Origin of the sequence: Pseudomonas muyukensis (assembly GCF_019139535.1) — a bacterium.
GTDB classification, from domain to species: domain Bacteria; phylum Pseudomonadota; class Gammaproteobacteria; order Pseudomonadales; family Pseudomonadaceae; genus Aquipseudomonas; species Aquipseudomonas muyukensis.
On sequence record NZ_CP077073.1, the window covers coordinates 2636384 to 2860039 of the forward strand.

202 protein-coding genes, 3 tRNA genes, 4 pseudogenes and 1 riboswitch (2 of these 210 only partly in view) are annotated in these 223656 nt (G+C 64.7%); of the genes and pseudogenes, 78 read left to right on the forward strand and 131 right to left on the reverse strand.

Annotation, left to right across the window (positions count from 1 at the left end):
- The 9 genes from icmH to tssB form a co-directional block, all read right to left on the reverse strand.
- A protein-coding gene (gene icmH / locus KSS95_RS11830; protein WP_437179610.1) for a type IVB secretion system protein IcmH/DotU crosses the window boundary here: on the reverse strand, positions 1-600 show its 5' portion. It extends 192 nt beyond the left edge of the window; the window shows 600 of its 792 coding nt (coding positions 1-600); its start codon is at positions 598-600; the stop codon falls past the left edge of the window.
- A gap of 64 nt (positions 601-664) precedes the next feature.
- Positions 665-2002 carry a type VI secretion system baseplate subunit TssK gene (tssK, locus tag KSS95_RS11835; RefSeq protein WP_217853811.1) on the reverse strand — a complete coding sequence of 446 codons (1338 nt, stop codon included), beginning with the start codon at positions 2000-2002 and terminating at the stop codon, positions 665-667.
- Positions 2003-2036: 34 nt separating this feature from the next.
- Positions 2037-2834, reverse strand: coding sequence for a type VI secretion system lipoprotein TssJ (gene tssJ / locus KSS95_RS11840; RefSeq protein WP_217853812.1), 798 nt, complete (start codon positions 2832-2834; stop codon positions 2037-2039).
- Positions 2831-3394: an FHA domain-containing protein gene (locus tag KSS95_RS11845; protein WP_217853813.1), complete on the reverse strand. Its 564-nt coding sequence runs from the start codon at positions 3392-3394 to the stop codon at positions 2831-2833. Before KSS95_RS11845 ends, tssJ begins: the two co-directional genes overlap by 4 nt.
- Complete coding sequence (tssG, locus tag KSS95_RS11850) at positions 3391-4407, reverse strand: type VI secretion system baseplate subunit TssG (RefSeq protein WP_217853814.1); 1017 nt, start codon at positions 4405-4407, stop codon at positions 3391-3393. Before tssG ends, KSS95_RS11845 begins: the two co-directional genes overlap by 4 nt.
- Entirely contained in the window at positions 4371-6137 is a 1767-nt protein-coding gene (tssF, locus tag KSS95_RS11855; protein WP_217853815.1) for a type VI secretion system baseplate subunit TssF, read from the reverse strand. Before tssF ends, tssG begins: the two co-directional genes overlap by 37 nt.
- A gap of 3 nt (positions 6138-6140) precedes the next feature.
- The gene (tssE, locus tag KSS95_RS11860) at positions 6141-6551 is read right to left on the reverse strand and encodes a type VI secretion system baseplate subunit TssE (RefSeq protein WP_217853816.1); all 411 of its coding nucleotides are present in this window, start codon (positions 6549-6551) and stop codon (positions 6141-6143) included.
- The gene (gene tssC / locus KSS95_RS11865) at positions 6548-8038 is read right to left on the reverse strand and encodes a type VI secretion system contractile sheath large subunit (RefSeq protein WP_217853817.1); all 1491 of its coding nucleotides are present in this window, start codon (positions 8036-8038) and stop codon (positions 6548-6550) included. Before tssC ends, tssE begins: the two co-directional genes overlap by 4 nt.
- A 16-nt stretch (positions 8039-8054) precedes the next feature.
- Positions 8055-8558 (reverse strand): type VI secretion system contractile sheath small subunit, encoded by a 504-nt coding sequence (gene tssB, locus KSS95_RS11870; RefSeq protein WP_217853818.1) that lies wholly within the window; start codon positions 8556-8558, stop codon positions 8055-8057.
- Between the two features lie 316 nt (positions 8559-8874).
- Between tssB and vasI the strand changes: the two genes are divergently transcribed.
- The 3 genes from vasI to tssM are packed head-to-tail and all read left to right on the forward strand — an operon-like array spanning position 8875 to position 14512.
- Positions 8875-9507, forward strand: coding sequence for a type VI secretion system-associated protein VasI (gene vasI, locus KSS95_RS11875; protein WP_217853819.1), 633 nt, complete (start codon positions 8875-8877; stop codon positions 9505-9507).
- On the forward strand, positions 9495-10949 hold the full coding sequence (gene tssA / locus KSS95_RS11880) for a type VI secretion system protein TssA (protein ID WP_217853820.1): 1455 nt from the start codon (positions 9495-9497) through the stop codon (positions 10947-10949). The genes vasI and tssA overlap by 13 nt, the downstream gene beginning before the upstream one ends.
- Positions 10946-14512, forward strand: coding sequence for a type VI secretion system membrane subunit TssM (gene tssM / locus KSS95_RS11885; protein WP_217853821.1), 3567 nt, complete (start codon positions 10946-10948; stop codon positions 14510-14512). The genes tssA and tssM overlap by 4 nt, the downstream gene beginning before the upstream one ends.
- A 172-nt stretch (positions 14513-14684) precedes the next feature.
- On the opposite strand, the gene KSS95_RS11890 is transcribed toward tssM, so the two are convergent.
- Positions 14685-14897, reverse strand: a complete 213-nt coding sequence (locus KSS95_RS11890; RefSeq protein ID WP_217853822.1) for a hypothetical protein — start codon at positions 14895-14897, stop codon at positions 14685-14687.
- Positions 14898-15006: 109 nt separating this feature from the next.
- On the opposite strand from KSS95_RS11890, the gene KSS95_RS11895 reads away from it, so the two are divergent.
- Together KSS95_RS11895 and KSS95_RS11900 are read left to right on the forward strand one after the other, a co-directional pair.
- Positions 15007-15156 (forward strand): hypothetical protein, encoded by a 150-nt coding sequence (locus KSS95_RS11895; RefSeq protein WP_217853823.1) that lies wholly within the window; start codon positions 15007-15009, stop codon positions 15154-15156.
- 9 nt (positions 15157-15165) lie between these two features.
- A complete protein-coding gene (locus tag KSS95_RS11900; protein ID WP_225935577.1) occupies positions 15166-15927 on the forward strand; it encodes an SDR family oxidoreductase in 762 nt (253 codons plus the stop codon).
- 110 nt (positions 15928-16037) lie between these two features.
- Here the strand turns inward: KSS95_RS11900 and nhaA are convergent, their stop codons facing one another.
- The gene (nhaA, locus tag KSS95_RS11905; protein ID WP_217853824.1) at positions 16038-17234 is read right to left on the reverse strand and encodes a Na+/H+ antiporter NhaA; all 1197 of its coding nucleotides are present in this window, start codon (positions 17232-17234) and stop codon (positions 16038-16040) included.
- A gap of 373 nt (positions 17235-17607) precedes the next feature.
- A riboswitch (Fluoride riboswitch) is annotated at positions 17608-17689 on the forward strand.
- A gap of 74 nt (positions 17690-17763) precedes the next feature.
- On the opposite strand from nhaA, the gene crcB (KSS95_RS11910) reads away from it, so the two are divergent.
- Positions 17764-18141, forward strand: a complete 378-nt coding sequence (gene crcB / locus KSS95_RS11910; RefSeq protein ID WP_217853825.1) for a fluoride efflux transporter CrcB — start codon at positions 17764-17766, stop codon at positions 18139-18141.
- A gap of 39 nt (positions 18142-18180) precedes the next feature.
- Here the strand turns inward: crcB (KSS95_RS11910) and KSS95_RS11915 are convergent, their stop codons facing one another.
- The 7 genes from KSS95_RS11915 to KSS95_RS11945 form a co-directional block, all read right to left on the reverse strand.
- Complete coding sequence (locus tag KSS95_RS11915; protein ID WP_217853826.1) at positions 18181-20748, reverse strand: fimbria/pilus outer membrane usher protein; 2568 nt, start codon at positions 20746-20748, stop codon at positions 18181-18183.
- Between the two features lie 86 nt (positions 20749-20834).
- Complete coding sequence (locus KSS95_RS11920; protein WP_217853827.1) at positions 20835-21587, reverse strand: fimbrial biogenesis chaperone; 753 nt, start codon at positions 21585-21587, stop codon at positions 20835-20837.
- Positions 21588-21658: 71 nt separating this feature from the next.
- The gene (locus KSS95_RS11925) at positions 21659-22258 is read right to left on the reverse strand and encodes a fimbrial protein (RefSeq protein WP_217853828.1); all 600 of its coding nucleotides are present in this window, start codon (positions 22256-22258) and stop codon (positions 21659-21661) included.
- Positions 22259-22373: 115 nt separating this feature from the next.
- Positions 22374-23021, reverse strand: coding sequence for a response regulator (locus KSS95_RS11930; protein WP_217853969.1), 648 nt, complete (start codon positions 23019-23021; stop codon positions 22374-22376).
- 68 nt (positions 23022-23089) lie between these two features.
- Positions 23090-26308 carry a hybrid sensor histidine kinase/response regulator gene (locus KSS95_RS11935; protein WP_217853829.1) on the reverse strand — a complete coding sequence of 1073 codons (3219 nt, stop codon included), beginning with the start codon at positions 26306-26308 and terminating at the stop codon, positions 23090-23092.
- An 89-nt stretch (positions 26309-26397) separates the two neighbouring features.
- Positions 26398-27591, reverse strand: coding sequence for a response regulator cyclic di-GMP phosphodiesterase PvrR (gene pvrR, locus KSS95_RS11940; RefSeq protein WP_217853830.1), 1194 nt, complete (start codon positions 27589-27591; stop codon positions 26398-26400).
- Complete coding sequence (locus KSS95_RS11945) at positions 27578-30406, reverse strand: ATP-binding protein (RefSeq protein WP_217853831.1); 2829 nt, start codon at positions 30404-30406, stop codon at positions 27578-27580. Before KSS95_RS11945 ends, pvrR begins: the two co-directional genes overlap by 14 nt.
- A gap of 185 nt (positions 30407-30591) precedes the next feature.
- On the opposite strand from KSS95_RS11945, the gene KSS95_RS11950 reads away from it, so the two are divergent.
- Positions 30592-30927, forward strand: coding sequence for a hypothetical protein (locus tag KSS95_RS11950; protein WP_217853832.1), 336 nt, complete (start codon positions 30592-30594; stop codon positions 30925-30927).
- 58 nt (positions 30928-30985) lie between these two features.
- Here the strand turns inward: KSS95_RS11950 and KSS95_RS11955 are convergent, their stop codons facing one another.
- The 5 genes from KSS95_RS11955 to KSS95_RS11975 all read right to left on the reverse strand — a co-directional run bounded on the left by KSS95_RS11955 (position 30986) and on the right by KSS95_RS11975 (position 34261).
- Complete coding sequence (locus KSS95_RS11955) at positions 30986-31849, reverse strand: sensor domain-containing diguanylate cyclase (RefSeq protein ID WP_217853833.1); 864 nt, start codon at positions 31847-31849, stop codon at positions 30986-30988.
- A gap of 287 nt (positions 31850-32136) precedes the next feature.
- Positions 32137-32283: a DUF2986 domain-containing protein gene (locus tag KSS95_RS11960; protein ID WP_217853834.1), complete on the reverse strand. Its 147-nt coding sequence runs from the start codon at positions 32281-32283 to the stop codon at positions 32137-32139.
- A 48-nt stretch (positions 32284-32331) separates the two neighbouring features.
- Positions 32332-32703: a hypothetical protein gene (locus tag KSS95_RS11965; protein ID WP_217853835.1), complete on the reverse strand. Its 372-nt coding sequence runs from the start codon at positions 32701-32703 to the stop codon at positions 32332-32334.
- Positions 32704-32998: 295 nt separating this feature from the next.
- A complete protein-coding gene (locus tag KSS95_RS11970; protein WP_217853836.1) occupies positions 32999-33514 on the reverse strand; it encodes a DUF4880 domain-containing protein in 516 nt (171 codons plus the stop codon).
- A gap of 429 nt (positions 33515-33943) precedes the next feature.
- Positions 33944-34261 carry a DUF6124 family protein gene (locus KSS95_RS11975; protein ID WP_217853837.1) on the reverse strand — a complete coding sequence of 106 codons (318 nt, stop codon included), beginning with the start codon at positions 34259-34261 and terminating at the stop codon, positions 33944-33946.
- A 129-nt stretch (positions 34262-34390) separates the two neighbouring features.
- Here KSS95_RS11975 and KSS95_RS11980 point away from each other — a divergent pair, with 129 nt between their 5' ends.
- The gene (locus tag KSS95_RS11980) at positions 34391-35044 is read left to right on the forward strand and encodes a LexA family protein (RefSeq protein ID WP_217853970.1); all 654 of its coding nucleotides are present in this window, start codon (positions 34391-34393) and stop codon (positions 35042-35044) included.
- A gap of 133 nt (positions 35045-35177) precedes the next feature.
- On the opposite strand, the gene KSS95_RS11985 is transcribed toward KSS95_RS11980, so the two are convergent.
- From KSS95_RS11985 to KSS95_RS12000, 4 genes are read right to left on the reverse strand one after another with little or no spacing between them, the layout of a single operon-like run.
- Complete coding sequence (locus KSS95_RS11985; protein ID WP_217853838.1) at positions 35178-37133, reverse strand: acetyl/propionyl/methylcrotonyl-CoA carboxylase subunit alpha; 1956 nt, start codon at positions 37131-37133, stop codon at positions 35178-35180.
- A complete protein-coding gene (locus KSS95_RS11990; protein WP_217853839.1) occupies positions 37130-37939 on the reverse strand; it encodes a gamma-carboxygeranoyl-CoA hydratase in 810 nt (269 codons plus the stop codon). Before KSS95_RS11990 ends, KSS95_RS11985 begins: the two co-directional genes overlap by 4 nt.
- A 3-nt stretch (positions 37940-37942) precedes the next feature.
- Positions 37943-39550, reverse strand: a complete 1608-nt coding sequence (locus tag KSS95_RS11995; protein WP_217853840.1) for a carboxyl transferase domain-containing protein — start codon at positions 39548-39550, stop codon at positions 37943-37945.
- A 19-nt stretch (positions 39551-39569) separates the two neighbouring features.
- Positions 39570-40733 (reverse strand): isovaleryl-CoA dehydrogenase, encoded by a 1164-nt coding sequence (locus KSS95_RS12000; protein WP_217853841.1) that lies wholly within the window; start codon positions 40731-40733, stop codon positions 39570-39572.
- A gap of 284 nt (positions 40734-41017) precedes the next feature.
- Between KSS95_RS12000 and KSS95_RS12005 the strand changes: the two genes are divergently transcribed.
- The gene (locus KSS95_RS12005; RefSeq protein WP_217853842.1) at positions 41018-42700 is read left to right on the forward strand and encodes an AMP-binding protein; all 1683 of its coding nucleotides are present in this window, start codon (positions 41018-41020) and stop codon (positions 42698-42700) included.
- Here the strand turns inward: KSS95_RS12005 and KSS95_RS12010 are convergent.
- Genes KSS95_RS12010 through KSS95_RS12020 form a run of 3 tightly spaced genes read right to left on the reverse strand, consistent with a single transcriptional unit; the run spans position 42663 to position 43313 of the window.
- Positions 42663-42923 carry an acyl carrier protein gene (locus KSS95_RS12010; protein ID WP_217853843.1) on the reverse strand — a complete coding sequence of 87 codons (261 nt, stop codon included), beginning with the start codon at positions 42921-42923 and terminating at the stop codon, positions 42663-42665. The genes KSS95_RS12005 and KSS95_RS12010 overlap by 38 nt on opposite strands.
- Before the next feature lie 56 nt (positions 42924-42979).
- Positions 42980-43138, reverse strand: coding sequence for a hypothetical protein (locus KSS95_RS12015; RefSeq protein WP_217853844.1), 159 nt, complete (start codon positions 43136-43138; stop codon positions 42980-42982).
- 13 nt (positions 43139-43151) lie between these two features.
- Entirely contained in the window at positions 43152-43313 is a 162-nt protein-coding gene (locus tag KSS95_RS12020) for a hypothetical protein (protein WP_217853845.1), read from the reverse strand.
- Positions 43314-43453: 140 nt separating this feature from the next.
- Between KSS95_RS12020 and KSS95_RS12025 the strand changes: the two genes are divergently transcribed.
- From KSS95_RS12025 to glgB, 3 genes are all read left to right on the forward strand, one after another.
- Positions 43454-45472: an alpha-1,4-glucan--maltose-1-phosphate maltosyltransferase gene (locus KSS95_RS12025; RefSeq protein ID WP_217853846.1), complete on the forward strand. Its 2019-nt coding sequence runs from the start codon at positions 43454-43456 to the stop codon at positions 45470-45472.
- A gap of 155 nt (positions 45473-45627) precedes the next feature.
- Complete coding sequence (gene treS / locus KSS95_RS12030; RefSeq protein ID WP_217853847.1) at positions 45628-48945, forward strand: maltose alpha-D-glucosyltransferase; 3318 nt, start codon at positions 45628-45630, stop codon at positions 48943-48945.
- A 69-nt stretch (positions 48946-49014) separates the two neighbouring features.
- Entirely contained in the window at positions 49015-51225 is a 2211-nt protein-coding gene (glgB, locus tag KSS95_RS12035) for a 1,4-alpha-glucan branching protein GlgB (RefSeq protein ID WP_217853848.1), read from the forward strand.
- Between the two features lie 89 nt (positions 51226-51314).
- On the opposite strand, the gene KSS95_RS12040 is transcribed toward glgB, so the two are convergent.
- The 10 genes from KSS95_RS12040 to KSS95_RS12085 all read right to left on the reverse strand — a co-directional run bounded on the left by KSS95_RS12040 (position 51315) and on the right by KSS95_RS12085 (position 66890).
- A complete protein-coding gene (locus tag KSS95_RS12040; protein WP_217853849.1) occupies positions 51315-52370 on the reverse strand; it encodes a hypothetical protein in 1056 nt (351 codons plus the stop codon).
- Positions 52371-52658: 288 nt separating this feature from the next.
- A complete protein-coding gene (locus KSS95_RS12045) occupies positions 52659-53735 on the reverse strand; it encodes an autotransporter domain-containing protein (protein WP_217853850.1) in 1077 nt (358 codons plus the stop codon).
- A gap of 331 nt (positions 53736-54066) precedes the next feature.
- Positions 54067-54849 carry an endonuclease/exonuclease/phosphatase family protein gene (locus KSS95_RS12050; RefSeq protein ID WP_217853851.1) on the reverse strand — a complete coding sequence of 261 codons (783 nt, stop codon included), beginning with the start codon at positions 54847-54849 and terminating at the stop codon, positions 54067-54069.
- A 681-nt stretch (positions 54850-55530) separates the two neighbouring features.
- Positions 55531-57684 carry a glycogen debranching protein GlgX gene (gene glgX / locus KSS95_RS12055; RefSeq protein WP_217853852.1) on the reverse strand — a complete coding sequence of 718 codons (2154 nt, stop codon included), beginning with the start codon at positions 57682-57684 and terminating at the stop codon, positions 55531-55533.
- Positions 57685-57809: 125 nt separating this feature from the next.
- Positions 57810-58052, reverse strand: a complete 243-nt coding sequence (locus KSS95_RS12060; protein ID WP_217853971.1) for a DUF2934 domain-containing protein — start codon at positions 58050-58052, stop codon at positions 57810-57812.
- A 16-nt stretch (positions 58053-58068) separates the two neighbouring features.
- Complete coding sequence (locus KSS95_RS12065; RefSeq protein WP_217853853.1) at positions 58069-60843, reverse strand: malto-oligosyltrehalose synthase; 2775 nt, start codon at positions 60841-60843, stop codon at positions 58069-58071.
- Positions 60840-62909, reverse strand: a complete 2070-nt coding sequence (gene malQ, locus KSS95_RS12070; RefSeq protein ID WP_217853854.1) for a 4-alpha-glucanotransferase — start codon at positions 62907-62909, stop codon at positions 60840-60842. Before malQ ends, KSS95_RS12065 begins: the two co-directional genes overlap by 4 nt.
- Positions 62906-64648, reverse strand: coding sequence for a malto-oligosyltrehalose trehalohydrolase (gene treZ, locus KSS95_RS12075; protein WP_217853855.1), 1743 nt, complete (start codon positions 64646-64648; stop codon positions 62906-62908). The genes malQ and treZ overlap by 4 nt, the downstream gene beginning before the upstream one ends.
- A gap of 14 nt (positions 64649-64662) precedes the next feature.
- Positions 64663-66222 carry a glycogen synthase GlgA gene (glgA, locus tag KSS95_RS12080; RefSeq protein WP_217853856.1) on the reverse strand — a complete coding sequence of 520 codons (1560 nt, stop codon included), beginning with the start codon at positions 66220-66222 and terminating at the stop codon, positions 64663-64665.
- A gap of 497 nt (positions 66223-66719) precedes the next feature.
- Positions 66720-66890, reverse strand: a complete 171-nt coding sequence (locus tag KSS95_RS12085; protein ID WP_217853857.1) for a DUF6026 family protein — start codon at positions 66888-66890, stop codon at positions 66720-66722.
- Between the two features lie 153 nt (positions 66891-67043).
- Between KSS95_RS12085 and gnd the strand changes: the two genes are divergently transcribed.
- Together gnd and zwf are read left to right on the forward strand one after the other, a co-directional pair.
- Entirely contained in the window at positions 67044-68075 is a 1032-nt protein-coding gene (gene gnd / locus KSS95_RS12090) for a phosphogluconate dehydrogenase (NAD(+)-dependent, decarboxylating) (protein WP_225935586.1), read from the forward strand.
- A complete protein-coding gene (gene zwf, locus KSS95_RS12095) occupies positions 68076-69584 on the forward strand; it encodes a glucose-6-phosphate dehydrogenase (RefSeq protein ID WP_217853859.1) in 1509 nt (502 codons plus the stop codon).
- A gap of 72 nt (positions 69585-69656) precedes the next feature.
- Here the strand turns inward: zwf and KSS95_RS12100 are convergent, their stop codons facing one another.
- Positions 69657-70706 carry a 3-oxoacyl-[acyl-carrier-protein] synthase III C-terminal domain-containing protein gene (locus tag KSS95_RS12100; RefSeq protein ID WP_217853860.1) on the reverse strand — a complete coding sequence of 350 codons (1050 nt, stop codon included), beginning with the start codon at positions 70704-70706 and terminating at the stop codon, positions 69657-69659.
- Positions 70707-71783: 1077 nt separating this feature from the next.
- A complete protein-coding gene (locus KSS95_RS12105; RefSeq protein WP_217853861.1) occupies positions 71784-71975 on the reverse strand; it encodes a hypothetical protein in 192 nt (63 codons plus the stop codon).
- 44 nt (positions 71976-72019) lie between these two features.
- Here KSS95_RS12105 and KSS95_RS12110 point away from each other — a divergent pair, with 44 nt between their 5' ends.
- From KSS95_RS12110 to KSS95_RS12120, 3 genes and pseudogenes are all read left to right on the forward strand, one after another.
- Positions 72020-73822, forward strand: coding sequence for a glycoside hydrolase family 15 protein (locus KSS95_RS12110; RefSeq protein WP_217853862.1), 1803 nt, complete (start codon positions 72020-72022; stop codon positions 73820-73822).
- 164 nt (positions 73823-73986) lie between these two features.
- A pseudogene (locus KSS95_RS12115) lies at positions 73987-74262 on the forward strand (type II toxin-antitoxin system RelE/ParE family toxin); the annotation flags it as partial.
- Between the two features lie 18 nt (positions 74263-74280).
- Positions 74281-74568 (forward strand): HigA family addiction module antitoxin, encoded by a 288-nt coding sequence (locus tag KSS95_RS12120; protein ID WP_134694187.1) that lies wholly within the window; start codon positions 74281-74283, stop codon positions 74566-74568.
- 126 nt (positions 74569-74694) lie between these two features.
- Here the strand turns inward: KSS95_RS12120 and glpT are convergent, their stop codons facing one another.
- The 11 genes from glpT to KSS95_RS12175 all read right to left on the reverse strand — a co-directional run bounded on the left by glpT (position 74695) and on the right by KSS95_RS12175 (position 87470).
- Positions 74695-76047 (reverse strand): glycerol-3-phosphate transporter, encoded by a 1353-nt coding sequence (gene glpT / locus KSS95_RS12125; RefSeq protein ID WP_217853863.1) that lies wholly within the window; start codon positions 76045-76047, stop codon positions 74695-74697.
- Positions 76048-76331: 284 nt separating this feature from the next.
- Entirely contained in the window at positions 76332-77618 is a 1287-nt protein-coding gene (locus tag KSS95_RS12130) for a PQQ-dependent sugar dehydrogenase (protein WP_217853864.1), read from the reverse strand.
- Complete coding sequence (locus tag KSS95_RS12135; protein ID WP_217853865.1) at positions 77615-78082, reverse strand: DUF2231 domain-containing protein; 468 nt, start codon at positions 78080-78082, stop codon at positions 77615-77617. The genes KSS95_RS12130 and KSS95_RS12135 overlap by 4 nt, the downstream gene beginning before the upstream one ends.
- A 66-nt stretch (positions 78083-78148) precedes the next feature.
- Positions 78149-78454, reverse strand: a complete 306-nt coding sequence (locus KSS95_RS12140) for an NIPSNAP family protein (RefSeq protein ID WP_217853866.1) — start codon at positions 78452-78454, stop codon at positions 78149-78151.
- An 80-nt stretch (positions 78455-78534) separates the two neighbouring features.
- Positions 78535-79122 (reverse strand): hypothetical protein, encoded by a 588-nt coding sequence (locus KSS95_RS12145; RefSeq protein WP_217853867.1) that lies wholly within the window; start codon positions 79120-79122, stop codon positions 78535-78537.
- 104 nt (positions 79123-79226) lie between these two features.
- A complete protein-coding gene (locus tag KSS95_RS12150; RefSeq protein ID WP_217853868.1) occupies positions 79227-80243 on the reverse strand; it encodes an XdhC family protein in 1017 nt (338 codons plus the stop codon).
- An 82-nt stretch (positions 80244-80325) separates the two neighbouring features.
- A complete protein-coding gene (locus KSS95_RS12155; RefSeq protein WP_217853869.1) occupies positions 80326-81660 on the reverse strand; it encodes a c-type cytochrome in 1335 nt (444 codons plus the stop codon).
- A 17-nt stretch (positions 81661-81677) separates the two neighbouring features.
- Positions 81678-83921 (reverse strand): xanthine dehydrogenase family protein molybdopterin-binding subunit, encoded by a 2244-nt coding sequence (locus KSS95_RS12160; protein ID WP_217853870.1) that lies wholly within the window; start codon positions 83919-83921, stop codon positions 81678-81680.
- Positions 83921-84376, reverse strand: a complete 456-nt coding sequence (locus KSS95_RS12165; RefSeq protein WP_217853871.1) for a (2Fe-2S)-binding protein — start codon at positions 84374-84376, stop codon at positions 83921-83923. The genes KSS95_RS12160 and KSS95_RS12165 overlap by 1 nt, the downstream gene beginning before the upstream one ends.
- Positions 84377-84529: 153 nt before the next feature.
- Positions 84530-86032: a glycine betaine/L-proline transporter ProP gene (proP, locus tag KSS95_RS12170; RefSeq protein ID WP_217853872.1), complete on the reverse strand. Its 1503-nt coding sequence runs from the start codon at positions 86030-86032 to the stop codon at positions 84530-84532.
- A gap of 979 nt (positions 86033-87011) precedes the next feature.
- Complete coding sequence (locus tag KSS95_RS12175) at positions 87012-87470, reverse strand: GNAT family N-acetyltransferase (RefSeq protein ID WP_217853873.1); 459 nt, start codon at positions 87468-87470, stop codon at positions 87012-87014.
- 156 nt (positions 87471-87626) lie between these two features.
- Here KSS95_RS12175 and KSS95_RS12180 point away from each other — a divergent pair, with 156 nt between their 5' ends.
- The 5 genes from KSS95_RS12180 to KSS95_RS12200 all read left to right on the forward strand — a co-directional run bounded on the left by KSS95_RS12180 (position 87627) and on the right by KSS95_RS12200 (position 96347).
- Positions 87627-88268 (forward strand): LysE family translocator, encoded by a 642-nt coding sequence (locus KSS95_RS12180; protein WP_217853874.1) that lies wholly within the window; start codon positions 87627-87629, stop codon positions 88266-88268.
- Between the two features lie 275 nt (positions 88269-88543).
- Positions 88544-89554 carry an aldo/keto reductase gene (locus tag KSS95_RS12185; RefSeq protein WP_217853875.1) on the forward strand — a complete coding sequence of 337 codons (1011 nt, stop codon included), beginning with the start codon at positions 88544-88546 and terminating at the stop codon, positions 89552-89554.
- Between the two features lie 71 nt (positions 89555-89625).
- The gene (locus KSS95_RS12190; protein ID WP_217853876.1) at positions 89626-90036 is read left to right on the forward strand and encodes an SRPBCC family protein; all 411 of its coding nucleotides are present in this window, start codon (positions 89626-89628) and stop codon (positions 90034-90036) included.
- Between the two features lie 373 nt (positions 90037-90409).
- Entirely contained in the window at positions 90410-92110 is a 1701-nt protein-coding gene (locus KSS95_RS12195) for a ShlB/FhaC/HecB family hemolysin secretion/activation protein (RefSeq protein ID WP_217853877.1), read from the forward strand.
- Between the two features lie 55 nt (positions 92111-92165).
- The gene (locus KSS95_RS12200; RefSeq protein WP_217853878.1) at positions 92166-96347 is read left to right on the forward strand and encodes a hemagglutinin repeat-containing protein; all 4182 of its coding nucleotides are present in this window, start codon (positions 92166-92168) and stop codon (positions 96345-96347) included.
- A 103-nt stretch (positions 96348-96450) separates the two neighbouring features.
- Here the strand turns inward: KSS95_RS12200 and glsB are convergent, their stop codons facing one another.
- A complete protein-coding gene (gene glsB, locus KSS95_RS12205) occupies positions 96451-97371 on the reverse strand; it encodes a glutaminase B (protein WP_217853879.1) in 921 nt (306 codons plus the stop codon).
- A gap of 672 nt (positions 97372-98043) precedes the next feature.
- On the opposite strand from glsB, the gene KSS95_RS12210 reads away from it, so the two are divergent.
- Positions 98044-99897, forward strand: a complete 1854-nt coding sequence (locus KSS95_RS12210) for an ABC transporter ATP-binding protein (protein ID WP_217853880.1) — start codon at positions 98044-98046, stop codon at positions 99895-99897.
- 82 nt (positions 99898-99979) lie between these two features.
- Here the strand turns inward: KSS95_RS12210 and KSS95_RS12215 are convergent, their stop codons facing one another.
- Positions 99980-100903, reverse strand: coding sequence for a LysR substrate-binding domain-containing protein (locus KSS95_RS12215; protein WP_217853881.1), 924 nt, complete (start codon positions 100901-100903; stop codon positions 99980-99982).
- 121 nt (positions 100904-101024) lie between these two features.
- On the opposite strand from KSS95_RS12215, the gene KSS95_RS12220 reads away from it, so the two are divergent.
- Together KSS95_RS12220 and KSS95_RS12225 are read left to right on the forward strand one after the other, a co-directional pair.
- Entirely contained in the window at positions 101025-101660 is a 636-nt protein-coding gene (locus KSS95_RS12220) for a glutathione S-transferase family protein (protein ID WP_217853882.1), read from the forward strand.
- 19 nt (positions 101661-101679) lie between these two features.
- Entirely contained in the window at positions 101680-102705 is a 1026-nt protein-coding gene (locus KSS95_RS12225; protein WP_217853883.1) for an LLM class oxidoreductase, read from the forward strand.
- A 17-nt stretch (positions 102706-102722) separates the two neighbouring features.
- Here KSS95_RS12225 and KSS95_RS24695 read toward each other — a convergent pair whose 3' ends face one another.
- The 4 genes and pseudogenes from KSS95_RS24695 to KSS95_RS12235 all read right to left on the reverse strand — a co-directional run bounded on the left by KSS95_RS24695 (position 102723) and on the right by KSS95_RS12235 (position 104398).
- Entirely contained in the window at positions 102723-102941 is a 219-nt protein-coding gene (locus KSS95_RS24695; protein ID WP_225935587.1) for a lysozyme inhibitor LprI family protein, read from the reverse strand.
- Positions 102908-103493: pseudogene (locus KSS95_RS12230) on the reverse strand (NAD(P)/FAD-dependent oxidoreductase); the annotation flags it as partial. The gene KSS95_RS24695 and the pseudogene KSS95_RS12230, both read right to left, overlap by 34 nt.
- A gap of 113 nt (positions 103494-103606) precedes the next feature.
- Positions 103607-103781 (reverse strand): annotated as a pseudogene (locus tag KSS95_RS24580) (LysE family translocator); the annotation flags it as partial.
- Positions 103782-103837: 56 nt separating this feature from the next.
- Positions 103838-104398 (reverse strand): TetR/AcrR family transcriptional regulator, encoded by a 561-nt coding sequence (locus KSS95_RS12235; protein WP_217853972.1) that lies wholly within the window; start codon positions 104396-104398, stop codon positions 103838-103840.
- 168 nt (positions 104399-104566) lie between these two features.
- Between KSS95_RS12235 and KSS95_RS12240 the strand changes: the two genes are divergently transcribed.
- Positions 104567-105364 (forward strand): crotonase/enoyl-CoA hydratase family protein, encoded by a 798-nt coding sequence (locus KSS95_RS12240; protein WP_217853884.1) that lies wholly within the window; start codon positions 104567-104569, stop codon positions 105362-105364.
- A gap of 70 nt (positions 105365-105434) precedes the next feature.
- Positions 105435-106367 (forward strand): alpha/beta hydrolase family protein, encoded by a 933-nt coding sequence (locus tag KSS95_RS12245; protein WP_217853885.1) that lies wholly within the window; start codon positions 105435-105437, stop codon positions 106365-106367.
- 250 nt (positions 106368-106617) lie between these two features.
- On the opposite strand, the gene KSS95_RS12250 is transcribed toward KSS95_RS12245, so the two are convergent.
- Positions 106618-107547: an arginase family protein gene (locus KSS95_RS12250; RefSeq protein WP_217853886.1), complete on the reverse strand. Its 930-nt coding sequence runs from the start codon at positions 107545-107547 to the stop codon at positions 106618-106620.
- A 554-nt stretch (positions 107548-108101) separates the two neighbouring features.
- On the opposite strand from KSS95_RS12250, the gene KSS95_RS12255 reads away from it, so the two are divergent.
- The 4 genes and pseudogenes from KSS95_RS12255 to KSS95_RS12270 all read left to right on the forward strand — a co-directional run bounded on the left by KSS95_RS12255 (position 108102) and on the right by KSS95_RS12270 (position 111109).
- Complete coding sequence (locus KSS95_RS12255; protein ID WP_367616940.1) at positions 108102-108392, forward strand: hypothetical protein; 291 nt, start codon at positions 108102-108104, stop codon at positions 108390-108392.
- Between the two features lie 205 nt (positions 108393-108597).
- Positions 108598-109524 carry a hypothetical protein gene (locus tag KSS95_RS12260; protein WP_217853887.1) on the forward strand — a complete coding sequence of 309 codons (927 nt, stop codon included), beginning with the start codon at positions 108598-108600 and terminating at the stop codon, positions 109522-109524.
- Positions 109525-109535: 11 nt separating this feature from the next.
- Positions 109536-109829, forward strand: a pseudogene (locus KSS95_RS12265) (transposase domain-containing protein); the annotation flags it as partial.
- A 116-nt stretch (positions 109830-109945) separates the two neighbouring features.
- Positions 109946-111109, forward strand: coding sequence for a hypothetical protein (locus KSS95_RS12270; protein ID WP_217853888.1), 1164 nt, complete (start codon positions 109946-109948; stop codon positions 111107-111109).
- Positions 111110-111624: 515 nt separating this feature from the next.
- Here KSS95_RS12270 and KSS95_RS12275 read toward each other — a convergent pair.
- From KSS95_RS12275 to KSS95_RS12285, 3 genes are all read right to left on the reverse strand, one after another.
- A complete protein-coding gene (locus KSS95_RS12275) occupies positions 111625-111954 on the reverse strand; it encodes a hypothetical protein (protein WP_217853889.1) in 330 nt (109 codons plus the stop codon).
- Positions 111955-112037: 83 nt separating this feature from the next.
- A complete protein-coding gene (locus tag KSS95_RS12280) occupies positions 112038-112295 on the reverse strand; it encodes a DUF3630 family protein (protein WP_217853890.1) in 258 nt (85 codons plus the stop codon).
- A 187-nt stretch (positions 112296-112482) separates the two neighbouring features.
- Positions 112483-113376 (reverse strand): LysR family transcriptional regulator, encoded by an 894-nt coding sequence (locus KSS95_RS12285; RefSeq protein WP_217853891.1) that lies wholly within the window; start codon positions 113374-113376, stop codon positions 112483-112485.
- Positions 113377-113480: 104 nt separating this feature from the next.
- On the opposite strand from KSS95_RS12285, the gene KSS95_RS12290 reads away from it, so the two are divergent.
- Positions 113481-113915 (forward strand): GFA family protein, encoded by a 435-nt coding sequence (locus KSS95_RS12290; RefSeq protein ID WP_217853892.1) that lies wholly within the window; start codon positions 113481-113483, stop codon positions 113913-113915.
- A gap of 266 nt (positions 113916-114181) precedes the next feature.
- Here KSS95_RS12290 and KSS95_RS12295 read toward each other — a convergent pair whose 3' ends face one another.
- From KSS95_RS12295 to KSS95_RS12320, 6 genes are all read right to left on the reverse strand, one after another.
- A complete protein-coding gene (locus KSS95_RS12295; protein ID WP_217853893.1) occupies positions 114182-114688 on the reverse strand; it encodes a GNAT family N-acetyltransferase in 507 nt (168 codons plus the stop codon).
- Positions 114689-114806: 118 nt separating this feature from the next.
- Positions 114807-115982, reverse strand: coding sequence for a MerR family transcriptional regulator (locus KSS95_RS12300; protein WP_217853894.1), 1176 nt, complete (start codon positions 115980-115982; stop codon positions 114807-114809).
- Positions 115983-116110: 128 nt separating this feature from the next.
- The gene (locus KSS95_RS12305) at positions 116111-116617 is read right to left on the reverse strand and encodes a GrpB family protein (RefSeq protein ID WP_217853895.1); all 507 of its coding nucleotides are present in this window, start codon (positions 116615-116617) and stop codon (positions 116111-116113) included.
- Between the two features lie 63 nt (positions 116618-116680).
- Positions 116681-117223, reverse strand: coding sequence for a P-loop NTPase family protein (locus KSS95_RS12310; protein WP_217853896.1), 543 nt, complete (start codon positions 117221-117223; stop codon positions 116681-116683).
- A 97-nt stretch (positions 117224-117320) separates the two neighbouring features.
- A complete protein-coding gene (locus tag KSS95_RS12315; RefSeq protein WP_217853897.1) occupies positions 117321-118376 on the reverse strand; it encodes an alpha/beta hydrolase family protein in 1056 nt (351 codons plus the stop codon).
- 577 nt (positions 118377-118953) lie between these two features.
- Positions 118954-120045: an endonuclease/exonuclease/phosphatase family protein gene (locus tag KSS95_RS12320; protein WP_217853898.1), complete on the reverse strand. Its 1092-nt coding sequence runs from the start codon at positions 120043-120045 to the stop codon at positions 118954-118956.
- Between the two features lie 192 nt (positions 120046-120237).
- Between KSS95_RS12320 and bla the strand changes: the two genes are divergently transcribed.
- Positions 120238-121113, forward strand: coding sequence for a class A beta-lactamase (gene bla, locus KSS95_RS12325; RefSeq protein WP_217853899.1), 876 nt, complete (start codon positions 120238-120240; stop codon positions 121111-121113).
- Between the two features lie 93 nt (positions 121114-121206).
- Here bla and KSS95_RS12330 read toward each other — a convergent pair whose 3' ends face one another.
- On the reverse strand, positions 121207-121671 hold the full coding sequence (locus KSS95_RS12330) for a nuclear transport factor 2 family protein (protein WP_217853900.1): 465 nt from the start codon (positions 121669-121671) through the stop codon (positions 121207-121209).
- 205 nt (positions 121672-121876) lie between these two features.
- On the opposite strand from KSS95_RS12330, the gene KSS95_RS12335 reads away from it, so the two are divergent.
- Positions 121877-122068, forward strand: coding sequence for a hypothetical protein (locus tag KSS95_RS12335; RefSeq protein WP_217853901.1), 192 nt, complete (start codon positions 121877-121879; stop codon positions 122066-122068).
- 1 nt (position 122069) lies between these two features.
- Here KSS95_RS12335 and KSS95_RS12340 read toward each other — a convergent pair whose 3' ends face one another.
- The 3 genes from KSS95_RS12340 to nhaR form a co-directional block, all read right to left on the reverse strand.
- Positions 122070-122717 (reverse strand): YceH family protein, encoded by a 648-nt coding sequence (locus tag KSS95_RS12340; RefSeq protein ID WP_217853902.1) that lies wholly within the window; start codon positions 122715-122717, stop codon positions 122070-122072.
- 114 nt (positions 122718-122831) lie between these two features.
- Positions 122832-124043 (reverse strand): serine/threonine transporter SstT, encoded by a 1212-nt coding sequence (gene sstT, locus KSS95_RS12345; protein WP_217853903.1) that lies wholly within the window; start codon positions 124041-124043, stop codon positions 122832-122834.
- Positions 124044-124215: 172 nt separating this feature from the next.
- Positions 124216-125109 carry a transcriptional activator NhaR gene (gene nhaR, locus KSS95_RS12350; RefSeq protein ID WP_217853904.1) on the reverse strand — a complete coding sequence of 298 codons (894 nt, stop codon included), beginning with the start codon at positions 125107-125109 and terminating at the stop codon, positions 124216-124218.
- A 133-nt stretch (positions 125110-125242) separates the two neighbouring features.
- Between nhaR and KSS95_RS12355 the strand changes: the two genes are divergently transcribed.
- Both KSS95_RS12355 and KSS95_RS12360 read left to right on the forward strand, forming a co-directional pair.
- Entirely contained in the window at positions 125243-125482 is a 240-nt protein-coding gene (locus KSS95_RS12355) for a hypothetical protein (RefSeq protein WP_217853905.1), read from the forward strand.
- A gap of 17 nt (positions 125483-125499) precedes the next feature.
- On the forward strand, positions 125500-126252 hold the full coding sequence (locus KSS95_RS12360; RefSeq protein WP_217853906.1) for a TerC family protein: 753 nt from the start codon (positions 125500-125502) through the stop codon (positions 126250-126252).
- 52 nt (positions 126253-126304) lie between these two features.
- Here KSS95_RS12360 and KSS95_RS12365 read toward each other — a convergent pair whose 3' ends face one another.
- The gene (locus KSS95_RS12365; RefSeq protein ID WP_217853907.1) at positions 126305-126484 is read right to left on the reverse strand and encodes a hypothetical protein; all 180 of its coding nucleotides are present in this window, start codon (positions 126482-126484) and stop codon (positions 126305-126307) included.
- Between the two features lie 228 nt (positions 126485-126712).
- On the opposite strand from KSS95_RS12365, the gene KSS95_RS12370 reads away from it, so the two are divergent.
- Positions 126713-127375: a peptidase C39 family protein gene (locus tag KSS95_RS12370; protein WP_496198559.1), complete on the forward strand. Its 663-nt coding sequence runs from the start codon at positions 126713-126715 to the stop codon at positions 127373-127375.
- 188 nt (positions 127376-127563) lie between these two features.
- Here the strand turns inward: KSS95_RS12370 and KSS95_RS12375 are convergent, their stop codons facing one another.
- Positions 127564-128847, reverse strand: a complete 1284-nt coding sequence (locus tag KSS95_RS12375) for an NAD(P)/FAD-dependent oxidoreductase (RefSeq protein ID WP_217847400.1) — start codon at positions 128845-128847, stop codon at positions 127564-127566.
- A 202-nt stretch (positions 128848-129049) separates the two neighbouring features.
- On the opposite strand from KSS95_RS12375, the gene KSS95_RS12380 reads away from it, so the two are divergent.
- A tRNA-Val gene (locus tag KSS95_RS12380) sits at positions 129050-129126 on the forward strand.
- 305 nt (positions 129127-129431) lie between these two features.
- Positions 129432-129508: transfer RNA gene (locus KSS95_RS12385), tRNA-Val, on the forward strand.
- Positions 129509-129591: 83 nt separating this feature from the next.
- On the opposite strand, the gene KSS95_RS12390 is transcribed toward KSS95_RS12385, so the two are convergent.
- From KSS95_RS12390 to dkgB, 5 genes are all read right to left on the reverse strand, one after another.
- The gene (locus tag KSS95_RS12390) at positions 129592-130104 is read right to left on the reverse strand and encodes an HIT family protein (RefSeq protein ID WP_217847401.1); all 513 of its coding nucleotides are present in this window, start codon (positions 130102-130104) and stop codon (positions 129592-129594) included.
- A gap of 122 nt (positions 130105-130226) precedes the next feature.
- On the reverse strand, positions 130227-131402 hold the full coding sequence (locus KSS95_RS12395) for an MFS transporter (RefSeq protein WP_217847402.1): 1176 nt from the start codon (positions 131400-131402) through the stop codon (positions 130227-130229).
- On the reverse strand, positions 131399-131746 hold the full coding sequence (locus KSS95_RS12400; RefSeq protein WP_217847403.1) for a MoaF-related domain-containing protein: 348 nt from the start codon (positions 131744-131746) through the stop codon (positions 131399-131401). Before KSS95_RS12400 ends, KSS95_RS12395 begins: the two co-directional genes overlap by 4 nt.
- Positions 131743-132690 carry a TIGR03571 family LLM class oxidoreductase gene (locus tag KSS95_RS12405; RefSeq protein ID WP_217847404.1) on the reverse strand — a complete coding sequence of 316 codons (948 nt, stop codon included), beginning with the start codon at positions 132688-132690 and terminating at the stop codon, positions 131743-131745. The genes KSS95_RS12400 and KSS95_RS12405 overlap by 4 nt, the downstream gene beginning before the upstream one ends.
- A 4-nt stretch (positions 132691-132694) precedes the next feature.
- Positions 132695-133498: a 2,5-didehydrogluconate reductase DkgB gene (gene dkgB, locus KSS95_RS12410; RefSeq protein ID WP_217847405.1), complete on the reverse strand. Its 804-nt coding sequence runs from the start codon at positions 133496-133498 to the stop codon at positions 132695-132697.
- Between the two features lie 281 nt (positions 133499-133779).
- Here dkgB and KSS95_RS12415 point away from each other — a divergent pair, with 281 nt between their 5' ends.
- Complete coding sequence (locus KSS95_RS12415) at positions 133780-134640, forward strand: AraC family transcriptional regulator (protein WP_217847406.1); 861 nt, start codon at positions 133780-133782, stop codon at positions 134638-134640.
- A 506-nt stretch (positions 134641-135146) separates the two neighbouring features.
- On the opposite strand, the gene KSS95_RS12420 is transcribed toward KSS95_RS12415, so the two are convergent.
- Positions 135147-135641, reverse strand: coding sequence for a DUF934 domain-containing protein (locus tag KSS95_RS12420; RefSeq protein WP_217847407.1), 495 nt, complete (start codon positions 135639-135641; stop codon positions 135147-135149).
- Complete coding sequence (locus KSS95_RS12425) at positions 135625-137277, reverse strand: nitrite/sulfite reductase (RefSeq protein WP_217847408.1); 1653 nt, start codon at positions 137275-137277, stop codon at positions 135625-135627. Before KSS95_RS12425 ends, KSS95_RS12420 begins: the two co-directional genes overlap by 17 nt.
- A 215-nt stretch (positions 137278-137492) precedes the next feature.
- Here KSS95_RS12425 and KSS95_RS12430 point away from each other — a divergent pair, with 215 nt between their 5' ends.
- Positions 137493-138569 (forward strand): ABC transporter substrate-binding protein, encoded by a 1077-nt coding sequence (locus tag KSS95_RS12430; protein WP_217847409.1) that lies wholly within the window; start codon positions 137493-137495, stop codon positions 138567-138569.
- A gap of 428 nt (positions 138570-138997) precedes the next feature.
- On the opposite strand, the gene KSS95_RS12435 is transcribed toward KSS95_RS12430, so the two are convergent.
- Entirely contained in the window at positions 138998-139216 is a 219-nt protein-coding gene (locus KSS95_RS12435; RefSeq protein ID WP_217847410.1) for a DUF2970 domain-containing protein, read from the reverse strand.
- 114 nt (positions 139217-139330) lie between these two features.
- Positions 139331-143038, reverse strand: coding sequence for a methionine synthase (gene metH, locus KSS95_RS12440; protein WP_217847411.1), 3708 nt, complete (start codon positions 143036-143038; stop codon positions 139331-139333).
- Positions 143039-143210: 172 nt separating this feature from the next.
- Here metH and KSS95_RS12445 point away from each other — a divergent pair, with 172 nt between their 5' ends.
- The 6 genes from KSS95_RS12445 (at position 143211) to KSS95_RS12470 (ending at position 149462) form a co-directional block, all read left to right on the forward strand.
- Positions 143211-145511 (forward strand): fatty acid cis/trans isomerase, encoded by a 2301-nt coding sequence (locus KSS95_RS12445; RefSeq protein ID WP_217847412.1) that lies wholly within the window; start codon positions 143211-143213, stop codon positions 145509-145511.
- A 161-nt stretch (positions 145512-145672) separates the two neighbouring features.
- On the forward strand, positions 145673-146707 hold the full coding sequence (locus KSS95_RS12450; RefSeq protein WP_217847413.1) for an acyltransferase family protein: 1035 nt from the start codon (positions 145673-145675) through the stop codon (positions 146705-146707).
- A 57-nt stretch (positions 146708-146764) separates the two neighbouring features.
- Positions 146765-147349 carry a Fe-S biogenesis protein NfuA gene (nfuA, locus tag KSS95_RS12455; RefSeq protein ID WP_134691968.1) on the forward strand — a complete coding sequence of 195 codons (585 nt, stop codon included), beginning with the start codon at positions 146765-146767 and terminating at the stop codon, positions 147347-147349.
- A 128-nt stretch (positions 147350-147477) separates the two neighbouring features.
- Positions 147478-148182 (forward strand): hypothetical protein, encoded by a 705-nt coding sequence (locus KSS95_RS12460; RefSeq protein WP_217847414.1) that lies wholly within the window; start codon positions 147478-147480, stop codon positions 148180-148182.
- Positions 148183-148370: 188 nt separating this feature from the next.
- A complete protein-coding gene (locus KSS95_RS12465; RefSeq protein ID WP_134691970.1) occupies positions 148371-148979 on the forward strand; it encodes an SCO family protein in 609 nt (202 codons plus the stop codon).
- Positions 148980-149462: a copper chaperone PCu(A)C gene (locus KSS95_RS12470; protein ID WP_217847415.1), complete on the forward strand. Its 483-nt coding sequence runs from the start codon at positions 148980-148982 to the stop codon at positions 149460-149462. It abuts the gene before it with no gap.
- 59 nt (positions 149463-149521) lie between these two features.
- Here KSS95_RS12470 and KSS95_RS12475 read toward each other — a convergent pair whose 3' ends face one another.
- Both KSS95_RS12475 and KSS95_RS12480 read right to left on the reverse strand, forming a co-directional pair.
- On the reverse strand, positions 149522-149749 hold the full coding sequence (locus KSS95_RS12475) for a hypothetical protein (RefSeq protein WP_186659667.1): 228 nt from the start codon (positions 149747-149749) through the stop codon (positions 149522-149524).
- A 60-nt stretch (positions 149750-149809) separates the two neighbouring features.
- Positions 149810-150931: an MFS transporter gene (locus KSS95_RS12480; RefSeq protein ID WP_217847416.1), complete on the reverse strand. Its 1122-nt coding sequence runs from the start codon at positions 150929-150931 to the stop codon at positions 149810-149812.
- 104 nt (positions 150932-151035) lie between these two features.
- On the opposite strand from KSS95_RS12480, the gene KSS95_RS12485 reads away from it, so the two are divergent.
- On the forward strand, positions 151036-151815 hold the full coding sequence (locus KSS95_RS12485) for an AraC family transcriptional regulator (protein WP_217847417.1): 780 nt from the start codon (positions 151036-151038) through the stop codon (positions 151813-151815).
- Here KSS95_RS12485 and KSS95_RS12490 read toward each other — a convergent pair.
- From KSS95_RS12490 to KSS95_RS12510, 5 genes are all read right to left on the reverse strand, one after another.
- Positions 151802-152638: an AraC family transcriptional regulator gene (locus KSS95_RS12490; RefSeq protein ID WP_217847418.1), complete on the reverse strand. Its 837-nt coding sequence runs from the start codon at positions 152636-152638 to the stop codon at positions 151802-151804. The genes KSS95_RS12485 and KSS95_RS12490 overlap by 14 nt on opposite strands.
- Positions 152635-152949, reverse strand: coding sequence for an AzlD domain-containing protein (locus KSS95_RS12495; RefSeq protein ID WP_217847419.1), 315 nt, complete (start codon positions 152947-152949; stop codon positions 152635-152637). The genes KSS95_RS12490 and KSS95_RS12495 overlap by 4 nt, the downstream gene beginning before the upstream one ends.
- Positions 152946-153644, reverse strand: a complete 699-nt coding sequence (locus KSS95_RS12500) for an AzlC family ABC transporter permease (RefSeq protein ID WP_217847420.1) — start codon at positions 153642-153644, stop codon at positions 152946-152948. The genes KSS95_RS12495 and KSS95_RS12500 overlap by 4 nt, the downstream gene beginning before the upstream one ends.
- A gap of 257 nt (positions 153645-153901) precedes the next feature.
- Positions 153902-155188: a sensor histidine kinase gene (locus KSS95_RS12505; protein ID WP_217847421.1), complete on the reverse strand. Its 1287-nt coding sequence runs from the start codon at positions 155186-155188 to the stop codon at positions 153902-153904.
- Positions 155185-155925, reverse strand: a complete 741-nt coding sequence (locus tag KSS95_RS12510; protein ID WP_217847422.1) for a response regulator — start codon at positions 155923-155925, stop codon at positions 155185-155187. Before KSS95_RS12510 ends, KSS95_RS12505 begins: the two co-directional genes overlap by 4 nt.
- A gap of 219 nt (positions 155926-156144) precedes the next feature.
- Between KSS95_RS12510 and KSS95_RS12515 the strand changes: the two genes are divergently transcribed.
- From KSS95_RS12515 to icd, 3 genes are all read left to right on the forward strand, one after another.
- Positions 156145-156420 carry a DUF2790 domain-containing protein gene (locus tag KSS95_RS12515; protein WP_217847423.1) on the forward strand — a complete coding sequence of 92 codons (276 nt, stop codon included), beginning with the start codon at positions 156145-156147 and terminating at the stop codon, positions 156418-156420.
- Between the two features lie 19 nt (positions 156421-156439).
- The gene (locus tag KSS95_RS12520; protein ID WP_437179611.1) at positions 156440-156955 is read left to right on the forward strand and encodes a thioredoxin family protein; all 516 of its coding nucleotides are present in this window, start codon (positions 156440-156442) and stop codon (positions 156953-156955) included.
- 91 nt (positions 156956-157046) lie between these two features.
- The gene (gene icd / locus KSS95_RS12525) at positions 157047-158303 is read left to right on the forward strand and encodes an NADP-dependent isocitrate dehydrogenase (RefSeq protein WP_217847425.1); all 1257 of its coding nucleotides are present in this window, start codon (positions 157047-157049) and stop codon (positions 158301-158303) included.
- 144 nt (positions 158304-158447) lie between these two features.
- On the opposite strand, the gene cspD is transcribed toward icd, so the two are convergent.
- Positions 158448-158702 (reverse strand): cold shock domain-containing protein CspD, encoded by a 255-nt coding sequence (gene cspD, locus KSS95_RS12530; protein ID WP_217847426.1) that lies wholly within the window; start codon positions 158700-158702, stop codon positions 158448-158450.
- Positions 158703-158933: 231 nt separating this feature from the next.
- On the opposite strand from cspD, the gene clpS reads away from it, so the two are divergent.
- On the forward strand, positions 158934-159308 hold the full coding sequence (clpS, locus tag KSS95_RS12535; RefSeq protein ID WP_134691984.1) for an ATP-dependent Clp protease adapter ClpS: 375 nt from the start codon (positions 158934-158936) through the stop codon (positions 159306-159308).
- A 30-nt stretch (positions 159309-159338) separates the two neighbouring features.
- Entirely contained in the window at positions 159339-161609 is a 2271-nt protein-coding gene (clpA, locus tag KSS95_RS12540) for an ATP-dependent Clp protease ATP-binding subunit ClpA (protein ID WP_217847427.1), read from the forward strand.
- Between the two features lie 176 nt (positions 161610-161785).
- Here clpA and infA read toward each other — a convergent pair whose 3' ends face one another.
- The 5 genes from infA to KSS95_RS12565 form a co-directional block, all read right to left on the reverse strand.
- Positions 161786-162004 (reverse strand): translation initiation factor IF-1, encoded by a 219-nt coding sequence (gene infA, locus KSS95_RS12545; protein ID WP_002553999.1) that lies wholly within the window; start codon positions 162002-162004, stop codon positions 161786-161788.
- 103 nt (positions 162005-162107) lie between these two features.
- On the reverse strand, positions 162108-162815 hold the full coding sequence (locus KSS95_RS12550; RefSeq protein ID WP_217847428.1) for an arginyltransferase: 708 nt from the start codon (positions 162813-162815) through the stop codon (positions 162108-162110).
- Between the two features lie 57 nt (positions 162816-162872).
- Positions 162873-163553 (reverse strand): leucyl/phenylalanyl-tRNA--protein transferase, encoded by a 681-nt coding sequence (gene aat, locus KSS95_RS12555; protein ID WP_217853973.1) that lies wholly within the window; start codon positions 163551-163553, stop codon positions 162873-162875.
- Between the two features lie 76 nt (positions 163554-163629).
- Positions 163630-164286 (reverse strand): DUF3313 domain-containing protein, encoded by a 657-nt coding sequence (locus tag KSS95_RS12560; RefSeq protein ID WP_217847429.1) that lies wholly within the window; start codon positions 164284-164286, stop codon positions 163630-163632.
- Entirely contained in the window at positions 164283-164561 is a 279-nt protein-coding gene (locus KSS95_RS12565) for a hypothetical protein (protein ID WP_225935492.1), read from the reverse strand. Before KSS95_RS12565 ends, KSS95_RS12560 begins: the two co-directional genes overlap by 4 nt.
- Positions 164562-164683: 122 nt before the next feature.
- Here KSS95_RS12565 and KSS95_RS12570 point away from each other — a divergent pair, with 122 nt between their 5' ends.
- On the forward strand, positions 164684-165433 hold the full coding sequence (locus KSS95_RS12570) for a response regulator (protein ID WP_217847431.1): 750 nt from the start codon (positions 164684-164686) through the stop codon (positions 165431-165433).
- The gene (locus KSS95_RS12575) at positions 165430-166764 is read left to right on the forward strand and encodes an ATP-binding protein (protein ID WP_217847432.1); all 1335 of its coding nucleotides are present in this window, start codon (positions 165430-165432) and stop codon (positions 166762-166764) included. Before KSS95_RS12570 ends, KSS95_RS12575 begins: the two co-directional genes overlap by 4 nt.
- 4 nt (positions 166765-166768) lie before the next feature.
- Here KSS95_RS12575 and KSS95_RS12580 read toward each other — a convergent pair whose 3' ends face one another.
- The 3 genes from KSS95_RS12580 to KSS95_RS12590 all read right to left on the reverse strand — a co-directional run bounded on the left by KSS95_RS12580 (position 166769) and on the right by KSS95_RS12590 (position 169650).
- A complete protein-coding gene (locus tag KSS95_RS12580; RefSeq protein ID WP_217847433.1) occupies positions 166769-168076 on the reverse strand; it encodes a substrate-binding domain-containing protein in 1308 nt (435 codons plus the stop codon).
- A gap of 115 nt (positions 168077-168191) precedes the next feature.
- Positions 168192-168893 (reverse strand): YoaK family protein, encoded by a 702-nt coding sequence (locus tag KSS95_RS12585; protein WP_217847434.1) that lies wholly within the window; start codon positions 168891-168893, stop codon positions 168192-168194.
- A gap of 133 nt (positions 168894-169026) precedes the next feature.
- Positions 169027-169650: a dihydrofolate reductase family protein gene (locus KSS95_RS12590; protein WP_217847435.1), complete on the reverse strand. Its 624-nt coding sequence runs from the start codon at positions 169648-169650 to the stop codon at positions 169027-169029.
- Between the two features lie 119 nt (positions 169651-169769).
- Here KSS95_RS12590 and KSS95_RS12595 point away from each other — a divergent pair, with 119 nt between their 5' ends.
- Positions 169770-170147, forward strand: a complete 378-nt coding sequence (locus tag KSS95_RS12595) for a GFA family protein (RefSeq protein WP_217847436.1) — start codon at positions 169770-169772, stop codon at positions 170145-170147.
- A 77-nt stretch (positions 170148-170224) separates the two neighbouring features.
- Here the strand turns inward: KSS95_RS12595 and nhaB are convergent, their stop codons facing one another.
- Positions 170225-171727 (reverse strand): sodium/proton antiporter NhaB, encoded by a 1503-nt coding sequence (nhaB, locus tag KSS95_RS12600; protein WP_217847437.1) that lies wholly within the window; start codon positions 171725-171727, stop codon positions 170225-170227.
- Between the two features lie 151 nt (positions 171728-171878).
- Between nhaB and KSS95_RS12605 the strand changes: the two genes are divergently transcribed.
- Both KSS95_RS12605 and nudC read left to right on the forward strand, forming a co-directional pair.
- Positions 171879-172691 (forward strand): crotonase/enoyl-CoA hydratase family protein, encoded by an 813-nt coding sequence (locus KSS95_RS12605; RefSeq protein ID WP_217847438.1) that lies wholly within the window; start codon positions 171879-171881, stop codon positions 172689-172691.
- 176 nt (positions 172692-172867) lie between these two features.
- Positions 172868-173698: an NAD(+) diphosphatase gene (nudC, locus tag KSS95_RS12610; RefSeq protein ID WP_217847439.1), complete on the forward strand. Its 831-nt coding sequence runs from the start codon at positions 172868-172870 to the stop codon at positions 173696-173698.
- Positions 173699-174695: 997 nt separating this feature from the next.
- On the opposite strand, the gene KSS95_RS12615 is transcribed toward nudC, so the two are convergent.
- The 5 genes from KSS95_RS12615 to KSS95_RS12635 all read right to left on the reverse strand — a co-directional run bounded on the left by KSS95_RS12615 (position 174696) and on the right by KSS95_RS12635 (position 180873).
- Entirely contained in the window at positions 174696-175469 is a 774-nt protein-coding gene (locus KSS95_RS12615; RefSeq protein ID WP_217847440.1) for a TSUP family transporter, read from the reverse strand.
- A gap of 120 nt (positions 175470-175589) precedes the next feature.
- The gene (locus KSS95_RS12620) at positions 175590-176942 is read right to left on the reverse strand and encodes a glutamine synthetase family protein (protein ID WP_217847441.1); all 1353 of its coding nucleotides are present in this window, start codon (positions 176940-176942) and stop codon (positions 175590-175592) included.
- Between the two features lie 10 nt (positions 176943-176952).
- Positions 176953-177504, reverse strand: coding sequence for a helix-turn-helix domain-containing protein (locus tag KSS95_RS12625; protein WP_217847442.1), 552 nt, complete (start codon positions 177502-177504; stop codon positions 176953-176955).
- Positions 177497-178786: an NAD(P)/FAD-dependent oxidoreductase gene (locus tag KSS95_RS12630; protein WP_217847443.1), complete on the reverse strand. Its 1290-nt coding sequence runs from the start codon at positions 178784-178786 to the stop codon at positions 177497-177499. Before KSS95_RS12630 ends, KSS95_RS12625 begins: the two co-directional genes overlap by 8 nt.
- Before the next feature lie 140 nt (positions 178787-178926).
- Positions 178927-180873: a DNA topoisomerase III gene (locus KSS95_RS12635; protein WP_217847444.1), complete on the reverse strand. Its 1947-nt coding sequence runs from the start codon at positions 180871-180873 to the stop codon at positions 178927-178929.
- Positions 180874-181110: 237 nt separating this feature from the next.
- Between KSS95_RS12635 and KSS95_RS12640 the strand changes: the two genes are divergently transcribed.
- Complete coding sequence (locus KSS95_RS12640) at positions 181111-182961, forward strand: polyurethane esterase (protein WP_217847445.1); 1851 nt, start codon at positions 181111-181113, stop codon at positions 182959-182961.
- Positions 182962-183158: 197 nt separating this feature from the next.
- On the opposite strand, the gene KSS95_RS12645 is transcribed toward KSS95_RS12640, so the two are convergent.
- The 8 genes from KSS95_RS12645 to KSS95_RS12680 all read right to left on the reverse strand — a co-directional run bounded on the left by KSS95_RS12645 (position 183159) and on the right by KSS95_RS12680 (position 192477).
- Positions 183159-183593, reverse strand: a complete 435-nt coding sequence (locus tag KSS95_RS12645; RefSeq protein WP_217847446.1) for a GNAT family N-acetyltransferase — start codon at positions 183591-183593, stop codon at positions 183159-183161.
- Positions 183586-184752: a ribosomal protein uL16 3-hydroxylase gene (locus KSS95_RS12650; protein WP_217847447.1), complete on the reverse strand. Its 1167-nt coding sequence runs from the start codon at positions 184750-184752 to the stop codon at positions 183586-183588. The genes KSS95_RS12645 and KSS95_RS12650 overlap by 8 nt, the downstream gene beginning before the upstream one ends.
- Positions 184753-184833: 81 nt before the next feature.
- Positions 184834-186204: an adenylosuccinate lyase gene (gene purB / locus KSS95_RS12655; protein WP_217847448.1), complete on the reverse strand. Its 1371-nt coding sequence runs from the start codon at positions 186202-186204 to the stop codon at positions 184834-184836.
- 237 nt (positions 186205-186441) lie between these two features.
- Positions 186442-187068, reverse strand: coding sequence for a high frequency lysogenization protein HflD (gene hflD / locus KSS95_RS12660; protein WP_217847449.1), 627 nt, complete (start codon positions 187066-187068; stop codon positions 186442-186444).
- Positions 187065-188189: a tRNA 2-thiouridine(34) synthase MnmA gene (gene mnmA, locus KSS95_RS12665; protein WP_217847450.1), complete on the reverse strand. Its 1125-nt coding sequence runs from the start codon at positions 188187-188189 to the stop codon at positions 187065-187067. The genes hflD and mnmA overlap by 4 nt, the downstream gene beginning before the upstream one ends.
- A gap of 51 nt (positions 188190-188240) precedes the next feature.
- A complete protein-coding gene (locus KSS95_RS12670; RefSeq protein WP_217847451.1) occupies positions 188241-188681 on the reverse strand; it encodes an NUDIX hydrolase in 441 nt (146 codons plus the stop codon).
- A gap of 221 nt (positions 188682-188902) precedes the next feature.
- On the reverse strand, positions 188903-191128 hold the full coding sequence (locus KSS95_RS12675) for an NADP-dependent isocitrate dehydrogenase (RefSeq protein ID WP_217847452.1): 2226 nt from the start codon (positions 191126-191128) through the stop codon (positions 188903-188905).
- Positions 191129-191469: 341 nt separating this feature from the next.
- Entirely contained in the window at positions 191470-192477 is a 1008-nt protein-coding gene (locus tag KSS95_RS12680; protein WP_217847453.1) for a GlxA family transcriptional regulator, read from the reverse strand.
- A gap of 123 nt (positions 192478-192600) precedes the next feature.
- Between KSS95_RS12680 and KSS95_RS12685 the strand changes: the two genes are divergently transcribed.
- Positions 192601-193065, forward strand: coding sequence for an FAD/FMN-containing dehydrogenase (locus KSS95_RS12685; RefSeq protein ID WP_217847454.1), 465 nt, complete (start codon positions 192601-192603; stop codon positions 193063-193065).
- A gap of 57 nt (positions 193066-193122) precedes the next feature.
- Here the strand turns inward: KSS95_RS12685 and KSS95_RS12690 are convergent, their stop codons facing one another.
- Positions 193123-193875 (reverse strand): SIR2 family NAD-dependent protein deacylase, encoded by a 753-nt coding sequence (locus KSS95_RS12690; RefSeq protein ID WP_217847455.1) that lies wholly within the window; start codon positions 193873-193875, stop codon positions 193123-193125.
- A gap of 128 nt (positions 193876-194003) precedes the next feature.
- Here KSS95_RS12690 and KSS95_RS12695 point away from each other — a divergent pair, with 128 nt between their 5' ends.
- The 5 genes from KSS95_RS12695 (at position 194004) to KSS95_RS12715 (ending at position 198494) form a co-directional block, all read left to right on the forward strand.
- Complete coding sequence (locus KSS95_RS12695; protein ID WP_217847456.1) at positions 194004-194216, forward strand: PLDc N-terminal domain-containing protein; 213 nt, start codon at positions 194004-194006, stop codon at positions 194214-194216.
- Positions 194217-194284: 68 nt separating this feature from the next.
- Positions 194285-194701: a RidA family protein gene (locus KSS95_RS12700; RefSeq protein WP_217847457.1), complete on the forward strand. Its 417-nt coding sequence runs from the start codon at positions 194285-194287 to the stop codon at positions 194699-194701.
- A 58-nt stretch (positions 194702-194759) separates the two neighbouring features.
- A complete protein-coding gene (locus KSS95_RS12705) occupies positions 194760-195260 on the forward strand; it encodes a GNAT family N-acetyltransferase (protein WP_217847458.1) in 501 nt (166 codons plus the stop codon).
- A 97-nt stretch (positions 195261-195357) separates the two neighbouring features.
- The gene (locus KSS95_RS12710) at positions 195358-197457 is read left to right on the forward strand and encodes a sensor domain-containing protein (protein WP_217847459.1); all 2100 of its coding nucleotides are present in this window, start codon (positions 195358-195360) and stop codon (positions 197455-197457) included.
- A 155-nt stretch (positions 197458-197612) separates the two neighbouring features.
- Positions 197613-198494 (forward strand): DMT family transporter, encoded by an 882-nt coding sequence (locus KSS95_RS12715; protein WP_217847460.1) that lies wholly within the window; start codon positions 197613-197615, stop codon positions 198492-198494.
- A 65-nt stretch (positions 198495-198559) separates the two neighbouring features.
- Here KSS95_RS12715 and KSS95_RS12720 read toward each other — a convergent pair whose 3' ends face one another.
- Positions 198560-199564 carry a TerC family protein gene (locus KSS95_RS12720; RefSeq protein ID WP_217847461.1) on the reverse strand — a complete coding sequence of 335 codons (1005 nt, stop codon included), beginning with the start codon at positions 199562-199564 and terminating at the stop codon, positions 198560-198562.
- A 312-nt stretch (positions 199565-199876) separates the two neighbouring features.
- On the opposite strand from KSS95_RS12720, the gene KSS95_RS12725 reads away from it, so the two are divergent.
- From KSS95_RS12725 to cysG, 7 genes are all read left to right on the forward strand, one after another.
- Complete coding sequence (locus KSS95_RS12725; RefSeq protein WP_225935493.1) at positions 199877-202099, forward strand: TonB-dependent siderophore receptor; 2223 nt, start codon at positions 199877-199879, stop codon at positions 202097-202099.
- Positions 202100-202615: 516 nt separating this feature from the next.
- Positions 202616-205033 carry a DNA translocase FtsK gene (gene ftsK / locus KSS95_RS12730; RefSeq protein WP_217847462.1) on the forward strand — a complete coding sequence of 806 codons (2418 nt, stop codon included), beginning with the start codon at positions 202616-202618 and terminating at the stop codon, positions 205031-205033.
- A gap of 62 nt (positions 205034-205095) precedes the next feature.
- Positions 205096-205719 carry an outer membrane lipoprotein periplasmic chaperone LolA gene (gene lolA, locus KSS95_RS12735; protein ID WP_217847463.1) on the forward strand — a complete coding sequence of 208 codons (624 nt, stop codon included), beginning with the start codon at positions 205096-205098 and terminating at the stop codon, positions 205717-205719.
- A 12-nt stretch (positions 205720-205731) separates the two neighbouring features.
- Complete coding sequence (locus KSS95_RS12740; RefSeq protein ID WP_134692784.1) at positions 205732-207057, forward strand: replication-associated recombination protein A; 1326 nt, start codon at positions 205732-205734, stop codon at positions 207055-207057.
- On the forward strand, positions 207054-207428 hold the full coding sequence (gene crcB, locus KSS95_RS12745; RefSeq protein ID WP_217847464.1) for a fluoride efflux transporter CrcB: 375 nt from the start codon (positions 207054-207056) through the stop codon (positions 207426-207428). Before KSS95_RS12740 ends, crcB (KSS95_RS12745) begins: the two co-directional genes overlap by 4 nt.
- 30 nt (positions 207429-207458) lie before the next feature.
- Positions 207459-208739 carry a serine--tRNA ligase gene (gene serS / locus KSS95_RS12750; RefSeq protein WP_217847465.1) on the forward strand — a complete coding sequence of 427 codons (1281 nt, stop codon included), beginning with the start codon at positions 207459-207461 and terminating at the stop codon, positions 208737-208739.
- Positions 208740-210131, forward strand: a complete 1392-nt coding sequence (gene cysG, locus KSS95_RS12755) for a siroheme synthase CysG (protein ID WP_217847466.1) — start codon at positions 208740-208742, stop codon at positions 210129-210131.
- A gap of 117 nt (positions 210132-210248) precedes the next feature.
- Here cysG and KSS95_RS12760 read toward each other — a convergent pair whose 3' ends face one another.
- The 8 genes from KSS95_RS12760 to KSS95_RS12795 form a co-directional block, all read right to left on the reverse strand.
- Positions 210249-211208, reverse strand: a complete 960-nt coding sequence (locus KSS95_RS12760) for a glutathione S-transferase family protein (protein WP_217847467.1) — start codon at positions 211206-211208, stop codon at positions 210249-210251.
- A 94-nt stretch (positions 211209-211302) separates the two neighbouring features.
- Positions 211303-212319, reverse strand: coding sequence for a glycosyl transferase family protein (locus KSS95_RS12765; RefSeq protein WP_217847468.1), 1017 nt, complete (start codon positions 212317-212319; stop codon positions 211303-211305).
- The gene (locus KSS95_RS12770) at positions 212316-212651 is read right to left on the reverse strand and encodes a TusE/DsrC/DsvC family sulfur relay protein (protein WP_217847469.1); all 336 of its coding nucleotides are present in this window, start codon (positions 212649-212651) and stop codon (positions 212316-212318) included. The genes KSS95_RS12765 and KSS95_RS12770 overlap by 4 nt, the downstream gene beginning before the upstream one ends.
- Positions 212648-212944, reverse strand: coding sequence for a sulfurtransferase complex subunit TusB (gene tusB, locus KSS95_RS12775; RefSeq protein ID WP_217847470.1), 297 nt, complete (start codon positions 212942-212944; stop codon positions 212648-212650). The genes KSS95_RS12770 and tusB overlap by 4 nt, the downstream gene beginning before the upstream one ends.
- A complete protein-coding gene (gene tusC / locus KSS95_RS12780; RefSeq protein WP_217847471.1) occupies positions 212944-213303 on the reverse strand; it encodes a sulfurtransferase complex subunit TusC in 360 nt (119 codons plus the stop codon). Before tusC ends, tusB begins: the two co-directional genes overlap by 1 nt.
- A 1-nt stretch (position 213304) precedes the next feature.
- Positions 213305-213697: a sulfurtransferase complex subunit TusD gene (tusD, locus tag KSS95_RS12785; RefSeq protein ID WP_217847472.1), complete on the reverse strand. Its 393-nt coding sequence runs from the start codon at positions 213695-213697 to the stop codon at positions 213305-213307.
- An 86-nt stretch (positions 213698-213783) separates the two neighbouring features.
- On the reverse strand, positions 213784-215163 hold the full coding sequence (locus tag KSS95_RS12790; RefSeq protein WP_217847473.1) for a nucleobase:cation symporter-2 family protein: 1380 nt from the start codon (positions 215161-215163) through the stop codon (positions 213784-213786).
- A 223-nt stretch (positions 215164-215386) separates the two neighbouring features.
- Positions 215387-216058 (reverse strand): Bax inhibitor-1/YccA family protein, encoded by a 672-nt coding sequence (locus KSS95_RS12795; RefSeq protein WP_028692373.1) that lies wholly within the window; start codon positions 216056-216058, stop codon positions 215387-215389.
- A 147-nt stretch (positions 216059-216205) separates the two neighbouring features.
- Between KSS95_RS12795 and KSS95_RS12800 the strand changes: the two genes are divergently transcribed.
- Positions 216206-216293 (forward strand) — tRNA-Ser (locus tag KSS95_RS12800).
- 111 nt (positions 216294-216404) lie between these two features.
- Here KSS95_RS12800 and KSS95_RS12805 read toward each other — a convergent pair.
- The 3 genes from KSS95_RS12805 to KSS95_RS12815 all read right to left on the reverse strand — a co-directional run bounded on the left by KSS95_RS12805 (position 216405) and on the right by KSS95_RS12815 (position 218342).
- Complete coding sequence (locus tag KSS95_RS12805) at positions 216405-217466, reverse strand: tyrosine-type recombinase/integrase (protein WP_217847474.1); 1062 nt, start codon at positions 217464-217466, stop codon at positions 216405-216407.
- A gap of 1 nt (position 217467) precedes the next feature.
- A complete protein-coding gene (locus KSS95_RS12810; RefSeq protein WP_217847475.1) occupies positions 217468-217710 on the reverse strand; it encodes a DUF4224 domain-containing protein in 243 nt (80 codons plus the stop codon).
- Between the two features lie 365 nt (positions 217711-218075).
- Positions 218076-218342 carry a hypothetical protein gene (locus tag KSS95_RS12815; RefSeq protein ID WP_217847476.1) on the reverse strand — a complete coding sequence of 89 codons (267 nt, stop codon included), beginning with the start codon at positions 218340-218342 and terminating at the stop codon, positions 218076-218078.
- Positions 218343-218934: 592 nt separating this feature from the next.
- Here KSS95_RS12815 and KSS95_RS12820 point away from each other — a divergent pair.
- On the forward strand, positions 218935-219510 hold the full coding sequence (locus KSS95_RS12820; RefSeq protein WP_217847477.1) for a hypothetical protein: 576 nt from the start codon (positions 218935-218937) through the stop codon (positions 219508-219510).
- 22 nt (positions 219511-219532) lie between these two features.
- On the opposite strand, the gene KSS95_RS12825 is transcribed toward KSS95_RS12820, so the two are convergent.
- Positions 219533-220402, reverse strand: coding sequence for an adenine nucleotide alpha hydrolase family protein (locus KSS95_RS12825; RefSeq protein WP_225935494.1), 870 nt, complete (start codon positions 220400-220402; stop codon positions 219533-219535).
- Positions 220403-220503: 101 nt separating this feature from the next.
- On the opposite strand from KSS95_RS12825, the gene KSS95_RS12830 reads away from it, so the two are divergent.
- The 3 genes from KSS95_RS12830 (at position 220504) to KSS95_RS12840 (ending at position 221605) form a co-directional block, all read left to right on the forward strand.
- Positions 220504-220749 carry a hypothetical protein gene (locus KSS95_RS12830; protein ID WP_217847478.1) on the forward strand — a complete coding sequence of 82 codons (246 nt, stop codon included), beginning with the start codon at positions 220504-220506 and terminating at the stop codon, positions 220747-220749.
- Between the two features lie 111 nt (positions 220750-220860).
- The gene (locus KSS95_RS12835; RefSeq protein WP_217847479.1) at positions 220861-221118 is read left to right on the forward strand and encodes a hypothetical protein; all 258 of its coding nucleotides are present in this window, start codon (positions 220861-220863) and stop codon (positions 221116-221118) included.
- A gap of 172 nt (positions 221119-221290) precedes the next feature.
- The gene (locus KSS95_RS12840) at positions 221291-221605 is read left to right on the forward strand and encodes a hypothetical protein (protein WP_217847480.1); all 315 of its coding nucleotides are present in this window, start codon (positions 221291-221293) and stop codon (positions 221603-221605) included.
- Here KSS95_RS12840 and KSS95_RS12845 read toward each other — a convergent pair whose 3' ends face one another.
- From KSS95_RS12845 to KSS95_RS12855, 3 genes are read right to left on the reverse strand one after another with little or no spacing between them, the layout of a single operon-like run.
- The gene (locus tag KSS95_RS12845) at positions 221606-221917 is read right to left on the reverse strand and encodes a hypothetical protein (RefSeq protein ID WP_217847481.1); all 312 of its coding nucleotides are present in this window, start codon (positions 221915-221917) and stop codon (positions 221606-221608) included.
- 13 nt (positions 221918-221930) lie between these two features.
- On the reverse strand, positions 221931-222203 hold the full coding sequence (locus KSS95_RS12850) for a hypothetical protein (protein ID WP_217847482.1): 273 nt from the start codon (positions 222201-222203) through the stop codon (positions 221931-221933).
- A 21-nt stretch (positions 222204-222224) separates the two neighbouring features.
- Positions 222225-222608, reverse strand: a complete 384-nt coding sequence (locus KSS95_RS12855; protein WP_217847483.1) for a helix-turn-helix domain-containing protein — start codon at positions 222606-222608, stop codon at positions 222225-222227.
- Between the two features lie 168 nt (positions 222609-222776).
- On the opposite strand from KSS95_RS12855, the gene KSS95_RS12860 reads away from it, so the two are divergent.
- Positions 222777-223656 carry the 5' portion of a hypothetical protein gene (locus KSS95_RS12860; protein ID WP_217847484.1) on the forward strand. 62 nt of this gene lie beyond the right edge of the window, so 880 of the gene's 942 nt are visible here — the first part of the coding sequence; the start codon lies at positions 222777-222779; its stop codon lies beyond the right edge, outside the window.

Sequence of the window (223656 nt, forward strand, 5' to 3'; positions counted from 1 at the left end):
CGTGGGCCCTCGTAGTTCACGGATGATTCCGTGGAGTTGGTGAATAAGGGTGTTCAGCGTCTCTGCGCCTTTGGGCGCGAGGGCGTACTTGCCTTTGAGCCCCAGGCACAGGGTGAAGTACATGAACTCCAGCACGTCCTTGTAGCGCTGTGGTTCTTGCATCAGGCGCGAGATAACGGTGAAGATCTTTTCGCCGCCAAAGGTTTCGCTGTGGAAAATGCTGAGCAGGGGCTCCTGGCTCCAGAGGCTTGCCTGGCCCCATGGCCGTTCCATCACGGCCTCATCGATGAACAGGCACAGGCCGTATGAGTACGCCAGAAGTTGCGTGGTCTCGTAGCCGTGCTGGCGCATCTCTTGCTGGATGTTTTCAATCTGGTTGCGTACCTGTTGGTGCACTTCCTTGATGTTGGGCAAGGTATCGAGCGTGCGTAGGCGCATGACCAGTCCAAGCAACGGTGTGGCTGCGTCCAGCATCAGGTTGTCGTAGCCGCCCCGTAGTTGAAAGTCGGGATCGGCGGGGTAGCCCTTGTAATCAGGAGCGGGCTTTGGTGTGGTTGCCTCGCAGGCCACGGCCCCAGTGGGTAAAGACTTTCCAAGCATCGATGGCAACTGCTCAGCTTGAGCTGATGGGGTTTCATTGTGTGCGAGGTTGCTCTCTTGCATCTCATTCACTCCTGATCGCCCAGAACTGCAACTCGAGCCCAGGGAACTCCCCCGCGATATGAATCCCGAAACCGTTGGCCGTCTTCATGCAGACCCAGGCCGGGTCGCGGCGGTCGAGCTCGAAGTAGCTGAAGCCCGCATGGAAGGGCAGATCGCGAGGGGCCACAGGCAGCGGATTTAGCGCAATGCCGGGCAACTGCTTATGCACCAGGTCATTCAAGGTCTCCAGGGATGTGACCTTGGCTTTCTGCAGGAACAGCCGGCGCAATGTTGGTGGTGGCAGGTCCGCGCGCACGGCGAGAATGAAGTCCGCGTCATCGATCAGGCGGCGGTCTTCGAGCGTTGTTGTCATCACGCCGTAATCCAGCGCGTCTAGCGGCAGCGAGATGGCTCGCGGTTGCAGGACCGTTCCCAGGGCGCGGCGTAAAATGTCCTGCAGTGGCTTGAATGACGTGCGCAAAGCGGTGTGCTGATAGGCGGGGAGTTCTGGAGGCAGCCGGCTTTCGTCGGTGAAGGTCACGAACTCGCCACAGGCCTGGCTCATATGCAGGTACAACTGCTCGGGGTGTGTCTGCCCCTGCCTGGCCAAGTGCTGGAAGCACGGCCACCAGCGGTTCATGGCCTGCAGCAGGTTGAAGTCGCGGATGTCGGCAATACCGGACTGGCCCGATGCGCCTATCCGGCTAGCCAGGTTGCGCGAGCGTTCGCGCAGGGTATTGGTGATCTCCTCGAGGTAACGCTGGAGTGCCGGCACCGCCCGTACCGAGACGCTGGTCGGGTAGAACCCTTCATCCAGTTGCAGGCTGCCATCGGGGCGCCGCTCCAGAATACGTGTGACGGCCAGGCGGGTGTAGGCGCTGCTGTCGTCGGCCTTGCGTTTGAGCTGCAGGTTGGGTACCGCCAGGTCGACCTGGACCAGGTCACCGTCAGGGCTGTGGGTGTCCTTGATTTCCTGGGCCTGGGCGCTGTAACGGAAGTTGGCGGCATTGTCGGGCCAGCTCACCTCGCGGCCGCCTTCGGTACGCAGCGGCAGGCACAGGTAGATCTCGCTGTCCTTGGCGCCGTCGTCCTCGATCATCAGGGGTAGCGGTGGTGGCAGGTCGGCCGGGATATCGAACACCGTACCGTCCGGCATGACACCGCGTGCACGGGTTATCGCGATCTTGCCGAGGCTCAGGTACTCGTCATTCAACTGCAATTCGCTGAAGCCGTAGAACGCAGCATTGAGGCTGCCGAGGCGTTGGTGCAGGGCTGCTTCGCTGGCCCGGGCCGCCTGTTGGAAATGCTGCGGTTTGACGAACAGGCCTTCGGGCCACAGGACAGGGTTACGTGAACTCATGAGCGCTCCGTGTCAGCGTGAGTAAGTGTGGCCATCAGTCTTCTTCCTTGAGCAGGACCTGCGTGTCGTTGAGCAACACCGACAGGATGAGCTGGTGGCCGCGAGGGGGGATGCGCAGCACCTGGCTCCAGGTGGCGTTTTCCTGGCTGCGGTAGTCGGCGATCACCGCGACGAAGCGGGTCTCGGGTTCGATGGGCGCAAAGGGGATGAACTTGAACTGGCCAGGTCGTACCAGGTAGTCGTCATCGCGGATGTAGGTGCTGCGCAAGGCCTTGGCCGGGTCCTTGTCCAGCAGTTCGTAAACGCTGTTGCGCAGCAGTGAGTCGTCGCGCAACTGCAGGATCTTGATGGCCATGGGCGTGGCGATGGACTCGGCGGCCCAGGTGGTGTCGTGGGGGAGGCTCAGCACCACGTTCGGATCTTCGTAGTGGCCGGGCGTGCTCTCTTGCATGGGTGAGCGCGGCAGATCAGCGTCCTCAATCACTGGCATCGCGATGGGCGACATTGCCGGGAACTGTTCCTGAAGGTATTCGAACAGGGTCCCGACTTTTTCGGTCAAGGCGTAAGGATCGCCGGCGCTCAAGCTGACCGCGTAAGGGGTGGGGGCCAGCGCGCCTGGCTGCTCCTCGCCCGGCACCTCGACGCTGTGAGGGTTACCGTTGAGCGTCGGGCTGGCGTTGATGCTGAATGCAACTTGGGTGGGGTGTTCCTTGGGTGGCCCGACGGGCACCGAGGGATCCTTGATCACCTGGCCGATCTTGCTCAGAGACGTGCAACCCGAAAGCCCTATCAGCACAGTCAGTAGACCGGCCACGAATGAGTAACGCGTCATGGGTGTGCTCCCGCTTCCAGGGACTGCAAAAGATCGACTTGCCCAGTGCCGGTGACCGCCACTGCATCCAGCGCAGCCAAAGGGTCATTGCCAATGCCTGGGTCGAAGACCGAGCAGATTTCAACGGCGACCTCACGGGCGGTTGAGGCGGTTTGCCAGGCTTCGGCGGGGGCATCGAGTAGCCAGTGATCGAGGGATCGCTGATCAGGGTTGAACAGATCCTCCAGTGAGCGCACATCCGCCTGTGAGCGTTGAGCGAGCAGCCGCAAAGCGCCAATGCGCAGTTGGTCACCTTCGAGCAATCGCCTTGTGTTGAGTGGCCCCACGCTGTCGAAGTTGTCGTTCAGGTAGGTGCGCTGGCAGCAGTCGATGACGCAGAAATCACCCTCGATCCAGCGAATCTCGCAGTGGATTGGTGCAACTGTCTGTTCACGGTCATCGATCAGCCAGGTGGCGCCCGCACTGCCGATGGTGCCGCCGCTGTAATCGAACTGGTGTCGGGCCGTGACGTTGTGCTTCAACTGCCCAAGGTTGGTGATGCTCAAGGTCAATAGGCTCATGAGCGCCCCCGGAACCGCACGACAGGGGCGATCTGGCAGTGACGATCATCGACGAAGCTGGTCCAGCCCAGGTAGGCGCCCTGGCTTGGGTGCAGGCAAAAGGGCGATAGGGCGTTCTGCTTGAGGCGCAGTTCCAGGTCATAGGCCAGGCCATCGCGCAACAGGAAGTCGATCAGTGCACGCAAGCGATTGAAGTTGATGCCGCTGGGCAACAGGGCATGCAATTGTTCCTGGTCGAGTTCGCTGATCACGATGGTGAACTTGCTGCTGCGCGTGCGCGTGCGGCTGCCGACCATGAAAGAACTGCCCAGCTCGCCGTTGCTGCGCCCCAGGCTGACCAGTTGCCTGGCCGTGGTGGTGACCGAGCGGGTTTCGAATTCGCGGATGTGCACCTGCTTCAAGTCGAAGCAGTGGGCGATGATGCCGGCCACGGTGCCCGGCGCACGGCTGCGACTGGCGATGACACCGGCGAAACTGAGCAGCCGGCTCCAGGGCAGTGCCGTATCACCGCGCAGCTGTTTGTCGTTCAAGCCGAGCAGGGCAAAGATGTACTGGGAGAACCCATCACCGGCACCGGGCTGGAAGCGAATGTAGTAGCGGTACTTGCGCCAGGTGCGGTGCAGCAGGCTGAGCAGGTAGTGATTGAAGAAGTCGAAGAACGCCGGCCGTACACCGATGCCCTGTGCGTGTTCATACGCGACCTGATCAAGGTAATAGGAGGGCAACGGCGAGTCGGTGCCATGCAGGCCCATGAACGTGGTGTACACGCGATAGCGGTCTGCCTCCCCAGGGATGCGTTCGGCCTTGTATACGTCGGAAACCGGAAAGGTCAGTCGTGGGTCACAGGCCAGGCGCACGCGCTGTCGGGTGGCCGGATCTGGCCAACGCGGCTCCAGGTCATCCCCGTGCAAACCGTGCAGGCGCTCCAGCAACTGGAAGAAGTTGTACTGGTGCGCCTCGGCGAGCAGCTTGTCGGCTAGATCAGCGGTTGCTTGCCGGTCTGGATGGGCCATGTGTAGTGCTCGTTGTTGGTGATGTTGATCACTTCCAGTTGATGGAAGGAATTGATGCTGGCGTACAGGGCGAAGAAGTGCGCGAGCACGCAACCGAACAGGTACAGGTCGCCCTCGCAGAGGAAAGCGGCCTGATCCAGCTTCAGCCGTGTTCGTAGCCCGCGAATGGGTTGGCCCTTGATCAGCCAATCCAGAGGCTGGGTCTGAATATCCCGAATACCTTCGAGGCGTTTTTGGGTGGTGCGCGTCTGCTGCAGGTCGTGCAAGGCCACGAAGTCATAGGCGCGAATGACCGCTTTCAGCGGTTCGGATGAGAGCAGCGACAGGTAGTTGAGCGACATGTTGGAGATCAGGGCCCATTGCAACTGGCCGTCCAGTACCGGTCGATAGGGGCGGGTTGGCGCACAGATATTGGTGTACGTCACCAAGGGTGGGGTGGCTTCAGTGAGGGCATTGATGTCATTGATGCCCAACGCCAGTGGCAGGTCGCGGTTGGTGCACGTCAGGTCGATGGATGCAGTTTCCAGCTCGCCGATGTAAGCGTTGGCATCCGCTCGTACGAAGGCTATGCGGTGGGTGACGCCACTGCCACGCAGTGAGTCTTCGAGGCTGTAGCGGTAATACAAGGCCGTGCGGCCTTGAACATGCTCGATCTCATGGGCGAACGATTCGAAGGGGCGGAAGGTGCGCAGGTGTTCGCCGGTGCTTCCGTCGGTTGTCGTACGGGTACTGATCACCCGATCGACACTGAATATTTCATAGGCGTGCCGCTCTTTGCCCCTGGGTATCAGGTCGGAAGGGGCGAGCCGGTTGGAGAGGTCGATCGGTTCGGCGCTGTGGCTGAACAGGTTTACAGCTGGGGTGCAGAACAGGCTGAAGTCAGCCTTGCTGATGCGTAGCGAGGCAGGTAGCTGGCGGCAGAATTGAAACTCGATGCCCACCTGCGCAGTGGCTTGAGCGGGCCAGACTTTCTCCAGCCCGGTTACGCTGAAGAAGTGGAAGCGCTTTGGGAATACAAAGTACTCCTGCAAGGTCCGATAGCCGTCGAAGACGTTCTGTGGGTAAGGCAGCAGCCCTTCGTTTGAGCTGAAGCCTGGGAAGTGGATGCTGCTGGCTGGCAGCCGGTGGACCTCGCCATTGATCGTCACGGCGACATGCTTGAGGTATTGAGCGATCCATAGATACAGGGTGCGTGCAGTCTGGGTATCACCACCTAGGTGAAAATCCAGGCTGTCGCAGCCGAGGGTGTTCATGGGGCGCTCGACCAAGGTGCTGAGGTCGATGCGTACCACCGAACTGTCGAGTGTCTGGGTGGCGCTCACCGATTCGATCTCGAACGGATGGATGTCCACTGCCATGCAGGTGCGAAACTCGCATGGCACGCCATCCACGGGTTTGGAGAACAGCGATGAGCCTTTGGCAATGCGTTGCGACTGGCTGAGCGCTTGCTTGCGTGGCGTGAACTGGATGATCGTGGCGCTCGGCAGCGGCCGCAGGTAATTGGGCCACAGCAGCTGCAGCATAGGGTGCGTCAGCTCTGGCAAGTCATCCTCCAACTTCAGGCGCAGCTTGGCCGTGAGGAAAGCAAAGGCTTCCATCAGGCGTTCGACATCCGGGTCGCTGCCACCCTTGCCGAGCAGTCGGGCAAGCTGTGGGTTGTCTTTGGCGAAGTCGTTCCCCAGCTCATGCAGGTAACGCAGCTCTTCGCTGAATCGATCCTTGAGTGACATCGGTCACCTCACTCGGGTATGGCGGCTATGGCCGTTGACCAGCAGCTCCAGTTGCAGCTGCTCCTTGTGGTTGTTGACCTGCACCTGGCAGTCCAGCCTGAAGTGCAACTCCAGCGGGGCGTGACAATCGGGCATGGCCTTGAGCGAACGCACGTGCACGCGCGGTTCGAAGTGCCGGAGGGTGCGGCGAATGTCGGCGCTGACCTGCTTGAGCAAGTCGCCACTGCTTGCGTCGTGCCCATTGAAGTCACGCAGCCCCAGCTCAGGGCTGCTTTGTGAGCAACCCTGGCGCGCGTTGAGCAGCGTTTCCAGGTGACGCTTGATGGCGGCAAACTTCTCGGCAGCGTTCTCTTGCCGAGAGGGCGTGCGACGTTCAGGCTGATCCGTCACCAGGCGATCAAAAAAACCACTCATTGGGTATCAAGCCGACCGACCAGGGAAATCTCGAAATTCGCGCCCATGTATTTGAAGTGCGGGCGCACGGCGAGCGAAACCTGGTACCAGCCCGGGTCGCCGGCAACGTCCGACACCTCGATCCTTGCCGCACGCAAGGGGCGTCGGCTGCGCACATCAGCGGAAGGGTTCTCCTGGTCGGCGACGTACTGCTTGATCCATTTGTTCAGCTCGGACTCAAGGTCCTTGCGCTCTTTCCAGCTACCTATCTGCTCGCGCTGCAGCACTTTGATGTAGTGGGCCAGCCGGTTGACGATGAACAGGTAGGGCAGCTGGGTACCGAGCTTGTAATTGGTCTGCGCCTGCAGCCCTTCCGGGGTCTTGGGGAAATTCTTTGGTTTTTGTACCGAATTGGCCGAGAAGAACGCGGCGTTGTCGCTGTCCTTGCGCATGGTCAGGGCGATGAAGCCCTCTTCGGCCAGCTCGAATTCCTTGCGGTCGGAGATCAGTACCTCGGTCGGGATCTTGGCCTGCAGTTGCCCCAGGGACTCGTACAGGTGCACCGGCAGGTCTTCGACGGCACCACCCGACTGCGGGCCTATGATGTTCGGGCACCAGCGGTAGCGGGCAAAGCTGTCGTTGATGCAGCTGGCCAGCAGGAAGGCGGCGTTGCCCCACAGGTAGTTTTCGTGTCGTCCGGCGATGTCCTCGGCGTAGTGAAAGCTCTGGGCGGGATTTTCCTGCGGATGATAGGCAGAGCGGAGCATGAACCGCGGGCCGCACAGTGCAGCGTGGCGCGAATCCTCACTTTCACGGAACGCACGCCACTTGGCATGCCGTGGGCCGGCGAAGATGTCCTTGATCTCTTTCAGGTTGGGCAGCTCTTCGAAGCTGCTCAAGTTGAAGAACTCGGGGGATGGGGCTGCGAGGAAGGGCGCGTGCGACATGGCACCAACGGCCGCCATGTAACTCAGCAGTTTGATATCGGGGGAAGCAGGCCCGAAGTTGTAGTTGCCGACCATGGCCGCAACCGGTTCGCCACCAAACTGGCCGTAACCCGCCGTGTAAACGTGCTTGTAGATGCCGCTGCAGGTGATGTCGGCCGCATTCTCGAAGTCGTCGAGCAAGTCGTCCTTGCTGATGTGCAGGATTTCAAGCTTGATGTTCTCTCGGAAGTCCGTGCGGTCGACCAGTAGTTTGAGGCTGCGCCAGGCGGATTCAAGTTGCTGGAATTCGGGCTGGTGCAGGATGGCATCCATCTGTTTGCTCAGTACCCGGTCCAGCTCTGCAATCATCTGATCAACGCGATGTTTGTTGATTAGTTGCTCTGGATCATTGCTTTTGAGTATTTCCGCAATGAAGGCGGATACACCCTGACGAGCAACCTGGTAGCCCTCTTGTGCGGGGGCCAGTTTGGTCTCGGCCATGATCTGGTCGAGCAGGGTGGCGTTAGTCAGTGTCTCGCCCGTCGTTTCAACGGCGACTGTAGTGCTGGTTGGCCTTGGCATGGGACGCTCCGTTGTCTCAGTCTTCTTTTGGTGCCTCAAGCACCAGGTCCAGTTCTGCTGCGAGTTGTTTGCGTGCTTGCTCGTTGTTCAGCAAATGCTGCAACTGCTTGCGAAACGCGGGCACGTTGCCCAACGGGCCCTTGAGGGCGACCAGGGCTTCGCGCAACTCCAGCAGCTTGTTCAGCTCCGGCACCTGGCGGGCGATGCGGTCGGGCCCGAAATCGTTGATCGACTTGAACTGCAGGCTGACCGCCAGCTCTGCATCGGGGGCAGTACAGAGCAGGGAAGGGACGCTCATGGCCAAGCTGACTTCGGCGTCGTTCAACACGTTGTTGAAGCTGTGTTTATCGATACGCATGACCGCACGGTCTTCCAGGGCGCGAGTGTCATCCAGGCCAAAATCGCCCAGCAGCAACATCTTGTGCGGCAGCTCTACTTCGGCCTGTTCATCGCCAGTGGCGGGTACATACTTGATATTGATGCGCTCTTTGGGTGCAACGGATCCTGTGGATTTTGACATGGCAGAATCTCTAATTTGTTGGTGAGGTAGTTCTGGTTAGTGCTTGGTTAGTTTGGATTTTGTTGTGTAGGAAATTTCCATGATTTTGATTTTGGAAATAAACAGGTTCGCAGTACGTGTTGCGGTTCTCTAAAAAACAATGCCTTCTATGTTGTTATGTGGTCGAGTGCAAAAATGTAAGAAAGTATTTGTTTGTGTTTGGTGATTTTTATGGGATAGGCTCTCGCCGGATTATGTTTCGGGGGTGGCCGGTAGTGGGTTTTGTAATCCGTTGGCTGAGTAGGGCATATGTACTATTGAGAGGAGCGCATTCGCAATGTTTGGTAAGAAAACGTATGGCGTAAGTCTCTTGTTGATACTCGGTTGCATGCCGATGTCCGCGTATTCCAATCAGGATTGCCCCCGGATAGTGTCTAACCTTGAGCGCCTGGCTTGTTTCGACAAATCAGCCGGAACCCCTGCTCATCTTGGATCGGTGCAGTGGTCTTTGCCCGAGCAAGGCTCGCCCACGTTGCACCGGGTGATGATCCATGAGGCGGGGCGGGCGGCAGATAACCTGATGTTTCGTCTGAGCGCTACAGAGCATGGGCTCATGATCGGCGCACCTGCGATCGCTTCGGTCGCGCCGCATCCCTACTTGGTGATCAGCTGTGTGCAGAACATCTCCAGGTTGCAGTTGGTCGCTGCGCAGCCGATCAATGCTGGATGGGTGAAGATCCGACTGCGGGGTGAGCGTGACGCGACGGCCCCTACACCCTGGCAGGTCACTGAGAACGGTCAGGTACTTGACGCTGGTAGAGGCTTGCCAGGCATCGAGCAGATCAAAAAGCTGATCGGAGCCCAGCGCATCCTGGTTGAAAGCGACAATCCAGCCGTTGATGGGCTGGTCTTCGATGCTCAAGGCCTGGATCCGCTCATCGGCGAGGCGCGCAAAACATGTCGCTGGTAGCGCCGGTCGACGCGCAGGAAATTGCCCGGCTGCTCGCTCCCATCGACGCGGATGCGCCTGCCGGCCTGTTCGATGTCGAGGACGAAACCTATCAGGCCATTGACCAGGAAATGGTCAAGCTGGGCGGGCTGCAAGAGTCTTCCATCGACTGGCCCTACATCGAAGAAGCGTCCCGCCAGTACTTGGGTGAGCAGAGCAAGCATTTGCGCATCGCCGCGCACCTGAGTGTCGCCTGGCTGCGCAGCCGGTGCTGGGAACGCTGGGGTTTTACCTTGGCAATGCTCGCCGGCCTGGTTGAACAGTATTGGCAAAGCGCATACCCGAAACCCGGCCCTAAAGGCTTGCTGGGCAAGCGCAAGCTGGTGGCCCTGATGCTCAAGCGTTTGATCGAGGCGCTGCCACGGCTGGATCGCTTCACGTATAGCCCCGCTCATGCGGCGGCAGCCCAGGACGCGTTGCAACGCTTGCAACAGCAACAAGCTGTCGCGCAGTTGGATGAAACGGTCCTGGGCGAACTACAACGGCTGCTTGGCAAGCACAGCGAGCTTGCCAGCGGCGTGGGCGACTCGGCCTCGGCTGCAACTATCAAGCCTGCACCGCTGGCCGATGTCATCGCGACCCCGATGCGTCGCGCATCGCCTGGCAACGCGCGTGAGTCTCGAAGGGCCATGCTGGCCATGGCCGAGCAGATCAATCAGCAAGACCCGTACGACCCGACCGGCTATCAGCTACGCCGGTTCGGCGTATGGGCCCATATCCAGGCGGCGCCGCAAGCCAAGCAAGGTAACCGCACAGAGCTGATGGCAGTACCACAGGATATTGCCGGTGATTATGAAGATGCCATTGCGGGCACCGCGATTGACGCGGCCTTGCTCATGCGGATCGAAAAGAGCGTGACGGCTTGCCCCTACTGGATACGCGGCAGTTTCCTGGCGGCAACCGCCGCCACGCGGCTGGCCATGGGCGAGGTGGCTGAAGCTATTCGTGCTGCGACCGCGCGCTTTGTGCAGCGTATGCCAGCCCTGCAGCAACTGTGTTTCAGCGACGGCCGGGTATTTGTCGATGACCAATGCCTGGGGTGGCTCAAGGGGGCACAAGGCGCATCCGAGCAGGGCGCGGCCGTCCATGAGTTTGTCAGCCTGCGCGAGGAACTGCTCAGCCAGCTGGAAACGGGTGGTGTCGAGCCCGTTCTGCTGCGGTTGCAAGGGATGCACGCGCAGCTCCAAGCCCCCCGTGAACGCTGCCATACCACCGTTATCGCAGCTGACCTGCTGGCCGCTCGGGGCGTGTCCTGGCTGGCCCGCGATTTGTGCGCGGGTGTAGCCAGAACGATGCAGGAAACCACCGCCAGCACTTGGGAGCCAGCGGTGTTTCAGCGCCTCCAGCAGTATGCGGCACCGTACATGCAGACTGATACGAACAAGGAACGGGAGTCACGATGAATCAACTGTGGAAGCACCTCAAGCGATGGGGCTTGCCCCTGGTGACCCGTATCGGTCTGGCCATGCCGCTGCTGCTCGGATTGGGTGCTGCACTGGTGCTCGTTGCTATCTGGTGGCTCGGCCCGCAATGGACGTGGCGTGAACAGCAGCCGTTGGCCAGCATGGCCCATCGAGGGCTGGCCAGTCTGGTGCTGGTACTGGTACCACTGCTGTGTTGGCTCGTTGTGCTGCGCAGACGTTATCGCCGTCTGCGCACAGAGCGCGATCAGGCAGTGGCCACAGAACTGGACCGAGTACTGCCGTTCGTTCAGGCGCAAGAGAAGGCGTTGGACCAAGGGCTTTCGCGTCTCCTGCATAATGCTGGCGGGCGACGCGCCTTGTACCGATTGCCCTGGTACCTGGTGCTGGGCGAGCAGCACGCAGGCAAGACCAGTTTCATCGACCGTACCGAACAAAATTTTTCCCTGACCCGTATCGACAAGGCACAGACGCGCGGCCGACAAGCACAAGCGCTGGCCTACCCGATTGGTTGGTGGGTCAGCAACGACGCGGTGATCATCGACCCGCCGGGTGCTTTCATCAGTCAACAGCCGCGGCCAGGTTCGCCAGCCGATGAAGTCGGCGCATCGCAAGTGCCGGGCGCGCCGGCCAGGTTGTGGCAACACCTGCTGGGTTGGCTGCTGCGCAACCGCAGCCAGAGAGCCCTCAACGGCGTGTTGCTGGTTGTCGACCTGCCCGCGCTGTTGCATGGCACGCCGGAGCAGCGCGTTGCCCTGGCGCATGTGTTGCGTACACGGCTGCACGAGGTGAGCAGTCAACTGGGCTCGCGGCTGCCGCTGTATGTGGTGTTGACCAAGTTCGATCTGCTGGAGGGTTTTGACCAGCTCTACGCCGGGCTTCCCGTTGCCTCGCGGGAAAAACTGCTGGGTTTCACCTTCAAGCTGGAGGCGATGGGGGCGTTCGACGCCTGGCTGGACGAGTATGGCGATCATTACGATCGATTGATCAGTCAGTTGTTTGAGCAGGTGCTGGACCGACTCGATACGTTGGGCGGTGCGCCACTGCGAGCGCGTCTCTTCTCGTTGCATGCCCAGTTGGTCGGGCTGCGCCCGATTCTGCTGGGCTTCCTGAAAGAGACACTGGCAAGCGACCGCTTCACCACGCCTGCCTTGGTGCGTGGCCTGTATTGGTCTTCAGTGGTACAGCAGGGCGACATGCTCAACGCCTTTGTTCGTGAGGCGGCGCAGCCCTACAAGACCAAGCTGCCATTGCTTGAAGGCAAGGCGCAGGGCAAGGCGCTGGCCTACTTCGTCCAGCACGCATTCGGGCGCGTTATCTATCCGGAATCCGGACTTGCCGGGGACAACATCAGAGTGGCGCGCAGCAAGCGCCAGTTGCTCTGGGTTGGCACGGGCGTGGGCGTACTGGCTTTTTCTGTCGCTTTCGCCAGCTGGCAACGCTACTTCGATATCAATGGCGCCAAGGCCGCCAACGTGCTCGCCAAGAGCCGGGAATACAGTCATCACGAAGTCGACCAGCGCCTGGACCCGACCGGGCGCAACCTGTTGGCGCCATTGGACCAGATCCGCGACGCAGTGTCGGTGTTTGGCGACTATCGGGCCGCGTGGCCGGGCGTCGCTGATTTAGGCCTGTATCAGGGGCGCGCCATCGGTCCTCGCGTTGATGAGGCCTACCTTAGTTTGCTTTCCAAGCGCTTCCTGCCCGCCTTGGCCAGTGGGGTAGTCGATGCCATGGATGCGGCCCCGCCAGGCAGCGAGCAGCAAATGGCTGCCCTCAGGGTTTACCGAATGCTGGAGGATCGCCAGAACCGCCGGCCCGAATGGGTCGAGGACTGGATGGCCCGCCAGTGGCAGCAAAAATTCCCGGGCCAGGGGCAACTGCAGGGCGACCTCATGGGGCACCTGAAGTATGCCCTGGCCTATGCCGATACTGATCTGCCCCAGTACCGCCAGCGTATTGCCGAGGTGCAGCAGACCTTGCGCAGGGTCCCGCTCGCAGAGCGGGTCTATGCAAGCCTTGAACAGCAGGCCGGGGAACAGTTGCACAGCGGCTTGGACTTGCGTCTTCAAGTCGGGCCGGCCTTTGATGTGGTGTATCAATCGTCTGCCGGCGCCAGGCAACGTGATGATGTCTTGTTAGCGCCGATGCTCACCGCCAAGGGCTTCAAAGAATACTTCCTACCCCGTAGTCAGCGGTTCGCCGAACTGGCGATGGTCGATGAGTGGGCGTTGGGCGAGCGCGGCCATCTGGATTACTCGAATGCCGACCGCGAGGCGCTGGCAGAACGGCTTCGTAACCTGTACAGCGCCGACTTTATCGACAGTTGGCGACGGGCATTGAATGCCTTCTCGGTGGCTGATTTTCGCGACCTGGATCACGGGGTTTCGATTCTGCAGCAGTTCACCGGGCCTGCGGCCCCCTTGCATCGGTTGCTGGATACCGTGAGGGACAACACTGCGCTTTCATCCGCTGTGGGCGTCGATGCACAAGAGGAGGCTGAGGCGCTGCGACCGACAATCGGCAGGCCAGAGCAGCAACAGGCGTGGGCGATTCAGCGTGCTTTTGCAGGGCTGAGCGCGATGCTACGGGCAACGGGTGAGAAGCCCAGCTACTACGATGAAACTCTTGGCGCCATTGGCGCAGTTCATGACTACGCCAAGGCGGTGCAGGACAGCCCGGACAGAGGCAAAGCAGCACTTCAGGCCGTGCATCAGCGGTTCTCGATGACCGGGCATGACCCGATCGGCACCCTGCAACGCGTCGCCACCGGCTTGCCAGAGCCAATCAACCACCAGGTCAGGAAAGTGGCCGAGCAAACGGCGCAAGTGCTCAATGTGGAGGCCCTGCGCGAGCTTGAACGGCGTTGGGATGCCGAGGTGTACAGCTTCTTCCAGCAGCGCCTGGCTGGGCGCTATCCCTTCGTGGTGAAAGCCCCCGATGCCTCGCTGGATGACTTTGAGGCGTTCTTCGGGCCGAAGGGGCGGCTGCAGCAGTTCAACGATCAGTACCTGAAGGTCTTCCTGAAGGACAACCGTGAAGCCCTGCAGGCCGGCCAGCAAGGGCACTCGTTGATTCGCAGCGATGTACTCGAACAGCTGGAGCGGGCAGACCTCATCCGCGAAACGTTCTTCGATCAGCGCGGCAACCTCAGCGTGCAGTTCAGCATCGAGCCGTTGGGGCTTAGCGCTAACCAGCGCACAAGCGTGTTGGACCTGGATGGCCAGTTGATTTCCTATACCCATGGTCCGCGCCAGATCACCGGTATCGTCTGGCCCAATACCTTGGGACAGCAGGTGCGCAGCAACCTGACCTTGCTCAGGCAGAACGGCAATAGCAGCAGCCTGGAGTACCGAGGGCCGTGGTCGATGTTCCGCTTGCTCAGCCGTGGCTCGCTCAATGGACGCACGGCTACCAGCGTGGACCTGAGTTTCCGCACCGGGGAGGGTGTGATGCGCTATCGGCTGAACGCCGAAAAGGCCTTTAACCCCATCACGCAAGAGCCGTTCAAAGGCTTCAAGCTACCGCGCGGTTTGTTGCAATAGCCACCCATGCTTGCACAAGCCTGGTAGACCGACAAAGGCTGCGGCTTGTGCTCAGTACGCCTGGGCAGCTGGTTGGTCCCCGTGGCGATGATCATCCGGCAAGCGCTGCTCGAAATCGCTTCCCAGCATAGAAGAAGAGGCCCAAAGGCCTCTGTCTTCCCACACTTGAACGCTACAGCGGCGCGCCGGTGCTCGCTTCAGGCGCCGAGGTCAGATGGATCGCCGAACACAGCAGGCGCAGGGCGATGCGGTCGCGCTCCGGCAGGGCGCGGAAGTGCTCGAGCAGGTTCGACTCTTCTTCACTGAGCGGGTGGCAGGAGGGGGTGGCGCGGCCCTGGGGCAGTTTGCGTAAGAGCTGGATCAGGTAGTTATTCTTGAATGCCATACATCACCTTGCTTGTGTCTCCATCCCTGGGCGATTGCTCTGTGTCCTTGCGTGGGCGCGATGCCCAGACAAACACGTGGCGGAATTTGCAGTGTAGAGGCATGTAGCCATGCCCCGCATCCCGCGCATCATTACATTTGTTTTCCACACCCGCTGGCCAGGTTTCATGCAGCGCGGTGCAGCGAGCAAGAAACAGAGTGTGCTGCCCATCGCCCTCCTTGAAAGTGCTGTTGCCAACCCAACAACCTTTTCAGGATGAGGTCCGATCATGCAATTGACAGGCAAGGTAGCCATTATCACCGGTGCCAGCTCGGGTATCGGTCACGCCGCCGCGCTCTTGTTCGCCCGCCAGGGCGCACGGCTGGTGCTCAGTGCGCGACGGCAGGCGGCGCTCGAGCAATTGCTCGAGACGCTGGGCCGTGAAGGGTGTCCACCGGCGGTGGCGGTCGCGGGTGACATCAACGACCCCGCCCTGGCCCAGGAGCTGGTGAATACCGCCCAGGGCCATTTCGGCGGCCTGGACATCGCTTTCAACAATGCCGGGACCCTGGGCGAGCTGGCACCGTTGCCGGCGTTGTCGCTCAGCGCCTGGCGGCACACCCTCGACACCAACCTCACCAGCGCCTTTCTCTGCGCCCAGGCCCAGCTGCCGGCACTGCAGGCCCGAGGTGGCGGTGCGCTGGTGTTCACCTCCAGCTTCGTCGGCCACACCCTGGGCATGCCTGGCATGGCCGCCTACGCTGCCAGCAAGGCGGGGCTGATCGGGCTGACCCAGGTCATCGCCGCGGAATATGGCGCCCAGGGCATCCGCGCCAATGCGTTGTTGCCGGGTGGCACCGACACGCCCATGGGCCGCAGCGTGGCGAACAGCCCCGAGGCACTGGCGCAGGTGGCGGGGCTGCACGCGCTCAAGCGCCTCGCGCAGCCGCAGGAAATCGCCGAGGCGGCGTTGTTCCTGGCCTCGCCAGCGTCGAGCTTCATGACGGGCGCGGCGTTGCGGGTGGATGGCGGGATATCGATTGTGCGCTGACCGAGCAAGCAGGCGTACCTGAGCATGGCGAGGCTGCTGGCAACGCCGCCTCAACCCGTATCGAGGTCGCTGGTACAAGAAGGGCCGCCATGCGGCCCTCGGGGTGGGGGTCAGTCTGCCTGCTTGGGAGCGAAACGCAGGATGCCGCAGGCGATCACCGCCGACAGCAACGAGCCGAGCAGGATGCCGATCTTGGCGGCGTCGACCTTGTCGGGCTGGCCGGGGAAGGCCAGCTCGCCAATGAACAGGCTCATGGTGAAGCCGATGCCGCACAGCATCGCCACGCCGTAGATCTGCAGCCAGCTGGCGCCACGCGGCTTGCTGGCCAAGCCGCTTTTCACCGCCAGCAGGACGCCGGCGAACACGCCAAGCTGTTTGCCCAGCAGCAGGCCCAGGGCAATGGCCAGGGGCAACGGGGCGAAGATGTCGGCCCAACCCAGGTCGCCGAACGAAACTCCGGCGTTGGCAAAGCCGAAGGCCGGTACGATCAGCAAACCCACCCAGGGCGCCAGGCCGTGTTCCAGCTTGAGCAGCGGGCTGGCCTCGCGGGCCTTTTCAGTGCCGGTGCTGTAGGGGATCAGCAGCGCGCCGACCACGCCGGCGATGGTGGCGTGCACGCCCGACAGCAGGGTCACGTACCACAGCGCGGCGATGCCCAGCAGGTAGGGCCACAGCGCGACCACGCGCAGGCGATTGAAGGCCAGCAGCATGGCGATGATAGCGGCGGCGCCAGCCAGCGCCAGCAGGTCGATCGACGAGGTGTAGAACACCGCGATGATCGCCACCGCGCCCATGTCGTCGATGATCGCCACCGAGACCAGCATCACTTTCAGCGACAGCGGCGCGTGGCGCCCGAGCAGCGCCAGGGCGCCGACGGCGAAGGCAATATCGGTGGCGGCGGGGATCGCCCAGCCGCCGGCCAGGCCGGGCTCGCCGCGGGACACGGCCAGGTAGATCAGCGCGGGAACCGCCATGCCCATCAGCGCCGGCAGGGCCGGCAGGCGGCGTTGCTCCCAGCTGGCCAGGCGGCCGTCGACCAGCTCGCGCTTGATCTCCAGGCCCACCAGCAGGAAGAAGATCGCCATCAGGCCATCGTTGATCCACATGTGCACGGTCATCGGGCCGAGCTTGTCGGTCAGGGTCGGGCCCACGGGCAGGTGCAGCAGGTGCAGGTAGGCCTCGGCCCAGGGGCTGTTGGCGATGACGATGGCCAGGGCGGCGGTGAACATCAGCAAGACGCCGCCGGCCGCTTCGGTGGCCAGCAGCTCGCGCAGCATCGAGCGCTTGTGGGGAAGGGGGGCATGCATGGTGCGGTCCTCGTTCATGACGTCGCCCTCGCGAAGGCAGCGGCGCGGCGGGCAACAGGCACGGCGAGACGATGGCGCCGATTGCGACGGGCCACTGCGGCGATGAGCGAGAAGAAGGATGGGTAAAGCGGCGCGGCAAGCCATACCGTGAACACACGGGACGGAAAGCGCCATGGGGATAGCAGGCATGCGTGCAACATGGTCGAGTCTCACGGAAAACAAATGAATGTTCTCCGTATTCGGGAAGGGCTCCCGGGCGCACGCAGCACACGCCAGGCGCACATTCTAGCGATGCGGATGGGTGTTTGCCTCGGTTATTTGCGTCCAAATGTTGCCAGGCGCGCTTGTCAGCCCATTGGCGCCTGCGTAGCATCGACGGCCAGGAGATGGCATTCCTCCTTGAACCGCCTTGGGCTTTGCCTACAGAGCCTAGTGCTGATGATGCCTGCGCCAACCCCCGATGGAGGGGTGCGCAGGCGCTTGCCTGTCTCTCCATGGGGGTCTTAACGACCTTTGCTGGAGCTTGTCGATGTACCTGTCCTTATTTTCCGTTGTCGTCGGTGGCAGTGCCGGTTGCGTGCTGCGCTGGTGGTTGGGCCTGCGCCTGAATTCGCTGTTTGCCGGCATGCCCATGGGCACCTTGCTGGTCAACCTGGTCGGTGGCTTGATCATCGGTGCGGCGATGGCATTGTTCCTGCGGTTTCCCAACCTTGACCCGGCCTGGCGCCTGCTGATCACCACCGGCTTCTGCGGTGGGCTGACCACGTTCTCGACCTTTTCCGCCGAGGTGCTGTCGATGCTCATGCATGGCCGCGCCGGCTGGGCGATGGCCACGGTGCTGGCTCATGTGCTGGGTTCGCTGTTGATGACCTTCGCCGGGTTCGCCTTGGTGCGCTGGCTGGGTTGAGGTTGGCGCTGCGCGCGAGCATAGCGCCAACCTCGGTAATCACGGCCGGCACATCAAGCGCTGGCGCTCGTAGTTCACCGCCTTGTCCCGCTCCGGCAACTGGTAAGGCGCCGTGCAGTGCTGCTCGCCCCACTTCAGGCTCAGCTCGCCCTGGTCCTGCTCCAGCAGCACCAAGGCCTTGCCGCTTGGGTCGGCAATCGCCAGCTGGCGGCCTTCGGCATCCTCCACCGAGGCGCCAAACGGCAGCGGCTGACCGCTGCCATCGAACAGCTCGAACTGCACGCGGCGCCCGCTCTTGCCGGTGTAGCGGGCCAGCACCACGGCGCCGCGGCGCGGCACCAGCTGCTGGGTGGCGTTGTCGATCTCGATGTCGCCGCCCAGGTCGCGGGTGTCCAGGCTGATCCAGTTGACCCGGTACGGCTGGGCGTTGGGGATCACCGCATAGCCGTTGCGCCCGGTTTCCACGCCGCTGTAGCTGCTGATCTTCGCGCCCTTCACCCCAGGCACCTGGGCCAGGGCGAAGGTCTCGCTGACGGTCTGGCCGAGGTTGATGCCGCCACGGTGGGCCACCACCGCGCCGGCCAGGTTGAGGTTCTGCGAGTCGTAGCCACGGCCCTGGCTGTAGCCCAGGCTGATGTCGGCCATCGAGGTGCGGGTGTTGAGGTTGGCCGAGGCCGAGCTGCCGCTGGTGCGGCTGTGGCCGCCCTGGATCGAGTAGAAGGTGTCGCTGGTTTCCGACAGGTAGCCGTTGACGCCGGCCTGGGTGGTGGCGTTGCCTTTCTGCGTGCTGGTGGTGACGAACGCGCGCGGCGCGCGCACGCGGCTGCCCAGCGGGAACGACACCGAGAGGTTGAACTGGGTGTCGTCGCTGGTGGGGCCGGCGTTGTCCAGGTCCTTGGTGTGGCTGACATCGAGGTTGTAGGTGACCTCGCCCCAGTTGTTGCTGTAGCCGGCCGACAGGCTCTGCGAGCCGCCGCGGTTCCAGTAGCGCTGGTCGATGGCGGTCAGGTACAGGCTGCCGAACTCGCGGTTGCGCCCCAGGCTCTGGCTGATGGTCAGGTCGGTGCGGGTCTTGGAGTTGCCGCTGCGCCGGCGCACGTCGGTGCTGAGGTCCTCGATGTGGTTGGTGAGGCTGCGAAAGCCCTCGGTGGAGTAGCGGTAGGCGGCCAGGGTGAAGTTGGTGTCGGTGCCGGTGAAGGTCTTGGCGTACAGCGCCCGCAGGCTGTTGCCCTGGGTGGTCTGGCCCTGGGCCTTGCTCGAGGAATGGGTGACGTCGAGGGAAAACGCACCCAGCAGGGTATTCAGGCCGCTGCCCACGGCCAGCGCCTTGTAGTCGTCGGTGGCTTGCAGGCCGAGCACGCCGGTCAGGGTGTTGGACAGGCCGTAGGCCAGGGTGCCGCTGAGCATCTGCGGCGTGGCCAGGCCCTCGCTGTTGCTGTCGTAGCGCCCGGCGGACAGGCTGTACTTGACCTGGCCGTTGCGCACCATCAGCGGCAGGCTGGAGAACGCCTGCACGCTGACCCGGCGGCGACCATCGGCCTCGATGATGGTGATCTCGAGGTCGCCGTTGGAGCCGCTGGGGTAGATGTCGCTGATCTCGAACGGCCCGGGCGGCACGCTGGTGGTGTACAGCACGTAGTTGTTCTGACGGATTTCCACGGTCGCGCTGGTCTGGGCCACGCCACGCACCACGGGGGCATAGCCGCGTTCGCTGTCGGCGCGCATGCCTTCGTCCGAAGCCAGTTTCAGGCCGCGGTAGCGCACGCTGTCGAACAGGTCGGCGTCGCTGAAGATCTCGCCGGCGCTGAACTGGCCCTTGATCGCGGTGACATCGTGCTGCAGGTAGCTGCGGTTGCTCTTGAAGGTATCCGGGCGGCCGGTGCCGCTGCTGAAGTTGGACTCGTTGCGCAGCCGCCAGCCGCCCAGGTTCAGGCCATTGCGCAGGCTCAGGTTGTTGGCGGTGCGGGTCTGGTCGTCGCTGCTGCTGCGGCTGGTGTTGAACTGATAGTTGATGAACGCCGCGGAAACACCCTCATCCCACAGCTGTGGGTCGACGTAGCCGCGCAGGCCGCGCTTCATGGCCAGTTGCGGAATGCTCGCGGCCAGGCGCAGGCGGCTCGAGTCGAAGCTCAGGCTGGCCTGGTCGATCAGCGTGGGCAGGTCGTGGCAGGCCTGCGCGCTGTCCAGGCGCCCCTGTGCCCTGAGCTTGTCCATGTCGATGCCCAACTGCTCGAGCAGCTCCAGGGTCAGGCAGGGTTCCACCCGCCCGGTCTGGTCGTTGCGCTTGAAGTCGATGTCACGCCGGCCTACCAGCACCTCGTTGCTGTACAGGTCGACCCGGTAGTTGCCCGGCAGCACGCTGTTGGCCGACAGCAGCAGTTGCAGGTCGACCGTCGATTGCGCGCCCTGCAGAAAGGTGGTGTTGAAACCCTGCAGTTGCGTGTCGGCGTCGGCGTCGGCGTCGGCGGCGGCCAGGCCGGGCAGGGCGGCGCCGATCACCAGCGACAGGGCGTTGCGTTGCCAGGTCGGGCGGGGCGTGCTGCGCTTGGACGCGCGCGCGCCTGCGTCGGCCCCGCGGACGGGGCGGGCTGCGATGGACAGAGACATACGGGGAACCTATTTCATGTCCCGGCACGGGCTGGGCACGGGGAGGCTGCACGCAAACCGGCGCGCGAGGTAGGGCGCGGCGGTTTTCAGAAGGCGATGGTGGGTTCTGCGGGCTTGGCGTTCGCTGGCTGGGCGTTGTCTAGACGCACCGAGTATTTATGTTGGGCGCCATAGTCGTTGATGTTCTTGAAGGTCAGGGTCAGCGAACTTTGTGTCGGCGAAAGTGCGCTACCCAGGGTTTTTTGCGCACCGGGCGCAATCATGGTCGAGTCGGCGCTGAAGACGGTTTGTTTACCCAGCTTCAGTTCGATATCGGCCATGGACACGTGATACAAACTGGGGTTTTTCACGGTCAATTGCGCTTTGCCCGCGTGCGCGGTGAGTTGCCAGACCAGTTGTTCCGGTGCCAACAAGGCATTACCGGGCAAGTTGGCCGGGCGGAAGAAAATCTTGATGCGTTGGCGCACTGCCAACTGCAAGGTATTGGCTTGGCCAGTGGCTTGTGGAATTTCCTGGACATTCAGCCACACCACCGATTCGCGATCGGTCGGCAGGCCTTGGCCTTCATACAGAATGCGCAGCAGTTGTTCCTGCTTGGGCAATACCCTGGCCAGCGGCGGGGTAATGGCGAACGGCACTTGCGCCAGTTCGCTGTCGCCACCATCCACCCAGGATTGCACCAGGACTTCCTGGTTGCCATTGCGCACGGTGACGTTGGCTTCCTTGTGCGCGCCGTCGAACACGACGCGGGTGGCGCTGAGGGAAATGCTGGCGGTTGCCTGGGCGGCGACGAGCATGCCCAGCAAGCCGAGCACGGGATACACGGAACGACGCAACATGGTCGGGCACCTTGCGGGATGAACAAGTGGCGAGGCTTTGCAGCCTCGCGCATGGGGCACCTGCGGGGCGATTACTCGTACTGCAGGATGAACGGCAGGGTGGCGTCACCACGACCGGCGGTGGCGGTGCCGGCAGCGCCGGTGGTCACGTAGGCGGCGGAGAAGCTCAGGGTGGCGTCGCCGCCCTCGGCACCGGTGCCGTGCACGTCGCTCTGGATCTTGGCGGTGGCCGCCGAGCTCAGGTCGATCAGGTTGCCGGCTGGGTCGAGCAGGGCGATACCGACGTTGGCGGCAGTGCCGGTGCCTTTGGTCAGGGCCAGGACTTTCTTGCCGGTTACCAGGCCCGAACCGCCGCTGTTGGCGTCAAAGACCATGGACACCTTGGTGCCGACGTTGCAGTTGACGTTGAGGTTGAAGTCCTTGCCGGTGACGCGGCCCGATGCCGGGTTCTCGGCGGTGCCCATGTCCTTGATCGAGACAGTGCCCATGTCCACGGCGATGACGCGGTCGGCATTGGCGCCGTCGACCGAGCAGGCGTCATTGTTGATCACGCCGGTGAAGGCGATCTTGCCGCTGCCGCCTTTGATCGGGCCGGTAGGTTCGGCGGCGAAGGCGCCGGCGGAAGCGGCGATCAGCGACAGGGTCAATGCGGCCAGGGAGAACTTTTTCATTTTGATGTCCACGCGATTATTGGTAAGTGCTGCATGTGAAATGCACGCTTACGATAAGTCGCGTGGGCTTATTACCACATCAGACGAATCTGAATGCTAGCCGGGTGCCATTGTTTCAATTGAACACATTGCCCGCCAGGCAATAGGCCAACAACTCCTGGTCACTATTAACCTCAAGTTTGCGCATGGCCGAAACTTTCTGCGCGCTGATGGTTTTGGTGCTGCGGTTTTGGCTGCGGGCAATTTCACTGACACTTTGTCCGGCCACGAACAGGCGCAATATTTCAAACTCCTTGGGCGACAGGCTCTCCACCCGTTGATCGAGCGCGGTGGTGCAGGCGATGACCGAGTTGCGCGCAGGGGCTTGCGAGCGGTAGGGATTGTTGCGGGCGACGGCATTGAGGGCTTTTTCGATTTCGCCGTGCAACTGGCTCTTCTGGATGACGCCGTCCACCCCCAGTTCGTGCAGCCGCGTGAGGATCAGCGGGTTGGAAATCATGGTCAGGACCAGGACTCGTATCGCTGGGTAGTGGCGCTTGAGGTATTCGATCAGTTTCAGGCCGTCGCCATAGGGCGAGTCGGCCGGCATGTTGTAGTCGGAGATGACCACGTCTACCGCTTGGGTTTCGAGCAGATCGATCAGCCCTTGCGAGCAGACCGCTTCGCCGACCACGCAAAAGCGCGAGTCGCGCTCGACCAGTTCGCGCACGCCGAGCAGCACGATCGGGTGATCGTCGGCGATGATGACCTTGAGTTTTTCCATAAAAGACGACCCGTTAGCCGGTGCGGATGGGAGGGGTGTTTCCATTGGTGTTGAGCGCTTGGGGGATTCTATTGGAGTGTGGCCAGGATTGCCGCCAGCCTGGCCAGCACCTCTTCCACGCGCCCGGCCAGGGGCGCATCGAGTGGCGCGCCAAGCAGGGCATTTTCCAGTGCGCAGCATTGCTCGGCCAGGGCTCGGGCCTGCACGGCGCCCAGGGCGCCGGCGATGCTGTGCAGGCGCTCGCCCAGGCGCTGGCTGTCGTGTTGTGCCAGGGCCTGGCGCAGATGATCCATGTCTTGCTGCAAGGTGCTGACGAACAGCGCGCGCATGGCCGGCGACAGTTGCACGGTGTCGGCTGGCACGGGCGCCTTCGGTGCGACCAAGGTGTCAGGTGCCGGGCGGCTGGGGCCGTCGGCCAGGTTTGGCCGGCACAAGCGCACCAGGTGGCTGCGCAAGGTTTGCAGGCTCAATGGCTTGACCATCCAGGCATGCATGCCCACCTCGAGGCAGCGTTGGCCTTCCTCGCGCAAGGCGTTGGCGGTGACGCCGATGATCGGCAGCTGGCTATCGTGCTGGCGTAGCGTCCTGGCCAGTTCATAGCCGTTGATCAGCGGCATGTTCACATCGGTCAGCACCGCGTCGAACAGGCCGGGCTGCCAGCGTTGCAGGGCTTGCTCGCCATTGGCCGCGAGCACCGTGGTGCAGCCCAGCGCTTCGAGCTGTTCCTGGAGGATCGCCTGGTTGATCGGGTTGTCCTCGGCCACCAGGATATGCAGGCGCAGGGCGGCGCGCTGTTGTTGCGCCGCCTGCTGCTCATCTGCCACGCCGCCCTGGCGGACCTGGGCAATGAGCCGGGCGATGGCGCGCACATCGTGCATGTCCACTTGCCAGCGACCATCGACCCAGGTTGCGGGTACGGGGCCGTCGCTGCTGGCGCAGATGCGCGTGCCTTGCCAGGGTTCGGCGTCCGGGCAGTCGAGCAGGTCCACCCGCAGGGCCTGGGCGTTGTCCTGCTCCTGCGCTGGGATCGTCAGGGTCGCGGCGATGCCCAGGCGCTGCAGCCAGTCGACGCAGTGCTGGGCCAGCTCCGGTATCGGCGCGCGGACGTACACCGGGCTCGGCTCGGGCGCCAGTTGCGGACAGTCGCCCAGTGCGCCCTCGGCCAGCGGCAGGCTGACCTTGAGCGAAAAGCTGCTGCCCAACCCTGGCTCGCTGACCACCTTGATCTGCCCGCCCATCATCTGCGCCAACCAGTTGCAAATCGGCAGGCCCAGGCCCGCGCCGCCCTCGCTGGTGGCATCCATGACCTGGTAGAACAGCTCGAAGAGCCGGGCCTGTTGCAGCTCGGAAATGCCGATGCCGCTGTCGGTCACCTGCCATTCCAGGCTGACCTGGGTGGCGTCGATCGCCAGCACGCGGGTGCGCAGCACCACCCGGCCGGTGTCGGTGAACTTGATGGCGTTGCTCAGCAGGTTGTTGAGGATCTGGCGGATGCGTATCGGGTCGCCGACCACCTGCGCCGGCAGCTGTGCATCGGTGCAGGCATATAGCAGCAAGCCCTTGCGCTGGGCAAAGGCGCGATAGGTGCGCAGGGTGTCCTCGAGCATGTCCAGCGGGCAGAACGCCACGGGCTCCAGGGCCATTTGCCCAGACTCGATCTTGGACACGTCGAGCACGTCGCTGATCAGCTGGAACAAGGTCGCCGAGGAGCGCTGGATGGTGTGCAGGTAGCCCTGCTGGCGGCTATCCAGCGAGGTCAGGCCGAGCAGTTCGAGGGTGCCCAGCACGCCGTACAGCGGGGTGCGGATTTCATGGCTCATGGTCGCCAGGAACAGGGTCTTGGCCTGGTTGGCGGCATCGGCGGCGCGGCGTGCGTCTTCCAGTGCCTGGGCGTCCTCGACATGGCGGGTGACATCGCTCAAGGCGAGCAGCTTGACGTCCTCGCCGTGATAACGGGTCGAGACGAAACCGACCTTGAGGTGGCGGCCGTCGATCTGCACGTGATGCTCGCCGCTGCGGCTGTCGTCCAGTTGCGGTGCCAGCCTCTTGATCAGCTCGCCGGTACCGTGCCATTGCTGGGCGCATTGGTTTTCCAGGAGCACGGCATGGTCGGCGTTGCGCACCACGCACAGCCCGGTCGGGGCGGTATCGATGACCACCCGGCTGAAGGCCTCGCTCTCGGCGATGGTTTCGTGGGCCGCCCGGGCGGGCAGGATGACCCGTTGCTGGTACCAGCGGATGGCCGCCCGGCCCACGCCGAAGAGCACCAGGAAGGTGACGGCGAGGCTGGCCAGCGACCAGAACGCGTAGCGGAAGAAGTGCTGGTAGGTCACGGTGTAGACCGCGCTCCAGCCGCCGTTTGCCTGTTCGTGCAACCGGAACACCAGGCCGTTGGCCTTGAAGTTCAGGCCCTCTTGCACGTCGGCCAGCGGCAGGGGGTCGCCGATCAGGACGGTGCCGGAGGGGGCGATCAGGGTGAAACGGTCATACACGGTCCAGGCCATGATGCGTTCGAAATCGTTGATCTGGGCCAGGTCGACCAACGATGCCACCTGGAAACGTCCGGCGCTGGCCCGCGCCGGGTCCTGGGCAATGCTGGCAAACGCCAGTACCCGTGGCGGCGAGGCCTGGTCGGGCTGGGCGACGTAGCTGCGCCAGAGGACCGCGTCTTCCTGCGCCCAGGCAGCTTCATCGGGCAGGCGTGCGGCCACCTGGCCGATCACCGCCATGAAGGGCTCGTTGCCACTGACCGTCTGGCCGCGGCCACGGCCGGCGGCGGGCACGGCGATGTCGTAGTGCATCCCCGGCGAGAACAGGATCACCTGGGGCGAGCGGTAGTGGGCAGCCGACCAGAAGCTGCTGTAGAAGGCGGCGAGGTTCGCGCCCTGGCTGAAGATACGCGGCATCTGGCTGCTATCGACGCGCTCGCGATCGAGCTTGACGCTGAATGGCAGGGTGAACGGGAACGCCTGGCCTTCGTAGATTTCCGGGCCTTCCGCGGCCAGGGGCGTCAGTGCGGCCTGCAGGGGACGGTGCCGCTCGAGCAGCTCGCCCTCGACGCTTTGCCGCACCAGGGCCTTCAGGAAGGACTCCTGCTCGCGGATGTTTTCCATGAGGCGGGCGAAGTGAATGTTCACCGTGTCTTGGTGTTCGTCGACCAGACGCTGGATCGACCAGACGCTGAACGCCACCAGCAGCAGGGCCAGGCCGAGCAGTGCGGTCATGCCTTTGTTCAGGCGCAGAGAGCTGCGGGCAAGGTTTTCCAGCAGGGCGTTGTACTGTTTCATGGGGGGCAGCGGAGTCCGGAAGGCCTGGGAAGCGTCGATATCAAATGGATATTACCTCCGAAGTTCGGCCTTCACAGGGGTAATGCAGATTAAAAGGCCGCGGGCGGGCCATCGCTGTGCAGCAGGTGCTGGAACTGCTCGGCCGACACGGCGTGGGAGATCAGGAACCCCTGGACCTGGTTGCAGTCGACCTTGCGCAGCATTTCCAGCTCCTGGGGCGTCTCGACCCCTTCGGCGACCACGGTGAGGCCAAGCTTGCGGCCCAGGGCGACGATGCTGGCCAGGGCCGAGGCCAGGCTTTCGCTCTCATCGCAGCGTTGCACCAGCGCGCGGTCGATCTTGAGCTCGGTAAAGGGTGTCGAGACCAGGCTCATGTAGGAACTGTAGCCTTTGCCGAAGTCGTCCTGGGACAGGCCGAAGCCCTTCATGCGCAAGCGGCAGGCGCCGGCGTAGAAGTTGCTCAGGTCCTCGGGGATCGAGCACTCCATCAGCTCGAAGCACAGCTTGGCGGGCACCCCCTGGTGGTGCAGGACGAAGGCCAGCAAGCGGTCGGCCAGGTCGTGGCTGTTGAGCAGGTGGGTCGGCAGGTTGATCGACACCGGGATGTCATAGCCCTGTTCGCGCCAGCGCACCTGGGCGTCCATGGCCTGCTTGAGCATCGCCCACAGCAGGCGCTCTTCCAGGCCGAAGGCGTTGAGGGTCGGCAGGAAGGTGCCTGGCAACAACACGCCTTGTTCCGGATGCATCCAGCGCACCAAGGCCTCGGCGGCGACGATGCGGCCGTTGTGCAGGGACTTCTTGGGTTGGAACCAGGCCTGGAAGGCGCGGTTGTTGAGGGCGTCGACCAGGGTCTGGCGGTCGAATTCGAGGGCGGCCGGGGCGCTTTGCGTGGTGGCCTGGCGGCGCAGTTGCAACTGGTCGATCAGGCTGCGCAGGGCGGCGGGTTCGACCGGCTTGGAAATCAGCCCGAGCACATCCACGCCCAGGTTCTTGGCCACCAGGCTGGCGGCCATGAGCATGCGCCGCGAGGCGGCGCTCATGATCGCCAGGCCCGGCTTGTGGCGCAGGCCGGTGAGATGCTGGATGAACTGCACGCCATCCATGCCCGGCATCAGCAGGTCGGTCAGGACCAGGTCGAAGTCACGCAGGCGCAAGCGTTCCAGGGCTTCCTGGCCATCCCGCGCGGCCTCCAGGTGGAAGTTGCCCAGTTCGCTGAACAGGTGCTGCAGGTACATGTGCTGGAACGGGTGGTCTTCGACGATGAGGATGTTAAAGGGCTTCAAGACGGCTACCTCGATACGGGGCCAGGCAGTTGAACAGGGCTTGCAGGTTGAAAGGTTTGATCAGGCAGCGGTCCATGCCGGCGGCCAGGCACAGTTCTTCCTCGCCGCGCAGGGCGTTGGCGGTGGCGCCGATGATGGGCAGGGTGCAGCCTTGCTGGCGCAGGGCCCGGGCCAGGGCGTAGCCGTTCATGCCGGGCATGTTGACGTCGCTCAGCACCAGGTCGAAGCGCTCGTGCTGCCAGGCATGCAGGGCCTGCTCGCCGTCGCCGGCCAGGGTCACGCTGCAGCCGAGCTCCTTGAGCTGGTCGCGCAGGATCAACTGGTTGATGACGTTGTCCTCGGCGACCAGCACGTGCAGCCCGAGCGGCTCCGGCGCATCGGCGTGCGCCAGGGTTTCGCCGCGCGCACGGTGCAGGCCCTGGGCTTGGCTGACGGCGTGATGCAGGGCGCCGAGGTCGGTGAGGTTCACCTGCCATTGGCGCACGTCTTCGCGGGCCTCCCAACTGCCGAAGGCACTGGCCAGGATGCGTGGGCCAAGCCATTGGGCCAGCAGTGGCTGCTCGAGGCTGCCGGGGTGCAGTTCGAGCAACAGTTCGCAGGTTGCCGGGCCGGTAGTGGGTGGCATGCCCACCTGGGCCCGTGCGCCCCAGCGGCACAGCCAGCCGGCAAACGTCTCGGCCAACTCGTGGATGGGCGAGACCACATGGATGCGCTCGGCCAGCAGGTTGAAGGGCGCGAGGGCAGGGGCGCTGGCGGCCGAGGTGACTTCCAGGGGCAGGGTCAGGCTGAAGCTGCTGCCCAGGCCCAGCTCGCTGACCAGGCGCAACTGGCCGTTCATCAACTGTGTCAGGCGTTGGCAGATGGCAAGGCCCAGGCCGGTGCCGGGCACCAGCTGGGTATGGCCTTCGCTTTGGTAGAAGGGGTCGAAGATGTTTGCGTGGTCCTGCTCGGCAATGCCCTTGCCGGAGTCTGCCACCTGCCACAGCACCGAGCAGCGCTCGCCCTCGCGGTTGAGCAGCTTGGCGCGCAGCACCACGCGGCCACAATCGGTGAACTTCACGGCATTGCTCAGCAGGTTGTTGAGGATCTGGCGGATCCGGTTGACGTCGCCGATAAGCCGCTCGGGCAGGTGCGGATCCAGGCAGCCATAAAGCTGCAGGCCCTTGTTTCTGGCTGCGGCGCTGTAGCTTTGAATCACTTCCATGGCCAGTTCCGCGACGCAGAACTCGCTGCGCTCGAGGGCCAGTTGGCCGGCCTCGATCTTCGACACGTCGAGCACATCGCAAATCAGTTGCAACAGTGTCGCCGAAGAGCCTTCGATGGCTTGCAGGTAGTCGCGTTGCTGCCCATCGAGGGTCGTGCGCGACAGCAGCTCCAGGGTGCCGAGCACCCCGTACAGCGGCGTGCGGATCTCGTGGCTCATGGTGGCCAGGAACTGGGTCTTGGCTTCGTTGGCGCTGTCGGCGGCGCGCCGGGCATCCTCCAGCGCCGCCTCGATCTGCTTGCGCGCGCTGATATCGCTGAACACGCAAAGCACCACGTCCTCGCCCTTGTAGCGGGTCGGCGCGCAGCTCAGGTAAAGATGGCGGCCGTCGCTGGTTTCGAAGTCATCGCCGCAGGCGACACAGGGTTCGGCGAAGGCCTGTTCGATCCAGGCCGCGCTGCGCGAGACCCGGGCTTCGCCCAGCCACTGCTGGGCCAGGCGATTTTCCAGCACTACCTGGCCGTCGCTGCGGCGCAGGACGCACAGTGCCACCGGCGCGGTCTCGATCACGTCGCGGTTGAACAGCTCGCTTTCGACCAGGGCGCGGATGCGTTGCACCGTCGGGCTGATGAAGCGCTGTTCGAAGCGGCGTATCAACAACAGCATCAGGCCGATGCTGAGCAGGCAGAACAGCAGGGCGCCGACAATCTGCAACCAGAGCCCGGAGAGGATGGCGAGCAGGTCGATGGCATACACCAGTTGCCAGTCCGACGACATCAACGGCTTGTTGATGACCAGGTACTCCGGCAGCAGCCCTTGGCCGACGAAACCGAAGAAGTCACTGCCCTGGTGGGCGAGCAGCAACTGGCTCAGCGCCTGGTCGGAGCTGTTGCTGAACACCAGCATGCCATCGGCGTTGTACATCATGAACTTGCCCGACGTCGCATCGTTTAGGGTCGGCGAGACTTCGCGGCTGTCGATCTCCAGCCCCAGCCAGCCGGAGTCCGGGTCGCGCTGGTCGAGACGCTGGAAGATGTACAGGTGCGTGTGCTGCTCGTCCTGGTCGGCGAGCCACAGTTCATCGACCGCCGCGGGCTGGCGCGCCTGTTCGCCCTGCAAGCGCCGTAGCAGGGTGGCAGAGGGGGTGTGGGCATGGGCGATGGCGCTGTACAGCCAGCGCGCCTGGCCCTGGGGGCCGGCGCCGACGTACAGCAGGTTGACCTGTTTGGCGCGCAGGTAGTCACACATGCGTGGGGTCAGCCACAGGCTCCATTGCTTGCCTGGCTTGTCGCCCAACAGCAGGTGCACTTCCTCGCTGGGAATATTGGCCATTGGCAGCTTGCCCGGCGTGGTGCGGGCAATGGCTGTGAGGCTCAGGCTTTCCAGCAGCGCTTCACGGTTGGTGAAGAAGGTGTGCGCCTCGGCGATCGCACTGCTCATGTAGCCGCGGCGCTTGGAAATGTCGGTATTGAAGCTGAGCAGCAGGAAACTGTAGGCGCCGCCGAGGATCCCCGCTGATAGCACCAATGCCAACAAGCGAAGCAGGTGGCGCGCCGCTTCGGGGTTGGAGAGCAGTGGGTTGATCTGTTGTAGGTAGGATTTCAGTCGCATCGGGCGACTTTAGGCGCGGGGATGGCAGGACGATATCAGACGATCCTTAAAGCCATTTGTGTCCAAGCGGCCCAGGTGGAGGGCTTTCGTTGTTCGCTTTGTGATGGGCGTCACACCTGCTCCCGTGTCTAGTACCGTTTATCGGATAGGCTGGGGACACAGGGGTTCTACCAGGGAGAAACACGATGGGCATCAAGGCATTTGCAGTGTGTGTAGTGGCCTGCCTGGGGTGGGTCGCGCAAGCGCAGGCAGCCACGGCGATCGGCTCGGGCGTGCTGCAGTTCACCGGCAGCATCGTCGAGTCTTCCTGCCGGGCAGAGGCAGGGGCCATGGGGGTACGGGTGGCGGATTGCCCTTCGACGGCGCAGCGTAGCCAGGTCGATGTCCAGCGCGCGGATCGCCAGGTCGAGCAGGTGCAGGCCATGCGGGCTGATGCGCGGGGTGAGTTGTATCGCCTGGTCGATATCAAGGGGCAACCGCTGGCCCAGGGCAATTACGTGGTGATCCTGACCGCGCCTTGATGATCAGCCTGGCACCGGCCATGCCGATGTTCGCCGGCAAGGCTGGCTTGCACAACGATCAGCTTGTGCCATAGCGGCGCTTTTTTTGCCGGTACATCTGGTCATCGGCATGGCTGAGCAGCGCGTCGGCATCGCCACCGTCCTCGGGATAACAGGCCACGCCAATGCTGCAGGTGGGCACGGCGATACCGTCGTAACCGGCGCCCAGCGGCTCGGCCATGGCCGCCAGGATCTGCGCCAGCGTCTCTGCCAGCGCACCCGCAGCGCTGGTGTCGGGCAGCAGCACGGTGAATTCGTCGCCGCCCATGCGCGCCACGGTATCGCGTGGCCCCACGCAGGCTTGCAGGCGCCCGGCGAGGGTGCACAGCACCCGGTCGCCCGCGGCATGGCCATGCATGTCGTTGATGGCCTTGAAGTCGTTGACGTCGAGAAACAGCAGCGCCAGCGGCCGCTGCTGGCGCTGCGCCTCAGCCAGCGCCGAGGCCAGCCGGGCATTGAACAGCGCGCGGTTGCACAGCTTGGTCAACGGGTCGTGGTGGGCGAGAAAACGCAGTTCCTCCTCGGCCTGGGTGAGCGCCGTGATGTTGCGCGCCACACCGATCCGCGCGCCGACCTCGTCCGACCAGAAGGCCGCCCAGAGGATATGCACGACGCCGCCATCCTTGCGCAGGTAGCGGTTGCGAAAATCGAAGTGGGCATGGCCGTTCATCACCCGGATGATCGAGGCGCGGGTCGCCTCGAGGTCGTCGGGGTGCATGTAGTGGGTGATCGGCGTGCCGATCAACTCGTCGGCGCGGTAGCCAAGCAAGGCCTCGCAGGCATTGCTGACGAACACGATGGTGTTGTCCCGGTCGACCACGAACACAGTGTCCAGCATCAGCTGGATCAACTTGGGGTAAAGCGTTTGCAGGTCTAGGGGCATAGGGCAGGAAGTCCGGCGCAGAGGGCGTGATCGCGAACGGCGGCGGGCGTCCTTGCCGGCTGGGTACAGGGCCGCAGGTAGCAAGATGCGGCGCGTGGCCAGCATACACAGAGGCGGACCCGTGGCACTAGGCTCTGTATGAAAAGTCTTGAGACGAAGGCCAGGCAAGGCGAAAACAGCCGAGCAAGCGCAGTGTACTGGCGTACATGAGCATTGCGAGGCGGTTTTCAACGCAGCATGAACGAGTATCAAGGCTTTTCGTACAGAGCCTCGCGGATGGCGTGAATTCAGCTTTCGGCGGGCAGGCCGGCTTCGGCGGCCAGGCGCTCGCGCTCGGCCTTGCAGATGTACTTGGGCTTTTTCGGGGCGAGCTTGGCGCTCGCCTTCTTGGCATGGGCTTTCAGCAGTTGGTTGATCTTCTTGCGGCGGTTCATGTGCGTCCTCTGCCCACGGTCATGTGCGGGCGGGGATTGTACATGGGCTCAACGGCGATAGTAGCGGTAGTCTTGCCGGTAGCGATGGTGCATGGCTCGCTCGTGGTGGCGTTCCCAGTAGCGCTGGCGCTCTAGCTCGCGCCGGTGCTGTTCGCGGCGCCATTGCTCGCGTCGCCACTGTTCGCGACGCCAGTCGTCACGGCGGTCGTGCCAGCGCTCGTCGTGGCGGTAGCGGTCGTCGTGGGCGAGCAAGGTGGTCGCGGGCTGGGCAGTCATCTCGGCAAGGTCCGGCCAGGGGCTGGCGGCGCGGGTGACGGCTGCGGGTTGCTGCAGGGGTATGGGCGGTGCTGCCGCTGCCGAACCCGCTGCCACGAGGGCGAACAGGCCGAAGAGCAGCGTGCGCGGGGAAAGGATGGTCATGAACAGGGGCAGCCTCTGCGGGACAGTGGGTCGATGGACGGATAAATAGACCGCGCCCGTGGGAAAAGTTCGAAGCCTGCCGCCTGGGCGCGGGCACGCCCGCCCCACGGCCGTTATTCATCCTGCTCCGCTCGCCAGCGCCTGTCGGGCTGGTCATCCAGCTGCAGTGGGGCTCAGGCGCTCGGTCCTGAGGTGCTGTCCATGGCGAGCCAGCGCGATGGTTCGCAAGGCGTGGGATCTTGCCGAATCGTCAGGGCTTGGGCAGGCGAGGCGAGGCGACTCTTGGCCGGACGCGTCAGGCCAGCAGGCCCAGCGCGGCCAGGGCTGCCAGGCCAAGGCCGATGGCAATCGAACAGCCGCCCAGCGACAGCGCCGCCCGGCCTTGGCGGTACCAGCCGTCGTGCCCCAGCTGCCGTGCCGGGGCCAACAGGCTGCGCCAGCGCAGTTCGGTGTCGTGGAAGGCGTGCAGGTGCTCGGGCTTGGCATCCAGCCAGCGGCGAAAATCGATACGCTCGCTGGCCGTCACCTGCGGGCTCTGCAGGCGCACGTACCAGTGCCCGGCGCTAGCGGCCAGGGCGTCGCCTGGCTGGCGGGTGGTCTGCAAGGCCTGGTTCATGTGGCGTTCGATGCTGACCAGTGGCAGGTCGAGGCGCGTGGCGATCTCGGCGAAACCCAGCTGATCGAGGCGGTTGAGCAGGAGCACTTGCTGGACCCGCCGTGGCAGGCGCTTGAGCGCATGCAACAAGGCGTCTTCGCCGTGCTGTTCGGCCGTGTGCGGATCATGCTCGAGGGGCAGCAGCAGACGGGTCATGGACAGCTCCTTGCTCATTGGGGAAGGGGTGGGGGCATCTTCCGTGATGCAGCATCAGCTTAGTCTTAACGAGATTGATTCTCAAGTGCTGATTCCGCAAAGATTTGTAATGAGCGTTCACGTGCTGACACACTTTTGCTATCATCGGCGCCATCAAACGATCTTCATTAGCCTGAAGAGCCAAAAAAAATGACCCGGCAAAAAGCCGGGTCAAAAACCGTGATTAGCCTGATGAGGAGATAATCTGAGCGTCCGACCTGAGGACGTTGCAGGTTATCCAGCGGGTCTCGCGACCTGCTGAGTGCAATAATAATCGTTATCATTTGCCAGTCAAATGTTTTTTCCGTGCACCGGTAAAAAAATCCTCCTGACGCCTTCCTCGTCCCCGGCAACTGGGGCTATCGCCGTTCGTCGGCTATCACGTTCTCCCTAGCGATTACCCGCCTTCTCCGTGGCGTGGCACTGCTCCAGCAGGGCCCGGGCCATGTTCATCATGTGCATCAACGCAAATACCACCTCCCGCGTGGTGCCCTGCAGGTGGCTGCCGGTTTCCTGCGCCGTGGCGGCCGCGCAGCGCAGCAGGGCCATGGCATGCTCGCTGGCCTGGGCGTTGCTGACGCCTTCGCGCAAGGTCCAGAGCGAACGCTCCAGGTCAGGCTTGCTGGGGGTGGGGTTGAGGTAATAGTCGAGGGCGCGGCGGGCGGCCTCTTCGTCGAGATCTGTGTCTTCTTTTTTCGAATCACTCATGACTGCACCTACGAAATCCGTTCCAGGACAATGGACAGTGATAGTAGGTCAAACTGTATTGTTAATGCGTGCTAAGATAATTCTGGATGTGTATTGATGCCGTTCATCCAGTCCGTATCGTTCTCAGCCATGGAAAACTGGATCGAATTTCTGTCGCGCTACCAGCGCGAGCACCACCTCAAGCAACACCAACTGGCCGAACGCCTGGGCATGACCCAAGGCGGTGTCGGCCATTGGCTGCGCGGCACGCGCAGGCCGACCCTGGCGACCGTCAACGAAAAACTGGAAAAGCTCGGCCTGGTGTACCTCGAGGCGCGGGTGATGGTGGTCGAGCGAGGCATGACCCGCGAGAGCAGGGGCGTCTATGCGGTCGACCCGCCGCAGCCGGTCAATGCCCTGCGCCACGCCAGTTTTCGCTTCCCGGTGTTGAAATGGGCCGACCTGCAAGGGGTGTTGCCCGAGGCCGGGGAAACCCAGGAATTGACCGGGTATATGCCGGCGGGCAATGCCTTCTGGCTGCCGGTGGAGAATGACGCGATGAATGCCGCCAGTGGCCGCAGCGTGCCGCAGGGCGTGCTGGTGCTGGTGGATGCGGGGATCGAGGCCGCGCCGGGGCGCCTGGTGGTGGCCCGCCAACCGGGCAAGCCGGCGGTGCTGCGCGAGTTGATCGAGGAAGGCGGGCAGCAGATGCTCAGGCCGCTCAATACCTTGTATCCGACGGTCCTATGCGAGGACGGGTGCGAGTTCCTCGGGGTGGTGGTGCGGATGCACGGGGTGCTCTAGGTTCGCGCGCAGGCCGTGTTGGGGCTGCGAGGTGCCAGGCGGGAGTCTTGCAGCGCTCTTGAGATCGAGCGCCGCGCGGGCGGCGCTCGATCGCATAGGCGAAACAACCCTTCCGGCGAACGCATCGCCGCCGTTACGCCTCCTCCAACTCGACCAGCACCGTCCCCTCGCTGACCATATCCCCCTCCTGACAGAACAGCGCCTTCACTGTCCCCGCATGGGGCGCCCGAATGCTGTGCTCCATCTTCATCGCCTCCAGCACCACCAGCGCGGTTCCGGCCTCGACGACCTGTCCCGGCTCGACCAGCACCCGCACGATACTGCCGTTCATCGGCGCGCCCAGGCCGCCCTGGTGGGCGTGGCTGGCCTCGGCGGCGGCAATCGGATCATGCACGCTGATGGCGTGCAGCTCGCCCTGCCAGCGCAGGTACAGCGTGCCGCCACGCTGTACCGCCAGGTGCCGTCGGCGCAGGCCATCGAGGTCATGGCACAGTTGCTCGCCTTCCAGCCGATACGTCGACGGCGCACTGCGCTCCAAGGCCACGGCCTGTTCATGGCCGTCGCAGTGCAGATGCAAGCTGCTGCGCGCCGGCAGGCCCAGGCGCAGGCCATCACGGGCGGCCCAGGGCGACACCCGGTCATCCTGGCGTTGTCGCGCGGGCTTGCTTTGCAACCAGGCCTCGGCGGCGGCTTCCCAGAACGGTGCCGGCAAGGGTTGCGGCGCAGGCAGCAAGACATCCTGATGGCGCGGGATGAACCCGGTGTCCAGCTCGGTGGCGGCAAACGCCGGGTGCGCGAGGATGCGGCGCAGGAAGGCGATATTGGTCTTCAAGCCGCCGATGGCGAACTCGTCGAGCATCGCCAGCAGGCGCAGGCGGGCCTGTTCGCGGTCCTCGCCCCAGGCGATCAGCTTGCCCAGCATCGGGTCGTAGAACGGCGAGATCACATCGCCCTCGGCGACACCGCTGTCCACCCGCCGCCCTTCGCCGGGTGCCGACTCGCGGTACAGCGCCAGGGTGCCGGTGGCCGGCAGGAATTCATTGGCCGGGTCCTCGGCGTACAGCCGCACCTCGATGGCATGGCCGAGCAGCGGCACCTGCGCCTGGGTGATCGGCAGCGTCTCGCCGCAGGCCACGCGGATCTGCCAGGCCACCAGGTCCAGCCCGGTGATCGCTTCGGTGACCGGGTGCTCCACCTGCAGGCGGGTGTTCATCTCCATGAAGAAGAACTCGCCACGGGCATCGAGCAGGAATTCCACCGTGCCGGCGCCGACATAGCCGATGGCCTGGGCGGCACGCACCGCCGCCTCGCCCATGGCCTGGCGCAGCTCAGGCGACAACCCCGGGGCCGGCGCCTCCTCGACCACCTTCTGGTGGCGGCGCTGGATCGAGCAGTCACGCTCGTTGAGGTACAGGCAGTGGCCGTGCTGGTCGGCGAACACCTGGATCTCCACATGGCGCGGCTTGAGCACGTATTTTTCCACCAGCATGCGCGCATCGCCGAACGACGACTGCGCCTCACGCTGGGCCGAGGCCAGGGCATCGGCCAGCTGGCTTTCCTCCTCGACCACCTTCATGCCCTTGCCGCCACCGCCGGCGCTGGCCTTGAGCAGCACCGGGTAGCCGATGCGCTCGGCGGCGGCGCGGAAGGTCTCCAGGTCCTGGGCCTGGCCGTGGTAGCCCGGCACCAGTGGCACGCCGGCGGCCTCCATCAGGGCCTTGGCCGCTGACTTGCTGCCCATGGCGTCGATGGCGCTGGCCGGTGGGCCGAGGAAGATCAGCCCGGCCTGTTCGATGGCGCGGGCGAAGCCTGCGTTCTCGGACAGGAAACCATAGCCTGGGTGGATGGCCTGGGCGCCGCTGGCCTTGGCGGCGGCGATCAGCTTGTCGATCACCAGGTAGCTGTCGGCCGCCTTGGTGCCGCCGAGGTCGACGCGGATATCGGCTTCGCGGCTGTGGCGGGCGTCGCGGTCGGTGGTGCTGTGCACGGCCACGGTGGTCAGGCCCATGGCCTTGGCGGTACGCATCACCCGGCAGGCGATTTCGCCGCGGTTGGCGACCAGCAGGGTGGTCAGGGTAGGGCGGCTCATGGGCGCGGTTCCTTGTTGTCTTGCCAGGCCGGGGGGCGTTTTTCCAGGAAGGCGCGCAGGCCCTCCTGGCCTTCGGCGCTGACACGGATGCGGGCGATGGTGTTCTCGCAGTAGCGACGCAGCGCCGGGCTCAGTTCGCCGTCGTCCACTTCGCGCAGCAGCTCCTTGGTGGCGCGCAGGGCCTGGGGGCTGTTGTGCAGCAGGTTGCTCACCCAGGCCTCGACCTGGGCGTCGAGCTCGGCGGCCGGGTACACCTCGGCCAGCAGGCCCAGCTCGCGGGCACGCACGCCGCTGAAACGCTCGGCACTGAGGGCGTAGCGACGCGCGGCGCGCTCGCCGATGGCCTTGACCACGAACGGGCTGATCACCGCGGGCGCCAGGCCGATGCGGACCTCGGACAGGCACAGCTGGGCGTCCTCGGTGCCGATGGCCATGTCGCAGCAACTGATCAGCCCCAGGGCGCCACCGAAGGCTGCGCCTTGCACCACGGCCAGGGTCGGTGCCTTGAGCCGGTGCAGGGCGTACATCAGCTCGCCGAGTTCATGGGCGTCGTCGAGGTTGGTGTTGAAGTCCAGTTGCGCCGACTGCTGCATCCAGGCCAGGTCCGCCCCGGCGCTGAAGTGCCGGCCACGGCCGCGCAGCAGCACGAAGCGCAGGCGCGTGTCCTCGGCCAGGCGGTCGAGGGCGACGATCAGCTCGCGGATCATCTGCGCGTTGAAGGCGTTGTTCTTGTCTTCGCGGCTGAGCCACAGGGTGGCGAAGCCGCGCGGGTCGTGTTCCAGTTCGATAGTCGCGAAGTCGCTCATGGGTCACATCCGGAAAATGCCGAAGCGGCTCTGTTCGATCGGGGCGTTCAACGCGGCGGACAAGGCCAGGCCGAGCACATCGCGGGTCTGCGCCGGGTCGATGACCCCGTCGTCCCACAGCCGGGCGCTGGAGTAGTAGGGGTGGCCCTGGCGCTCGTACTGGTCGAGGATCGGCTGCTTGAGTTGCTGTTCGTCTGCTGCGCTGAATACCTCGCCACTGCGCTCGCTCTGTTCGCGCTTGACCTGGGCCAGCACGCCGGCGGCTTGCTCGGCGCCCATCACGCCGATCCGCGCGTTGGGCCACATCCACAGGAAGCGCGGGTCGTAGGCGCGGCCGCACATACCATAGTTGCCGGCGCCGAAGCTGCCACCGATGATCACCGTGAACTTCGGCACCTGGGCGCAGGCCACGGCGGTGACCAGCTTGGCGCCATGCTTGGCGATGCCGCCTTCTTCGTACTTCTTGCCGACCATGAAGCCGGTGATGTTCTGCAAGAACAGCAACGGGATGCCGCGCTGGCAGGCCAGCTCGATGAAGTGCGCGCCTTTTTGCGCGGCCTCGGCGAAAAGGATGCCGTTGTTGGCCAGGATCGCCACCGGGTAGCCGTGCAGGTGGGCGAAGCCGCACACCAGGGTGGTGCCGAACAGCGCCTTGAACTCATCGAACCGCGAGCCGTCGACCAGCCGCGCGATCACCTCGCGCACATCGAACGGCTGCTTGGCATCGGCCGGCACCACGCCGTACAGCTCCTCGGCGTTGTACAGCGGCGCAATCGGCGCCTGGCACTGCAGCTTGCCCTGCTTGTGCCAGTTGAGGTTGGCGACGCTGCGCCGGGCAATGGCCAGGGCGTGCTCGTCGTTGTCGGCGTAGTGGTCGGCCACGCCGCTGGTGCGGCAGTGCACGTCGGCGCCGCCGAGCTCCTCGGCGCTGACCACTTCACCGGTGGCGGCCTTCACCAGCGGGGGGCCGGCGAGGAAGATGGTCGCCTGCTGGCGGACCATGATCGCCTCGTCGGCCATGGCCGGCACATAGGCGCCACCGGCGGTGCACGAGCCCATCACCACGGCGATCTGCGGGATGCCCAGGGCACTCATGTTGGCCTGGTTGAAGAAGATCCGCCCGAAGTGCTCGCGGTCGGGGAACACTTCGTCCTGGCGCGGCAGGTTGGCGCCGCCGGAGTCCACCAGGTAGATGCACGGCAGGCGGTTCTGCAGGGCGATGGTCTGCGCGCGCAGGTGTTTTTTTACCGTCAGCGGATAGTAGGAGCCGCCTTTGACCGTGGCGTCGTTGGCCACGATCATGCATTCCACGCCTTCGACGCGGCCGATGCCGGCGATCACGCCGGCTGCCGGCACGTCCTCGCCATAGACCTCATGGGCCGCCAGCTGGCCGATCTCGAGGAACGCCGAGCCGGCATCGAGCAGGCGGTCGATGCGTTCGCGCGGCAGCAGCTTGCCGCGCGAGGTGTGGCGCTGCTGGGCCTTGGGCCCGCCGCCCTGGGCGACGTGGGCGAGCAGCCCGCGCAGGTGGGTGACCTGTTCGAGCATGGCCGCGCTGTTGCCGGCGAATTCCGCCGAGCGCGGGTTGATCTGGGTGTGCAGGGTAGCCATGGACGCCAGTTCCTTGTGCTCAGCGGGTTTCGTTGAACAGTTCGCGACCGATCAGCATCCGGCGGATCTCGCTGGTGCCGGCGCCGATCTCGTACAGCTTGGCGTCGCGCAGCAGGCGCCCGGCCGGGAACTCGTTGATGTAGCCGTTGCCACCGAGGATCTGGATCGCCTCCAGGGCCATCTGCGTGGCGCGCTCGGCGGTGTAGAGGATCACCCCGGCGGCGTCCTTGCGGGTGGTCTCGCCACGGTCGCAGGCCTGGGCCACGGCGTACAGGTAGGCGCGGCTGGCGTTGAGCTGGGTGTACATGTCGGCGATCTTGCCCTGGATCAGCTGGAACTCGCCGATGCTCTGGCCGAATTGCTTGCGGTCGTGGATGTACGGCACCACCAGGTCCATGCAGCTCTGCATGATGCCGGTCGGCCCGCCCGAGAGCACCACGCGCTCGTAGTCCAGGCCGCTCATCAGCACGCGCACGCCGCCGTTGAGCTGGCCGAGGATGTTTTCTTGCGGCACTTCGACGTCGTCGAAGAACAGCTCGCAGGTGTTGGAGCCGCGCATGCCCAGCTTGTCGAACTTGTTGCTGCGGCTGAAGCCTTTCCAGTCACGCTCGACGATGAACGCGGTAATGCCGTGGGCGCCCTTGTCCAGGTCGGTCTTGGCGTAGATCACGTAGGTGTTGGCGTCGGGGCCGTTGGTGATCCAGGTCTTGCTGCCGTTGAGCACGTAGTGGTCGCCGCGCTTCTCGGCGCGCAGCTTCATCGATACCACGTCGGAGCCGGCGTTGGGTTCGCTCATGGCCAGGGCGCCGATGTGCTCGCCGCTGATCAGCTTGGGCAGGTACTTGAGCTTTTGCTCATGGCTGCCGTTGCGGTTGATCTGGTTGACGCACAGGTTGGAGTGGGCGCCGTAGGACAGGGCTACTGACGCCGAGCCGCGGCTGATCTCTTCCATCGACACCACGTGGGCCAGGTAGCCCAGGCCGGCGCCGCCGTATTCTTCCGGCACGGTGATGCCCAGTAGGCCCATGTCGCCGAACTTGCGCCACATGTCGGCGGGGAACAGGTTGTCCTGGTCGATCTGCGCGGCGCGCGGCGCCAGTTCGGCGGCGACGAAGGTGCGCACCTGGTCGCGGAGCATGTCGATGGTTTCGCCCAGGGCGAAGTTCAGGCTGGGGTAATGCATTGGGGGCACCTTGTTGTTCTTGAAATGTACGCGGTGGGCGCGGCGTTGTGGCAGCGGGCTTGCCCCGCGATGTCCGTCAGAGCGGCCAGCGCAATTGCCTGGTCCGGCCTCATCGCGGGGCAAGCCCGCTGCCACAACGCCGCCATGCCTGTGGTTGACGTTAACGTAAACCTGGCGTCCTGGAGTGTCAATCGCAACGTCACCTTTACGTAAACGTAAATATGAACCAGAGTATTCCCAGCCCGCTTCAGCCGTGCCCAGAACAACCACAAGAAGGGACACCCATGCCTCAACCAAGCTATACCCGCGGCCGCCAGGACCAACCGCTGCTGACCCAGACCATCGGTCAGGCCTTCGATGCCAGCGTCGCCCGCCATGCCCAGCGCGAGGCCCTGGTGGTGCGCCACCAGGGCCTGCGCTACAGCTGGCGTGAACTGGCCGTCGAGGTCGATACCCACGCCCGGGCCTTGCTGGCGCTAGGGGTCGCCGTTGGCGAGCGGGTCGGCATCTGGGCGCCCAACTGCGCCCAGTGGTGCATCCTGCAGGTGGCCACGGCCAAGGTTGGCGCGATCCTGGTCAACATCAACCCGGCCTACCGCGTCGGCGAGCTGGACTACGTGCTGCGCCAGTCCGGCTGCCGCTGGCTGGTGTGCGCCGATGCCTTCAAGGCCTGCGATTACCATGCGATGGTGCAGGAGCTGGTGCCGGAGCTGGCGACCGCGGCGCCTGGCGCACTGGCCAGCGAGCGCCTGCCCGAACTGCGCGGGGTGGTCAGCCTGGCCACCGAGCCGCCGCCAGGCTTCCTGCCCTGGGCCGCGCTGGCCGGGCGGGCAGGGGCGGTGAGCGCGACCGACTACGCGGCGCGCCAGGCCCAGCTGCAGTTCGACCAACCGGTGAACATCCAGTACACCTCCGGTACCACCGGTGCGCCCAAGGGCGCCACCCTCAGCCACTACAACATCCTCAACAACGGCTTCATGGTCGGCCAGAGCCTGGGCCTGAGCGAGCGCGAGCGCATGGTGATCCCGGTGCCGCTGTACCACTGCTTCGGCATGGTCATGGCCAACCTCGGCTGCATCACCCACGGCGCCACCATGATCTACCCCAACGATGCCTTCGACGCCGAGCTGACCCTGCGCGCGGTGGCCGAGGAGCGGGCCAGCATCCTGTATGGCGTGCCGACCATGTTCATCGCCATGCTCGACCATCCGCTGCGTGCCCAGCTCGACCTGTCGAGCCTGCGCAGCGGCATCATGGCCGGCGCCACCTGCCCGATCGAGGTCATGCGCAAGGTCATCGACCAGTTGCACATGGCCCAGGTGCAGATTGCCTACGGCATGACCGAAACCAGCCCGGTGTCGCTGCAGACCGGCCCGGACGACGAGCTGGAGCTGCGCGTGACCACGGTCGGCCGCACCCAGCCGCAACTGGAAACCAAGCTGGTGGATGCCGATGGCTGCATCGTCGCCCGAGGCGAGATTGGCGAGCTGTGCACCCGTGGCTACAGCGTGATGCTCGGCTACTGGGACAACCTGCAGGCCACCCATGACGCCATCGACCCGGCCGGCTGGATGCACAGCGGCGACCTGGCGGTGATGGACGACGACGGCTACGTGCGCATCGTCGGGCGCAACAAGGACATGATCATTCGCGGTGGCGAGAACATCTATCCGCGCGAGCTGGAAGAGTTCCTGCACACCCACCCGGCGGTGGCCGAGGCGCAGGTGGTGGGGGTTCCGTGCAGCAAGTATGGCGAGCAGGTGGTGGCCTGGATTCGCCTGCATCCAGGGCACAGCGCCAGTACCGAGGAGCTGCAGCAGTGGTGCAAGGCACGGCTGGCGCACTTCAAGACGCCGCGGCATTTCCGCTTTGTCGATGAGTTTCCGATGACCGTGACGGGCAAGGTGCAGAAGTTTCGCATGCGCGAGATCAGCATCGCGGAGCTGGCTGAGCCGGTAGCGCCCTGAAGACCGCGTCCACCAGTTCGGCGAAGGTGAAGTAGGTGGGGATCTGATAAGGAATGAGGATGCCGAAGGCATGCTCGATGATGGCTTGCAGCTCGACCACGTCGAAACTGTCCGCGCCCAGTTCGTCGAGGGCGATATCGGGCCGGATCCGGTGCGGGCTCTGCTCCAGGAAGCGGGCCAGGATTCGCAGTAGGCGGAGGGTAACATCGAGGCGCGAGCGCATGCCGGGGTGGCCGTTGGCGGGTGGAGTTTCTCTGTACGCCGGTTGGCTGCTAGCGGCTACTGGTAGAACTGCCAGGTGCGGTTGGCCTGGCTTTGTGCTTGGTGGGCGGTGATCTCGCCGGTGCCGAGTATCGCGTCGCCTGGTTCGCCAGCAAGGCTGGCGCCTACAAAGGTGCGCGGTGGCGCTGGCGAGCCGCGCCAGGGCTTGAATTGCAAGCCTTGTCTATTCTCAAGCTTTCACCGGCGGCGTCTCGCTCGGCGGGTCGCCCACGGTCGGCGGCACGCTCGGCTTGATCGGCAGTTCGTCCGGGTCTTCCTCCGGCACGGGCGGCGGCAGGCTCGGGTCGTCGATATTGGGATCGGGTGTTTCCGGTGGAATGGGAATGTTCATCGCCTGACCTCGCATGGGTGAATTGAGCAGGTGCTGCAGGCTCTGACCGCTGGCCGCTGCCGTTCGCTCAATTTTTTTGAACCCCATGCCTGTGCCCGGCTCTGAACCCTTACCGCCACAATCCCCACGGAGCGAGTGCGATGTCAGGTAACGAGCCGTTCGAAAGCGTGCCCATGGCCGGCGACCATCCGGACCAGGCCATCAGCCTGTCCCAGGCGCTGCTGGCGCCACGCATCGTGATCGAGGCGATCAGCCCGGTGCTCGACGGCGGCACCTTCGCCGCCAAGGCCGTGCGCGGCCATGCGCTCGAAGTGGGCGCCAAGGTGTACAGCGATGGCCATGACCGCCTGGCCGTGACCCTGCACTGGCGCCAGGCCCACAGCCGGCGCTGGCACTGCGTGGCCATGCACTCGCCGGGCAACGACCTGTGGCTGGCTGCGTTCACCCCCACCGAGCTGGGCCTGCACCTGTTCAGCATCGAGGCCTGGATCGACCCTTGGGCCACCTACTGCCATGACCTGGAGAAGAAATACGCCGCCGGCGTGGAGGTGAAGCTGGAGCTGGAGGAGGGGCGCTTGCTGCTGGGCAAGGGCATCGAACGCAGCGATGGCCTGTTGCGCGAGCAGCTTGAACAATTGCAGCAGCGCCTGCCGGGGCTGTCGGCGGACGATCAGGTGGCGCTGCTGCTGCACCGCGACGCCGCGCAGTTGATGGTCGAGGCCGAGCACCGCAGCTACCTGACCCGCAGCGCCGAACTGCCGCTGGACGTTGACCGCGAGGCGGCGCAGTTCGCCAGCTGGTACGAGCTGTTCCCGCGCTCGGTCACCGACGACCCCGAGCGCCACGGCACCTTTGACGACGTGCACCAGCGCCTGCCGATGATCCGCGACATGGGCTTCGACGTGCTGTACTTTCCGCCCATTCACCCCATCGGCATGCAGCACCGCAAGGGCCGCAACAACGCCCTCAAGGCTGAACCGGGCGACCCGGGCAGCCCCTATGCCATCGGCAGCGCCGAAGGCGGCCATGAGGCCATCCACCCGCAGTTGGGCACGCGCGAGGACTTCCGCCGGCTGGTCGCCGCCGCCGCCGAGCATGGCCTGGAAATCGCCCTGGACTTTGCCATCCAGTGCTCCCAGGACCACCCCTGGCTCAAGGAGCATCCCGGTTGGTTCAGCTGGCGCCCCGACGGCAGTATCCGCTACGCCGAGAACCCGCCGAAGAAGTACCAGGACATCGTCAATGTCGACTTCTACGCCCCCGAGGCGGTGCCGAGCCTGTGGCTGGCGCTGCGCGACGTGGTGCTCGGCTGGGTCGAGCAAGGGGTCAAGACCTTCCGCGTCGACAACCCGCACACCAAGCCGCTGCCGTTCTGGCAATGGCTGATCGCCAATGTGCGCAGCCGCCACCCCGAGGTGATCTTCCTCGCCGAGGCCTTCACCCGCCCGGCGATGATGGCGCGCCTGGGCAAGGTCGGTTATGCGCAGAGCTACACCTACTTCACCTGGCGCAACAGCAAGCAGGAGCTGCGCGACTACTTCGAGGAGCTAAACCTGCCACCCTGGAGCCAGTGCTACCGGCCGAACTTCTTCGTCAACACGCCGGACATCAACCCGTATTTCCTGCAGACCTCCGGCCGCCCGGGCTTTCTCATTCGCGCGGCGTTGGCGACCATGGGTTCGGGGCTGTGGGGCATGTATTCGGGCTTCGAGCTGTGCGAGGGCACGCCGCTGCCGGGCAAGGAGGAGTACCTGGATTCGGAGAAATACCAGATCCGCCCGCGCGACTTCACCGCACCCGGCAATATCGTCGCCGAGATCGCCCAGCTCAATCGCATCCGCCGCCAGAACCGCGCCTTGCACAGCCACCTGGGGGTGGTGTTCCTCAACTGCTGGAACGACCAGATCCTGTACTTCGCCAAGCGCACGCCCGGGCGCGACAACGTCATCCTGGTGGCCATCAGCCTCGATCCGTACAACGCCCAGGAGGCCAGCTTCGAGTTGCCGCTGTGGGAGCTGGGGCTGGACGACAACGCCGATACCCAGGGCGAGGATTTGATGAACGGCCACCGCTGGACCTGGCACGGCAAGACCCAATGGATGCGCATCGAGCCCTGGCACCAGCCGTTCGGCATCTGGCGCATCGAAAAGCTGCGCTGACCCCTGTAGGAGCGGCCTTGTGTCGCGAAAGGGCTGCGCAGCAGCCCCAGCAATCCGCGGTATCTCCAAGACCCTGGGGCCGCTTCGCAGCCCTATCGCGACACAAGGCCGCTCCTACAGGGGCGTGCCGAACCGGAAAATGAAAGGAGTCGCACATGGCCAAGCGTTCCCGCCCGGCAGCCTTCATCGACGACCCGCTGTGGTACAAGGACGCAGTGATCTACCAACTGCACGTGAAATCGTTCTTCGATGCCAACAACGACGGTATCGGCGATTTCGCAGGCCTGATCGGCAAGCTCGACTACATCGCCGAACTGGGCGTCAACACCCTCTGGCTGTTGCCGTTCTACCCCTCGCCGCGGCGTGACGACGGCTACGACATCGGCGAATACAAGGCCGTGCACCCGGACTACGGCAGCATGGCCGATGCCCGGCGCTTCATTGCCGAGGCCCACAAGCGCGGCCTGCGGGTGATTACCGAGCTGGTCATCAACCACACCTCCGACCAGCACCCCTGGTTCCAGCGCGCTCGCCACGCCAAGCGCGGCAGCAAGGCGCGGGAGTTCTACGTGTGGTCGGACGACGAGCAGAAATACGACGGCACGCGGATCATCTTCCTCGACACCGAGAAATCCAACTGGACCTGGGACCCGGTGGCCGGCCAGTACTTCTGGCACCGCTTCTACTCGCACCAGCCGGACCTGAATTTCGACAACCCGCAGGTGCTCAAGGCGGTGATCGGGGTGATGCGTTTCTGGCTCGACCTGGGTGTCGATGGCCTGCGCCTGGACGCCATCCCCTACCTGATCGAGCGCGACGGCACCAACAACGAGAACCTGCCCGAGACCCACGAGGTGCTCAAGGCGATCCGCGCCGAGATCGATGCCAACTACCCCGACCGCATGCTGCTGGCCGAGGCCAACCAGTGGCCGGAAGACACCCGGCCGTACTTTGGCGAGGGCGACGGCGACGAATGCCACATGGCCTTCCATTTCCCGCTGATGCCGCGCATGTACATGGCCCTGGCCATGGAGGATCGGTTCCCGATCACCGATATCCTGCGCCAGACCCCGGAGATCCCGGCCAACTGCCAATGGGCGATCTTCCTGCGCAACCACGATGAGCTGACCCTGGAAATGGTCACCGACCGTGAGCGCGACTACCTGTGGAACTACTACGCCGAGGACCGCCGTGCGCGCATCAACCTAGGGATTCGCCGGCGCCTGGCGCCGCTGCTGCAGCGCGACCGGCGGCGCATCGAGCTGCTCACCAGCCTGCTGCTGTCGATGCCTGGCACGCCGACCCTGTACTACGGCGACGAGCTGGGCATGGGCGACAACATCTACCTGGGTGACCGCGACGGCGTGCGCACGCCGATGCAGTGGTCGCCGGACCGCAACGGTGGTTTCTCCCGTGCCGACCCCCAGCGCCTGGTGCTGCCGCCGATCATGGACCCGCTGTACGGTTACCAGACCGTCAACGTCGAGGCCCAGGCCCACGACCCGCACTCGCTGCTCAACTGGAACCGCCGCCTGCTGGCGGTGCGCAAGCAGCAGAAGGCCTTTGGCCGTGGCAGCTTGAAGATGCTCACCCCCAGCAACCGACGCATCCTGGCCTACCTTCGCGAGTACACCGACCCGCACGGCAACAGCGAAGTGGTGCTGTGCGTGGCCAACGTCTCGCGCGCCGCCCAGGCCGCCGAGCTTGACCTCTCGCAGTACGCGGAGCGGGTGCCGGTGGAAATGCTCGGCGGCAGCGCCTTCCCGCCGATCGGCCAGTTGCCGTTCTTGCTGACCTTGCCGCCGTATGGCTTCTACTGGTTCCTGCTGGCCTCCCACGACCGCATGCCCAGCTGGCACCTGCAGCCAGCCGAGGGCTTGCCCGAGTTGACCACCCTGGTGCTGCGCAAGCGCATGGAGGAGCTGCTCGAGGCGCCGTCACGCGACACCTTGCAAGGCGCAATCCTGCCGCAGTACCTGCCCAAGCGGCGCTGGTTCGCCGGCAAGGAAGGGCCGATCGACCAGGTGCGCCTGCGCTATGGCGTGCGTTTCGGCACCGCGGCCTTGCCGGCGTTGCTCAGCGAGATCGAGGTGCACAGCGACGGCGTCAGCAGCCTTTACCAACTGCCGTTCGGCCTGCTGCCCGAAGAGCAGATCAACGCCGCGCTGCCCCAGCAACTGGCGCTGTCGCGGGTGCGCCGCGGCCGCCAGGTCGGCCTGATCACCGATGCCTTCGTCCTGGAGCCTTTCGTTCGCGCGGTGCTGCGCGGCTGCCAGGACGGCCTGCGCCTGCCCTGTGGCGAGGCTATGGGCGAGCTGCGCTTCGAATGCACCGACCAGCTCGCGGCGCTGGCGCTGGATGACGACAGCGAAGTGCGCTACCTCAGCGCCGAGCAGTCCAACAGCTCGGTGGTGGTCGCCGGCAGCCTGGTGCTCAAGCTGATCCGCCGGGTCAACCCAGGGGTGCACCCGGAGCTGGAGATGAGCGCCTACCTGAGCGCCGCCGGCTTCGCCAACATTTCGCCGCTGCTGGCCTGGGTCAGCCGCGTCGACCCCGCTGACCAGGCGCACCTGCTGATGATTGCCCAGGGTTACCTGAGCAACCAGGGCGATGCCTGGGACTGGACGCAGAACACCCTGGAGCGGGCGATCCGTGATGAGATGGAGCCGGGCAGCGTCGAGCCCGAAGCACACACCGACGCCCTGGCCGAGCTCAGCGGTTTCGCCGCCTTGCTCGGCCAGCGCCTGGGCGAGATGCACCTGCTGCTGGCCGCGCCCAGCGCCAACCAAGCCTTCGCGCCACGACCGAGCGACGCCGCCGACAGTGAACGCTGGAGCGCGCAGATCGGCGCCGAGCTGGCCCATGCCCTCGACCTGCTGGCCCAGCACCGCGACACGCTGGACAGCGACAGCCAGGCCTTGGTCGATGACCTGCAGCAACAGCGCAAGGGCCTGCAACAGCACCTCGACGAACTCGCCCGCCAGGCCCAGGGCGGCTTGCTGATGCGCGTGCATGGCGACCTGCACCTGGGCCAGGTGCTGGTGGTGCAGGGCGACGCCTACCTGATCGACTTCGAGGGCGAGCCGGCGCGGCCGCTGGACGAGCGCCGGGCCAAGCACAGCCCGTACAAGGACGTCAGCGGCGTGCTGCGTTCGTTCGACTATGCTGCTGCGATGATCCTGCGCAGCGCCTCGGCGGTGGACCTGTCCGAGGCGGCGCGCCAGGCCCGCCAGCGGGTTGCCCGGCAGTACCTGCACCAGTCGCGCCACGCCTTCGTCGAAGCCTACGGGCTGGCCACCGCCGCCATGCCCCATGCCTGGCAGCAGGCCGAGGGCGAGCGCGCGGCGCTGGAGCTGTTCTGCCTGGAGAAGGCCGCCTACGAGATCACCTACGAAGCCGAGAACCGGCCCAGCTGGCTGGCCGTGCCTTTGCATGGCTTGCATGGGCTGATCAGTGCCTGGGGTGAAGCGTGAGCCTGAAAGACCCTGGGGCTGCAACGCAGCCCCAGGGCTATCGATGAAAACCTGGAAAGGGGCAGTGAGATGAATGCAACCACGCGTGACACCGGCGGCCTTCGGCAACGGGACCTCGATGCCCTGGCCCGCGCCGAGCACGCCGATCCGTTCGCAGTGCTCGGCCCGCACCCCGATGGTGCGGGCGGCCAGACTATCCGCGCCTTCCTGCCCAACGCCCTGAACGTGCGGGTGCTGGCGCGGGACGACGCACGCATCCTCGCCGAGATGCAGCAGGCCAGCCTGCCCGGGCTGTTCACCGCGCAGTTGGCCCAGGCCCAGCCGTACCAGCTGCAGATCGACTGGGCCGGCGGCCAGCAGGTCACCGAGGACCCCTACAGCTTCGGCCCGCAACTGGGCGACATGGACATGTACCTGTTCGCCGAGGGCAACCATCGCGACCTGTCTGGGCGTTTCGGCGCGCAGCCCAGCGAGGTCGATGGCGTCGCCGGCGTGTGCTTCTCGGTCTGGGCGCCCAACGCCCGGCGCGTGTCGGTGGTTGGTGACTTCAACAACTGGGACGGCCGCCGTCACCCGATGCGCCTGCGCCACAGTGCCGGGGTCTGGGAGCTGTTCGTGCCGCGCCTGGGCGTGGGCGAGCCCTACAAGTTCGAGGTGCTCGGCCACGACGGCGTACTGCCGCTCAAGGCCGACCCGCTGGCCCGCGCCACCGAGCTGCCGCCAAGCACCGCGTCGAAGGTGGCCGGGCCGCTGGCCCACGCCTGGCGCGACCAGCCGTGGATGGAGCAGCGGGCCCAGCGCCATGCCTACAGTGCGCCGCTGTCGATCTACGAACTGCACGCCGGCTCCTGGCGCTGCGAGCTGGACGATGCCGGCGAGGTGGCGCGCTACTACAACTGGCGCGAGCTGGCCGAACGCCTGGTGCCCTACGTGCAGGCGCTGGGCTTCACCCATATCGAGCTGCTGCCGATCATGGAGCATCCGTTCGGCGGCTCCTGGGGCTACCAGCCACTGTCGCTGTTCGCACCCACTTCACGCTACGGCAGCGCCGAGGACTTCGCCTATTTCATCGACGCCTGCCACCAGGGCGGCATCGGCGTGATCCTCGACTGGGTGCCAGCGCATTTTCCCTCCGACGAGCACGGCCTGGCGCGGTTCGACGGCACCGCGCTGTACGAGTACGACAACCCGCTGGAAGGCTTCCACCAGGACTGGAACACCCTGATCTACAACCTAGGCCGCAACGAAGTGCGCGGTTTCATGCTGGCCTCGGCGCTGCACTGGCTCAAGCATTTCCACATCGATGGCCTGCGCGTCGATGCGGTGGCCTCGATGCTCTACCGTGACTACTCGCGCAAGGCCGGCGAATGGGTGCCCAACCGCCATGGCGGGCGCGAGAACCTCGAGGCCATCGATTTCATCCGCCACCTCAACAGCGTCGCCGCCCATGAGGCGCCGGGCGCGCTGATCATCGCCGAGGAGTCCACCGCCTGGCCCGGGGTCAGCCAGCCGGTGCAGCAGGGCGGGCTGGGCTTTGCCTACAAGTGGAACATGGGCTGGATGCACGACACCCTGCACTACATCCAGAACGATCCGGTCCACCGCACCTACCACCACAACGAGATGAGCTTCGGCCTGATCTATGCCTACTCCGAGCATTTCATCCTGCCGATCTCCCACGACGAGGTGGTGCACGGCAAGCATTCGCTGATCGACAAGATGCCCGGCGACCGCTGGCAGAAATTCGCCAACCTGCGCGCCTACCTGACGTTCATGTGGATGCACCCGGGCAAGAAGCTGCTGTTCATGGGCTGCGAGTTCGGCCAGTGGCGCGAATGGAACCACGACCAGCAACTGGACTGGTACCTGCTGCAGTATTCCGAGCACCAGGGGGTGCAGAAGCTGGTGGCCGATCTCAACCGCCTGTACCGCGAACTGCCGGCGTTGCACGAGCAGGACTGCCAGCCCCAGGGCTTCCAGTGGCTGATCGGCGACGATGCCGCCAACAGCGTGTATGCCTGGTTGCGCTGGAGCAGCCAGGGCGAGCCGTTGCTGGTGGTGGCCAACTTCACCCCGGTGCCGCGCGAAGGGTATCGCATCGGCGTGCCGTTCGGCGCGCAGTGGCAGGAGCTGCTCAACAGCGACGCCGAGCTGTATGCCGGGTCGAACGTCGGCAACCTCGGGGCGGTGGTCGCCGATGAGATCGCCAGCCATGGCCAGCCATTGTCAGTGGCGCTGAACCTGCCGCCGTTGGGGGTGTTGGTGATGAAGCCGGCATGAGGCACTTCGCCGGCAAACCGACGCCTACGTGATACGCGTAGGCGTTGGTCTTTATCGTGTAGCGCATGAGGTGCTATGAGGACGGCGCATCAAGCTCGCTGCCGACGTACGCTGACCTCCAATGCAATTGTGCCATTGCAGACAACATCTTTGTTGTAGAAGTTTGCGTTTTGAGTAATGCCATTTCGCACCTCGGCGAAAGATTGCTGTTTTAGTCCGGGTTCGAACTTGATTTTCTTGAGGGTGACGGTAACTTTGTAATTTTCGGTGTGGGTGGTCCTTGTCTGCTTCAGCTCGACGTCTTCAGCTTTGTTTTCCAGTTCGGAGTCAGCTAGTTCTTTAAGTAAGGAGTTGTAGATCTCATTGGCGAGATTGTAGGGCGCTTCGCTACGATAATCGCCAGCGGGCGAGTAGTCTTTAAGTTCTTGGTATGCTAAATGTTGTTCGAGTGACTCAACTAATGATTGAGGCGTTACTTTGGTTGCTGATGATGCCTGGGCATTCCAGTCTGTGTGCCGGTCGAGACCGCCGAATTTAGCATAAACATAATTCTTAAGGAATTGTTTTAGTGGCGTTGGGAGAGGGAGTAAAGAGGCAAAGTCAACCTTACTCTCTTGTGCTTCGGCTTTTGAGCATTGGTCAAAAAAATTCTTCAACGCCGAAGTTTGTGTGTGTGAGGGGTATGCTAACAGCAGCATGAGGCTGTCATCAGCAGATGCCGAAAATTTAACGAAGGATGGGGGGTACTTAAGTGGCGTGTTGGTGTCCTTTGAATCGTCGCTGTCAAATTGTTCGCGCCCATAAAAATGTTCGTGCGAATAAATTGGTTCGGGGTAGTAAATTTCTTCGAGATTATAAGTTGATTCGGTGGTGCCATGGTTCTCAAGCGATAAATAAGGGAAGACTGCTGCCCGATAGTAGCTTAGGAAGTGTGAGATTATTTCCGAGATTGGGCTGCTGGTTAAAAAGGATCCGTCTTTTTCCAGCTCGGCTTTCAGAACATGGCCTGGGTGAGGATAGGGGGTGATTGACCTGATTTTTTTATAGTGGTGTTGCCGTTCCCCCTCATCAGCGTATCTCGAGAATAAGATGTTTTTGATCTCTTCGAAGAGGGTGACTTCAGGTGCTTGTGCGTCGGTGGTCATGATGCGTTCCTTTGCAGTTTTAGTAGGTCCCTAGAGAGGGCCTTCTGTAAGGTGGCATGTCATGGAAAGCCTCACAACTGGCATATTTACTAGGTCCAGACCGCCGTGAACGAGCTCAAATACGTTTGCTATGAAACATGAGTTCTAGATAGCGGATGCTGTTAAGGAGGGTCTGCCTGACGCTGAATTTGCCGCCGTTGGGCGTTCTGGTCATGAAGCCGGTGTGATCGGTCCTTCTGTTGTAGGCGCGGCCTCATGTCGCGCCTATCGGGGAGCTGGTCGTCAGCGCTACCAGCGCATCCGCACGCCCAGGCTGCCAATCAGCCCATTCAGGTCATTGTCATCCACATCGGAGCTGTAATCGGCGCTGACGAACAGCGCCACATTCGGCGTGACCCGCGCCACCAGGCCCAGGCCGAGGTCCACCGAGGTCGAGCGGCGCGAGCTGGAGATCTTGTCCACCTGGTCGAGCTTCACGCTGTCGGCGTTGCTGAAGTCGTACCAGACGTTGGTGCGCACATAGGGCTCGATGGGCATGCCCTTGACCTCGTAGCGCGCCGACAGCTTGGCGCCGACCCGGCCGCTCCAGCTCGGCTGGCTGTCGAATGCCTGCAAGGTCGCCTCCTGCATCTGGCTGCCGGGGAAGAACTGCTGGTTGATCAACTGCGCCTGGGGCTCGATCACCCAGCCGCCGCCCAGGCCGATGGGGAAGCCGCCCTCCACCGAGAAGGTCATCGCATGGCCACTGTCGTCGACCCGCTGGCCGGCCTGGGAGCGGCCGTTGACGTCGATACGCGTGCCCATGGCCACGGCGTCGAGGTGCCAGCCCTGCTCATGGGTCATGCTCCAGTACACGCCCAGGCTCTCGCCACTGAGGTTGACTGCGTTGCGCTGCTTGTCGCCGAGCAGCGGGCGCATGCCGTTGAAGCTGCTTTGCAGGTTGTTGTGGCCAAAGAAGATCCCCGCCCGGTGCACATTGCCTGCGCTGGTTTCGCGCACGAACAAGTCCGGACCGATCATCAACTGCTGGCTGGGCGCCTCCAGCTGGGCTGGCGCCTGGGCGCCTGGGCGCGGCGCGCCGGGGAAGAACTGCGCCCATTGGCTGCTGATCAGGTCGGCGGCCAAAGGCCCGTGGCGTTCGCCCATGTGCTGGGAAAACGCGCTGAGCATGCCCTGGTTGAGGCCGCCGACACTCAGCGGCTCGAGGGACAGGCGCGGCACCTCGGGGGGTTGCAGGATAGCGGCGAAAGGCGCGTCCTCCTGCAGGTCGAAAGCCAAGGTTTCCACCGGGGTTGCCAGGAGCAGCGACGTGGAAACCGCACAGAAAATGGCTTCGAAGCGCAGGGGGTTCGAGGGGCATTTCATGGCGGATCTCCTGTTGTTGTGGGTTGTACAGCACGTTGAACAGCCGAGGTGCTGGCCTGATGTCACGAGCTGTACGACAAGAACAGGGGGCGACCCAAACCATCGCGCCAGCCCCTGGGAGCACGCACTAAGGCGCGCGCTAGAGGCCCGGCACGAGTATTTACGACTGGTGATTACTGTTCAGCTAAGGAGAGGTAGGCGCTTGCGTCAAGAAAGCGTGAAAGGTTCGATAAAGTCGTGTTGAGATCTTCAACTATATGATTTTTATGTATTTTTGATGTTACATAGCAGCAATGGCGATTGCCCGTCGCGCAGCTATGAAAAATCGTTGCTAGAGCCGCACTTCCACCGCCAGCGGCAGGTGATCGGACAGGTGCGTCCAGGGCTTGTGGCCGAGGATCCTCGGCGCGTGGCTGTCGGCGTTGCGCAGGTAGATGCGGTCCAGGCGCAGCAGCGGCAGGCGCGCCGGGTAGGTACGGGCGAGCAGGCCGTGATGGCGCTCGAAGGCCTCGTGCAGGTCGCGCTGCAGGCCCAGGGTGCGGTTGCCGCGCAGCTGCCAGTCGTTGAAGTCGCCGGCGATGATCACCGGGGCGTCGGCGGGCAGGGCGTCGAGCAGTCGGCGCAGCAGTTGCAGTTGTTGCTGGCGGTGGCTTTCGAGCAGCGACAGGTGCACGCAGATGGCATGCACCTGGCGTTGCCCCGGCACATCCAGCACGCAGTGCAGCAGGCCGCGGCGCTCGGGGCCGGTGATCGAGACGTCGAGGTTGCGGTGTTCGAGGATCGGGTACTTCGACAGCAGGGCGTTGCCATGGTGGCCGTCGGGGTAGACCGCGTTGCGCCCGTAGGCGAAGTCGCTCCACATGCTGTCGGCGAGAAACTCGTACTGCGAGGTCTGCGGCCAGCCGGGGTAGCGGGCGGCGTGGCGGTCGTGGCTGCCGAGCACTTCCTGGAGGAACACGATGTCGGCCTGGGTGCTGCGCACCGCCTCGCGCAGTTCCGGCAGGATGAAGCGCCGGTTGAACGCGGTGAAGCCCTTGTGGGTGTTGACCGTCAGCACCTTGACCCGGTGCACGGCAGGGGCTTGGTCGACACTGGCGAAACCTGGGCTGCTCACGTTGGCTCCTGTAGGTCGGTCATGGGCAATCTCTGCAGGAGCCAGCTTGCTGGCGAAGCAGGCGACGCGGTGGATGGCACCGGCTTTGCCGGTGTTCGCCGGCAAGGCCGGCTCCTACGCCAATTACGGCCTGCAACACCCGTAGGAGCCAGCCTTGCTGGCGAAGCAGGCGACGCGGTGGATGGCACCGGCTTTGCCGGTGTTCGCCGGCAAGGCCGGCTCCTACGCCAATTACGGCCTGCAACACCCGTAGGAGCCAGCTTGCTGGCGAAGCAGGCGACGCGGTGGATGGCACCGGCTTTGCCGGTGTTCGCCGGCAAGGCCGGCTCCTACGCCAATTACGGCCTGCAACACCCGTAGGAGCCAGCTTGCTGGCGAAGCAGGCGACGCGGTGGATGGCACCGGCTTTGCCGGTGTTCGCCGGCAAGGCCGGCTCCTACGCCAATTACGGCCTGCAACACCCGTAGGAGCCTTGCTGGCGAAGCAGGCGCCACGGTGGATGGCACCGGCTTTGCCGGTGTTCGCCGGCAAGCCGGCTCCTACAGGTTTGCGGCGTACCCCGTCCGTAGGAGCCAGCCTTGCTGGCGAAGCAGGCGCCGCGGTGGATGGCACCGGCTTTGCCGGTGTTCGCCGGCAAGGTCGGCTCCCACGCAGTGTAGGACCGAAATGGCCAGTGCAGGTTCACTCCTCCTCACGCTGCAACGCCAGCAACAGCAATGACCGCCCCTTGACCTCGAACCGCGTCTCGAACGCCAGGTGTTGCGGCTTGCGCAGCTCTGGCCGGTCGGTGTCCACCAGGCAGCTCCAGTAGTCGCCCTCCGGCACGGGCGGCAGTTTGAATGGCACCACGTCGTGGTAGGCGTTGACGATCAGCAGCAGGGTCGCCTCGGCGCCGGGCCGGGCAATGCCGCTGACCTGGGCGCGACCGTCCATGAGCATGCCCAGGCAGCGGCCGTGGGGGTCTTCCCATTGCTCGACGCTCATCTCGCTGCCGTCCGGGGCCAGCCAGGTGACGTCCTTCACGCCGATCGCCTCGTTGTAGTCGCCCACCAGAAACCGTGAGCGCCGCAGGATCGGGTAGGCCAGGCGCAGCCGGGTCAGGCGCTTGACGAAGGCCAGCAGTGCCGTGCCGTCCTCGTCCAGCTCCCAGTTCACCCAGCCGATTTCGCTGTCCTGGCAGTAGGCGTTGTTGTTGCCGTGCTGGGTACGGCTGAACTCGTCGCCGGCGACGATCATCGGGGTGCCCTGGGCCAGCAGCAGGGTGGCGAAGTAGTTACGCATCTGGCGCATGCGCAGGGCATTGATGGCCGGATCGTCGGTGGGGCCTTCGACCCCGCAGTTCCACGACAGGTTGTTGTCGGTGCCGTCCTGGTTGTTCTCGTCGTTGTCCTGGTTGTGCTTGTCGTTGTACGACACCAGGTCGCGCAGGGTGAAGCCGTCGTGGGCGGTGACGAAGTTGACCGAGGCGTAGGGGCGTCGGCCACGGTTGTTGAACAGGTCGCCCGAGGCGGTGATGCGCGCGGCGAAGTCGGCGAGCATGCCTTCGTCGCCTTTCCAGAAGCTGCGCACGGTGTCGCGGAAGCGGTCGTTCCACTCCGCCCAGCCAGGGGCGAAGTTGCCCACCTGGTAGCCGCCGGGACCGCAGTCCCAAGGCTCGGCGATCAGCTTGACCTGGCTGAGCATCGGGTCCTGGCGGCAGGCGACGAGGAAGCCGTGGCGCTCGCTGTAGCCGTCGTGGTAGCGGCCGAGGACGGTTGCCAGGTCGAAGCGAAAGCCATCCACGTGCATCTCGCCGGCCCAGTAGCGCAACGAGTCGGTGACCAGTTGCAGCACGCAGGGGTGGCTGAGGTCCAGGGTGTTGCCGGTGCCCGAGTCGTTGATGTAGTAGCGCTTGTCCTCGGGCATCAGCCGGTAGTACGAGGCGTTGTCGATACCGCGCATCGACAGCGTGGGGCCGCGCTCGTTGCCCTCGGCGGTGTGGTTGTAGACCACGTCGAGGATCACCTCCAGGCCGGCATCGTGCAGGTGCGCGACCATTTCCTTGAACTCGGCGATCTTGCCGCTGGCCAGGTAGCGCGGGTGCGGGGCGAAGAAGGCGATGCTGTTGTAGCCCCAGTAGTTGTTCAGGCCCTTGTCCAGCAGGTGCTGGTCATTGACGAAGGCGTGGATCGGCAGCAGCTCGATGCTCGATACCCCGAGCGCCTTGATATGCCCCAGCAGCTCGTCGTTGGCCAGCCCGGCGAAGGTCCCGCGCAGGTGCTCGGGCACGGCCGGGTGACGCATGCTGATGCCGCGGGCGTGGGCTTCGTAGATGATCGTGCGCTCCCACGGAATCAGCACGCGCTGGTCGCGGCCCCAGGTGAAGGCCGGGTCGATGACCTTGCACTTGGGCACGAACGGCGCGCTGTCACGTTCGTCGAACGACAGGTCGCCGTCGGGGTGGCCGATGGTGTAGCCGAACAGGGCCTCGGACCATTGCAGCGCGCCGACCAGTTGTTTGGCGTAGGGGTCGATCAGCAGTTTATTGGGGTTGAAACGGTGACCCTGCTCCGGCGCGTAGGGGCCGTGGACGCGATACCCATAGACCAGGCCTGGGTGCGCGTCGGGCAGGTAGCCGTGGTAGATCTCATCGGTGTATTCCGGCAGTTCGATGCGCTCGAGTTCCTGCTCGCCCGTGGCGTCGAACAGGCACAGCTCGACCTTGGTGGCGTTGGCCGAGAACAGCGCGAAGTTGACCCCTAGGCCGTCCCAGGTGGCGCCGAGGGGGAAGGGCAGGCCTTCGCGGATGCGCGACGGGGCGACGGAACGGGTTTTCTTCGGGGTGCGCGGGCTCATGGCGGTCCTCATGGTCCGGGGGAGAGGGATCGCGGGGCAAGCCCGTTCCCACAAGGTTGATTGCATCGCATAGCGTGGCAGCGGGCTTGCCCCGCGATAAGGCCGGTACAGGCGCTACAAGGCAATCAGCTTGCCGGCTTCTTCACGGCCCTGGGCTGCTTCGCGGCCAGCGGCTTTTCCACGGCCGTGGCGGGCTTGGGCTTGGCCGCCGCCTTCTTGCGCGGCGGCGCCTTGGGCGCCAGCGCCTCGGCTTCGGCCAGCTTGCGGGCCTTGTCCCAATGCTCCTCCTCGCGCCCCTCGGGCTTACCCTCCGACTCCCAGATCTGGTAGGCAAATTCGCGAACTCGTTTTTCATCGACACTCATCACGATGCTCCTGATGCGGTTAGGCATGATCGATCAACACATTGACCGGAAACTCCGCCAGCACGGCGCTCAACATCAGCTCCCTTGAAGGGCTGACCGCAGTGCCGCCGAAAAGTCCCGAACAGTTGGCAGGCGACAAGGCAAACGGCAGTACCAGCCGCGTATCGTCCCAGTTCTGCGCCGGGATCAACGGCGTTGCAGCGCTGCCCAGCAAGCTGCTGGCCAGGCGTGGCACGACGACAATGGCGCGCTCGCCGTCGCCCAGGCGGGCGAAGGCCAGCACCTTGTCGGCATGCTTGCCCTGCACGCCCAGGGGCAGGTAGTCGCCACGGCGGAACAGCTCGGCGCGGGCCTGGCGGCAGTCGAGCATCCGCGCCACCAGCGCCTGCTTGATGCGCCCGTCGCGCCAATGGGCGAGCAGTTCGGCCAGCGACGCACTGTCACTTAGGCTCGCGCGGCGGGCGGCATAGTCCACCGGGCGGCGGTTGTCCGGGTCGACCAGCGAAAAGTCCCAGTATTCGTTGCCCTGGTACAGGTCGGGCACGCCGGGCGTGGTCATGCGCAGCAGGCATTGCGCCAAGGCGTTGAGCGCGCCGGGGCAGGCCAGCTGAGCGGCGGCTTGCTGCAGGGCCTGGCGCAGCTGCTGGTGCTCGTCGTCCAGCAGCAGGCCGTCGACATAGCGCGCGCAGGCTTGCTCGTAACGCGCGTTCGGCGCGGCCCAGCTGCTGCGCAGCTTGGCTTCGCGCAGGGCCTTCTGCTGCCATTGGCGGATGCGCGCGGCATAGGCGGCCAGGGCCTGGCGAGCGTGCAGGCCGAGGTCCAGCGGCCAACTGCCGAGCAGCGTCTGCAACAACTGCAACTCGTCGCCAGGGCTGGGCGCCTCGCCGTCGTCCAGCGCCTCGCGCAGCGGCGCGGCCAGTTCGCGCCAGTGCTCGACACGGCTGGCCAGCCAGGGGCCGCGTTCGCTGAGCAGCGCCAGCCTGGCCCGGCAATCCTCGCCGCGCTTGTGATCGTGGGTGGCGGTGGCCAGCAGGTTGTCGGGGAAATCACGCAGGCGGCGTTGCGCCTCGTTGTGGAACCACGCGGGGTCGGCACTGAAGCGCTCGGCCTCGAAGCCTACATCGTTGCGCGACAGCAGCCGGGCCGAGCGGTAGAACGCGGTATCTTCCACGGCCTTGGCGGCGCTGGGCGCGGTGAGCTGCTGGAAGCGCACGCAAGCATGGCGCAGGTGCTTGCGTGGGCGGCCCGGTGGCAGTTGGCGCCAGGGCTGGCCGCCCAGCCAGCGCTGCAACGCCTCGAGCAGCGGCCAGTCGGCCTCGGCCAGGGTTTGCCGGGCGCCGGCCAGGGCTTGCTGGAAGAACGCCTCGTCTTCGGCGGGGCGGCCGCAGGCATTGATATAGGTGCGGTACACCGGGTAGTGCGCGACCAGCGCCTGCAACGCCCGGCGGATCGCGCCGAGGGTCAGGTCGCGGGTCATCAGGTCGTCGCGGGCGACCTGCAACAGCGCCTGGGCCACCGACTCGCAGTCGCCGGCCAGGCTGGCGTTAAGCACCAGGTGGCGGGCGCTGCGCTGCTCTTCGGCGAAGTCGGGGCGCTGGCTGATGCTGTGCCACAGCGCGCTCAGCGGCGCTTCGCCGGCCGGGTCGTGCTGCAGCAGCGACACCTGGTTCATGAACTCGTAGCCGGTGGTGCCGTCGGTGAGCCAGTCGCGGTGCAGCTGTTCGCCGCTGCCGAGGATCTTCTCGACGTAGATCGGAAAGTGCTCCAGGGCCGCGCTCAACGGGCGCCTGGCCAGCAACCCATCGACCCGGCGACGCAGGTTGCGGCAGTAGCGGCGCGGGTCGGCCAGGCCGTCGATATGGTCGATGCGCAGGCCGTCCACCAGGCCGCGCTCGATCAGCGAAAACAGCTTGGCGTGGGTGGCCTCGAACACTGCCGAGCGCTCCACCCGCAAGCCGCCCAGTTCGTTGATGTCGAAGAAGCGCCGCCAGTTGATGTCGTCGGCGGCGGTGCGCCAGCTGGCCAGGCGGTAGGTCTGGCGCTCGAGCAGCAGGTGCAGGCGCTTGAAACCGGCTTGCTCGCGGCTGTCGAAGGCGGCCAGGGCCGCGTCCAGTGACGCTCCGTCGGCCACCAGGCGCGCCAGCTCGCGCTGTAGCGCCAATGCCGCGACCAGTGGCTCGGCCGCCTCGTGCAGGGCGCCGAAAGGCTCGGCCAGGGCCTGCAGCCGGGCATCCTCGGCCTGGCCGAGGATGCGGCCGTAATCCAGCGGGCAGATGGGGAAGCGGTGCTCGTGGTGGGCCACTTCGAACACGCCCTGGCGGGCGTCGAAGGTCAGCGGGATTTCACCGGCCTGCAAGGCCTGGCCGTAATCGCTGGCCAAAAACGGCAACAGCAGTTGCCCGGCCAGCAACGGGTCGCTGGAATGCCACTGGATATCGAAGAACTCGGCGTAGGGGCTGCGCCTGCCCCAGGCCAGCAGGTTCTGCCACCAGGGGTTGTCGGCGCCGCCCACGGCCATGTGGTTGGACACGGTGTCGAGGATCAGCCCCATGCCGTGCTGGCGCAGGGCGCCGACCAGGCGCTGCAGCGCAGGCTCGCCGCCAAGCTCCGGGTTGATCCGGGTCGGGTCGACCACATCATAGCCATGGCGCGAGCCGGCACGGGCGGTGAGGATCGGCGAGGCATACACATGGCTGATGCCCAGCGCGGCGAAATAGGGCACCAGCGCCGCGGCGTCGTCGAGGCTGAAGTCGCTGTGCAGTTGCAGGCGCACGGTGGCGGTCAACGGCTTCATCGGTCACGCTCCCAGGCCTGTTCGCGGGCCTGGGCCAGCAGTTCCAGGCGGCGGGCGGCGTCCTGGTCGTCGAGCAGCACGTCGGCCGGCGCCTGGAAACGCCGCCGCCAGTTGGGGTGGCCTGCGGTGGTGCCGGGCAGGTTGGCTTGCTCGTCGCAGCCGAGCAGGTCTTCCAGCGGCACCAGCACCAGCGGGGCGCGGGTGTGGCCGACATAGCGGATGGCGGCGTCGATCACGGCATCGTTGTCCTTTTGCGGGCCGTAGTTGGCTTCCAGGGTGCGGCGCAGGCCGTCGTGCTCCTTCTGCCGGTCATGGCGCCAGTGCAATTCGCTGGCGGGCTCGATCAGCTTCAGGCGATGGCTCCAGTCGATGTCGCGGTTGGCCAGCCAGCCGGCCAGCGGGGCGAGGTCGTGGGTACCGGTGGTGGCCAGGGCGTTGTCCGGCCAGTCGAGGATCGGCCTGAATTGCCCCAGTGGCTGCTGCTCGAACGGCAGCACGCGCATGCCCAGCACCGCTTTATCGGCCAGGCGTTCACGCAGGCCGGCAGGCACGGTGCCGAGGTCTTCGCCGAGGATGATCGCAGCGTGCCGCGCCGACTCCAGGGCCAGCAGGCGCAGCAGGTCATCCACTGGGTAGTCCAGGTAGGCCCCTTCGCTGGGCGCCGCGCCGCGCGGGATCAGCCACAGTCGGCGCAGGCCCATCACATGGTCGATGCGCAAGCCGCCGGCATGGGCCAGGTTGGCCCGCAGCATCTCGATGAAGGCGCGGTAGCCATTGCGCTTGAGCCCTTCGGGGGAAAAGGCGCAGATGCCCCAGTCCTGCCCGGCGCGGTTGAGGATATCAGGCGGCGCGCCGACGTTGAGACCTGCCAGCAGCTCGTCCTGGCGGCTCCAGGCCTGGCTGCCGGCACCATCGGCGCCCACCGCCAGGTCGGCGATCAGGCCCACCGCCATGCCGTTGCCGCGGGCCGCGTCCTGGGCCCGTTGCAGGCTGCGTTCGCTGAGCCATTGGCAGAAGGCGTGGAACTCGATGCGCGCGGGGTAGCTGTTGGCCAGGGCTGCAACCTCCGGGTGACAGGGGTCTTGCCAGGCCGCCGGCCAGTTGCGCCAATCGGCGCCCAGCCCCTGGCCGACCGCCTCGTCTTGCAGCACGGCGAAGCGACAATGGTGATCGAGCTTTTCGCCGGCGGCATCGCGGAAGCTTTCGAAGTCCTCGCGCAGCGGGTGTTCACGCTGGCTGAAATCCTGGTACAGCGCCTCGAGCAGGCGATGGCGGGCCTCGGCTGCGCGCGGCCAGTCGACCAGGGCCTGTTGCTCCAGCGCCTCGAGTATCGCCTCCAGGCCGCAGGCCTGGATCGCCATGCGCACCTCGCGCTCACCGAGCAAGGCCGCGGGGCTGGCATAGAGCGCGTTGAGCAGCAGCCGGCTGGACGGCGAATAGGGGCTGAAATGCTGCTGGTCGTAGGCCGACAAGGCATGCATCGGGCTGATGGCCAGGGCGTCGGCGCCACGCTCGGCAGCGCTGCGTGCCAGTTGCTCCAGGGCCAGGCAGTCGCCGTAGCCGCCGTCGCCGGGGCGGCGCAGGCTGTACAGCTGCACCGACAGGCCCCAGCAGCGCGGCGGCCGTTGTTCGATGGCGTCCTGCAGGGCATGGCAGCGCAACGGAGCCACCGCCAGGGTGAAGGTCCGGCCCTCGATGGCCAGTTGGTGGTAGCCGATCGGCAGCTCGCCGGGCAGGCAGGCCTGGGCATCCAGGGCCAGCTCGCGCTGGCTGCCGTCGTCCAGGTTGCAGCGCACCGGGCTGGCGGCGTTGAAGTAATGCCCAAGGGCCAGGGGCTGGCCGTGATCGACGGTCAGCAGCGGTGGCAGGTGCGCAGGGTCATCGGCCTGCTCGACGGCGCGCAGGCTGGCGTCGATGGCCGCGTCGTCGGCGGCCGGGTGACCGAGGCCGGCGAGCACTTGGCGCAGCACCGCGTCGCTGACCTGCTGTGGGCGGTCGTTGGCGTCGACCCAGTCGCGGGCCAGGCCGACCCGGGCGGCCAGGCGGTGCAGGGGGAGCTCGTTCATGGCGTCTCCTGGGCAGGGGGCAGCAGGCTGACCACGCAACTGTGGGCGGCGAGGGTCGAGTCGGGGTGGGCATTGTCGCTGCTGTCGTACAGCCGCTGCGCCTGGGCCGGCAGGGCCACCGGCTGGGGCGTGGCGTCGAGGTTGAGGTCAATGCGCAGCTCTTGGCCATTGCCCAGGCGCCAGCGCGCGGTCAGGGCCTTGGCCGCGAGCACCTCGGTGGCCAAGGCGCGGGTACCTGGCAGGTACGGGATCACATGGCGCCTGCGCAGCTCGAGCAACTGCTGGTACAAGCCGTGCCAGCCGGCCAGCACGTCCTGCTGGCGGGGCTTGGAGGTCTCGAAGGTGGCCTGGGCGTTGGGGTCGGGGATCTGCTCGCGCTTGCGTGGGTCGGCGAAGGCGTCGAAATGGGCGAACTCGCCGCGCCGCCCCTGGCGCACGGCATCGGCCAGTTCGTCGTGGAAATCGGTGAAGAACAGGAACGGCTTGCGGCTGCCGTCGTCCTCGCCCATGAACAGCAGCGGGATCATCGGTGCCAGCAACAGCAGCGCGGTGGCCGCCTTGAGCGCCGGTGGCGGGCACAGGCAGGTAAGACGCTCGCCCAGGGCGCGGTTGCCGACCTGGTCGTGGTTCTGCAGAAACAGCACGAACGAGGTGGGGGGCAGGTGGCCGCTGGGCTCACCACGGGGCGTGCCGTGGCGGTTGGCCTGGCCCTGGAACACGAAGCCTTCGGCCAGGCAGCGCGCTAGCTGGTCGATCGGCCGCTCCTTGTAGTCTTCGTAATAGCCCTCGGTTTCGCCGGTCAGCAGCACGTGCAAGGCGTTGTGGCCGTCGTCGTTCCATTGCGCGTCGAAACCTTGCTCGAGCAGCGCGGCCTGGTTGTGCTCGTTTTCCAGGACCAGCCAGATGTGCCGGCCCGGCTCGACCGCGGCACGCACCCGGCTTGCCAGCTCGACGAGGAAGTCCGGCTGGTCGATGGCATGCACCGCGTCCAGGCGCAGGCCGTCGCAGCGGTAGTCGCACAGCCACATCAGCGCGTTCTGGATGAAGTACTCGCGCACCTGGGGCTGGCGAAAATCGATGGCGGCGCCCCAGGGGGTCTGCCGGTCCTGGCGAAAGAACGGCCCGGCGTACTGCGCCAGGTAGTTGCCATCGGGGCCGAAGTGGTTGTAGACCACGTCCACCAGCACCATCAGGCCCAGGCCGTGGGCCTGGTCGACCAGCGCGCACAGCCCTTGCGGGGTGCCGTAGCTGTGCTGCGGGGCAAATGGCAGCACGCCGTCGTAGCCCCAGTTGCGCTCGCCGGGGAACTGCCCCAGGGGCATCAGCTCGATGGCGCTGATACCCAGCTCGGCCAGGCGCGGCAGCTGCTTGGCCACGCCCTCGTAGCCGCCGAGCAGGCCGACGTGCAGCTCCTGGATCACCGCCTCGTGCCAGGGCCGGCCGTGCCAGGGGTGTTGCCAGGCGAAACCGCCGACATCCACCACCGCGCTGCGGCCCTGGACGCCCTCGGGCTGGTAGCGCGACGCAGGGTCGGGCACCGCCAAGTGATCATCTATGCGAAAGTGATAGCGATCGCCCGCCTGGCAGGGGGCGACAGCGCTGTACCAGCCATCCTCGTCGGCCAGCAGTTCGACCGCGGGCCGCTGCTCGATTTCCACGCTCACGTTGCGCGCATCCGGTGCCCAGAGGGCGAAGCGCGCCGACGTGGCGTCCAGCAATTGTGCGCCATGCCTGTGCATCGTCAGCGCTCCGCTCAGTAGTGGGCAGTCTGTGCCTGCTGGACCAGGTTTTCGTACAGCCGGGCGTAGGGTTCCACCGCCTGGCACCAGTTGAACGGCTGGGTCATGGACAGGCAACGCATGGCGTTGAGCAGGTCTTGCTTGCCATACACGTAGAATGCTCGGCGCAGGGCTTCCAGGTAGCTGTCGACGGTAGAGTCGTCGAACAGGAAACCGGTCACGCCATCCTCGATGGTATCGGCCAAACCGCCCGTGTTGCGGGCCACCGGCAACGAGCCGAAGCGTTGCGCGTACATCTGGCTGAGGCCGCAGGGTTCGTAACGCGAAGGCATCAACAAGAAGTCGGAGCCTGCGAACATGCGCCGGGCGTCGGTCTCGTTGAAACCGATGCGCACACCGATGCGGCCGGGGTAACGCAAGGCCAGTTCGCGCATGGCCTGTTCTTCCTCGGGCTCGCCGCGGCCAATGATGGCGATCTGGCCGCCTTGCTCGACGATGAAGTCGGCCACGCCCAGGGTCAGGTCCAGCCCTTTCTGGTAAACCAGGCGCGAAACCACGGCGAACAGCGGCCCGGCCGTGCGCTCCAGGCCGAACAGCTCACGCACCTGTTCGGTGTTGCGCGCCTTGCCCTCCCAGTCGTTGAGACTGAAGTTGTGGTGCAGGTGCCTGTCGGTGGCTGAGTCCCAGCTCGCGTCGATGCCGTTGGGTATGCCGCCGAGCAGGCCTTGCTCGGCCTTGCTGGCAAGGAAACCGTGCAGGCCGCAGCCGAATTCAGGGGTGGTGATCTCCCGCGCATAGGTGGCGCTGACCGTGGTGATATGGCTGGCGTAGGCCAGGCCGGCCTTGAGGAACGACAGCTTGCCGTAGAACTCCATGCCCTCTTGCTGCATGGCGTGGTCGGGGATCGCCAGCTCCGGGCTGCAACCGCGGCTGTAGACGCCCTGGTAGGCCAGGTTGTGAATGGTGAACAGGGTCGGCGTGTGCAGGCCGCGCCAGTGCATGTAGGCCGGGGCCAGGCCGGCTGGCCAGTCGTGGGCGTGGACCAGGTCCGGACGCCAGTGGGCCATGCCTTCGCCAGCGGCGATTTCCGCGGCGGCCAGGCCCAGGCGGGCGAAGCGGATATGGTTGTCCGGCCAGTCGCGACCGTTGTTGGCGCCGTAGGGCGTACCGTCACGCAGGTAGAGTTCGGGGCACAGCAGCACGTAGATCACCAGGCCGTCGGCCAGGTCCATGCGGCCGATCTTGCACGGCGGCAGCGCGGCGTGGCCGCCCAGTTCACCGACGATATGAATGGGGTTGTCGCTCTCGACCACCTGGCGGTAGCCGGGGATCAGTACCCGCACATCGTGCAGGTGGGCCAGGGCGCGGGGCAGGGCCGACGACACGTCGCCCAGGCCGCCGGTCTTGACCAGGTCGGCGATCTCTGCAGTGACGAACAGGACCTTGCGCCTGTTCGGGTTGTGCTGGCGCCGGGCGCCGGGTGCCGGGACTGTCGGGGCGAGGCTCGGCGGCAGCGGCTCGCGGTTATCCGGATGGAATGAGTCTGCGTGAGGTTCGACAGCGGCACTGATCATACTTCTCTCCGTCCCTTGTTCTGGCGTGTGTGGTGTTGGCGCGTGCGGTTGGCTCTCTATATGCGTTGTTGCATCCTGGTAGTGCGTTCCTTGCCCCATTTCTGTGCGCGCAGGCACGGCACGCTCGGCACTCCTGGCCGACAGGCGTGTGGACTGATTGGGGTGGGTGGGCCTGGCGTGAGGAAGTCCTTTTGCGTTGGCCTACTTAGTTCCTGACCTGCCCGCATTTCGGAAAGTTCGACTTTTTTACGTCACGTTTTCCGAGCAAAACGCGGGCCGAAACTGCAGTGTAGGAGACGAAACGGCACAAAAGTGACCCGTTGGTCATTTTGGTGCTGGTGGTTTGCCTGCGCAAACGTTGGCGAGATGTTGCAAAATAGGCGGGTTTGCAGCGGGCGGCGGCGGATCTACGTCGTTACCGGTGCGCCGGGGCAGCGCAGGAAGGGCATTGCAGGGCAGGTGGGAGCTGAGCAGCTCCCACGGGCAGGGGCGGCGAATCAGTGGCTGGCGGCGTTGTTGCCTTGCAGGCGGGCCTGCTCCAGCTGCAAGTGCAGTTGGGCGAGTTGCTGGCGCAGTTGCTCGCGTTCGTCCTGCAACTGGCGCAACTCGTCGCGGCGCACGGTGACATAGAGGGTCTGGGGGGGAGTGGCAGGCATCAGGGTACCCATGAGCACACCTCGCAGGGTTGGCTGGTGACAATTTGAAGCGTAGTCGCTTCACGCGGCGCGCAGTTTGAATTCTTTGCACGCCCTTGGGAACTTTTTTGTTTATCGTTGTCGCCCCGTTCGTCGCTGAACCCTACGCAAGAACGCTGGACTAATCTGAAATCTTCAACTGTTGTAAAGCAAAACCTACGGGAGCGTCGTCACATGCAACTGGGAATCATCGGGCTTGGCCGCATGGGCGGCAATATCGCAAGGCGCCTGATGCGCGCAGGTCACAGCACTGTGGTCCACGATCGCAACCGCGAAGCTATCACCACCCTGGAAGGCGAGGGCGCCGTCGGCGCGCACGACCTCGGTGCGCTGGTGCAGAAACTCAAGGCGCCGCGCGCGGTATGGGTCATGCTGCCCGCCGGCGAAATCACCGAGCAGACCATCGCGCAACTGGCCGACCTGCTCGAGCCGGGCGATGCCATCATCGACGGTGGCAACACCTTCTACAAGGACGACATGCGCCGCGCCGCCGAGCTGGGCAAGCGTGGCCTGCATTACCTCGACGTCGGCACCTCCGGCGGCGTGTGGGGCCTGGACCGTGGCTACTGCATGATGATCGGTGGCGAGAAGGCCGTGTTCGAGCGCCTCGAGCCGCTGTTCAAGGCCCTGGCCCCGGGCGTTGGCGACATTCCGCGCACCCAGGGCCGCAGCGGCGAGCACGACCGTGCCGAGCACGGCTACATCCATGCCGGCCCACCCGGCGCTGGCCACTACGTGAAGATGATCCACAACGGCATCGAGTACGGCCTGATGCAGGCTTACGCCGAAGGCTTCGACCTGTTGCGCAGCAAGGGCGGCGACGAGTTGCCGGAAGATCAGCGCTTCGACCTGAATGTCGCCGAGATCGCCGAAGTGTGGCGCCGTGGCAGCGTGGTCACCTCCTGGCTGCTGGACCTGACCGCCGACGCCCTGGTCGCCGACCCGCAGCTTCGCGAGTTCAGTGGCTCGGTGTCCGACAGTGGTGAAGGTCGCTGGACCATCGATGCCGCCGTCGAGCAGGCGGTGCCGGTGCCGGTGCTGTCCAGCGCGCTGTTCGCCCGCTTCCGCTCGCGCCAGCAGCAGGGCACCTACGGTGACAAGATCCTCTCCGCCATGCGCCTGGGCTTTGGCGGTCACGTCGAGAAGAAGAAGGACTAAATGAGCAAATCGACCATCGCCGCGGCGCCGCCATGCACCTTGTTCCTGTTCGGCGCCAACGGCGACCTGGTCAAGCGCCTGCTGATGCCGGCGCTGTACAACCTCAGCCGCGACGGGCTGCTCGACCGCAACCTGCGTATCGTCGGGGTCGATCACAACCCGGCCACGGCCGAGGACTTTGCCGCGCGCCTGCAGGCGTTCATGCAGGCGCGCGGCAAGGGCGCGGAGGCTGGCGCCAAGTGCCTGGACGACAAGCTCTGGGCACGCCTGGCCAAGCGCCTGGACTACCAGACCGGCGATTTTCTCGACCCCGAGACCTACAAGGCCCTGGCCCGGCGCATCGATAAAACCAGCCATGGCAATGCCATCTTCTACCTGGCCACCTCGCCGCGTTTCTTCCCCGAGGTGGCGCAACGCCTGGGCGCAGCCGGCCTGCTCGACGAGTCGGCCGGTGGCTTTCGCCGGGTGGTGGTGGAAAAGCCCTTCGGCACCGACCTTGCCAGTGCCGAGGCGCTCAACGCCTGCCTGCTCAAGGTGATGAGCGAGCGGCAGATCTACCGCATCGACCATTACCTGGGCAAGGAAACCGTACAGAACATCCTGGTCAGCCGTTTTTCCAACGGCCTGTTCGAATCGTTCTGGAACAACCATTACATCGACCACGTGCAGATCACCGCCGCCGAGACCGTCGGCGTCGAGACGCGCGGGGCGTTCTACGACAACACCGGGGCGCTGCGCGACATGGTGCCCAATCATCTGTTCCAGCTGCTGGCCATGGTCGCCATGGAGCCGCCGGCGGCCTTTGGCGCCGATGCCGTGCGTGGTGAAAAGGCCAAGGTGATCGGCGCCATCCGGCCCTGGTCGCAAAAGATGGCCCTGAAGCATTCCGTGCGTGGCCAGTACGGCGCTGGCAAGCAGGGCCGCAAGCCGTTGGCCGGTTACCGCGACGAGCCCAATGTCGCGGCCGACAGCCGCACCGAAACCTATGTGGCGCTCAAGGTGATGATCGACAACTGGCGTTGGGCCGGGGTGCCGTTCTACCTGCGTACCGGCAAGCGCATGAGCGTGCGCGACACCGAGATCGCCATCTGCTTCAAGCCGGCGCCCTATGCGCAGTTTCGCGAAAGCGAGCTGGAACGGCCCAAGCCCAACTACCTGAAGATCCAGATCCAGCCCAACGAGGGCATGTGGTTCGACCTGCAGGCCAAGCGTCCGGGGCCTGAGCTGGTGATGGAGAATGTCGAGCTGGGCTTTGCCTACAAGGACTTCTTCAAGATGACCCCGGCGACGGGGTACGAGACGCTGATCTACGACTGCCTCACCGGCGACCAGACGTTGTTCCAGCGCGCCGACAACATCGAGAACGGTTGGCGTGCGGTGCAGCCATTCCTCGATGCCTGGGCCTCTGGCGAAGGCGAGGTGCATGAGTACCCGGCAGGCGCCGATGGCCCCGAGGCCGGTGACGAGCTGCTGGCGCGGGACAAGCGGGAGTGGCATACGCTGGGTTGATGTCGAGCGGTGCAGGCCAACGGGGTGGTAGCCTACCGCCGTTGCAGCACGGCGGCAGGTTTTCGCAGTGCCTTAGAGGGTGAATGACAGGGCCGAGAACACCATGCCGCCGCTGCCTGCCCAGCCCATGCAGAACTGCCCTGGCTCGGCCTCGCCGCGGCTCATGGCATCGAAGATGCCATAGGGGATGGACGCGGTAATGATGTTGCCGGTCTGGGGCCCGACGTGATGCAACTTGTGATCGATGCCGATCATCTGGCCAATGTGCTCCCACATTTTCGGCGAGCCGGTATGGATGAACACTTTATGCACATCGTCCGCCGAGAGTTTTTGCATGTTGAATACTTTTATCGCTTCATTGCGACCATCTTCGTGCAGGGCCGCGGCATAGGAGTTGAATTGGTACTGGCCGCCGGTGGGGGCAATGCGTTCGATGTCTGTCTCGTTGCAGAACAGTTTCCAGTCCGGCAGGGAGATGGTCGACAAGTCACTGAGGTCAGGCCGGTTGATGTAGGAGAACTTGAAGTTGCCGGGTGCCTGGTGACTGAGGATAGTGACCGTGACCGCTTCGCCAATGGTGAAGCTGGGGAACTTGTAGGCGAGTTCGGCGGGTGACTGCAGCGAGAAGTTCTTGGGCATGACCGGTCCACCCGCCGACATGCCGAATTCCATGTTAACGATGGCGGCGTAGCGGATTTCACCGGCTTGCATCTTGCTGTTGATGACGTCCATGGCCGTGACCCAGCCGTTGCAGGCGTCGACCACATCGAAGTTTCGGCAGTTCAGGCCCAGGGCCTTGGCGATGAAGGTGCTGTTGGCGGGCTCGATGAAACCGCGGGTGACGTTGGGGTAGACCAGCAGGTCGAGGTCGGCCTTGCTGATATTGGCCTGTGCCAGGGCGGCGTCGAATGCGGTTTCCATCAACTGCATGGGTGTCTCGTCGGCGGCCAGCCAATGGCGTGTGTCGCTGCCACTTTTTTCCAGTAACTTGCCGATGGTTTTCAAGGTTTTCGGCAGGTCATCCTGGAAGGTGTGTTTGGAGTGTTCCTCGACCAGGTCGATCACGTCCTGGTTGCTGACGCGGCGCGATGGCAGTCTTCCGGAGAGTCCGATGATCTTCATGTGACATCCTTGTCTTTGGCTATTGATTAACTACGGTTTTTACGTGCGGGCAGTGGCTGGCTCATCCTTGCAAGTGGCCACTGGCCCAATACTTCTAGCAGAGCCAAGTGACGAATCAAGGACGTGAGGCTGTCTGTTGATCTGGATCAAGAAGCGTGGATTCGCTTGCCCAGGTTTAGGTGCCCGTGGCTGTTTCGTTAAGTTGTCATTTGGATAGGGTTATGTTGGTTTACGTATCAGATGTGGTGAGTGCTCGAAGTGTTTCTAGCTTCTAGCTTTTGCCTCTTGCTCTTGCTCTTGCTCTTGCTGTTGCTGTTGCTGTTGCTGTTGCTGTTGCTGTTGCTGTTGCTGTTGCTGTTGCTGTTGCTGTTGCTGTTGCTGTTGCTGTTGCTGTTGCCGAACGAGAGGCTAGCGCCCTATCCCACGCCGCCAATTGCGACTTCAGGAGGCCGAGTGGAGTTCTTGCGTAGTGGGGCGACGGCCATGGATGGCCGTCGAGCGCTGCGCCCCAGGATGGGGCGTACAGCGCGGTACCCACGGGAGCAAGAACGGAGCGAGGGGACCCCGGAGCGAAGCGTAGGGGCCGGATGAATGGAGCGAGGATTTTTTGGTTCCTTTTTGATCCTTCAAAAAGGGACCCGCCGTAAGGGCGGAAAGGTGACTATGCGTCGCCATCGCCAATGAATGCGCGTATAGCTTTCAAAACTCACGCTCTGAAAGTCAAAGTCAAAGTCAAAGTCAAAGTCAAAGTCAAAGTCAAAGTCAAAGTCAAAGTCAAAGTCAAAGTCGGTCGGCGTGGGTATTCACAGAGGTAAGCGCATTCATTGGCTATATCGACGCTTAGTCACCTTTTCGCCCTTACGGCGAGTCACTTTTTGTCAAACGCGACAAAAAGTAACCAAAAAACGCTGCGCTCCATTCATCCGGCCCTACGCTACGCTCCGGGTTCCCTCACTCCGGCCTTGCTCCCGGGAGGACCGCGCTGTAGGGCCCATCCTGGGCCCCAGCGCTTGACGGGCATCCATGCCCGTCACCTCCCTACGCAAGGCCTGCGTTCGGCCTCCTGAAGTCGCGAAGTTACGCGCGGCGCCTGCACTGGCGCAGCTGTCGCTCGTGGGATAGGGCGCTAGCCTCTCGTTCGGCAACAGCAACAGCAACAGCAACAGCAACAGCAACAGCAACAGCAACAGCAACAGCAACAGCAACAGCAACAGCAACAGCAACAGCAACGGCACAATCAGCATCGGGTGCTTCGATGGAACCGGCCATCGTGCCTTGGCATCCAACCTCAAGCCCCCCACCGAGGACCCACGATGCCCGCCCAGATCGAAGACTATGCCCTCATCGGCAACTGCCGTAGCGCCGCCCTGGTCAACCGCGATGGCGCCCTCGACTGGTTGTGCCTGCCGCGCTTCGACGCCCCGGCCGTGTTCGCCGCCCTGCTGGGCAACGAAGAGAACGGCCGCTGGCGCATCGCCCCCAGCGACCCCGTCGAGCACAGCACACGCCGCTACCTCGACGACACCCTGGTGCTGGAAACCACCTGGACCACCGCCAGCGGCCGCGCCCGGGTGCTCGACTGCATGCCCCTGGGCGAACACAACGCCGTGCTGCGCATCGTCGAAGGCCTGGCCGGCGAGACCGCGTTCGAGATGGACCTGGTGCTGCGCTTCGACTACGGCCGCAGCGTGCCCTGGGTGGAAAAACTCGACCCCCTGACCCTCAGCGCCGTCGCCGGCCCCGACCGCCTGATCCTGCGCAGCAGCACCCAAACCCACGGCCGCGACCACCACAGCGTCGCCCGCTTTCGCGTAGGCCCAGGCGAGCGCCAGGTGTTCAGCCTGTGCCACCAGGCCTCGCATCTGCCCGTGCAGCCCGGCTGCGATGTCGACCACGACCTGCAGCAGACCATCGACCAATGGCAGGCCTTCGCCGCCCGCTGCCCCGAAGTCGGCCCCTACACCGGGCTGGTACGCCGTTCGCTGCTCACCCTCAAGGCCATGACCTACGCGCCCACCGGCGGCATGGTCGCCGCCGTGACCACCTCGCTGCCCGAGCGCGTCGGCGGCGAACGCAACTGGGATTACCGCTACTGCTGGCTGCGCGACGCCACCATGACCCTGCTGGCGCTGATGAACCTCGGCTACTTCGACGAGGCCCAGGCCTGGCGCGAATGGCTGCTGCGCTCGGTGGCGGGCAACCCCGAGCAGATGCAGATCATGTACGGGCTGGCCGGTGAGCGCGACCTGGCGGAATTCACCTTGCCCTGGTTGCCCGGCTATGAGCGTTCGCAACCGGTGCGGGTCGGCAATGCGGCCTCTGAACAACGGCAGCTGGATATCTACGGCGAGCTGGCCGACGCCATGAGCCAGGCCATCAAGGGCGGCCTGCCGCGGCATCCGCGCAGTTCGGCCATCGCCCGGTCGATCCTGCCGTACCTGCAAAGCATCTGGCGCGAACCGGACGAAGGCATCTGGGAGGTGCGTGGCGGCCGCCAGCACTTCGTGCATTCCAAGGTCATGGCCTGGGTGGCCTTCGACCGCGCCGCGAGCCTGGCAGAAACCACCGAGGAAGACCGTGAACGGGGCGCGTATTACCGCCAGGTGGCCGACCAGATCCGCAACGAGGTCTGTGAACGTGGGCTGGATGCCAGTCGGCAGTACTTCGTGCAGGCCTATGGCTCCAGCGAACTGGATGCCAGCCTGTTGCAGATTGCCCTGACCGGCTTCCTGCCGGTGCAGGATCCACGCTTCCTGCGCACCCTCGAACAGATCGAGCGACGCCTGCTGCGCAACGGCTTGCTGCTGCGTTATGACAGCGACAGCTGCAGCGATGGGCTGACGCCGGGGGAGGGCACCTTCCTGGTGTGTTCGTTCTGGCTGGCGGATGTGTATGTGCTGCTGGGCCGGCAGGCAGAGGCGCAGGCCTTGTATGAAAGGCTGACCGGGTTGTGCAATGACCTAGGGCTGCTGGCCGAGCAGTACGATCCGGCGGGCAAACGCATGCTGGGCAACTTCCCGCAGGCGTTTAGTCATATCGGGATCATCAACACGGCGCTGAACCTGCACCGGGCGCAGTGTCCGGTGCGGGATCGGGCGAGAACATGCAACCTGTGACCCTGTCGCAGCCAAGCGTTGTCAGCGCCACCTGGCAGCCTTGTGTTGGGATGGCGCATGTTCGCCGGACAGTGTGACGCATTGCGTCACATATATTATTTTGCCCACTGTGATGCCTGGGGTCACACTCATCGTCTCGCACAACACGGATACGGTGTGCTCCGATGATCATCAGCTTTCGCCATAAAGGACTGCGGCTTTTCCACGAGACAGGCAACATCCGAGGTATCCAGCCTGCGCATGCGCAGCGTTTACCACGGCAACTGCAGTTTCTCGATCGTGCCGTGGTCGCCGCCGACCTGTGCATTCCCGGCTGGCAACTGCATCCACTCAAGGGTGAGCGCGCGGGCTCCTGGTCGGTCAGCGTGTCCGGCAATTGGCGGCTGGTGTTCCGCTTCACAGGTTGCGACGTCGAACTGGTCGATTACCTCGACTATCACGGATCAGGAGTCCCTATCATGCCTATGCACAATCCGCCTCATCCCGGCGAAACGCTGCGTGAAGATGTTCTGCCCGCCCTTGGGCTGACGGTCAAGGCGTTTGCTGCGCACCTGGGTTTTTCGCGCGAGGCACTATCCCGTGTACTGCACGCGCGCGCGGCGGTCTCGCCGGACTTGGCGGTGCGGCTGGAAATGGCAGGTATCAGTACGGCGCGGCTCTGGTTGACGATCCAGGTGGATTACGACATCTGGCAGGCCCGTCAACGCCAGCAGCCGGTTATTACCCGGTTGTTCCAGGCGGCCTGAAGCGATCCGTCGTGGGCACGCTCGCCGCCGGCCAGGGTGACGGTGGGCTAGGCGCGCGGTTACAGGCCTGGCAGGCAAAAAAAGCCCGGAGCACATGCCCCGGGCTTTTTCACGCCGTCTGACGCCTCAAGCCGTCGCTTCACGCCCGGCGCTTGCCGCCTTGGTATGGCGCAGCGTCGGGATCAGGAAGGCGATCGCCAGCACACACGCGCTCACCAGCATCACGAAGCCACCGTCCCAGCCGAAGTGGTCGACGGTATAGCCCATCGCTGCGCTGGCCGCGACCGAGCCACCGAGGTAGCCGAACAGCCCGGTGAAGCCGGCGGCGGTGCCGGCGGCCTTCTTCGGTGCCAGTTCCAGGGCCTGCAGGCCGACCAGCATCACCGGCCCGTAGATCAGGAAACCGATGGAGAACAAGGCGATCATGTCGATGGTCGGGTTGCCCGGCGGGTTGAGCCAGTACACCAGGGTGGCCACGGTCACCAGGGCCATGAACACGATGCCGGTCAGGCCGCGGTTGCCACGGAAGATCTTGTCGGACATCCAGCCGCACAGCAGGGTGCCGGGAATACCGGCCCATTCATAGAAGAAGTACGCCCACGACGTGGTGTCGACGCTGAAGTGCTTGGCCTCTTTCAGGTAGGTCGGCGCCCAGTCCAGCACGCCGTAGCGCAGCAGGTAGACGAACACGTTGGCCAGGGCGATGTACCAAAGCAGTTTGTTGCGCAGCACGTACTCGACGAAGATCTGCTTGGCGCTGAACTCCTGCTCATGGCTCTCGTCGTAGCCCTCTGGGTAGTCGTTCTTGTACTGCTCGACCGGCGGCAGGCCGACCGACTGCGGGGTGTCGCGCATCATCGCGAAGGCGAACACCGCCACCAGCACCGCCACCGCGGCGGGTACGTAGAAGGCCGCGTGCCAGTCGTTGGTCCAGCCCAGGCCGAGCAAGAACAGAGGGCCGATCAGGCCGCCGCCGACGTTGTGGGCGACGTTCCATACCGACACCACGCCGCCGCGTTCTTTCTGCGACCACCAGTGCACCATGGTTCGCCCACTCGGTGGCCAGCCCATGCCCTGGGCCCAGCCATTGATGAACAGCAGCACGAACATGATCGCCACGCTGGACGTGGCCCAATGCGCGAAACCGAAAATGAACATCACCCCAGCCGAGATCAGCAGGCCGAAGGGCAGGAAATAGCGCGGGTTGGAGCGGTCCGAAACCAGGCCCATGAGGAACTTGGACAGGCCGTAGGCAATGGCGATGGCCGAGATCGCCAGGCCCAGCTGGCCACGGGTGTAACCCTCTTCCTCGATCAGGTAAGGCATGGCCAGGGAGAAGTTTTTACGCAGCAGGTAGTAGCCGGCGTAGCCGAAAAAGATCCCGGCGAAGATTTGCCAGCGCAGGCGCCGATAAGTGCTGTCGACGCGCTCGTCGGGCAGCGGCGCCTGGTGCGCGGCAGGGCGGAAGAAGGCGAACATGTGAAGCTCCAGCTTGTTATAGGTATGCGAAAGCGAATTTTACATTTTCGTAACAGAAAAAATATCGGTTTTGCGAAGAGCGGTTGTTCTTTTGTGAAAACCGGCGAGGTGCGCTTATCGAGGGGCAAGCTTTTGGCCAGGTCATCGGCCTTGCAGGCGGATGCTGACAACCCGTAGGAGCCAGCCTTGCTGGCGAACACCGGCGCAGCCGGTGCCAGGCAGACCGCCGCGCCTGGTTCGCCAGCACGCTGGCCCCTACGGTTGCACGGTGTGGCCGCACGCAATCACGGCGTACGGGTCACCCGCCACAGGGTATTGGCCAGGTCATCGGCAATGATCAGCGCACCCTTGGGATCGACCGTCACCCCCACCGGCCGGCCGCGGGTCTTGCCGTCCTCGCCGCGAAAACCGCTGGCGAAGTCCACCGGCTCGCCCGCCGGCTTGCCTGCGCGAAACGGCACGAAGACCACCTTGTAGCCCACTGGGTCGGGGCGGTTCCAGCTGCCGTGCTCACCGACGAAGGCACCTTCGGCGAACGGCTCGCCCATGGCGGCGCTGGAGAAGTCCAACCCCAGCGCCGCCACGTGCGAGCCCAGGCTGTAGTCGGGCTTGATCGCGGCTTGCACCTTCTGCGGGTCCTGCGGCCGCACGCGCTCGTCGACGTTCTGCCCCCAGTAGCTGTACGGCCAGCCGTAGAACGCGCCTTGCTTGACGGACGTCAGGTAGTCCGGCACCAGGTCCGGCCCCAGCTCGTCACGCTCGTTGACCACTGCCCACAACTGCCCGCTGTCGGGCTGGATGGCCAGCGCGGTGGGGTTGCGCAGGCCGGTGGCATAGGGGCGGTGGGCGCCGGTCACGGCATCGATCTGCCAGACCATGGCACGGTCGACTTCCACCTCCATGCCGCGTTCGGTGATGTTGCTGTTGGAACCGATGCCGACGTACAGGTAGCGGCCATCGGGGCTGATGGCCAGCGACTTGGTCCAGTGGTGGTTGATCGCGGCGGGCAGGTCGCTGACCTTGGTCGGCGGGGCGTCGGCCTTCGTCTGGCCATCCCGGTAGTCGAAGCGTACCAGCGCGTCCTGGTTGGCCACGTACAGCTTGCCGTCGGCGTAGGCCAGGCCATAGGGGGCGTTGAGGCTGTCGGCGAACACGGTCTGCAGTTCGTAACGGCCATCGCCGTCAGCATCGCGCAGTAAAGTCAGGCGGTTGCCGCCCGTGACCTGGGTGTTGCCCTTGGCCTTGATCTGGCTGGCGATCACATCCTTGGGCTTGAGCTTGGCGGCGCTGCCGCCGCGGCCTTCGGCCACGAGAATGTCGCCGTTGGGCAGCACCAGGGCCTGGCGCGGGATCTTCAGGTCGGTGGCGATGGCGCTGATGCTGTAGCCGGCCGGCACCGTGGGTTTCTGTTCGCCCCAGGCGGCCGGTTGGGCGATCTTCATGCTCGGCAGCAGGCCGCGCTGCGGCGCCGGCAATTTCGGGTCCGGGCCGTGGGCCTGGGTCGGCTCGCCGTCAGCGCCGCAGGCGCTGAGCAGCAGGGCCATGCTCAGGGCGCTCAGTGCCAGCTTCATGCTTCACCTCCGTTGCGCAGGTTGCTCATGCCGATGGCGGTGGCGATGAGGGCCAGCACGCTGACGATCACCGACAGCAGCAGAGCGGCGGGCATCACCGCCCAGGCGTCCTTGGCGTGCTCGAAGGCGTTGACCAGGCCCAGCAGCCAGGTCGCCAGCAGCACCAGGAAATACCAGGTGGGGCGGCCGGCCTTGCGCGGCGCGCGGATCAGGTTGGCCAGGGCGAACAGCAGCGCCAGGCCGCTGAACAGCAGGGCGCCGGCGATCAGCCAGGCGGCGAAGTTGCTCCACTGGATCTGGTAGCTCTGGTAGTAGGCGAGGTCGCTCAGCAGTGCGCCGAGGAACAATGGCACGCTGCCGGCGAGCAGGGTCGCATGCAGCGGGCCGGGTGTGGTACGGGGCAGGGTGGTCGTGGTCACGGAGGCTCCTTGTCGTTCGGCGATCCAGGGGCGCGCAGGGCGCATAGGGGAGGATCCTGAACAAGGCGCTTTAGTTCAGTGCAATTGACTCAATCCGCGCCCCGGCCAAGGTCAGGCGAGCAGCGGGCGCAGGAAGCTGCGCTCATAGCTGAGGATGAAGCGCTGCTCGGTCGCCAGGGCAAAGGCGGCGATGCACTCGGGGTCGGTCTCGGACGCGCTGCGGTATTGCTCGTAGGCCGCCAGGCTTGGGAAGCTGAACAAGGCGTAGGCGACATTGTTGGCCCCTTCGCTGGGCAGGAAGTAGCCATGGTGGCTGCCACCCATGCGATTGACCAGGCCGATCCACAGCTTGGCGTAGGCTTCGAAGGCCGGGACCTGGTACGGGTCGATGATGTATTTGAGGTGGCAGGTGACCATGGCGCGCATTCCTTGATAAGCCGGGGGCTCACCTTACGGCCAGGCGCATTGCCTTGGCAATGCGCCGGCTGGGCCGCGTCCTATTGGGCTGGGCGCGAGGTCTCCACGCTCAGTACTTCGGTGTAGATGGCATCGACGGTCTGGTCGACCTTGAGGTTCTTCATGCGGGCCTGCAGCTCGGGGTCCTCGACCTTGACCACCTGCAGCTTGCCTTCGGGCGGCAACAAGCTGACCTCATGGGCCTTGAGGTCGATCTTCTTGATCTGCGAGGTGACCTTGACCTGGCGGAAGGCTTCGCCGCCGGGGTTGGGGTTGGCCGCGGTGGCACGGATGGTGCCGGACTCCACCGACGCCGTGGGCGCGCCGCCCTCATGGGTGTTGAGCACGTAGGCCACCGCGCGGGTCACCTTGATGTCGACCTGGTCGCCAACCTTGAGGTTGGGCAGGGCCTTGGCCTGCTCGCTGAGCTGGAAAGTCACGTCCTTGTCGTTGGGGCCCTTGACCGTAACCTGGCGGTTGGCCAGGTCGATGGCGGTCACCTCGGTGGTGACATGGCTTTGCAGCGCCTCGCTGGCGATGGGCAACTGGGCGGCATGGGCGGTGAAGCTGGCGGTGGACACTAACGAGGCAAAAGCGACAGCACGTGCGAGGGAACGGGTGGGTTTCATTGGCCTGTCTTCCTTGTGGTCGAGGGTGTATGCGAGAAGAAGCATAGACACTGGTTGGCAGGTGTGTGGCCAATGCTTGCCCCGCGACGAGGCCGGTTCGGGCATTACAAAACGGGATGATCACGCTCGCGCTTGGCCTTGGACACACTCACCGCTCCCGGCAAGGCCACGGCGTTCTTCGCCGCCAGCACCTCGGCCATCACGCTCACCGCGATTTCCGCCGGGGTCTTGCTGCCGATGTAGATACCAATGGGGCCATGCAGGCGTTGCAGGGACTGTTCGGTTTCGCCGAAATGCTCGATCAGCCGTTCGCGGCGCAGCTGGCTGTTGCGCCGCGAGCCGATGGCGCCGATGTAGAACGCCGGGCCGTGCAAGGCTTCGAGCAGGGCCAGGTCGTCGAGCTTGGGGTCGTGGCTGACGGCGATGATGCAGGTGCGCAGGTCGGCGTTGCAGGCGCGGACCACGTCATCGGGCATGCCCCTGAGGTGCTCGACGCCGGCCACCGACCAGCTGGCCATGTGTTCCGGGCGCGGGTCGCAAACCGCTACCTTGAAGCCATTGAACAGGGCCATGGTCGCCAGGTACTCGGCCAGCGCGCCAGCGCCGATCAGCAGCATGCGGTAGCCGGGGCCAAGGGTATTGACCATGTATTGGTCATCGAAGGCGAACTGCCCCGGGGTGGCGGTGATCGCCAGGCTGACCGCGCCGCTGGCCAGGGCCAGCTGGCGGTGTACCAGCTGGCCGGCGTCAAGCTGGGTGAGCAACTGATGCAGCGGCTCGACGGCGGGGTTGAATTCGAGGATCAGCTCCAGCGTGCCGCCGCAGGGCAGGCCGAAGCGGTGGGCCTCGTCGGCGCTGACCCCGTAGCGGATCACCTCGGGGGCTCGCTGCGGCAGGCCGGGGCCGCCGTAGGCGGTGGTATAGCGCTGCACCAGGTCGTCCTCGATGCAACCGCCGGAAACGCTGCCGACTACCCGGCCATCGTTGCGCAGGGCCATCATCGAGCCTACCGGGCGTGGCGAGGAGCCCCAGGTGCGGGCGACGGTGGCCAGCAGCACGGGGTGGCCGGCCTGGCGCCAGGCGTGGGCGGTGCGCAGCACCAGCAGGTCGATGCTTTCCATGGTGGCCTCGGTATTTCAGTGTGCGTGGCCATTGCCGGGCACGCCCCCACCGTGGCAGCGGGCTTGCCCGGCGATGGCGTCTTCAGCGCATATGCAAGATGATCGGGCTGCTACTGGCCGGGTCGGTATGCTCGCGCAACTTGCCCACCGCTTTGGCCTGCACCCCCGCGCCCTGGTTGCCCCAGCTCGCGCGGGCAAAACTCAGCACCTCGGCGATCTCCCGGTCCGACAACTGCTCACGGAACGCCGGCATGCGATAGGCATCCGGCACCCCGGCGGCAACCACGCGCTGCGAGCCATTGAGGGTGATGTTGATCGCCGAGGCGTCCTCCCTGGCCAGCATCGAAGTGGCCCCGGCCAGGGGCGGCATCCACTCGGCCTGGCCCTTGCCGTCCAGGCCATGGCAACTGGCGCAGCGGGTTGCGTAGGTATGCGCCCCCGGTGCCTGGCTGGTTGCGGCCTGCGCCTGGTAGTGCCACGGTGGGCCATCGCGCTGCGGGTCGCCGGGCAACGCCTTCAGGTAACGGGCGATGGCCGCCAGGTCGTCGTCGCTCATGAACTGCGTGGAGTTGTTGAACGCCTCGGTCATCGAGCCATACACCACCGCATGTCGGTTGCGCCCGGTCTTGAGGAACTGCACGATCTCCGGTTCGCTCCAGCGCCCCAGGCCGGTGTTGTGGTCCTGGCGCAGGCTCGGCGCGTACCAACCGTCGAGCAACGCACCGGCGAGGAACGGCGCGCCACCATCGTCCAGGGCCTTCTCGTTGAAGGCCAGGCCGCGCGGGGTGTGGCAACTGCCGCAGTGGCCCGGGCCCTGGACGATGTAGGCGCCGCGATTCCACAGCGCATCCTGCCCAGGCTGCTGCGCGTAGGGCGCGGTCGGCGCGAACAGGCCGTTCCACAGGGCGATGGGCCAGCGCAGGTTCAGCGGCCAGGGAATGTCGCTGGGGATATTGGCCTCGGCCGCCGGTTGCACGCCCTTCATGAAGAACGCATAAAGCGCCCGCACGTCGTCGTCGCTGAGCTTGGCGTAGGACGGGTAGGGCATGGCCGGGTACAACCGGCGCCCGCCGGGGGCCACGCCCTGGCGCACGGCGCGGTCGAAGTCGGCCAGGCTGTAGGCACCGATGCCGTGGTCGCGGTCCGGGGTGATGTTGGTGGCATGGATCGCCCCCAGCGGCGTGGCCATCTCCAGGCCGCCGGCGAAGGGCGTCTTGCCGGGTAGGCTGTGGCAGGCCACGCAGTCGCTGAGCCGGGCGACGTATTCGCCGCGGCTGACCAGGCTCGCTTCGGCGCTGTCCTGGGCGGTAAAGGGCGAGGCGGGCTCGCGGGTGACGTACCAGGCAAGCAGGCCAGCCGCCACCAGGCACGGCACGGCCAACCAGCCAGCGGTTCGTGCGAATCGGCTGTTGTTCATGGGCAGTCCTTGTCGGGTCAGCTGAAGGTATGGCGGCTCAAGGGCATGCTGCGCACGCGCTGGCCGGTCAAGCGCGCCACGGCATTGGCCACCGCAGGCGCCACCGCCGGCAGCGGCGGCTCGCCGATACCGCCCATCTTCGCCCCGCTCTGGACGATGCGCACATGCACCCGGGCCATGCGCGCGGGCGGCAGGATCGGATACAGGTCGTAGTTGCGCGCCCTGGGCTGGCCGTTCAGCCACACCGCCTCTTCCAGCAGCACCTGGGACAGGCCCAGGGACACCGCGCCGTTGACCTGCGCCTCGATGATCGCCGGGTTGACGATGCTGCCCGGGTCGATGGCCTGCCAGATGTCGTGCACTTTCACCTGGCCGCCCTCCAGCGACACCTCGGCGATCACCGCCGCTTCCGAGCCGAACGGCGAGGCCATGGCCACGCCTCGGGCGCGCTGGCTACCGTCCTCGGCGGTGAACGGGCCACGCTTCCAGCCACCGGACAACTCGGCCACCGCCTGCAGCAGGGTGGTCAGGCGCGGGTTGCCCTGCAACAGGTGCAGGCGCAGCTCGAAGGGGTCATGGCCGCCCTTGTCGGCCAGTTCGTCAAGGAACGACTCGTAGAAGAAATCGTTCAGCGAGTTGCCCACCGAACGCCAGTAGCCCTGCATGGCCGGGGTCTTCACGTAGATCTGCGCGATGCGCTTGTTGGCGATGGCGTAGGCCTTGCCCGACAGCCCTTCGAGGGCGGTGGGGTCGAGCTTCTCGCCCTGTTGGCCGGCGATGGACTCGGTCGGGCCTTCGGTGGCGCTGATGGCCTCGATGGCCACCGGCAGGCCCTTGTCATCCAGCCCGGCGCGGAACTTGGCCACGGCCATGGGCCGCATGGCATCGCGCAGGAACTCTTCCTCGCGGCTCCAGATCAGCTTCACCGGACGGCCCACGGCCTTGGCCAGGGCGATGGCCTGCGGGTAGGGGCTGGCCGCGTCGTACAGGAAGTGCCGGCCAAAGAAACCGCCCAGCAGTGGCGAGTGCAGGGTGATGCGTTCGGCGGCAAGGCCGGTGCGTTTGGCGATGTCGTCGCGGAACATGTCCTGGGCCTGGTTGGGCAGCCACACCTCGAGGCTGCCGTCGGGGTTGAAGCGCGCGATGGCCGACGGCGGCTCCAGCTGGGCATGGTTGAGGAACTGGTTGTGGTAGGTGGCCTCGACGGTGGTCTTGGCGCTGGCCAGCGCGGCGGCGACATCGCCCTGGTTTTCATCGTCGCGGGCCGGGCCGGTCTGGCTGGCCAGGTGCTCGCGCCAGCCATCGCTGGAAAAGTCCGCCGGCATTGGCCGCACCTTGCTGTCGGCCGCGGGTTCTTTCCAGTCCACCTGCAAGGCCTCCACCGCGCGCTTGGCGTTGAACCAGCGCTCGGCGACCACCGCCACCGCGCCGGGTAGCGGGTGTACCGAATGCACGCCCTTCATGGCCTTGACCTGCTCCTCGTTGCGCAGCTGGCCGACCGTCATGCCCAGGCGCGGCGCATGCTGCACGGCGGCGTGGAGCATGCCGTCGACCTTGACGTCGATGCTGTACACGGCCTTGCCGGTGGATTTGTCATAGGCGTCCAGGCGTGGCACTGGCTTGCCGATCCAGCGGAACTGGCCGGGGTCGCGCAAGGTGACGCTGGCCGGGTCCGGCACTGGCAGGTCCATGGCCGTGCCGGCCAACTCGCCATAGCCGATCGAGCGGCCCGAGGCGGCATGCACCACCTTGCCCGGCTCGGTGCTCAGCTCGCCCACCGCCACGCCCAGGTGCTGGGCGCCGGCCTGCAGCAGCATGGCCCGGGCCAGGGCACCGAGGCGGCGCATGGTCGGGTAGCTCATGCGCACCGACATGCTGCCGCCGGTGATGCGCAGGCCGTTTTCCATCACCACGTAGGCTTCGCCCGCGGGGGCGCTTTCGACCAAAAAGCGTGCCGGTTCGAGGTCCAGCTCCTCGCCGACGATCTGCGCCATGGCAGTGTTGACCCCTTGCCCGCCCTCCATGAACGGGCTGAGCAGGCGCACGCTGCCGTCCGGGCGGATCTCCAGGAAGGCCGGCACCTGGGTGCCACGCTCGGTGGTGGCGGCGGCCTGCACCCGCGGTACGCCCACGGGCAGGCCGAAGCCGAGCACCAGCGCGCCGATGCTGGTGCCGACCAGGAAGCGTCGACGCGACAGGTTGACGGTTTCGCCTGCTGGCAGCTTCAGCAGGTCTTCGGGGGTGTCGATGCGCGTTGCCATCAGGCGTTACCCCCTTCGGCGAGGTCGTGCAGGGCGGCATGGATGGCGTTGTAGGTGCCGCAGCGGCACAGGTTGACCATCGCCGCGTCGATCTGCTCGGCACTGGGCTTGGCGCTGTGCTTGAGCAGCGCGGTGGCGGCCATCACCTGGCCGGACTGGCAATAGCCGCACTGCGCTACCTGGTGCTCGACCCAGGCGGCGACCACGCGCTTGCCCACCGCGTCATCCTCGATGGCCTCGATGGTGGTCACCTCGCGGCCGACCACCCCGGCCACCGGGGTGACGCAGGCACGCACCAGGTTGCCGTCCACCAGCACCGAACAGGCGCCGCACTGGGCCAGGCCACAGCCGTACTTGGTACCGGTCAGGCCAAGGTCGTCGCGGATCACCCAGAGCAAGGGTGTGTCGGCGTCGGCCTCGACCTGGTAAGTCTTCTGGTTGATGCGTAGTTCCATCGGGCTCACCTGCTGCAGTCACGGTTGTGGGGTGGGGAATACACTGTTCCCCAATCCACAAACGCTAGCACAGGCCAACCCGTGCGGAACCGGTACACCCCGCAGGTTCAGAGGATCAGGCAAGCAATCCGGCGGAATGCGCAACGCCGCGCATCAGTCGATGCGCGGGTGCTGTTGGGCCAGGGTCTTGCGCTTGGCTTCGAGCTCGGCGATCTGCGCGTCGATGTCCTCGATCTTCTGCTCGATGTTGTCGTGGTGCTCCTGCAGCAGCTCGCGGGCCTCGTCGATGTCCGAGGCGGCCGGGGCGGCGCCGCGCAGCGGCTGGTTGGCGGTTTCCTTCATGGTCAGGCCGGTGAGCAGGCCGATCACCGCGATGACCATCAGGTAGTAGGCCGGCATGTACAGGTTGTCGGTGGTCTCCACCAGCCAGGCGGCGATGGTCGGGGTGAGGCCGGCGATCAGCACCGAGATGTTGAAGGCGCTGGCCAGGGCGCTGTAGCGGATATGGGTGGGGAACATCGCCGGCAGCGTCGAGGCCATCACGCCGATGAAGAAGTTCAGCAGCACGGCGAGCATCAGCAGGCCGGCGAAGATCACCGCCAGCTTGCCGCTGGTGATCAGCATGAACGCCGGGATGGCCAGCAGGAACAGGCCAACGCTGCCGATGATGATGAAGGGCTTGCGCCCCCACTTGTCGCTGAGCAGGCCGATCATTGGCTGCACGAAGAGCATGCCGACCATGATCGCGATGATGATCAGCACGCCGTGGTCCTCGCTGTAGTGCAGGTTGTGCGAGAGGTAGCTGGGCATGTAGGTGAGCAGCATGTAGTAGGTGACGTTGGTGGCGATCACCACGCCGATGCAGGTCAGCAGGCTGCGCCAGTGCTTGGTCGCCACCTCCTTGAACGAGACTTTCGGGCCGCTGGCCAGGCCTTCGCGGTCGCCTTGCTCGAGCTTGTCGACGTGCTGCTGGAAGGCCGGGGTTTCCTCCAGCGCATGGCGCAGGTACAAGCCGATCAGGCCCAGGGGCAGGGCGAGGAAGAACGGCAGGCGCCAGCCCCATTCGAGGAACTGCGCCTCGCCCAGGATCGTCGAGATCAGCACCACCACCCCGGCGCCGAGGACGAAGCCGGCAATCGAGCCGAAGTCCAGCCAGCTGCCGAGAAAGCCGCGCTTGCGGTCCGGGGCGTACTCGGCGACGAAGATCGAGGCGCCGGTATATTCGCCGCCCACCGAGAAGCCCTGGGCCATCTTGGCCAGCAACAGCAGGATCGGCGCCCAGATGCCGATGCTGGCGTAGGAGGGGATCAGGCCGATGGCGAAGGTGCTCAGGGACATGATCACGATGGTCGCGGCCAGCACCTTCTGGCGCCCGTAGCGATCGCCCAGGGCACCGAAGAACAGCCCGCCCAGCGGGCGGATCAGGAAGGGCACGGAGAAGGTGGCCAGGGCGGCGATCATCTGTACCCCGGGGCTGGCGTTGGGGAAGAACACCTTGCCCAGGGCATAGGCGACGAAGCCGTAGACGCCGAAGTCGAACCACTCCATGGCATTGCCCAGGGCGGCGGCGGTGATGGCCTTGCGCATCTTGGCGTCGTCGACGATGGTGATGTCCTTCAGGCCGATGGGCTTGACGGGTTTCTTGCGTGATTTCATGGGCCATTGTCCTTAGGTGGCGGGCGGCCTGGCCATGGTTTGGCCAGCGCTTCTAAGGGATCAGATGCAAGGGTGCGCTAAATAATTCCGTACCAGGTGATTTTGCGTGGCGCAGCCGCTCTCATCCACCGCGTTGCCTGGTTCGCCAGCAAGGCTGGCTTACGGGCGGGCAGGTCGCGGGCGGCGTAGGAGCCGGCTTGCCGGTGAACACCGGCAAAGCCGGTGCCATCCACCGTGGCGCCTGGTTCGCCAGCAAGGCTGGCTCCTACGGGCGGGCAGGTCGCGGGCGGCGTAGGAGCCGGCTTGCCGGCGAACACCGGCAGAGCCGGTGCCATCCACCGTGGCGCCTGGTTCGCCAGCAAGCTGGCTCCTACGGGCGGGCAGGTCGCGGGCGGTGTAGGAGCCGGCTTGCCGGCGAACACCGGCAAAGCCGGTGCCATCCACCGTGGCGCCTGGTTCGCCAGCAAGGCTGGCTCCTACGGGCGGGCAGGTCGCGGGCGGTGTAGGAGCCGGCTTGCCGGCGAACACCGGCAAAGCCGGTGCCATCCACCGTGGCGCCTGGTTCGCCAGCAAGGCTGGCTCCTACGGGCGGGCAGGTCGCGGGCGGCGTAGGAGCCGGCTTGCCGGCGAACACCGGCAGAGCCGGTGCCATCCACCGTGGCGCCTGGTTCGCCAGCAAGCTGGCTCCTCCGGGCGGGCAGGTCGCGGGCGGCGTAGGAGCCGGCTTGCCGGCGAACACCGGCAAAGCCGGTGCCATCCACCGTGGCGCCTGGTTCGCCAGCAAGGCTGGCTCCTACGGGCGGGCAGGTCGCGGGCGGCGTAGGAGCCAGCTTGCCGGCGAACACCGGCAAAGCCGGTGCCATCCACCGTGGCGCCTGGTTCGCCAGCAAGGCTGGCTCCTACGGGTGTTGCAGGCCGTAATCGGCGTAGGCGCCGGCTTGCCGGCGAACACTGGCGCAGCCGGTGCCATCCAGCGAGGTTACAGGTTGCGTGACATCAGCCAATGCTGCTCGCCCCAGGCCTGGAACTGCTCCAGGGCGACCCAGCCACGTTTGGCGTAAAAGGCGTTCTGGTCGTGGGTATGCAGGAACAACCTGGCGATGCCGGCATCGCGGGCATGCGCGCAGATGCCTTCGACCAACCGTTCGGCCAACCCTTGGCCCCTGGCCTGCGGGGTGACGAACACACAGGCCAGCCACGGGCCTAGCTCCGGCCGCTGTGGCAGGTCGTCAAGCGCCAGGGCGGCGCTGCCCAGCAACTGCTCACCCTCAAGGGCGATCAGGCATTTGCATTGGCCATTGCGCTGGTCTGCGGCAAAGGTGCGTTGCCAGTCGGCCAGGGGCAGGTCGGCAAACTCGTAATGGAATTGTTGATGCAGCCACCGCGCGAGGGTGTCGCAGTGATCCATGTGCTGGTCCAGCCACTCAAGGCGCGGCATGCGCAGGTCCTTATGGGAAAATGTGCGGGCGTATCATGGCGCACCAGCGCCGGTTCACGAAAGAGCAGGGCAGGTCCGGCAGGCGCTCGAAAAAGCAGGTCCGCAACCGCTTTGGTCCGGGTACTATCCAGTTTCCATCACTTGCCGAGCCTGAACATGGACACTCACTCGCTTCTCGCTTTCACCCTGGTCGCCGCGATCGCCATAGCCAGCCCAGGGCCCGCCACCCTGATGGCCATCAACAACAGCCTGGCCCATGGCCAGCGCAGCGCGGTATGGTCGTCGCTGGGCAATGCCAGTGGGCTGTTCTGCCTGTCGGCCGCCGCCATGCTGGGGTTGGGCGCCTTGTTGGCCAGTTCGGAAATGCTGTTCAACGCGGTCAAGGTGGTTGGTGCCGGCTACCTGTTCTACCTGGGCGTACGGCAACTGCTGAAGAAGAGCCCGATGCTGGCGGACGGGGCCGAGGGCGGCGATGGGGCGCGTCGGCCGACACCATTGAAACTCTACAGGTCGGCCTTCGTTACCGCGGTCACCAACCCCAAGGCGACCCTGTTCTTCACCGCGCTGTTCCCGCAGTTCATCGACCAGGGCGCGGCGCTGCTGCCGCAGTTTCTGTTGCTTACCGGGATCTTCATCCTGCTGTCGCTGACCTCGCTGAGCCTGTATGCCGCCCTGGCCGCGCGGGCCAAGGGCGTGCTGACCCGGCCGTCGTTGTCGCGTTGGGTGAGTCGGGTGGTGGGGACCACGTTCATTGGCTTTGGTGCGGCGATCCTGGCGATGCGTCGGCAAGGGGCTTAGTTGGGGTTAGGGGGGCGGGTGTTCGTCACGACAGATGTAGCGTCTATCAGATCGAGCGCCGCGCGGGCGGCGCTCGATCGCCCAGGCGCTACCTCTGTTGCGGCGAACCCTTCCCAGGCGCTGCACCGCTCACAACGCCTCCCCAGAGCCCTCACTCAACGATATTGCATTAAAGGTCTCAAGTCTGTCGAATTATGACTTGGACGGTCTTGGTTGCGCGGCCTAGCATGGCCGTCATTGGAGCCGACAGACGACTCCCCAACCAGGAAATCACCATGAACCTCAAGTCCCTGATCGCCAACCCGCTGGGCCACGGTGCCGCACCGTTGGGCAATATGTTCCGCAACGTTCCCGAGGCCGAAGTCCAGGCCACCATCGACGCCGCCTGGGCCAACGGTGTGCGCTACTACGACACCGCCCCGTTCTACGGCGCCGGTCTTTCCGAAACCCGCCTGGGCAACGCCCTGGTCGGCCGCCCACGTGACCAATACGTGCTCAGCACCAAGGTCGGGCGGATCATCCTCGACGAACTGGAAGACCCAGCCGCCCGTGAACTGGGCGAGAAAAGCGGCCTGTTCGAACACGGCAACCGCAACCGCATCGTCAACGACTACAGCGCCGACGCCACCCTGCGCTCGATCGAAGACAGCCTGCGCCGCCTGAAGACCGACCGCCTGGACATCGTCTGGATCCACGACATCGCCCAGGACTTCTACGGCGACGAATGGCTGACCCAGTTCGAGATCGCCCGCACCGGCGCTTTCCGTGTGCTCTCCCGCCTGCGTGAAGAAGGCGTGATCAAGGCTTGGGGCCTGGGTGTGAACCGTGTCGAACCGATCGAACTGACCCTCGATTTGGACGAGCCAAAGCCCGATGGCTTCCTGCTGGCCGGCCGCTACTCGCTGCTCGACCACGACCGTGCCCTGCAGCGCGTGATGCCGCAGGCGGTTGAACAGGGTGCCGGCATCGTCGTCGGTGGCCCGTACAGCTCTGGCGTCACCGCCGGTGGCGAGCACTTCGAGTACCAGAAGGCCAGCCCGGCCGTGCTGGCCAAGCTCGAGCGCATTCGCGCCGTGGCCCGTGCCCATGATGTCGACGTCAAGGCCGCTGCTCTGCAGTTCGCCCTGGCCCACCCGGCCGTGGTTTCGGTGATCCCGGGCTCGACCCGCCCAGAACACGCCAATGAAGACCTGGCGGCCCTGAGCAAGGTGATCCCGATGGCGTTCTGGAACGACCTGCGCCAGCAAGGGCTGATCAACGCCCTGGCACCTGTGCCGACTGTCTGAACCGACTCGGCAGGGCCCGCGCGGCCCTGCCCTCGACGAATCAATGGGGCCGCGCCCCGAGGAGCATCACCATGGCTACCGCACAAGCCTTTATCGACACCCCCGTCGACGCCGACCGCGTCTGGCAACTGATTGGCGGCTTCGACGCCTTGCCCGACTGGCTGCCGTTCATTCCTGAAAGCGCCCTGAGCCAAGGCGGCCGCGTACGCACCCTCAAAAGCGTTGACGGCGACACCATCATCGAGCGCTTGCTGGACTTCAACGAAGCCCGTCGCAGCTACAGCTACACCATCCTCACTGGCCCGGCCCCGGTACGCGACTACCAGTCGACCCTGTGCGTGGTCGCCCAGGGCAGCGGTGCCCGCGTGCAATGGTCCGGTTCGTTCGTGCCGCAAGGCATCAGCGACGCCGAAGCGACCGCGCTGTTCGCCGGTATCTACGAAGATGGCCTGGCGGCACTCAAGCAACAGCTCGAAGCTTGATCTAGCCGGCACTTCCTCGCACGGGGCCAGCCCGCTGCCACAGGCAATTCCTGTGGCAGCGGGCTGGCCCCGTGCTGCGTTGGAAAGTTGGATTAGCGAATCATTCCTAAATATGCGCCTGGCCACTTCGTGTTTAACAGCAGGCCCCCGGCATTGCGACTAAAGTCGGCTTGGATTGTTCGACAATCGGAATATTGTCTAGTTGAGCGTCGATTCCAACCGATTGAAGTGGTTGGCCTTTTCACAAATTAAAGTTCACCGGGAGCCGCACTGCGAAGGCACTAAAGTTTCACTAGGCGCAAGCCGATAATCACCAGTAACTGCACTGCAAAGTTCAACTTTCGCCGTGCCTTTATTTGGCTATAGGTGTTGTATGTGGTACCGGTCTGCTCCTGCTCGTCGCTTCTCACTGTCCGTCGCACTGTCGTGCTTGTGCGTCGGCGTCACCCAGGCGGATACCCCAGGCCAGGAAGTGCTGCGTCAACAGCAACAGCAGCAACAGGACCTGCAACAACTGCAACTCGAACAGCGCCGCCGGCAGCTGGAGCGGGGCGCCTTCTCCACGCCAGGCACGCCCTCGGCGCCGGCGCCAAGCATCGCCCCGGACAGCCATTGCTGGCCGTTGGCCGGGGTTCGCCTCGGTGGCGTCACGCTGATCGACCGCGCCCGTCTCGAGGCCCGTATCCAGCCGCTGCTGGCGCCCTGCATGGGCGTCGGCCAGATCAACCACCTGCTGGCGACCATCACCGCGGTGTACCTGGAACAGGGGTATGTCGCCAGCCGGCCGTACCTGAACCGCGCCCCGGCCGCCGGCCAGTCGCTGGATATCCTGGTCGACGAAGGCTACGTCGAGGCCATCGAGCTGGCCGATCAGCAACTGCCGGTGTCGTTGGCCGGCGCCTTCCCCGGCATGCTCGGCGAGCCGTTGAACCTGCGTGACCTGGAGCAGGGCCTGGACCAGCTCAACCGCCTGCGCTCGGTCGACCTCGGCGCCGATATCGCCCCCGGCAGCCAGCCGGGCGCCTCGCGGATCATCCTGCGCCCGCGCAGCGCCGGGCAGCCGCGGGTGGCCCTGGGCCTGGGCCTGGACAACCTCGGCAGCGCCAGTACCGGGCGTGATCGGCGGGTGCTGAGCCTGAGCCTGGACAACCCGTTGGCGCTCAACGACCTGCTCAGCCTCAGCGCCAGCGACACCCTCAACCAGGGCGAGCGCTACAGCCGCAACGCCAGCCTGTACTACGCGATCCCCTACGGTTACTGGACCTTCAGCCTGTTCGCCAGCCACGCCGAATACAGCGCGCCGGTCAAGCTCAGCAGCCTGACCTTGCACAGCCGCGGCATCACCGACCAGCTCAGCCTGCGCGGCGAGCGTGTGCTCTGGCGCGACCAGCGTCATCAGCTGAGCGCCAACCTGCAACTGGCGCACAAGGATGTCGACAGCGAGTTCGCCAAGGTGCGCCTGGACGTGCAAAGCCCGACCCTCACCGTGGCCGAGGCCGGGCTCAACCTGTTCTGGCTCGACCGCGCGGTATGGAACTTCGACCTCAACTATGCCCAGGGCCTGCGTGGGTTCGGCGCTGACGACGACGCCCAGCGGGTGGTCGCCAACTTGCCCAAGGCGCAGTTCCACAAGTACCGCGCGGGCCTAAGCCAGTGGCGCAACGGCCAATTCGGCGACCAGGCCTGGCAGTGGCAGAGCCAGCTCAACGCGCAGTACAGCCCCGATCCTTTGCCGGCCATCGAGCAGTTGCTCGGGACCGACGACTCCGCTGTGCGCGGCTACCGGGTAAGCAGTATTTCCGGGGCCAGCGGAGCGGTCTGGCGCAACACCCTGCGCTTGCCGCAACGCCCCGCCGGCCCCTTGAGCATCACCCCGCGGCTGGGGCTGGACCACGGTTGGATCAAGGCCGACCACGGCGCCCCGGTGCAGCACCTCAGCGCTGCCAGCCTCGGCGTCAACCTGGGCTGGAAAGGCCTGCAGCTGGATTTCGACTACCAGCGCAGCCTGACCACCCCCAGTGGCAATCACCGCGAACCGGAAGTCTGGCTGTTCAGGGCCGGCCTGCAGATTTGAGCGGGGCAAACCTATGTGCACTGGCTACATGGGCAACAACTATGGAGAGTGACCTATGACGATGAAACCCTTTGCCTTCAAGCTGTCCCCCCAGGGCCGGCTGCGTTGGGCGATTGCCAGCCTGTTCCTCACGGCCAGCCTGCCACAGGCCCTGGCCGCCGGCGTGGTGGTGGCGCCTGGCCCCGGTGGCACCGCGCAACTGCAAACCCAGGGCGGCGTGCCGATCGTCAACATCGTCGCGCCCAACGGCGCGGGGCTGTCGCACAACCAGTTCCTCGACTACAACGTCGACCGCCAGGGCCTGGTGCTGAACAACGCCTTGCAGGCCGGCAATTCGCAGCTGGCCGGGCAACTGGCGGCCAACCCGCAGTTCAATGGCCAGGCGGCCAGCGTGATTCTCAACGAGGTGGTCAGCCGCAACCCGTCGGCCATCAACGGCGCCCAGGAAATCTTCGGCCGCGCCGCCGACTATGTGCTGGCCAACCCCAACGGCATCTCGGTCAACGGCGCCAGCTTCATCAACACACCCAACGCCAGCCTGGTGGTGGGCCGCCCCGAGCTGAACGACGGCAAGTTACAGGCCCTGGGCACCACGGATGCCAACGGGCAGTTGCAGGTGCAGGGCGCCGGCCTGCGCAACGACGGCGGCTCGGTCAACCTGATCGCCCCGCGCATCGACAGCCAGGGCCGTCTCGATGCCCGTGACCAGCTCAACCTGACCGTCGGCCGCCAGCAGGTCGACTATGCCAGTGGCCAGGTCACCGCGGTGGACCCGACCGCGGCCAGCAGCGAGCGGCGCATCGACGCCAGCCTGTTCGGCGCCATGCAGGCCGGGCGCATCAATATCGTCAGCACTGCCGAAGGTGCGGGCGTGCGGGTAGGCCCGGCACAGCTCAGTGGGCGTGACGGGGTGAGCATCCAGTCCGCCGGTGACCTCGATGTGCGCGGCGAGGCCGTGGCCGATAGCCTGCAAGCCAACCGCGCCGGTATCCACAGCAGCCAGGGCGATGTCGGGCTGCGCAGCGCCCACGACCTGAGCCTGGCCGCAGCCGACGTGAACGGCCGCGACGTCAAGCTCGACGCCGGGCGCAACCTCACCCTGAACACGGTCCAGAGCCGCAAGCTCCAGGAAAAACGCGAGAACTGGCGCAGTGGCGCGCTGGGCATCGACTGGGAAACCTACCAGCGCGCCTACACCGACAGCGACACCCGTGAGCACGGCACCCAGGTGGTGGCCCAGCGCGATGCACGGTTGAGCGCGGGGCAGGACGCCCAGCTCACCGCCGCCCGGGTCGAGGCCGCAGGCCACCTTGGCATCGACAGCGGCGCCGACCTGCGCCTGGCCGCGGCCACCGAGCAGCATGTCGAGACCGACCAGGGCAAGCACACCAAGGGCTTCTGGAAGGCCGACTGGGACAAGCGCAACGAAGAGCAGCGCAGCGTCACCAGCCAGCTCAAGGGCGGCGATATCGCCCTCAAGGCCAAGGGCACCGTGGCCACCGAAGGTGCCCAGCTGAGCAGCGGCCAGGACATCCGCATCGCCGCCAAGCAGGTGCAGATCGGCACCGCTTCGCGCACCAATGCGAGCAACAGCCACGACCAGCAGAGCAAGTTCTTCGGCGTCAGCCACAACGAAGCCAGCCAGGGCAAGCGCGAGAGCACCGCGGTGCGTAGCGAGCTGGTGGCCGGCGGCACCCTGGGCCTGAGCAGCGGCGAGAATATCGATGTGGTCGGTGCCACGGTCAAGGCCGGCGGTGCGTTGAATGCCGAGGCCGGCGGCGACGTGAAACTCAGCGCCGCCGAGGATACCCGCGAGCACAGCGCCAGCGGCAACAGCCGCGGCTTCGTCGCCTCGGCCAAGGAAACCGCGCCGGGTGCCGGGCAGTACCGTGCCGGCATCGCCTATGTCAGCGAGAAACACAGCAGCAGTGGCACCGAGGTCAACCAGCACGGCGCCCACCTCAGCGGCAGCGCGGTGCAGGTCAGTGCCGGCAACGAGCTGGCGGTCAAGGGCTCGACGGTCCAGTCCAGCGCCGGCGACACCACCCTGAGCGGCAAGCAGGTGTCGCTGCTGGCCGGGCAGGATCAGCGCAGCGAAAACGCCGACAGCAGCCGTATCGCGGGCGGCGTCTACCTCACCGCCGGCCTTGATCGCGCCGGTGGCGGTGTCGATTTCTCCCACGCCAGCAGCCAGGACAGCAGCAGTGCCAGCACGGCCAATACCAGCAGCGTGCACAGCAGCGGCACGCTCACCGTCAACGCCGGCAACCTGCTGAGCGAAGGCGCGCAGGTCAGCAGTGGCAAGGGCCTGAGCGTGACCGCCGACAGCGTCGACAACCGTGCGGCCAGCGACAGCAAGGCCAGCAGCCACCAGCACAGCAGCTGGACGGCGGATGTCGGCGTCAACGCCGAGTACAAGGAGATCGCCCGGCCCATCGCCGGCGTGGTCAGCGATGTGGTGAACGGCAAGGTCTCGGTCAAGGACGCGCTCGACGGCAAGCTGCCGGTCAAGGAAGTGCGCGACGTGCTGCAAGGCAAGACCTCGGTGACCGCGGCGCTGTCGCAGATCGGCTCGGCGAATGTCGGTGTCGACGTGGCGGTGGGCCACGCCAGCCAGGCCAGCAGCGAGCAGTCGAGCAAGGCGGTGGTCGGCACACTCGCAGGGCAGAACATCGAGCTGAACGTCGCCGGCACGCTGCGCGACCAGGGCACCCAGTACCAGGCCAGCACCGGCGCGCTGACGATCAAGGCCGACAGCGTGCAGGCCGAGGCCGCCCGCGATACCCACGCCAGCAGCAGCCAGCAGGTCACGGCCAATGTCAGCGGCCGGGTCTACACCAAGACCGGCTCGGATGTGAACGTGACCGCCGCCGGTTCCGGCAGCAACGAGCACGCCAGCCGCGACAGTTCCACCGCGGTGGTGGCGAGCTATGGCGCCAGCCAGGGCGTGAACATCCAGGCCGCGGGCAACGCCAGCTTCGAAGGCAGTCGCCTCGACGGTGGCCAAGCTGGCGTGACCCTGGGCAGCGGCGCTGACCTGGCGTTGAACCAGGCCAGCAACCAGGTGCGCAGCGACAGCACCCGCGTGGGCGGTGGCGCCTCGCTGGCGGTCAGCAGCCTGCCGACCGGCACTACCGACCTGGGCGGCAGCGTCCAGTTCGAGCATGGCGCCCAGCACAGCGACGAGCGCACGGCCCAGGTGGCGAGCATCAACGGCAATGGCCCGGTGCGCCTGAACAGTGCCGGCAACCAGACCGTGCAAGGCGCCCGCGTCGAAGTGAGTGGCCCGGTCGAACTCAAGGCCGGCGGCAAGCTCGACCTGCAGGCCGCCAGCGACAGCCGCAGCGTGACCGGTCACCAGGTCGATCTTGGCTTGAACCTGGGCGGCAAGTCGGTCAGCGGCGAGCAGGGCAGCACCCTGAGCGGCAACCTGGGCGGCCACATCAAGGCCGGCCAGACGCGCGAGTCGGCCAACACCCTCAGCGGCGGCCAGCTGGCCTCACGCGATTCGGTCAGCCTCGAGGGCGCTTCGCTGCATGCCCAGGGCACCCAGATCGCCGGGCCGCAGGTCAAGCTGACCGCGGGCGCGGGCGGCGTGCTGCTGGAGTCGGCGCAATCTACCCAGGGCCGTGGCAACTGGGGTGTCGAGCTCAATGCCGGTGGCAACCTCAGCCGCGAGACGCCTGCCGGCGCCGAGCAGCCGGGCAAGCCGGTCTACGGCTTCGAGCTGGGGGCCAAGGGGCAGGTCGATTACCTGCAAGCCAGCACCCAGCAGAACAGCCGGGTCAGTGCCGGGCAGGTGGCGTTGAACAGTGCCGCAACCACGCAGCTCAGCGGCGCGCGGGTCGAAGGCCAGCTCAGCGGCCAGCGCCAGGGCGGCGTCAGCGTCGAGGAGCGCCAGGACACCAGCACCTCGGCCCGTCTCGACCTGGGCCTGGGCCTGACCGGCAAGCCGGGTGAGGCCAAGGACGGCGAGCAACCCACCGGGCTCGACTACAAGCCGGCCTTCGACGCCCAGGGCGAGTTCCTGCGCAAGGCCAGCGTGAAGGAGGCCTCGGGGCTGGTTGACGGGCAGGGCGCCCTGGTGACCGGGGCCAGCGTCAAGCCGGTCAACTACGAGGTCAAGGCCACCCTCGACCAGCCGAAGGTGTCGGAGCTGACGCTGCCGAGTGTGTCGCTGGAGGAGGGCAAGGTGAAGGTCGGGCCATTGACCGTCGAAGGCCATATCGATAGCTGATGCCTGTGCCGCGCCTACAGGGATGCGCGTTCCCTGTAGGCGCGCACCTTGTGCCGCGCAAGGTGCGCAGGGTATCCCTGCCGTCTTGCTGCAGTGGTTGAAATCAAGGCACCGCCGAAAACACCGACCCGGTCAGCCGCTCGCTCAACAGCTCCAGCGCCCGCAACCCCGCCAGCGAATTGCCCGAGGCATTCAACGCCGGCGACCACACGCAGATGCTGTAGCGCCCCGGCACTACCGCGACGATCCCGCCGCCCACGCCGCTCTTGCCCGGCAAGCCTACCCGGTAGGCAAAGTTCCCCGCTTCGTCGTACAGCCCGCTGGTGGCCATGATCGCGTTCACCTGTTGCGCCTGGCGCGGGCTCAATACCTGCTCGCCGCTGTGCGGGCAATAGCCGCTGTTGGCCAGGAAGGCAAAGCCGCGGGCCACGTCCACGCAGCTCATCGACAGCGCGCAGTGGTGGAAGTAGCTGCGCAGTACCGTGTCGACATCGTTGTCGAAATTGCCGAACGCCTGCATCAGGTAGGCCATGGCCGCGTTGCGCGCGCGGTGCTGGTACTCCGACTCGGCCACCAGCGCATCGCTGACGATGCGCGGGTTGGCCGCCAGGCGGCGGACGAAGTCGCGCATCGACAGCGACGGGGTGGCATAGCGCGACTGGTTGATATCGCAGATCACCAGGGCGCCGGCGTTGATGAACGGGTTGCGTGGGCGACCCTTTTCCACCTCCAGCTGCACCAGCGAGTTGAACGCCTGGCCGGAAGGCTCGTAGCCCAGGCGCGACCAGATGGCCTCGCCGCTGTGGTTGATCGCCTGCACCAGGCTGAACACCTTGGAGATGCTCTGGATCGAGAACGGCGTGCGCGCGTCGCCCGCGCAGTGCATCTGGCCGTCCAGGCTTTGCACGGCAATGCCCAGTTGGTTGGGGTCGACCTGGGCCAGGGCGGGAATGTATTGCGCCACCTGGCCCTGGTTGAGCAGGGGGCGGACGTGGTCGAGGATCTCTTGCAGTAGGGCGTGCATAGGCACCTGAAAATGCGTGGGTTGCGGAGCGCTTGTGGCTCAGACGGCGGCCGAGGCGCGTTCGGCACACAATGGCCCGGCGCACCGCGGCACGCGTCGCTGGTTTCGTGGGGGCGGGCTGGCCCCGCGATTGCTGGACCGGCCGCGACCTCGTCGGTGGTGGCCGGGTGGAAGGCGTAGGGCAGGGGCTAGCCGGTCTGGGCGTCGACGCTGCTGAGCCGCACCTCGCCCTGGCCGCTGGGTTGGCCGGCGATATGGTTCAGGTGATGTTCGATGGGCATTTCGTCTCCTGCAAGGCGGTGGCGGCCGACCCGATGGCGGTCGGCGTGGATCGACTGTAGAGCGGGTGAGGGAGGCACCGGCTGCGCCGGTGTTCGCCGGCAAGGCCGGCTCCTACACTGTTTGCGAGCAGCCTGGCCGGTAGGAGCCGGCCTTGCTGGGGAAGCAGGCAACGCGATGGAGGCACCGGCTGTGCCGGTGTTCGCCGGCAAGGCCGGCTCCTACACTGTTTGCGACCAGCCGGGCCCGTAGGAGCCAGCCTTGCTGGCGAAGCAGGCGACGCGGTGCAAGACACCGGCAAGCCGGCTACCGGCTTTGGTGTAACTGCTGCGTGCAACCATCGGCGCGCGTTAGCTGTCACAATCGCCTGGTCTGACTTATCCGGAGACCCCCATGCTGCGTGTATTCGAACGCTGGCTCGACCCTTTCCCGCCCGACGAGGCACCGCCACCGCCCATGGGCCTGGCCCGGTTCATGTGGGCCTGCACCCGCGGCGCGCGCGGTTATATCCTCGCTTTCGCCGTGCTCAGCGCCGCGGTGTCGCTTTACGAGGCCTGGCTGTTCGCCTTCCTCGGCCAGGTCGTGGACCTGCTTGCCCACTGGCAGGCCGGCAGCGCCGTGAGCGCCGAGGAAACCCGCGTGTTGTGGGGCGCCGGGGTGGTGCTGGTGGCCAGCGTCGGGCTGGTGGCGGCGCGCACCGCGGTGCAGCACCAGGTGCTGGCGATCAACCTACCGTTGCGCCTGCGCTGGGACTTCCACCGGCTGATGCTGCGCCAGAGCCTGTCGTTCTTCTCCGACGAGTTTTCCGGGCGGGTCACCACCAAGGTGATGCAGACCGCGCTGGCGGTGCGCGAGGTGCTGTTCACCCTGATCGAGATCCTGCCGGGCATCGGTGTGTATTTCGTGGCGATCATCGCCCTGGCCGGCGGCTTCGCCCTCAAGCTGATGCTGCCGTTCCTGGCCTGGATCGGCCTGTTCGGCCTGGCCATGCTGTATTTCGTGCCGCGCCTGGGCCAGGTCGGCCAGGAGCAGGCCCACGCGCGCTCGTCGATGACCGGGCGGGTCTCGGACGCCTACACCAACATCACCACGGTCAAGCTGTTCAGCCACGGCAAGCGCGAGGCGCACTTCGCCCGGGCAGCCATGGAAGACTTCAAGCACACCGGTTTTCGCCAGATGCGCCTGGTCAGCCAGTTCGAGATCGTCAACCAGGCGCTGGTGGTCGGCCTGATCCTCGGTGCCGGTGGTTATGCGCTGTGGCTGTGGCACCAGGGCGAGGTCGGCGCCGGCGCGGTGGCGGCGATCACCGCCATGGCCCTGCGCATCAATGGCATGTCGCACTGGATCATGTGGCAGATGACGTCGTTGTTCGAAAGCATCGGCACCGTGCAGGACGGCATGGCGACCCTGACCCGCACGCCCAAGGTGCTGGATGCTGCCGATGCCAAGGTGCTGGAACCCCGTGGCGGGGCGGTGAGCTTCGACAACGTGTGCTTCAACTACAACGGTGAGCGCCAGGTGCTCGATGGCCTGAGCCTGACGATCCGTCCGGGCGAGAAGATCGGCCTGGTGGGCCGCTCCGGTGCCGGCAAGTCGACGCTGATCAACCTGCTGCTGCGCTTCTATGATGTCGACAGCGGCCAGATCCGCATCGACGGCCAGGACATCGCCCACGTCACCCAGGACAGCCTGCGTGGCGCCATTGGCATGGTCACCCAGGACACCTCGCTGCTGCATCGCTCGATCCGCGACAACATCGCCTACGGCCGGCCCGATGCGAGCGAGGCGCAGATCCACCGCGCCGCCGCCAGCGCCCAGGCCGATGGTTTCATCAGCCAGCTGAGCGACCGCCAGGGACACAGCGGCTACGACACCCTGGTGGGCGAGCGCGGCATCAAGTTATCTGGCGGCCAGCGCCAGCGCATCGCCATTGCCCGGGTGATGCTCAAGAACGCGCCGATTTTGCTGCTCGACGAAGCCACCAGCGCGCTGGATTCGGAAGTCGAGGTGGCGATCCAGGAAAGCCTCGATGAAATGATGACGGGCAAGACGGTGATCGCCATTGCCCACCGGCTGTCTACCATCGCCGCCATGGACCGCCTGATCGTCATGGACGAGGGGCGCATCATCGAGCAGGGCACCCATGCGCAGTTGCTGGCCAGAAATGGCACCTATGCGCGGTTGTGGCAGCACCAGAGCGGTGGGTTTCTGGGTGAGGACCGGGGTGTGGAGGAGGCCGTGGAATAGACGCTTCAGCAGGAGCGGCCCCGGCCAATCAATGCCGGCGCTCGAGCCCATGGGCGCCGCATCCGTTGTGGCGAACACCTGGTCAAACAGGCGTTTCCCCAACACCCACACATGAGGACGGCTCGAGCGCAAGCTGCGCTTGAATCCACTCGATGAACGCACGCACCGGCGCACGCTTGAGGTGCTCCTCGCGGGTCACCAGGTAATAAGCGAAGCGCGATGGCCAGGGGCGCTCCAGCGCGACGACCAGCCGGCCACTGCGCAGGTCCTCGGCCGCCAGCTGTGCCTGCACCAGGGCGATGCCCTGGCCACTGGCGGCCGCGCGCAGCAACAGCAGGTCTTCGTCAAAACTCGGTCCTCGACGGCTACGGCTGTCCGGCTCGACACCATGGGCCTGCAGCCACAGTGTCCAGTCGGCACGCTCGGCCTCCTGCAGCAGTGGATAACCCAGGCAGTCCTGCGGTTCGTCCAGTGCCGGCCCGCCGGCAAGCAGGTCAGGGCTGGCGACCGGTAGCAGCACGGGTGCCAGCAGGGGGATCGACGCCAGCCCCGGGTAATCGCCCAGGCCGTGGCGCAGCGCGATATCGACAGGGTCGCGGTGCAGGTCGGCCAGCGCGGCCGTGGACTGCACGTGGACGTCGATCTGCGGATGCCGCGCAGTGAAATCAGCCAGGCGTGGCACCAGCCAGCTGGAGGCGAACGATGGCTGGGTGCTGATGGTCAAGGTAGAGGATCGGGTCAGCAGTTGCAGGTCGAGCAGGGCGCTTTCGATCTGGCCGAACCCGCGTGACAGCCCCGGATAGAGGCTGGCGCCAGCCTCGGTGAGCTGCACGCCATAACGGCTTCGGGTCAGCAGAACGACCTCCAGGCGCTCTTCCAGCAGGCGGATCTGTTGACTGATGGCACCTGGGCTGACCCCCATGCGTTCGGCGGCGGCCTTCAGGCTGCCCAGGCGAGTGGTTTCGCAGAAGGCACGCAACGCGAGTAACGGCAAGACTGCACCCATGAAATTCCAACCTTAGAAAAACTGATTTGAATACGAGAATTGATCGTTAGTAAGCCCAGAGAATGGTGCATAGCATAGCGATCAGGCAAAAAATCAAATCAGTTTTACTGAGGTGAATAGCATGCAAGAACCTGCGCTCGTGCTGTACAGCGACAGTTCCCCCAATGGTTTCAAGATCACCATTGCCCTCGAAGTACTCGGCCTGCCGTATCGGCTGGTCCACGTCGATATCGACCGGGGCGAACATCGCCAGGCCGATTTCCTGGCCCTCAACCCCGCAGGCCGCATCCCGGTGTTGGTGGACCACAGCGCCGGGGTGGTGCTGTTCGAGTCCGCCGCGATCCTCTTGTACCTGGCGCAGCGCAGCGGCCAACTGCTGGAGCAGGCGGCTCAACCACGCTGGGCGACGATCACCTGGCTCATGTACCACAGCGCCAGCGTGGGGCCGGTGCTCGGTCAGCGCGTGCACTTCGAGTGCTTCGAGGCCATCGCTAATCCGGCGGCGCAAAAGCGCTACCGCAGCCTCAGCGAAGACGCCTTCGGCGTGCTCGATCAGCACCTCGCCAGCCATTTGTGGCTGGCAGGCGAAGCCTATTCGATTGCCGACATCGCCCACTTCGCCTGGTTGCACATCGCCCAGATCGTGGGCTTCGATTTCACTGCTTACCGCCACCTGACTCGCTGGTATCGACAAGTCCAGATGCGCCCTGCCGTGCAACGCGGCATCCGCCTTCCCGCCCCAGCCACCGGCCCCTGAACCTGAGCAAGGAATGCCCATGAACCTCATCAGCAGCAAAGGCGCCAGCGCCGATGCGTTCGCCCTGCACCCCGGTTACCGTCGCATGTTCGCCCCTGGTCAACTGACCCTTGGCATCTTCCTGCCGCTGCGTTTCTATGCCGGCGACATGGGTGTGCTCCGCGGGCAGGCGCAGTTGGTTGGCGAGATCGACCGCCTGGGCTTCGCCGCCGCCTGGGTACGGGACGTGCCGTTGTATGACCCGGCATTCGGCGATGCCGGCCAGGTGTTCGATCCGTTCACCTACCTGGGCTATCTGGCGGCCCATACTCGCCATATCAGCCTCGCGACCGGCAGCGCGATCTTCACCCTGCGCCACCCCATCGACCTGGCCAAGTCCGCTGCCAGCCTGGATTGCCTGTCGGGCGGACGCCTGGTGCTGGGCATCGCCTCGGGCGACCGCCCGGTGGAGTTCCCGGCCTATGGCCTGGCCCATGACAGTCGCGGGGAGCGCTTCGCGCAGAGCGTGGAGTACTTCCGCCGGCTGCTGGACGGCCATCCTGCACCTATCCATTCGGCGCTGGGGCGGATCGATGGCGCGCGGCTACTGCCCAAGCCCGTCACGGGGCGCATACCGTTGCTGGTAACCGGTTCGTCGCGCCAGTCCTTGCCGTGGCTTGGCGAGCAAGCCGATGGCTGGATCACCTACCCGCAAGCCACCCACAACATCCTTGGTCCTCGTCGCCTGGCCGAGAAAATAAGTGCCTGGCGCGCGCTCATTCCTGGTGGGGGCTTTCGCCCGCATGTCACCAATGAGTGGATCGATCTGCACGCAGACCCGAACTTCCCGCGTACCGCGCAACAGGGTGGCTATGTGTTACGCACCGGTCGCAACGGCCTGATCGATCTGCTGCATGAGTGGCGTGATGCCGGGGTCAATCATGCGGCACTGGGCATGCAGATGGCGCAGCGCCCGGCGCTGGAAATCATCCAGGAGATGGCCGAGGAGGTGCTGCCGCTGTTTCCTGCGCTGCCCGGGCCAGCACCTCATGCCCAGGCCTGGTAGGCAGGGTGGCGCGTGCTTCAGTTGGGCTGGATCTGCCGATAGAAGTCATTGAGCTCGGCGACCCGGGCTGCGTTCAGCTGCAGGCGGCAGGTGCTGTACATCGGTGTGCCGATGGACAGGCCCTGGCTGTCGCACCAGGCATCGCGGTACTGCAGCCAGGCCTTCTGCGCGGCCTCAAGCCCCTGGGCATGTTCAGGGCCTTGTTCGGCGAGTAACCGATAGGCTTGCTGGTAAATGGCTCTATCGAAACCACCCCATGGAGTTCGTGTCGAATCGCCTTGGCCGTTCGCAGCGCAATCGCTGCCGGCTGGTTGTCCACGGTGTCGTCCAGATAGTCTTCTGCCGCCAGCAACGCCCCATCCGCGGTGTGCCTCACTTCCATGACAGGGCTGGAGATGAGACTGCGCACCAGGTCGGGTTGAGCCTTGGAGCGGATCAGAATGGCAGGTGACGCCGCGATTGGCAGTGCTATGCCCAGGCTGTCGGTCAGCTGGGTGATGTCCGTGCCGGCTGCAATCACGACACTGTCCATCGCACCGCCAAGCCCGGCAACTCGGCTTCGAGTTGCCGGTACGCCTCGATGGCCGCGCCGCGCAGGGGGGCGATGGGGTCGGCTTTGGCGGCGGCGGTATTGATCCAGGCGAACGAGCGGCCCGTCGCGCCTGACGCGAACCGTCGGCGTCGACCACGGTGACCTTCGCGCCTGTGCGCGCCAGGTGATAGGCCATTGATGCGCCGATGATGCCGGCACCCATGACAACGATCCGTTTGCCTTGAGCTGTTGCCATATCAACCTCCCTGCTGTCCTTCGCGCAAGGCCGTTTATGCGTAAACGTCCGAGCAAGATACCGGCGCCTTGCTGAAGGGGCTAGCGTTTACTGAAGGCGAGACGAGCAGCAAAAAGAATATTTCCCATCACGCCCTTCAGGAACCCGTCATGGCTTGGCTGCCGCTTGGACAGGCGACAATGATTTACGCGCAGGTAAAAGCATATTCAGCCCGAGCCAGGCTAGATAGGCGCTACCGTAGTATTTCAAGACGTTGAACGCCCCCTCTGATACGGCAATCAGTGCGCCTGAAGCGGCCTGTTAAAAGGCGCATCTCCAGCTGGAGTGGGTTGGCCGTAACTCACCTACCCTTGAAGTAGCTCAGCGCCGCGTTTGATTACACGGTCGATATACTGAGGGTCGCCATGGATGCGTGTTAGGAGAATCGCACCTTCCATGTCTGCCACCAGCTGTTGGCCTAGGACCAAGGCCTCGTTTGCCTCGCTCTGGTACGCGAAGAGATGAGCAAACGCTTTGGCCCACTCATCAAAAAAAGACCGTACAGGCTCAAGCAATTCTGGTTTGCCGTAGCTGGCATCGAGACCCACCACTGCCATCAGGCAGCCTACCGTGTCGCTTTGAAACAGCCGAGCTGTTTTACGGCCCATCTTCTCCAGACGCTCGGCGGGGGTCAGGTCGTCCTGGTACGCAATAGCGAAAAGCCTCGAGGACATGCCCTCGTGCGTCCATTTCAGTACCTCACGCAGCAATCCGTCCTTGCTTGGGAAGTGGTGATAGAACGACGCCTTCGTTAGGCCGCACGCAACAGACAGCATGTCCATGGTTGTGCCGTGGTAGCCATGTCGCTTGAAAACAAGCGCACAGCGCTGCAACAGCTCTTCACGACTGATCTTCGATGGACGCACAGCCAAACCCCAATCTCAATAACGAGCGCTGATCATAGGTCATCACCCATGGCATCTCAATTTGACGGTTACCGAACGTTTGTTTAGTTTCAATCAAACCGAACAAACGGTCAGTAACTGCCGAAAGCCATCCTTCGGCCCCCAGCCATCGAGCATTCGAGAGGATTTATGAGCGAAGCCAACAGCGGTGCAGGTCGCGTAACTCGCGAGCAGCGGGACAAGGTGTTTCTGATCGGCCTCGACCGAGCCGACAAACGCAATGCATTCGACAGCGCCATGATGACAGACCTATCCCTGGCGCTAGGTGAGTATGAGCGCACCCCGGCGCTGCGCTGTGCCGTGATCTTTGCTCACGGAGAGCATTTCACTGCCGGCCTGGACTTGATGGAACTGGCGCCGAAATTGGCAAGCGGTGGGTTCAGCTACCCCGAGAGCGGAATTGATCCCTGGGGTGTAGAAAAACCACGCAGGCAAAAGCCAGTGGTCGTGGCCATCCAAGGGACCTGCTGGACTGCCGGCATCGAGTTGATGCTCAACGCCGACATCGTAGTGGCAGCCAGCAACGCACGCTTTGCTCACCTTGAGGTTCTTCGGGGCATTGCGCCTTCGGGAGGCTCGACCGTGCGCTTCACTCACGCGGCGGGGTGGGCCAATGCCATGCGCTACATGCTCACCGGTGAAACATTCGATGCTGCAACGGCGCTGAGCATGCGCTTGGTCACCGAGGTCGTTGAGCCAGCAGAGGTGCTCACTCGCGCCATCCACTTCGCTGAGGGCATCGCCAAAGCCGCACCGTTGGGAGTCGCCGCCACGCTCGACTCTGCGTTCAAGGCGCGAAACGATGGCGATGAAGCAGCGCTCGCTGCGCTCAATAGCCGCCTGCTGGAGTTGATCCGGACTGAAGATGCCCGCGAGGGGGTCATGGCCATGATGCAAAAGCGAGAACCGGTTTTCAAAGGCCGTTAAAGCAGCGCTTAATCCGCCGTCATTCAGCACGCGGCCAGAACCACTGGCCGCCCCTTCAAGTGGTCGAACCATGGCACACCCTCCCTCCGATATCCTTGTAGACAAGATCCTGTTGAGTGCTCTGGACGGCTATCCCCTCACGGCCTACCGTTACTACGCGAGCACCGTTGCCAAGGGCAATCTGATAGTTGCCGGTGCCACGGGCGTTCAACAGCGATTCTATCGACGGTTTGCCGAGTACGCCGTGTCACGCGGCTTCAATGTCCTGACCCTGGATTACCGTGGCGTAGGAGAGTCCAGGCCAGCGACGCTGAAAGGCTTTGAGATGTCTTATCTGGATTGGGCATACCAGGATCTGGCCGCCGCCGTGGCGATGCTTGGCAGAGAGAGCCTCCCTATCTATTGGGTAGGTCATTCGTTCGGAGGCCATGCCATTGGCCTGCTCCCCAATCACCATCGTCTTAGTGCTTGCTACAGTTTCGGCAGCGGGGCCGGCTGGAGTGGCTGGATGCCTAAGCACGAAGCGCGCAAGGTGCGCCTGCTATGGAACTTCATCCTGCCGCTGATCGTGAAATGGAAGGGTTACATGGCTTGGAGCATGCTTGGGATGGGCGATGACCTACCGCGTGGGGTCTATCAGGACTGGAGGCGGTGGTGCCGTTTCCCCCACTACTACTTCGATGACCCAGAGATGCAGCATGTGGTGGATCTGTACGCCAGCGTAACGACCCGCTGCCGCTTCGTCACGTCAGAGGACGATCCATGGGCGCCACCTCGATCAAGAGACGCCTTCGTGAAGGGGTATCGCAATGCCCTGCTGGAAGTCGGCGACCTTGAACCACCGGTTAGTGGAAGCATCGGGCACATGGGGTATTTCCGAGCTGGCGCGGAACACTTTTGGGACGAGTGCCTTAGGTGGCTCACCGCACGAACCGATCAAGGTCTCATGCCGGTGCAGGCCGTCAGGGAAGCCCACGCAGCAAGGAGCCTCGGGAGAACTTAGGCTCTGTATGAAAAGTCTTGAGATGAAGGTCAGGCAAGGCGAAAACAGCCGAGCCAGCGCAGTGTACTGGCGTACACGGACATTGCGAGGCGGTTTTCAAGGCAGCATGAACGAGTATCAAGGCTTTTGGTACAGAGCCTAGCTAAAACCGGTGGGCAGAGCCGCCAATAGGATGCTTCTCAGATCCTATTCGGGGCCTGCTCAAGGAAAATGGGAGTGACCCTAGCGAATAGCCCGCACTTTCAGCACCTCAGGTGGGCATGCCGGCCCACGGCCTGGAGGGGAATGGAAGCTGTTCCAGGATTGCGACGATCACCGCGGCGTATTGTCCATCGGGATCGAGCTCAGGATCGAAGACCGTTACGGTCATGCCCCGGCAACGCCTATCCGCCACGAAGGGCGTCATGATCTTCACCAGGTCATCAGGCGCCAGCCCTGGGGAGCCGGGGCAATCGACGGCGGGCATGATGGCCTGGTCCAGCACATCGACGTCCAGATGTAACCAAAAACCTTGGTCGGGGACCTGGTCAATCACCTTGCTGATTCGCTCAATAACTGCCTGTGGGCCTATGGCCAGGGCCTCGAAGACATCGATCCGAGTGATCGAGGTGTGGTTGATATCGGGCCAGGCAAAATCTTCGTCGCGGTTTTCCCGTTCCCCCAGTTGCACCACCTGGGCATCGGTAACCAGCGGCGCGGTACAGCCTGGCCATATCGTCGCCAATGCCTCGCCGCGGCCTGTCGCCAGGGCCAGGTCCATACCTGCGACTGCGCCCAAGGTTGTATTCGGGTCATAGTTGCCGGGGTGCCGAAAGTCGCTGTGCCCATCGATATGAATCAATGACAGCGGCCCACGCGCGCGGGCACCTGCCAGTGCCCCCAGCAAGATCGAGCAGTCGCCCCCAATCACTAATGCGAAGTCACCATGCAAGGAGGCTTCGCGCACCCGATCTGCCAGGGCAAGATTGAACACACGCATGGCATAGCCATTGCGCAAGCGTGTTCCAGCTTGTGCCGAGGGCGAATAGACAGGACGGGGCAGCTCGTGGAACACCCGCATAGGAACGGCCTGGAGCAGGCCGGCAGCAATCAGTGCTGCTGGAGCACGCCAGGTTCCTGGTTCATGGTCGGGGCGTGGTGGGCTGAGCCCAAGGTTCGAGGGCGCGGCAATCACTTGCATGGGTAAAGGTGCTGCATGGCGTGAGTTCCTGTGCGGGCCAGCGAGAAGTCTGGCCGATGCCAACGTTGCTGCCGTCACCACGGCGAGGTGTAGTGTTGCGCATGACCCATTCAGGGGGAGTGACAGGTTTGCTTTTCGCGCCATGAACGCTTGCCGCTAGCGCACCAGCCTAATTCAGATTTGCGTTAGTACCCAGCCCGTTTCCGCTCGATGTCCACTTAGGGTCGTTATCTGTCGCTCGTGAGGGGAGGGCGGCTGTCGACCCATTGTGGAGCTTCAAGACCGCAAATTCGGCCAGCTCAGTTCGCTCCGCCAATCCGGCATCAGCTCCTGCTCGGCCATACGAAGCTTGAAAGCACGGTGCGGTACCTAGGCATTGAAGTCGATGATGCATTGGAGATGGCAGAACAGCCGGGGGTCTGGCAGCGTCGAGCGACGATCGAGGTATGACCGTCGCGATTCGACCCAGAACTGCCCATCTGATTGGAAAGACCCATCTTGCTGGGGCGACAGGCCCTTGGTACGTTTGCGACCTCTACTGATGGAAACCTGACATGGAAACCGATTCCTCATTGCAGATCGAACGCGCAGCTTATGAGGAGTTCGTCCGGCTTTGGAGACAAGGGCACTTCGAGCATCAGCGACTGGGCCAAGCGTTTTACAAACATTTCAACCTGCACAAACTCGCCGTGCAGGTTGCATTGCGTGACCTTTACGAAGTAGGCGGTGAGAAAGCGTCAGGCTTGATTTTTAGGCTTTCCGCCTGCACTGAATGGCAGCTTTCGACCCATAGCTGCCGTTGGCGGAGGCAGCTCACGGCCAATAGCTGCCTCTCGCAGCGATAAGGTTGGGAGAAAAATTCGATCGACTATGACTAAAATGCCGCGGGAGGTCATCGTGCTATGAGTCGACCGTAGCGTGAGTGCTGCACGTAAAGGTCGGCCAAACAGCCGCTCGATGACATTTCGCAATCGGTATTTGTGTTTGTCGAATGGTTTAAGAAGGCGCACCTGAGCATCAGGATGGATGTCATGACATTGGAGAAATGGGATGCCAGAGCAAATTTACTTTTATTGCGATGAATCCGGTGCGAAAGGCTACGCGGACCAACAGGAAAAATACCAAGGCGAGGTAGGCGTATTCGCCGGTTTTTTGGTGCCTGAACAACTGCATGCCGAACTGTCGAGTAAGCTCAATGTGATCGCAAAGCGCTTCACGCCGGAACAAGGAAAGCTGCATATAGCGGACCTCCCTGAAAAGCAAAAGGGGGCATTAAGACAGGCGCTATTTGATGAGATCAGACGCGCACATATTCCTTGCTTCTGGTATGCGATCCACGTGGCAGGCTTTAACGCTTACTACATCAAGCAGGCAGAATTGTTACGGAATCATCGGACCCAGGTCGAGGCGCAGCGTAGGAGTCCTGCCCGCGTGAAAATGGGCAGTATTCGTGAGGAACTACCCTCCCTGCATGTGAAGCTTTTCGGGGGCCTCCACGCCCACGTTGTAGCCTTTCTTCTTGAGCAAGAGAGGACTGGCGTAGATCTGCTGATCCGAACGGACTACGTTGATGAGTCGCTTGCCAATGAGTTCGAAAAGGAAGCTTTGAGCCTGCTTGATACCGAACCTAAGGTGATTAAGGCTACTGGTTTTGACACCGTGGATAGAAAGGTAGTCAATGGCCAGTTGACCATCAGCGTGCAGTACCCTGAGGATATGCAAGTCCCTCCAGTGATCAGCAACATGAGCCTGACGGCCATCGGTGAAGTCGATGGATTAATATTGGCTGCTGATGTCTTGGCTAACAGCCTAAATTATCATTTCAAGAGCCGCACAGAAGGCGAGCTGTACGCTCCGCTCAACGACCCGGAAGCAGTTGCTAGCCATCCGCTGTATGAGCATCTAGATGTGTTCCATTGTTGGTCGAGCGACCCGGTTGGCGATGGATTATTTGCGCATCCGAAAGCATCGCTCTGAGCTAACTAGACAGCCTGAAACGCTGGGTGGCGCTCAGGCGCTACTTGGACGATGGGGCTGCGCCTATCGGAAACAACCAAGTCGAAAGGCAGGTACGGCCATGGGCACTTGGACGCTCGAACTGGTTCTTTGCCGGGTGGTTGCGCAGCGGTAGACGGTCCGCTGCATGCATGAGCCTGATCAAGTCGGCGCGCATGAATGCGCATGATCCGTATGCCTATCTCAAGGGTGTGTTGGCGCAATTGCCGACGCAGCGGACCAGTGAGATCGCACAGTTGCTGCCGCATGAGTGGGGGCCGGTCTGATTCACGCAATGTGAGTTGGGTGTATGCTCGCAGTGATGCCACAATGCCTTGCCTGCTCGCGGGCGGCTGGTCAGTGCAGCACATCAACGATGAACAACTCAGTACAGGGAGTTCGGGTGAGCACCTTCGATGGCAACCATAAAAAGATAATTGCTGCTTTCATGGCCTTGAAGAATAAGGCCGCTTACTTGGAAAAGCACACGCTACGCGGTAATTACCAGATCAACAAGAATCGCCTTCCTTTCATCAAGGTGCATAACTACTTTGCACATCTGAGGGCTGTGTGCGATCTGCCGGTCGTCTTCATGATGAACGAAGAGTTATCCAACACTGCGGCGAGACACCTATGCCCCGAGTTACTGGTCGAAATGCTTGAGGAACGGCACTTGACCCAGGCCATACAGATCGATGGCAAACCGGCCGCTCTCGTGCGTGAGGATTTCGAAGCGTCATTGTCCGACGTCAGTGCGCTTCTCTCGGATCGTATCAATGAAATGGTTGGTAGCTTAATGCTGGACTTCACGGTCTCGGCGTTCTCCTGCTTCGAACACTGGATCACTAAGCTGTATGACGGCTATGCCGAAAAGTTGGAGGCTGCTTATAAAAATAGCCGGAGGAACAAGGTCATCAAGCTGCTCGATCAGCATGACAAATCGAAGTCGGATGAGGAGAGGTCCAAGTGCGTGGAAAAAATCCTGGATGTGCGTGGCCCCTACCGATCCTTTCCCGACAAAATAAATGCGCTTTACAATCTTGCCGATAAGCAGAAGTACGAGAGGGATATCAACCACGACAAAGATCTCATCAATTTTTTGGGGGCGTGCCGGAACACGGTACACAACTCAGGAATTCATCGAAAAAGTCCGCTTCAGATAACCTGCAACGGAATCACCTATTTCCTAGAGACCGACATGCCCTGGTATAGCGCTAGCTATCCTCAATCGATCGCTCTGCTGGGTGAGTTGGCAGATATTTACAGCCACCTCATAAAAACACTAGATGACTGGCCGTTGGAGGCGGTCTGTGAGGAAATCACGCTACCAGCAAATTTGAGAAGTTTTGAAATTGCTGTCCAGTCTGCCCATAAATCTGACGGGGAGACGGCGCTTGAATACTTCCTCATTGAGGGGCTGGAGGTCGGTGAGGTGCAGGCGGCGAACATTGTAAAAAAGCTGGCGGAGATCAAAGCGGACACCACTCGGGATCCGAAAGAATTCTGCATTTATGAGGTCATGACGGCCGATCTGATGAAGCCACTTCAGCCTAATCCCGCATCATGATCTTGGGATGCTCATGAACGTAGGTGGCTACCTAGCCTTTTCGGAGGTATTAAAATATGCTCTCGGGCTATGGTTGTGTGGCAAAAAGGGCAGGATGTAGGTAAGTGTTCCGACCTCATGTAAGGAAGGTGTATTGGCCGGATGCTTACCTTGATTCGCCCTGCATTCGTGTAATTGCAAATACCTTAGCCGATGTAGTGGGCTTCAACCCAGCTCACTCCTGCCTTCGCGGGTTAACTCATCAAAGCGCAGAACTCGGCCCCCTTAGTAAGCGTCCTGCTAGACTGGTTGTTTGATTGTGCGTGCCGAACATAGCCATGAATTACCTGATCACAAGCACTTCGCACGCACACCTTGCTCCAGAGAAGCGTCAGGCCACTCAACGTAAGGGATGTCCGGCATTGGTCGATTGCTGCCCTTCGCGAGAGGCAGCTATGGGTCGAAAGCAGCCAGGTGTGAGTGACCGCTATCGACCCACAGCAGCCATGCAGATAGCACGGCAATTGGACATAGCTTCAAACTCGTGACCTTTGTCGACAGGCAAGCTTACGTGCCCTGTGGCGTCGAGACTGAGACAGCGTCCGATCCTCGGCGCTCTGAATCAATAGCGTGGTCAGTTCGGGATCCATAGGGAACCCATCTTCCAACCATTTGAGCGCTAACCCCGACCAATAGTCGGAATGTGACGTCAGCGCTGTAACGACCAGTGGCTGCAAAGCTATGTCGGCAGGAAGTGTGCATTTTTCTCCAAGGGCTTCTATCGCACGGGGCAACTCTTGCGCGCCTTCTTTTAACGGTTTTTCCAGCAGCGGCAGTAACCCTACATAGGTGAAATTCTCGCTCATCTACTTCCCCGAATACTCACTAATGTGCTTGGAATGGTAGTGACCGTATTGACCGACTTCTGCGTGCTTTCAGCCACTGCCCGCTACGCGTCACAGCTACTCAACAATGCACGTACTCGTTGAGCCATCTCATCGGCATTATCAGGTACAAATACTGAAATGCCCAGGTAGTGCTCAAGGTGGAGGGTAAGCGTCTGTTCGCCCACTATTAGATCCCAATAGCGCTGGTCAAGTCCGTCCAATTTTTCATTCCAGTAACCGCCCAATCCGTGCTCAAGCTTCTGAGCCACGTTCTCGAACAGTTTCCAGTCGGTAAGTTCTGATATTTCTATGGTCTCCATGCGCCACCTCACCAAGCGAATGCAGGTTTTCGAGTTTCTCGCGAGCGGCAGCAATGGGTCGATAGCGGCCTGTCACCACTGACCACTTTCGATCCGAAACGTTGGCCGAAACCGTTCAGTGGTGACGGGCCACGATCGACCCTGGCTGGCGTTGAGGCCAGACAGTGGCTGCCACCGTCTACGCTTCTCACCTATCGGCCTGGCCTAGAAACCGATACAGCTGCTCGCCAAGCACGTCGAACACCTGCACGATCCGGTTAACTCTGCGCAGGTCGTTGTGCATTGCAATCCACACCTCTACCTCGAAGGCAAATTCCTCTGGCAGCACAGGTAGCAGGCCGTGGGATGTTGCTATTTGCCTCGGGCAGAGCCCGAAGCCCATGCCCGCTTTCAGCGCGGCCAGCTGAGCTAGGTGATGGTCCGAGGCGATGGCGAAATGCTGGTCGGCATCGCACAGCCCGGCGTCGACCAGCCGCCGCAAATCCGCTGAGCGCCTGTCCGGCCCGATCAGTGGACGCTGGCGCAGCGCCCGCAGGGAGGCTGGAGTACCGTAACGCTCCAGGCATTCGGCACTGGCATGGATGCCAACCTGCAAGTTGCCGACACGTCGCACCGTGATATCCGCTTCATTGGGCCGCACCAGCCGTACCGCAATATCCGATTGCAGCCTGGCGATGTCTTCAAGGGCATCGCTTATGCTCAACTCAAGTTTGAGACGCGGGTGTTGGTAATGGAACGCGCGCAGCAGATCGGGCAGTACCTCGACGCCAAGCAACTCGCCACAGGTCAGCCGAAGGGTGCCGTGATCCACCGACGCTTCAGCGCTGGCCATGCGGTTGAAGGTTTGCGCGGCCAGGTCCATGGCCTCTACATGCTCGATCAGGCGCTGCGCTCCGCCAGTAGGCGTCAGGCCAAGTGGCGTGCGGGTGAACAGGCTCACACCCAAAGCGTGTTCAAGATGGTCGAGGCGCCGACGCGCGGTGGCCTGGGCGATACCCAGCAACTTCGCCGCGCCGCTCAGGCTGCCAGAGCGCAGCACGGCGAGAAACACACGCTGGCTTTCCCATTCAATGCCGCTCATACATTCTTAGCCAACGGTTGCTCCTAATTTGCTCTTCTGCCCGCGCCGGCGAAAAGGGATCATTCGCCCACATTTTTCCGGGTGTCATTGTAAGGAGCCAACGCATGAGAATCACCGGTCAGTGCCGATGTGGGCAAGTCACCCTCGCGATCGTAGCGCCGCAAGTGCCGCCACTGTATGCCTGCCACTGTTTGAACTGCCAGCGCTGGAGCGGCAGCGCATTTGGCCTGCACATGCTCAGCGCGGCTGCAACTGTTCAGGTGGCGGGCGAAACAGCGATCTTTGAGCATGAACACCAAGGCCATGTGTCCACCCAACATGCTTGCGGTCTATGTCATACCCGGCTGTTCAACGAGACCACGGCAGCGCCCGGCATGCGTGTGGTACGGGCCGGTATCCTGGAAGGCGCTGAACGTTTCGAGCCGATTGCGCATATCTGGACGCGGCGCAAACAGCCATGGCTGGTACTGCCCGGGGCTGTCGCGCAGTGGCAGGAGAGCCCGACCCCCGAAGCGTTCGCCGCCGCATTGGGCAAATGAGCTTGCGCCTTTATCGGTGCCTGTGTGGTGCTTCGCAGGGCAAAGGGCGAGGGGTGGCTATATTCAGGTCGCTAGTGCGCGACTGGCCGCTTGGCCCACGCCACCTTGGCTGCTTCAGACAGTCACGGCGATTGATGACGGGTCTATAGCCACCGGTGCGGGTGGCCACACTCGACCCATGACAACCTGTAGCGACGCAGCAGAAATCGAGACAGTCGAAGGCAAGCCGTGCAGCAACGCGCATTAGGCAGGTGCTGACAAGCCGCTTACTCGACCGCTTCAAACGCCTCGTGATACTGCACCGTGCCAACTGGCGATTCGCCGGCAAATGCCTGGGCCTGGAAGTATTCCTGGGCAACCCCCGGCAGTTGCAAGCCTGGGAGGGCCTTGAAACCGAAGCGCCCATAATAGCCAGGATCCCCCAGTACCACGCAGCCAGCACCACCGAGCTGTTGCAACTGCGCCAGTGCGGCTTTGATCAAGGCCGAGCCGATGCCTCGGCCTTGGCGATCTGGCCATACGGAGATTGGCCCGAGCCCGAACCAGCCCCTTGCGCCAGATGAAACCCGAACCGGAGAAATGGCCACATGACCGACGATCTGGTCATTCTCCACCGCCACCAGGGACAGGGTGAGTTGCTGGCTGCGGCGTAGTGCATTGACGATAAATTGCTCGGTGTGGCTGGAGTGCTCTTCGTGCTCGAACGCTGCCGTGGTCAGCCGTGTAATAGTGTCGATGTCGTCGAGGTGTTCGTTGCGGATTTCCATGTTCACAGGTGTTCCTCTTTCTAGAGCGATGTCGTGCGCGTATCGCGCGTTCAGTCCCGAGTGATTGGCTTGCCTGAAAGCGCCAGGGTGATTGCCAGTCTTCATGGCGCCCAGCACTGGGCAGCTATGCACCTTGCTTGCGCAAGACAAATAGTTGATAGCCATATTCGCCAAGGTATTGCTGGTGAATGCCCAGCTCTTGATCGATGTCTGCCAGTGCGTTTGAGGGAAAGTCATGTGGCGCAAGGCCGGTGACCTTGTCGCGCAGTGGCGTCAGGTAGTTTGCCCACGCCTGCTGGCTCAGAGGGAAGCTGCTCAGCACCTGATAGCCCAACTTGGCAATGCTGGCCAAGCGCTCGTCCACTGTGGTCATGCCTGGGTAGCGTTGCTGCCAGAATGCCAAGGCTTGCCGATGAGGTTCAGCGGTGAGCCACACCAGGTCACTGACCACCAGAAAGCCTTGCGGCTTGATAAACGACTTCCAGCTTTCCAAGGCCTTGGCAAAACCCATGATGTAGGCACTGCCTTCGGCCCAGATCGCATCGAACTGCGCTGTTGCAAACGGCAGTTCGGTCATGCTCGCGCACAGCGGCTGCACCCTGTGCTGCAATGCGCTTGCCCTGAGGGTTTCCTGCAGGCAGGCCAAGTTGTACTCATCATTGTCCAGGGCGGTAATCAGGCCCTGTGTGTGCTTAGCCAACAGCACGCTGCTGACGCCCCGGCCGCAACCGATATCCAGCAAGGTGCGGGGCTGCACAGGCAACGCACGGAGTGCTTGCAAGCTATCCTCGGCAGAGCCGGGCCCCAGGCGATCCAAACCGGTAAAAATCTGCTCGAAATCGGCCATGTACTGCTCATGGGCATTCATGTCTTTCGACAGCCACTTCAGGCGCAGCGCTTGTTTTTCACTGAAGCCTTGCTTGAGCAACCACGCCAGGTGCGCGCCTGGCGCCTGGTTTTCCAGGGCCTGGTGCCAGCCGCGCATGGAGGCCATCCCCAGCATGCAGGCAAGCAGATCCCGGGATCGCTGTTTTTCGGCGATTTCTTGCTCCAGGGTGTGCAGGCGCTCCAGCAGCAAGCCGCGATCGATGCGTGTTTCCAGGCATGCCTGGCACTCCTTCAACGTCAGGCCGCCTGCCTGAAGCTGCTGCAGCAACTTCAGTTGCTGGAGATCCTGATCCGAGTACGCGCGATAGCCGTTGGCTTGGCGTTTTGATGAGATCAGCCCGATCTTTTCGTAATAGAGCAGCGTGGAGCGGCTCAAGCCCACCTTCGTCGCCAGCTCGGAAATGCGATACATAGCCAGTCCCTCACTTTGTCGACTACGACGATAAACTATGAAGTCATAGACAGGTAAAGGGGCCATGTGCGCGGTTGCAAGGCGCCAGCAGGGCGCCCCACAAAGATCAGTCGACGGCAAAGCCTCACTCAGGCCTGGCCAGCCCCTCGCAGCGCCGCGATGATGAACGGCGCCTTCCTCGCCAGATACTCAGCCATGCCACCTGTGACAGTGGCTTGCAGCTCGATCTTGAGGTCTTGATAGTGTTGCCTGAGCGCGTGGTCCTGCCTGAGCAGGTCCCGGAACCTCAGCATCTGCATGATCGAGGGGTGGCCACCGCGGCACACGTGGATTTTGTGGGTGCGCACCTCGCCAACATTACGCCGGTAGAAATGGTGCCCGGGCGACAGGTCGCTGCCGCGTACATAGCCCAGCAACCGCAACGCTTCGTCGCGGGCTGGCACATGGCGATGCGCGCAAACCTCGACCAGCACATCGATTTCGGGCTTGGCCGCGAGCCCAGGCACTGCCGTGCTGCCCACATGGTGCATGGCGTGCAGCTCAGCACCGAATGCCGATGCAAGCCGCCTTTTGTCCACCTCGTACTGCACCGGCCATTGTGGGTTGTAGGGGGTGATCTTGCTGGTCAGTGGCATGGGCCGTCCTTGGGTTGGAATAAGCGTTTGTTGCGCTGTTGCCGGCCTGGCCAGATGCAGCGTTCAAGCCCCCCGGGCGGCCTGAGCAGGCGTGCTTGCGAGGCTCGCAATAAATACCTCGGCCTCCCGGTTGGAGCGCAGGCAGACCACACGGCAGCCCGAGGGTGCCGTCGCCACCAGTTGCTTCAGCTTCGCCCGTGCTGAGTGTTTCGTTCGCCACATGAAGCGGAAAAACGCCGGTAGGTTGCCCAGCAGCTCTGGGCAGCCGTCCGGCAGGTCCGGCCGGGTCTGCCCGCGGTGTCGCAGCGCCCTGAGCAATACACGCCAGAATCTAAGCGGTGTCGGGCGGTCGATCCAGATCAACAGGTCGGCGCGGGCAACCCGGTTGTGCCACGTCACGCTATGGCCGCCTTCGAAAATCCAGCGCTCACTGGCCTCGACCGCGTGACAAAGCCGGGTCTTTTCGTCGCGGCTGCGTTCGACCCAGCCTGGCTGCCAGTGAATGGTGTCGATATGCACCACCGGCAAGCCCGTGCGCTCGCCAAGCTGTCGGGCCAGGGTGCTTTTCCCGGCCCCGGGCTGGCCGACTATCATCACTCGTTGCATTGCAGCTGCGTATTGCCACGCTGGTGAATTTTGGGGGCGCGATTGTACGGCAATGGACGATGCCGTCAACGGCGAGTCAAGGCCCATGATCGACGGCTTACAGGCGGCCGTCGTTGCCCTCGGCGGGCTGTGCCAGAAACGCGCTGATCAGCCCGGCCAGCTGCTGCTGGATCACTTCCCGTGGGCGACCGTTCTCGGCATCGCTGCAGATGATGCCATCGCCGGGTACTGCGTCCTCGAGCACGGCCACCGCGCCTGGCTTGCACACGGCCATGAAGGTGAAGTGGCTGGCATCGCTGATTTCTACGTAGCGGCTTGAGGCCGAGGGCAGGCGTTTGGCCAGGTCGGCAGACTCCAGCCGCGCGGGCAGCGCTTTGGACGGGACGCCAGCAGCGATCACCAGCACGGGCACCGATAGCGCGGCCAGGCTTGCGTCGGTCAGCCCGCGTGACAGCCCCAGGTCCAGGGACACCACGGCGCTGACTCGCGTGTCACGCCAGTCGGCGGCCAAGCTGTGCTTCAAGGCCGGGGTGCTGGCCGGGTTCATCTGTTGGTAGACGCTGCAACTGGCCAGCTGCGGGTGGGCTTGGCAGTCGCGCGCGAAGCGTTCAGGGTCGAAACGGGCGCCGGCGATTTCCATGGCGGTCCAGCCGCCCAGCGAATGGCCCACCACGGCGATTCGCTGCTTGGCGACCACGCCAAATTTTTCCGGTTGGGCCGTGACCGCATCGATGGCCCGGCTCAGGTCGACGGGGCGCTGCCATAACTGCGCGGCGGCCGCAGCGCTACGGTCACGGCTGGTGCTGCCGGGGTGGTTGACCGCGGCGACGATGTAGCCTTGCTGGGCCAGGGCACTGGCCAGCCAGGCCTGGTTGCCCCAGTTGCCGGCAAAACCGTGGGAGAGCACCACCATGGGATGTTCGCCGGCGGCCGGCGGCGTATCACGAGCGGCAGGCGCACCGACAAATACTGCGTTATCGGCGATCAATTGCGCCTTGGCAGGCGCTGCGCCGGGGTACCAGACGACCATCTCCAGCGCGCGCTCATGGTGCGGGTCCGGCAGGGTGGCGGCGTGGAAACCGACAGGGTTTTGCTCAGCGAATGCGCTGGCGGCCAGGCAGGTGAACAGCAGGGTGCTCAAAGCGGTTTTCATTGTAGTTGTCGTCCTTGATCAGGCACAGGCGTGGTCACCCTGACCAGGGCCCTGCGCGCAGGCCGAGAAATCCACTATTGGATACCCGAAAGCCCAGCAGCTTAGTAGCCGCGTCGGCCCGCCGACAAGGGGGCCTCAGGCTCAGCCCTTTCAGGGGCTTGGGCCTGAGGGTCATTGACCGCGTCAGGGCCGCCAGGTGCCTGCCGTAAACCATTCAACGCCTGGCAGATCGAGCACCGCCCGCGCGGCGCATCGCGGATGAATCCGCTCCTACATTTGTTGCAACGTCCCGAACCTGTCAGGCCATGGTTGCCAGCCTTGGCGCAGGGCGCCAGAAAGGTGGGGCGGCGGCAACGCCCAGGCAATAATCCCGTCGAGCGCACAAGGCTAACAACCATGGCCCATCAGGCATGGCCACGTTGCAACGAATGTGGGAGCGGATTCATCCGCGATGCGCCGCGCGGGCGGCGCTCGGTCTCATAGGCGCCGCACAGATTACGGCGGACACCTGGTGGCCCTGACGCAATCAAATAGCCCTCGCACCCAAGGCCTGGCCCTAAGGCCCTTTACCAAACACCTAGGCGATGTCGAAGTCCGCCCAGATGCAATGGTGATCGGACGCCTCGGTGCTCGCAGTGACCCCGGCGAAGGCGGGCCAGAGCTTCGGGTGGTAGCTGCCACGGCGTTCGATACCCACGCCGACCAACTGCTCGCGCAGGGCCTTGGACATGATCAGGTAGTCGATCTTGTTGCTCGCGGTACCCGTGGCGAAGGTGCCCGGGCGATCGGCCGGGTAGCCTGGGTGGGTTTGTATGTCCGACCAACCGTCGAGCAGCAGCGGGGCGACGGCGGGGCTGTCCGGGGTGTCGTTCAAGTCGCCGCCGACCAGCACCCAGGGAGTGGTCTTTTCCGCGGCCCTGGCGATTTGCGCCGCTCGCCTGCATTGCGCCAGCCGACGCGCCTGGGCAGCCTGATCGTTGCCCCCGCGCTTGGACTTGAAGTGGTTCGGGCAGATCACCAGTTGCTCGCCCGATGGCAAGGCCACCACGTATTCGGGGCAATCTCGCGAAAATACCAGTTTGCCGTCTTGGCGGTCATCGACATGCGAGCGGATGGTCACGATCGGGTAGCGACTCAGCAGGCCGACGTCGATACCCCGCGCATCGTTGCCATCGATGACCATGACATGCGCAAAGCGCTCTTCGAGCACCGCCCCGAGCACCTGGTCGTTGAAGCGCTGCAAGGTGGGGCGGTCCTCGACTTCCACGCAGATCAGGATATCGGGCTTGACCTCCTGGATGACCCGCCCGGTATTGAGCACGGCCTGCCAGGAGACATCATCGCGGCGCAGCTCGAACCAGCCGGTCCAGTCGCCCCGACCATTGGCCGCGACCGAGACGCTGCCTGCGGCTGTGCGATACAACTGTCCGCGCACCTTGTTCAAGCGCAGCAACGCGTTTGCCGGGGGATTGAGCGCGGAAAAGTGGTAGCGGCCATCCAGTGCCAACAGCTGCTGTTTGTCGGCATCGCTGTAGGTCGGCTTGGCCACGATCAGGTTGGCCAAGGCATGGTCGTCCAGGGCACGCTGGCCTTCCTCGTTCTCCATCATCATTGCGCTGGGGCGGGTGAAGAGGTTCTCAAGGTTGAAGGATGCTATCCGGGTGGCCATTGGGGCGCGCTCCTTGCTGAGGGTCTACACAGCGTAGCCAGTGTTTCGGTGATGCCGAGGTCGAGCAGGTGCAGGTAACCCTTCACAGGCGGCTGGGCTGCGACCCGCCGGCGACAACTGCGCGAACGCCTTGGCTTACCGGGCAAAACCCTCTAGCCTGCGCCCCTCGTTCATTGCCACAGGGCCCCGACCATGCCATCGACCATTCGCCGCCGCCACCTGCTCCAGGGCGCCCTGGGCTGTTCCGCCGCCCTGGCGCTGCCGGCCTGGGCCTCCAATCCGCTGCAACGCCAGATGCAACAGCTCGAACAGTCCGCCGGCATCACTCTCGGCCTGTGGGCCCTCGACACCGGCAGCGGCAAGCAACTGGCCTACCGCGCCGAACAACGCTTCGCTTTCTGCAGCACCTTCAAGGCCGTGCTGGCCGGCGCCATCCTGCACCGCAGCCAGACCGACAACGGCCTGCTGAAGCGCCGTATCGCCTATGACGCCAAGCAGTTGGTGGTTTATTCGCCGATTACCGAAAAGCACGTGGGCGCGGGCATGACCGTCGCCGAGCTGTGCGCCGCCACGCTGCAATACAGCGACAACACCGCCGGCAACCTGCTGCTGGAGCAGGTCGGCGGCCCGGCGGGCCTCACCGCCTTCGCCCGCCAGCTCGGCGACCCGACGTTCCGCCTGGACCGCAACGAGCCAACGTTGAACACCGCGTTGCCCGGCGACCCACGCGACACCACCACGCCGCTGGCGATGGGCGTCACCCTGCAGCGCCTGCTGCTCGGCGATGCCCTGGCGGCGGCCGGGCGCGAGCAATTGCAGGCCTGGCTCAAGGGCAACACCACCGGTGATGCGCGGATTCGCGCCGGGGTGCCAGAGGGCTGGGTCGTGGGGGACAAGACCGGTTCGGGCGACTATGGCGTGGCCAACGATGTCGGCATCGTCTGGCCCCAGGGGCGGGCACCGTGGATCCTCGTGGTATTCAGCCGTGGCCCGCAGCAGTCCTCGCCGTGGCGCCACGAGCCGATCGCCGCGGCGACCCGGCTGGTGGTGCAGACGTGGCAGGGCTGAGTGGACGGCGGGTGCAACCGCTGCCTGTGGCAGGCACCTCAAGGTCCGGGGCGAACAGCGTCGCCCCAGCCTGAGTCCATGCAATAACCTCGCTCAGAAGCCAAAGTCACTCAGCCCCGGGTGATCGTCCGGGCGCCGCCCCAGCGGCCAGCGGAACTTGCGCTCTGCCTCGCTGATGGGGTGTTCGTTGATGCTGGCATGGCGGTTGCGCATCAGGCCGTCTTCGGCGAACTCCCAATTCTCGTTGCCATAGGCGCGGAACCATTGGCCGCTGTCGTCGCGATACTCGTAGGCATAGCGCACGGCAATACGGTTGCCGGTGAAGGCCCACAGCTCCTTGATCAGGCGGTATTCGAGCTCGCGGTTCCATTTGCGGGTGAGAAAGGCCTGCGCCTGCTCGCGGTTATTGCAGAACTCGGCCCGGTTACGCCAATGGGTGTCGGTGGTGTAGGCCTGGGCGACCTTGGCGGCATCGCGGCTGTTCCAGCCATCTTCGGCCAGGCGCACCTTCTCGATGGCGGTTTCACGGGTGAACGGGGGCAATGGCGGACGGGACATGTGGGCAATTCCTCTTGCGGGATGAGCGACAGGAGGGAGCGTAGACCGGCGCCCCTGGCACTGGGAATAACTGCCTTTGGCACTTCACAATTGCGCATGCGGGAACAATGCCCCGCCAGGCCGTCACCTTGCACCGCTGGCCTGGACGGCCTGGCGGCACGCTTGGGTGTCTATAGTTAGCGCAGACACCCGCAGGAGCTGCGCCATGACCCTGATCAGCCGCGAACCCTGGTGGCTCGTGCCGCCCAAGCCCGGGCAGACCGAGCAGGACCTGCACTGGGGCTACCTGGAAATCTATCGCGACGGCCGCACCGTGTTCGTCGACCAGCGCCCCAGCGAGCGGGAGCTGGCCGAACGCAAGAGTTGCCGCAACTTCCCCAAGGCCGAAGCGCCCTGACTCAGCCTTCGAGTGCGGCCAGGCGCGCTTCCAGGGCCGCCACCCGGGCCTCCAGCGCCTCGATGCGCTCATCCGCCGCCTGCGCCGCGTTGGCCCGGGCGCCGCCTTCCTGCTGGCGGGCGGCGAGGATCGCCTCGATCTCTGCCGGGTCGCCCAGGGCATGGGTGTAGCGGTCTTCACGCTGGCCGGCCTGGCGCGGCAGGTGCAGGGCCAGGCCACGGGAGATCAGGCGCTCGAGCTGGTGCTGGACCTGGTCGACATCCTCGAACTCATGCAGGCGGTTGCTGCGGGTCAGCAGCTCGTTGAGGGTCTGCGGGCCGCGCAGGAACATCAGGCCCATCAGCACCAGTTGCGCCGGCACCAGCTCCAGGGCCTTGTCCACCCGATGCTCCCAGCGGTCGGCGCGGCTGCCCATCTGCAGGCGGGCCATGTCCTGGCCTTCGAGGGCGCGCAGGGCCTGGCCGACCTGGCCGGGGGAGAGGTTCATGACCGGTTCGCGGCTGGTCTTCTGGTTGCAGGCCAGGACCAGGGCATTGAGGGTCAGGGGGTAGGTTTCCGGGCTGGTGGCCTGCTTTTCGATCAGCGCGCCCAGCACGCGGATCTCGGTGCTGGTGAAGCGGCCTTCGCCGGTGGTTTGGTGGTCTGACATGGCCCAGTCTCATTGCGAGGAAAAGGCCATTAGCGTAGGTAAAGCGTCTGGCTTAAGCAATCGCCGGAGGGCGTGGCTTTGGCCGGCGCCTGCGGGCAGGCGCCGGCCTTGGGCTCAGGCGCTACGCCGTTCCATGGCTTGGCAGGCGGCAGCGGTGAACAGCACGTCGGTGGAGGAGTTGAGCGCGGTTTCCGCCGAGTCCTGCAGCACACCGATGATGAAGCCGACCGCCACCACCTGCATGGCGATTTCGCTGGGGATGCCGAACAGGCTGCAGGCCAGCGGGATCAGCAGCAGCGAACCGCCAGCCACGCCCGAGGCGCCACAGGCGCACACCGCCGCCACCACGCTGAGCAGCACCGCGGTCGGCAAGTCTACCGGGATGCCCAGGGTGTGCACGGCGGCCAGGGTGAGCACGGTGATGGTGATCGCCGCGCCGGCCATGTTGATGGTCGCGCCCAGCGGGATCGACACCGAATAGGTGTCCTCGTGCAGGCCGAGCTTCTCCGACAGCGCCAGGTTGACCGGGATGTTGGCCGCCGAGCTGCGGGTGAAGAACGCGGTGATGCCGCTTTCGCGCAGGCACAGCAGCGTCAGCGGGTAAGGGTTGCGGCGGATCTTCCAGAACACGATCAGCGGGTTCATCACCAGCGCCACGAACAGCATGCAGCCCATCAGTACACCGAGCAGGTGCAGGTAGCCGAGCAGTGCGTCCAGGCCAGACTGGGCCAGGGTAGCGCTGACCAGGCCGAAGATGCCCAGCGGGGCGAAGCGGATCACCACGCGCACGATCAGGGTCACGCCGTTGGACAGGTCCTCGACCACGGAGCGGGTGGTCTCGCCGGCATGGCGCAGGGCCACGCCCAGGCCGATGGCCCAGGTCAGCACGCCGATGAAGTTGGCGTTGAGCAGGGCGTTGACCGGGTTGTCGACGGCGCTCAGCAGCAGGTTCTGCATCACCTCGGCGATACCGCCGGGGGCGCTGAGGGTCGCTTCGCCGGTGGCCAGGGCCAGGTGCGAGGGGAACAGCATGCTGGCGACCACGGCCACCACCGCCGCGGCGAAGGTGCCCAGCAGGTACAGCCAGAGGATCGGGCGGATATGGGTTTCCTGGCCATGGCGGTGGTTGGCGATCGAGGCCATCACCAGGATGAACACCAGTATCGGCGCCACGGCCTTGAGCGCGCTGACGAAGACCTTGCCGAGGAAGGCCAGGTCGCGGGCCACGGCGGGGGCGAACAGGGCGAGGAGGATGCCGGCCACCAGGCCGATGCAGATCTGCGTCACCAGGCCAGTGCGGTTGATGAGGCGGAGGATGGGGGTCATGTGCAGCAAGATCCGGTTGCGTGAAAGCCAGCGACTTTACCACAGGCCAGGCTATATGGGCCTGGGGGGGCGACAATGGGGCAGGGCAAGCCCGGTCCCACAGGTCCGCTTTGTACTCATCCAGCTTGCACATCTGGCCAGTCGCCCCGCCACAAGCGCGTTTATCAGGGGGTTACCAGTGAAACAGCTCCCGCCGGGCGCCCTCGGTGATCGCCACGATCCCGGGGTGCTTGACCTTGCGCTCCACCGAGATGGCGTAGAACGACTCGTTCACCGCCTCGGTCTGGCCGATCAAGCGAACCCCGTACTGGCGGCAGACTTCCTCGGCGATCACGCTGGGGGCGACGAAAATGCCGCTGCCGGACTGCCCAAAGGCCTGCATCAGCGCGCTGTCGTCGAACTCGCCAACGATGCGCGGCTGCACCTGCTGCTCGCCCAGCCAGCGCAACAGGCGGCTGCGCAGCACGGTCTCCTGGCCGGGGATCAGCAGCGGGGCGTCGTCCAGGCAGGCCGGGAAGGGCCTGGCCAGTTGCGCGGCCAGGGCGGGGGTGGCGAAAAAGCTCAGGCCGCATTCGCCGAGCTTCTGGCTATAGCCCTTGATGTCCAGGTGGCTGGGCATGGGGCTGTCGGAGATCACCAGGTCAAGGCGCTGGATCGCCAGGTCGGCGAGCAGGCGCTCGAGCTTGTCTTCGCGGCAGTTGATGCGCAGCACGTTGTCCAGCTCCATGGTCGGCGCCAGCAGGCGATAGACGATGGACTTGGGCACCACATCGGCGACACCGACGCGAAACAGAATCTGCTCCTGGGGGCCTGCGCGCAGCATGGCTTCGAGCTCGCCGCCAATCTGGAACATCTGCTCGGCGTAGGCCAGGGTCTGCCGGCCGCACTCGGTCAGCTCCAGCTGGCGGCCGACGCGCTGGAACAGCTCCAGGTTCCAGGTCTGCTCGAACAGGCTGATCTGGCCGCTGATGGTCTGTGGGGTCAGGTTCAGCTGTTCGCTGGCGCGGGCGATACTTCCGGTCTTTGCTACAGCCCAGAAGTAATGAAGCTGGCGGTAGTTGAGCATGGCGCGTCCCGATTCGTAAAAACCGAAGTATAACCGCTGAAAATACGAATTTTCTGGATGTTTCAGTCTCTCTAGAATGCCCAGCCATCAGGCGCCAGCGGGCGTCGCAAGGACATCGACAAGCGAGGACCTCATGCTGCACTTCAAATCCATCGGTACCCCCCTGGTGCTGGCCCTGGCGCTGTTCGCCATGAGTGGCTGCGAGCAGGCCGAGAAATCTGCCCAGCAGATGCTCGACCAGGCCGCGCAAACGGCCAAGCAGGCCATCGACAAGACCAACGAAAGCGCGCAGCAGGCGTTGAGCGAGGCCATCGGCAGCGATGGCGACAAGACCAAGGCCGATGACGCCAAGACCGACACCCAGGACATCTGACCGAGCAGGATTGACCCATGGAATATTTACTGGAACTCGCCGCTAGCCCCACCGCCTGGGTAGCCCTGGCCACCCTGGTGGCCATGGAGGTGGTGCTGGGTATCGACAACCTGATCTTCATCTCGATTCTCACCAACAAGCTGCCCGAGGCGTATCGCTCCAAGGCGCGGCGCATTGGTATCAGCATGGCCCTGGTCATGCGCCTGGCGCTGCTCAGCACAGTGGCCTGGATCGTCCAGTTGACCGAACCGGTGCTCGATGTCTTCGGCCACACGTTCTCGTGGAAGGACATGATCCTCATCGCCGGTGGCTTGTTCCTGCTGTGGAAGGCGACCAAGGAGATCCACGAAAGCGTCGACCCCCATGGCGCCAAGGAAGAGTCCAAGGTCGGCAGCACCGTGACCATCGGCTTCACCGCCGCGATCTTCCAGATCCTGCTGCTGGACATCGTCTTCTCGATCGACAGCATCATCACCGCCGTGGGCATGACCGAGCACCTGCCGATCATGATCATTGCCGTGATCAGCGCGGTGATCGTGATGATGGTGGCCGCCGACCCGCTGGCCAAGTTCATCAACGACAACCCGACCGTGGTGATGCTGGCCCTGGGCTTCCTGATCATGATCGGCATGACCCTGATCGCCGAAGGCTTCGGCGCCCATGTACCGAAAGGCTACGTGTATGCCGCCATGGCGTTCTCGACCGCCATCGAGATCCTCAACATCATGGCTCGTCGGGCACGCTTGAAGCGGGAGGCGGCCCAGGGCTGAGCCAGGCTGAAAGCCTCGCGGGGCACGCGCGGCGTTTTACAATCAGTTCAGATCAATGGGCACCGGCATGCCGCCGTGCACGGCGCAGCGGCTGTGCTTTGGCCAGGGCTTGTGGTGGCAGGTGGTGAGGGTGGGTATGCCGCCGTACGATGCGCAGCACGCCCCAGAGCATGGCCGCCGCGACGCTGAGCCACATGCCGAGCAGTAACAGAATTGCCATTGTCAGGCTCATGTGTGCCTCCTTCTCTCTGGCGAGCCGGGCTCGCCATCCAGACACAGCTTTAGTCTAGCCTGGCGGCTGTGACGTTCCATTGACCGAAGGTCTAGTGCTTGGGTCGTTTCGTTCCAAGCCGCCGCCGGGCTATACCCGGACGCTCGCGCAGCCTATGATCGGCGGTCATGGCCGGGCACTGGCGCCCGGTGTCGGATCAAGCGAGTGCCCATGTTGCCAAAGCCCCCCATGCCCCGGACGCCACGCCGCCTGCTGATCGCCTGCCTGGCGCTCGCGGCACTGGCTGGTTGTGCCAGCCCACCTTCGAGCGCACTCAAAGGCCTGGCGCAGCGGGTCGAAATCAGCAGCGTGCCGTTCTACCGCGGCAACGCCAACCACAGTGGTTCGATGGCCTTGGCGGCGGTGCTGTCGCGTCAGGGCGCGCCGATCACCCCAGGCCTGCTGGACAAGTCGTTGGGCCTGCCGCAAGCGGCCGAGACGCTGCAAGCCTCTATCCCCAAGGTGGCGCGCGAGTACGGCATGTTGGTCTACCCGCTGGACGCGCGGCTCGATGCCTTGCTGACCCAGGTGGCGGCGGGTTACCCGGTGCTGCTGCGTTACCAGGAGGGTTCGGCCTGGTGGAGCGAGCCGCGCTATGCCGTGCTGATCGGCTACGACCGTTACAAGCAGCGGGTGCTGCTGCGCTCGGGCATGCATCGGCGCCAGTTGCTGGGGTTTGCTGATTTCGAGTCGGCCTGGGCCAAGGAGGGTAACTGGGCGATACTGGTACAGTCGCCGCGGCAATTGCCGGCGCAGGTGGATCGCCAGCGCTGGTTGCAGGCGGCGGACGAGCTGGCCCGTGCCGGGCAGGAAATCGCTGCCAAGCAGGCAGTCAACAGCCTGGGGCATTGAGCGCAAAGGATGGCACAAGGCCGTAGGCGCCACCGCGCCCTGTAGGAGCCAGCTTGCTGGCGAAGCAGGCAGCGCGATGGCTGGCACCGGCTGTGCCGGTGTTCGCCGGCAAGCCACAGTATCCTGTAGGCGCCAGCCTTGCTGGCGAAACAGGCGCCGCGATGGGCCGCCAAGCGGCCCTGACCTCCTTAGAAGCCCAGGCGATCGCGCAGGCTGTAGTACCAGGCGCCGATGGCGCTGAACGGCACGCGCAGCATCTGCCCACCCGGGAACGGATAGTGCGGCAGGCCGGCGAAGGCGTCGAAGCGTTCGGCCTGGCCACGCAGGGCCTCGGCCAGCACCTTGCCCGCCAGGTGGGTGTAGGTCACGCCATGGCCGGAGCAGCCCTGGGAATAGTAGATGTTGTCGCCGATACGGCCGACCTGCGGCAGGCGCGACAGGGTCAGCAGGAAGTTGCCGGTCCAGGCGTAGTCGATCTTGACGTTCTTCAGTTGCGGGAAGGCCTTGAGCATCTTCGGCCGGATGATCGCCTCGATGTTCGCCGGATCGCGTGCGCCGTACACCACGCCACCGCCGAAGATCAGGCGCTTGTCGCGGGTCAGGCGGTAGTAGTCGAGCAGGTAGTTGCAGTCCTCGACGCAGTAGTCCTGGGGCAGCAGGGTGCGCGCCAGCTCTTCGCCCAGGGGCTCGGTGGTGATCACCTGGGTGCCGCACGGCATGGACTTGGCGGCCAGCTCCGGCACCAGGTTGCCCAGGTAGGCGTTGCCGGCGACGATGATGAACTTGGCCCGCACCTTGCCTTGCGGGGTGTGCACCACCGGGTTGGCGCCACGCTCGATGCGCACGGCCGGGGTTTGTTCATAGATGATGCCGCCCAGCGACTCGACCGCGGCGGCTTCGCCGAGGGCCAGGTTCAGTGGGTGGATATGGCCGCCGCTCATGTCGAGCATGCCGCCGATGTAGCTGTCGCAGGCCACCACTTCGCGGATGCGCTTCTGGTCCATCAGCTCCAGCTGGTTGTGGCCGAAGCGTTCCCACAGGCGTTTCTGCGATTCCAGGTGGCCCATCTGCTTGCTGGTCAGCGCGGCGAACACGCCGCCGTCCTTCAGGTCGCACTGGATGTTGTACTTGGCCACGCGCTCACGGATGATGCGGCCGCCCTCGAAGGCCATCTGGCCCAGCAGTTGCGCCTGCTTGGGGCCGACGGTGCGTTCGATGACGTCGATGTCGCGGCTGTAGCTGTTGACGATCTGGCCGCCGTTGCGGCCCGAGGCGCCGAAGCCGACCTTGGCCGCTTCGACGATGCTCACCTTGAAGCCGTTCTCCAGCAGGAACAGGGCGCTGGACAGGCCGGTGTAGCCGGCGCCGATGATGCACACATCGGTTTCCACCTCACCCTGCAGCGCCGGACGTGGCGGCACCGGGTTGGCCGAGGCGGCGTAGTAGGACTGGGGGTAGGGGGTGTTGGCCATGCTCGAGGAACCTCGTGTTTTATATTTTTAACGAATGTACCGATGCTATCAATAATAATAAACACCCGCTAGTCGTCCGGTGAAAATCCTTTACTGCCAGGGTGGCGTGGAGCTTCTGCAAATATTTTTAATATTCAGTGGGTTAGCGTGAAAAAAACAGTTGACACTGGGTTGTGATCGGGTAGAATGCGCCCCACACGACAGGCACATAGCTCAGTTGGTTAGAGCACCACCTTGACATGGTGGGGGTCGTTGGTTCGAGTCCAATTGTGCCTACCAAACATCGAGAAGGGCGATCCGCAAGGGTCGCCCTTTTTGCATTCTGGCCCTGCGCAGTTCCCTGTAGGAGCGGCCTTGCGTCGCGAAAGGGCTGCAACGCAGCCCCGGGGCCTCGGCGTCAAAGCACAAATCGACGGGGCCGCTGCGCGACCCTTTCGCGACGCAAGGCCGCTCCTACAAGGCTGCGAGATTCCACGGGCCACCTGAGCAGAGCTGGTGTGAAGCTTTTGCGCAAAGTTTTTGATTTTTTTGAAAAAAACGCTTTACAGGTGTGCATTCGATGTCTAATATGCGCCCCACACGACAGGCACATAGCTCAGTTGGTTAGAGCACCACCTTGACATGGTGGGGGTCGTTGGTTCGAGTCCAATTGTGCCTACCAAACATCGAGAAGGGCGATCCGCAAGGATCGCCCTTTTTGTTTTGCGTCGTTTTCAGTGCGCAAGCACCCTGGGTGCGGCGGGGCTAGGGTGCAGATGCTCGGCCAGGCAGCGAGCTGGTCAGCGCCGTGCGCAATATGGCGATGGCCTGGTCAATGGAGGGCCCCGGTATCGCCGGTGGCTCAGGGCGCTCGCAAAACTCTCGCCATACAAACAGGGTCAGCTCTGCGCCATCGGTTTGCGGCTCGCACGTCTGTAGTGAGCCAAACGCCTGGAGCGACCGGTATCGCTCGTCTTGCCAGAACAGGGTTTCGACCCAGGGGTAGATCGGGATGAAGTGGAAATGGATGGAGTGCCCCGCATCGTGACCAAACCGGCTGATGTACAGGCGCCGTGGCTGCAGATGCGTTTCGATGGCCTGTTGGATGCTCGCCTGCCATTGCCCTAGCTCTGCGAGCGCTGGCGCAGCCAGCGTGGCCAGCGAGTGGGTCATCTGCTTGGCGCTGAGGATCAGGTAGCCCGGCAACGCACTGTCGATACGGTGGTTCAAGACCCAGTGCGATGACTCATGAATGATGACGCGCGGCGGTATGTCCATATCACGGCCTTGTAGAGTAAGCGAGGCAGGGTATCACGCCTTGTCCAGCGCCGTAGCCGTGGGCGCCGGCTTTCGGGCCAGGGGCTGCAAGGCAGCCCCTGGCGAGTATCAGGCGCTGGCGGTCATCCAGCTACCTTGCCCAAGGCCTTGTCGCTGGCCTTGCCGCGCCCTCCCAGCCAGACCAGCAGCAACCCTGCCGCCGCCAGCAGGCCGCCGGCCATCGGCACGGCGGCGTAGCCCAGGTTCAAGCTGATCACCGCGCCACCCAGCGCCGCGCCCACGGCGTTGCCCAGGTTGAACGCGCCGACGTTGATCGATGAGGCCAGGCCAGGCGCTTCGATGGCGGCGATCATCACCCGCATCTGCAGCGGTGGTACCACGGCGAAGGTGAACACGCCCCATACCAGCAGGGCGATCGCCGCGCCGACATGGCTGCCGAGCACCAGCGGCATCAACAGCATGATCACCGCTAGCGCCGCCAGGAAGATCCGCGCCGCGCCATCCAGCGACCAGTCAGCCAGCTTGCCACCCAGGCTGTTGCCGAGGGTGAAGCCAACCCCGATCAGCACCAGGCCAAGGGTGACGAAGGCATCCGAAGCGCCGGTCAGTTCGCCGAGCACAGGGGCGACATAGGTGTACAAGGTGAACATGGCGCCGGCGCCGAGCACCGTGGTAGCCATGGCCAGCAGCACGCTGGGGCGGGCGATGACCGCCAGTTCCCGGCGCACATGCGGCACCTGGCCGCGTTCACCCTTGGGCAGGGCATACCACAGCGCGGCGATGGCCAGCAGGCCAAGCACCGAGGTGCCGGCAAACGCCATGCGCCAACCGACCTGCTGGCCGAGCCAGGTGGCCGCCGGCACGCCGCCGATGTTGGCGATGGTCAGGCCCATGAACATGGTGGCCACGGCGCTGGCCTGTTTCTCCTTGGGTACCACGCTGGCGGCCACCACCGCGCCCAGGCCGAAGAACGCGCCATGGTTGAGGCTGGTGATCAGCCGCGAGGCCAGCAGGGTGTAGTAGTCCGGTGCCAATGCCGAAAGCAGGTTGCCGACAGTGAAGATGCCCATCAGCATCATCAGCGCCGCGCGTTTGCCGAAGCGGCTGAACAGCAGGGTCATGATCGGTGCGCCGACCATCACGCCGATGGCGTAGGCGGTGATCAGCATGCCCGCGCTGGGGATGCTGGCATTGACGCCTTCGGCGATCACCGGCAACAGCCCCATGGGGGTGAATTCAGTGGTGCCGATGCCGAAGGCGCCGATGGCCAGGGCAAACAGGACGCGTCCGGGCTTCATGGTGCGCGCTCCGGGTTGTCCAGCGCGGTCAGGGGGCCTTGCATGCGGTGGAAGGTCAGGTCGCTGGCGGTGAAGAAGGCTTGCGAATGGCCTTTGCCGAAGTCATCGACATGCACCACGGTGGCGCCGTCGGCTTCTTGCCAGGAGATCACGTAGACGCCGTCGGCGATCTGCCGCCATTGGCATTCGGCTTCGCCACTGGCACCGGCATAAGGGCCGGAGACGATGGCATAGCGGATGTGCCGGCCGTCGTCGGAATAGATGTTGTGCGCGGCCAGGCCGTCGTACTCGACCTGAAAGCTGCGGCCCGCGAAGGTCGGCAGTGGGGTAGGGGTGGTGCTCATTTGCAGGCCTCCGGCAGCGCATGGGTATGGAATTGAGGTAGCACGAACTCGCCGATTTCGCGCAGGGTTTCGTCGAGCGGGCGCACGTTGCGGCGCAAATGCAGGCCGACATGGTCGACACCGACGGCGCGCAGGGCCTGGAGTTCGGCGATCAAGGCGTTGCGCCCACCGCGAAACCCGAAGCGCCAGCGGCGCAGGGGTTCATCGGCGCGCTCGGCCAGGTCCAGGTGGATGAAGCTGCTGTATGGCTTGCCGCCGGCCACCGCGCGCCAGGCCGCGACGCGGCGCTGGTGATCGTCGGGGGTGCCGGGGTAGGCCAGGCAGCCGTCCATGTTGTCGCCGATCCATGCCGGGCTCTGCTGCGCCAGGCCGGCCACCAGCAACGGCAGCGGCGTGGTGGTCGACGGCAGCACGGCCAGGCCTTCGGGCAGGTGCCCGTTGGCGCCGTCGCGCAGCAGGGCGACCTGCTCGCGGAAGGATTGGCCGCGCCCCTCGAAATCCCGGCCGAACAGCGGGTACTCCACGGGTCGGTCACCGCTGGCCACGCCCAGCAGCAGGCGGTTGCCCGACAGGCGCTGGACGCTGGCGGCCGACTTGAGGGTCAGCAGCGGTTCGCGAATCGGCAGCACCACCGCGGCGGTGCCGAGCAGGATCTGCTCGGTCACCCCGGCCAGGTAGCCGAGGTAGCTGAACACCTCGAATACCTGGGCGGCGTCGCCGAACGACGGGTCGTACAGTGGCACGTCACGGATCCACAGGGCGCGAAAGCCCAGGCGGTCGGCGAGTTTGGCCAGGTCGGCGTGCTGGCGCAGGTCCGGCTCGCCGAACTGGCGGCCGTCGCGGCGCCGGGCCTGGTCGCCGGCCGGGGTCCAGTCGTGGTCCAGCGGTGCTTCCAGGCCGATGCTGAAACCACCGGCGGTCAGGCGTTCGAGGGGCGTGGTCATGGCATCAATCCCAGATTGGCGCCAGGCCGTCAGGGCTGACTTCGCGACCGTTGCGTTCCAGGGTGGCGATGCGTGCCATGTCGTCGGCGTCCAGGCGCAGGTCGCGGGCAAGCAGGTTGCTGGCCAGGTTTTCGCGCTTGGTCGACGAAGGGATCACCGCATAGCCCAGTTGCATGGCCCAGGCCAGGGCAACCTGGGCGACGGTGGCCTTGTGCTTGGCGGCGATTTCGGCCAGTACCGGGTCCTTCAGCACCTTGCCGTAGGCCAGGGTCATGTAGGAGGTGGTGGTGACGCCTTGTTCCTTGAGGAACGCGGTCAGCTTGCTGTTTTGCAGGTACGGGCTGAGCTCGATCTGGTTGGTGGCGATCTCGCCTTTGCCGACCACCGCGATGGCCTGGCGGGTCAGTTCGATGTTGAAGTTGGAGACGCCGATCTGACGGGTCAGGCCCAGCTTCTTGGCTTCGGCCAGGGCCTCCATGTATTCGGCCAGTTCAACGCCGTTGCCCGGGGCTGGCCAGTGGATCAGCAGCAGGTCGACATGGTCGGTGCGCAGTTTCTGCAGGCTGTCTTTCAGGCTGGGGATCAGCTTGTCGGCGGCGTAGTTCTCAACCCAGATCTTGGTGGTGATGAACAGCTCGCTGCGCGGCACGCCGCTCTCGGCGATGGCCTGGCCGACGTCGGCTTCGTTCTGGTAGATCTGCGCGGTGTCGATGACACGGTAGCCCAGCTCCAGGGCCGACTTGACCGAATCGATGACGGCCTGGCCGGTGAGGCGGAAGGTGCCGAGGCCGAAGGATGGAATGCTCATGGATCTACTCCTGGTGGGGGATGAGGTGAACGAACCTGAAACAGTGTGATACGGGTTCGAGCCAGTGAGCGAAGTTTGCGGGGTTCGCGGGGTTTGATTAAGACCTCGGCGGGCCAAGGTCATTTGACCAGGAGTCATGAATGTATTGGTGGGTTGTGATCAGCGTGGGGTAATAGGTAGCGCAGGCCTGTTGCCATGTAACCGTTGAGCAAACGCGGCTAGGCGGGTATAGGAGGGAATCGACGAAGCTGTGGCCGACCGTATTTCCAGGAGCATCTGCTTTGCCAGTCAACGCCCGCTATCAACAGCGCTTCGACGCTGTGCTCGCCTATATCGAGGGCAACCTTGAGGGCGACTTGTCGGTGGATACCTTGAGCGCCGTGGCGCATTTCTCGGCGTTTCATTTCCACCGGCAGTTCAGTGCCTATGTCGGCGTGCCGGTGGCGCGCTACGTGCAACTGATGCGTTTGCGCCGGGCGGCCCATCGACTGCTCGGCGAGCCTCGACACTCGGTGCTGGAGGCCGCCCTGGCCGCGGGCTTCGAAAGCCCCGAGGCATTCAGCCGGGCGTTTCGCCGGGCCTTCGGCCAGGCGCCGGGCGCCTTTCGCCGTCAGCCCGACTGGCAGGTGTGGAATACGGTGTTCGCCATTCCCTACTTTTCCAGGAGCATCACCATGCAGGTACGAATCGTCGAGTTCGCCGCCGTCCGTCTCGCCGCGCTGGAGCACCGCGGGCCGCCCAACCAAGTCAGCGAGACCGTGCGCCGCTTCATTGACTGGCGCACCCGCAGCGGCCAGTCACCCGTGGCCAGTAGCCGCACGTTCGGGATTCCATTCAATAACCCCGATACCACCGCCCCCGAGGATTTTCGCTTTGCCGTTTGTGGCGAGATCGACCAGGCCGTGGCGGCCAATGCCCAGGGCGTGCATGAGCTGAGCTTGCCGGCCGGGCGTTGCGCGGTGGTGCGGCATGTGGGGTCGCCGGATCACATCGGCGAGACGATCTACCCGATCTACCGTGACTGGTTGCCCGATAGCGGCGAGGAACTGCGCGACCAGCCGCTGTTCTTTCACTACCTGAGCATCTATCCGCAGACGCCGTTGGAGCAGTGGCAGACGGACATCTATGTGCCTTTGCGCTGAGCGCAGGCGGGCTCGCTGGGTACCGTTGGCTTGCTGAGGCCTGCCAATCTGGTGCGATTGCTGTGGGGCGTGAGTACCGGCACAGCCGGTGTCAGGTGTCGCGGCGTCTGCTTCGCCAGCAAGGCTGGCTACGGGCGGGCAGGTCGCAGACGGCGTAGGAGCCGGCTTGCCGGCGAACACCGGCGTAGCCGGTGCCATCCACCGCGGCGCCTGCTTCGCCAGCAAGGCTGGCTCCTACGGGGTTGAGGCAGGTCACGGGCGTTGTATGAGCCGGCCTTGCCGGCGAACACCGGCGTAGCCGGTGCCATCCACCGCGGCGCCTGCTTCGCCAGCAAGGCTGGCTCCTACGGGGTTGAGGCAGGTCACGGGCGTTGTAGGAGCCGGCCTTGCCGGCGAACACCGGCGTAGCCGGTGCCATCCGCACCGCGTCGCCTGCTTCGCCAGCAACAGGTTGCGCGGTGAAGCGGCCCGCCATGGGGCGGGCCGCTTCGTTGCAGCAGGTGCGATCAGCGGCGGCGGAACAGTGGCAGCGGCTGGTCGGTGGCGCCCTGGTAGGTCACCGAGAAGTCCTTCAGGCTCTGCAACGCATCTTCCGGGTCCTTGTCGGCACGGATGGCGAAGGCGTCGAAGCCGCAGCGGGCCATGTAGAACAGCTGGTCGCGCAGCACGTCGCCAATGGCGCGCAACTCGCCCTTGAACTGGTAGCGGTCACGCAGCAGGCGCGCATTGGAGTAGTTGCGCCCATCGGTGAAGGCCGGGAAATTCAGGGCGATGACCTGGAAGTGCTGGACATCGGCACCGATTTCCTCGGCTTCCTCGTCGCTGTCCAGCCAGATGCCCAGGCCGCCGTCGCGGGCCTTGAGCAGGCTGGGGTGGTCGCGCCACAACTGCAGCGGCACGAGGTAGTCGTCGCAGTTGGTCAGCTCGTCGATCGACACGTCCTTGGGCAGCAGGTGCCAGGTTTCGTCGACGATCTGGTTGTTCTTAATGATTCGCTGCATAGACGCGCTCCTTGAAGGGGTCGATGCCGATACGCTGGTAAGTGTCGATGAAACGCTCGTCTTCGGTGCGTCGCTCGACGTATACGCTGATCAGCTTCTCGATCACATCGGCCATGTCGTCCTGGGCGAACGAAGGGCCGAGGATCTTGCCCAGGCTGGCGTCACGCGCGGCATTGCCGCCCAGCGATACCTGGTAGAACTCCTCGCCCTTCTTGTCCACGCCGAGGATGCCGATGTGGCCGACGTGGTGGTGGCCGCAGGCGTTCATGCAACCCGAGATGTTCAGGTCGAGCTCGCCGATGTCGAACAGGTAGTCCAGGTCGTCGAAACGGCGCTGGATGGACTCGGCGATCGGGATCGACTTGGCGTTGGCCAGCGAGCAGAAGTCGCCACCCGGGCAGCAGATGATGTCGGTCAGCAGGCCGATGTTCGGGGTGGCGAAGCCTTGCTCGCGCAGCGCCAGCCACAGCGCGTGCAATTGGCGCTGCTCGACGTCGGCAAGGATGATGTTCTGCTCGTGGGAGGTGCGCAGGTAGCCGAAGCTGTAGCGCTCGGCCAGTTCGGCGACGGCATCGAGCTGCTTGTCGGTCAAATCGCCCGGGGCAACGCCGGTGGGCTTGAGCGACAGGGTCACGGCGACGTAGCCCGGCTTCTTGTGCGCACGGGTGTTGCGCGAACGCCAGCGGGCGAAGCCTGGGTGCTCGGCGTCCAGGGCGCTGTAGTCGAGGTTGTCCAGGGCCAGGTACTCGGGGTCGACGAAGTGGCGGGCAACGCGCTGCACTTCGGCCTCGGTCAGGGTGGTGCTGCCGCCGCGCAGGTGGGCCATTTCGGCCTCGACCTTCTCGGCGAACACTTCCGGGGTGAGGGCCTTGACCAGGATCTTGATCCGCGCCTTGTACTTGTTGTCACGGCGGCCGTAACGGTTGTACACGCGCAGGATGGCGTCCAGGTAGCTGAGCAGGTCCTGCCAGGGCAGGAACTCGTTGATGAAGGCGCCAATCACCGGGGTACGGCCCAGGCCGCCACCGACCAGCACGCGGAAGCCCAACTCGCCGGCGGCATTGCGCACCGGCTCCAGGCCGATGTCGTGCACCTCGATGGCGGCGCGGTCGTCGCTCGAACCGTTCACGGCGATCTTGAACTTGCGCGGCAGGTAGGCGAATTCCGGGTGGAAGGTGGTCCACTGGCGGACGATCTCGCACCAGGGACGCGGGTCTACCAGCTCGTCGGCGGCGACACCGGCGAACTGGTCGGTGGTGACGTTGCGCAGGCAGTTGCCGCTGGTCTGGATCGCGTGCATCTGCACGGTGGCAAGCTCGGCGAGAATCTCCGGGATGTCCTCCAGTGCCGGCCAGTTGTACTGCACGTTCTGGCGGGTACTGATGTGCGCGTAGCCCTTGTCGTAGTCACGGGCGATCTTGGCCAGCATGCGCACCTGGCGGGCGTTCAGCTGGCCGTACGGCACGGCGACCCGCAGCATCGGGGCGAAACGTTGGATATAGAGGCCGTTCTGCAGACGCAGAGGGCGGAATTCTTCTTCGCTCAGCTCTCCGGCCAGGTAGCGGCGGGTCTGATCACGGAACTGCTTGACGCGGTCCTCGATGATCCGCTGATCGTACTCGTCGTATACGTACATAAAAGTCCTGTCTCAGGCTGCATGCAGCTAATCGCGCGCACGGCCGCGCACTCCGGTTCGGAGCCGAGGAACGATAGCAGAGTGGGTTTATGCGCTAAAGTGATGTTTTTGCATATGAAAAGAACCAATTGGACTAAGTGAGACTGACTGGCATTTATCCGCGCCGGGCCTGGCTGGCGGTATAATCCGCGGTTTGCTCTGCAGGGATGTAACGCATGCTCAAGGCCTTGTGCCAGGGCCTGTGCCTGAGCCTGCCGCTGGTGGCAGGCGCACAGGCCGCTTCGGTGGTGTTTCTCAACCCGGGCTATTCCAACGAAACCTTCTGGGTCGATTATTCGCGTTTCATGCAGGCCGCCGCGACGGGCCTGGGCATGCAGCTGCGCGTGCAGTACAGCGAGCGCCGCGCCGACCTGGCGCTGACCCAGGCCCGGGCGCTGCTGCACGGCACGCAGCGCCCGGACTACCTGGTGCTGGTCAACGAGCAGTACGTGGCGCCGGAGATCATTCGCCTGTCGCGGGGCACCGGGGTCAAGTTGTTCCTGGTCAACAACGGCCTGACCGACAGCCAGGCGCACAGCGTGCAGGCGCAGCCGGACAAATACCCCGAGGTGCTTGGCACCCTGGTGAGCAACGATGAAGCGGCCGGCTACCAGATGCTCAAGGCGATGGTGGCGCAGCTCCCGGCGGATGCCGGCACGGTCGACCTGCTGGCGTTCGCCGGGGTCAAGACCACGCCGGCTTCGCAGTTGCGCGAGCAAGGCATGCGCCGGGCACTGGCGGACTACCCCCAGGTGCGCCTGCGCCAGGTGGTGTATGGCGGCTGGAGCCGGCAGCGGGCGTTCGAGCAGGCGCAGCTATTGTTGCAGCGCTACCCCGAGACCCGGCTGGTGTGGTCGGCCAACGACCAGATGGCCTTTGGCGCCATGCAGGCATTCGAGGCGGCGGGCCGCCGGCCGGGCCAGGATGCGATCTTCAGCGCGGTCAACAGCTCGCCCGAGGCGTTGCGCGCGCGTATCGACGGGCGTTTGGCGGTGCTGATGGGCGGGCACTTCACCCTGGGTGGCTGGGCCATGGTCATGCTCCACGACGATGCCCTGGGCCTGGCCCTGGACCGCGACGGGCAGCGCGAGCACAGCGTGCCGGCGCTGCAGTTGATCGACCCGGCCAAGGCCCGGCGCTGGCTCCGGCTGCTGGAGCAGGACAACCACGGCATCGACTTCCAGCGCTACAGCGCCGAGGGGCGCCCGGCGGATTTTCGCTATCCGTTCCTGACGTCACCCGTCGACTATTGAAAGACCCTGCTTGAGCGATGGGCATTGCTGGACTTAACTGCTGCTTGAAGTGCATTCCCAGAACCACTACAAGAGGCAATGCAATGGGAAACTCAACCAAGCTGCGCAAAACTGACAGCAGTGTCGACGCCTGGGCGATCCTGTGTCTGATCGTGCTGGTGGTGGTCACCGCGGTGTATTGGGTCAGCCATCAGTAGCGGCCAAACCTTTCAGACCGTCAAGCCTGCCTGAACCGCCCGCGGAAGGGATATCCGCGGGCGGCTTGCGTTTGCGCGCAGCTGTCTTCTGTAGGCGCGGCCTTGTGTCGCGAAAGGGCTGCGCAGCGGCCCCGGCGATCTTCACGCCATTGGCGATCTACAGGGGCCGCTTTGCGGCCCTTTCGCGACACAAGGCCGCGCCTACAGGGGGCGTGAGCCAGGTCCGCGCCGCTAGCGCGCGGTCAGGTGCATCGCCAGTTGCACCAGGCCGATCAGCACCAAGATGAAGATCAGGGTGAACAGCGTCCCCATGATGATGAAATGGCTGGCCTTGCCGTAGGTGAAGTCGCGGGCGCGGTTCTTGCCGCTCTGCACGCCGAAGGCGGCAGCCAGGATGCTTTGCAGCATTTGCCAGAAGGTGGGCGGTGTGCCCGGGGTGCGGTCGTCCATGAGTGGCTCCTTGGTCAGAGGCAATCAGGGACAGTGTAGGCGAGTCTGAGCCTGCCTTGCTGGCGAAGGCGCTTGCGCCATTCGCCAGCAAGGCGGGTGCCTACCGGGGCAATCTCAGCTCTCGTAGCCCAGGTTCGGCGCCAGCCAGCGCTCGCTGACGCTGATGTCCTGGCCCTTGCGTGCGCTGTACTGTTCGACCTGGTCCTTGTCCACCTTGCCCACGGCGAAGTACTGCGCCTGCGGGTGGGCGAAGTACCAGCCGCTGACCGCCGCCGCCGGGAACATGGCGAAGTGCTCGGTGAGGAACACGCCGCTGGGGCCGGTCTCGCCGATGGCGCTGCCGTCGAGCAGGCGGAACAGGGTTTCCTTCTCGGTGTGGTCGGGGCAGGCCGGGTAGCCCGGGGCCGGGCGGATGCCGCTGTACTGCTCCTTGATCAGCGCCTCGTTGTCCAGGTGTTCGTCCTTGGCGTAGCCCCAGTGTTCCTTGCGCACCTGTTCGTGCAGCCATTCGGCGCAGGCCTCGGCCAGGCGGTCGGCCAGGGCCTTGACCATGATCGAGCTGTAGTCGTCGCCCTTGTCCTGGTAGGCCTTGGCCACTTCCTCGGCGCCGATGCCGGCGGTGGTGATGAAACCGCCGACGTAGTCGCTGACGCCGCTGGTTTTCGGCGCGACGAAGTCGGCCAGCGACCAGTTCGGCTTGCCGTCGGGCTTGATGGTCTGCTGGCGCAGGTGGTGCAGGGTGGCCAGCGGCTGGCCGTCGTCGCCATAGACCTCGATGTCGTCGTCGGCGACCTGGTTGGCCGGCCAGAAGCCGAACACCGCGCGGGCGCTGATCAGCTTCTCGTCGATCAGCTTGTCGAGCATCTCGCGGGCGTCCTGGTACAGCGCCGTGGCCGCTTCGCCGACCACCTCGTCGGTGAGGATGCGCGGGAACTTGCCGGCCAGGTCCCAGGAGATGAAGAACGGCGTCCAGTCGATGTATTCGGCCAAGGTGCGCAGGTCGATGTCCTCGAGCACCTTGACGCCGGTGAAGGTGGGCACCGCGGCCTGGTAGCCGGCCCAGTCGTACTGTGGCTTGGCGGCGATGGCCTGGGCATAGCTCAGTCGCTCGGTGCGGGCGCTGCGGTTGGCGGTGCGCTCGCGCACCTCGACGTATTCCTGGCGGGTCTTGTCGACGAAACCGGGCTTGAGCTCCTTGGACAACAACTGGGTGGCCACGCCCACCGCGCGCGAGGCGTCGGTGACGTAGATCACCGCATCGTTGGAGTACTTGGGCTCGATCTTCACCGCCGTGTGCGCCTTGGAGGTGGTGGCGCCACCGATCATCAGCGGCAGGTTGAAGCCCTGGCGCTGCATCTCGCGGGCAACGTGGACCATCTCGTCCAGCGACGGGGTGATCAGCCCGGACAGGCCGATGATGTCGCACTTCTGCTCACGGGCGGTCTGCAGGATCTTCTCGGCCGGGACCATCACGCCCATGTCGACGATGTCATAGCCGTTACAGCCCAGCACCACGCCAACGATGTTCTTGCCGATGTCATGCACATCGCCCTTGACCGTGGCCATGAGGATCTTGCCCTTGGCCTCGGGCTTGTCGCCTTTTTCGGCCTCGATGAAGGGGATCAGGTGAGCCACGGCCTGCTTCATGACGCGGGCCGACTTGACCACCTGGGGCAGGAACATCTTGCCGGCGCCGAACAGGTCGCCGACCACGTTCATGCCGCTCATCAGCGGACCTTCGATGACCTCGATGGGGCGCGCGGCCTGCTGGCGGCACTCTTCGGTGTCTTCGACGATATAGGCGGTGATGCCCTTGACCAGCGCATGCTCGAGGCGCTTGTCCACCGGCATCGAGCGCCATTCCTCGTTCTCGACTTCCTTGGTGGCGCCGCCGCCTTTGTAGTCGTCGGCGATCGCCAGCAGGGCGTCGGTGCCGTGCGGGGTACGGTTGAGCACCACGTCCTCGACCTTTTCGCGCAGGGCCGGCGGGATCTCGTCATAGATCTCCAGCTGGCCGGCGTTGACGATGCCCATGGTCAGGCCGTTCTGGATCGCGTGGTAGAGGAACACCGAATGGATCGCCTCGCGCACCGGATTGTTGCCGCGGAACGAGAACGACACGTTCGATACGCCGCCCGAGCTCAAGGCATACGGCAGATGATCGCGGATGTAGGCGCAGGCCTCGATGAAGTCGACGGCGTAGTTGTTGTGCTCCTCGATGCCGGTGGCGACGGCGAAGATGTTCGGGTCGAAGATGATGTCTTCCGGCGGGAAGCCCACCTCGTTGACCAGGATGTCATAGCTGCGCTGGCAGATCTCGCGCTTGCGCGCGGCGGTGTCGGCCTGGCCGACCTCGTCGAAGGCCATCACCACCACCGCGGCGCCGTAGCGCTTGCACAGGCGGGCGTGGTGCTTGAACTGCTCGACGCCTTCCTTCATGGAAATGGAGTTGACGATGCCCTTGCCCTGGATGCATTTGAGCCCCGCCTCGATCACCTCCCACTTGGAGGAGTCGATCATGATCGGCACCCGCGAGATGTCCGGCTCGCCGGCGATCAGGTTGAGGAAGCGGACCATGGCGGCCTGGGAATCGAGCATCCCTTCGTCCATGTTGATGTCGATCACCTGGGCGCCGGCCTCGACCTGCTGCAGGGCCACCTCGAGCGCCTCGGTGTAGTTCTCCTCGCGGATCAGCCGGGCGAACTTGGCGGAGCCAGTGATGTTGGTACGCTCGCCGACGTTGACGAACAACGACTGGCGGTCGATGGTGAACGGCTCCAGGCCCGACAGGCGGCAAGCCTTGGGGATGTCCGGGATGGCCCGTGGCTTGTGCTTGGCCACGGCCTCGGCGATGGCCTGGATGTGCGGTGGGGTGGTGCCGCAGCAGCCGCCGATGATGTTGAGAAAGCCGCTGGCGGCGAATTCCTCGACCACCGCGGCCATCTCGGCCGGGGTCTCGTCGTACTCGCCGAAGGCGTTGGGCAGGCCGGCGTTGGGGTGGGCGCTAACGTGGGTATCGGCCTTGGTCGCCAGCTCTTCGAGGTAGGGGCGCAGGTCCTTGGCGCCGAGGGCGCAGTTCAGGCCCACCGAGATCGGCTTGGCGTGGCGCACCGAGTTCCAGAACGCCTCGGTGGTCTGGCCCGACAGGGTGCGGCCGGAGGCGTCGGTGATGGTGCCGGAGATCATGATCGGCAACTCGACATCGTCCTCCTCGAACACCTGCTGCACGGCGAAGATCGCCGCCTTGGCGTTGAGGGTGTCGAAGATGGTCTCGATCAGGATCAGGTCGGCGCCGCCCTCGATCAGGCCGCGGGTGGCTTCGGTGTAGTTGCTCACCAGCTCGTCGAAGGTGACGTTGCGATAGCCTGGGTCGTTGACGTCGGGGGAAATCGAGCAGGTGCGGCTGGTCGGGCCGAGCACGCCGGCGACGAAGCGTGGCTTGTCGGGGGTCTCCAGGGTCTTGGCGTCGGCGACCTGGCGGGCGATGCGCGCGCCTTGCACGTTGAGCTCGTACACCAGCGCTTCCATGCCGTAGTCGGCCTGGGAAATCTGCGTGGCGTTGAAGGTGTTGGTCTCGAGGATATCGGCGCCGGCGTCCAGGTAGGCCTTCTCGATGGCGGCGATGACATCGGGGCGGCTGAGCAGCAGCAAATCATTATTGCCTTTGACATCGCTTGGCCAATCGGCGAAGCGCGTGCCACGATAGTCGTGTTCCTCGAGGCGGTAACTCTGGATCATAGTACCCATGCCGCCGTCGAGGATCAGAATGCGCTCTTTGAGTGCGTGCTGGAGTGCTTGTAAACGAGCGCTGCGGTCGGACATAGGACTACCTGGTCGGGCAAATATCAGAAGGTGCCGATAATAACAAAGCTGCACGGATTTTAGGCGCATCGCCCATTTGCATGAATTTCCCTCATGTTGGCGCCGCGCCCCCAACACCTCAGGACCCGCCAGGCTCATCGTGATGGCTTTAAATTACCAGGACTATCGGCACATGCTGTATCGCATACTGGCCAGCGCCTTCGCCTTGCTCATCAGCGGCGTGGCGTTCGCGCAGGCCCCCCAATCGAGCCCGACGATTTCATATACCCGGGACATCCAACCGATCTTCACCGACAAGTGCGTGGCCTGCCACGCCTGCAACGACGCGGCCTGCCAGCTCAACCTGGGCAGCGCCGAGGGCGCCGAGCGCGGCGCGTCGAAGGTGCCGGTCTACCAGGGCGAGCGCAGCCAGGCGGTGCCCACCACGCGGCTGTTCTACGACGCCCGCGACGAAGCCGGCTGGCGCAAGCAGGGCTTCTACTCGGTGCTCGACAAGCAGGGCAGCCAGGCCGCGCTGATGGCGCGCATGCTCGAGCTCGGCCACAAGACGCCGCTCACGCCCAACGCCAAGCTGCCCGAGGAGATCGTCCTGGGGCTGACCCGCAACAACATGTGCCCGCTGCCCCACGAGTTCGACGCCTACGCCGGCGCCCATCCCAAGGAGGGCATGCCGCTGGCGGTCACCGGCCTCAGCGACCAGGAGTACCAGACCCTGCAGCGCTGGCTGGCGGCAGGTGCGCCGGTGGAGCGCAACCCGATCCAGCCCAGCGCGGTGGAAGCCAAGCAGATCGCCGACTGGGAAGAGCTGCTCAACCGCCCCGGTTCGACCGAGGCGCTGGTCGGCCGCTGGCTGTACGAGCACCTGTTCCTGGCGCACATTCACTTCGTCGGCGGCGAGCCGGGCCACTACTTCCAGTGGGTGCGCTCGCGCACGCCAAGCGGCCAGCCGGTCGACCTGATCGCCACGCGCCGGCCCAACGACCCACCGGGCACCGATTTCTACTATCGGCTGATCCCGGTGCAGGGCGTGATCGTGCACAAGACCCACATCACCTACCCGATGGGCCCGCAGAAGCTCAAGCGGGTCAAGCAGCTGTTCTACAGCGGCGACTGGCATGCCAGCGCGCTGCCGGGCTACGGCCCGCGCCACCGCGCCAACCCGTTCGAGACCTTCGAGGCGATCCCGGCGGTGGCCCGCTACCAGTTCATGCTGGATAACGCCGAATACTTCGTGCGCACCTTCATCCGCGGCCCGGTGTGCCGTGGGCAGATCGCCACCGACGTGATCCGCGACAACTTCTGGGCGCTGTTCCAGGAACCGGCCCACGACCTGTACATCACCGATGCCCAGTACCGTGGCCAGGCCACGCCGCTGTTGGCCATGCCGGGGCAGATCGACGATGTCGGCAGCGTGCTGAGCCTGTGGCATGCCTACCGCGACAAACGCAACGAATACGAGGCGCTGCGCCGTGAAGCCTACGCCGAGCAACCGGCGCCGAGCTGGTCGAGCCTGTGGGCCGGCAACGACAATGCGCTGCTGAGCATCTTCCGCCACTTCGACAGCGCCTCGGTGACCAAGGGCCTGATCGGTGACGTGCCGCTGACCATGTGGCTGTTCGACTACCCGCTGTTCGAGCGCACCTACTACCAGTTGGCGGTCAATTTCGATGTGTTCGGCAACGTCTCGCACCAGTTGCAGACGCGCCTGTACTTCGACCTGATCCGCAACGGCGCCGAGATCAACTTCCTGCGCCTGATGCCGGCCGACGCCCGTGGCCATATCCTCAGCGACTGGTACCAGAACAGCGGCAAGGTAAAGATGTGGATGGACTACGAGGACATCGACACCAGCACCGCGAGCGCGCTGAAGCTGGACCCGCGCGACCCCAAGCGCGACTTCGGCCTTAAACTGCTGGAACGCACCGGCAGCCTCAACGCCGCGCCCGACCCGATCAACCGCTGCAAGGGCGCCCATTGCTCGCGGGCGCAGATGCCGGTCGAGTTCCGTGACGCCGAGCAGACCCTCAGCCGCCTGGTGTCGCGCCCGGCAGCGGGGCTCAAGGTGATCGGCCAGTTGCCCGAGGCGACCATGCTGCGCATCGAAGGGCAGGGCGGCCAGCGCCAGGTCTACAGCCTGCTGCGCAACCGCGCCCACAGCAACGTGGCGTTCCTGCTGGGCGAGGCCTCGCGCTACCAACCGGGGCTGGACAGCCTGACCCTGTACCCGGGCGTGCTCAGCAGCTACCCGAACTTCATCTTCAACATTCCGGCGGCCGATGTGCCGGAGTTCGTCGAGGACATGGAGGCGGCGCGCGACGACAGCGCCAAGTTCGAGCGCATCGTCATGCGCTGGGGCGTGCGTCGCAGCCATCCGCAGTTCTGGCAGTACTTCCATGACCTGACCCGCTACATCCAGGAAACCGACCCGGTGGAAGCCGGCGTGCTCGACATGAACCGCTACGAGAACCTCTGATCGGCCCGCCGGGAAGGGCGCCCGACCTTTCCCGGCATCCTGCGGTCGGAACCGGTGAGCGGTTTCGGTCGAGACGGCCTTGCGCTCATCGCGGGCTTGCCCCGCGATGAGCGTGGCCTGATCGCCGATGCTTCAACGCACCGGCAATCGCAGGGTATTTCATGCTGTATTCGCTTCAGGCTCTCCGGGCATTCGCCGCCTGGGTGGTGGTCTGCCACCACTTCATGCAGATCTTCTTCGACTTCCACGCCAGCGGCCCCGTCGGCCAACTGCTCGCCGACCGCGGGGCGGTGGGGGTGGACATCTTCTTTGTCATCAGTGGGCTGGTGATCTACCTGTCGACCCGCGACAAAGCCATCGCCCCTGGGCAGTTCCTGCTCAACCGCGCCCTGCGCATCGTGCCCGCCTACTGGTTCTACACCCTGCTGATGGCCGTGCTGATGCTGATCGCCAGCCGCTGGATGCCGCACCAGGTGTTCGAATGGCAGCACCTGCTGCTGTCGCTGCTGTTCATTCCGGCCGAGAATCCGGGCGGCTACGGGCTGTACCCGACCCTCAACGTCGGCTGGACGCTGAACTTCGAGATGTTCTTCTACCTGCTGTTCGGCCTGGCCTTCCTGGTGCGCCAGCGCCACCACCTGCTGCTGGTCACCGCGGCGTTGCTTTTGGTCAGCGAAGTGCTGGGGCGCCTGGGTGTGCTCAGCCGCTTCTACCACAACGACATCGTCTACGAGTTCCTGCTCGGCATCGGCCTGGGCGTGCTGTACCGCCGCGGCCTGGTGCGCGAGGGGTTGTGGCTGCCGCTGGGGCTGCTGGTGCTGGCCGCGGTGGCGCTGTACCACCTGGACGCCTCGCTGCGCCTGCTGCACTGGGGCGTGCCCAGCGCCCTGGTGGTACTGGCGTTCATCGCCCTGGAGCCGTACTTCAAGGGCAAGCGCCTGCTCAAGGCGCTGGGCGATTGCTCGTATTCGGTGTACCTGGTGCATGTGCTGGTGCTCTACGCCGGGCTGTTCGCCAGCGAACGGCTGCGCCTGAACCCGTACCTGGTGTTCGCCCTGTGCGTGCCGTCAATCGGACTAATGTCGTGGTTCAGCTACCACTGGCTGGAACGCGGCCTGTACCAGCGGCTGCAGGCCGCGTTCGCGGCACGATCGGGCCGGGAGCCGGCGCTGGCGCTATCCCGAGTCAAATACTAGGACTTTGTTCAAGGGCTGGGTTGGCGTACACTGCCGGCAAGTCTGTGAGGAACTTCCATGAGCGCTATAACCATTACCGACGCCGCCCATGATTACCTGGCCGATCTGCTCTCCAAGCAGAACACGCCTGGCATCGGCATCCGTATTTTCATCACCCAGCCGGGCACCCAGTACGCCGAGACCTGCATCGCCTACTGCAAGCCGGGCGAAGAGAAACCCGACGATGAGCCGGTGGGCCTGAAAAGCTTCACCGCCTACCTGGACGCCGTCAGCGTGCCGTTCCTCGAGGACGCGCTGGTGGACTACGCCACCGACCGCATGGGCGGCCAGCTGACCATCAAGGCGCCGAACGCCAAGGTGCCGATGGTCAACGAGGACAGCCCGATCAACGAGCGGATCAACTACTACCTGCAGACCGAGATCAACCCGGGCCTGGCCAGCCACGGCGGCGCCGTGAGCCTGGTGGACGTGGTCGACGACGGCATTGCCGTGCTGCAGTTCGGCGGTGGTTGCCAAGGGTGCGGCCAGGCCGATGTCACGCTCAAGGAAGGCATCGAGCGCACCCTGCTCGAGCGCATTCCCGAGCTCAAGGGCGTGCGTGACGTGACCGACCACAGCAACAAGGAAAACGCCTACTACTAGGCTGTGCGCTTCACATCGCGGGGCAAGCCCGCTCCCACGCCTGGATGCAGCTGCTGTCCAGGCATGGGAGCGGGCTTGCCCCGCGATGCGTTGAGCTACTTTCATTGGACTGAACAAGGACGCTCGGTATGAACCGCTCCTGTGTCGCGCTGTTTACCCTGATGCTCTCGACCCACGTCCTGGGGGCCTACCAGCCCCCAGGCAACAGCGAGGCCGACTACCGCCAGGCCGTGGCCAGTCTCGACGCGCTCGAGCCACAGCTGATGCGGATGATCCAGCAGTTGGCCGAAGGCACCGCCGCCCAGGACCTGGAGCCCCGCCTGAGCCAATTGCGCGGTGAATGGAACCCGGCGCTGCAACAGTTGCAGCGCGCGGTCGCTGCAGGCCATGCCGTGGCCCAGTATCGAATGGCGCTCTACCGCTTCGCCTATCAGCCGGATGCGCCGGTGCTCGACGACCCTGGCCAATGCACGCTGTTGGTCAAGAGCCTTGAGCAAGGCTTCGCCCCAGCCGCTTTGCGTATCGCCAACCAATGCATCGGCTATGTCGATGGGCCTGCCTACGGGCCGGCGCTGAGCAAGGCGCTTGAGGATTTTTCCCAGTTCTCTGGCTACTATCCGCAGCCGGCGGTGACCCTGGAGTGCGTCAAGCAGGATCCGAAAGACATCCAGTTGCAATGGGGCGATGCGCCGTCCTACCAGGCCGAGCTCTACCGCCTGCTCGGCTTTGCCGCGAATCGCCGCAGCCCGCTGCGTGGTGAGTTGTGGCAGAAGGCCGTCGACATCAACGGCTGCCCGGCGATCGCCAGGCGCATGCACAGGTTGCAGAACTGAATCGGCACTTAGCAATAAACTGTTACCAATTCAACCCCTGCGACAACAGGTCGCGCCCCGTATTCAAAGGGCTGCAGGCCGATCAGCCTTGTGTCGGGTAGATGGGGTGGGGGTGGCGTGACAGAATGCCCCGGTTTTCTGGCCGGCCCATCCCAGGGGTCGGCACCTTCCCTGTAAAGGATGGTTCCATGAATGATCTGTTGACCCGGCGCGCGGTTGTCGCCGGGATGGGCGTACTGGGGCTCGGCCTGCTGGCGGGCTGCAGCCCGGCCCGTGGCCTGGACTTCAAGTACGGCAAGAACATGAGCAACGAGATCCTCGGGCGCAAGTTCAAGCTCAAGGATACGCAAGGCAACGAGCGGACCCTGTCGAGCTTCTACGGCTCGATGCCGATGATCTTCTTCGGCTTCACCCAGTGCCCGGCCGTCTGCCCGACCGCCATGGCGCGCGTGGCGCAGATCCGCAAGATCCTCCGTGGCCGCGACCGCGACCTGTTCCAGCCGGTGTTCATCACCCTGGACCCGGAGCGCGACACCCCCGAGGTGCTCGACGCCTACGTCAAGGCCTTCGACCCGTCGATCGTCGCCCTGACCGGCACGCCCGAGGAAATCGACGCGGTAGCCCAGGAGTTCAAGGTGTTCTACGAAAAGGTCCCGGCCGGCGACACCTACACTATCTCTCACTCGTCCACCAGCTACGTCTACGATACGCGTAGCACCCTGCGCCTGAGCCTGGGCCATTCCCTGAACGCCAAGGAATGCGCCGAGGACCTGGTCACCTTGATGGAGATCTGCTGAATGTCGATGCAACCGATCAAACGCGGCCTGGCCGCCCTGGCCCTGCTGGGCCTGGCCTTGCCAGCCCTGGCCCAGACCACCGTGAGCGACGCCTGGGTGCGCGCCAGCGTGGCGCAGCAGCAGGCCACCGGCGCCTTCATGACCCTGACCGCCAGCAGCGACAGCAAGCTGGTGGGCGTGGCTTCGCCCGTGGCCAAGACCGTGCAGGTGCACGAGATGACCATGCACGGCGACGTGATGGGCATGCGTGAGGTGAAGGCGGTCGAGCTGCCGGCGGGCAAGCCGGTGACCCTGGACCCGAACGGCTACCACGTGATGCTGATGGGCCTGAAACAGCAGGTGAAGGAAGGCGAGCAGGTGCCGCTGACCTTGACCATCGAAGATGCCAAGGGCGTGAAAGAAACCCTGCAGGTACAGGCACCGGTTCGCGCGCTCAACGCCGAGGCTGGCGGCGGGCATGCCCATGGGCACATGAATCACTGAGCGTGGATCGGGGGCGCGCTGCGCCCCGTTCGCGGCACGAGGGCTGCAAATCAGCCCTTTCAGCTACGGAACCTGGGCAGCGGCCGTTCGATGTTCAGCGAGGTCAGGGTCTTGCGCACCTGGGCGTCCTCGGCCTCCAGGGCCTTGAGGCTGGCGCGGATCTTGCCCGCAGCGGGTATGTCGCCCTGGCGGTCGATCCAGTCGGCGATTTCCTTGCAGGCGCTGCTCAGGCAGGCCTGGCGTTGGTTCATCAGGGTGATCAGGGTGGTGATCTCTCGTTCGGACATGGCGGGTTCCTCCGTTCAGCCCCTTGAGTGTAGCAGTGGCGCGCGCGGTTGCCTGGGCACTCAGGCGCGGTAGCCGGCGGCCAGGGCGCAGGCCAGCAACGCGCAAGCCAGCAGCGTCGCCGCCAGTGCCTGGGTGGCCCCCACCAGCATCAGCCCTGCGCCGATCTGCAGGTAGTAGAACAGCCCGAACAGCGCCCCGGCACTGCCGCGGCAATCGCCGTAGTCGACCAGTGCCGAGCTGAGCAGCAGTGGGATGGCCATGGCGAAGGCGACCATCACCAGCAGCATGGCCGCCACTGCCCACAGGCTGTCGGCCAACCCCAGCATCATCATCGCCGCCAGCAGGTCGAGCAGGCAGGCCAGGCGCAGCAGGCGGGCAACCCCGAGCCCGCGCCGCAACAGCCAGCCATTGAGTCGCGCGCCCAGCAATGCGCCGCCGGCCAGGGCCGCGCCGGAATAACCCATCCAGGCGCTGGCGCCGAGCCGCTCGAACATGAAGGGCGCCAGGCTGTACCAACTGAACACGCTGACGTTGAACACCGCCACCAGGACGCTGGCCCGCTGGATGCGGCGGTCGCTGAGCAGGCGCCAGAGCAGTTGGCCGATGGCGGGCGCCTGGCGCGGACCGCTGTGGGTCTCTGGCAGGCAGCGCCAGGCCCAGGCCAGCAAGCTCGCGGCCATCAGCAACTGACCGGCCAGCACCCCCTGGTAGCCAAGGGCGCGCTCCAGCCAGGCGCCGCTGAGCAGGCCCAGGGCAGGGCTGAGGGCCAGGCAGGCACCGATCAGGGTGAAGACCCGGGCCAACTCCTCGCCCTGATGGCGATCGCGCAATACGGTCTGGGTCACCACCGAGCCCACCGCCGCCGCGAAAGCCGCCACCACCCGGGCGCCCAGCAACTGGCTGAAGTCGCGCGCCAGCAGCGCGGCCAGGGCCGCGACGCTATACAGCAGTAGCCCGGCGAGCATGCTCGGGCGCCGCCCCCAGCGGTCGCACAGGCGCCCCCAGGCCAGCACCCCGGCGGCGAACGCGATGAAGTAGAGCGACAGGGTCAGCGAGGCCTGGGCGGCGGTCACGCCAAAGTGCTCGGCCAGCGAGACCAGGGCCGGGCTGTACAGGGTTTCGGCGACCTGCGGGAACATCAGCAGGGCACTGGCCAGGGCCAGCCAGGAACGGGAAAGCATGCTGTCGACGCCTTGGGCGGGAAGGGGCGGCCATGGTAGATGCGTGGGCGGCTGGGCTATTATCGCAAGTTGAACAATTTACCGTCGAAATCGGACAACCCTGCATGGCCTGGCTGGACCCCGACTCATCGTTCGATCCCAATGCCTTCGGCGCCCCGGTGCTGGGCATCTGCTCGGCCCTGGGCGAGCACGACTCCGGGCGTCATCGGCATGACCGTGGCCAGTTGCTGTTCACCCGCCAGGGCTGCGTGCGTATCGACACACCCGGGCGCCTGTGCCTGTTGCCACCGACCCAGGCGGCGTGGATCCCGGCGGGGCTCGAACACCGCGCGCGGATGCGCGAGACCGTGGATTATCGTTCGCTGTATTTCACCGCGGCGCTGTGCGAGGGCCTGCCGACCCAGGTCACGGTCCTCAGTGTCAACCCGTTGCTGCGCGAGCTGGTCGAGCGCATCGCCCTGGCGCCGTTCGCCACGGCTTGGGACCAGGGCGCCGCCGCGCACCTGCTGGCGCTGTGCCTGAGCGAGCTGCAGCAGGCGCCGCGCCAGCCGATGTTCCTGCCATTGCCGGGGGATCGGCGTTTGGCGCGGCTGCTGGAGCAGCTGGACCGCTTGCCGCCAGCCTTGAGCGAGTTGGCGGGCCAGGTGGGCGCCAGCGAAAAAACCATCAGCCGCCTGTTCAGGCGCGACACCGGCCTGTCCTATCAGCAGTGGCGGCAACAGTGGCGCCTGTTGCGCGCGGTGGAGCAGTTGGCGCTGCAGCGCCCGCTCGGGGCGATTGCCGATGAGCTGGGTTTTGCCACCGACAGCGCCTTCATCGCCTTCTTCCGTGGCCTGACCGGGCTGACCCCAGGCGCCTGGAACCGCGCAACTAGCCCAGGTTGAGGCAGGCCTGGCGGTAGGCGCCGGGGGTGACCCCATAGGCCTGCTTGAACTGCCGGCTCAGGTGGCTCTGGTCGGCGAAGCCGAGCAGGAAGGCGACCTCCAGGGCCGGCTGGCCGCTTTTCAGCAGCTCCCGTGCCCGCGCCAGGCGCCGTTGCTTGAGCCAGGCATGGGGCGGCAAGCCGGTGGCCTGGCGGAACACCCGGGCGAAGTGGAAAGGCGACAGGTTCACGGCCGCGGCCAGGGTTTCCAGCGACGGTGGGTCGGCCAGCTGGCTTTCCAGCAACTCGCGGGCGCGGGCCACGGCCAGTGGCTCGTTGCCGGGCGCGACGGGTTCGGCGCAGTGGCCATGGCGCTGCACCAGCGCCAGTACCGCCTGGCGCCAGGCAGTCTGTTGCTCCAGGGCACTGGCGTCGGTCTCGGACAGTCGGTGCAGGTGGCTGAAGGCGGCGGCCAGGGCCGGGTCCTGGATCACGCTGTCCTTGAAGCGGGGCAGGCCATGGCGGCCCAGCTCCAGTTCGTCGAGTACCCCGGTGACCCGCGCGTGCTCGGGGTAGAAACCACGGTAGCGCCATCCCGCCTCATGGGCGGTGGCGCCAGTGTGCAGTTCGTCGGGGTTGATCAGCACCATGCTACCCACCGGCGCCAGGTGCTCGCTGCCGCGGTGCCAGAAGCGCTGGGCACCGGACTCGATCACCGTGAACACATAGCCTTCGTGCACATGCGGGGCGAAGCGCTGCTGGAGGTAACGGGCGTGCAGCATCTCGACATCGCCCAGGGCCGGCGCCTGCCACAGGTGGGTTTGTTCGCGCAGGGGCGTGCTCATGCCAGCCAGCTGCGCAGGAGGAAGAAGATCAACATGCTCGCCAGCATGCTCAGCAACACGCTGCGGGTCAACAGCACCAGGGTGATGGCCACCAGCGAACCGAGCAGGTAGGGGTTGAACGGGCTCAGGTCGAGCTGATGCTCGGGCAGGAAGATGATCGGCCCGCAGATCGCGGTGAGCATGCCCGGCACGGCGAAGCCGAGGAATTGCCGGGCATTGGAGCTCAGGCGCAGCGGCAAGCGCGGTTCGAGAAAGGCGTAGCGGTTGAGGAACACCACCGCGCCCATGGCGAAGATCAGCAACCAGATCATGCACGGCCTCCGGAGAATTTCTGGCAGATGAAGCCGGCGGCCATGCCCAGCAGGCCGGCGGCGACCAAGGCGGTTTCCCAGTGGCAGTAGCTGAACAGCACCGAGCAGAACAATGACACCGCCACGCACACCAGGGTCGGCAGGTTGCGCACCAGCGGCGCGATCAGCGCGACGAAGGTGGCGACGATGGAGAAGTCCAGGCCCAGCTGGTCCAGGTGCGGGATGTTCTGGCCCAGGACGATGCCGGCCAGGGTGAACAGGTTCCACGCCACGTAGAAGGTCAAGCCGACACCCAGGGCGTACCAGCGGTTGAACTGCTGCTGGTCATGGTGGCTGGTCAAGGCGAAGAATTCGTCGGTGAGCAAAAAGCCCAGGCCCAGCCGCCAGCGGGTGGGCAAGCCCGACAGCACGGGGCGCATCGACAGCCCGTAGAGCAGGTGCTGCGAGGTCAGCAGCAAGGTAGTGAGAAGGATCGAGAACAGGTTGGCGCCGCCCTTGAGCATGCCGATCGCCACCAGTTGCGCGGCGCCGGCGAAGACGATGGCCGACAGCCCCTGGCCTTGCCAGGCGCTGAGGTTGGCTTCGATGGCCATGGAACCGGCCAGCAAGCCCCAGGGCGCGACGGCCAGGGACAAGGGCAGGATGGCGATGGCGCCATGGAGAAAGGCTTGGCGGGCGAGGGGCGGGCTGGACATGAAGGCGGCAACGAATCGACAGGGCAGGCCAGCATGCCAGACCGGCCAGAGGCTGGCTTGAACGATCTTGCTTTGTTGGCCCCTCGCCTCAGGCCTTGCGCAACCCTTGTAGGAGCGGCCTTGCGTCGCGATGGGGCGCGTAGCGGCCCCAGCGATTCTTGCTTCAATGCTCAAACCCGGGGGCTGCTGCGCAGCCCTTTCGCGACACAAGGCCGCTCCTACAGGAGAGCGTCTGATCAGAGGTCGCAGCTGTGGATTCAGCGCAGTTCGATCTGCGCGCACAACCCGCCTTCGGCGCGGTTGCGCAGGGTCAGGTTGCCACCCATGGCCTGGGTCAGTTGCTGGGCGATGGCCAGGCCCAGCCCGGTACCGCCGGTGCTGCGGTTACGCGAGCCCTCGACCCGGTAGAACGGCTTGAGCACGTCGTCCAGTTCGGCCTCGGGGATGCCGGGGCCGTCGTCGAGCACGCGGATCAGCGTCACGCCCTCCTCGCGGCCCACCTCCAACTGCGCGGCGCCGGCGAACTTCAACGCATTGTCCACCAGGTTCACCAGCACCCGGCGCAGGGCGTGGGGGCGGGTGTGCAGGGTGACCTGGGCGCTGCCCTGGCGCTGCACCTGGGCGCCGCTGTCCTGGTAGTCGAACACCAGGCTGTCGAGGAAGGCGTCGAGGTTGACCTTGCACGGCGCCTCGGTGCTGCTGTCCATGCTGCGGGCATAGGCCACGCCCTCGCGCACCAGGTGCTCCATGGCACCGAGGTCGTGCCAGAGCTTTTCCTTTTCCAGCCCGTCGTCCATCTGCTCGACGCGCAGCTTCATGCGCGTGATCGGTGTTTGCAGGTCGTGCGAGATCGCCGCCAGCAGTTGCATGCGCTCCTTGAGGTAGGCGGCGATGCGTGCCTGCAGGGCATTGAACGCCACGGCGGCGTAGCGCACCTCGCGCGGGCCGCGTTCGTCGAGCTGCGGGCCGGGGTGGTTCGGGTCGAGGTTGTCCACTGCCTGGGCCAGGCGGGTCAACGGGCCAATGGCCAGGCGCACGGCGAGCCAGGTGCAGGCCAGCAATACCGCCAGCTGGATCAGCAGCACCACCGGCAGCCAGCTGGCTACCGGCACTGAGGCCGGGGTGACGTCGATGGTCAGCGGCGCGCCGTCGGCCAGGCGCAGGTGGGCCTGGAAGTGCGCCGCGGGCCCGGGGATTTCCTGGAAGGTCAGGCGGTAGCGCTCGCCGATGGCCTTGACGATGGAGTCGGCGGCCATGGGCGGGTTGTCGCTGGGCATCGCCTCGCCGGACAGACCGTCGTCCAGGCGGTAGCGGTAGGTGCGCCGTTCAAGGCGCGGCAACCAGGCCGGGCGCTCGGCGGCGGGCAGGCGGTCGAGGATGGCCACCGAGGTCGACACGTCCAGCTCCAGGTTGCTGAGCATCATCGAGCGGCTGCTGACGTAGCGCTCGTAGGCCTGCAGGCTAAACGACAGGCCATAGGCCAGTACCAGCCCGGTGAAGAAGATCAGCGCCAGGCGCGAGGCCAGGGTACGAGGCCATTTCATGCCGGCGCCTCCAGCAGCTGCACCGGCAGCGAGAACACATAGCCTTCGCTGCGCACGGTCTTGATGCAGGTGGGCTCGCGGGCGTCGTCGCCCAGGCGCTGGCGCAGGCGGCTGACCAGCAGGTCGATGGAGCGGTCGAAGATGTCCGCCTCGCGGCCCTGGGTGAGGTTGAGCAGTTGCTCGCGGCTGAGCACCCGCTGCGGATGGTCGAGGAACACCCGCAGCAGGCGGTACTCGGCGCCCGACAGCGCCACCAGGGTGCCTTCGCTGTCGAGCAGGTGGCGCGAGGTGGTGTCCAGGCGCCAGGGGCCGAAGGCGATCAACCGGCTGCTCTCGCTGATGGTCAGGTTGGGCGGCAGCATGCGCGTGCGGCGCAGCACGGCGTTGATCCGTGCCAGCAGCTCGCGGGCCGAGAACGGTTTGGTCAGGTAGTCGTCGGCGCCCATCTCCAGGCCGATGATGCGGTCGGTCTCGTCGTTGCGCGCGGTGAGCATCAGCACCGGTGTGTTGCGGTGCTTGCCGGCGCGCAGTTCGCGACACAGCAGCAGGCCGTCGTCGCCGGGCATCATGATGTCGAGCACGATCAGGTCGACCGCGTTGTTCTCCAGGAAGGCGCGCATCTGCCGGCCGTCGGCGACGATGCTGGTGCGCAGGCCGTTCTTCTTCAGGTAGTTGCCGACCAGTTCGCGGATTTCGCGGTCGTCGTCGACGACCAGGATGTGATCGACATGCTCCATCGGGGTGTCCTTGTAGGTGAAGGTTGGGCGCAGTGTACCGAGCGAGCCGGGGCTTGCCTGCCTCGGTTTGTATTGCAGTGTATCTGCCGCTGGCACAGATACAGCAAGACGCACGGCAGGGCCCGAGCGGACACAAGCGCGATACCTGGCGAGGGTGAAATGGCTCTCGACCGGGGAGCACTGCCTCCCCACACCCAGCCCCGTACCAGGAGACATGCCATGACCCTCAAGACCCTCGCCAGCGCCGCCCTGTTCGCCGCCCTTGGCCTCGGCGCCCTCACTGCCCAGGCCAGCAGCGCTTCGCTCAACCAGGCCAGCGTGATGCAGTACCGCTACGGCGACCAGCTGGACGTGAAGAAAGTACTCTCGGTCAAGGACGAGCAGCGCAATACCTGCGGCGTGGTCAACACCCGCATGGACTACCTCGATTCCCAGGGCAAGGCGCAGAGCGTCGAGTACCGCACCTATGCCACCAGTGGCTGCCATGACAACTGAGGCGCGCGGCCAGCGCCGTCTGCTCAAGGCCGGCGGCGTGGTCCTGGCCCTGGTCGGGTTGGGGCTGGCCGGCCACCTGCTGGCCCGCGACAGCTACGGCCCCATGCCGTCGCTGGCCGGTGCCCGGCAGTGGCTCAACTCGCCGCCGTTGCAGGCTCAGGCACTCAAGGGCAAGGTGCTGCTGGTGGACTTCTGGACCTACGACTGCGTCAACTGCCGGCGCAGCCTGGTGCACGTCAACGACTGGGCCCGGCGCTACGGCGACCAGGGCCTGGTGGTGATCGGCGTGCATACCCCGGAGTACGCCTACGAGCAGGATATCGACAGCCTGCGCGCCCAGGTTCGCCAGCTGGGCATCGACTATCCGGTGGCGGTGGACAACGACTACCGGATCTGGAACGCCTGGGGCAACCAGTTCTGGCCGGCGCATTACTTCGTCGACCGCCAGGGCCAGGTGCGCCATGTGCATTTCGGCGAGGGCGACTATGCCGGCCAGGAACAGGTGATCCGCGCACTGCTGGACGAGCGTGGCTGAGGCGATCGCCTTGCAGGTCGGCGGATGTGGTTTAGGCTCATTGCATCGCACGTTTTCCAATCACACCAGCGAAACAGCGGAGTAGTGCAGCATGGGATACCAGAAAATCAAGGTTCCGGCCGACGGCAGCAAGATCACCGTCAATGCAGACCATTCGCTCAATGTGCCCGACAACCCCATCATTCCCTATATCGAGGGCGACGGCATCGGCGTGGATGTCTCGCCGGTGATGATCAAGGTGGTCGACGCCGCCGTGGCCAAGGCCTATGGCGGCCAGCGCAAGATCGCCTGGATGGAGGTGTACGCCGGCGAGAAGGCCACCCAGGTGTATGACCAGGACACCTGGCTGCCCCAGGAAACCCTGGATGCGGTGAAAGACTACGTGGTGTCGATCAAGGGGCCGCTGACCACCCCGGTCGGCGGTGGCATCCGTTCGCTCAACGTGGCCCTGCGCCAGCAGCTCGACCTGTACGTGTGCCTGCGCCCGGTGGTGTGGTTCCAGGGCGTGCCCAGCCCGGTCAAGAAGCCGGGCGATGTCGACATGGTGATCTTCCGCGAGAACTCCGAGGACATCTATGCCGGTATCGAGTGGAAGGCCGGCTCGCCCGAGGCGAACAAGGTGATCAGGTTCCTCAAGGAGGAAATGGGCGTCACCAAGATCCGCTTCGACCAGGACTGCGGCATCGGCGTCAAGCCGGTGTCGAAGGAGGGCACCAAGCGCCTGGTGCGCAAAGCCCTGCAGTACGTGGTGGACAACGACCGCAAGTCGCTGACCCTGGTGCACAAGGGCAACATCATGAAGTTCACCGAAGGCGCGTTCAAGGATTGGGGCTATGAAGTGGCCCGCGACGAATTCGGCGGCGAACTGCTCGAGGGCGGCCCGTGGATGAAGTTCAAGAACCCCAAAACCGGCCGCGAGGTGATCGTCAAGGATGCCATCGCCGACGCCATGCTCCAGCAGATCTTGCTGCGCCCGGCCGAATACGACGTGATCGCCACCCTCAACCTCAACGGTGACTACCTGTCCGACGCCCTGGCGGCGGAGGTGGGCGGCATCGGCATCGCCCCGGGCGCCAACCTGTCCGACACGGTGGCGATGTTCGAGGCCACCCACGGTACCGCGCCCAAGTACGCGGGCAAGGACCAGGTCAATCCGGGCTCTGTGATTCTTTCAGCCGAGATGATGCTGCGGCACATGGGCTGGACCGAGGCGGCCGACCTGATCATCAAGGGGACCAATGGCGCGATTGCGGCCAAGACCGTGACCTATGACTTCGAACGCCTGATGGACGGCGCGACCTTGGTGGGCAGCTCGGGCTTTGGCGAGGCATTGATCAAGCATATGTAGGTTTCTGGGCTGGGGGCATCAGGGGGCGCCGCAAGGCTGCCGCCTGGCCCTTGGCAGGTATGACGCGACGCGCCTAAAAAAACGGTCGCCTCCTTAATTAAAGAAGCGACCGGTTTTTACGTTTAACGGCAGATGCAGCAGGGATCAGGCTTGGACGGTATTGCCTGGGCTCGTCGCGCCGGCCGGGGCGCTGACAGTCGCGCTTGTTATCTCGGTCGCATGCAGCCCCTTGGGTCCCTGGATGATCTCGAAGTGTACGGCTTGCCCGGCCTTCAGCGTCTTGTAACCGTCCATCTGGATCGCCGAATAATGGGCGAACAGGTCATCGGTCTTGCCGTCTTCGTTGATGAATCCGTAGCCCTTGGCATTGTTGAACCACTTGACTTTACCGCTTGCCATCCCTATGTCCCTCTGCAAAGGACTCCATCACTGGAGTATCATCCACTTCATCCGCATACGCACCATGCGAGAAAATCTGGTTGACTGCGCGGATCTTTATCGACCACGGTGGGTTCTTATTGGTTGTAACACCGTTTTGCCGATAGTCAAGGTCAGGCGGCGCCCGCGCCCAGCATGGCCTGCGCGGTCAACCCACAACCTTAACCTGTCGATCATGATGAAATTCTTTCCATGCATGTACTCAGTAAGATTCGACTAACATTCAATCAGGATCGCCCCCAGTCGCATGAAGACGGGCATGAGGACGACGGCGCGGGTCTCGCGGTTCAGGAGGCCAAGCCGATCCTGCAGGCGCCACCGATGTACAAGGTGGTTTTGTTCAACGATGACTACACGCCAATGGATTTCGTCGTCGAAGTGCTCGAGACGTTCTTCAATCTGAACCGCGAGCTGGCGACCAAGATCATGCTGACCGTCCATACCGAAGGGCGGGCAGTGTGCGGATTGTTTACCCGTGACATCGCCGAAACAAAGGCCATGCAGGTCAACCAATACGCCAGGGAAAGCCAGCATCCGCTACTCTGTGAAATCGAGAAGGACGGTTAATCGCCGACCACTTGGGTATGAGGTGAAGCTATGTTAAACCGCGAGCTCGAAGTCACCCTCAATCTGGCCTTCAAGGAGGCCCGTTCGAAGCGTCATGAGTTCATGACCGTCGAACACCTGTTGCTGGCACTCCTTGACAACGAGGCTGCCGCGACCGTTCTGCGCGCCTGTGGCGCCAATCTCGACAAGCTCAAGCACGACCTGCAAGAGTTCATCGATTCGACCACGCCGCTGATCCCCGTGCATGACGAGGACCGTGAGACCCAACCGACCCTGGGCTTCCAGCGTGTGCTGCAGCGTGCCGTGTTCCACGTGCAAAGCTCCGGCAAGCGCGAAGTGACCGGCGCCAACGTGCTGGTGGCGATCTTCAGCGAACAGGAAAGCCAGGCCGTGTTCCTGCTCAAGCAGCAGAGCGTGGCGCGCATCGACGTGGTCAACTACATCGCCCACGGCATCAGCAAGGTGCCGGGCCATGGGCCGAACACCGACAGCGACCAGGACATGCAGGACGAGGAGGGCGGCGAGGCGTCGTCCTCGAGCAATCCGCTGGACGCCTACGCCAGCAACCTCAACGAACTGGCCCGCGCCGGGCGTATCGACCCGCTGGTGGGCCGCGAGCAGGAGGTCGAGCGCGTTGCCCAGATCCTCGCCCGCCGCCGCAAGAACAACCCGCTGCTGGTGGGCGAGGCCGGGGTCGGCAAGACCGCCATCGCCGAAGGCCTGGCCAAGCGCATCGTCGACGGCCAGGTGCCCGACCTGCTGGCCCAGAGCGTGGTCTACTCGCTGGACCTCGGCGCGCTGCTGGCCGGTACCAAGTACCGCGGCGACTTCGAGAAGCGCTTCAAGGCGCTGCTCGGCGAGCTGCGCAAGCGCCCGCAGGCGATCCTGTTCATCGACGAGATCCACACCATCATCGGTGCCGGTGCCGCCTCCGGTGGCGTGATGGACGCCTCCAACCTGCTCAAGCCGCTGTTGTCGTCCGGCGACATCCGTTGCATCGGCTCGACCACCTTCCAGGAGTTTCGCGGCATCTTCGAGAAGGATCGCGCCCTGGCGCGGCGCTTCCAGAAGGTTGACGTCACCGAGCCTTCGGTGGAAGACACCGTGGGTATCCTGCGTGGGCTCAAGGGCCGTTTCGAGAGCCACCACAACATCGAGTACAGCGACGAAGCCCTGCGCGCCGCCGCCGAACTGGCCTCGCGCTACATCAATGACCGGCACATGCCGGACAAGGCCATCGATGTGATCGACGAAGCCGGCGCCTACCAGCGCCTGCAACCGGAAGCCAACCGGGTCAAGCGCATCGACGTGCCGCAGGTCGAGGACATCGTCGCCAAGATCGCGCGGATTCCGCCCAAGCATGTCACCAGCTCCGACAAGGAACTGCTGCGCAACCTCGAGCGTGACCTGAAACTGACCGTGTTCGGCCAGGACCCGGCCATCGACTCGCTGGCCACCGCGATCAAGCTGTCCCGTGCCGGGCTCAAAGCGCCGGACAAGCCGGTCGGCTCGTTCCTGTTCGCCGGCCCTACCGGTGTCGGCAAGACCGAAGCCGCGCGCCAGCTGGCCAAGGCGCTGGGGGTGGAACTGGTGCGCTTCGACATGTCCGAGTACATGGAGCGGCACACCGTGTCGCGCCTGATCGGTGCGCCGCCGGGCTATGTCGGCTTTGACCAGGGTGGCCTGCTGACCGAAGCGATCACCAAGCAACCGCATTGCGTGCTGCTGCTCGATGAAATCGAGAAGGCCCACCCGGAAGTCTTCAACCTGCTGCTGCAGGTGATGGACCACGGGACCCTGACCGACAACAACGGGCGCAAGGCGGACTTCCGCAACGTGATCCTGATCATGACCACTAACGCCGGCGCCGAAACCGCCGCGCGGGCCTCGATCGGCTTCACCCACCAGGACCACTCGTCCGACGCCATGGAAGTCATCCGCAAGAGCTTCACGCCGGAGTTCCGCAACCGCCTGGATACCATCATCCAGTTCGGCCGCCTGTCCCACGAGACGATCAAGAGCATCGTCGACAAGTTCCTCATCGAACTGCAGGCGCAGCTGGAAGACAAGCGCGTGTTGCTGGAAGTCAGCGACGCCGCCCGCGGCTGGCTGGCGGCCTCGGGTTACGATGTGCAGATGGGCGCGCGGCCAATGGCGCGGCTGATCCAGGACAAGATCAAGCGGCCACTGGCCGAGGAGATCCTGTTCGGCGAGCTGGCCGAGCATGGCGGCGTGGTGCACATCGACTTGCGCGATGGTGAACTGGTGTTCGACTACGAGACCACGGCAGAGGTTGCGTAAACCAGGGCTCCCATGGCCTGCCCAGGGCCGTAGGAGCCAGCCTTGCTGGCGAACCAGGCAACGCGGTGCTTGACACCTGTGCCGTGTTCGCCGGCAAGGCCGGCTCCTACGCGACGAACCTATCCCGCGCGCACAAAAAAGCCCGGCACATGGCCGGGCTTTTTCATGGCTTGAGCTTAGCGCGCACGGTAGGTGATGCGGCCCTTGCTCAGGTCGTAGGGCGTCAGTTCGACGCGGACCTTGTCGCCAGTGAGAATACGGATGTAGTTCTTGCGCATCTTGCCGGAGATGTGCGCGGTAACGACGTGCCCGTTTTCCAACTCCACGCGGAACATGGTGTTGGGCAGGGTGTCGACGACAGTGCCTTCCATTTCGAAGCTGTCTTCTTTCGACATGCAGTAAAGCCCTCGGTGTCCAGTGATGGCCCGACGCACGACTGCACCGGGCAAAAAAAGTGGCGTGGATTATGCCCGAAAATTGTGTTTCAAGCCAATGCTTTCAATTGAGGGTGACCCAGCGCTGGTTGATCAGCAGCTCGATCGGGCGATACTGGGTCTTGTAGTTCATCTTCTTGCAGTTCTTGATCCAGTAGCCCAGGTACACCGCCTCGAGGTTCTGGCGCAGCGCCTCGGTGATCTGCCAGAGAATGGCGTAGCGCCCCAGGCTGCGGCGCTCCTCCTCGGGCTCATAGAAGGTGTACACCGCCGACAGGCCGTTGGGCAGCAAGTCGCACACCGCCACTGCCAGCAGCCGGCCTGCCAGGCGGAACTCGTAGAACCAGCAGAACGGCAGGTCGCGCACCAGGAACGTGGAGAACTGGTCGCGACTGGGCGGGTACATGTCGCCATCGGCGTGGCGTTGCTCGATGTAGCGCCGGTACAGGTCGAAGTACTCTTCCTTGAACACCGGGCGCACGGCGTTGACGCTCAGGTCGGCGTTGCGCTTGAGGATGCGGCGCTGCTGGCGGTTGGGGATGAAGCGCGCGGCGGGGATGCGCGCTGGCACGCAGGCGTTGCAGTTCTGGCAATGCGGGCGGTACAGGTGGTCGCCGCTGCGGCGAAAGCCCATTTCCGACAGGTCGGCATACACGTGCACGTCCATCGGCTGGCTCGGGTCGAGAAACAGCGTGGTCGCCTGCTCGTCCGGCAGGTAGCTGCAGGAGTGGGGTTGAGTGGCATAGAACTTCAACCGCGCCAGCTCTGTCATGATCAACCCCTTCGGTGAGACGTTGTCTCTAAGTGTAAGCCAGCTCCGGGAACTCGCCTAGGCGACCCAGCTGGCGCCGTTGGGTTGGTCCAGGTAACAGGCCAGGTGCTCGGCGAAACTGGCCCGGCTGATGGCGCGGGCGCCCAGGCTGTGCAGGTGGTTGGTCGGCATCTGGCAGTCGATGAGCACGAAGCCGGCCTGGTGCAGGTGTTGCACCAGGGTCACGAAGCCGACCTTGGAGGCGTTGTCGGCGCGGCTGAACATCGATTCGCCGAAGAACAGCCGGCCCATGGCCAGGCCATACAGGCCGCCGACCAACTCGCCGTCCTGGCGTACCTCCACCGAATGGGCGATGCCGCGCTGGTGCAGCTCGCAGTAGGCGGCGCGCATGTTGTCGGTGATCCAGGTGCCGTCGGCATAGTCGCGGGGCGCGGCGCAGGCGGCGATCACCGCTGCGAAGTCGCGGTCGAAACTCACCTGGTAGCGGCCCTGGCGGATCAGCTTGGCCAGCGAGCGGGACACGTGCAGCTCGTCTGGAAACAGCACGGTGCGCGGGTCTGGCGACCACCAGAGGATCGGCTGGCCATCCTGGTACCAGGGGAAGCAGCCATGCCGATAGGCCGCGACCAGGCGCTCGGGGGTCAGGTCGCCGCCCGCGGCGAGCAGGCCATTGGGGTCGTGCAGGGCCTTTTCCAGGGGCGGGAAGGTCAGCGAGTCGCGGGTCAGCCAGGTGAGCATGATGGTCTTGGGCAGCAGGCAGCAGGGGGCGCCCAGCATGGCGCGCCGGCCGGGCAGGGTCAACTGTTCGCCGGCCCTAGCGGTAATCGGCGGCGTAGGCCAGGCGCACGTCGCTGGCCCAGCCATCGAGCACCGCCTTGAGGTGCTCGACGGTCATCACCTGGCGGTCGTTGTCCAGTGGCACGCCGGTGCCGGTGAACATCGCCTCGGCGATGACCCGGCCGCTGGTGCCGGATTCGAAGAGCAGTTCGGTGGCGATCTGGCTGTCGCGGTCGCGAATGCCTGCCGCGCTGCTGACCCCGGCCGCGACCAGGGTCACCGGCAGCCACTCGTAGAACCGCAGGCCCTGGGTGTCGGCGCTGACCCGGGTGATGGCCGGCCGTATCACCAGCGTGTTCGGGCCGGGCCGCTCGACCAGGGTCATGACCTTGCCCAGCTCGGCGCTCAGCGCCTGGTCGTAGTAGCGGCTGATGTGTTCGAGGGTGGCCTGGGGAATGCGCGAGGTTGGCGTGGGCGCAGGGTAGAACCGGCTGGGCGCCAGGTACACCTCGATGTAGCGCCCGCGCGGCCAGCGCGGGTCGACCCAGCTGAGCACTTCGCGCCCGGAAGGGGCCTGGTGTGCGGTCAGGCGGCTGTAGTCGGGCAGAAAACCCGCCTGCGGCGTGCGGTTGCTGCAGGCCACCAGGGCCAGGCCGGCGCTCAGGGCCAGCGCCAGGGTACCCAGGCGCCTCACCCTTGCACGCCCTCACGGGCGCCAGCGGTGCCTTGCGGGCATTCGATGCGCAAGCTGCCTTGGGCCATCAGCCAGTGCACCAGCTCGCGGGTGCTCACCGTATGCAGGTACTCGACCCATTCGCCGCTGTCCGGGCCATAGTGCTCGAAGTAGCGACGCAGGGTGACCTGCTGCTGGTCTTCGGTAAGCTCCAGGCTCACTTGCTGGATGACCAAGGGGGCATCGTCGGCGCGTGCCGTGGCGCGTTGGCTGAGGATCAGGGGCGTGCTGTGCAAGGGGAACCCTCCTGGGAGTGAAAGGCCCACAGGGTGGCGACGCCGCGTTGCCGGGTGATGTCTGCTTGATGTCGGCGCCGACGCAATGTTGCGCGGTTGAAATAAATGACCTGGGCCAGGCAATGGCGCTAGATTGGCCTTTTTCACCGTGGACCCGAGTGACCGTGAGCCGACTGCTGATCGTCGACGACGATGTGGAAATCCTCGCCTTGCTGAAGAAGTTCTTCGTCCAGCATGGCTATGACGTGGACCTGGCCGCCGAAGGGCAGGCGATGTGGGCGGCGATTGCCGAGCAACGCCCCGATACCCTGATCCTCGACCTGATGCTACCGGGCGAGGGCGGCCTGAGCCTGTGCCAGAAGGTGCGCGCGCAAACCGGCATTCCGATCATCATGCTCACCGCCATGGCCGAGCTCAGCGACCGCATCGTCGGCCTGGAGCTGGGCGCCGACGACTACCTGACCAAGCCGTTCGACCCCCGTGAATTGCTGGCGCGGGTACGCGCCCTGCAACGGCGGGCCAGTGAGCCCAGCGCCCCGCTGGAAGCGGCCCGGCCGCTGATCGGCTTCGCCGGCTGGCAGCTGGACATCACCTGCCGCGAACTGCGCTCGCCCGAGCGGGTGATGATCCCCTTGTCCGGTGCCGAGTTCGACCTGCTGGTGGTGTTTCTCGAGCATCCCCAGCGCATCCTCACCCGCGAGCAACTGATCGACCTGACCCGTGGCCATGGGCATGATGCGTACGATCGCAGCATCGACGTGCAGGTCAGCCGCCTGCGGCGCAAGATCGAGCCGGACAGCAAGCGCCCGGAGCTGATCCGCACCGTGCGCAATGGCGGTTACCTGTTCACCGCCAAGGTCATTCGCCCGTGATCCGCCGCTTGTTGTGGCGCGACACCCTGAGGTGGCGCATCGCCCTGACGATCTTCGCCGCCTTGCTCGCCTCGCTGGCGCTCAACGCGCTGTTCGTCCAGCTCGCCGGCAACTGGGCGCGGCCGCCCATCGAGCGCACCGGGCTGCTCGAGCAGATGGCCGTGACCACCCGGCTGATCGAGGCGGCGCCGGCGCCCTTGCGCGAACGACTGGCCGAGGCGGCCAGCTCGCCGGCGTTGCAGGTGACCTGGCAGGCACAGCGGGCCGGGTTCGCGCTGCCCGGCGCCGGGGCCCAGCTCGACCCGGGCAAGGAGCCGGTATTGCGGGCGTTGTCCGGCACGACCCGGCACATGGAAGTGTTCAACCCCGACAACTGGCCACCCGGCAGCCCCGCTGCGCACTACATGGCGTTGCTGCAGCTGGGCGACGGCAGCTGGCTGGCGTTCGTGCCGCCCGAGCGCAGCTGGGGCCTGAGCCTGCAGGCGCGGCTCGCGGTGATCCTTGGCCTCGGGCTGCTGGCCACCTTGCTGGTGGCCTGGCTCGCCACGCGCCAGCTGGCCAATCCCTTGCAACGCTTCGCCAGCGCCGTGCGGCGTTTCGGTGGCGACCTGCAGGCACCGCCCATCGCCATCGAAGGCCCGGAGGAAATCCGCCAGGCGATCATCGCCTTCAACATCATGCAGGCGCAGATCCAGCACTTCATTCGCGAGCGCACCCACATGCTCGCGGCCATCTCCCACGACTTGCGCGCGCCGCTGACCCGCCTGCGCCTGCGCAGCGAGTTCATGGAGGACCAGGAACTGCAGGCCAAGCTGGTGCGCGATGTCGAGGAAATGCAGAGCATGATCAACGCCGCCCTGGCGTTCTTTCGCGAGGGCACGCAACTGGAGCAGCGCACGGCGTACGACCTGTCGGAGCTGCTGCAGACCATCGTCGACGATTACCGCGACCAGGGGGTTGCCGTGGGCTTCAGCGGCCCGCCGCACCTGGTCCACGATGGCCGCCCGCTGGCGACCAAGCGGGTGATCGTCAACTTGCTGGAAAACGCCGTGAAATATGCCCGGGCCCCACGGATCGCGTTGTACCGTGACGAGCATCGCCTGGTCATCGAGGTCAACGACGAGGGGCCGGGCATTCCCGAGGAGGCGCTGCAACGGGTGTTCGATCCCTTCTTCCGCCTCGAAGGCTCGCGCAACCGCGACACCGGTGGGGTAGGGCTGGGCCTGTCGGCGGCGCGGGCAAGCGTTCGCGAGCAGGGCGGCGAGCTGACCTTGCGCAACCGGGCCGAGGGCGGGTTGCTGGCGCGGGTCGAATTGCCCGAGGGGCGTTGAGCGCTCAGTACACCCAGACCTCGACCCGGCGGTTGCGCTGGCGCCCTTGTTCCAGGTCGTTGCCGGCCACCGGCAGTTCGTCGCCCATGCCGGCCACGGTCTTGACCTGCACCCCTTCGCGGGCCAGTTCGCGGCGCACGGCCATGGCCCGCAGGCGTGACAGCAGGGCGGCGCGGCCCGGGGTGTTCTTGGGGTCGCCGAAGCCCACCAGCACTACCTTGTTGTGCAACTTGCCGGCCTGGCGCAGGTAGTCGCCGACCCGCTGCACATCGCGCAGGGCCTTGTTGTCGAGGCCGGCGCTACCCTCCTGGAAGCGGAAGTTCACGCTCAGGCGCTGGGCCTCGCTGGCCAGGGCGCGGTAGCGCGGTGGCATGTCGGCCTGGCTGGGCACCGGCAGGGCCTTGATCTGCTGCGCGACGAAGCCTTGCTCGGCGACGATGGCCTGGCCCGCCGGGCTCTGGGCGAACTCGGCCAGGGCGCGAGCCTGGGGCTTGGCATTGGCCGGCAGGTAGAAGTACAGCCGGCGCGACAGCGGGTAGTCCTCGCTGGCCACCAGCGCGCGGCTGGGCGCCAGGGCCGGGGCGTCGCCTGCGGCCACCGCCAGCACCTTGGCCCCGTGCACCGTGGCCAGGCTGCTGAAACCGATGGCCTGGCGGTCGGCCTTGACCTGCGCGGCCAGCGCATCGGCTGATTCGAAGCGGCGGGCCTGTTCGGACAGGCTGCGCTGCGCGGGGTCGAGCACCAGCGCCTTGAAGGTTTCGAAAGTGCCGGAGCGGTCGTCGCGGGCGTACAGGTGGATGGCGCCGCCGGCCACGCCCAGTTGCTCCCAGCGCTGGAGTTGGCCGGCAAACACCAGGGCCAGTTGCGCAGTGGTCAACTGCGCCAGCGGGTTGTCCGGGTGCACGATCACCGCCACGCCGTCCAGGCCGATCACTTGCTCGGCGTTGGCGCTGCGCAGGTTGCCCAGGGCCTCAAGCTGCAGCGCTTCGCGGTCACTGATGGGGCGCGAGGCGGCGGCCAGGTCGGCATCGCCCTTGGCCAGGGCAATGAAGCCGGTGCTTGAACCATGGGCGGCGATGTCGATGCGCAGTGGCTGGCCGTTGCGATCGTGGGCACGGATCTGGGTTTCGTTGGCCAGGGTGCCGGGCAGGGTTTCGATGGCGCTGGCCCCTTGGGCCTGGAGCAGGCCACGGACCAGCGCCGGGGCGAGGGCGGCGCCAATGGTGTTGGAGCCCTGCAGGCGCAGTTGCGCAGGCTCGGCCCAGGCCAGGGCTGGCAGCAGGCACAGCAGGAAGCAGAGCAGGCGAGGCATGCCGGTGACCTTTGCCACGGAGGTGCGCTGCAGATTACGACAGTTGCATGACGGTGGCGTGACAGCCGGGTTGGGCATTGCTGCGGGGACGCCTACCCGCCCCACAAAACCCCGCTCAACGTGGCATGTAGCCCAACTGCCATGCCCGCGGCACGAACAGCGTCACCAACGCCAGCACACACGCCAGCGCGCTGCTGGCCGCCAGCGCCAGCAAGCCCAGGCGCAGCTCCAGCCAGGCGCCCAGCGCCGCCCCCAGCAACATGCCGCTCCACGGCACCAGCTGGACCCGCCAGCCATGGCGCCGCTCGCCCAGCAGCCAGCGCCCCAGGCCCCGGCCAAAGCGCGACAGCGCCCCGGTGACGTAGGTCAGCCCGATGGGCAGGCCGTTCACCTGCTCGACCACGGCATTGAGCATGCCCATGGCCAGGATCGCCGCCACCAGCGCCGGCAGCGACAGGGGCAAGGGCCAGGCCGCGGCGCCGGCCAGCAGGGCGGCGACCACCAGCAACAGCGGCGAGGCACGCCGACCGAAGCGCCGGGCCAGCAGCACGCCCAGGGCGTTGCCCAGCACGAAACTCAGGATCGCCAGGGCCAGGCGCGCCATCAGCGCCAGGTCCGCCTGGCTGATCGCCACCGCCAGGCGCGTGGTGTTGCCGCTCATGAACGAAACGAAGTCGCCCAGCGCCAGCAGGCCGATGGCATCGGTCATTCCCGCCAGCACCGACAAGCCCGCCACCAGCCCCAGGCCGACCCGCCCGCGCAAGATTTGCAGCCTGGCCCGGCGGGCGCTGTGCAGGGAAGGGGCGGTGGGCAACATGGGCAGGGTCTCCGTGATCGGGACCTCGATGGTATACCCGCAGTCAGGCCCGGCGCATGACCTTGCGCATGACCACCCAGGGCAGTTCGAGCCCGAACGGCGCGCGGTAGCTCGCGGCGACCTTCACGGCTGGTCAAACCTCCTCGAACGTGCCGGTACGCACCGCGCCACTGCGCTGGTAGCGGGTAATCAGCACGCCGCTGGGCGAGGCGGCGGACTCCACCAGGGTGAACGCCGCGGCCTCGGCGTCATCGCCGAACAGGCGCTTGCCGCGGCCGAGCAGCAGCGGGTGGACCAGCAGGTACAGTTCGTCCACCAGCCCGGCGGCCAATAGCTGGCGCACCAGTTCGCCGCTGCCCTGGGTCAGCAGTGGTGGGCCGTCTTGCTGCTTGAGCGCTTGCACCGCCTTGGCTACATCGGTGCCAAGGGCATGGCTGTTGTGCCAGCCGACCGAGCCGGGGTGGTGGGTGGCGACGTGCTTGGCCACGCCATTGAGCAGGTCGGCCATGGGCCGGTTTTCCGAGTCGGCCCTGACCTGTGGCCAGTAGCCGGCGAAGATGTCGTAGGTGCGCCGTCCCAGCAACAGTTCGAAGGGTTGGCTGAACAGGGCTTGCATCGCCTGGCCGAAGACCTCGTCGGCGTAGGGCGGCAGCCAGCCGCCGTGGCTGAAGCCGCCGCTGGTGTCTTCCTGCGGGCCGCCGGGGGCCTGCATGACGCCGTCCAGGGTGATGAAGGCGGCAACGATGAGCTTGCGCATGGGGAGTGCTCCGCGGGTGGATGTGCTGGGTAGTCGAACGGCGCGCGCTGGAATCGACAGGAACCTTGAACGATAGCCTGGGCTCAACCGTTGCACGGGACAGACGCAGGAGGTGGACGATGGACAAGGTGACAGGGCGCTGCCTGTGTGGGCAGCTACGCATCGAGGCGCGCGGCGAGCCACGGCGGGTCGGGCTGTGCCATTGCCTGGACTGTCGCAAGCACCATGGCGCGTTGTTCGGCGCTTCGGCGATGTTCGCCGAGGATGCTGTGCAGGTCACCGGCGAGGCGACGGCCTATGCGGGCAGGCACTTTTGCCCGCGGTGCGGGTCGTCGGTGTTCGCCCGCAGCGGCGATGAAGTGGAGGTGCACCTTGGCGCGCTGGATGAGCCGAACCGCTTCAGGCCGACCTACGAGCTGTGGGTGATACGGCGGGAGGCCTGGTTGCCGGCGTTTGCCGGCATGACGCGGTTCGAGCGCGACCGGCCGGCCCGGTAGGCGCCAGCTCGCTGGCGAACCAGGCGACTCGGTGGATGGCACCGGCCATGCCGGTGTCGGCAGGCCCAGGGCGGGCGTTACAGCCAGTAAGTCACCGCCCACCAACCCAGGCCACCCATGACCACGGTATAGGGCAAGGCCATCCACACCATCCGCCCGTACGACAGGCGAATCAGCGGCGCGATCGCCGAGGTCAGCAGGAACAGGAACGCGGCCTGGCCATTGGGCGTAGCCACGCTCGGCAGGTTGGTGCCGGTGTTGATGGCCACCGCCAGGGTCTCGAAGTGCTCGCGGCTCATGGCGCCGTTGACGAACGCCTGCTTGACCTCGGTGATGTAGATGGTGGCGACGAACACGTTGTCGCTGATCGCCGACAGCAGGCCGTTGGCCAGGTACAGCATGCCCGGCTGCTGCTCGCTGGGCAGCGCCAGCACCCAGGCGATCAGCGGGCTGAACAGCTGCTGCTGGTGGATCACCGCGACCACCGCGAAAAACACCACCAGCAGCGCGGTGAACGGCATGGCGTCCTGGAACGCACGGCCCAGGCGGTGCTCGTCGGTGATGCCGGTGAAGGCGGTGATCAGCACGATCACCAACAGGCCGATCAGCCCGACCTCGGCGATGTGCAGGCCCAGGCAGACGATCAGGATCAGCGCGGCCAAGCCCTGCACCACCAGGGCCACGCGCTGGGCCTGGGTGCGCGCGGCATCGTCCTCGGCGGCGTAGGCGGCCAGCACCTGGCGCACCGGCTCGGGCATCAGCGTGCCGTAGCCGAACAGGCGCAGCTTTTCCAGCAGTACGCAGGTGACCAGGCCCGCGGCCAGGACCGGCATCGACACCGGGGCGACCTGGTGGAAGAACTCGGCGAAGTGCCAACCCATCTCGTGGCCGATCAGCAGGTTCTGTGGTTCGCCCACCAGGGTGCACACGCCACCCAGCGCCGTGCCCACCGCGCCGTGCATCAGCAGGCTGCGCAGGAAGGCACGGAACTGCTCGAGGTCTTCACGGTGCAACTGGGGGATGTGCTGGTCGCTGTCCAGCGCGCTGTCTTCGCGTGGGTTGCTGCCGGAGGCGACGCGGTGGTACACGGCGTAGAAGCCCACCGCCGCGCTGATGATCACCGCGGTCACGGTCAGGGCGTCGAGGAACGCCGACAGAAACGCCGACAGCACGCAGAACAGCAGGGCCAGCATGGCCTTGCTGCGCACGCCGAGGAGGATCCGCGAGAACAGGTACAGCAGCAGCTCCTTCATGAAGTGGATGCCGGCGACCATGAACATCAGCAGCAGGATCACCGGGAAGTTGTGCTGCAGCTCTTGGTACAGGGCCTCGGGCGTGGTCATGCGCAGCGCCAGCGCCTCCACCAGCAGCAGGCCACCGGGCATCAACGGGTAGCACTTGAGCGCCATGCCGAGGGTGAAAATGAATTCGATCACCAGCACCCAGCCGGTGACGACCGGGCCGAGGGTCGCCAGCAGCAACGGGTTGAGGAGCAGGAACAGGCAGATGACGGCCTTGTACCAACGCGGCGACTGGCCCAGGAAGCTATGGGCGAGGGCGCCGGTCAGGGAACGGGACATGAATTTGTATCCTTTTGATTCAGCAGTGGCGCAAGGTGCCCCATCAGGGCGCGGGGTGCAAGGGATCCAGTCCCGCTTTTGGCACATGCGCGGCCTTGCGGGTGCGCTAAGATCCTGTCTCGTGAATCCTTTCCCCAATGGAGTGCCGTCCGTGACCGAATACACCGCGTTCAAGGTTGAACTGACCGACAACATCGCCCACGTACAGATCAACCGCCCGGAAAAGATCAACGCCATGAACGCTGCGTTCTGGGAGGAAATTGTCGAGATCTTCCAGTGGATCGACGACACCGATGCGGTGCGCGCGGTGGTGATCAGCGGCGCTGGCAAGCATTTCTCCTCGGGCATCGACCTGATGATGCTGGCCTCCCTGGCCCAGCAACTGGGCAAGGACACCGGCCGTAACGCCCGGGTGCTGCGGCGTACCATCTTGCGTCTGCAACGTTCGTTCAACGCCGTGGACAACTGCCGCAAGCCGGTGCTGGCGGCGATCCAGGGCTACTGCATCGGCGGCGCGATCGACCTGATTTCGGCGTGTGACATGCGTTATTGTGCCGGCGATGCGCAGTTCTCGATCAAGGAAATCGACATGGGCATGGCTGCCGATGTCGGTACCTTGCAACGTTTGCCGCGTATCATCGGCGACGGCATCCTGCGCGAGCTGGCGTTCACCGGGCGCATGGTCGATGCCCAGGAGGCGTTGCGCATTGGCCTGGTCAACCGCGTCTATGATGACCAGGCGGCGCTGTTGGACGGGGTCTTTGCCATCGCCCGCGAGATTGCCGCAAAATCGCCGATCGCCGTGGCCGGCACCAAGGAGATGCTCAGCTACATGCGCGACCATCGCATCGACGATGGCCTGGAGTACATCGCCACCTGGAACGCCGCCATGCTGCAGTCCGAAGACCTGCGGGTGGCCGTGGCCGCCCACATGAGCAAACAGCAACCGACGTTCGCCGACTGACCGGGTTGGCGGGCGCCTTTTAGGCTCTGTACGAAAAGCCTTGATACTCGTTCATGCTGCGTTGAAAACCGCCTAGCAATGCTCATGTACTCCAGTACACTGCGCTTGCTCGGCTGTTTTCGCCTTGCCTGACCTTCGTCTGAAGACTGTTCATACAGAGCCTAGGAACCCGAACCATGTCAGCACGCTGGACAACCGCAGTACTCGACCCGCAGATCACCGGGGGGCTGGCCGTCGCCCGTAGCCCGGAAGGGTTCCTGATGGACGGCAACGGCGCGCTGTTCCCCCGCGACTGGCTCAAGCGCCAGGATCTCGATGTGCTGTGCGAGCATGGCATCGGTCGCTTCGACGGCCAACCGGTGTTCCTGCTCGAACTGCGCGGCGCCAGCGAAGTGCCGGGTTGTGCCTGGCAGGGGCTGCGTCGGTTCATGCTCGAAGGTGACTTCGACACCTACAGGGTGCTGGGTTATGCCGCGCAGATTGGCACTTGGGCGCGTGAGCATCGCTTTTGCGGCAGCTGCGGCCAGGCGATGACCCAGATTCGCTGGGAGCGGGCGATGTACTGCCAGGCCTGCGACTTGCGCAGCTACCCGCGTATTTCGCCGAGCATGATCGTGCTCATCACCCGCGGCGACGAGGTGCTGCTGGCGCGTTCGCCGCGCTTTGTCAGCGGGGTCTACAGCACCCTGGCCGGCTTTGCCGAGCCGGGTGAGTCGGCGGAGGAGTGCCTGGTGCGCGAGGTGCGTGAAGAGGTGGCGGTGGAGGTGAAGAACATTCAGTACGTTGGCAGTCAGTGCTGGCCGTTTCCGCATTCGATGATGCTTGGGTTTCATGCTGAGTATGCGGGGGGGGAGATTGTCATGCAGGCGGATGAGATCGAGGATGCGCAGTGGTTCAGTGTTCACGACTTGCCGCCGTTGCCGGCGGGGCGGTCGATTGCGCGGTATCTGATCGATCTGTATGTGGCGCGGCGGTTGGGGTTGGTGGAGCCTGTTTTGCCTGCCTGATGCTGGTTTGCTTTGATGGTTGGTGGTTTTGATGGGAGCGCGCATTCATTTGCGATGTAGACGCGTAGTCAATGAATGCGTATATAACTTTCAAAATCCACGCTCTGGAAGTCAAAGTCAAAGTCAAAGTCAAAGTCAAAGTCAAAGTCAAAGTCAAAGTCAAAGTCAAAGTCAAAGACGGTTGGCGTGGGTTTTTTCAGTTGTAAGTGCATACATTGGCTATGTCGACGCACAATCACCTTTCCGCCCTTACGGCGGGTTACTTTGGTCGTGGCCAAAGTAACCAAAGCCGTGGCGCTCCATTCATCCGGCCCCTACGCTTCGCTCCGGGGTTCCCTCACTCCGGCCTTGCTCCCGGGAGGACCGCGCTGTAGGGCCCATCCTGGGCCCCAGCGCTTGACGGGCATCCATGCCCGTCACCTCCCTTCGCAAGGCCTGCGTTCGGCCTCCTGAAGTCGCGAAGTTACGGGCGGCGCCTGCACTGGCGCAGCTAGTCGCTAGTTGAATCAGTGGGAACTCCGGATCGCATTGCGGAGCATCGCAACAAACAACACATTTCCAACTAACAAACCAAAAATCTCTGCTCTTGATCTGCTCTTGATCTGCTCTTGATCTGCTCTTGATCTGCTCTTGATTTTGCTTCTAAGCGCGCGATAGTTCAGGCGCCGCCAATTGCGACTTCAGGAGGCCGAGTGGAGTTCTTGCGTAGTGGGGCGACGGCCATGGATGGCCGTCGAGCGCTGCGCCCCAGGATGGGGCGTACAGCGCGGTCCCCACGGGAGCAAGAACGGAGCGAGGGAACCCCGGAGCGAAGCGTAGGGGCCGGATGAATGGAGCGAGCGGTTTTTGCCTACTTTTGCCCGCGTGCAAAAGTAGGTCGCCGTAAGGGCGAAAAGGTGACTGTGCGTCGACATAGCCAATGAATGCGCATACAAGAATCAAAACAATCACTGCAGATCCAGATCCAGATCCAGATCCAGATCCAGATCCAGACCCGCTACCCAACCCAATGCTGCCAAACCAACCGCACCGTCAACGCCAGCACCACCGCAATAAACACCGGTCGAATAAACTTGCTCCCCCCGCTAATCGCCGTCCGCGCCCCGAAAAACGCCCCGACCATGACCGAAAGCCCCATGCACAGCCCGACGATGTAATCCACCTGCCCGGAAATGACAAACACCGTCAGCGCCGCGATATTGCTGACGAAGTTCATGCTGCGCGCCACGCCACTGGCCCGGACCAGGTCGATGGGATACAGCAGCAGGGTGCTGACGGTCCAGAACGCACCCGTGCCAGGCCCGGCGACGCCGTCGTAGAAGCCCAAGGTGAAACCCTGGGGGAACTGCCATTTCTTGCTGATCGGCGCGTCGGCGTCCAGCGGCGCCTTGGGCGTACCACCGAACAGCAGGTAAACCCCGCAGGCGAAGACGATCACCGGCAGCATCTTGTTCAACCACTCGGCAGGCATGTAGTGGGCGATCACCGCGCCGAGCAGCGCGCCCACCAGGGTGGCCAATAGCGCCGGGCGCCACTGGGCCGGGTGGAACAGCTTGCGCCGGTAATAAGTGAAACCGGCAGTGGCCGAGCCGAAGGTGGAACTGAGCTTGTTGGTGCCCAGCACCAGGTGCGGCGGCATGCCGGCGGTGAGCAGCGCCGGCGTGGTCAGCAAGCCGCCGCCGCCGGCAATGGCATCGATGAAACCGGCGACGAAGGCGACCAGGGCGAGGATCAGCAGGGTGAGCGGTTCTACAGTGAGTTCGAAGGGCATGGGATAGAGGGCTTGGCGGCAGAGGGCGACAAAAGGTCGCACGCAGGGAGCGCCATGGTAATCCTCAGTGGTATGGGTTGCCAGCTCTGGCGCCTGGCAGCCCACCCCGCGTGCGGGCGGTCAGAGGAACCAGCGGTACTCCCGCGCACTGACCTCCTGCAGGAACGCCAGGTGGTCCTGGCGCTTGTTCTCGCAGTACACCATCACGAACTCCTCTCCCAAGCCTTCGTTCACTGCCGGGTGCCCGCGCATGGCCGCCACCGCGCCGAGCATGTCCTTGGGGAAGTCGATGCCGCTGCCACGGTTTTCGTTCAATGGCGCGATCGGCTCCTGGCCGGCCTCCAGGCCATGCTCCATGCCACAGAGAATCGCCGCCAGCACCAGGTACGGGTTGGCGTCGGCGCCGGCCAGGCGGTGCTCGATCCGCAGGTTGCGCGGGTCCGACTCGGGGATGCGAATGCACGCGTCGCGGTCCTCGAAGCCCCAACTGGCCCGGCTGGCGGCATTGACCATGGCGCCATAGCGGCGAAACGCGTTGTGGTTGGCGGCAAATACCGGCATGCAGTGCGGCAGCAGCGCCAGGCAGCCAGTCACGGCATGGCGCAGCGGGCGCTGGCCGTCGGCGGCCAGCAGATTGTTGCCGGCCGCGTCATAAAGGCTGACATGCACGTGCATGCCGCTACCCGGCGCCTGCAGGTACGGCTTGCTCATGAACGAGGCGCGCAAGCCATGCTTGAGCGCCACGCCGCGGGTGCTGCGGCAGAACAGCGCGGCCCAGTCGGCGGCGCGCAGGCCATCGTCGCAATGGCCGAAGTTGATCTCGAACTGGCCCGGGCCCAGTTCGGCGCTGATGACATTGGCGTCGATCCCCTGCCGGTTGGCGCTCTCGACCATTTCGCGCAGCACGTCGGAGAACCGCGACAGGCGTTCGATGTGCATGTTCGGCTGGTCGTCGGCGTCATTGCTGAACGGGTCGTGGGGGAACTGCGGCAGGCCGTCCTTGAGCGCGCGGTCAAATAGATAGAACTCCAGCTCGAACGCCACCACCGGGCGCATGCCGCGTCGCTCGAGGCGCCGCAGCACGCGGGCGAGCACTTCCCGTGGCTCGAACGCGATGGGGGCGGCGGTGCCGTCCGAGGTGATCAGCATCTGCCCCAGCGGTTCGCGCTCCCAAGTCACCAGTTTGAGCGTGCCGGGCACCAGGCGCCTGAAGGCATCGGGGTCGCCGTCGTTGAAGCAGTAGTCGCCAATCGGGAACAGACCGCCCTGGGCGCCGAGCAGCACGCAGTTCTGCGGCAACTTCAGCGGGCTGCCGGCGGCGACCTTGGCCAGCATCTCGATAGGGTAGCGCTTGCCGTAGAAGTGCCCGGGGATGTCCAGGCTGATCAGGTCGACATAGCGCACTTCGGGGTGTTGCTGGCGGAACGCGCGGATTTCGCTGGGCAAGTCGGCAAAGCCGGTGGTGCTGGTCATGGTCGTGCTCTCAACGGAAGACCCAGAGAACCCGGGTCGGCTGTTCGGTCAGGTTGGCGTAGCGGAACTGGCTGTGCGGCGGCAGTTGAAAACTGTCGTTTGGCCCCAGGGTGACGGCGCCTTCGTGGCCTTCGCGCCACAAGGTCAGTTCGCCCTCGAGGACGAACCCCCCTTGCTCCGAGCTGTCGTCCAGGTGCCCGTCGCCACTGCTGGCACCTGGCGCCAGGTGACTTTCGAGCATGGCGAAGCGGCCATTGAGGGTAGGCGAGACCAGCACATCGGTAACCCCGGCGGCGTAGTACAGGGTGCGCCGCTCACCGGGGCGGGTGACCCAGTCGAGCTCGCGTGGCGGCACGGCCTGGTAGAAGTAGGTGGTGGGCACTTGCAGCGCTTCGCTGATGGCGGTGAGGTCGGCCACGGTCGGGCGCGACAGGCCCCGCTCGACCTGGGAGAGGAAACCCAGCGAGCGCTTGACCCGGCTGGCCAGTTCATCGAGGGTCAGGCCACGGTGCTTGCGCAGGTCGCGCACCTGGCGGGCGAGGGCCTGGATATCGTCAGACATGGTCGCGCATCCTGTACCAGGCCTTGGCCGCGGCCTCCAGGGGCGCGGCCAGCAGCTCGCCGCCGGGGAAGCGGCCGTTATCGATGCCTTGGTACAGCGTCAGCAGCGCATCGTCGCCGAGGATCGCGTCGCTGACCGCCCGCGCCCCGGCCAGGGTCGGCAGCACGCCATGGCCGGAAAAACCTTGCAGCCAGTAGCGCTGGCCCTGGCGGCCGATGTCGGGCGTGCGCTGGATGCTGCAGTCGATGTGCCCGCCCCAGGCATGCTCGATGGCCACCCCGCGCAACTGCGGGAAGACCCGCTCCAGGTACGGCCGGGTGGCGCCGGCGACATCCTTGGGGATCCCGCCCAGGTAGGTGCAACCGCCGCCGAACAGCAGGCGGTGGTCGGGGGTGAGGCGAAAGTAGTCAGGAACGAACTGGTTGTCGATCACGCAACTGTTGCGCGGTAGCAGCGAGGCGGCGAAGTCTGGCGCCAGCGGCGCGGTGGCCACCTGGTAGGCGCCCACCGGCAGCAGGCGCCGTGACAGGTCGCGGTCCAGGCGGTCGATATAGGCATTGCAGGCCAGTACCACCACGCTGCTGCGTACCTCGCCCTTGGCGGTGCGGGCGAGAAAGCCGTCGCGGTGCGCGTGGTAGTCGAGCACCTGGCTTTGTTCGAAGATCTGCCCGCCGGCCGCCTCGATGGCGTTGGCCAGGCCCTGGGCCAGCTTCAGCGGGTTGAGATGGGCGCCGTTGGGATCGAGCAGGGCGGCCTGGTAGCGGGGGCTGTCGATCCATTCGGGCAGCTCGTCGCGCGCGATCAGCCGCAAGCTGTCGTAGCCGAGCTTGTCGGCGGCTTCCTGGCGGGCCTGCTCCAGCAGCTTCACCCGGCGCGGCAGCACCGCGGCCCACAGGCTGCCGAGGCGGTAGTCGATGTCGAAACCGTGGCGCCGGGGGAGCTCGCGCATTTCCTCGGCGGCCCAGCACATGCTGTCCCACAGCTGCCGACTGCGTTCCAGGCCCAGGGCCTTTTCCAGTGGTGGCAGGTCACATGACCAGCCCAGCAGCGCCTGGCCACCGTTGCGTCCGGAGGCGGCCCAGGCCACCCGGCTGGCTTCCAGCAAGGTCACGCGTTTGCCGGCCAGGGCCAGGCGCAGGGCAGTGTGCAGGCCGCTGAAGCCGGCGCCGACGATCAGCACCTCGGTGTCGTGGCGGGTTTGCAGGGTCGGGCGCAGGGGGAGGGGCGTGGGGTGGGTGAGGGCGTAGTAGCTGGCGACGTGCTGGGCGGATTGCTTGAACATGCCGGGGCCTCGTGAAATTTTTTATGATTATTTTCATGAAAAAATAGCAGAGGATTTTCATTGCGCCAGTCTTTATGGGCGCCACTGCTTGGCGGGAAGGTCAGTGTTTACACGTTTTCCTGTGAGAGTGCTCGCCTGACTTATGTAGATACCTTGCGGCGAGGCTGCCTGGGTTTGCCGGCCGCGGCCTTGCCCTTGGCAGCAGTCTTGCGCTTTTTCTTCCACGGCGCCGCCGCCTTGCCCGCCGCCGGCCCGCTGATGCTCAGGCGCATGCCGCTGCAACGCTCGACCAGCTTGCCCATCCACGCCGACTGGCGGGCGACGAAGTCTTCCAGGCTCATCTCGCCGCTCTGCACCATGTCCAGCGCCTGCTCCCAGATTGCCGTGGTACCGGGGTCGGCAATGGCCCGGGGCACCGCGTCGATCAGGCTGAACGCCGCCGGGGTGGCAGATAGCGCCTTGCCGTGCTTGATCAGGTAGCCGCGGTCAAGCAGGCCCTGGATGATGCTGGCGCGGGTCGCCTCGGTGCCGATGCCGGTGGTGTCCTTGAGCTTCTGCTTCAACCGCGGGTCGTCCACCAACTTGGCGACGTTCTTCATCGCCTTGATCAGGTCGCCTTCGGTGAAGGGCTTGGGTGGTTGGGTCCACAGGTCCTTGAGCTGCAGCCCGTGCACAGCGCAGTCCTGGCCCTCGCGCAGGGCCGGCAGCACCTGGGCCGGTGGCGCTTCACGGCCCCTGGCGGGGGTCAGCGCCTCGGGCAGCGCGCGGCGCCAGCCGGGTTCGACGATCTGCTTGCCCACCGCGCGCAACCGATGGCCGGCGCAATCGAACTCGGCCTGCGTGCGGTCGTACTCGTGGTTGGGCAGGAACTGCGCCAGGTAGCGGGCGCGGATCAAGGTGTACACCGCCTTGTACTTGGGCGACAGGCGTGCCGGATCGCTGGCGGCGGCGGTGGGGATGATGCCGTGGTGGGCGCTGACCTTCTGGTCGTTCCAGGCCCGTGAGCGACGTTGGGCGTCGAGGTGCGGCTGCAGCGCAACGAGGCTGCTGTCGGCGCGCTGCAGTGCGCCGAGGATGCCGGGCGCCTCGCCATGCTGGCTCAGCGGCAGGTAGCCGCTGTCGCTGCGCGGGTAGGTGATGAGCTTGTGGGTTTCATACAGGGCCTGGGCGATGTCCAGGGTTTCCTGGGCGCCGAGGCCGAGCTTTTTCGAGCACACCTCTTGCAGGGTGCCAAGGTCGAAGGGCAGCGGCGCGGCCTCGCGCACGCGCTCGGTGGCGACCTTCAGTACCCGCGCGGCAGCCGCCGCCTGCATCGCGGCGGCCGCCTGTTGCGCCAGGGCCTGGTTCAGGCAGCGGCCCTGGTCGTCGCAGGCGTCTTCGGCGGCGCGCCACTGGGCGTTGAAGATCGCGCCCGCGCTTTGCAGCTGCACGTCGATGGCCCAGAACGGCACGGGCACGAAGTCGGCGATGCTACGGTCGCGGTCCACCACCAGGCGCAGGGTCGGGGTTTGCACCCGGCCCACCGGCAGCACGCCCTGGTAGCCGGATTGGCGGCCGAGCAGGGTGAACAGCCGGCTCATGTTCATGCCGATCAGCCAGTCGGCGCGCGAGCGGCCCAGCGCCGAGTGGTACAGGCTGAAGGTTTCCTGGCCCGGCAGCAGCCGGCCCAGGGCCTTGCGAATCGAGGCATCGTCCAGCGCCGACAGCCACAGGCGCTGGATCGGCCCGCGGTAGCGGCAGTGTTCGACCAGTTCGCGGGCGATCATCTCGCCCTCGCGGTCGGCGTCGGTGGCGATGACCAGTTCGCGGGCCTCGCCCAGCAAGCGCTTGACCGCCTTGAACTGGCTGGCGGTCTTGGGCTTGACGGTCATCTTCCACTTCTCTGGGATGATCGGCAGGTCGTCGAGGCTCCAGCGCTTGTAGCGTTCGTCGTAGCTGTCCGGCGGCGCGGTCTCCAGCAGGTGGCCGATGCACCAGGTCACGCAGACATCGCTGCCGACCCAGCAGCCGTCGCCGCGGCGCTGGGCGCCGAGTACCTTGGCGATGTCTTTTGCCTGGGAGGGTTTTTCGCAGAGGAACAGGCGCATGGCCGCAAACGCTTCATCGTGAAAGTTGCGCACTAGGATGCGCAAGGTGGGGCCTGCAGGCAAGTTTTATCTGTATGTATGTACAGCTTTTTTGTGCGCAACTTTGGCAGGGTAGCCGCCCCTTCGGGTTGGACGTACCGGCGAGTGCGTGCCAGCTTTGCCTTTCGCCCGTCAGTCGTGTCACCGGACGAAGTCGCTGGGGTGCCTTTCCTACAAGAACAACAGGGATGTAGACCAATGCCCGTATTCGATTATCGACAGCTCGACAGCACTGCCTCTTCGGCGCTCTACAAGGACGCCATGGCCTTGGCGACCTACGCCTACCATGGCATCGACGACGGTTTCAGCGCCGGCTACCAGAAGCACGGTTTCGGCCTCGGCCTGCCGGCCACCCTGGTCAAGGCCCTGATCGGCGGCACCGACAGCCAGGGGGTGATCCCCGGTATCCCCTGGAACCCGGATGCCGAGGCCAGGGCCCTGGCCCAGGTCAAGGCCGCCGGCTGGTCACCGCTCAGCGCCGCGCAACTGGGTTACCAGGGCAAGACCGATGCCCGCGGCACCTTCCATGGCGAGGCGCCGGGCTATACCAGCGCCCAGGTCGAGATCCTCGGCCGCTACGACAGCGCCGGCCAGCTCACCGGCATCGGCATCGGTTTTCGCGGCACCAGCGGCCCGCGCGAGAACCTGCTCGGCGACACCCTGGGCGATGCCATCAACGACCTGCTGGCGGCGATCGGTCCGGCCGGCTACGCCCGCGACTACGCCGGCAACGCCTTCGGTCGCCTGCTCGACAATGTGGCGGCCTTCGCCAAGGCCAACGGCCTGAGCGGCGCCGACATCACCGTCAGCGGCCACAGCCTTGGCGGCCTGGCGGTCAACAGCCTGGCCGACCTGAGCGGCTCGCGCTGGGGGGGCTTCTACCAGGACGCGCGCTACGTGGCCTTCGCCTCGCCGACCCAGGCCGCCGAAGCCGGCAAGGTGCTCAACATCGGCTACGAGAACGATCCGGTATTCCGCGTGCTCGACGGTACCTCGGCCACCTGGGGCACGCTGGGCGTGCATGATGGCGACAAAGCCTGGGCAACCAACAACATCGTCAACTTCAACGACCACTACGCCTCCGACGCCTGGAACCTGTTGCCGTTCTCCATTGGCAATATCGCCACCTGGCTGTCGCACCTGCCCTCGGCCTACACCGATGGCCTGGGCCGGGTGTTGAACTCGGCCTTCTACCAGTGGACCAGCCGCGACTCGACCATCGTGGTCAGCAACCTGTCCGACGTGACCCGTGGCTCGACCTGGGTCGAGGACCTCAACCGCAATGCCGAGCCGCACAAGGGCAGCACCTTCATCATTGGCACCGAGCAGGACGACCTGATCCATGGCGGGCGTGGCAACGACTACCTCGAGGGCCGGGCCGGCAACGACACCTTCCGCGACGACGGTGGCTTCAACCTGATCGATGGCGGTGCTGGCCATGACACCCTGAAGCTGCAGGATGCGCTGGCCAACCTGAGCATCGCCCGGGATGGCCAAGGCACCTTGTATGTGCGCGACGCCGAGGGCGGCATCAGCCTGGTGCGCAACGTCGAGACCCTGGTCAGCAAGGAGTCGAGCCTGTTGATCTTCAGCAAGGAGGTCAGCCATGCGGTGACGCCGGGTGGCTTGCTCGACAGCGGCAAGATCAATCCCTATGCCGTGTCGCACAGTGGTGGCCAGGGCAGCGACCAGTTGCTGGCCGGTAATCAGGGGCAGTGGCTGTTCGGCCTGGGCGGCGACGATCGCCTGGTGGGTGGGGCGGGCAACGATGTATTGGTCGGCGGGGCGGGCAACGATGTGCTCAGTGGCGGCGGTGGCCGCGACACGTTCCTGTTCGACGGCGCGTTCGGCCAGGACCGGGTGCTGGACTTCACCGGGCAGGACCGGCTGGTGTTCATCGGCGTCGAGGGTGGCACGGCGGCGCCGGACTGGCGGGCGCATGCCAGCCAGGTGGGCGATGACCTGGTGCTGAAGTTCGGCGGGGACAGCGTGACGTTGGTGGGGATCTCGGCTCAGGGGCTGGGGGACGGGCAGATCGTGATTGCCTGAAGGCACTTCGCGAGCCTGTAGGAGATCGTCCAGCCCTTTGGGCTGCGCTGTCCCCCGGTGGGAGCGGCCTTGTGTCGCGAAAGGGCTGCGTAGCAGCCCCAGGATTTCAGCGTTGACGCAAAGATCGCCGGGGCCGCCATGCGGCCCTTTCGCGACACAAGGCCGTTCCCACAAAGAGCAGGTGACCACCTGATGACTCAGGCGATCTCGCGCGAGTCGCGGATCATGTCCACGTGCGGGATGCCGGCTTCGAGGAACTCCTCGCTGACCACGCGGAAACCCAGGCGCTCGTAGAACGGCGTGGCGTGCACCTGGGCGCTGAGCATCTGCTGCTTGAGGTCGCGGTTCTGCGCCTCGACGATCACCGCGCGCATCAGCGCATCGCCCACGTTCAGGCCGCGCCAGTCCTTGAGCACCGAGACCCGGCCGATGGTGCCGTCGGGCAGCAGGCGCGCGGTACCGATCGGGTAGTCGCCTTCGAGCGCCAGGAAATGCACGGCGCTGGGGTCTTCGGCATCGAATTCCAGCTCCGGCGGCACGTGCTGTTCGGCGACGAACACGGCGCTGCGGATACGGTGGATGTCGGCGTTGTCTTTGTGCCAGTCGGCCAGGCGTACGCTGATTTTATTCATCGGCGAACCCCAGGCTGCCTTGCATGACCAACTGCTGGACCAGCATCAGGCCGTCTTCGTCCTGCAGCCACTGGCCAAGGTTGTCGATGTGCAGGGCATCGGCGGCGCACACCAGCTTGAGCAGTTCGCGCAGTTTGGCCGGCAGTGGGCAGCTGCGCCCGCTGGCGAACAGCATCAGATCGTCGTTGAGCTCGGACCAGGCCATGCGTGCGCTTGGGTTGCGGATCAGCACGGCGCCCTGTTCGAGGTAGTTGATCAGGTCCTGTTCGCTCAGCTCTTCACCGACAACCTGCTCAGGGTAGCGTGGCTCGGTCATGAACTGGCCGAACCAGGTCAGCAGCAGGTCCTTATCGTTCATGTGCTTGTCGATCAGCGCCTTGAGACGATCCAGGGCGTCGTGCTGGATCTGGTGCGGATCGGTCGCAGGCACGGCGTCGGCGTCGCTGTAGCGTTCTTCATCCGGCAGGAACTGGCCGAGGAAGTCGGTGAAGTGGGTCAGCACCTCGGCGGCGCTCGGTGCGCGGAAACCGACCGAGTAGGTCAGGCAGGCGTCCTCGGCCACGCCGTAGTGGGCCAGGCGCGGCGGCAGGTAGAGCATGTCGCCCGGCTCCAGGGTCCATTCCTCGCTCTGCTCGAAGCCGGCGAGGATGCGCAGGTCGGCATGGTCGATCAGCGGGCTGTCGCTGTTGCACATCTGGCCGACTTTCCAGTTGCGCTTGCCATCGCCTTGCAGCAGGAACACGTCGTAGTTGTCGAAGTGCGGGCCGACGCTGCCGCCGGGGGCTGCATAGCTGATCATCACATCGTCGATGCGCCAGCTGGGCAGGAAGCGGAACGCTTCGAGCAGTTCGGCCACTTCCGGTACGAACTGGTCGACGGCTTGTACCAGCAGGGTCCAGTCACGCTCGGGCAGGTCGGCGAAGGCGTCCTCGGCGAACGGGCCGCGGCGCAGTTCCCACGGACGCTCGCCGTGCTCGAGCACCAGGCGCGACTCGACTTCTTCTTCAAGGGCCAGGCCGGCCAGTTCGTCGGCATCGATGGGGCTGACGAAGTCGGGGAAGGCCTGACGCACCAGCAGCGGCTTCTTCTGCCAGTAGTCGCGCAGGAATTCACGGGCCGTGAGGCCGCCCAGCAGTTGCAGTGGAGTATCAGAATTCATGTTCAACCTATTGAAAAAACGTAGTTTTCGTACGGGAATAAAAACGCCCGGCCAGGCCGGGCGTTGTACGCGACGGTCAGCTTAGATGCGTTTGGCCTGGGCCACCGCGTTGCCGATGTAGGTCGCCGGAGTCAGTTGCTTGAGCTCGGCCTTGGCCTCGGCCGGCATGTCCAGGCCGTCAATGAAGGTCAGCAGCGCTTCAGGGGTGATGCCCTTGCCACGGGTCAGCTCCTTGAGCTTCTCGTAGGGGTTCTCGATGTTGAAGCGGCGCATCACGGTCTGGATCGGCTCGGCGAGCACTTCCCAGCAGGCGTCCAGGTCGGCGGCGATGCGCGCCTCGTTGACTTCCAGCTTGCCGATGCCCTTGAGGCTGGCTTCATAGGCGATGACGCTGTGGGCGAAGCCCACGCCCAGGTTGCGCAGCACGGTGGAGTCGGTCAGGTCGCGCTGCCAGCGCGAGATCGGCAGCTTGCTGGCAAGGTGCTGGAACAGCGCGTTGGCGATACCCAGATTACCTTCGGAGTTCTCGAAGTCGATCGGGTTGACCTTGTGCGGCATGGTCGAGGAGCCGATTTCGCCGGCCACGGTCTTCTGCTTGAAGTAGCCCAGCGAGATGTAGCCCCAGACGTCGCGGTCGAAGTCGATGAGGATGGTGTTGAAGCGGGCGATGGCGTCGAACAGCTCGGCGATGTAGTCGTGCGGCTCGATCTGCGTGGTGTAGGGGTTGAACACCAGGCCCAGCTCGTCCTCGATGAAGGCGCGGGCGTTGGCTTCCCAGTCGATCTGCGAGTAGGCCGACAGGTGGGCGTTGTAGTTGCCCACGGCGCCGTTGATCTTGCCCAGCAGCGGCACGGCGGCCACCTGGGCGATCTGGCGCTCCAGGCGGTAGACGACGTTGGCCAGCTCTTTGCCCAGGGTGGTCGGCGAGGCCGGCTGGCCGTGGGTGCGCGACAGCATCGGCACGGCGGCGTGGGTGTGGGCCAGGGTGCGGATCGAATCGGCGATCTGGCGCATCAGTGGCAGCAGCACTTCGTCACGGCCGGCGCGCAGCATCAGGGCGTGGGACAGGTTGTTGATGTCCTCGCTGGTGCAGGCGAAGTGGATGAACTCGCTGACCTTGGCCAGTTCCGGCAGCTTGGCGGCCTGCTCCTTGAGCAGGTACTCGATGGCCTTGACGTCGTGGTTGGTGGTGCGTTCGATCTCTTTGACGCGTTCGGCGTGCTCGAGCTTGAAATCGGTGGCCAGGCTGTCCAGCAGGGCGTTGGCTTCGGCGCAAAACGCCGGCACTTCGCCGATCTGCGGGTGGGCGGCCAGGCGCTGCAGCCAGCGTACTTCGACCAGGGCGCGGAAACGGATCAGGCCGAATTCGCTGAAGATGGGGCGCAAGGCCTGGGTTTTGCCGGCATAACGGCCGTCTACAGGGGAAACCGCAGTGAGCGAGGAGAGCTGCATGGGGTGTTCTCGGACAGTCAGGCTTTTGGAAGGGCGCATATCATACATGAAAAATGCGCCCGGGTCGGGTGGCTGACCAAAGGTCGGGCCTATCAATCATGTTGCGATCCCCTGTAGGAGCGGCCTTGTGTCGCGCAAGGGCTGCGCAGCAGCCCCGGCAATCTTGAGCCAGGCTCGAGATCCTGGGGCCGCGCTGCGGCCCTTTCGCGACACAAGGCCGCTCCTGCAGGTTGTGCGTCAATCGTTGGTGCGCGTCATCCCGTACAGCTCATTGAGCAGCTTGCGCCGGCTGAACACCAGCTGCCAGCGGTGCCCGCCCAGCTGGCGCCACAGGCGCGCGGCGCGGATGCCGGCCAGCAGCAGGGCGCGGATCTTCGAGGCGTTGCTCGGCTGCTGCAGGAAGCGCATGTCGCCATGCACCTGGATGCGTTGGCGCAGGGTGCTCAGGGTGTCCTGGTACAAGGCTCCGCTGGAAGCGATGACGTTTTCATGAACCAGGCCGAAATGCTCGGCCTGGGACTGGATCTGTGGCAGGCGGTTGCCGATGGTGTCGAGCATGTCGCCGCGCTTGTTCAGCTGGCGCTCCAGGCCGAGCATCGACAGGGCGTAGCGCAGTGGTTCGCGCTGCAGGCTGCTGGGGTCGCGCTCCAGGGCGCCGACCAGGGCGCGGTAGCCGTCGCGCAGGTTGAGGTCGTCGCCGCCGAACACCTCGAGGGTGTTCTTGGGGTCGACCACCAGCAGGCTGCCGAGCATGCAGCCGATATTGGCCTCGCTGGCCTGGCCGGTGCGGGCGATGCGATCGACCAGCACCGCGGCCTGGAACACGCCGCCGAGGGCGATCAACTGCTCCTGCAGGTTGCTCATGCGCGTGGGCTCCACGGCTCGGCCACTTCGATCACGCCGCCGCCCAGGCACACGTCGCCGTCGTAGAACACCACCGACTGGCCCGGGGTGACGGCGCGCTGTGGTTCGTCGAACAGCGCGCGGTAGCCGTGCTCGGTGCGCTCCAGGGTGCACTGCTGGTCGCCCTGGCGGTAGCGCACCTTGGCCGTGAGGCGGCGCGGGCTGGACAGGTCGAGGGGGTTGACCCAGAAGATCTCCGAGGCCAGCAGGGCGCGGGAGAACAGCCACGGGTGCTCGTTACCCTGGCCGACTACCAGCACATTGCGCGAGAGGTCTTTTTCCAGCACGTACCACGGCTCGTCGCCGGCGTCCTTCAGGCCGCCTATGCCCAGGCCCTGGCGCTGGCCGATGGTGTGGTACATCAGGCCGTGGTGCTGGCCGATCACTTCACCTGCGGTGGTCTGGATCTCGCCCGGCTGGGCCGGCAGGTACTGCTTGAGGAAGTCGCTGAAACGGCGCTCACCGATGAAGCAGATGCCGGTGGAGTCCTTTTTCTTCGCGGTGGCCAGGCCGTGTTTCTCGGCGATGGCGCGGACCTCGGGCTTTTCCAGCTCGCCGACCGGGAACAGGGTGCGGGCAATTTCCGCGCCGCCCACGGCGTGCAGGAAGTAGCTCTGGTCCTTGTTCGGATCCAGGCCCTTGAGCAGCTCGGTGAGCGCGCCGGTGTCGCGGCGGCGCACGTAGTGGCCGGTGGCGATCAGGTCGGCGCCCAGGGACAGGGCGTAGTCGAGGAACGCCTTGAACTTGATCTCGCGGTTGCAGAGGATGTCCGGGTTGGGCGTGCGGCCGGCCTTGTACTCCTCGAGGAAGTGCTCGAACACGTTGTCCCAGTATTCGGCGGCGAAGTTGGCGGTGTGCAGCTTGATGCCGATGCGGTCGCACACGGCCTGGGCGTCGGCCAGGTCTTCGCGGGCGGTGCAGTATTCGGTGCCGTCGTCCTCTTCCCAGTTCTTCATGAACAGACCTTCCACCTGGTAACCCTGCTCCATGAGCAGGAGGGCGGAGACGGAAGAGTCCACGCCGCCGGACATGCCGACGATGACGCGGGTCTTGGCGGGGTCTTTGAGTGCTGGGCTGGTCATGGCTACCGGTGTGTATCAGAGGGGAAAAACGCCGATTCTATCAAACCGGTGTCAGTCGCGCAGCAGTTCGAGGCTGTGCAGCGGGCCTTTGCGGTAGTCCTCCAGGCAGCGCGGTACCAGTTCGCTGCGCCAGCGCGACGGCTCGGCCAGCAGTTCGTCGCGGCTCAGCCACACGGCGCGGACGATGTCGCTGTCCAGGGCCAGGTCGGCGTGGTGGCGCAGCGGGCGGGCGGCGAAGCAGATGCGCTGGTAGGTGACGCCGTTGCTGGGGGCGGTATACAGGTAGATGCCGACCACGCCGGTGAGCTCGACCTCCCAGGCGGTTTCCTCGAGGGTTTCGCGCAGGGCGGCCTGGGTGATGGTTTCGTTGGGCTGCAGGTGGCCGGCGGGTTGGTTGAAGACGTGCTGGCCGGCCTTGAACTCCTCGACGAAGAGAAACTTGCCTTCGGCTTCGACGATGGTGGCGACAGTGATGTGGGGTTGCCAGGTCATGGGCGATTCCTACGGTTGGCGCGTGCCTTGTAGGAGCGGCCTTGTGTCGCGAAAGGGCTGCGAAGCGGCCCCAGGTTTTCAGCTTCGCAGCAGAAATTGCCGGGGCCGCGTTGCGGCCCTTTCGCGACACAAGGCCGCTCCTACAAAGGCTCGTATCAGTTCTGCAGAAAGCACAAACCCCGGTGCGTGGCCGGGGTTTGTGCTGTTACTTCAAGCGAACCTTACAGCGCGGCAATGGCGCTGTTCAGGGTCTGGCTTGGGCGCATCACCTTGGCGGTCAGCGCGGCATCCGGGGCGTAGTAGCCACCGATGTCGGCCGGCTTGCCCTGGACAGCGGCCAGCTCGGCGACGATGGTCGCTTCGTTGTCGCTCAGGGCCTTGGCCAGCGGCGCGAAGCGCGCCTGCAGGGCGGCGTCGTCGGTCTGCGCGGCCAGGGCCTGGGCCCAGTACAGGGTCAGGTAGAAGTGGCTGCCACGGTTGTCGATACCGCCGACCTTGCGCGAAGGCGACTTGTTGGTGTCGAGGAACTTGCCGGTGGCCTGGTCCAGGGTGTTGGCCAGGACCTTGGCGCGCGGGTTGTCGTAGGTGTTGCCCAGGTGCTCCAGGGAAGCGGCCAGGGCCAGGAACTCACCCAGCGAGTCCCAACGCAGGAAGTTCTCTTCCACCAGCTGCTGCACGTGCTTGGGTGCCGAGCCGCCAGCGCCGGTCTCGAACAGGCCACCGCCGCTCATCAGCGGCACGATCGACAGCATCTTGGCGCTGGTGCCCAGCTCCATGATCGGGAACAGGTCGGTCAGGTAGTCGCGCAGCACGTTGCCGGTCACCGAGATGGTGTCCTTGCCTTCGCGGATGCGGGCCAGGGAGAACTTGATGGCATCGACCGGGGCCAGGATACGGATGTCCAGGCCGGCGGTGTCGTGATCCTTCAGGTAGGTCTGCACCTTCTCGATCATCACGCCGTCGTGGGCACGGGCCGGGTCCAGCCAGAACACCGCCGGGGTGTTGCTCAGGCGGGCGCGGTTGACGGCCAGCTTGACCCAATCCTGGATCGGCGCGTCCTTGGTCTGGCACATGCGGAAGATGTCACCGGCCTCGACGGCCTGCTCCAGCACCACCTTGCCCTTGCCATCGACCACGCGCACGACACCATCGGCCTTGACCTGGAAGGTCTTGTCGTGGGAGCCGTACTCTTCGGCTTTCTGCGCCATCAGGCCAACGTTCGGCACGCTGCCCATGGTGGTCGGGTCGAAGGCACCGTTGGCCTTGCAGTCCTCGATGGTGGCCTGGTAGATGCCGGCGTAGCAACGGTCCGGGATCACGGCCTTGGCGTCTTGCAGCTCGCCGGCGCTGTTCCACATCTTGCCCGAGTCACGGATCATGGCCGGCATCGAGGCGTCGACGATAACGTCGCTTGGCACGTGCAGGTTGGTGATGCCCTTGTCGGAGTTGACCATGGCCAGGGCCGGACGCACGGCGTACAGCGCCTGGATGTCGGCTTCGATCTCGGCTTGCTTTTCAGCCGGCAGGTCCTTGATGCGGGCGTACAGGTCGCCGATGCCGTTGTTGGCGTTGAAGCCCACTTCGGCCAGGGCGGCGCTGTGCTTGGCCAGCACGTCGTTGTAGAACTCCTCGACGATGACGCCGAACATGATCGGGTCGGAGACCTTCATCATGGTGGCTTTCAGGTGCACCGACAGCAGCACGCCGCTGGCCTTGGCATCGGCGATCTGCTCGGCGATGAAGGCTTTTAGGGCCTTGCGGCTCATGGTGGCGCAGTCGATGACTTCGGCGGCTTTCACCGCGGTCTTTTCTTTCAGCACGGTGGTGCTGCCGTCGTTGCCGACCAGCTCGATGCGCAGGCTGTCGTCAGCCTCGATCAGCGCGGCTTTTTCGCTGCCGTAGAAGTCGCCCTGGGTCATGTGGGCAACGTGCGACTTGGAGTCGGCGGCCCAGGCGCCCATCTTGTGCGGGTGCTTGCGGGCGTAGTTCTTGACCGACAGCGGCGCGCGGCGGTCGGAGTTGCCTTCGCGCAGCACGGGGTTTACCGCCGAGCCCTTGATGCGGTCGTAGCGGGCGCGGGATTCTTTCTCTTCGGCGCTGGCTGGCTCGTCGGCGTAGTCGGGGATGTTGAAGCCCTTGGCCTGCAGTTCCTTGATCGCCGCCTTCAGCTGCGGGACCGACGCGGAAATGTTCGGCAGCTTGATGATGTTGGCTTCAGGGGTGGTGGCCAGCTGGCCCAGTTCCGCCAGGTGATCGGCTACCTGCTTCTCGCTGCCCAGTTGCTCCGGGAAGGCCGCGAGGATACGACCGGCCAGGGAGATATCGCGGGTTTCGACGGCGATGTCGGCGCAAGCGGTGAAGGCTTCGACGATCGGCAGCAGCGAGTAGGTGGCGAGGGCGGGGGCTTCGTCGGTGAAGGTGTAGATGATCTTGGAACGGGTGGGCATGCGGGTTAACTCTCTATGTGCTGAGCGTACTCGAGTCTCGAGGTGCGCAGGGTAGGCGCTTCGCCCTGGCGACGCCATGAGCGGAAAGTCGAGAGGCTGCGAGCGGTGATGGTGGATGCATCAGTCGAGCGTCAAGTGCTGGGCTGCGGTAACAATCCAGGCTTCGTGGCCATGCTTGGCCAAGGGCGAGCCGCATTTTCCAAGGGTTCGCCCCGATGACCCTACGGTCGCGGCGCAGTATATCAAACCCTTTGGGCTAATCAGCAAGGCGAAGTGGTATCAGCGCATTTATAAGACCAAAGACGTAGGCGCAATGTGGCGCAATGACGCAGGCGCAGGGTTCACTCGCCCAGGCGCTGCTCGCGTGACGGCGGGTAGCCGAAATACGCCGCGTAGCACTTGCTGAAGTGCGACACCGAGACGAAGCCGCAGGCCACCGCCACCTCCATTACCGACAGGTCCGAATACTGCAGCAGGCGCCGGCTCTTGGTGATGCGCAGCTCCATGTAGTAGCGCCGCGGCGAGGTGCCGAGCTGGGCCTGGAACAGCCGGTCGATCTGCCGCCGGGAGCGCCCCGAGTAGGCGGCCAGTTGGTCGAGGCTGAGGGTTTCCTCGAGGTTGTTCTCCATCAGCTCGACGATGGTGCGCAGGTGCAGGCTCATGGACTTCTTCGCCCCGGGGCCGACCTGGCGGTAGCGTGCGCCGGAGAACGAGAGGATTTCCTCCACGCCCTCGGCCAGGGCGTCGCCATGCAGGCGGCGCACCAGGCCGAGCATCAGCTCCATGGCGCCGTTGGGGCTGGCGGCGGTTAGGCGGTCGCGGTCGAGGGTGAAGCTGGCCGGGGTGATACGCGCCTGCGGGCTGATCTCGCCAAGGCTGGCGCGTTGTTCGGGGTGCACGCTGCAGCCGTAGTCGTCCAGGGCACCGGCGCGGCCGAGGAACCAGGCGCCGTTCCACAGCCCGCCGAGGGTCATGCCCTGGGCGGCGCAGTCGGCCAGCAAACGGTCAAGACCGGGGTACTTCAAGGGGGTGCGCAGGCCGCCGCAGATCACCAGCAGGTCGAGTTCGGTCAGCGAGCCGGGGGCCAGTGGCGTGGCGATCAGCTCCAGGCCCAGGTCGCTGAGCACCCGGTCGCCGTCCAGTGACAGCGGGGTGTAGGCGAAGCTGTCGGCGCGCAGCAGGTTGGCGGTGACCAGCACGTCCATGGCCACCGTGAAACTGGCCATGGAGAAGTGTTCGAGCAGGACGAAGTCGACCCGGTAGGGACGCTGCGCGCCGGCCTCGGCGGGCTTGAGCCGCAGCATGTTGCTGGTGCTGGTCTTCTTGCTGAACTGGCGTGGCGTGGGCACTGCGGACTCCGCTGGCGGGCTGGCGCGGCTGAGTGTGCGTCGGCTGGGAGGGAAAGACAACAGGGCGCACGGCGCTTTGGGCTATGCTGGCGGTCCTGTGCCTTTACCGGGATCCTGCCCCTCATGAAATACGCCGTCGCCCTGTTGTTCAGCCTGGTGCCGCTGCTGGCCCACGCCCTTGAGCCGGGCGATGCCCTGGCGCCCTGGACCTTGCTCGACCAGCATGATCAGCCCTACAGCCTGGGCCCTGACACCCGCGTGCTGCTGGTGGCCCGCGACATGGAGGCGGCGCGCTTGGTCAAGGCCGCCCTGGCCGAGCGCCCGAAGGGCTACCTGGAAGCCCGCCAGGCGGTGTTCGTCGCCGATATCCAGCGTATGCCGGCGTTGATCAGCAAGCTGTTCGCGGTGCCAGCGATGCGTGATTACTCCTACCGGGTGATGCTCGATCGCCAGGGCCGGGTGGCCAGCCGCTACGCAGCGGACGCGGGCAAGGTGCTGTGGCTGACCCTGGACCACGGCAAGCTGGTGGCGCAGCAGTCGTTCAGTGACGCGCAGGCGCTGGGCGCAGCGCTGGAGCGTTTTCGCTAGGAGCCGGCCTTGCCGGCGCCAGGCCCGGCGGTGCTTGCTTGGCCAGCAAGCTGGCGTCTACCGGGCCCATGCAGCCTGGAGCAATGCCGGCAACACCTCGCCCGCTGTTGCGGCGAGGGCGAATTCCCTGGGGTGACCGGTCAGCACCGGCTGCGGATTGACATGCACCAGGGTCGCGCCGGCCGCCAGCGCCAGCCGTGGAATCGACGCCGCCGGTTGCACCAGGCCAGAGGTGCCCACCGACAGCACCAGGTCGCAATGCTCGGCGGCGGCGAAGGCGCGTTCCAGCGTGTGCCCCGGCAGCGATTCGCCGAACCACACCACGCCGGGGCGCACTGGGCCGGCGCAGTAGGCGCAGCGTGGGGGCGCGATGCGCCGGCCTTCGCCTGCGTGCTTAGCCGGCGCCGGCATGTTGCGCACCGGTTTGGCGCAATCGAAGCAGCGAAAGGCCTCCAGGCGCCCGTGCAGGTGCAGCACATCGCGGCTGCCGGCGCGCTCATGCAGGTCATCGACGTTCTGGGTAACCAGGGTCAGCTGCGCCACCCGTGTCGCCAGTTCGGCAATGGCCAGGTGCGCTGGGTTGGGCCGGGCCTCGGCAATGCCGGCGCGACGCATTTCATACCAGCCCCAGACCAGCGCCGGGTCGGCGCGAAAACCGTCGGCGCTGGCCAGTTGCACCGGGTCGAAGCGTTCCCACAAGCCGCTGAGTTTGTCGCGAAAGGTGGCGATGCCACTTTCCGCGGACACGCCGGCGCCGGTGAACACCAGCACATGGCGGGCCTGGGCCAGCAGGGTCGGGTCAAAAGGCATGCAGGGTCTCCGGCAGGCGGGGCAGAGCGGTCGCCCACTTTGCCAAGGCGCCCGGGGCGGCACAAGATCCGACTGAACCCTGAGCCACGCAGGCAACCCAAGGTGGTACATGCCAACGGGAGATACTCATGGAAATCGGAACGATCTGGTTCGTCGTCGCGCTGCTGGTCATCCTCCTGGAGATCTGGGCCATCTGGCACATCATTGGCAGCGACCGGCGCGCCGAGCGCAAGATGCTGTGGGTGGTGTTCGTCGTCTACGCGCCGTTCCCCGGCCTGCTGTTCTGGGCCTGGCGCGGGCCGCGCGCGGTCAAGGGCCGGGCCGTGCTGGAGGAGAAATGATCGGGCTTGACCTCGAGTTAAGCCAAGGTCTGATACTCGCTCGCGCCTATCTTTAATGGAGCGATGCCATGACCCTGCCCAGTGCCTTTGTGCTGTCCAACCCCGAGGGGTTGTACGACCCTGGCGCCAACGCCTATTCCCATGTTGCCGAGGTCCAGGCCGGCAGCCGCTTGCTGTATGTCGCCGGCCAGGGCGGCGAAGACCTGCAAGGACGGCTGTCGAGCCGTTTCGACGAGCAAGCGCGCCAGGCATTGGCCAACCTGAAGATCGCCCTGGCGTCGCGGGGCGCGACGTTGCAGCACGTCTGCAAGTTGACCTTGCTGGTGGTCGATCACTCCGAGGCGCGCCTGCGCCAGTGGGTGACCGAGGCCGAGCGTGCCTGGGGCGGGCGGATGGCCCCGACCTGCACCTTGATCCCGGTGCCACGCCTGGCCCTCGACGGCATGCTGGTGGAAATAGACGCGGTGGCGGCGTTGCTCCCGTAGCCGCCGGCTTGCCGATACCCGGTAGAATCGCGGTTCCTTCCTTCGCCGAGCGTCATCCATGGCCGTGCCCATCGAACTGCTCCAGACCGGCCCCGAACACGCCGACCTGGTGCGCAACCTCTACCAGTTCTACGCCTACGAGTCCTCCGACTGGGAGCAGGAGGACATCGAGGCGGACGGCCGCTTCTATGTTCACGAGCCCCATTTCCAGCGCTACTGGCAGTCACCCGACTGGAGCGCCAGCCTGATCCTGGTCGACGGTTTCATTGCCGGCTTCGTGCTGGTCGAGCGCAGCGAGCTGCCGGGGATCGATGCCCTGGAACTGGCCGATTTGTTCGTGCTGAAGAAGTACCGGCGCCTGGGTGTGGGACAGGCGGTGGCACGGCAGTTCCTCAGCGAAGGCCCGCACGACTGGCTGTTGCGTTGCCATGGCGAGGATGCGCCGGCCGTGGCGTTTTGCCAGGCAGTGGTGGCGGACCTGCCGCGTCCGGTGCGGGAAATCGCCCTGGATGATGAGCCGCAGTTGCGCAACTATTGGGTGACCCAGCGCCTGCACTGACGCGTTTGGCGGCAAATAATGTGATGCACTTCACAAAATTTGCCTATGGCGCGGCATAATGCCAGCATCTTGTGCACCCGCAGGTCAGGTAAAGCCCATGGCGCTCGCCCCCAATTCCGACATGATGTACCGGCTGTTGATCCAGAGCGTGGCGGACTATGCCATCTACCTGCTCACCCCGGATGGCATCGTCGCCAACTGGAACCCCGGCGCGCAGCGGGCCAAGGGCTACAGCGCCGAGGAGATCGTCGGCCAGCACTTCTCGGTGTTCTACACCGCCCAGGACCGTGACGCCGGGCTGCCTGCGCTGAGCCTGGCCACGGCGCGGATCGAGGGGCGCTTCCAGGCCGAGGGCTTGCGCCAGCGCAAGGACGGTTCGCACTTCTGGACCAGCGTGGTGATCGAGCCGATCAGGGACGAGGCCAGCGGCCAGGTGATCGGCTTCGCCAAGATCACCCGGGATATTTCCGAGCGTCGCCAGCATGAACTGGAGTTGCTCAAGGCCAAGGAACTCGCCGAACAGTACAGCCAGGAAATGACCACCTTGTCGCAGTTCCTCGATTCGGTGATCGCCAACATTCCCGCCAGCGTCATCGTCCAGGACCTGCAAAGCCAGCAGATCCTGCTGGCCAACCAGCAGGCCGAGCGCCTGTTCGGCGGCCAGGGCGCGAGCATGGTCGGCCAGCTACCGGCGCAGTGCCTGGCCCCGGCGGCGGCCCACTACCTGGAACAGCAACTGGCGCGGGGCGCGCGCAGCACCAAGGGCTACCAGGCCGAAACCCGGGTCGATAGCGCTTGCGGCCCGCGCACCCTGCGCAGCCGCGCCATGCGCTGCCAGAACCGCGAGGGGCAGGGCGACTACGTGCTGTTCGTTGCCGAGGATGCCACCGAGGAGCTGGCGGCCCATGCGCAGATCCACCACATGGCCCACCACGATGCCCTGACCGGCCTGCCCAACCGTACCCTGTTCAACGAGCGCCTCAAGCAGGCGCTGCTGCGCGGCGAGCACAGCGGCACCCTGACCGCCACCCTGTGCCTGGACCTGGACAACTTCAAGAACATCAACGACACCCTTGGCCACGCCTTCGGCGACAAGCTGCTGCGCACCCTGGGCAAGCGCCTGCGCCGCGAGCTGCGCGAGCACGACACCCTGGCGCGGCTGGGTGGCGATGAGTTCGCCGTGGTGCTGGCGGGGCTGGAGAGTGGTGATGCCGCGCGCAACACCGCACAGCGCCTGATCGAGGCGATCTGCCCGCCGTTTCATATCGAAGGGCACCAGTTCAGCGTCGGGGTGAGCATCGGGGTTGCCATCGCCCCCCATGACCATGACCAGGCCGAGCAATTGCTCGGCTACGCCGACATGGCGCTGTACGAGGCCAAGCGCAATGGTCGCAACCGTTACGAGTGCTTCCATGTCGAGCTCGATGTCGCCGCCCGCCAGCGTCGCCTGGTCGAGACCGACCTGCGCACGGCCCTGCACCTGGGGCAGTTGCAGCTGCACTACCAGCCGGTGGTGGACCAGCAGAATCACAGCGTGACCGGCTACGAGGCGTTGTTGCGCTGGGAGCACCCGACGCGGGGGATGATCATGCCGCTGGACTTCATCCCTATCGCCGAGGAAACCGGGCTGATCCACGAAATCGGTGCCCGCGCGCTGAACCTGGCCTGCCAGGAGGCGGCCAGCTGGGGCACGACGCAGACCGTGTCGGTCAACCTGTCGCCGGTGCAGTTCAAGAACGCCAACCTGGTCCACAGCGTGGCCTTGGCCCTGGCCGATTCAGGCCTGCCAGCCAGCCGCCTGGAGCTGGAGATCACCGAGTCGGTACTGCTGGGCAACAGCGAGGAGAACGTGGCCACGCTGCGCGCGCTGAAGGATCTGGGCGTGTCGATTTCGCTCGACGATTTCGGCACCGGTTATTCCTCGCTCGGCTACCTGCGCTCGTTCCCCTTCGATCGGATCAAGATCGACAAGTCGTTCATTCATGACATGTGCGAAAGCCGCGAGGCGATGTCGATCGTCCGCGCGATCACCGAGCTGTCCAACAGCCTGATGATCAAGACCACGGCCGAGGGGGTGGAGTCGGCAGAGCAGATGGAGCGCTTGCTGGCCGAGGGTTGCTCGCACTTCCAGGGCTACCTGTACGGGCGTCCGGCACCGGCGAGCGAGCGGCTCAAGCAGATCGCCACGGTTTTGTAGGGGGCGTGCCGCTGTGGCGCCAGGCTCGCCAGCAAGGGGCATAAAATGTACCGGTTGGAACAAAAAAGCCGGGCCGGCAATGTTCAGCGCGGTGTATCTCTTCTAGAATCCGCGCATGCCCAGGCGTCTGGCCTGGGTGCTTGCCCGAGGGGCCCATGAGTTCCAGCACGCCGCTGTCCGGCATCAACCAACCGCTGCGCGGCATCGCCCTGGTGGTGATGGCGACGTTCCTGTTTGCCAGCCATGACGGGCTGTCCAAGTTCCTGGGCGGCATCTATCCGATCATCATGGTGGTCTGGGCGCGCTACCTGGTGCATACCCTGTTGATGGCCGGGATCTTCCTGCCCAAGGCGGGCCTTGCCGTGCTGCGGACCCGGCGGCCGTTGCTGCAGACCTTGCGCGCCTTGAGCCTGCTCAGCACCAGCCTGCTGTTCACCGCCGGCCTGCAGTACCTGCCGCTGGCCGAGGCGACCGCGGTCAACTTCCTGGCGCCGGTGCTGGTCACCGCGCTGTCGGTGCCGCTGCTCAAGGAGCGGGTGACGATGGGGCAGTGGCTGGCGGTGGTGATGGGGTTCATCGGCGTGCTGGTGGTGGTGCATCCGGGCGGTGCGATGTTCACCCCGGCGATCCTGTTCCCCTTCGGCTCGGCGCTGGGGTTCTGCTTCTACCAGTTGCTCACGCGCAAGCTGGCGGCCCATGACACGCCGACCACCAGTAATTTCTATGCGGGGTTGTGCAACACCTTGATCATGACGGCGCTGGTGCCGTTCTTCTGGCAGGCCCCGCAATGGTCCCATGTGCCGTTCATGCTGGCGCTGGGGGGCTGCGGGATGACCGCGCACCTGCTGTTGACCCAGGCGTTCCGGCATGCCGCACCGGCGCTTTTGGCACCGTTCAGCTACTGCCAGATCGTGTTTGCCGGGTTGCTGGGCCTGCTGGTGTTCGGCCAGGTACCGGACGGGGTAAGCCTGGCCGGCATCGCGATCATCTGCCTGAGCGGGCTGGGGGCGGCCTGGATGCAGCGGGCTCGCGCCTAGGCGCCGGCTTGCCGACGAACATCGGCAACGCCGGTGCCATTCATCCAGCGGGCCGCAACAGCCGGCTAGGCTTGATCGGCATCGGTGTGATTCGCCTTCTTGTCGCGGGTGCGCAACAACGACAGCAACACCCCACCCAGCAACAGGCCGAACGTCACCCCCAGTGACACCCCCGCCGGCACCTTGCCCACCAGCCCGTGCCAGAAGATCTTGCAGCCGATGAAGATCAACACCATGGCCAGCGCGTACTTGAGGTAGACGAACCGGTGCATCAGCGCCGCCAGGGCGAAATACAGCGAGCGCAGGCCAAGGATGGCGAAGATGTTCGAGGTGTAGACGATGAACGGGTCCTGGGTGATGGCGAAAATCGCCGGCACGCTGTCGACGGCGAACACCAGGTCGGCCAGCTCGATCAGCACCAGCGCCAGGAACAGCGGCGTGGCGTAACGGACAGCCTGGTCCGTGCCGGGTTGGGCCAGGCGCACGAAGAAGTGGCGGCCATGCAACTGGTCGGTGACGCGCATGTGCCGGCGCACGAAACGCAGCACCGGGTTGTTGGCCAGGTCCGGATGGCCGTCGTCCTTGCTCAGCGCCATCTTCACCCCGGTGAACAGCAGGAAGGCGCCGAACAGATACAGCACCCAGGCAAAGTGCTGCACCAGTGCGGCGCCGACGCCGATCATGATCGCCCGCAGCACCACCACCCCGAGAATGCCCCAGAACAGTACGCGGTGCTGGTAGCGGCGGGGGATGGCGAAGAAGCTGAAGATCATCGCCATGACGAACACGTTGTCCATCGACAGCGACTGTTCGACCAGCAAGCCGGTGTAGAACTCCAGCGCCGGCTGCGCGCCCAGCTCGAACCATACCCAGACCCCGAACAGCACGCCGACACTGAAGTAGCCGGCATACAGCAGCAGGCTCTCGCGCATTTCGATCTCGCGGTCCTGGCGGTGCAGCACGCCCAGGTCCAGGACCAGCAAGCCCACGACGATGACGATGAACACCAGCCACAACCAGGTGCTGGTACCGAGAAAAGGCGTGAAGAGGAATGTCTGCAGAGCTGTCATGAGCCCCTCCTGGCGTGTCGACGTTGCATGGCAACAGTGATTCCGACATGGCAGCGAACGCCGTCAGAGGGGCCCGGTATCACATGGGCTTGAGCCTAGCCGTGAATGCCGGGGTTGCCGAATGGCGAGGTGTTACAGTTTTTTGCGTAAAATTCGAAATTACGAATCATTAGCGATTGTAAAGTGTTCGTAACAACCCTAGCATGCGCTGCAACCGTCCGCAGAACGGGCGTGCCACCTGGCACGCGACCTCAACAGTTACGCAACCGTCGGTGATTAGCTTCACTCTTGAATCAGCAGGGAACGTACAACGTGCAGCAACCGCCACTTTCGAGCACGACCAACGCGGCAGGGAATGCCATCACCGTCCGCCAGCGCCACCCGTTGGCCCTGGCGATGCTGGCGAGCAGCCTGGCCGCCAGCACCGGCCTGGCCTGGGCCGAGGAGGCCAAGCCATTCGAGTTGGGCGCCACTGCCGTCACCGCCACCGCGCTGGGCGAGATCACCGAGGGCAGTGGCTCCTACACCAGCGGGGCTAGCCGCACGGCCACGCGCATGAGCCTGTCGCCGCGGCAGACGCCGCAGTCGGTAAGCGTGATCACCCGTCAGCAGATGGACGACCAGAACCTGACCGACATTGCCAAGGTGCTGGGCAAGACACCGGGCGTCACGGTGAGCAAGCTCGACAGCAACCGCACCAGTTTCCAGGTGCGTGGCTTCGAGATCGATAACTTCCAGGTCGACGGCATCCCTAGCGCTTTTCGCTTTTCCAATGGCGTCGACCGTACCGACATGGTCATCTTCGACCGGGTCGAAGTGCTCAGGGGCGCCACCGGGCTGCTCAGTGGCTTCGGCAGCCCGGCTGCCACGGTCAACCTGGTGCGCAAGCGACCGACCCATGGGTTGTCCGGCTATGTATCGCTGGGCGCTGGCAGTTGGGACACCTACCGTGGCGAGTTCGACATCGGCGGGCCGTTGACCGGCGCCGGCAATGTGCGCGGGCGTTTGGTCGCGGCCCATGAGGATGGCCACTCGTTCATGGACAACCTGGCGGACAACAAGCAGGTGCTGTACGGCATCGTCGAGTTCGACCTGAGCGAGGACACCTTGCTCAGCGTCGGCCTGAGCCGCCAGAGCAACCGCCCCGAGGCCACCTCGTGGGGGCCCTCGACGCCGCTGCTGGACAGCAACGGCAATCGCTTTCGCATGTCGCGCTCGTACAACCCGGGGGCCAAGTGGAGCCAGTGGGACAACACCGCTGACAACCTGTTCGTCACCCTCGAGCAGCGCCTGGCCCACGACTGGACGCTCAAGGCCTCGGTCACACGCAGTGAAAACGACTCGCCCATGCGCCTGGGCTCGGCCACCAATGGTTACCCTGATCCGCTGACCGGCGACGGTATCACCGTATGGCTGGGGCGCTACCACTACCAGACCAACCAGAGCGCCTACGACCTGTACGCCAGCGGGCCCTTCCAGATGCTGGGGCGCGAGCACGAACTGGTGGCGGGTATCTCGCACCGTGACCTGCGCACCCACGAGGACCACTGGCCGATGCGTTTCGGCAGCGCCAACATCTATCAATGGCGGGGCGATTACCCCGAGCCGGACTGGGGACCACTCAGCGCCAAGGTCAATACCCGCGTGCAGGAGGACGCGGCGTACCTTACCGGGCGCTTCAAGCCGACCGACGATTTGGCGCTGATCATCGGTGGCCGGCTGTCCAACTGGCAGTTGGATGGTTCCCGGTTCGACACTGCCAGCGGCCAGCGGCGCAAGACCCAGAGCCTGGAAGAGAACGGCGTGGTGGTGCCCTATGCCGGCGTGGTCTACGACCTGGACCCCACCTGGTCGGTGTACGCCAGCTATACCAGCATCTTCAAGCCCCATGAAAGCCAGCAGGATGCCAGCGGCAAGATGATCGAGCCGGAGGAGGGCGATGCCTATGAATTGGGCCTCAAGGGTGAGTTCTTCGATGGGCGGCTGAATGCCAGCCTGGCGGTGTTCGAGGTGCGCCAGGACAACCTGGCGGAGTTCGTGCACACCGACCCGGCCAGCAACCGCGGCGTCTACCGTTCGATCAAGGGCGCCAAGAGCCGCGGCTTCGAGCTGGAGCTGGCCGGCGAGCTGACGGCCGACTGGCATGTGCAGGGCGGCTTTACCCACCGCATCACCCGCGATGGCGAGGGCGACAAGATCTCCACCATCGAGCCGGAGAACCTGTTGCGCCTGTCCAGCAGCTATCGCCTGCCGGGTGCCTGGAGCAAGCTCACCGTGGGCGGGGCGGCCAACTGGCAGAGCAAGATCTGGAAGGACATCAGCAGCCCGTTGCCGGGCCAGACCGATCGCTATACCCAGGCGAGCTACCTGACCCTGGATGCCATGGTTCGCTACCAGGTGAGCGAGCAGCTGTCGGTGTCGCTCAATGGCAACAACCTCACCGACAAGCGGTATTTCAACAACCTGGGCTTCTATAACGGCGGGTATTACGGTGACCCGCGCAACTTCATGCTGACCACCCGCTACGCGTTCTGAGCCCCAGCCGTTTCGAACCCTTGGGCCTGCCGGGGTCGCTTTGCGACCCTTTTGCGACACAAGGCCGCGCCCACAGAGACCGCGCCGACCTGTAGGGGCGGCCTTGCCGAGGCATGGGGCCGGTCGGAAAGGGCGGCATGGCAGCCCAGGCCATCTTCCAAACCATCGCCAAGACCTTGCAAGGGCTGGTTCTGCGCCCTGTTTAACCGCACACGCTATAGGCACCAGCAAGGCCAGGGCGCCTGGCCGCGCTGTCAATTTCCCAGCGCTTTCATCCTTGCGCCGGCACCATCTGGCACAATTGCTGTCATACCTGTGCAAAAACACAGCATAAGCCTTTGTCACAAAAGAAAATGCATGCTCAAATTGCAGGCATGTGAAATCAGCCCCCACTTGAGCCCCGCATGACGTACCGTCATGGCGGCTGGCGGGCAGTAATGTTAAAAGTAGTGGTTCATTGGCCAGCGACCGGCCGATCACTATTGGACGCGCAGCACGCGCAGGAATAGACGCGTTTTGAAGAAATCCACCGCAACTCCAGCTCCCTTGCCCGTGCCCCTGTGGCGGCAGCAGCTGCACTACCGACTCAAGGAAGGTGCGCTGATCGCCGTCGGTGCCCTGTGCCTGTACCTGTGGATGGCCCTGCTGACCTACGACACGTCCGACCCGGGCTTCAGCCACACCAGCAACGCCGACCAGGTGCAAAACGCCGCTGGCCGCGCCGGCGCCTATTTTGCCGACATCCTGTTCATGGTCCTTGGCTACTTCGCCTATATCTTCCCGCTGCTGCTGGCGATCAAGACCTGGCAGATCTTCCGCGAGCGCCACCAGCCCTGGCAGTGGAGCGGCTGGCTGTTCTCCTGGCGCCTGATCGGCCTGGTGTTCCTGGTGCTGTCGGGCGCGGCGCTGGCGCATATCCACTTCCATCCGTCGGCGAGCCTGCCGTTCTCCGCCGGGGGCGCCCTGGGCGAGAGCCTGGGCGACCTGGCGCGCAACCTGCTGAACGTGCAGGGCAGCACGCTGATGTTCATCGCCCTGTTCCTGTTCGGCCTGACCGTGTTCACCGACCTGTCCTGGTTCAAAGTGATGGATGTCACCGGCAAGATCACCCTTGATCTGTTCGAGCTGGTGCAGAGCGCCGCCAATCGCTGGTGGGAGGCGCGCAACGAACGCAAGCGCCTGGTGGCGCAACTGCGCGAAGTGGACGAGCAGGTCGACGAGGTGGTCGCCCCGGTGGTCGCGGACAAGCGCGAGCAGGTCAAGGCCCGCGAGCGCATCATCGAGCGCGACGAGGCGCTGACCAAGCACATTGCCCAGCGCGAACAGCAGCCGGCCCCGGTGATCAACATCCCGGCGCCGCCGGTCAAGGCCCCCGAGCCAAGCAAGCGGGTCATGAAGGAGAAGCAAGCGCCGCTGTTCGTCGACAGCGCCGTCGAAGGCACCCTGCCGTCTATCTCCATCCTCGACCCGGCCGAGCAGAAAAAGGTCGAGTACTCGCCAGAATCCCTGGCCGCGGTTGGCCATCTGCTGGAAATCAAGCTCAAGGAATTCGGCGTCGAAGTCTCGGTGGACTCGATCCACCCGGGCCCGGTCATCACCCGCTACGAAATCCAGCCGGCGGCCGGGGTCAAGGTCAGCCGCATCGCCAACCTGGCCAAGGACCTGGCGCGCTCGCTGGCCGTGACCAGCGTGCGGGTGGTCGAGGTAATCCCCGGCAAGACCACCGTGGGTATCGAAATCCCCAACGAAAACCGCCAGATGGTGCGCTTCTCCGAAGTGCTGTCGTCGCCGCAGTTCGACGAGAACAAGTCGCCGGTGACCCTGGCCCTGGGTCACGACATCGGTGGCAAGCCGGTGATCACCGACCTGGCGAAGATGCCGCACCTGCTGGTGGCCGGTACCACCGGTTCCGGTAAGTCGGTGGGCGTGAACGCGATGATCCTGTCGATCCTGTTCAAGTCGGGCCCGGAAGACGCGCGGCTGATCATGATCGACCCGAAAATGCTCGAGCTGTCGATCTACGAAGGCATCCCGCACCTGCTGTGCCCGGTGGTCACCGACATGAAGGACGCCGCCAACGCCCTGCGCTGGAGCGTCGCCGAGATGGAGCGCCGCTACAAGCTGATGGCGGCCATGGGCGTGCGCAACCTGGCGGGCTTCAACCGCAAGATCAAGGATGCCCAGGAAGCCGGCGAGGTCATCCACGACCCGCTGTATCGCCGCGAGAGCATGGACGACGAGCCACCGGCGCTCAAGACCCTGCCGACCATCGTGGTGGTGGTCGACGAATTCGCCGACATGATGATGATCGTCGGCAAGAAGGTCGAAGAGCTGATCGCCCGTATCGCGCAGAAGGCCCGTGCCGCCGGTATCCACCTGATCCTCGCCACCCAGCGCCCGTCGGTGGACGTGATCACCGGCCTGATCAAGGCCAACATCCCGACCCGCATGGCGTTCCAGGTGTCGAGCAAGATCGACTCGCGGACCATCATCGACCAGGGTGGCGCCGAACAGCTGCTGGGCCACGGTGACATGCTGTACATGCCGCCGGGCACCAGCCTGCCGATTCGCGTGCACGGCGCATTCGTTTCCGACGACGAGGTGCACCGTACCGTGGAGGCGTGGAAGCTGCGTGGTGCGCCGGACTACAACGACGACATCCTCAACGGCGTCGAGGAGGCCGGCAGCGGCTTCGATGGCGGCGGCGGTGGCGGCGATGGCGAAGATTCGGAAAGCGATGCCCTGTACGACGAAGCGGTGCAGTTCGTGCTGGAAAGCCGCCGGGCGTCGATCTCGGCGGTGCAGCGCAAGCTCAAGATCGGCTACAACCGCGCCGCGCGGATGATCGAGGCGATGGAGATGGCCGGCGTGGTCACGCCGATGAACAGCAACGGCTCGCGGGAAGTGATTGCCCCGGGCGGCCCGCGCGATTGATGATCACCTCGCCGGGCGCCAAGGGTGGCGCCCGGCCTATTCAATGCTCAATGAGGATTCCCATGCGCGCGATTCGCATGTTGTTGGTTTCTGCCCTGGCCGCGGCCAGCCTGTCGGCCCAGGCCGGCGAACAGGACGTGCAACGCCTGACCCAGTTGCTGGAAAAGTCGCAGACCATCGAGGCCAATTTCTCCCAGCTGACCATCGACGCCAGCGGCACCAGCCTGCAGGAAACGTCCGGCAAGATGACCGTCAAGCGCCCAGGCCTGTTCTACTGGCACACCGACGCGCCTCAGGAGCAGGTGGTGGTGTCCGACGGCAAGAACGTCACCCTGTGGGATCCGGACCTGGAGCAGGCCACCGTCAAGAAGCTCGATGTGCGCCTGAACCAGACCCCGGCGCTGCTGCTGTCGGGCGATGTGTCGAAGATCAGCCAGAGCTTCGACATCAGCTCCAAGGAGCAGGGCGAGGTGATGGACTTCACCCTCAAGCCCAAGACCAAGGACACCTTGTTCGACTCGCTGCGCGTGTCGTTCCGCAAGGGCCTGATCAATGACATGCAGCTGGTCGACAGCGTCGGCCAACGCACCAACATCCTGTTCAATGGCGTCAAGGCCAACCAGCCAGTGCCGGCCAGTCGATTCACCTTCGACATCCCCAAAGGCGCGGACGTCATCAAGGAGTAAACGGAGCCTGTGATGGACCTGTTTCGTAGCGAACCTGTCGCCCAGCCCCTGGCCGCCCGCCTGCGCCCGTCCAACCTGGACGAGTACGTCGGCCAGGAACACCTGCTGGCGCGCGGCAAGCCGCTGCGCGAGGCGCTGGAGCAGGGCGCGCTGCACTCGATGATCTTCTGGGGCCCGCCCGGGGTGGGCAAGACCACCCTGGCGCGGCTGCTGGCGCAGTTCTGCGATGCCCACTTCGAGACGGTGTCGGCGGTGCTGGCCGGGGTCAAGGAGATTCGCCAGGCGGTCGAGGTGGCCAAGCAGCAGGCCGGCCAGTACGGCCGGCGCACCATCCTGTTCGTCGACGAGGTGCATCGCTTCAACAAGTCGCAACAGGATGCCTTCCTGCCCTATGTGGAAGACGGCACGCTGCTGTTCATCGGCGCCACCACCGAGAACCCCTCGTTCGAGCTGAACAACGCGCTGCTGTCACGGGCGCGTGTCTACGTGCTCAAGAGCCTGGACGAGGCGGCGCTGCGCAAGCTGGTCAACCGCGCGCTCAGCGAGGAGCGGGGCCTGGGCAAGCGCAACCTGCGGGTGGGCGACGAAGCCTTCAAGATGCTCATGGCCGCCGCCGACGGCGACGGCCGGCGCATGCTCAACTTCCTCGAAAACGCCTCCGACCTGGCCGAAGACGGCAGCGAGATCGACGTGCAGATGCTGCAAAGCCTGCTCGGCGACAGCCGCCGCCGTTTCGACAAGGGCGGCGAGGCGTTCTACGACCAGATCTCCGCACTGCACAAGTCGGTGCGCGGCTCCAACCCCGATGGCGCCCTGTACTGGTTTGCGCGCATGCTCGACGGCGGCTGCGACCCGCTGTACATCGCCCGGCGCGTGGTGCGCATGGCCAGCGAAGACATCGGCAACGCCGACCCGCGCGCGCTCAGCCTGTGCCTGGCGGCGTGGGACGTGCAAGAGCGCCTGGGCAGCCCCGAGGGGGAACTGGCGGTGGCCCAGGCCATCACCTACCTGGCCTGCGCGCCGAAGAGCAACGCGGTGTACATGGGCTTCAAGACTGCCCTGCGCGAGGCCGCCGAGCACGGCTCGCTGGAAGTGCCGCTGCACCTGCGCAATGCGCCGACCAAGCTGATGAAGCAGCTGGGTTATGGCGACGAGTATCGCTATGCCCACGATGAACCTGATGCCTATGCCGCCGGCGAAGACTATTTCCCTGACCAGCTTGAGCCGCGCCAGTACTACCAGCCGGTGCCGCGTGGCCTGGAGCTGAAGATCGGCGAGAAACTGCGCCACCTGGCCGAGCTCGACCGCAACAGCCCCCGCCAGCGGAGAAAGCCGTGATCGCACTCATCGCCGCGGTCAGTGCCGGTGGCATCGCCGGCACCTTGATGCGCTTCGCCACCGCCAACTGGGTCGCCGCCCACTGGCCACGGCACTTCTATGCCGGTACGCTGGCGGTCAACCTGGTGGGCTGCCTGTTGATCGGCCTGTTGTACGGACTGTTCCTGCACAAGCCCCTGGCACCGGTCGAGCTGCGCGCCGGGCTGATGGTGGGCTTTCTGGGCGGCCTGACCACTTTTTCCTCCTTCTCGCTCGATACCGTGCGCCTGATGGAAAGCGGGCAGCTGCCGCTGGCCTTGGGCTATACCATTATCAGCGTGGTGGGCGGCCTGCTCGCGACCTGGGCCGGCCTTGCCCTGACCCGATTCTGAACCAACACCTACCTATAACGAGAGAACGATATGCTCGATTCCAAACTGTTACGCGGCCAACTTCAGGAAGTGGCGGATCGCCTGGCCTCCCGTGGCTTCAGCCTGGATGTCGCGCGCATCGAATCACTGGAAGAGCGCCGCAAGGCGGTGCAGACCCGCACCGAGCAGCTGCAGGCCGAGCGTAACGCCCGTTCCAAGTCCATCGGCCAGGCCAAGGCCAAGGGCGAGGACATCGCTCCGCTGATGGCCGATGTCGAGCGCATGGCCAATGAACTGGCTGCAGGCAAGAGCGAGCTGGACGGTATCCAGGCCGAGCTGGACGCCATCCTGCTGACCATCCCCAACCTGCCGGACGCCAGCGTGCCGGTCGGTGCCAACGAGGACGACAACGTCGAGGTGCGCCGTTGGGGCACCCCGCGCAGCTTCGACTTCGAGATCAAGGACCACGTCGCCCTGGGCGAGATCAGCGGCGGCCTGGACTTCGAGGCCGCCGCCAAGATGTCGGGTGCGCGCTTTGCCGTGCTGCGCGGGCCGATTGCCCGTCTGCACCGCGCCCTGGCGCAGTTCATGATCAACCTGCATACCGGCGAGCATGGCTACGAAGAGGCCTACACGCCTTACCTGGTGCAAGCGCCGGCCCTGATGGGCACCGGCCAGTTGCCGAAATTCGAGGAAGACCTGTTCAAGATCAGCCGCGAAGGCGAAGCCGATTTCTACCTGATCCCTACCTCCGAAGTGTCGCTGACCAACCTGGTGTCCGGCGCGATCCTCGATGCCAAGCAACTGCCGGTGAAGTTCGTCGCCCATTCCCCGTGTTTCCGCAGCGAAGCCGGTGCGTCGGGGCGCGATACCCGCGGCATGATCCGCCAGCACCAGTTCGACAAGGTCGAGATGGTCCAGGTGGTGGAGCCGAGCAAGTCCATGGCAGCGCTGGACGGCATGACGGCCAACGCCGAGCGCGTGCTGCAACTGCTGGAACTGCCCTACCGCGTGCTGGCCTTGTGCACCGGTGACATGGGCTTTGGCGCGGTGAAGACCTTCGACCTGGAAGTCTGGGTGCCGAGCCAGGACAAATACCGCGAGATCAGCTCCTGCTCCAACTGCGGTGACTTCCAGGCGCGGCGCATGCAGGCGCGCTGGCGCAACCCGGAAACCGGCAAGCCGGAGCTGGTGCACACCCTCAACGGTTCCGGCCTGGCGGTGGGCCGTACCCTGGTGGCGGTGTTGGAGAACTACCAGCAGGCCGACGGCTCGATCCGCGTGCCGGAGGTGCTCAAACCCTACATGGCGGGTGTCGAGGTCATCCGCTAAATGGACTACCTGCCGCTGTTCCACAAGCTGCAGGGTGGCCGGGTACTGGTCGTCGGCGGTGGCGAGATCGCCTTGCGCAAGGCGCGCCTGCTGGCCGATGCCGGTGCCGCGCTGCGGGTGGTGGCGCCGGACGTCGACGGCCAACTGGCCGCGCTGGCCCGTGAGGGCGGCGGCGAGGTCCTGGTGCGAGGCTATCAGCCCGCTGACCTCGAGGGATGCCGCCTGGTGATCGCGGCCACCGACGACGCCGGGCTCAATGCCCAGGTCTCGGCCCACGCCCAGGCGCGCAGCCTGCCGGTCAACGTGGTGGACGCACCGGCCTTGTGCACGGTGATCTTCCCGGCCATCGTCGACCGTTCGCCCCTGGTGGTGGCGGTGTCCAGCGGCGGCGATGCGCCGGTGCTGGCGCGCCTGATCCGCGCCAAGCTGGAGGCCTGGATTCCTTCGGCCTACGGCGAGCTGGCCGGGCTGGCCGCGCGTTTTCGCGACAAGGTCAAGGCGTTGTACCCGGACGTCAACCAGCGTCGCGGCTTCTGGGAGCAGGTGTTCCAGGGCCCGATCGCCGAGCGTCAGCTGGCCGGGCAGGGCGGCGAGGCCGAGCGCCTGCTGCAGGCGATGGTCGATGGCGCGCCGGTGCAGCAGGGCGGCGAGGTGTACCTGGTGGGTGCCGGCCCGGGCGACCCGGACCTGCTGACCTTCCGCGCCTTGCGCCTGATGCAGCAGGCCGACGTGGTGCTGTACGACCGCTTGGTGGCCCCGGCCATCATCGAGATGTGCCGGCGTGACGCCGAGCGCATCTATGTTGGCAAGCGCCGCGCCGACCATGCCGTGCCCCAGGACCAGATCAACCGCCTGCTGGTGGACCTGGCTCGCCAGGGCAAGCGCGTGCTGCGGCTCAAGGGGGGCGATCCGTTCATCTTCGGGCGCGGTGGCGAGGAGATAGAGGAACTGGCCGATGAAGGCATACCGTTCCAGGTCGTGCCAGGCATCACCGCGGCCAGTGGTTGCTCCGCCTACGGCGGCATTCCGCTGACCCACCGCGACTATGCGCAGTCGGTGCGCTTCGTCACCGGGCACTTGAAGGATGGCACCAGCAACCTGCCTTGGCATGACCTGGTGGCGCCGGCCCAGACCCTGGTGTTCTACATGGGGCTGGTGGGGTTGCCGACCATCTGCGCCGAGTTGATCCGCCACGGCCGCGCGGCGAGTACCCCGGCGGCGTTGGTGCAGCAAGGCACCACGCGCAACCAGCGGGTGTTCACCGGGACCCTGGCCGACCTGCCCGAGTTGGTGGCGCGCCATGAAGTGCATGCGCCGACCCTGGTGATCGTAGGGGAGGTGGTGCAGTTGCGCGAGAAGCTGGCATGGTTTGAAGGTTCGCAAGACAACTGAAATCGCTGGGGCCGCTTCGCGGCCCTTGCGCGCCACAAGGCCGCGCCTGCAGGGATCGCGTACCCCTGTAGGCGCGGCCTTGTGGCGCGCAAGGGCTGCAATGCAGCCCCAGGCCTCTCAAGCCTGCCAGATCCCTTTGCCCGCCAGCCGCTCCCGGTCATGGGGCAGGCCAAAGTCCTGCAGCGGCCCCTTGGGCACGATCCCGTTCGGATTGATGGTCTTGTGGCTCATGTAATAGTGCTTCTGGATATGCTCCATGTTCACCGTGCCCGCCACGCCCGGCCACTGGTACAGCTCGCGCAGCCAGTTCGACAGGTTCGGATAGTCCGCCAGGCGCCGCAGGTTGCACTTGAAGTGCCCGTGGTACACCGCATCGAAGCGCACCAGGGTGGTAAACAGCCGCACATCGGCCTCGGTCAGGTATTCCCCGGCCAGGTAACGCTGGCGGCCCAGTAGCGCTTCCAGCTGGTCCAGCTCGTTGAACACCTCATCGAAGGCCTTTTCATAGGCGTCTTGCGAGGTGGCGAAGCCGGCGCGGTACACGCCGTTGTTCACTGCCGGGTAGATACGCGCGTTGAGTGCGTCGATAGTGGCGCGAAGTGGCTCGGGGTACAGGTCCAGGGTGTTGCCGGTGAGGTCGTTGAACGCCGTGTTGAAGATGCGGATGATCTCGGCCGACTCGTTGTTGACGATGCGCTTTTGCTGCTTGTCCCACAGCACTGGCACGGTCACGCGCCCGGTGTAGTGCGGGTCGTCCTGGGTGTAGCGCTGGTGCAGGTACTGCAGGGCCTCGAGGTGATCGCCGCTGGAGCCTTGCTGCTGGTCGAAGGTCCAGCCGTGCTCACCCATCAACCAGCTGACCACCGACACCTCGATCAACGGCTCCAGGCCCTTGATGGCGCGCAGGATCAGGGTGCGGTGGGCCCAGGGGCAGGCCAGCGACACATACAGGTGATAGCGGCCGGCCTCGGCGGCGGGCAACGGGTTGCGGCGCTGCGCGTTCTCGCGCTGGAAAGCGCCGTCCTTGCTGGTCTGGTACCACTGGTCATGCCAGCGACCCTCGATCAAAAGGCCCATGTCGAGCTCCTCGGAACACAGTGTTTGTCGTTGGAGCCCAGTCTAGAGCAAAGCGTTCGAATAAATAGCGCAAAGAATGCCGCTATCCAATCGATCAAATCGATGGGTTGCGCGCGCGCCAGTAAGCCCGTGCCTGGGCGAAGGCCTGCTCGCGGCCCTGGCCAAGGCCGCGCAGCGCCAGGGCCATGGTCGCGACCACGGCCAGTTCGCCGTAGCTGTCCTCGGCCTCGCCGCGCCAAACCGCCAGCAGGTGCTGGGGTTGCAGGCTGGTTGGCTTGACATGGCGCTGGGCGCTGAGGGCGGGCCATTCTTCGTCCCAGGCTTCGCCGGCCGCGGCGCCGTAGAGGTGGCTGGTGACATCCGGGTTGACCTCGATCTCGCCGCCGTCCCCCTTGATCACCAGGGCATGGTCGCCGAGCAGGCGGCTGGCCTCGCGGTGCACCGCCTGGTAGCCGGGGTGGAAGATGCTCTGCAGGCCACAGCGGGCGGCCAGCGGGTTGAGCACCCGGGCCAGCGAATGGATTGGCGAGCGCAGGCCGAGGGTGTTGCGCAGGTCGATCATGCGTTGCAGCTGTGGGGCCCAGTCCTGCAGCGGGAAGAACGCCAGCTGCTGGGTATCCAGTGCCTGGCCCACGGTGGCCCAATCGCGGCACAACGGGATCGCCAGCAGCTCAAGCAGCTGCTCGGTGTACAGCCGGCCGGCGGTGTGGGCGCCGCCGCCGTGCATCAGGATGCGCACGCCACTGGCGGCCAGGCACTTGACCGCCAGCAGGTACCAGGGCAGGTGGCGCTTCTTGCCGGCATAGCTCGGCCAGTCGAGGTCGACGGCAATGGCCGGCGCCTGGAGGTGGGCCCGCAGGGCCTCGGTGAAGCCAGCCAGCTCCTCGGCGCTTTCTTCCTTGTGGCGCAGCAGCATCAGGAAGGCGCCGAGTTGGGTGTCCTCGACCTTGCCTTCGAGCAGCAAGGTCATGGCCGCGCGGGCCTCCTCGCGGCTCAGGCCACGGGCGCCGCGCTTGCCCTTGCCAAGGATGCGCACGAATTCGGCGAACGGGTGCTCGGCCGGGGTTTCCAGGGTCAGGGGGCGGACGATGTTCGACAGAGGCTCGGTCATATGCAATTGGTCGGCTTGGGCAGGCCCGCCAGCTTGGCGGCCAGTTTGGCGGGGGTGCCGTTGAACAGGCGGTTCAGGTGTGGGCTGTTGCCTTTGTCTGCACCCAGCTTGAGCGCGGTGTACTTGATCAGTGGGCGGGTCGCCGGCGACAGCTGGTACTCCTGGTAGAACTGGCGCAGCAGTTCGAGGATTTCCCAGTGGTCCGCCGTGAGGGTGATGGCCTCGCGCGCCGCCAGGGCTTCGGCGGCTTCGTGGGACCAGTCCTGCAAATCGACCAGGAAGCCGTCCTTGTCCAGGGCTATGGCGCGTTCGCCGACAGTCAGGGTACTCATAGCCAGCTGTTGACCTTGTCGTAGTGCAGGGAAAGTTCGACGAAGGCCGGGTAGTCCACGGCCTTGGCCAGGGGGCTGTCGAGGCCGCGGGCGTGCAGGTCTTCCGCGAGGGCGAACAGGCGCTCGCCGAGGTTGGCGGCCTGCAGGGCGGCAGACGGCGCGCTGCCAGCCTTGAGCGCGTAGGTGGCGTCGCCGCACAGCAGCAGCGCGTCGTGGGGGCCCAGCAGGCGCAGGCAACTGGCCAGGCGCTCGTCGCCGAAGGGTGAGTGGGCGATTACATGCAGGGTGTTCATCAGAGCGTCACCACCTGGTCGTAACGGGCAATCAGCGCGCTCAGCGCGGCGTCGTCGAGCACCGCGACCGGGAGTTCCAGCGTTGTGCTGTCCAGGCCGCGGCAGGCCAGGCTGTGGGCGCAGGCGAACAGGTCCTCGACGCCGAACATCGGCAGCGCCTGCAGGTTGGCGGTCAGGTTCTTCTGTTGCACGGCATCGGGGTGCTGGGCGGTGCTTAGCTGGAACACGCCGTCATCGAGGAACAGCATGCCCAGCGGCAGGTCGAAGGCGCCACCGGCCAGGGCGATGTCCAAAGCTTCGCGGGCGGACGGGCCGCTCCACGGCGCCTGACGGCTGATGATCAACAGGGATTTGGCCATTTCAGTCGCCTCCGAAGCAGACCAGGCGGTCGGCCAGTTGCGCAGCTTCGTGCAACTGGCCCAGGCCGGACAGCTCCCACGGCATCGGCAGGTTCACCGCCGGGCGCTGGTAGCGGTTGGCCTCGGTGTCGTCCAGCACACCGCGGCGCAGGGCCGCGGCGATGCATACCACGGCGTCCAGGCGATGGTCGCTGACGAAGGTGCGCCACTGCGCGGCCACATCCAGCTCGTCCTGGGGCGTGACGATGTTGGCCGAGGCGCTGTGCACCCCGTCCTGGTAGAAGAACAACCGGGCTATTTCATGCCCGCCGGCCAGTACCGCCTCGGCAAAGCGCAAGGCGCGGCGCGAGGAGGGCGCATGGGCCGGGGAAAAGACCGCGATGGCGAATTTCATGGAAGGCTCGTGCAAATGAATGCGGCCATGATAAAGCAAAAAGCCCGCGCTGGTGGGCGCGGGCTTTTTGCTCTGGCGGGCGCGGCTCAGGCCTGCTCCTTGCCCTCGGGCAGGAACCAGTTGAGCAGCAGGGCGCAGATGCCGCCGGTGGCGACCCCCGACTCCAGCACGTTGCGCAGCGCCGCTGGCATGTGCGCGAGGAACTCCGGTACCTGCGCCACGCCCAGCCCCAGGGACAGCGACACGGCGATGATCAGCAAGGCGCGGCGATCGAGGCGGGTGCTGGCCAGGATATTGATGCCCGAAGCGGCTACCGCACCGAACATCACCATGGCCGCGCCACCCAGCACCGGCTCCGGCACTGCCTGGATCACCCCGGCGACGCAGGGGAACAGCCCCAGCAGAATCAGCATCACGGCAATCCACACGCCGATATGGCGGCTGGCAATGCCGGTCAGTTGGATCACCCCGTTGTTCTGGGCGAATACCGAGCTGGGGAAGGTGTTGAACACGCCCGCCAACAACGAGTTGGCACCGTTGACCAGCACGCCGCCCTTGATCCGCTGCATCCATACCGGGCCTTCCACCGGCTGGCGCGAGACCTTGCTGGTGGCGGTGACATCACCGATGGCTTCCAGCGAGGTGACCAGGTAGATCACCAGCATCGGGATGAACAGTGACCAGGAGAAACCCAGGCCGAAGTGCAGCGGCGTCGGCACCTGGAACAGCGCGGCCTGGTGCATGCCGGTGAAGTCCAGGCGGCCCAGGTAGCCGGCCAGGGCATAGCCCACGGCCAGGGCGATGACGATGGCGCAGCTGCGCATCCACACCACCGGGATGCGGTTGAGGATGACGATGATCGCCAGCACCACGCCCGACAGCAGCAGGTTCTCGCCATCGGCAAAGGTGCCGTTGGCCATGGCGCCGAAGCCGCCGCCCATGCTGATCAGGCCGACCTTGATCAGGGTCAGGCCGATCATCAGCACGACGATGCCGGTCACCAGCGGGGTGATCAGGCGTTTGACGAAGGGCAGGATGCGCGAAACACCCATTTCCACGAACGAGCCGGCGATCACAACGCCGAAGATCGCCGCCATCACGCTTTCCACCGGCGTGCCTTGCTTGACCATCAAGGCGCCACCGGCAATCAGCGGGCCGACGAAGTTGAAGCTGGTGCCCTGGACGATCAGCAGCCCGGCGCCGAACGGGCCGAAGCGCTTGCACTGCACGAAGGTGGCGATACCCGAGATCACCAGCGACATGGACACGATCAGGTTGGTGTCCCGCGCCGACACGCCCAGGGCCTGGCAGATCAGCAGGCCTGGGGTGACGATCGGCACGATGATCGCCAGCAGGTGCTGCAGGGCCGCCAGCAGGCCGATCAACAACCGCGGCTTGTCCTCCAGGCCAAGAACCAGTTCATTGGCAGGCGCCGCCGCGCCTGGGCCGTGTTCGTGTGAACTCATGGGAAATGCTGCCCCGGAAGAAAAAAGGAGCGCATTCTACGGGCTGAATCGGCATTGGGGTAGAGGCAAGCACGATGGCGACATAATCGCGGATGAAACACTGAATAAGCTGACTTTTAGGTCAATGCTTGCCAGGCTATCGATCGCCAGCCCTAGCGTTTCGAACAGGCACGAAAAAGCCCGCCGAAGCGGGCTTTTTGTGGGGCAATGGTTACCGATGCGATCAGTCGTCGCGCCCCATGATGCCAAACAGTTGCAGCAGGCTGACGAACAGGTTGTAGATCGACACGTACAGGCTGATGGTGGCCATGATGTAGTTGCGTTCGCCGCCATGGATGATGGCGCTGGTCTGGAACAGGATGCAGACCGACGAGAACAACACGAAGCCGGCGCTGATCGCCAGTTGCAGGCCGCTGATCTGGAAGAAGAAGCTGGCCACCACGGCACCCAGCAGGACGAAGAAGCCGGCGGTGATGAAACCGCTGAGGAAGCTCATGTCCTTGCGGGTGATCAGCACGTAGGCCGACAGGCCACCGAACACCAGGGCGGTCATGGCGAAGGCCGAGCTGACCACTTCGGCGCCGCCGGCCATGCCCAGGTAGCGGTTGAGGATAGGGCCGAGGATGAAGCCCATGAAGCCGGTGAGGGCGAAGGTGGACACCAGGCCCCAGGCCGAGTCACGCAGCTTGTTGGTGAGGAAGAACAGCCCGTAGAAGCCGATCAGCACCACGAAGATGTTCGGGTAGCCGACGCGCATCTGCTGGGCGACGAAGGCCATGATGCCGCTGAAGGCGAGGGTAAGGGCCAGCAGGCTGTAAGTGTTGCGCAGGACCTTGCTGACCTCCTGCTGCTCGACCTGCTGGCCGTGTTGGACGGCGTAATCCTGTTCGCGCATGGCGCACTCCTTTGGGGTGAGACCGCGGTCCGGGACCTGCGGTATTGGAACATATGGCGCAAAGCATACCAGAGCTGCCGCAACCCGCGACACAGAGAGTTTGACAGCGTGTTTCATTACGGTATGATTGCCGCCGCAAAACCAGCTGGAAGCGTGGCCGAGTGGTTTAAGGCAACGGTCTTGAAAACCGTCGATGGGCAACTATCCTAGAGTTCGAATCTCTACGCTTCCGCCATATTCAAAGCCCTGATTTTTCAGGGCTTTTTGCGTTTTTGTGGCATAGTAAAACCACCCATGGGAACACCCTTGGGAATGGTTTTATTTGTCAGCGCTGGCAAAACTTTCTCTATTTGGTGGGTTTCGCCAGAGCTCCAACGCGGCGGTAAACCCGTTCGGTGATGTCGCCCTTGGTGTGCCCCAGCAGCAGGCTGGCGTGGTCGACGTCAGTGATTTCAGACGCAGCTTTTGGGCGGATGTCTCGGAACTGGAACTGGCTGATCCGGCCGGCCAGGACCTGGTCGCCGGCTGCGACTGCTTCCTTCACAGCTTTCTCTCTGGCATCGTCCCATCGATGGCGAAGCATGGCCGCCGAGACCCGTTTGCCTGAATCGGTCAACAACAGGTAGGGCGATCCGTGGGGTGCGTTCCGCTCCAGAATTTTTCTGATCAGACTGCCCAGGCCACTTTCCACTCCGTCCACCTCGAGCATGATCCGCAGCTTCTTGTTGGTCTTCTTCTGTTTCACGCCGAGGGCATTGCCCTCGATGTCGTCCCTCCTCATCACCAGCACGTCCGCCGGCCGCTGGCCCGTCAAATACGCTAAGTCCATGGCGTCCTTCAATTCACCAACCGCTTTCGCGTAAACCGCACTCCAGATTGCGTCGTTCGCGTAGAAGTCCCGCGGCACCTCCTTATTCTTGCGTACACCCTGGCAGGGGTTCTCCCGGTTGGTCAGACCCCATTCACGGGCGATGTTGAAGATGTGCGATAGGGTGGCGATCTCGCGATTCGCCCTCACTGGGGCGGTCCTGGCATCGCGATACTTCGCCACATGCGCAGGGGTGATGCCGTCGATTGGGGCCTTCTCGAAGTAGTTTCGCAACTGGCGTATCTCGGCCAGGTTGTCCTTCTGTGTGCGTGGCGCCTTCTTCGGGATGATGTCGCGCTCGTATCGGTCAAAGATCGCACCCAGGGTGACCAGGTCCTTGGGTTTCTCCTTCGCTTCCAGTTCGGCCCACTTCAGCCTTGCCAGATTCAGGTCAGTGCCCAGCGGTACCGGCTTCCCAGACTTATCCAAGTAGAAGTAGCTGATCCACTCCTTGCCAGGGTTTTTCTTGCTTTTACTAGTGCGCTTGCGCCGGTACATGCCGGGCGGCAGGTCACGGTTCTCAGTCTTCCGTGGGCGCATTTCACCTCACCTTCGAAATGTCAGGTGTCCACGCAGGGACTACAGGTGGTGGCGACGCCGTTGGTACTATTCCAAGGCTCACGCCCAGCTTCATGCGGACGTAATGGCGGCCAACCAGTGGGCGCCCGCTGCGGGTTTCAACGAATACCCAACCACGTTCCTCAAGCCAGCGGCGCTGATATCCCCTGGCCTTATAGCCAGTCAGCTCGGCTAGCTCTTCGTCCGAAAGAATCTCGGTTTGCATGTGATGGTCTCCACGCCGCTGGTCGCGGCAGGTGTGATTAAATGGGTCCTCAATCAGGAGGATCGATATGGGCAAGACAGCCAATAAACCGTTCTACTTCGCAGGCGCACCGCTCGTTGCGATTGGTGCCGCCTTTGCCGCTGTAGGGGCGTCGGGGCAGGAAGCCTTCGGCTACACCGCAGTTGGGCTACTGGTGCCTGGCTTGTTGTTGCTCGGGGCGGGCTATAGGTCGAGTCGCCAGCGGGCTTAGTGGGGATCAGCCTTTTCCTACAGACCCTGCCCAGCGAGTTCGTCATGATTCGTTTGGTCGCTCAGTTAGTCGTCTTGGGTCCAAGACCGACGTAAACCTGGCTGGGCGGCTCTACCTAAGTCATGCGCTTGCCGGGTGGCCAAGATGCGTATTCTCCCGGTGGCAGCTCGTCGGTCACGTCATGACCGGCCCACTCAAGAAACTTGCCGATCGGCATGCGCGGATAGTGCCGCCCAGGTGCCACCGATGGTCCGTCGTACTGGACCTCATCCACGCCGACATAGATTACGGTTCGATCATTAACCAGACCGCAGCTGCGCACGCACGCGGGCTTCTTGCCGCGATAGGTACGGCCGCGCTGTAGTTCGAGTAATTCAGGCATGACGATTCCTTGGCTGCTGTATCGCAGCGGCGAGTTGAGGGAATAGGGTTTGAATTGGAAGGAGTACAGGTGTGCTCTTCGCGTCATGATCAGGCGTCTGGGCACACACCATCGCCGTTCAAGTCCTCGCACAACTGTGCATCGCATTCGGGGCAGTCCGTGAGCCGGTAGTGTTCAGCTTCCTCGCAATGCTTACATCCAGGGGGTGGGCCGTATGTGGCCTCCGGCTCTGCGCTGGTTTGCATTCCGTCAGTTAGCCAAGCTGCGACCTGGTCAGCGCTCAGAACGGCGAGGGTCTCGGAGCACTCATCGCAGCCCAGCACCAGCAGGCACTGAACATCTTGTGTGGTGAGCCGGCCATGTTGAGCGTGACCGGCGTTCTTGTTGTGGGTCTGCCAAGTCAGGGCGGTGCTGCCGCATTCGCGTCACGGATGCAGAGTTTCTTCTCGGTGTTGGATCGGTTTTCTGTGGGCATGGGGATACCTTGCGGCTATAGTGCCGAACTTGAGAAGTGGTTAGCATAAAACTGTATCCTGCCGAGCCTTATGCTTTGCACTTAAAGTCAGCACCGTACGCTCCAGATGGGGGATAAATGAAAGATAAATTTGTCAATGGTTTTGAAAGGGTGGTCGTATTCTTTCCTGCGCTTGCCATAATTGCGGCGCTAATTGCAGTTTTTCAACTGGCCTATCAATACACAACAGAAGCGTCAACTAGTATCGGGTCTCGAGTGGATTCGCTGAATGACGTAATTAAATATCAGAAAGCGCTAGAGGATGTCGCAAAGACTCAGGCTGAGGTTGAGAAAATCAAAGCAATTTTCAGCGAGATTCCAACGGAAAATCCGGGTGAGATCGGCGTGCTCGAGATGGCCGAATTTAAAGAGCGAATGCGGTCGATTGAACAAAAAGTTAATGGCCTAGATACTGCAATCAATTCAAGTCCCGAAAAGTCTCTAGCTATACCGGTTTTACGCAAGGATTTCGACTACTTAGTTAAGGATGCTGAAAATCAGCGAGCTATTTTTCGGGCTGAAATTGATAAGATTTATGAGCAGCAAAAATGGATTACTAATGGGATAATTACGGTGCTTTTGTTGGTGATAGCTTCTGGCGCCGCGTTGCTTGTCAGGATCTGGCTCAAAGGCTCCAAGATTGCTTCCGACTGATGAGTACCATATTGAAAACAGCTTAGTCGCTACATATGCAGTCTATAAGGTCATCGGCTTCATCGAAGTACAAATCCAGCGGCATCTGGCGGCCCACCTGGTCAGCCATCCACGCCATCGCCTTGTAGTTTGGGCGATCCCGGCGGAACACCTGGCCGGTACGCTCTTCCGCCTCGATCCACCAGCGGGCCGCGTCGGGGTTCTCGATGATGGCCCTAATGATCTTCTCGGGTGACTTCAGGAAGCAGAGATCGCAGTTACCCAGGTCGGAGTCGATGCCCAGGTCGAATAGCTGGCGCGCCCAGAAGCTGTTTACATCAGCCTTCAGCACGCCGGCGTGGTACATGGGCGTCACGTTTTCCCAGCGGTTTCCCCCTTTCTCGTTCGCCGCCATCATGCGGTGGTACCGCCGCGGCTCGTCTGCCCGGATGCCGATAACCGCGTCCCAGGAATCCAGGCCCACCACATCACGCATGTACCAAGTGCTGGCCTTGATCTTCATCCTATCCGTGCACATTCGGTTGACCGGGTTCGGCAGGATGGGTGGCTCGCCCTTTTCCTCGCGGCGATAGTCGGCGTAGTACTGAAGCATCAGGTCGAACGGCTCTCCGTTCCGGCTTGCCGTCTCGTAGCTGACGATTTTCCAGCGCAGGCCTTGGTCATACACCCCGTCGAATTCCAACCAGGTGATGGGTACATTCCAATGGCGTTGGCACTCGCGAATGAAGTCGAGCGTTTCATCGCGCTCCTTGCCAGTGTTTTGGAAGGTGACGTGCACCCCTTCGGGGAGCTGGCCGCCATGCGCTTCGAGGATGTGGTACAGCATGTAACCGGAACTGCGTCCGCCACTGAAGCCGATCTGCGCCGGCCCAGTGATCTGGTAGGGGGGCATGGGCAATCTCCATTGCAGGCGCCGCCCTCGCCGGGGTGGCGTGATTGGTTGAAGTGAGGTATCTGTGGCGGCTATGGCATGGAGCCGTTCAAGGAGATGCGATGTTTGCTCGGATTGTTGTTGGGCTTCTGATAGGTTTCGTGGCAGGCATTGTTGAAGCTCTCGGCCCCTCGTTGTCGACGAAGTGGCGCACTATTACGGAAGCACTGATCTTCCTGTTGGGGCTCGGCTTTGTCATTTCATCGTTCATGTTCGGAGCGGTGTACGGGGTAATGGCCTTCGCTGAAATAGCTGGCGGTTACTACGCGTTTTCCAAGGTCGCGTCAGCCAAAAAGGCAAGACCTTAAATGCGCCGGCGCTCCATCCGTCGAGGCCAGCGAATAGGTAGATTGCTGTGATCATGGGAAATTCTCTGGCACATGCTAGAGTGCTATAACTTACCAACGAAGGGGTTAGAGATGGTCCAAGTAGTTGAAGTCATCGCGGAATTCAAAGCTGACGGATTCATCAATGTGGGGCGGGGAACCCGTGCGCGAGTGGTTCGCCTTCATGATGCGGAGCAATACGGAATAGAAGTTGACCATGTGGTGAGGGGAGTAGCCATACCATCTGGCCTTTTCGATACCGTAGAAGATGCGAAAGCGGCGTTAATTCAATTCTGGGATGAGTGCAACGAGGCACTCCAAAATAATCCTTCATGGATGCAGGTTCTATAGCAAAGCGGCTCTGGATGATGGCGCCGCCCTCGCCGGGGAGGCGCTATCGTTGAAGAGGAAGAAGTGCTGGCGGGCAGCGCCGGAAACGTGTTGCTCTCGCAAAGCGACTTTTAATCGTCAGGCGAAGTGAGGTAATCCATAGCAACCGCATGGTGCGGTTCAGGAGTCGTTTATGTCGGTTTGGAGTGAGATTTTTTCCGGTGCAGTAGGAGCATTGGTGGTTCTTGCAGTTCAGAAGGGAGTCAGTTTCTGGGCAGATCGAAGAGATTCACAGGCCATCTATCAATGGCTGGAGAGCGAATCTAAGATCCCAGGGGCTCCGGACTACCGATCAACTCGAGCTATCGCAAGCAATGCGAATTTGACTGAAGAAAGGGTTCGTCAGCTTTGCAGCGTCGATACCCGGATCCACCTGTCCACAGGAACCAATCCGGACCTATGGACGCTCAATGAGTCCAAGCGTGACCCCCAGCATCAGATGTTTTGATCACTGGTCCAGACAAAGCCTCAAAGCCTCCCGCGACCGGAAGTTCTCGAGCTTCCGCGCCACAGATGGTGACACCATGATTTCGTGGCGCGGAGGTGTCAGTAGCGGCAGTGCTCCGTCCAGGCCCAGCGCATGTAGGTGATGAATCATCAGCGTCATCGCCTCGCCTTGTTCCTTTATCCCGGCCCACCCCATCAGTTCCAGCAGCGCCTGTTTAGTCCCTGGTCGAACTTTCAAGCGCAGGTCCTCTTCCTGCAGTCGCTCGGCCTTATGGCGGCGTCGCTGGTCGCGCTCTGCTTGGTCCATCGCCATACGTCACCTCCGTTTAATCTGCGGTGCGGGAAATGCTGGTTCGCTTGCCTGCTTCCATTGCCTCAATAAGACGCATGGCCGCACGGTGGCTAAAGCAGAATCTCTTGGTTTTGCCGGTAGCAATTTCAATGATGTGCCAAGCCTTGCCCTTGGCGACTGCCTGGAACAGAGGTTCGGGAGCCGGGGCAGGGCGGCCAATCAACTCGTAGAACTCGGCGGTAGCCATGAGGGAGCGTGCACGCAGGGCGGCCAGGCCGTCCACGCGCTGCTGCATGGAGTGGTGCATAGTATGATCCTCTGTTGGGATTCAGGCGTGGTGCTCGAAGGCCTCGGCCTTGCGAACGATTCGAATCTGGGCGGTGCGCCGCTCGGGCGCTCTGCGATCGCGGCGCAGTGGATCGCCGTCATCGATGACCGCATGCATAGCGATCAGGCCGGCGAGAGCGATGCATAGCGGACTGATGATCTGCCGGCGCATTGCTTCGGCCACCGCAGCGGCACGACGGGCCACGCCGAGCTTGAACATCGCGTTTTCAATACGGTTGGCGACTGTGCCCGGGGTGATCTGCATCTGCTGAGCAATCTGTTTGGCGGTCATGCCCTGGGCGACGCCGAGCAGCGCCTCCAGCTCGCGAGGAGCCAGCCCTTTGCCAAGGTGGCCTGTCCATGTGCCGCAGGTGATCGTTTCCATGAGTGGTCCTTGGTGGGCTGCATTGGAGAGCCGATCCCGCCTGTCTCCCTGAACATGTTGATGTAGGGTCGGGAAGGGCTCTCCGATGCAGTCGTAGTGGCACACTGCCAATTTAGGGCGAAATGATTTACCCTGACCGCTGAACTGGCAGCCAGGGACGAGTGCAGAATGACGACTACCATCACCTGTATCGAAGACTTAAAAGGTCGCGAGCAATACAGAGAGTTCCTTGACTTCAGTGAAGGTAGTGGCCGCGAGTTACTTGATATTGTCACCGACTATTCTTTTCCTGATACCAAAATGATTTCTTGCGGCATCCAGGGTTGCCGCACTATGCATATGCGTGGTTTTTTAGTTGTGACCACTGATGGTTTGGAAACAAATATCGGCAATGTGTGCGGAAAGAAATACCTTGGGGAAAATTTCAAAGTAAAAAAAGCGATCTTCATTCAAAGGCAGAATGAAGAGCGGAATATGTTTTTAATATCTGAGTTAAAAGACAAGATCCGTTTGCTCAAACCACTCCTTAGGGAGTTATACCTCAGGGCGAGCTCTGTGGTGAAGCTGAAGATGGTATGCAATAAGGCTCATCCCCAACTGGTTAGACTAATTGTCGAACGGGCTAAACTTGACCGGCCAGTACTTACCGGGCCAGTGCCAATGACGCGCGCCGAAGCCAAGAGCTTGCATTTTCACGAGGCCAAGGAAGATGCGGATGGCAAAGTAGAGGCATTTGAGTCATGGTTTATACGGCGCCGACCGAAGAAAATTGTACAATTGGCATCTTTGGAAGGGCTTCTTTTCTGGAGGTTCGATTTGCATCAGATGCTCCGGCGAGACGTTCTGGATGTAGTGTCTGAGCTGGAATCGCTCAATGAAGAAGAGCTTTCGGGATTATCAGCCTCCTCTCAACGTAGGTTTGCGCGATGGGGGCAAGGACTTGATAATAAAGTTTCAGAGGTCGAGAGTGTGATCAAGGCCGGTGAGCAGTTTTTTGTTTGTGAAAATATCGACTCTTTGGGACTGTTTGAACCCGACCTTGACAAGA

What these genes read in the sequence shown, in the direction of transcription:
- tssK (WP_217853811.1), bottom strand. Translation starts at nt 2,002, where the DNA reads ATGAGTTCACGTAACCCTGTCCTGTGGCCCGAAGGCCTGTTCGTCAAA.
- tssJ (WP_217853812.1), bottom strand. Translation starts at nt 2,834, where the DNA reads ATGACGCGTTACTCATTCGTGGCCGGTCTACTGACTGTGCTGATAGGG.
- KSS95_RS11845 (WP_217853813.1), bottom strand. Translation starts at nt 3,394, where the DNA reads ATGAGCCTATTGACCTTGAGCATCACCAACCTTGGGCAGTTGAAGCAC.
- tssG (WP_217853814.1), bottom strand. Translation starts at nt 4,407, where the DNA reads ATGGCCCATCCAGACCGGCAAGCAACCGCTGATCTAGCCGACAAGCTG.
- tssF (WP_217853815.1), bottom strand. Translation starts at nt 6,137, where the DNA reads ATGTCACTCAAGGATCGATTCAGCGAAGAGCTGCGTTACCTGCATGAG.
- tssE (WP_217853816.1), bottom strand. Translation starts at nt 6,551, where the DNA reads ATGAGTGGTTTTTTTGATCGCCTGGTGACGGATCAGCCTGAACGTCGC.
- tssC (WP_217853817.1), bottom strand. Translation starts at nt 8,038, where the DNA reads ATGCCAAGGCCAACCAGCACTACAGTCGCCGTTGAAACGACGGGCGAG.
- tssB (WP_217853818.1), bottom strand. Translation starts at nt 8,558, where the DNA reads ATGTCAAAATCCACAGGATCCGTTGCACCCAAAGAGCGCATCAATATC.
- vasI (WP_217853819.1), top strand. Translation starts at nt 8,875, where the DNA reads ATGTTTGGTAAGAAAACGTATGGCGTAAGTCTCTTGTTGATACTCGGT.
- tssA (WP_217853820.1), top strand. Translation starts at nt 9,495, where the DNA reads ATGTCGCTGGTAGCGCCGGTCGACGCGCAGGAAATTGCCCGGCTGCTC.
- tssM (WP_217853821.1), top strand. Translation starts at nt 10,946, where the DNA reads ATGAATCAACTGTGGAAGCACCTCAAGCGATGGGGCTTGCCCCTGGTG.
- KSS95_RS11890 (WP_217853822.1), bottom strand. Translation starts at nt 14,897, where the DNA reads ATGGCATTCAAGAATAACTACCTGATCCAGCTCTTACGCAAACTGCCC.
- KSS95_RS11895 (WP_217853823.1), top strand. Translation starts at nt 15,007, where the DNA reads ATGCCCCGCATCCCGCGCATCATTACATTTGTTTTCCACACCCGCTGG.
- KSS95_RS11900 (WP_225935577.1), top strand. Translation starts at nt 15,166, where the DNA reads ATGCAATTGACAGGCAAGGTAGCCATTATCACCGGTGCCAGCTCGGGT.
- nhaA (WP_217853824.1), bottom strand. Translation starts at nt 17,234, where the DNA reads ATGCATGCCCCCCTTCCCCACAAGCGCTCGATGCTGCGCGAGCTGCTG.
- crcB (WP_217853825.1), top strand. Translation starts at nt 17,764, where the DNA reads ATGTACCTGTCCTTATTTTCCGTTGTCGTCGGTGGCAGTGCCGGTTGC.
- KSS95_RS11915 (WP_217853826.1), bottom strand. Translation starts at nt 20,748, where the DNA reads ATGTCTCTGTCCATCGCAGCCCGCCCCGTCCGCGGGGCCGACGCAGGC.
- KSS95_RS11920 (WP_217853827.1), bottom strand. Translation starts at nt 21,587, where the DNA reads ATGTTGCGTCGTTCCGTGTATCCCGTGCTCGGCTTGCTGGGCATGCTC.
- KSS95_RS11925 (WP_217853828.1), bottom strand. Translation starts at nt 22,258, where the DNA reads ATGAAAAAGTTCTCCCTGGCCGCATTGACCCTGTCGCTGATCGCCGCT.
- KSS95_RS11930 (WP_217853969.1), bottom strand. Translation starts at nt 23,021, where the DNA reads ATGGAAAAACTCAAGGTCATCATCGCCGACGATCACCCGATCGTGCTG.
- KSS95_RS11935 (WP_217853829.1), bottom strand. Translation starts at nt 26,308, where the DNA reads ATGAAACAGTACAACGCCCTGCTGGAAAACCTTGCCCGCAGCTCTCTG.
- KSS95_RS11945 (WP_217853831.1), bottom strand. Translation starts at nt 30,406, where the DNA reads ATGCGACTGAAATCCTACCTACAACAGATCAACCCACTGCTCTCCAAC.
- KSS95_RS11950 (WP_217853832.1), top strand. Translation starts at nt 30,592, where the DNA reads ATGGGCATCAAGGCATTTGCAGTGTGTGTAGTGGCCTGCCTGGGGTGG.
- KSS95_RS11955 (WP_217853833.1), bottom strand. Translation starts at nt 31,849, where the DNA reads ATGCCCCTAGACCTGCAAACGCTTTACCCCAAGTTGATCCAGCTGATG.
- KSS95_RS11960 (WP_217853834.1), bottom strand. Translation starts at nt 32,283, where the DNA reads ATGAACCGCCGCAAGAAGATCAACCAACTGCTGAAAGCCCATGCCAAG.
- KSS95_RS11965 (WP_217853835.1), bottom strand. Translation starts at nt 32,703, where the DNA reads ATGACCATCCTTTCCCCGCGCACGCTGCTCTTCGGCCTGTTCGCCCTC.
- KSS95_RS11970 (WP_217853836.1), bottom strand. Translation starts at nt 33,514, where the DNA reads ATGACCCGTCTGCTGCTGCCCCTCGAGCATGATCCGCACACGGCCGAA.
- KSS95_RS11975 (WP_217853837.1), bottom strand. Translation starts at nt 34,261, where the DNA reads ATGAGTGATTCGAAAAAAGAAGACACAGATCTCGACGAAGAGGCCGCC.
- KSS95_RS11980 (WP_217853970.1), top strand. Translation starts at nt 34,391, where the DNA reads ATGGAAAACTGGATCGAATTTCTGTCGCGCTACCAGCGCGAGCACCAC.
- KSS95_RS11985 (WP_217853838.1), bottom strand. Translation starts at nt 37,133, where the DNA reads ATGAGCCGCCCTACCCTGACCACCCTGCTGGTCGCCAACCGCGGCGAA.
- KSS95_RS11990 (WP_217853839.1), bottom strand. Translation starts at nt 37,939, where the DNA reads ATGAGCGACTTCGCGACTATCGAACTGGAACACGACCCGCGCGGCTTC.
- KSS95_RS11995 (WP_217853840.1), bottom strand. Translation starts at nt 39,550, where the DNA reads ATGGCTACCCTGCACACCCAGATCAACCCGCGCTCGGCGGAATTCGCC.
- KSS95_RS12000 (WP_217853841.1), bottom strand. Translation starts at nt 40,733, where the DNA reads ATGCATTACCCCAGCCTGAACTTCGCCCTGGGCGAAACCATCGACATG.
- KSS95_RS12005 (WP_217853842.1), top strand. Translation starts at nt 41,018, where the DNA reads ATGCCTCAACCAAGCTATACCCGCGGCCGCCAGGACCAACCGCTGCTG.
- KSS95_RS12010 (WP_217853843.1), bottom strand. Translation starts at nt 42,923, where the DNA reads ATGCGCTCGCGCCTCGATGTTACCCTCCGCCTACTGCGAATCCTGGCC.
- KSS95_RS12020 (WP_217853845.1), bottom strand. Translation starts at nt 43,313, where the DNA reads ATGAACATTCCCATTCCACCGGAAACACCCGATCCCAATATCGACGAC.
- KSS95_RS12025 (WP_217853846.1), top strand. Translation starts at nt 43,454, where the DNA reads ATGTCAGGTAACGAGCCGTTCGAAAGCGTGCCCATGGCCGGCGACCAT.
- treS (WP_217853847.1), top strand. Translation starts at nt 45,628, where the DNA reads ATGGCCAAGCGTTCCCGCCCGGCAGCCTTCATCGACGACCCGCTGTGG.
- glgB (WP_217853848.1), top strand. Translation starts at nt 49,015, where the DNA reads ATGAATGCAACCACGCGTGACACCGGCGGCCTTCGGCAACGGGACCTC.
- KSS95_RS12040 (WP_217853849.1), bottom strand. Translation starts at nt 52,370, where the DNA reads ATGACCACCGACGCACAAGCACCTGAAGTCACCCTCTTCGAAGAGATC.
- KSS95_RS12045 (WP_217853850.1), bottom strand. Translation starts at nt 53,735, where the DNA reads ATGAAATGCCCCTCGAACCCCCTGCGCTTCGAAGCCATTTTCTGTGCG.
- glgX (WP_217853852.1), bottom strand. Translation starts at nt 57,684, where the DNA reads ATGAGCCCGCGCACCCCGAAGAAAACCCGTTCCGTCGCCCCGTCGCGC.
- KSS95_RS12065 (WP_217853853.1), bottom strand. Translation starts at nt 60,843, where the DNA reads ATGAAGCCGTTGACCGCCACCGTGCGCCTGCAACTGCACAGCGACTTC.
- malQ (WP_217853854.1), bottom strand. Translation starts at nt 62,909, where the DNA reads ATGAACGAGCTCCCCCTGCACCGCCTGGCCGCCCGGGTCGGCCTGGCC.
- treZ (WP_217853855.1), bottom strand. Translation starts at nt 64,648, where the DNA reads ATGCACAGGCATGGCGCACAATTGCTGGACGCCACGTCGGCGCGCTTC.
- glgA (WP_217853856.1), bottom strand. Translation starts at nt 66,222, where the DNA reads ATGATCAGTGCCGCTGTCGAACCTCACGCAGACTCATTCCATCCGGAT.
- KSS95_RS12085 (WP_217853857.1), bottom strand. Translation starts at nt 66,890, where the DNA reads ATGGGTACCCTGATGCCTGCCACTCCCCCCCAGACCCTCTATGTCACC.
- zwf (WP_217853859.1), top strand. Translation starts at nt 68,076, where the DNA reads ATGAGCAAATCGACCATCGCCGCGGCGCCGCCATGCACCTTGTTCCTG.
- KSS95_RS12100 (WP_217853860.1), bottom strand. Translation starts at nt 70,706, where the DNA reads ATGAAGATCATCGGACTCTCCGGAAGACTGCCATCGCGCCGCGTCAGC.
- KSS95_RS12105 (WP_217853861.1), bottom strand. Translation starts at nt 71,975, where the DNA reads ATGGCCGGTTCCATCGAAGCACCCGATGCTGATTGTGCCGTTGCTGTT.
- KSS95_RS12110 (WP_217853862.1), top strand. Translation starts at nt 72,020, where the DNA reads ATGCCCGCCCAGATCGAAGACTATGCCCTCATCGGCAACTGCCGTAGC.
- KSS95_RS12120 (WP_134694187.1), top strand. Translation starts at nt 74,281, where the DNA reads ATGCCTATGCACAATCCGCCTCATCCCGGCGAAACGCTGCGTGAAGAT.
- glpT (WP_217853863.1), bottom strand. Translation starts at nt 76,047, where the DNA reads ATGTTCGCCTTCTTCCGCCCTGCCGCGCACCAGGCGCCGCTGCCCGAC.
- KSS95_RS12130 (WP_217853864.1), bottom strand. Translation starts at nt 77,618, where the DNA reads ATGAAGCTGGCACTGAGCGCCCTGAGCATGGCCCTGCTGCTCAGCGCC.
- KSS95_RS12135 (WP_217853865.1), bottom strand. Translation starts at nt 78,082, where the DNA reads ATGCGCCCTGCGCGCCCCTGGATCGCCGAACGACAAGGAGCCTCCGTG.
- KSS95_RS12140 (WP_217853866.1), bottom strand. Translation starts at nt 78,454, where the DNA reads ATGGTCACCTGCCACCTCAAATACATCATCGACCCGTACCAGGTCCCG.
- KSS95_RS12145 (WP_217853867.1), bottom strand. Translation starts at nt 79,122, where the DNA reads ATGAAACCCACCCGTTCCCTCGCACGTGCTGTCGCTTTTGCCTCGTTA.
- KSS95_RS12150 (WP_217853868.1), bottom strand. Translation starts at nt 80,243, where the DNA reads ATGGAAAGCATCGACCTGCTGGTGCTGCGCACCGCCCACGCCTGGCGC.
- KSS95_RS12155 (WP_217853869.1), bottom strand. Translation starts at nt 81,660, where the DNA reads ATGAACAACAGCCGATTCGCACGAACCGCTGGCTGGTTGGCCGTGCCG.
- KSS95_RS12160 (WP_217853870.1), bottom strand. Translation starts at nt 83,921, where the DNA reads ATGGCAACGCGCATCGACACCCCCGAAGACCTGCTGAAGCTGCCAGCA.
- KSS95_RS12165 (WP_217853871.1), bottom strand. Translation starts at nt 84,376, where the DNA reads ATGGAACTACGCATCAACCAGAAGACTTACCAGGTCGAGGCCGACGCC.
- proP (WP_217853872.1), bottom strand. Translation starts at nt 86,032, where the DNA reads ATGAAATCACGCAAGAAACCCGTCAAGCCCATCGGCCTGAAGGACATC.
- KSS95_RS12175 (WP_217853873.1), bottom strand. Translation starts at nt 87,470, where the DNA reads ATGCCGCGCCTTGAGTGGCTGGACCAGCACATGGATCACTGCGACACC.
- KSS95_RS12180 (WP_217853874.1), top strand. Translation starts at nt 87,627, where the DNA reads ATGGACACTCACTCGCTTCTCGCTTTCACCCTGGTCGCCGCGATCGCC.
- KSS95_RS12185 (WP_217853875.1), top strand. Translation starts at nt 88,544, where the DNA reads ATGAACCTCAAGTCCCTGATCGCCAACCCGCTGGGCCACGGTGCCGCA.
- KSS95_RS12190 (WP_217853876.1), top strand. Translation starts at nt 89,626, where the DNA reads ATGGCTACCGCACAAGCCTTTATCGACACCCCCGTCGACGCCGACCGC.
- KSS95_RS12195 (WP_217853877.1), top strand. Translation starts at nt 90,410, where the DNA reads ATGTGGTACCGGTCTGCTCCTGCTCGTCGCTTCTCACTGTCCGTCGCA.
- KSS95_RS12200 (WP_217853878.1), top strand. Translation starts at nt 92,166, where the DNA reads ATGACGATGAAACCCTTTGCCTTCAAGCTGTCCCCCCAGGGCCGGCTG.
- glsB (WP_217853879.1), bottom strand. Translation starts at nt 97,371, where the DNA reads ATGCACGCCCTACTGCAAGAGATCCTCGACCACGTCCGCCCCCTGCTC.
- KSS95_RS12210 (WP_217853880.1), top strand. Translation starts at nt 98,044, where the DNA reads ATGCTGCGTGTATTCGAACGCTGGCTCGACCCTTTCCCGCCCGACGAG.
- KSS95_RS12215 (WP_217853881.1), bottom strand. Translation starts at nt 100,903, where the DNA reads ATGGGTGCAGTCTTGCCGTTACTCGCGTTGCGTGCCTTCTGCGAAACC.
- KSS95_RS12220 (WP_217853882.1), top strand. Translation starts at nt 101,025, where the DNA reads ATGCAAGAACCTGCGCTCGTGCTGTACAGCGACAGTTCCCCCAATGGT.
- KSS95_RS12225 (WP_217853883.1), top strand. Translation starts at nt 101,680, where the DNA reads ATGAACCTCATCAGCAGCAAAGGCGCCAGCGCCGATGCGTTCGCCCTG.
- KSS95_RS12240 (WP_217853884.1), top strand. Translation starts at nt 104,567, where the DNA reads ATGAGCGAAGCCAACAGCGGTGCAGGTCGCGTAACTCGCGAGCAGCGG.
- KSS95_RS12245 (WP_217853885.1), top strand. Translation starts at nt 105,435, where the DNA reads ATGGCACACCCTCCCTCCGATATCCTTGTAGACAAGATCCTGTTGAGT.
- KSS95_RS12250 (WP_217853886.1), bottom strand. Translation starts at nt 107,547, where the DNA reads ATGCAAGTGATTGCCGCGCCCTCGAACCTTGGGCTCAGCCCACCACGC.
- KSS95_RS12255 (WP_367616940.1), top strand. Translation starts at nt 108,102, where the DNA reads ATGGAAACCGATTCCTCATTGCAGATCGAACGCGCAGCTTATGAGGAG.
- KSS95_RS12260 (WP_217853887.1), top strand. Translation starts at nt 108,598, where the DNA reads ATGCCAGAGCAAATTTACTTTTATTGCGATGAATCCGGTGCGAAAGGC.
- KSS95_RS12275 (WP_217853889.1), bottom strand. Translation starts at nt 111,954, where the DNA reads ATGAGCGAGAATTTCACCTATGTAGGGTTACTGCCGCTGCTGGAAAAA.
- KSS95_RS12280 (WP_217853890.1), bottom strand. Translation starts at nt 112,295, where the DNA reads ATGGAGACCATAGAAATATCAGAACTTACCGACTGGAAACTGTTCGAG.
- KSS95_RS12285 (WP_217853891.1), bottom strand. Translation starts at nt 113,376, where the DNA reads ATGAGCGGCATTGAATGGGAAAGCCAGCGTGTGTTTCTCGCCGTGCTG.
- KSS95_RS12290 (WP_217853892.1), top strand. Translation starts at nt 113,481, where the DNA reads ATGAGAATCACCGGTCAGTGCCGATGTGGGCAAGTCACCCTCGCGATC.
- KSS95_RS12300 (WP_217853894.1), bottom strand. Translation starts at nt 115,982, where the DNA reads ATGTATCGCATTTCCGAGCTGGCGACGAAGGTGGGCTTGAGCCGCTCC.
- KSS95_RS12305 (WP_217853895.1), bottom strand. Translation starts at nt 116,617, where the DNA reads ATGCCACTGACCAGCAAGATCACCCCCTACAACCCACAATGGCCGGTG.
- KSS95_RS12310 (WP_217853896.1), bottom strand. Translation starts at nt 117,223, where the DNA reads ATGCAACGAGTGATGATAGTCGGCCAGCCCGGGGCCGGGAAAAGCACC.
- KSS95_RS12315 (WP_217853897.1), bottom strand. Translation starts at nt 118,376, where the DNA reads ATGAAAACCGCTTTGAGCACCCTGCTGTTCACCTGCCTGGCCGCCAGC.
- KSS95_RS12320 (WP_217853898.1), bottom strand. Translation starts at nt 120,045, where the DNA reads ATGGCCACCCGGATAGCATCCTTCAACCTTGAGAACCTCTTCACCCGC.
- bla (WP_217853899.1), top strand. Translation starts at nt 120,238, where the DNA reads ATGCCATCGACCATTCGCCGCCGCCACCTGCTCCAGGGCGCCCTGGGC.
- KSS95_RS12330 (WP_217853900.1), bottom strand. Translation starts at nt 121,671, where the DNA reads ATGTCCCGTCCGCCATTGCCCCCGTTCACCCGTGAAACCGCCATCGAG.
- KSS95_RS12335 (WP_217853901.1), top strand. Translation starts at nt 121,877, where the DNA reads ATGACCCTGATCAGCCGCGAACCCTGGTGGCTCGTGCCGCCCAAGCCC.
- KSS95_RS12340 (WP_217853902.1), bottom strand. Translation starts at nt 122,717, where the DNA reads ATGTCAGACCACCAAACCACCGGCGAAGGCCGCTTCACCAGCACCGAG.
- sstT (WP_217853903.1), bottom strand. Translation starts at nt 124,043, where the DNA reads ATGACCCCCATCCTCCGCCTCATCAACCGCACTGGCCTGGTGACGCAG.
- nhaR (WP_217853904.1), bottom strand. Translation starts at nt 125,109, where the DNA reads ATGCTCAACTACCGCCAGCTTCATTACTTCTGGGCTGTAGCAAAGACC.
- KSS95_RS12355 (WP_217853905.1), top strand. Translation starts at nt 125,243, where the DNA reads ATGCTGCACTTCAAATCCATCGGTACCCCCCTGGTGCTGGCCCTGGCG.
- KSS95_RS12360 (WP_217853906.1), top strand. Translation starts at nt 125,500, where the DNA reads ATGGAATATTTACTGGAACTCGCCGCTAGCCCCACCGCCTGGGTAGCC.
- KSS95_RS12365 (WP_217853907.1), bottom strand. Translation starts at nt 126,484, where the DNA reads ATGAGCCTGACAATGGCAATTCTGTTACTGCTCGGCATGTGGCTCAGC.
- KSS95_RS12370 (WP_496198559.1), top strand. Translation starts at nt 126,713, where the DNA reads ATGCCCCGGACGCCACGCCGCCTGCTGATCGCCTGCCTGGCGCTCGCG.
- KSS95_RS12375 (WP_217847400.1), bottom strand. Translation starts at nt 128,847, where the DNA reads ATGGCCAACACCCCCTACCCCCAGTCCTACTACGCCGCCTCGGCCAAC.
- KSS95_RS12390 (WP_217847401.1), bottom strand. Translation starts at nt 130,104, where the DNA reads ATGGACATACCGCCGCGCGTCATCATTCATGAGTCATCGCACTGGGTC.
- KSS95_RS12395 (WP_217847402.1), bottom strand. Translation starts at nt 131,402, where the DNA reads ATGAAGCCCGGACGCGTCCTGTTTGCCCTGGCCATCGGCGCCTTCGGC.
- KSS95_RS12400 (WP_217847403.1), bottom strand. Translation starts at nt 131,746, where the DNA reads ATGAGCACCACCCCTACCCCACTGCCGACCTTCGCGGGCCGCAGCTTT.
- KSS95_RS12405 (WP_217847404.1), bottom strand. Translation starts at nt 132,690, where the DNA reads ATGACCACGCCCCTCGAACGCCTGACCGCCGGTGGTTTCAGCATCGGC.
- dkgB (WP_217847405.1), bottom strand. Translation starts at nt 133,498, where the DNA reads ATGAGCATTCCATCCTTCGGCCTCGGCACCTTCCGCCTCACCGGCCAG.
- KSS95_RS12420 (WP_217847407.1), bottom strand. Translation starts at nt 135,641, where the DNA reads ATGCAGCGAATCATTAAGAACAACCAGATCGTCGACGAAACCTGGCAC.
- KSS95_RS12425 (WP_217847408.1), bottom strand. Translation starts at nt 137,277, where the DNA reads ATGTACGTATACGACGAGTACGATCAGCGGATCATCGAGGACCGCGTC.
- KSS95_RS12430 (WP_217847409.1), top strand. Translation starts at nt 137,493, where the DNA reads ATGCTCAAGGCCTTGTGCCAGGGCCTGTGCCTGAGCCTGCCGCTGGTG.
- KSS95_RS12435 (WP_217847410.1), bottom strand. Translation starts at nt 139,216, where the DNA reads ATGGACGACCGCACCCCGGGCACACCGCCCACCTTCTGGCAAATGCTG.
- metH (WP_217847411.1), bottom strand. Translation starts at nt 143,038, where the DNA reads ATGTCCGACCGCAGCGCTCGTTTACAAGCACTCCAGCACGCACTCAAA.
- KSS95_RS12445 (WP_217847412.1), top strand. Translation starts at nt 143,211, where the DNA reads ATGCTGTATCGCATACTGGCCAGCGCCTTCGCCTTGCTCATCAGCGGC.
- KSS95_RS12450 (WP_217847413.1), top strand. Translation starts at nt 145,673, where the DNA reads ATGCTGTATTCGCTTCAGGCTCTCCGGGCATTCGCCGCCTGGGTGGTG.
- nfuA (WP_134691968.1), top strand. Translation starts at nt 146,765, where the DNA reads ATGAGCGCTATAACCATTACCGACGCCGCCCATGATTACCTGGCCGAT.
- KSS95_RS12460 (WP_217847414.1), top strand. Translation starts at nt 147,478, where the DNA reads ATGAACCGCTCCTGTGTCGCGCTGTTTACCCTGATGCTCTCGACCCAC.
- KSS95_RS12465 (WP_134691970.1), top strand. Translation starts at nt 148,371, where the DNA reads ATGAATGATCTGTTGACCCGGCGCGCGGTTGTCGCCGGGATGGGCGTA.
- KSS95_RS12470 (WP_217847415.1), top strand. Translation starts at nt 148,980, where the DNA reads ATGTCGATGCAACCGATCAAACGCGGCCTGGCCGCCCTGGCCCTGCTG.
- KSS95_RS12475 (WP_186659667.1), bottom strand. Translation starts at nt 149,749, where the DNA reads ATGTCCGAACGAGAGATCACCACCCTGATCACCCTGATGAACCAACGC.
- KSS95_RS12480 (WP_217847416.1), bottom strand. Translation starts at nt 150,931, where the DNA reads ATGCTTTCCCGTTCCTGGCTGGCCCTGGCCAGTGCCCTGCTGATGTTC.
- KSS95_RS12485 (WP_217847417.1), top strand. Translation starts at nt 151,036, where the DNA reads ATGGCCTGGCTGGACCCCGACTCATCGTTCGATCCCAATGCCTTCGGC.
- KSS95_RS12490 (WP_217847418.1), bottom strand. Translation starts at nt 152,638, where the DNA reads ATGAGCACGCCCCTGCGCGAACAAACCCACCTGTGGCAGGCGCCGGCC.
- KSS95_RS12495 (WP_217847419.1), bottom strand. Translation starts at nt 152,949, where the DNA reads ATGATCTGGTTGCTGATCTTCGCCATGGGCGCGGTGGTGTTCCTCAAC.
- KSS95_RS12500 (WP_217847420.1), bottom strand. Translation starts at nt 153,644, where the DNA reads ATGTCCAGCCCGCCCCTCGCCCGCCAAGCCTTTCTCCATGGCGCCATC.
- KSS95_RS12505 (WP_217847421.1), bottom strand. Translation starts at nt 155,188, where the DNA reads ATGAAATGGCCTCGTACCCTGGCCTCGCGCCTGGCGCTGATCTTCTTC.
- KSS95_RS12510 (WP_217847422.1), bottom strand. Translation starts at nt 155,925, where the DNA reads ATGGAGCATGTCGATCACATCCTGGTCGTCGACGACGACCGCGAAATC.
- KSS95_RS12515 (WP_217847423.1), top strand. Translation starts at nt 156,145, where the DNA reads ATGACCCTCAAGACCCTCGCCAGCGCCGCCCTGTTCGCCGCCCTTGGC.
- icd (WP_217847425.1), top strand. Translation starts at nt 157,047, where the DNA reads ATGGGATACCAGAAAATCAAGGTTCCGGCCGACGGCAGCAAGATCACC.
- cspD (WP_217847426.1), bottom strand. Translation starts at nt 158,702, where the DNA reads ATGGCAAGCGGTAAAGTCAAGTGGTTCAACAATGCCAAGGGCTACGGA.
- clpS (WP_134691984.1), top strand. Translation starts at nt 158,934, where the DNA reads ATGCATGTACTCAGTAAGATTCGACTAACATTCAATCAGGATCGCCCC.
- clpA (WP_217847427.1), top strand. Translation starts at nt 159,339, where the DNA reads ATGTTAAACCGCGAGCTCGAAGTCACCCTCAATCTGGCCTTCAAGGAG.
- infA (WP_002553999.1), bottom strand. Translation starts at nt 162,004, where the DNA reads ATGTCGAAAGAAGACAGCTTCGAAATGGAAGGCACTGTCGTCGACACC.
- KSS95_RS12550 (WP_217847428.1), bottom strand. Translation starts at nt 162,815, where the DNA reads ATGACAGAGCTGGCGCGGTTGAAGTTCTATGCCACTCAACCCCACTCC.
- aat (WP_217853973.1), bottom strand. Translation starts at nt 163,553, where the DNA reads ATGCTCACCTGGCTGACCCGCGACTCGCTGACCTTCCCGCCCCTGGAA.
- KSS95_RS12570 (WP_217847431.1), top strand. Translation starts at nt 164,684, where the DNA reads ATGGCGCTAGATTGGCCTTTTTCACCGTGGACCCGAGTGACCGTGAGC.
- KSS95_RS12580 (WP_217847433.1), bottom strand. Translation starts at nt 168,076, where the DNA reads ATGCCTCGCCTGCTCTGCTTCCTGCTGTGCCTGCTGCCAGCCCTGGCC.
- KSS95_RS12585 (WP_217847434.1), bottom strand. Translation starts at nt 168,893, where the DNA reads ATGTTGCCCACCGCCCCTTCCCTGCACAGCGCCCGCCGGGCCAGGCTG.
- KSS95_RS12590 (WP_217847435.1), bottom strand. Translation starts at nt 169,650, where the DNA reads ATGCGCAAGCTCATCGTTGCCGCCTTCATCACCCTGGACGGCGTCATG.
- KSS95_RS12595 (WP_217847436.1), top strand. Translation starts at nt 169,770, where the DNA reads ATGGACAAGGTGACAGGGCGCTGCCTGTGTGGGCAGCTACGCATCGAG.
- nhaB (WP_217847437.1), bottom strand. Translation starts at nt 171,727, where the DNA reads ATGTCCCGTTCCCTGACCGGCGCCCTCGCCCATAGCTTCCTGGGCCAG.
- nudC (WP_217847439.1), top strand. Translation starts at nt 172,868, where the DNA reads ATGTCAGCACGCTGGACAACCGCAGTACTCGACCCGCAGATCACCGGG.
- KSS95_RS12615 (WP_217847440.1), bottom strand. Translation starts at nt 175,469, where the DNA reads ATGCCCTTCGAACTCACTGTAGAACCGCTCACCCTGCTGATCCTCGCC.
- KSS95_RS12620 (WP_217847441.1), bottom strand. Translation starts at nt 176,942, where the DNA reads ATGACCAGCACCACCGGCTTTGCCGACTTGCCCAGCGAAATCCGCGCG.
- KSS95_RS12625 (WP_217847442.1), bottom strand. Translation starts at nt 177,504, where the DNA reads ATGTCTGACGATATCCAGGCCCTCGCCCGCCAGGTGCGCGACCTGCGC.
- KSS95_RS12630 (WP_217847443.1), bottom strand. Translation starts at nt 178,786, where the DNA reads ATGTTCAAGCAATCCGCCCAGCACGTCGCCAGCTACTACGCCCTCACC.
- KSS95_RS12635 (WP_217847444.1), bottom strand. Translation starts at nt 180,873, where the DNA reads ATGCGCCTGTTCCTCTGCGAAAAACCCTCCCAGGCAAAAGACATCGCC.
- KSS95_RS12640 (WP_217847445.1), top strand. Translation starts at nt 181,111, where the DNA reads ATGCCCGTATTCGATTATCGACAGCTCGACAGCACTGCCTCTTCGGCG.
- KSS95_RS12645 (WP_217847446.1), bottom strand. Translation starts at nt 183,593, where the DNA reads ATGAATAAAATCAGCGTACGCCTGGCCGACTGGCACAAAGACAACGCC.
- KSS95_RS12650 (WP_217847447.1), bottom strand. Translation starts at nt 184,752, where the DNA reads ATGAATTCTGATACTCCACTGCAACTGCTGGGCGGCCTCACGGCCCGT.
- purB (WP_217847448.1), bottom strand. Translation starts at nt 186,204, where the DNA reads ATGCAGCTCTCCTCGCTCACTGCGGTTTCCCCTGTAGACGGCCGTTAT.
- hflD (WP_217847449.1), bottom strand. Translation starts at nt 187,068, where the DNA reads ATGAGCAACCTGCAGGAGCAGTTGATCGCCCTCGGCGGCGTGTTCCAG.
- mnmA (WP_217847450.1), bottom strand. Translation starts at nt 188,189, where the DNA reads ATGACCAGCCCAGCACTCAAAGACCCCGCCAAGACCCGCGTCATCGTC.
- KSS95_RS12670 (WP_217847451.1), bottom strand. Translation starts at nt 188,681, where the DNA reads ATGACCTGGCAACCCCACATCACTGTCGCCACCATCGTCGAAGCCGAA.
- KSS95_RS12675 (WP_217847452.1), bottom strand. Translation starts at nt 191,128, where the DNA reads ATGCCCACCCGTTCCAAGATCATCTACACCTTCACCGACGAAGCCCCC.
- KSS95_RS12685 (WP_217847454.1), top strand. Translation starts at nt 192,601, where the DNA reads ATGAAATACGCCGTCGCCCTGTTGTTCAGCCTGGTGCCGCTGCTGGCC.
- KSS95_RS12690 (WP_217847455.1), bottom strand. Translation starts at nt 193,875, where the DNA reads ATGCCTTTTGACCCGACCCTGCTGGCCCAGGCCCGCCATGTGCTGGTG.
- KSS95_RS12695 (WP_217847456.1), top strand. Translation starts at nt 194,004, where the DNA reads ATGGAAATCGGAACGATCTGGTTCGTCGTCGCGCTGCTGGTCATCCTC.
- KSS95_RS12700 (WP_217847457.1), top strand. Translation starts at nt 194,285, where the DNA reads ATGACCCTGCCCAGTGCCTTTGTGCTGTCCAACCCCGAGGGGTTGTAC.
- KSS95_RS12705 (WP_217847458.1), top strand. Translation starts at nt 194,760, where the DNA reads ATGGCCGTGCCCATCGAACTGCTCCAGACCGGCCCCGAACACGCCGAC.
- KSS95_RS12710 (WP_217847459.1), top strand. Translation starts at nt 195,358, where the DNA reads ATGGCGCTCGCCCCCAATTCCGACATGATGTACCGGCTGTTGATCCAG.
- KSS95_RS12715 (WP_217847460.1), top strand. Translation starts at nt 197,613, where the DNA reads ATGAGTTCCAGCACGCCGCTGTCCGGCATCAACCAACCGCTGCGCGGC.
- KSS95_RS12720 (WP_217847461.1), bottom strand. Translation starts at nt 199,564, where the DNA reads ATGACAGCTCTGCAGACATTCCTCTTCACGCCTTTTCTCGGTACCAGC.
- lolA (WP_217847463.1), top strand. Translation starts at nt 205,096, where the DNA reads ATGCGCGCGATTCGCATGTTGTTGGTTTCTGCCCTGGCCGCGGCCAGC.
- KSS95_RS12740 (WP_134692784.1), top strand. Translation starts at nt 205,732, where the DNA reads ATGGACCTGTTTCGTAGCGAACCTGTCGCCCAGCCCCTGGCCGCCCGC.
- serS (WP_217847465.1), top strand. Translation starts at nt 207,459, where the DNA reads ATGCTCGATTCCAAACTGTTACGCGGCCAACTTCAGGAAGTGGCGGAT.
- cysG (WP_217847466.1), top strand. Translation starts at nt 208,740, where the DNA reads ATGGACTACCTGCCGCTGTTCCACAAGCTGCAGGGTGGCCGGGTACTG.
- KSS95_RS12760 (WP_217847467.1), bottom strand. Translation starts at nt 211,208, where the DNA reads ATGGGCCTTTTGATCGAGGGTCGCTGGCATGACCAGTGGTACCAGACC.
- KSS95_RS12765 (WP_217847468.1), bottom strand. Translation starts at nt 212,319, where the DNA reads ATGACCGAGCCTCTGTCGAACATCGTCCGCCCCCTGACCCTGGAAACC.
- KSS95_RS12770 (WP_217847469.1), bottom strand. Translation starts at nt 212,651, where the DNA reads ATGAGTACCCTGACTGTCGGCGAACGCGCCATAGCCCTGGACAAGGAC.
- tusB (WP_217847470.1), bottom strand. Translation starts at nt 212,944, where the DNA reads ATGAACACCCTGCATGTAATCGCCCACTCACCCTTCGGCGACGAGCGC.
- tusC (WP_217847471.1), bottom strand. Translation starts at nt 213,303, where the DNA reads ATGGCCAAATCCCTGTTGATCATCAGCCGTCAGGCGCCGTGGAGCGGC.
- tusD (WP_217847472.1), bottom strand. Translation starts at nt 213,697, where the DNA reads ATGAAATTCGCCATCGCGGTCTTTTCCCCGGCCCATGCGCCCTCCTCG.
- KSS95_RS12790 (WP_217847473.1), bottom strand. Translation starts at nt 215,163, where the DNA reads ATGAGTTCACACGAACACGGCCCAGGCGCGGCGGCGCCTGCCAATGAA.
- KSS95_RS12795 (WP_028692373.1), bottom strand. Translation starts at nt 216,058, where the DNA reads ATGCGCGAACAGGATTACGCCGTCCAACACGGCCAGCAGGTCGAGCAG.
- KSS95_RS12805 (WP_217847474.1), bottom strand. Translation starts at nt 217,466, where the DNA reads ATGCGCCCACGGAAGACTGAGAACCGTGACCTGCCGCCCGGCATGTAC.
- KSS95_RS12810 (WP_217847475.1), bottom strand. Translation starts at nt 217,710, where the DNA reads ATGCAAACCGAGATTCTTTCGGACGAAGAGCTAGCCGAGCTGACTGGC.
- KSS95_RS12815 (WP_217847476.1), bottom strand. Translation starts at nt 218,342, where the DNA reads ATGCCTGAATTACTCGAACTACAGCGCGGCCGTACCTATCGCGGCAAG.
- KSS95_RS12820 (WP_217847477.1), top strand. Translation starts at nt 218,935, where the DNA reads ATGAAAGATAAATTTGTCAATGGTTTTGAAAGGGTGGTCGTATTCTTT.
- KSS95_RS12825 (WP_225935494.1), bottom strand. Translation starts at nt 220,402, where the DNA reads ATGCCCCCCTACCAGATCACTGGGCCGGCGCAGATCGGCTTCAGTGGC.
- KSS95_RS12830 (WP_217847478.1), top strand. Translation starts at nt 220,504, where the DNA reads ATGTTTGCTCGGATTGTTGTTGGGCTTCTGATAGGTTTCGTGGCAGGC.
- KSS95_RS12835 (WP_217847479.1), top strand. Translation starts at nt 220,861, where the DNA reads ATGGTCCAAGTAGTTGAAGTCATCGCGGAATTCAAAGCTGACGGATTC.
- KSS95_RS12840 (WP_217847480.1), top strand. Translation starts at nt 221,291, where the DNA reads ATGTCGGTTTGGAGTGAGATTTTTTCCGGTGCAGTAGGAGCATTGGTG.
- KSS95_RS12845 (WP_217847481.1), bottom strand. Translation starts at nt 221,917, where the DNA reads ATGGCGATGGACCAAGCAGAGCGCGACCAGCGACGCCGCCATAAGGCC.
- KSS95_RS12850 (WP_217847482.1), bottom strand. Translation starts at nt 222,203, where the DNA reads ATGCACCACTCCATGCAGCAGCGCGTGGACGGCCTGGCCGCCCTGCGT.
- KSS95_RS12855 (WP_217847483.1), bottom strand. Translation starts at nt 222,608, where the DNA reads ATGGAAACGATCACCTGCGGCACATGGACAGGCCACCTTGGCAAAGGG.